This is a genomic window from Delftia sp. DLF01, from assembly GCF_014852125.1.
Taxonomy (GTDB): domain Bacteria; phylum Pseudomonadota; class Gammaproteobacteria; order Burkholderiales; family Burkholderiaceae_C; genus Comamonas; species Comamonas acidovorans.
This window is the reverse complement of the sequence record NZ_JACVAZ010000005.1, coordinates 114,884-341,039: the sequence shown is the minus strand read 5'-3', so window position 1 is coordinate 341,039 and position 226,156 is coordinate 114,884. Positions and strand designations below refer to the sequence as shown.

196 protein-coding genes and 1 pseudogene (2 of these 197 cut by a window edge) are annotated in these 226,156 nt (G+C 68.5%); 102 read left to right on the top strand and 95 right to left on the bottom strand.

The window, feature by feature from the left end:
- The 4 genes from IB269_RS25240 to IB269_RS25225 form a co-directional block, all read left to right on the top strand.
- A protein-coding gene (locus tag IB269_RS25240; protein WP_097204682.1) for a MaoC family dehydratase crosses the window boundary here: on the top strand, nt 1-818 show its 3' portion. Its footprint begins 76 nt before the window's first position; only the last 818 of its 894 coding nucleotides appear in the window; its start codon lies off the left edge, out of view; its stop codon occupies nt 816-818.
- A 212-nt stretch (nt 819-1,030) separates the two neighbouring features.
- Nucleotides 1,031-1,840 carry an enoyl-CoA hydratase/isomerase family protein gene (locus IB269_RS25235; protein ID WP_013800086.1) on the top strand — a complete coding sequence of 270 codons (810 nt, stop codon included), beginning with the start codon at nt 1,031-1,033 and terminating at the stop codon, nt 1,838-1,840.
- Nucleotides 1,837-3,138: an acetyl-CoA hydrolase/transferase family protein gene (locus IB269_RS25230; RefSeq protein ID WP_192368626.1), complete on the top strand. Its 1,302-nt coding sequence runs from the start codon at nt 1,837-1,839 to the stop codon at nt 3,136-3,138. The genes IB269_RS25235 and IB269_RS25230 overlap by 4 nt, the downstream gene beginning before the upstream one ends.
- 35 nt (nt 3,139-3,173) lie before the next feature.
- Complete coding sequence (locus tag IB269_RS25225; protein ID WP_013800084.1) at nt 3,174-4,382, top strand: acetyl-CoA C-acetyltransferase; 1,209 nt, start codon at nt 3,174-3,176, stop codon at nt 4,380-4,382.
- A 10-nt stretch (nt 4,383-4,392) separates the two neighbouring features.
- Here IB269_RS25225 and IB269_RS25220 read toward each other — a convergent pair whose 3' ends face one another.
- Genes IB269_RS25220 through IB269_RS25210 form a run of 3 tightly spaced genes read right to left on the bottom strand, consistent with a single transcriptional unit; the run spans nt 4,393 to nt 7,684 of the window.
- Nucleotides 4,393-5,400, bottom strand: a complete 1,008-nt coding sequence (locus tag IB269_RS25220) for a Bug family tripartite tricarboxylate transporter substrate binding protein (RefSeq protein WP_192368625.1) — start codon at nt 5,398-5,400, stop codon at nt 4,393-4,395.
- Entirely contained in the window at nt 5,397-6,416 is a 1,020-nt protein-coding gene (locus IB269_RS25215; RefSeq protein ID WP_192368671.1) for an NADPH:quinone oxidoreductase family protein, read from the bottom strand. Before IB269_RS25215 ends, IB269_RS25220 begins: the two co-directional genes overlap by 4 nt.
- A gap of 44 nt (nt 6,417-6,460) precedes the next feature.
- Entirely contained in the window at nt 6,461-7,684 is a 1,224-nt protein-coding gene (locus tag IB269_RS25210; protein WP_192368624.1) for a CaiB/BaiF CoA transferase family protein, read from the bottom strand.
- Nucleotides 7,685-7,783: 99 nt separating this feature from the next.
- Between IB269_RS25210 and IB269_RS25205 the strand changes: the two genes are divergently transcribed.
- The 6 genes from IB269_RS25205 (at nt 7,784) to IB269_RS25180 (ending at nt 14,417) form a co-directional block, all read left to right on the top strand.
- Nucleotides 7,784-8,779, top strand: a complete 996-nt coding sequence (locus IB269_RS25205; RefSeq protein WP_192368623.1) for a LysR family transcriptional regulator — start codon at nt 7,784-7,786, stop codon at nt 8,777-8,779.
- Nucleotides 8,780-8,934: 155 nt separating this feature from the next.
- Nucleotides 8,935-9,951, top strand: coding sequence for a Bug family tripartite tricarboxylate transporter substrate binding protein (locus IB269_RS25200; protein WP_097205502.1), 1,017 nt, complete (start codon nt 8,935-8,937; stop codon nt 9,949-9,951).
- Between the two features lie 14 nt (nt 9,952-9,965).
- Nucleotides 9,966-11,477, top strand: a complete 1,512-nt coding sequence (locus IB269_RS25195; protein ID WP_192368622.1) for a class I adenylate-forming enzyme family protein — start codon at nt 9,966-9,968, stop codon at nt 11,475-11,477.
- A gap of 355 nt (nt 11,478-11,832) precedes the next feature.
- Nucleotides 11,833-12,804 carry a tripartite tricarboxylate transporter substrate binding protein gene (locus tag IB269_RS25190; protein WP_192368621.1) on the top strand — a complete coding sequence of 324 codons (972 nt, stop codon included), beginning with the start codon at nt 11,833-11,835 and terminating at the stop codon, nt 12,802-12,804.
- Complete coding sequence (locus IB269_RS25185; protein WP_013800077.1) at nt 12,782-13,042, top strand: hypothetical protein; 261 nt, start codon at nt 12,782-12,784, stop codon at nt 13,040-13,042. Before IB269_RS25190 ends, IB269_RS25185 begins: the two co-directional genes overlap by 23 nt.
- On the top strand, nt 13,026-14,417 hold the full coding sequence (locus IB269_RS25180; protein ID WP_192368620.1) for an amidase: 1,392 nt from the start codon (nt 13,026-13,028) through the stop codon (nt 14,415-14,417). Before IB269_RS25185 ends, IB269_RS25180 begins: the two co-directional genes overlap by 17 nt.
- A 68-nt stretch (nt 14,418-14,485) precedes the next feature.
- On the opposite strand, the gene IB269_RS25175 is transcribed toward IB269_RS25180, so the two are convergent.
- The 5 genes from IB269_RS25175 to fmdA form a co-directional block, all read right to left on the bottom strand.
- A complete protein-coding gene (locus IB269_RS25175; RefSeq protein ID WP_065345479.1) occupies nt 14,486-15,616 on the bottom strand; it encodes a zinc-dependent alcohol dehydrogenase family protein in 1,131 nt (376 codons plus the stop codon).
- Entirely contained in the window at nt 15,613-16,854 is a 1,242-nt protein-coding gene (locus IB269_RS25170; RefSeq protein ID WP_192368619.1) for an ABC transporter substrate-binding protein, read from the bottom strand. Before IB269_RS25170 ends, IB269_RS25175 begins: the two co-directional genes overlap by 4 nt.
- A 146-nt stretch (nt 16,855-17,000) precedes the next feature.
- Entirely contained in the window at nt 17,001-18,026 is a 1,026-nt protein-coding gene (locus tag IB269_RS25165; RefSeq protein WP_192368618.1) for a tripartite tricarboxylate transporter substrate binding protein, read from the bottom strand.
- Nucleotides 18,027-18,172: 146 nt separating this feature from the next.
- On the bottom strand, nt 18,173-18,526 hold the full coding sequence (locus tag IB269_RS25160; protein ID WP_013800072.1) for a zinc ribbon domain-containing protein: 354 nt from the start codon (nt 18,524-18,526) through the stop codon (nt 18,173-18,175).
- Between the two features lie 17 nt (nt 18,527-18,543).
- Complete coding sequence (gene fmdA / locus IB269_RS25155; protein ID WP_013800071.1) at nt 18,544-19,776, bottom strand: formamidase; 1,233 nt, start codon at nt 19,774-19,776, stop codon at nt 18,544-18,546.
- A gap of 364 nt (nt 19,777-20,140) precedes the next feature.
- On the opposite strand from fmdA, the gene IB269_RS25150 reads away from it, so the two are divergent.
- Genes IB269_RS25150 through IB269_RS25135 form a run of 4 tightly spaced genes read left to right on the top strand, consistent with a single transcriptional unit; the run spans nt 20,141 to nt 23,373 of the window.
- On the top strand, nt 20,141-20,545 hold the full coding sequence (locus tag IB269_RS25150) for a Zn-ribbon domain-containing OB-fold protein (protein ID WP_012202117.1): 405 nt from the start codon (nt 20,141-20,143) through the stop codon (nt 20,543-20,545).
- The gene (locus tag IB269_RS25145; RefSeq protein ID WP_013800069.1) at nt 20,542-21,753 is read left to right on the top strand and encodes a thiolase; all 1,212 of its coding nucleotides are present in this window, start codon (nt 20,542-20,544) and stop codon (nt 21,751-21,753) included. The genes IB269_RS25150 and IB269_RS25145 overlap by 4 nt, the downstream gene beginning before the upstream one ends.
- A gap of 28 nt (nt 21,754-21,781) precedes the next feature.
- On the top strand, nt 21,782-22,939 hold the full coding sequence (locus IB269_RS25140; RefSeq protein ID WP_013800068.1) for an acyl-CoA dehydrogenase family protein: 1,158 nt from the start codon (nt 21,782-21,784) through the stop codon (nt 22,937-22,939).
- Nucleotides 22,940-22,944: 5 nt separating this feature from the next.
- Nucleotides 22,945-23,373, top strand: coding sequence for a PaaI family thioesterase (locus IB269_RS25135; protein WP_192368670.1), 429 nt, complete (start codon nt 22,945-22,947; stop codon nt 23,371-23,373).
- Between the two features lie 36 nt (nt 23,374-23,409).
- Here the strand turns inward: IB269_RS25135 and IB269_RS25130 are convergent, their stop codons facing one another.
- The gene (locus tag IB269_RS25130; RefSeq protein ID WP_012202113.1) at nt 23,410-24,324 is read right to left on the bottom strand and encodes a LysR family transcriptional regulator; all 915 of its coding nucleotides are present in this window, start codon (nt 24,322-24,324) and stop codon (nt 23,410-23,412) included.
- 162 nt (nt 24,325-24,486) lie between these two features.
- Between IB269_RS25130 and IB269_RS25125 the strand changes: the two genes are divergently transcribed.
- On the top strand, nt 24,487-25,788 hold the full coding sequence (locus tag IB269_RS25125) for a CaiB/BaiF CoA transferase family protein (RefSeq protein ID WP_192368617.1): 1,302 nt from the start codon (nt 24,487-24,489) through the stop codon (nt 25,786-25,788).
- A 594-nt stretch (nt 25,789-26,382) separates the two neighbouring features.
- On the top strand, nt 26,383-28,035 hold the full coding sequence (locus tag IB269_RS25120; protein WP_071953894.1) for a methyl-accepting chemotaxis protein: 1,653 nt from the start codon (nt 26,383-26,385) through the stop codon (nt 28,033-28,035).
- On the opposite strand, the gene IB269_RS25115 is transcribed toward IB269_RS25120, so the two are convergent.
- The 9 genes from IB269_RS25115 to IB269_RS25075 all read right to left on the bottom strand — a co-directional run bounded on the left by IB269_RS25115 (nt 28,036) and on the right by IB269_RS25075 (nt 41,107).
- Complete coding sequence (locus tag IB269_RS25115; RefSeq protein WP_192368616.1) at nt 28,036-29,034, bottom strand: porin; 999 nt, start codon at nt 29,032-29,034, stop codon at nt 28,036-28,038. It abuts the gene before it with no gap.
- A gap of 319 nt (nt 29,035-29,353) precedes the next feature.
- Nucleotides 29,354-30,760, bottom strand: a complete 1,407-nt coding sequence (locus tag IB269_RS25110; protein ID WP_192368615.1) for a Fe-S oxidoreductase — start codon at nt 30,758-30,760, stop codon at nt 29,354-29,356.
- Nucleotides 30,761-30,782: 22 nt separating this feature from the next.
- Complete coding sequence (locus IB269_RS25105; RefSeq protein ID WP_043780244.1) at nt 30,783-31,847, bottom strand: homocysteine S-methyltransferase family protein; 1,065 nt, start codon at nt 31,845-31,847, stop codon at nt 30,783-30,785.
- 233 nt (nt 31,848-32,080) lie between these two features.
- Nucleotides 32,081-32,752, bottom strand: a complete 672-nt coding sequence (locus IB269_RS25100) for a helix-turn-helix domain-containing protein (protein WP_192368614.1) — start codon at nt 32,750-32,752, stop codon at nt 32,081-32,083.
- 53 nt (nt 32,753-32,805) lie between these two features.
- A complete protein-coding gene (locus tag IB269_RS25095) occupies nt 32,806-33,891 on the bottom strand; it encodes a hypothetical protein (RefSeq protein WP_192368613.1) in 1,086 nt (361 codons plus the stop codon).
- A 61-nt stretch (nt 33,892-33,952) separates the two neighbouring features.
- Nucleotides 33,953-35,107: an NAD(P)/FAD-dependent oxidoreductase gene (locus IB269_RS25090; protein WP_180288347.1), complete on the bottom strand. Its 1,155-nt coding sequence runs from the start codon at nt 35,105-35,107 to the stop codon at nt 33,953-33,955.
- A gap of 151 nt (nt 35,108-35,258) precedes the next feature.
- Nucleotides 35,259-36,692: an efflux transporter outer membrane subunit gene (locus IB269_RS25085; RefSeq protein WP_192368612.1), complete on the bottom strand. Its 1,434-nt coding sequence runs from the start codon at nt 36,690-36,692 to the stop codon at nt 35,259-35,261.
- Entirely contained in the window at nt 36,685-39,879 is a 3,195-nt protein-coding gene (locus tag IB269_RS25080; protein ID WP_099732548.1) for an efflux RND transporter permease subunit, read from the bottom strand. The genes IB269_RS25085 and IB269_RS25080 overlap by 8 nt, the downstream gene beginning before the upstream one ends.
- 13 nt (nt 39,880-39,892) lie before the next feature.
- Entirely contained in the window at nt 39,893-41,107 is a 1,215-nt protein-coding gene (locus IB269_RS25075) for an efflux RND transporter periplasmic adaptor subunit (RefSeq protein WP_192368611.1), read from the bottom strand.
- 459 nt (nt 41,108-41,566) lie between these two features.
- Between IB269_RS25075 and IB269_RS25070 the strand changes: the two genes are divergently transcribed.
- The 3 genes from IB269_RS25070 (at nt 41,567) to IB269_RS25060 (ending at nt 48,753) form a co-directional block, all read left to right on the top strand.
- A complete protein-coding gene (locus IB269_RS25070; RefSeq protein ID WP_192368610.1) occupies nt 41,567-44,710 on the top strand; it encodes a hypothetical protein in 3,144 nt (1,047 codons plus the stop codon).
- A gap of 31 nt (nt 44,711-44,741) precedes the next feature.
- Nucleotides 44,742-46,469, top strand: a complete 1,728-nt coding sequence (locus IB269_RS25065; RefSeq protein ID WP_192368609.1) for an SWIM zinc finger family protein — start codon at nt 44,742-44,744, stop codon at nt 46,467-46,469.
- Nucleotides 46,470-46,776: 307 nt separating this feature from the next.
- Nucleotides 46,777-48,753, top strand: a complete 1,977-nt coding sequence (locus tag IB269_RS25060) for a reverse transcriptase family protein (protein ID WP_192368608.1) — start codon at nt 46,777-46,779, stop codon at nt 48,751-48,753.
- Between the two features lie 20 nt (nt 48,754-48,773).
- Here IB269_RS25060 and IB269_RS25055 read toward each other — a convergent pair whose 3' ends face one another.
- Nucleotides 48,774-49,607, bottom strand: coding sequence for a helix-turn-helix domain-containing protein (locus IB269_RS25055; protein ID WP_013800053.1), 834 nt, complete (start codon nt 49,605-49,607; stop codon nt 48,774-48,776).
- A gap of 31 nt (nt 49,608-49,638) precedes the next feature.
- Nucleotides 49,639-50,022: a hypothetical protein gene (locus IB269_RS25050; RefSeq protein ID WP_016447388.1), complete on the bottom strand. Its 384-nt coding sequence runs from the start codon at nt 50,020-50,022 to the stop codon at nt 49,639-49,641.
- Nucleotides 50,023-50,245: 223 nt separating this feature from the next.
- On the opposite strand from IB269_RS25050, the gene soxR reads away from it, so the two are divergent.
- Entirely contained in the window at nt 50,246-50,749 is a 504-nt protein-coding gene (soxR, locus tag IB269_RS25045) for a redox-sensitive transcriptional activator SoxR (protein WP_192368607.1), read from the top strand.
- Here soxR and hutG read toward each other — a convergent pair whose 3' ends face one another.
- The 13 genes from hutG to IB269_RS24980 form a co-directional block, all read right to left on the bottom strand.
- A complete protein-coding gene (gene hutG, locus IB269_RS25040) occupies nt 50,750-51,613 on the bottom strand; it encodes an N-formylglutamate deformylase (protein ID WP_192368606.1) in 864 nt (287 codons plus the stop codon).
- A gap of 14 nt (nt 51,614-51,627) precedes the next feature.
- Nucleotides 51,628-53,028 carry a formimidoylglutamate deiminase gene (locus IB269_RS25035; RefSeq protein WP_192368605.1) on the bottom strand — a complete coding sequence of 467 codons (1,401 nt, stop codon included), beginning with the start codon at nt 53,026-53,028 and terminating at the stop codon, nt 51,628-51,630.
- Nucleotides 53,025-54,170, bottom strand: a complete 1,146-nt coding sequence (locus IB269_RS25030; RefSeq protein ID WP_192368604.1) for a histidinol-phosphate transaminase — start codon at nt 54,168-54,170, stop codon at nt 53,025-53,027. Before IB269_RS25030 ends, IB269_RS25035 begins: the two co-directional genes overlap by 4 nt.
- Nucleotides 54,167-55,555, bottom strand: coding sequence for an FAD-binding oxidoreductase (locus tag IB269_RS25025; RefSeq protein ID WP_192368603.1), 1,389 nt, complete (start codon nt 55,553-55,555; stop codon nt 54,167-54,169). Before IB269_RS25025 ends, IB269_RS25030 begins: the two co-directional genes overlap by 4 nt.
- A 10-nt stretch (nt 55,556-55,565) precedes the next feature.
- On the bottom strand, nt 55,566-56,861 hold the full coding sequence (hutI, locus tag IB269_RS25020) for an imidazolonepropionase (RefSeq protein WP_043823309.1): 1,296 nt from the start codon (nt 56,859-56,861) through the stop codon (nt 55,566-55,568).
- A gap of 29 nt (nt 56,862-56,890) precedes the next feature.
- Nucleotides 56,891-57,451, bottom strand: a complete 561-nt coding sequence (locus IB269_RS25015; protein ID WP_043783094.1) for a HutD family protein — start codon at nt 57,449-57,451, stop codon at nt 56,891-56,893.
- A gap of 23 nt (nt 57,452-57,474) precedes the next feature.
- Nucleotides 57,475-59,208, bottom strand: coding sequence for a urocanate hydratase (gene hutU / locus IB269_RS25010; protein ID WP_192368602.1), 1,734 nt, complete (start codon nt 59,206-59,208; stop codon nt 57,475-57,477).
- Nucleotides 59,209-59,247: 39 nt separating this feature from the next.
- Entirely contained in the window at nt 59,248-60,819 is a 1,572-nt protein-coding gene (hutH, locus tag IB269_RS25005; protein WP_088166481.1) for a histidine ammonia-lyase, read from the bottom strand.
- 113 nt (nt 60,820-60,932) lie between these two features.
- Entirely contained in the window at nt 60,933-61,703 is a 771-nt protein-coding gene (gene hutC / locus IB269_RS25000; protein WP_049801468.1) for a histidine utilization repressor, read from the bottom strand.
- Between the two features lie 27 nt (nt 61,704-61,730).
- Entirely contained in the window at nt 61,731-62,510 is a 780-nt protein-coding gene (locus tag IB269_RS24995) for an ABC transporter ATP-binding protein (RefSeq protein ID WP_012202086.1), read from the bottom strand.
- Nucleotides 62,510-63,394 (bottom strand): ABC transporter permease, encoded by an 885-nt coding sequence (locus IB269_RS24990; protein WP_016447378.1) that lies wholly within the window; start codon nt 63,392-63,394, stop codon nt 62,510-62,512. The genes IB269_RS24995 and IB269_RS24990 overlap by 1 nt, the downstream gene beginning before the upstream one ends.
- A gap of 18 nt (nt 63,395-63,412) precedes the next feature.
- The gene (locus IB269_RS24985) at nt 63,413-64,387 is read right to left on the bottom strand and encodes an ABC transporter substrate-binding protein (RefSeq protein WP_192368601.1); all 975 of its coding nucleotides are present in this window, start codon (nt 64,385-64,387) and stop codon (nt 63,413-63,415) included.
- 274 nt (nt 64,388-64,661) lie between these two features.
- Nucleotides 64,662-65,552: a LysR substrate-binding domain-containing protein gene (locus IB269_RS24980; RefSeq protein WP_034397621.1), complete on the bottom strand. Its 891-nt coding sequence runs from the start codon at nt 65,550-65,552 to the stop codon at nt 64,662-64,664.
- 94 nt (nt 65,553-65,646) lie between these two features.
- Here IB269_RS24980 and IB269_RS24975 point away from each other — a divergent pair, with 94 nt between their 5' ends.
- From IB269_RS24975 to IB269_RS24965, 3 genes are all read left to right on the top strand, one after another.
- A complete protein-coding gene (locus tag IB269_RS24975; RefSeq protein ID WP_192368600.1) occupies nt 65,647-66,888 on the top strand; it encodes a CaiB/BaiF CoA transferase family protein in 1,242 nt (413 codons plus the stop codon).
- A gap of 9 nt (nt 66,889-66,897) precedes the next feature.
- Nucleotides 66,898-68,049, top strand: a complete 1,152-nt coding sequence (locus tag IB269_RS24970) for an acyl-CoA dehydrogenase family protein (protein WP_192368599.1) — start codon at nt 66,898-66,900, stop codon at nt 68,047-68,049.
- Nucleotides 68,050-68,269: 220 nt separating this feature from the next.
- Nucleotides 68,270-70,201, top strand: coding sequence for a RecQ family ATP-dependent DNA helicase (locus IB269_RS24965; protein WP_192368598.1), 1,932 nt, complete (start codon nt 68,270-68,272; stop codon nt 70,199-70,201).
- Nucleotides 70,202-70,302: 101 nt separating this feature from the next.
- Here IB269_RS24965 and IB269_RS24960 read toward each other — a convergent pair whose 3' ends face one another.
- The 3 genes from IB269_RS24960 to IB269_RS24950 all read right to left on the bottom strand — a co-directional run bounded on the left by IB269_RS24960 (nt 70,303) and on the right by IB269_RS24950 (nt 74,182).
- Nucleotides 70,303-71,112, bottom strand: coding sequence for a DUF4198 domain-containing protein (locus IB269_RS24960; protein ID WP_180318486.1), 810 nt, complete (start codon nt 71,110-71,112; stop codon nt 70,303-70,305).
- A 6-nt stretch (nt 71,113-71,118) separates the two neighbouring features.
- Nucleotides 71,119-71,607: a hypothetical protein gene (locus tag IB269_RS24955; protein ID WP_012202078.1), complete on the bottom strand. Its 489-nt coding sequence runs from the start codon at nt 71,605-71,607 to the stop codon at nt 71,119-71,121.
- Between the two features lie 172 nt (nt 71,608-71,779).
- Entirely contained in the window at nt 71,780-74,182 is a 2,403-nt protein-coding gene (locus tag IB269_RS24950) for a TonB-dependent hemoglobin/transferrin/lactoferrin family receptor (protein WP_192368597.1), read from the bottom strand.
- A gap of 278 nt (nt 74,183-74,460) precedes the next feature.
- On the opposite strand from IB269_RS24950, the gene IB269_RS24945 reads away from it, so the two are divergent.
- The 4 genes from IB269_RS24945 (at nt 74,461) to IB269_RS24930 (ending at nt 79,199) form a co-directional block, all read left to right on the top strand.
- Nucleotides 74,461-75,834 carry an aspartate aminotransferase family protein gene (locus IB269_RS24945; protein ID WP_034397609.1) on the top strand — a complete coding sequence of 458 codons (1,374 nt, stop codon included), beginning with the start codon at nt 74,461-74,463 and terminating at the stop codon, nt 75,832-75,834.
- Between the two features lie 7 nt (nt 75,835-75,841).
- A complete protein-coding gene (locus tag IB269_RS24940) occupies nt 75,842-76,915 on the top strand; it encodes a GNAT family N-acetyltransferase (RefSeq protein WP_043823323.1) in 1,074 nt (357 codons plus the stop codon).
- On the top strand, nt 76,897-77,808 hold the full coding sequence (locus tag IB269_RS24935; RefSeq protein WP_192368596.1) for a hypothetical protein: 912 nt from the start codon (nt 76,897-76,899) through the stop codon (nt 77,806-77,808). Before IB269_RS24940 ends, IB269_RS24935 begins: the two co-directional genes overlap by 19 nt.
- Before the next feature lie 68 nt (nt 77,809-77,876).
- Complete coding sequence (locus tag IB269_RS24930; RefSeq protein WP_192368595.1) at nt 77,877-79,199, top strand: SAM-dependent methyltransferase; 1,323 nt, start codon at nt 77,877-77,879, stop codon at nt 79,197-79,199.
- Here IB269_RS24930 and IB269_RS24925 read toward each other — a convergent pair.
- From IB269_RS24925 to IB269_RS24885, 9 genes are all read right to left on the bottom strand, one after another.
- Nucleotides 79,162-80,388, bottom strand: a complete 1,227-nt coding sequence (locus tag IB269_RS24925) for a DegT/DnrJ/EryC1/StrS family aminotransferase (protein WP_192368594.1) — start codon at nt 80,386-80,388, stop codon at nt 79,162-79,164. The genes IB269_RS24930 and IB269_RS24925 overlap by 38 nt on opposite strands.
- A complete protein-coding gene (locus tag IB269_RS24920; RefSeq protein ID WP_192368593.1) occupies nt 80,381-80,875 on the bottom strand; it encodes a DMT family transporter in 495 nt (164 codons plus the stop codon). The genes IB269_RS24925 and IB269_RS24920 overlap by 8 nt, the downstream gene beginning before the upstream one ends.
- A gap of 1 nt (nt 80,876) precedes the next feature.
- Entirely contained in the window at nt 80,877-81,245 is a 369-nt protein-coding gene (locus IB269_RS24915) for an EamA family transporter (RefSeq protein ID WP_012202070.1), read from the bottom strand.
- Nucleotides 81,235-82,182, bottom strand: a complete 948-nt coding sequence (locus IB269_RS24910) for an alpha/beta hydrolase (RefSeq protein ID WP_192368592.1) — start codon at nt 82,180-82,182, stop codon at nt 81,235-81,237. Before IB269_RS24910 ends, IB269_RS24915 begins: the two co-directional genes overlap by 11 nt.
- Before the next feature lie 163 nt (nt 82,183-82,345).
- Entirely contained in the window at nt 82,346-83,050 is a 705-nt protein-coding gene (locus IB269_RS24905; RefSeq protein WP_013800030.1) for an MtnX-like HAD-IB family phosphatase, read from the bottom strand.
- The gene (locus IB269_RS24900; protein WP_192368591.1) at nt 83,043-83,987 is read right to left on the bottom strand and encodes an HlyD family secretion protein; all 945 of its coding nucleotides are present in this window, start codon (nt 83,985-83,987) and stop codon (nt 83,043-83,045) included. The genes IB269_RS24905 and IB269_RS24900 overlap by 8 nt, the downstream gene beginning before the upstream one ends.
- A complete protein-coding gene (locus tag IB269_RS24895; RefSeq protein WP_192368590.1) occupies nt 83,984-84,742 on the bottom strand; it encodes an ABC transporter ATP-binding protein in 759 nt (252 codons plus the stop codon). The genes IB269_RS24900 and IB269_RS24895 overlap by 4 nt, the downstream gene beginning before the upstream one ends.
- Nucleotides 84,743-84,757: 15 nt before the next feature.
- Nucleotides 84,758-85,912 (bottom strand): ABC transporter permease, encoded by a 1,155-nt coding sequence (locus tag IB269_RS24890; protein ID WP_012202065.1) that lies wholly within the window; start codon nt 85,910-85,912, stop codon nt 84,758-84,760.
- Nucleotides 85,909-87,381, bottom strand: a complete 1,473-nt coding sequence (locus IB269_RS24885) for an efflux transporter outer membrane subunit (protein ID WP_192368589.1) — start codon at nt 87,379-87,381, stop codon at nt 85,909-85,911. Before IB269_RS24885 ends, IB269_RS24890 begins: the two co-directional genes overlap by 4 nt.
- Before the next feature lie 345 nt (nt 87,382-87,726).
- Here IB269_RS24885 and IB269_RS24880 point away from each other — a divergent pair, with 345 nt between their 5' ends.
- From IB269_RS24880 to IB269_RS24870, 3 genes are all read left to right on the top strand, one after another.
- The gene (locus tag IB269_RS24880; protein ID WP_192368588.1) at nt 87,727-88,731 is read left to right on the top strand and encodes a fimbrial protein; all 1,005 of its coding nucleotides are present in this window, start codon (nt 87,727-87,729) and stop codon (nt 88,729-88,731) included.
- A 133-nt stretch (nt 88,732-88,864) separates the two neighbouring features.
- Nucleotides 88,865-89,590, top strand: coding sequence for a response regulator (locus tag IB269_RS24875; RefSeq protein ID WP_013800025.1), 726 nt, complete (start codon nt 88,865-88,867; stop codon nt 89,588-89,590).
- A complete protein-coding gene (locus IB269_RS24870) occupies nt 89,575-90,753 on the top strand; it encodes a sensor histidine kinase (protein ID WP_192368587.1) in 1,179 nt (392 codons plus the stop codon). Before IB269_RS24875 ends, IB269_RS24870 begins: the two co-directional genes overlap by 16 nt.
- Before the next feature lie 42 nt (nt 90,754-90,795).
- On the opposite strand, the gene IB269_RS24865 is transcribed toward IB269_RS24870, so the two are convergent.
- Nucleotides 90,796-91,455: a TetR/AcrR family transcriptional regulator gene (locus IB269_RS24865; RefSeq protein ID WP_043780208.1), complete on the bottom strand. Its 660-nt coding sequence runs from the start codon at nt 91,453-91,455 to the stop codon at nt 90,796-90,798.
- A gap of 45 nt (nt 91,456-91,500) precedes the next feature.
- Between IB269_RS24865 and IB269_RS24860 the strand changes: the two genes are divergently transcribed.
- Both IB269_RS24860 and IB269_RS24855 read left to right on the top strand, forming a co-directional pair.
- On the top strand, nt 91,501-93,195 hold the full coding sequence (locus IB269_RS24860; RefSeq protein WP_192368586.1) for an acyl-CoA dehydrogenase family protein: 1,695 nt from the start codon (nt 91,501-91,503) through the stop codon (nt 93,193-93,195).
- 45 nt (nt 93,196-93,240) lie between these two features.
- Nucleotides 93,241-94,761: a class I adenylate-forming enzyme family protein gene (locus tag IB269_RS24855; protein ID WP_141832998.1), complete on the top strand. Its 1,521-nt coding sequence runs from the start codon at nt 93,241-93,243 to the stop codon at nt 94,759-94,761.
- Nucleotides 94,762-94,794: 33 nt separating this feature from the next.
- On the opposite strand, the gene IB269_RS24850 is transcribed toward IB269_RS24855, so the two are convergent.
- A complete protein-coding gene (locus tag IB269_RS24850) occupies nt 94,795-95,907 on the bottom strand; it encodes a siderophore-interacting protein (RefSeq protein WP_192368585.1) in 1,113 nt (370 codons plus the stop codon).
- A 114-nt stretch (nt 95,908-96,021) separates the two neighbouring features.
- The gene (locus IB269_RS24845; protein WP_192368584.1) at nt 96,022-97,050 is read right to left on the bottom strand and encodes a helix-turn-helix transcriptional regulator; all 1,029 of its coding nucleotides are present in this window, start codon (nt 97,048-97,050) and stop codon (nt 96,022-96,024) included.
- Nucleotides 97,051-97,185: 135 nt separating this feature from the next.
- On the opposite strand from IB269_RS24845, the gene IB269_RS24840 reads away from it, so the two are divergent.
- From IB269_RS24840 to IB269_RS24830, 3 genes are all read left to right on the top strand, one after another.
- Nucleotides 97,186-98,385, top strand: coding sequence for a threonine ammonia-lyase (locus IB269_RS24840; RefSeq protein WP_065344929.1), 1,200 nt, complete (start codon nt 97,186-97,188; stop codon nt 98,383-98,385).
- 106 nt (nt 98,386-98,491) lie between these two features.
- Nucleotides 98,492-98,641, top strand: a complete 150-nt coding sequence (locus IB269_RS24835; protein WP_013800017.1) for a hypothetical protein — start codon at nt 98,492-98,494, stop codon at nt 98,639-98,641.
- A gap of 325 nt (nt 98,642-98,966) precedes the next feature.
- Entirely contained in the window at nt 98,967-100,832 is a 1,866-nt protein-coding gene (locus IB269_RS24830) for a phosphoenolpyruvate carboxykinase (GTP) (RefSeq protein WP_071953918.1), read from the top strand.
- Nucleotides 100,833-100,974: 142 nt separating this feature from the next.
- Here the strand turns inward: IB269_RS24830 and IB269_RS24825 are convergent, their stop codons facing one another.
- Nucleotides 100,975-101,394, bottom strand: a complete 420-nt coding sequence (locus IB269_RS24825; protein WP_012202052.1) for a hypothetical protein — start codon at nt 101,392-101,394, stop codon at nt 100,975-100,977.
- 141 nt (nt 101,395-101,535) lie between these two features.
- Here IB269_RS24825 and IB269_RS24820 point away from each other — a divergent pair, with 141 nt between their 5' ends.
- From IB269_RS24820 to IB269_RS24735, 18 genes and pseudogenes are all read left to right on the top strand, one after another.
- Entirely contained in the window at nt 101,536-102,495 is a 960-nt protein-coding gene (locus IB269_RS24820; protein WP_012202051.1) for a LysR family transcriptional regulator, read from the top strand.
- Nucleotides 102,496-102,543: 48 nt separating this feature from the next.
- Complete coding sequence (locus IB269_RS24815) at nt 102,544-103,443, top strand: metallophosphoesterase (RefSeq protein ID WP_192368583.1); 900 nt, start codon at nt 102,544-102,546, stop codon at nt 103,441-103,443.
- A gap of 63 nt (nt 103,444-103,506) precedes the next feature.
- The gene (locus IB269_RS24810; RefSeq protein WP_012202049.1) at nt 103,507-103,929 is read left to right on the top strand and encodes a universal stress protein; all 423 of its coding nucleotides are present in this window, start codon (nt 103,507-103,509) and stop codon (nt 103,927-103,929) included.
- Nucleotides 103,930-104,140: 211 nt separating this feature from the next.
- Nucleotides 104,141-107,785, top strand: coding sequence for a DUF3616 domain-containing protein (locus IB269_RS24805; RefSeq protein ID WP_225614287.1), 3,645 nt, complete (start codon nt 104,141-104,143; stop codon nt 107,783-107,785).
- A 164-nt stretch (nt 107,786-107,949) separates the two neighbouring features.
- The gene (locus IB269_RS24800) at nt 107,950-108,630 is read left to right on the top strand and encodes a fumarylacetoacetate hydrolase family protein (protein ID WP_192368581.1); all 681 of its coding nucleotides are present in this window, start codon (nt 107,950-107,952) and stop codon (nt 108,628-108,630) included.
- The gene (locus IB269_RS24795; RefSeq protein WP_099752418.1) at nt 108,627-109,388 is read left to right on the top strand and encodes a fumarylacetoacetate hydrolase family protein; all 762 of its coding nucleotides are present in this window, start codon (nt 108,627-108,629) and stop codon (nt 109,386-109,388) included. Before IB269_RS24800 ends, IB269_RS24795 begins: the two co-directional genes overlap by 4 nt.
- Nucleotides 109,389-109,415: 27 nt before the next feature.
- Nucleotides 109,416-110,873 carry a 5-carboxymethyl-2-hydroxymuconate semialdehyde dehydrogenase gene (gene hpaE / locus IB269_RS24790; protein WP_192368580.1) on the top strand — a complete coding sequence of 486 codons (1,458 nt, stop codon included), beginning with the start codon at nt 109,416-109,418 and terminating at the stop codon, nt 110,871-110,873.
- A 42-nt stretch (nt 110,874-110,915) separates the two neighbouring features.
- Nucleotides 110,916-111,911 (top strand): annotated as a pseudogene (locus IB269_RS24785) (tripartite tricarboxylate transporter substrate binding protein); the annotation flags it as partial.
- A 20-nt stretch (nt 111,912-111,931) separates the two neighbouring features.
- A complete protein-coding gene (locus tag IB269_RS24780; RefSeq protein WP_192368579.1) occupies nt 111,932-112,258 on the top strand; it encodes an aromatic ring-opening dioxygenase subunit LigA in 327 nt (108 codons plus the stop codon).
- A 1-nt stretch (nt 112,259) separates the two neighbouring features.
- On the top strand, nt 112,260-113,078 hold the full coding sequence (locus IB269_RS24775) for an extradiol ring-cleavage dioxygenase (protein WP_012202042.1): 819 nt from the start codon (nt 112,260-112,262) through the stop codon (nt 113,076-113,078).
- Entirely contained in the window at nt 113,079-113,513 is a 435-nt protein-coding gene (locus IB269_RS24770; RefSeq protein ID WP_192368578.1) for a 5-carboxymethyl-2-hydroxymuconate isomerase, read from the top strand. It begins immediately after the preceding gene.
- A gap of 1 nt (nt 113,514) precedes the next feature.
- A complete protein-coding gene (gene hpaH / locus IB269_RS24765) occupies nt 113,515-114,348 on the top strand; it encodes a 2-oxo-hept-4-ene-1,7-dioate hydratase (protein WP_192368577.1) in 834 nt (277 codons plus the stop codon).
- A 45-nt stretch (nt 114,349-114,393) separates the two neighbouring features.
- Nucleotides 114,394-115,848, top strand: a complete 1,455-nt coding sequence (locus IB269_RS24760; RefSeq protein WP_192368576.1) for an NAD-dependent succinate-semialdehyde dehydrogenase — start codon at nt 114,394-114,396, stop codon at nt 115,846-115,848.
- 18 nt (nt 115,849-115,866) lie between these two features.
- The gene (locus tag IB269_RS24755) at nt 115,867-116,688 is read left to right on the top strand and encodes an aldolase/citrate lyase family protein (protein ID WP_012202038.1); all 822 of its coding nucleotides are present in this window, start codon (nt 115,867-115,869) and stop codon (nt 116,686-116,688) included.
- Between the two features lie 86 nt (nt 116,689-116,774).
- On the top strand, nt 116,775-117,263 hold the full coding sequence (gene hpaR / locus IB269_RS24750) for a homoprotocatechuate degradation operon regulator HpaR (RefSeq protein WP_016447335.1): 489 nt from the start codon (nt 116,775-116,777) through the stop codon (nt 117,261-117,263).
- A gap of 44 nt (nt 117,264-117,307) precedes the next feature.
- Entirely contained in the window at nt 117,308-117,943 is a 636-nt protein-coding gene (locus tag IB269_RS24745; protein ID WP_013800004.1) for a PolC-type DNA polymerase III, read from the top strand.
- A gap of 190 nt (nt 117,944-118,133) precedes the next feature.
- The gene (locus IB269_RS24740) at nt 118,134-118,637 is read left to right on the top strand and encodes a flavin reductase family protein (RefSeq protein ID WP_012202035.1); all 504 of its coding nucleotides are present in this window, start codon (nt 118,134-118,136) and stop codon (nt 118,635-118,637) included.
- A gap of 210 nt (nt 118,638-118,847) precedes the next feature.
- The gene (locus IB269_RS24735) at nt 118,848-120,281 is read left to right on the top strand and encodes an amino acid permease (RefSeq protein ID WP_192368575.1); all 1,434 of its coding nucleotides are present in this window, start codon (nt 118,848-118,850) and stop codon (nt 120,279-120,281) included.
- Here IB269_RS24735 and IB269_RS24730 read toward each other — a convergent pair.
- The gene (locus tag IB269_RS24730; RefSeq protein ID WP_192368574.1) at nt 120,278-121,477 is read right to left on the bottom strand and encodes a DUF5666 domain-containing protein; all 1,200 of its coding nucleotides are present in this window, start codon (nt 121,475-121,477) and stop codon (nt 120,278-120,280) included. The two genes, IB269_RS24735 and IB269_RS24730, sit on opposite strands and share 4 nt — an antisense overlap.
- A 148-nt stretch (nt 121,478-121,625) precedes the next feature.
- Between IB269_RS24730 and IB269_RS24725 the strand changes: the two genes are divergently transcribed.
- From IB269_RS24725 to IB269_RS24715, 3 genes are read left to right on the top strand one after another with little or no spacing between them, the layout of a single operon-like run.
- Nucleotides 121,626-122,336, top strand: coding sequence for a PepSY domain-containing protein (locus tag IB269_RS24725; protein WP_224986229.1), 711 nt, complete (start codon nt 121,626-121,628; stop codon nt 122,334-122,336).
- Nucleotides 122,336-123,016: a response regulator transcription factor gene (locus tag IB269_RS24720; protein WP_013800000.1), complete on the top strand. Its 681-nt coding sequence runs from the start codon at nt 122,336-122,338 to the stop codon at nt 123,014-123,016. Before IB269_RS24725 ends, IB269_RS24720 begins: the two co-directional genes overlap by 1 nt.
- Entirely contained in the window at nt 123,006-124,343 is a 1,338-nt protein-coding gene (locus IB269_RS24715) for a sensor histidine kinase (protein WP_192368573.1), read from the top strand. The genes IB269_RS24720 and IB269_RS24715 overlap by 11 nt, the downstream gene beginning before the upstream one ends.
- 19 nt (nt 124,344-124,362) lie before the next feature.
- Here the strand turns inward: IB269_RS24715 and minE are convergent, their stop codons facing one another.
- From minE to IB269_RS24680, 7 genes are all read right to left on the bottom strand, one after another.
- Nucleotides 124,363-124,626 (bottom strand): cell division topological specificity factor MinE, encoded by a 264-nt coding sequence (gene minE / locus IB269_RS24710; protein ID WP_012202033.1) that lies wholly within the window; start codon nt 124,624-124,626, stop codon nt 124,363-124,365.
- A gap of 6 nt (nt 124,627-124,632) precedes the next feature.
- Nucleotides 124,633-125,445, bottom strand: coding sequence for a septum site-determining protein MinD (minD, locus tag IB269_RS24705; protein WP_012202032.1), 813 nt, complete (start codon nt 125,443-125,445; stop codon nt 124,633-124,635).
- A gap of 49 nt (nt 125,446-125,494) precedes the next feature.
- Entirely contained in the window at nt 125,495-126,241 is a 747-nt protein-coding gene (gene minC / locus IB269_RS24700; RefSeq protein ID WP_192368572.1) for a septum site-determining protein MinC, read from the bottom strand.
- A 168-nt stretch (nt 126,242-126,409) separates the two neighbouring features.
- The gene (locus IB269_RS24695; protein WP_071953930.1) at nt 126,410-127,198 is read right to left on the bottom strand and encodes a crotonase/enoyl-CoA hydratase family protein; all 789 of its coding nucleotides are present in this window, start codon (nt 127,196-127,198) and stop codon (nt 126,410-126,412) included.
- A gap of 24 nt (nt 127,199-127,222) precedes the next feature.
- Nucleotides 127,223-128,251, bottom strand: coding sequence for an acyl-CoA dehydrogenase family protein (locus IB269_RS24690; protein ID WP_192368571.1), 1,029 nt, complete (start codon nt 128,249-128,251; stop codon nt 127,223-127,225).
- Between the two features lie 84 nt (nt 128,252-128,335).
- Nucleotides 128,336-129,493: an acyl-CoA dehydrogenase family protein gene (locus tag IB269_RS24685; protein ID WP_192368570.1), complete on the bottom strand. Its 1,158-nt coding sequence runs from the start codon at nt 129,491-129,493 to the stop codon at nt 128,336-128,338.
- Nucleotides 129,494-129,581: 88 nt separating this feature from the next.
- The gene (locus IB269_RS24680; RefSeq protein ID WP_192368569.1) at nt 129,582-131,645 is read right to left on the bottom strand and encodes an acetoacetate--CoA ligase; all 2,064 of its coding nucleotides are present in this window, start codon (nt 131,643-131,645) and stop codon (nt 129,582-129,584) included.
- A 195-nt stretch (nt 131,646-131,840) separates the two neighbouring features.
- On the opposite strand from IB269_RS24680, the gene IB269_RS24675 reads away from it, so the two are divergent.
- From IB269_RS24675 to IB269_RS24665, 3 genes are all read left to right on the top strand, one after another.
- Nucleotides 131,841-133,148, top strand: a complete 1,308-nt coding sequence (locus IB269_RS24675; protein ID WP_012202026.1) for a solute carrier family 23 protein — start codon at nt 131,841-131,843, stop codon at nt 133,146-133,148.
- Between the two features lie 207 nt (nt 133,149-133,355).
- Nucleotides 133,356-134,870 (top strand): acetyl-CoA hydrolase/transferase family protein, encoded by a 1,515-nt coding sequence (locus IB269_RS24670; RefSeq protein WP_012202025.1) that lies wholly within the window; start codon nt 133,356-133,358, stop codon nt 134,868-134,870.
- Nucleotides 134,871-135,008: 138 nt separating this feature from the next.
- Nucleotides 135,009-135,482, top strand: coding sequence for a hotdog fold thioesterase (locus IB269_RS24665; protein ID WP_012202024.1), 474 nt, complete (start codon nt 135,009-135,011; stop codon nt 135,480-135,482).
- On the opposite strand, the gene IB269_RS24660 is transcribed toward IB269_RS24665, so the two are convergent.
- The 6 genes from IB269_RS24660 to IB269_RS24635 all read right to left on the bottom strand — a co-directional run bounded on the left by IB269_RS24660 (nt 135,483) and on the right by IB269_RS24635 (nt 141,874).
- Complete coding sequence (locus IB269_RS24660; RefSeq protein WP_412523754.1) at nt 135,483-136,196, bottom strand: ABC transporter ATP-binding protein; 714 nt, start codon at nt 136,194-136,196, stop codon at nt 135,483-135,485.
- Nucleotides 136,189-136,947: an ABC transporter ATP-binding protein gene (locus IB269_RS24655; RefSeq protein WP_017405696.1), complete on the bottom strand. Its 759-nt coding sequence runs from the start codon at nt 136,945-136,947 to the stop codon at nt 136,189-136,191. Before IB269_RS24655 ends, IB269_RS24660 begins: the two co-directional genes overlap by 8 nt.
- On the bottom strand, nt 136,940-138,025 hold the full coding sequence (locus tag IB269_RS24650) for a branched-chain amino acid ABC transporter permease (protein WP_099753114.1): 1,086 nt from the start codon (nt 138,023-138,025) through the stop codon (nt 136,940-136,942). Before IB269_RS24650 ends, IB269_RS24655 begins: the two co-directional genes overlap by 8 nt.
- A gap of 3 nt (nt 138,026-138,028) precedes the next feature.
- The gene (locus IB269_RS24645; protein ID WP_047217555.1) at nt 138,029-138,901 is read right to left on the bottom strand and encodes a branched-chain amino acid ABC transporter permease; all 873 of its coding nucleotides are present in this window, start codon (nt 138,899-138,901) and stop codon (nt 138,029-138,031) included.
- 52 nt (nt 138,902-138,953) lie between these two features.
- The gene (locus IB269_RS24640; protein ID WP_192368568.1) at nt 138,954-140,117 is read right to left on the bottom strand and encodes an ABC transporter substrate-binding protein; all 1,164 of its coding nucleotides are present in this window, start codon (nt 140,115-140,117) and stop codon (nt 138,954-138,956) included.
- A 164-nt stretch (nt 140,118-140,281) separates the two neighbouring features.
- Nucleotides 140,282-141,874, bottom strand: a complete 1,593-nt coding sequence (locus IB269_RS24635) for a benzoate-CoA ligase family protein (protein WP_046238978.1) — start codon at nt 141,872-141,874, stop codon at nt 140,282-140,284.
- A gap of 174 nt (nt 141,875-142,048) precedes the next feature.
- Between IB269_RS24635 and IB269_RS24630 the strand changes: the two genes are divergently transcribed.
- The 4 genes from IB269_RS24630 (at nt 142,049) to boxA (ending at nt 147,652) form a co-directional block, all read left to right on the top strand.
- On the top strand, nt 142,049-142,963 hold the full coding sequence (locus tag IB269_RS24630) for a helix-turn-helix transcriptional regulator (protein WP_013799986.1): 915 nt from the start codon (nt 142,049-142,051) through the stop codon (nt 142,961-142,963).
- Between the two features lie 194 nt (nt 142,964-143,157).
- Entirely contained in the window at nt 143,158-144,828 is a 1,671-nt protein-coding gene (gene boxC / locus IB269_RS24625) for a 2,3-epoxybenzoyl-CoA dihydrolase (RefSeq protein WP_192368567.1), read from the top strand.
- A 38-nt stretch (nt 144,829-144,866) separates the two neighbouring features.
- Nucleotides 144,867-146,294 carry a benzoyl-CoA 2,3-epoxidase subunit BoxB gene (gene boxB, locus IB269_RS24620; RefSeq protein WP_047217550.1) on the top strand — a complete coding sequence of 476 codons (1,428 nt, stop codon included), beginning with the start codon at nt 144,867-144,869 and terminating at the stop codon, nt 146,292-146,294.
- Between the two features lie 26 nt (nt 146,295-146,320).
- The gene (gene boxA / locus IB269_RS24615; protein ID WP_192368566.1) at nt 146,321-147,652 is read left to right on the top strand and encodes a benzoyl-CoA 2,3-epoxidase subunit BoxA; all 1,332 of its coding nucleotides are present in this window, start codon (nt 146,321-146,323) and stop codon (nt 147,650-147,652) included.
- A 141-nt stretch (nt 147,653-147,793) separates the two neighbouring features.
- Here boxA and IB269_RS24610 read toward each other — a convergent pair whose 3' ends face one another.
- Together IB269_RS24610 and IB269_RS24605 are read right to left on the bottom strand one after the other, a co-directional pair.
- A complete protein-coding gene (locus IB269_RS24610; RefSeq protein ID WP_065345025.1) occupies nt 147,794-148,561 on the bottom strand; it encodes an aspartate/glutamate racemase family protein in 768 nt (255 codons plus the stop codon).
- A 14-nt stretch (nt 148,562-148,575) separates the two neighbouring features.
- Complete coding sequence (locus IB269_RS24605) at nt 148,576-149,457, bottom strand: amino acid ABC transporter substrate-binding protein (protein ID WP_016447309.1); 882 nt, start codon at nt 149,455-149,457, stop codon at nt 148,576-148,578.
- Between the two features lie 222 nt (nt 149,458-149,679).
- Here IB269_RS24605 and IB269_RS24600 point away from each other — a divergent pair, with 222 nt between their 5' ends.
- Nucleotides 149,680-150,909, top strand: coding sequence for a D-amino acid dehydrogenase (locus IB269_RS24600; protein WP_192368668.1), 1,230 nt, complete (start codon nt 149,680-149,682; stop codon nt 150,907-150,909).
- A gap of 12 nt (nt 150,910-150,921) precedes the next feature.
- Here the strand turns inward: IB269_RS24600 and IB269_RS24595 are convergent, their stop codons facing one another.
- Together IB269_RS24595 and IB269_RS24590 are read right to left on the bottom strand one after the other, a co-directional pair.
- Nucleotides 150,922-151,827, bottom strand: a complete 906-nt coding sequence (locus tag IB269_RS24595; RefSeq protein ID WP_192368565.1) for a LysR substrate-binding domain-containing protein — start codon at nt 151,825-151,827, stop codon at nt 150,922-150,924.
- A gap of 53 nt (nt 151,828-151,880) precedes the next feature.
- Nucleotides 151,881-152,453: a cob(I)yrinic acid a,c-diamide adenosyltransferase gene (locus IB269_RS24590; RefSeq protein WP_013799980.1), complete on the bottom strand. Its 573-nt coding sequence runs from the start codon at nt 152,451-152,453 to the stop codon at nt 151,881-151,883.
- Between the two features lie 181 nt (nt 152,454-152,634).
- On the opposite strand from IB269_RS24590, the gene IB269_RS24585 reads away from it, so the two are divergent.
- Both IB269_RS24585 and IB269_RS24580 read left to right on the top strand, forming a co-directional pair.
- Entirely contained in the window at nt 152,635-152,994 is a 360-nt protein-coding gene (locus tag IB269_RS24585) for an EF-hand domain-containing protein (protein ID WP_180318455.1), read from the top strand.
- Between the two features lie 82 nt (nt 152,995-153,076).
- Complete coding sequence (locus tag IB269_RS24580) at nt 153,077-154,501, top strand: FAD-binding oxidoreductase (RefSeq protein WP_192368564.1); 1,425 nt, start codon at nt 153,077-153,079, stop codon at nt 154,499-154,501.
- Here IB269_RS24580 and IB269_RS24575 read toward each other — a convergent pair.
- On the bottom strand, nt 154,491-155,396 hold the full coding sequence (locus tag IB269_RS24575; protein ID WP_071953945.1) for a LysR family transcriptional regulator: 906 nt from the start codon (nt 155,394-155,396) through the stop codon (nt 154,491-154,493). The two genes, IB269_RS24580 and IB269_RS24575, sit on opposite strands and share 11 nt — an antisense overlap.
- A gap of 126 nt (nt 155,397-155,522) precedes the next feature.
- Between IB269_RS24575 and IB269_RS24570 the strand changes: the two genes are divergently transcribed.
- Both IB269_RS24570 and IB269_RS24565 read left to right on the top strand, forming a co-directional pair.
- The gene (locus tag IB269_RS24570) at nt 155,523-156,731 is read left to right on the top strand and encodes a CaiB/BaiF CoA transferase family protein (protein WP_013799976.1); all 1,209 of its coding nucleotides are present in this window, start codon (nt 155,523-155,525) and stop codon (nt 156,729-156,731) included.
- Nucleotides 156,732-156,802: 71 nt separating this feature from the next.
- Nucleotides 156,803-157,804, top strand: a complete 1,002-nt coding sequence (locus IB269_RS24565) for a Bug family tripartite tricarboxylate transporter substrate binding protein (protein ID WP_046987901.1) — start codon at nt 156,803-156,805, stop codon at nt 157,802-157,804.
- A 448-nt stretch (nt 157,805-158,252) separates the two neighbouring features.
- Here IB269_RS24565 and IB269_RS24560 read toward each other — a convergent pair whose 3' ends face one another.
- Nucleotides 158,253-159,542 (bottom strand): M20/M25/M40 family metallo-hydrolase, encoded by a 1,290-nt coding sequence (locus tag IB269_RS24560; protein WP_012202000.1) that lies wholly within the window; start codon nt 159,540-159,542, stop codon nt 158,253-158,255.
- Between the two features lie 157 nt (nt 159,543-159,699).
- On the bottom strand, nt 159,700-160,974 hold the full coding sequence (locus IB269_RS24555) for an MFS transporter (protein WP_043795639.1): 1,275 nt from the start codon (nt 160,972-160,974) through the stop codon (nt 159,700-159,702).
- Nucleotides 160,975-161,039: 65 nt separating this feature from the next.
- On the opposite strand from IB269_RS24555, the gene IB269_RS24550 reads away from it, so the two are divergent.
- The 5 genes from IB269_RS24550 (at nt 161,040) to IB269_RS24530 (ending at nt 165,052) form a co-directional block, all read left to right on the top strand.
- Complete coding sequence (locus IB269_RS24550; RefSeq protein ID WP_192368563.1) at nt 161,040-162,062, top strand: AraC family transcriptional regulator; 1,023 nt, start codon at nt 161,040-161,042, stop codon at nt 162,060-162,062.
- A gap of 98 nt (nt 162,063-162,160) precedes the next feature.
- On the top strand, nt 162,161-162,736 hold the full coding sequence (locus tag IB269_RS24545; protein WP_017405078.1) for an RNA polymerase sigma factor: 576 nt from the start codon (nt 162,161-162,163) through the stop codon (nt 162,734-162,736).
- Nucleotides 162,733-163,320, top strand: coding sequence for a hypothetical protein (locus IB269_RS24540; RefSeq protein ID WP_013799970.1), 588 nt, complete (start codon nt 162,733-162,735; stop codon nt 163,318-163,320). The genes IB269_RS24545 and IB269_RS24540 overlap by 4 nt, the downstream gene beginning before the upstream one ends.
- A 34-nt stretch (nt 163,321-163,354) precedes the next feature.
- On the top strand, nt 163,355-164,608 hold the full coding sequence (locus IB269_RS24535; protein WP_192368562.1) for a sulfite oxidase: 1,254 nt from the start codon (nt 163,355-163,357) through the stop codon (nt 164,606-164,608).
- 96 nt (nt 164,609-164,704) lie between these two features.
- Nucleotides 164,705-165,052 (top strand): c-type cytochrome, encoded by a 348-nt coding sequence (locus IB269_RS24530; RefSeq protein ID WP_192368561.1) that lies wholly within the window; start codon nt 164,705-164,707, stop codon nt 165,050-165,052.
- Between the two features lie 16 nt (nt 165,053-165,068).
- Here the strand turns inward: IB269_RS24530 and IB269_RS24525 are convergent, their stop codons facing one another.
- The 8 genes from IB269_RS24525 to mnmG form a co-directional block, all read right to left on the bottom strand.
- Nucleotides 165,069-165,893 carry a class I SAM-dependent methyltransferase gene (locus tag IB269_RS24525; RefSeq protein ID WP_192368560.1) on the bottom strand — a complete coding sequence of 275 codons (825 nt, stop codon included), beginning with the start codon at nt 165,891-165,893 and terminating at the stop codon, nt 165,069-165,071.
- A 24-nt stretch (nt 165,894-165,917) separates the two neighbouring features.
- Entirely contained in the window at nt 165,918-166,952 is a 1,035-nt protein-coding gene (locus IB269_RS24520; protein WP_013799966.1) for a peptidoglycan-binding domain-containing protein, read from the bottom strand.
- A 196-nt stretch (nt 166,953-167,148) separates the two neighbouring features.
- A complete protein-coding gene (locus IB269_RS24515) occupies nt 167,149-168,084 on the bottom strand; it encodes a ParB/RepB/Spo0J family partition protein (RefSeq protein ID WP_192368559.1) in 936 nt (311 codons plus the stop codon).
- A 13-nt stretch (nt 168,085-168,097) separates the two neighbouring features.
- A complete protein-coding gene (locus IB269_RS24510; RefSeq protein WP_071953952.1) occupies nt 168,098-168,676 on the bottom strand; it encodes an RBBP9/YdeN family alpha/beta hydrolase in 579 nt (192 codons plus the stop codon).
- 2 nt (nt 168,677-168,678) lie between these two features.
- Nucleotides 168,679-169,449: a ParA family protein gene (locus IB269_RS24505; RefSeq protein ID WP_034397528.1), complete on the bottom strand. Its 771-nt coding sequence runs from the start codon at nt 169,447-169,449 to the stop codon at nt 168,679-168,681.
- A 13-nt stretch (nt 169,450-169,462) separates the two neighbouring features.
- Nucleotides 169,463-170,077 (bottom strand): LysE family transporter, encoded by a 615-nt coding sequence (locus IB269_RS24500; protein ID WP_013799962.1) that lies wholly within the window; start codon nt 170,075-170,077, stop codon nt 169,463-169,465.
- 106 nt (nt 170,078-170,183) lie between these two features.
- The gene (gene rsmG, locus IB269_RS24495; RefSeq protein WP_123694835.1) at nt 170,184-170,843 is read right to left on the bottom strand and encodes a 16S rRNA (guanine(527)-N(7))-methyltransferase RsmG; all 660 of its coding nucleotides are present in this window, start codon (nt 170,841-170,843) and stop codon (nt 170,184-170,186) included.
- Nucleotides 170,840-172,819, bottom strand: a complete 1,980-nt coding sequence (gene mnmG / locus IB269_RS24490) for a tRNA uridine-5-carboxymethylaminomethyl(34) synthesis enzyme MnmG (RefSeq protein ID WP_088166421.1) — start codon at nt 172,817-172,819, stop codon at nt 170,840-170,842. The genes rsmG and mnmG overlap by 4 nt, the downstream gene beginning before the upstream one ends.
- A 300-nt stretch (nt 172,820-173,119) precedes the next feature.
- Between mnmG and IB269_RS24485 the strand changes: the two genes are divergently transcribed.
- Together IB269_RS24485 and gstA are read left to right on the top strand one after the other, a co-directional pair.
- Complete coding sequence (locus IB269_RS24485; protein ID WP_099732601.1) at nt 173,120-173,707, top strand: NADPH-dependent FMN reductase; 588 nt, start codon at nt 173,120-173,122, stop codon at nt 173,705-173,707.
- A 95-nt stretch (nt 173,708-173,802) separates the two neighbouring features.
- Nucleotides 173,803-174,411 carry a glutathione transferase GstA gene (gstA, locus tag IB269_RS24480; protein WP_013799958.1) on the top strand — a complete coding sequence of 203 codons (609 nt, stop codon included), beginning with the start codon at nt 173,803-173,805 and terminating at the stop codon, nt 174,409-174,411.
- A gap of 60 nt (nt 174,412-174,471) precedes the next feature.
- Here the strand turns inward: gstA and IB269_RS24475 are convergent, their stop codons facing one another.
- Nucleotides 174,472-175,245, bottom strand: coding sequence for an IclR family transcriptional regulator (locus IB269_RS24475; protein WP_065344964.1), 774 nt, complete (start codon nt 175,243-175,245; stop codon nt 174,472-174,474).
- A 114-nt stretch (nt 175,246-175,359) separates the two neighbouring features.
- Between IB269_RS24475 and IB269_RS24470 the strand changes: the two genes are divergently transcribed.
- From IB269_RS24470 to IB269_RS24445, 6 genes are all read left to right on the top strand, one after another.
- The gene (locus IB269_RS24470) at nt 175,360-176,115 is read left to right on the top strand and encodes an SDR family NAD(P)-dependent oxidoreductase (protein WP_047469596.1); all 756 of its coding nucleotides are present in this window, start codon (nt 175,360-175,362) and stop codon (nt 176,113-176,115) included.
- 13 nt (nt 176,116-176,128) lie between these two features.
- A complete protein-coding gene (locus tag IB269_RS24465; protein WP_063327853.1) occupies nt 176,129-176,515 on the top strand; it encodes an NIPSNAP family protein in 387 nt (128 codons plus the stop codon).
- A gap of 12 nt (nt 176,516-176,527) precedes the next feature.
- Complete coding sequence (locus tag IB269_RS24460; protein ID WP_012201980.1) at nt 176,528-177,079, top strand: VOC family protein; 552 nt, start codon at nt 176,528-176,530, stop codon at nt 177,077-177,079.
- A 72-nt stretch (nt 177,080-177,151) separates the two neighbouring features.
- Nucleotides 177,152-178,126, top strand: coding sequence for a tripartite tricarboxylate transporter substrate binding protein (locus IB269_RS24455; protein WP_192368558.1), 975 nt, complete (start codon nt 177,152-177,154; stop codon nt 178,124-178,126).
- A 4-nt stretch (nt 178,127-178,130) separates the two neighbouring features.
- Nucleotides 178,131-178,712: an NADPH-dependent FMN reductase gene (locus tag IB269_RS24450; RefSeq protein WP_192368557.1), complete on the top strand. Its 582-nt coding sequence runs from the start codon at nt 178,131-178,133 to the stop codon at nt 178,710-178,712.
- Nucleotides 178,713-178,793: 81 nt separating this feature from the next.
- The gene (locus IB269_RS24445) at nt 178,794-179,912 is read left to right on the top strand and encodes an alkene reductase (protein ID WP_192368556.1); all 1,119 of its coding nucleotides are present in this window, start codon (nt 178,794-178,796) and stop codon (nt 179,910-179,912) included.
- Nucleotides 179,913-180,016: 104 nt separating this feature from the next.
- On the opposite strand, the gene IB269_RS24440 is transcribed toward IB269_RS24445, so the two are convergent.
- A complete protein-coding gene (locus tag IB269_RS24440) occupies nt 180,017-181,711 on the bottom strand; it encodes a methyl-accepting chemotaxis protein (protein ID WP_034397522.1) in 1,695 nt (564 codons plus the stop codon).
- A gap of 300 nt (nt 181,712-182,011) precedes the next feature.
- On the opposite strand from IB269_RS24440, the gene IB269_RS24435 reads away from it, so the two are divergent.
- Genes IB269_RS24435 through IB269_RS24425 form a run of 3 tightly spaced genes read left to right on the top strand, consistent with a single transcriptional unit; the run spans nt 182,012 to nt 184,331 of the window.
- Nucleotides 182,012-182,206 carry a heavy-metal-associated domain-containing protein gene (locus tag IB269_RS24435; RefSeq protein WP_012201975.1) on the top strand — a complete coding sequence of 65 codons (195 nt, stop codon included), beginning with the start codon at nt 182,012-182,014 and terminating at the stop codon, nt 182,204-182,206.
- Nucleotides 182,207-182,250: 44 nt separating this feature from the next.
- On the top strand, nt 182,251-182,691 hold the full coding sequence (gene cueR, locus IB269_RS24430) for a Cu(I)-responsive transcriptional regulator (protein ID WP_063327858.1): 441 nt from the start codon (nt 182,251-182,253) through the stop codon (nt 182,689-182,691).
- 14 nt (nt 182,692-182,705) lie between these two features.
- Nucleotides 182,706-184,331: an ATP-binding protein gene (locus IB269_RS24425; RefSeq protein ID WP_192368555.1), complete on the top strand. Its 1,626-nt coding sequence runs from the start codon at nt 182,706-182,708 to the stop codon at nt 184,329-184,331.
- Between the two features lie 199 nt (nt 184,332-184,530).
- Here IB269_RS24425 and IB269_RS24420 read toward each other — a convergent pair whose 3' ends face one another.
- The gene (locus IB269_RS24420) at nt 184,531-185,286 is read right to left on the bottom strand and encodes a TetR/AcrR family transcriptional regulator (protein WP_192368554.1); all 756 of its coding nucleotides are present in this window, start codon (nt 185,284-185,286) and stop codon (nt 184,531-184,533) included.
- Between the two features lie 130 nt (nt 185,287-185,416).
- Between IB269_RS24420 and IB269_RS24415 the strand changes: the two genes are divergently transcribed.
- The 8 genes from IB269_RS24415 (at nt 185,417) to IB269_RS24380 (ending at nt 194,356) form a co-directional block, all read left to right on the top strand.
- The gene (locus IB269_RS24415) at nt 185,417-186,301 is read left to right on the top strand and encodes an ABC transporter ATP-binding protein (RefSeq protein ID WP_192368553.1); all 885 of its coding nucleotides are present in this window, start codon (nt 185,417-185,419) and stop codon (nt 186,299-186,301) included.
- Nucleotides 186,298-187,179, top strand: a complete 882-nt coding sequence (locus IB269_RS24410) for a branched-chain amino acid ABC transporter permease (protein ID WP_016447280.1) — start codon at nt 186,298-186,300, stop codon at nt 187,177-187,179. Before IB269_RS24415 ends, IB269_RS24410 begins: the two co-directional genes overlap by 4 nt.
- Before the next feature lie 22 nt (nt 187,180-187,201).
- Nucleotides 187,202-188,239, top strand: coding sequence for a branched-chain amino acid ABC transporter permease (locus IB269_RS24405; protein ID WP_141833087.1), 1,038 nt, complete (start codon nt 187,202-187,204; stop codon nt 188,237-188,239).
- Nucleotides 188,240-188,276: 37 nt separating this feature from the next.
- Complete coding sequence (locus IB269_RS24400; RefSeq protein WP_192368552.1) at nt 188,277-189,458, top strand: ABC transporter substrate-binding protein; 1,182 nt, start codon at nt 188,277-188,279, stop codon at nt 189,456-189,458.
- 13 nt (nt 189,459-189,471) lie between these two features.
- Entirely contained in the window at nt 189,472-190,290 is an 819-nt protein-coding gene (locus tag IB269_RS24395) for an ABC transporter ATP-binding protein (RefSeq protein ID WP_192368551.1), read from the top strand.
- 145 nt (nt 190,291-190,435) lie between these two features.
- Nucleotides 190,436-192,271 carry an AMP-dependent synthetase/ligase gene (locus tag IB269_RS24390; protein ID WP_192368550.1) on the top strand — a complete coding sequence of 612 codons (1,836 nt, stop codon included), beginning with the start codon at nt 190,436-190,438 and terminating at the stop codon, nt 192,269-192,271.
- 9 nt (nt 192,272-192,280) lie between these two features.
- A complete protein-coding gene (locus IB269_RS24385; RefSeq protein ID WP_097204847.1) occupies nt 192,281-193,069 on the top strand; it encodes an enoyl-CoA hydratase/isomerase family protein in 789 nt (262 codons plus the stop codon).
- 99 nt (nt 193,070-193,168) lie between these two features.
- Nucleotides 193,169-194,356, top strand: a complete 1,188-nt coding sequence (locus IB269_RS24380) for an acetyl-CoA C-acyltransferase family protein (RefSeq protein ID WP_013799943.1) — start codon at nt 193,169-193,171, stop codon at nt 194,354-194,356.
- A gap of 60 nt (nt 194,357-194,416) precedes the next feature.
- Here the strand turns inward: IB269_RS24380 and IB269_RS24375 are convergent, their stop codons facing one another.
- On the bottom strand, nt 194,417-195,490 hold the full coding sequence (locus IB269_RS24375) for a recombination-associated protein RdgC (RefSeq protein ID WP_192368549.1): 1,074 nt from the start codon (nt 195,488-195,490) through the stop codon (nt 194,417-194,419).
- Nucleotides 195,491-195,801: 311 nt separating this feature from the next.
- Here IB269_RS24375 and IB269_RS24370 point away from each other — a divergent pair, with 311 nt between their 5' ends.
- Nucleotides 195,802-196,347 carry a Spy/CpxP family protein refolding chaperone gene (locus IB269_RS24370; RefSeq protein WP_063327868.1) on the top strand — a complete coding sequence of 182 codons (546 nt, stop codon included), beginning with the start codon at nt 195,802-195,804 and terminating at the stop codon, nt 196,345-196,347.
- A 175-nt stretch (nt 196,348-196,522) separates the two neighbouring features.
- Nucleotides 196,523-197,185, top strand: coding sequence for an acyloxyacyl hydrolase (locus IB269_RS24365; RefSeq protein ID WP_099732609.1), 663 nt, complete (start codon nt 196,523-196,525; stop codon nt 197,183-197,185).
- A gap of 1,561 nt (nt 197,186-198,746) precedes the next feature.
- Here the strand turns inward: IB269_RS24365 and dinG are convergent.
- A complete protein-coding gene (gene dinG / locus IB269_RS24360; RefSeq protein ID WP_192368548.1) occupies nt 198,747-200,921 on the bottom strand; it encodes an ATP-dependent DNA helicase DinG in 2,175 nt (724 codons plus the stop codon).
- Between the two features lie 803 nt (nt 200,922-201,724).
- Between dinG and IB269_RS24355 the strand changes: the two genes are divergently transcribed.
- The 5 genes from IB269_RS24355 (at nt 201,725) to IB269_RS24335 (ending at nt 209,787) form a co-directional block, all read left to right on the top strand.
- A complete protein-coding gene (locus IB269_RS24355; protein ID WP_012201959.1) occupies nt 201,725-202,873 on the top strand; it encodes an efflux RND transporter periplasmic adaptor subunit in 1,149 nt (382 codons plus the stop codon).
- Between the two features lie 21 nt (nt 202,874-202,894).
- Entirely contained in the window at nt 202,895-206,008 is a 3,114-nt protein-coding gene (locus IB269_RS24350; RefSeq protein WP_192368547.1) for an efflux RND transporter permease subunit, read from the top strand.
- A gap of 232 nt (nt 206,009-206,240) precedes the next feature.
- Complete coding sequence (locus IB269_RS24345) at nt 206,241-207,446, top strand: TolC family protein (protein WP_232245679.1); 1,206 nt, start codon at nt 206,241-206,243, stop codon at nt 207,444-207,446.
- Nucleotides 207,447-207,677: 231 nt separating this feature from the next.
- Nucleotides 207,678-208,382: a response regulator transcription factor gene (locus tag IB269_RS24340; protein ID WP_017407046.1), complete on the top strand. Its 705-nt coding sequence runs from the start codon at nt 207,678-207,680 to the stop codon at nt 208,380-208,382.
- A 4-nt stretch (nt 208,383-208,386) separates the two neighbouring features.
- Nucleotides 208,387-209,787, top strand: a complete 1,401-nt coding sequence (locus IB269_RS24335; protein ID WP_013799933.1) for a sensor histidine kinase — start codon at nt 208,387-208,389, stop codon at nt 209,785-209,787.
- Nucleotides 209,788-209,794: 7 nt separating this feature from the next.
- Here IB269_RS24335 and IB269_RS24330 read toward each other — a convergent pair whose 3' ends face one another.
- From IB269_RS24330 to IB269_RS24300, 7 genes are all read right to left on the bottom strand, one after another.
- Entirely contained in the window at nt 209,795-210,193 is a 399-nt protein-coding gene (locus IB269_RS24330) for a YkgJ family cysteine cluster protein (RefSeq protein WP_013799932.1), read from the bottom strand.
- Between the two features lie 48 nt (nt 210,194-210,241).
- On the bottom strand, nt 210,242-211,444 hold the full coding sequence (locus IB269_RS24325; RefSeq protein ID WP_192368546.1) for a Wadjet anti-phage system protein JetD domain-containing protein: 1,203 nt from the start codon (nt 211,442-211,444) through the stop codon (nt 210,242-210,244).
- Entirely contained in the window at nt 211,441-214,749 is a 3,309-nt protein-coding gene (locus IB269_RS24320; protein ID WP_225614285.1) for an ATP-binding protein, read from the bottom strand. The genes IB269_RS24325 and IB269_RS24320 overlap by 4 nt, the downstream gene beginning before the upstream one ends.
- Nucleotides 214,750-214,751: 2 nt before the next feature.
- Nucleotides 214,752-215,486 carry a DUF4194 domain-containing protein gene (locus IB269_RS24315; RefSeq protein ID WP_082848253.1) on the bottom strand — a complete coding sequence of 245 codons (735 nt, stop codon included), beginning with the start codon at nt 215,484-215,486 and terminating at the stop codon, nt 214,752-214,754.
- Nucleotides 215,486-216,886: a DUF3375 family protein gene (locus tag IB269_RS24310; protein WP_231890623.1), complete on the bottom strand. Its 1,401-nt coding sequence runs from the start codon at nt 216,884-216,886 to the stop codon at nt 215,486-215,488. The genes IB269_RS24315 and IB269_RS24310 overlap by 1 nt, the downstream gene beginning before the upstream one ends.
- A 232-nt stretch (nt 216,887-217,118) precedes the next feature.
- A complete protein-coding gene (locus tag IB269_RS24305; RefSeq protein ID WP_063327877.1) occupies nt 217,119-217,625 on the bottom strand; it encodes a MaoC family dehydratase in 507 nt (168 codons plus the stop codon).
- Nucleotides 217,626-217,636: 11 nt separating this feature from the next.
- Entirely contained in the window at nt 217,637-218,608 is a 972-nt protein-coding gene (locus IB269_RS24300; protein ID WP_192368544.1) for a tripartite tricarboxylate transporter substrate binding protein, read from the bottom strand.
- A gap of 126 nt (nt 218,609-218,734) precedes the next feature.
- Between IB269_RS24300 and IB269_RS24295 the strand changes: the two genes are divergently transcribed.
- Nucleotides 218,735-219,655 (top strand): LysR family transcriptional regulator, encoded by a 921-nt coding sequence (locus tag IB269_RS24295; RefSeq protein ID WP_192368666.1) that lies wholly within the window; start codon nt 218,735-218,737, stop codon nt 219,653-219,655.
- A 133-nt stretch (nt 219,656-219,788) separates the two neighbouring features.
- Nucleotides 219,789-220,913, top strand: a complete 1,125-nt coding sequence (locus tag IB269_RS24290) for a CaiB/BaiF CoA transferase family protein (protein ID WP_263864461.1) — start codon at nt 219,789-219,791, stop codon at nt 220,911-220,913.
- A gap of 119 nt (nt 220,914-221,032) precedes the next feature.
- Here IB269_RS24290 and IB269_RS24285 read toward each other — a convergent pair whose 3' ends face one another.
- The 5 genes from IB269_RS24285 to IB269_RS24265 are packed head-to-tail and all read right to left on the bottom strand — an operon-like array spanning nt 221,033 to nt 225,407.
- A complete protein-coding gene (locus IB269_RS24285; RefSeq protein ID WP_192368542.1) occupies nt 221,033-222,010 on the bottom strand; it encodes a biotin-dependent carboxyltransferase family protein in 978 nt (325 codons plus the stop codon).
- Entirely contained in the window at nt 222,000-222,911 is a 912-nt protein-coding gene (locus tag IB269_RS24280; RefSeq protein ID WP_192368541.1) for a 5-oxoprolinase subunit B family protein, read from the bottom strand. The genes IB269_RS24285 and IB269_RS24280 overlap by 11 nt, the downstream gene beginning before the upstream one ends.
- The gene (locus IB269_RS24275) at nt 222,908-224,305 is read right to left on the bottom strand and encodes an acetyl-CoA carboxylase biotin carboxylase subunit (protein WP_192368540.1); all 1,398 of its coding nucleotides are present in this window, start codon (nt 224,303-224,305) and stop codon (nt 222,908-222,910) included. Before IB269_RS24275 ends, IB269_RS24280 begins: the two co-directional genes overlap by 4 nt.
- A gap of 11 nt (nt 224,306-224,316) precedes the next feature.
- Nucleotides 224,317-224,565, bottom strand: coding sequence for an acetyl-CoA carboxylase (locus IB269_RS24270; RefSeq protein ID WP_012201946.1), 249 nt, complete (start codon nt 224,563-224,565; stop codon nt 224,317-224,319).
- Nucleotides 224,566-224,618: 53 nt separating this feature from the next.
- Nucleotides 224,619-225,407 (bottom strand): 5-oxoprolinase subunit PxpA, encoded by a 789-nt coding sequence (locus tag IB269_RS24265; protein ID WP_192368539.1) that lies wholly within the window; start codon nt 225,405-225,407, stop codon nt 224,619-224,621.
- Nucleotides 225,408-225,646: 239 nt separating this feature from the next.
- Here IB269_RS24265 and IB269_RS24260 point away from each other — a divergent pair, with 239 nt between their 5' ends.
- On the top strand, nt 225,647-226,156 hold the 5' portion of the coding sequence (locus IB269_RS24260; protein WP_192368538.1) for a LysR family transcriptional regulator. The gene runs 420 nt beyond the window's last position; the window shows 510 of its 930 coding nt (coding positions 1-510); the start codon lies at nt 225,647-225,649; its stop codon lies off the right edge, out of view.

The following is a 226,156-nucleotide window of genomic DNA, read 5'->3' as shown; positions in this document are numbered from 1 at the left end:
TGCTCTATGCCTTGAGCCTGGGCTTGGGCAGCGATCCGCTGTCGGATGCGGCCCTGCCCTTTTTCTACGAAGGGGCGCCGGGCGGGCTGCGCGCCCTGCCCTCGCAGGCCGTGGTGCTGGGCTACCCGGGCTTCTGGGCGCGCGAGGCCGATACGGGCATCGATTGGGTGAAGCTGCTGCATGGCGAGCAGCGCATGCGGCTGCACCGCCCGCTGCCGGCCAGCGCCGACGTGGTGGGCCACAACCGCATCACGCACCTGACGGACAAGGGCGAAGGCAAGGGCGCCATCATGGTCACCGAGCGGCGCCTGGAGACCGCCGGGGGCGAGCTGCTGGCCACCGTGCAGCAGGTCAGCTTTCTGCGCGGCGATGGCGGCTACAGCCTGCTGGACGGCGGCCAGCCCAGCGACGCGCCCCTGGCGCCGCTGCGCCCCACGCCGGAGGACCGCGCTCCCGACTTCACCGACACCCAGGCCATACGCCCCGAGGCCGCGTTGCTGTACCGCCTGATGGGCGACTACAACCCGCTGCATGCCGACCCGGCCGTGGCGCGCAAGGCCGGCTTCGAGCGGCCCATCCTGCACGGCCTGGCCAGCTACGGCCTGGTGGCCCATGCCGTGCTGCGCCAATGCGGCGACCGCAATCCCGCGCGCCTGAAGGCGCTGGATGTGCGCTTCACCGCGCCCGTCTATCCCGGCGAAACCCTGGTCACCGAGATCTGGCGCACGCCCGACCAGCCCTGCCAGCTGCAGTTGCGCGCCCGCGTGCTGGAACGCGACAAGATCGTGCTGAGCCACGGCTACGCCGAACTCGCTTGAATGGATCACCCCCTGAGTCGCTGTGCGCCTTCCCCCTCTCTCGCTTCGCGGGAGGGGGACGACACCCTCGCTGCGGGGCGGCGCGGCCGGCCCAGGCCCTTGCTCGGTGTCCCTGGCTTGGGACATGCCGATTTGGACGCCTCGTCAAAGGTGCGCATAGGAGCAAGCAAGACATTCCAGCTTTTGATCTCAAAGAATCCAACCTCGGCACCATGACTACATCACCTGAAACCTCCCCCGTATTGACCTCCGTCCAGGACGGCATAGGCACGATCACGCTGAACCGGCCCGAAGCCCGCAACGCGCTCAACCAGGCCATGCGCCCGGCACTGGCCGCCGCCGTGGCGCAGATGCGCGATGACGCGCAGGTGCACACCGTCATCCTCACGGGCGCGGGCGGCGCCTTCTGCTCGGGCGGCGATATCAGCCAGATGATGGATGCCAGCCAGGCCGGCCTGCCCTGGCGCCAGCGCATGCGCAGCCTGCACCAGTGGTTCCCCGAGCTGGTCAACCTCGAAAAACCCGTGATCGCCGCCGTGGACGGCCCGGCCTTCGGCGCGGGCCTGAGCCTGGCGCTGGCCGCCGACTTCGTGCTGTGCACGCGGCGCGCGAAGTTCTGCGCCGTGTTCGGCCGCATCGGCCTGGTGCCCGACCTGGGCGCCATGCACATGCTGCCGCGCATCGTGGGCCTGCAAAAGGCCAAGGAGCTGGTCTTCACCGCGCGCACCGTGCAGGCCGAGGAAGCCAGGTCGCTGGGCATGGTCTACGAGATCGTGGAAGACGGCGAGGCCCTGCAGGCCGCCGCCGTGGCACTGGCGCGGCGCTTCGGCGAGGCATCCACGGCCGCCATCGGCATGGCCAAGACGGCCATGAACCAGGCCTTCGAGCTGGACGCACGCGCCATGGCCGAGCTGGAAGCCTATGCCCAGACGATGTGCCGTGGCTCCGACTACCACCAGGAGGCGGTGCAGCGCTTCAAGGACAAGCAGCCCACGCGCTTCGACTGGGACCGCGCGCCATGAGCGTGCTGTCGCCGGACGCCCTGCAAGAAAGGCTGCAGGCCCTGATCCGCCCCGGCGACACCCTGTGGTGGGGCCAGGCCACGGCCGAGCCGCTGACGCTCACGCGCGCCGTGGTCGCGCAGCGCCATGCACTGGCCCGGCACGGTGGCCAGGGCCGGCTGCGCGTCTTCGTGGGCATGGGCGCATCGGACACGCTGCAACCGGTGCATGCCGACGCCATCGACTTCTTCGGCTACGCGGCCGGCGGCCCCCACCGCGCGCTGGCCCAGGCGGGCGTGCTGGACATCCTGCCCAGCCACTACTCCCACCTGCCCGGCCTGATCGACGAGGGCCTGCTGCCTGCCGACGTGGTGCTGCTCCAGGTCTCGCCACCCGATGCACAAGGCCGTTACAGCCTGGGCCTGGTCCATGAATACCTGCCGGCCGCCATACGCAAGGCGCGCGTGCTGATCGGCGAGGTCAACCCCGCCATTCCGTGGACGCACGGCAGCCTGCACCTGCAGGCCGGCGACTTCGCCCTGCTGGTCGATGCCGAACACCCTCCGCTGGACCAGGCGCGCAGCGCGCCCGGCCCTGCCGAGCAGGCCATTGCCGACCATGTGGCCGCCCTCATCGAAGACGGTGCCACGCTGCAGGTGGGCGTGGGCAACCTGCCCGAGGCCGTGCTCGCCGCCCTGCACGGCCACCGCGACCTGGGGCTGCACAGCGGCGCCGTGGGCGACGGCATTGCAGCCCTGGCCGAAGCCGGCGTGCTGACCCACGCGCGCAAGAGCCAGGACCGCGGCGTGGGCATCGGCGGCATCCTCATGGGCGGCGAATCGCTCAGGCGCTGGGCCCACCGCAACCCCGCCCTGCAGCTGCGCGAGACGCGCTACACGCACGACCCCGAGGTGCTGGCGGCCAGCCACCGGCTGGCCGCCATCAATTCGGCGGTGGAAGTGGACCTCACGGGCCAGATCAACTCCGAAGTAGCGGGCGGCGTCTACGTGGGCGCCGTGGGGGGCGCCGTGGACTTTCTGCGCGGCGCGGCACGCAGCCGCGGCGGCCTGCCCATCATCGCCCTGCCCGCCACGGCCAGGGGTGCCACGCGCATCGTTGCGCGGCTGTCCGGCCCCGTCAGCACGCCGCGCAGCGATGCCGGACTCATCGTCACCGAACACGGCGTGGCCGACCTGCGCGGCCAGACGCTGTCGCGCCGCGTGAAACGGCTGATCGACATCGCGGCGCCGGAGCACCGCGCCGACCTGGAACAACAGGCACATACCCTGCTGCGCCAATGCGGCGCAGCCTTTTCCTGATCCACTGATCCACTGATTCCCAAGGAGACAACACCATGCGCAGAGCCGCCATCGTCACCCCCCTTCGCACGCCCGTGGGCACCTTCGGCGGCAGCCTGCGGCCGGTATCGGTCGAGGAGCTGGCCGCCACCACGGTGCGCGCCGTGGTCGAGAAAAGCGGCATCGACCCCGCACGCATCGACGACGTGGTCTTCGCCCAGTCCTACGCCAGCAGCGAGACGCCCTGCGTGGGCCGCTGGGCCGCGCTGCAGGCCGGCCTGCCGGTGACGGTGCCGGGCATGCAGCTGGACCGGCGCTGCGGCGGCGGCCTGCAGGCGGTGGCCACGGCGGCCATGATGGTGCAAAGCGGCGCCGCCGACGTGGTGATCGCAGGCGGCGTGGAGAGCATGAGCAACATCGAGTACTACAGCACCGACATGCGCTGGGGCGCGCGCTCGGGCAATGTGCGCTTCTACGATCGGCTGGACCGCGGCCGCGAGCGCTCCCAGCCCGTGGAGCGCTTCGGCAAGATCTCGGGAATGATCGAGACCGCCGAGAACCTGGCGCGTGACTACGGCATCAGCCGCGAGGCCGCCGACGCCTATGCCGTGCGCAGCCACCAGCGCGCCGCCGCCGCCTGGGAGGCGGGCCGCTTCGCCGACGAGATCGTCCCCGTCAAGGTGCCCCAGCGCAAGGGCGACCCCGTGCTGTTCACGCGCGACGAAGGCTTTCGCGCCGACGCCACCACCGACAGCATGGGCAAGCTGCGCGTGCTCATGCCCAATGGAACGGTCACGGCAGGCAACGCCAGCCAGCAGAATGACGCCAGCGCCGCATGCCTGATCGTGGCCGAGGACAGGCTGGCCGAGCTGGGCCTCACCCCCATGGCCACCCTGGTGGGCTGGGCCGCCGCAGGCTGCGAGCCCTCGCACATGGGCATAGGCCCCGTGCCCGCCGTCAAGAAGCTGCTGGCGCGCCTGAACCTCACGCTGGACCAGATGGACCTGGTCGAACTCAACGAAGCCTTTGCCTGCCAAGTGCTGTCCGTACTCAAGGGCTGGGAGTGGAACGACCAGGGCGCCATAGACCACAAGCTCAACGTCAACGGCTCCGGCATCTCCCTGGGCCACCCCATAGGCGCCACCGGCGTGCGCATCCTGGCCACCCTGCTGCACGAGCTGGAGCGCCGCAAAGGCCGCTATGGGCTGGAGACCATGTGCATAGGCGGTGGCCAGGGAATTGCGGCGGTGTTCGAGCGGGTGTGAGCTTCCCGCCTCAATCCGCCCGCGCGCCCGAAGCCTTCACGATCTCTTCCCACTTGCGGGCTTCGGCCTGGATGTAGCGCGCGAATTCGGCGGGCGTGGAGCCCACGGGCTCGGCGCCCAGGCGGCGGTATTGCGCGGCGATCTGGGGTTCGGCAAGCACGCGGCGGGACTCGGTCCACAGTTTCTGCACCACGTCCTGGGGGGTGTTCTTCGGCGCCCACAGTCCGTACCAGGTGCTGGTGCGAAAGCCGGGCATGCCGGCCTCTTCCATGGTGGGCACATCGGGCAGGGAGGGTGAGCGACTGGCCGAGGTAACAGCCAGCGCGCGCAGCCGGCCCGAGGCGATGAAGGGCATGGCCGAGGGCATGGAGTCGAACATGAGCTGGATCTGCCCGCCCATCAGGTCGGTCAGGGCCGGCGAGCTGCCCTTGTAGGGCACATGCTGCATCTGCGCGCCGGTCTTCAGGCGGAACAGCTCGCCCGACAGGTGCTGGGACGAGGCATTGCCGGCCGAGCCGAAGTTCACCTGCCCCGGATGGGCCTTGGCCCAGGCGATCAGCTCCTGCACATTGCGCACCGGAAGCTGGCTGCCCACGACCAGCACCAGCGGCACATCGACCAGCTGCGTGACCGGCTCGAAATCGCGGAAGGCGTCATAGGGCGTGCTGGCATAGACGTAGGGGTTGATGACGTGGATGGAGGCATTGACCAGCAGCGTGTAGCCGTCGGCCGGCGCCTTGGCCACCAGGGCCGCGCCGACCATGCCGCTGGCGCCGGCCTTGTTGTCCACGACCAGCGGCTGGCCCAGCGCCTCGCCCAGCCGCGTGGTGACCACGCGCCCGACCACATCGGTAGGCCCGCCCGGTGGATAGGGCACGACGACGCGGATGGGCGCCTTGGGATAGCCCTGGGCCCCGGCGGATGGCTGCGCGCCTGCCGTTCTCCATGCGGCCAGCGCCGCAGCGGCGCCCAGCAGGGTGCGGCGGGAAAGCGCGGGGCCTGTGCGTTGCGTTGTCATACCTTGTCTCCTTGAATGGCGAGTGCGAGCTTGCCGGTCACGTTGCGGCCGTGCAGCGCATCCAGCGCAGCCGGCAGTTCATGCATTTCATAGACCTGGCTGACCTGGGGATGGATGCATCCCCGGGCCGCCCAGTCGAGCAGCGTGGTAATGACGGGCTGCAGCTGCGCCGCGAAGGCCTGGCGCTCATCGGCCGGCGTCCAGCCGATGTAGCGGCCGTAGAAGAAGCCGTGCAGCGTGAGGTTCTTGACCAGGGCCAGGTTCATGGGCACGGCGGGAATGGCGCCGCTGGCAAAGCCCACGCTCAGCAGTTGCGCGTTCTGCGCGGCCGCGCGCAGTGCCTGCAGCAAGAGATCGCCCCCCACGGGGTCGAAGACCAGGGAGGCGCCCCGGCCCTGGGTTGCCTGCTTGACCTGGGCGGCCAGGTCCTGCGGGGTGACTGCCTGGTGCGCGCCACGGCGCAGCGCATCGGCGCGCTTGGCCTCGGTGCTGGCGCAGGCGATGACCTGCACGCCGGGCGTCTGCCGGGCCACTTCCACCGCCGCGGCGCCCACGCCGGACCCGGCGCCCAGCACCAGCACCACGTCGTCCTCGCGCAGGTGGGCACGCCAGTGCAGCGCCGTGTAGGCCGTGCCGTAGGACAGAGGAATGGGCAGGGCCTGCAGCCAGGGCATGCCCGCAGGCAGGCGGTAGACGGTGGATGCATGCACCACCGTTTCCTGCGCAAAGGCGCCCCAGTCGGCAATGAAGGCCACGGCATCGCCGGGCTGCAGGTGCTGCACCGCGCTGCCGCATTCCAGCACGCGCCCCACGCCTTCGGTGCCGGGCACGAAGGGCAGCGGCGGGCGCCGCTGGTAGCGGCCCTCGATCAGCAGGCCCGTGGCGTGGCTGACGTTGGCGTAGGCCACGGCAATCCGCGCCTGGTGCGCGCCCAGCGGCTGGCCGGGCCGGTCCATGGACTGCAGGCTGACCACCTCGTGCGGCGCGCCGAATTGATGGCAGACCAGGGCCTGCATGGAGGTGACCGGGGAGGTGGGTGTGAACGTGGATATGGAAGCGCTCATGCCATGACCTCCTGCGCGCACTGGTGCACCACGCCACTGGCCATCCATTGCTCCATCTCCTGCGGCGTGCAGCCGGCCTCTGCCAGGATCTGGCGCGTGTGCTCGCCCGTGCGCGGCGCGGCGCCAAGGGATGCACCGCAGGCTGCTGCGTCTGCCGGCCAGGGTGATGCCGCATACAGCAGCGGCCCGAACCCGGGCTGCGCCAGCGTGGCGAACGATGCGCGGTGCACGGCCTGGGGGTGCGCCACCACGTCGGCCAGCGTGCGCACGCCCGCATGCAGGGCGCCCTGCGCTGCCAGACGCTGCTCCCAGTGGGCGCGCGGCTGCTGCGCCAGCAAGGCCTGCAGCCCGGCATGCAGCACATGGCGGTGGGCCATGCGGCCCGCATTGGAGGCAAAGCGCGCGTCCTGCAGCCAGTGCGGCAGGTCCAGCGCGCGGCACAGCCGCTCGAACTGGTCGTTGTTCAGGGCCAGCACGGTGATGAAGCCATCGGCCGTGGCGAACACGCCGTTGGGGGCGCTCACGCCTTCGGCGGGCAGGCCGCCGCGCAGCGTGTCTTCGGCCAGCACCGTGGATTGCAGGGCGCAGCAGACCTCGAACAGGTTCAGCTCCACATGGCGCCCGCTCCCGCTGCGCGCCTTGCCCAGCAGGGCCGCCGTGCAGGCCTGTGCCGCGTAGACGCCGGCCGCGATGTCGGCCAGCAGCAGGCCCACGCGCTGGGGCTGGTCCTGCGCGTCGCGGTTGCTGGTCATCAGCCCCGTGTCCGCCTGCATGACGGAGTCGGTGGCGGGCCGGTCGGCATACGGCCCCGTGGGTCCGTAGCCGCTGATGGAGACGTACACCGGGTCCAGGCCGGCCGCGCGCAGGCTGTCGTAGTCCACGCCCATGCGCTGCACGACCTGGGGGCGGAAGTTCTGCACCACGATGTCGGCCTCACGCGCCAGCCGCAGCAGCAGCGCGCGCCCCTGGGCCTGGCGCGCATCGACGGCAATGCTGCGCTTGCCCGCGTTGTAGGTGGCCGACAGGCTGCTGTGCCCATCGCGCGAGATGCCCACGTGGCGCGCCCAGTCGCCTTCGGGCGGATCGACCTTGATCACCTCGGCGCCCTGGCGCGACAGCAGGTGGGTGCAGTAGGGGCCGGCCACGCCCTGGCTCAGATCGAGCACACGGTAGTGCGCCAGGGGCGCCGGCGGCGCGGTTTGCAAAGCTTCTTGGTTCACGGTCTGCGGCCTTTCGCCATGGTTTCCTCCATGCTAGGGAGGCAGGGCAGGCGCCACAATCCTCGCCAGCAGGCCAGGCCTGGTGACTCCCGATCAACAATGGCCGGCCCCGGCCCCGCAAAGAATGCCGAGATGGACCTGAACCTGTGCCGCGTCTTCATCGACATCGCCGAGACCAAGAGCCTCACGCGGGCGGCCGAGCGCGGCGGCATGACGCGCTCCAACGTCTCGCGCCGGCTGCGTGCGCTGGAGACCGAGATGGGCGCGCAGCTGCTGCGCCGCACCACGCGCAATGTGGAGCTCACCCAGGCCGGCCAGCTGCTGTACCGGCGCTGCCTGGCCATGATGGAGGAGCTGCAGCGTGCCCGCGATGCCATCCACCAGTTGCGCTCCACCGTGAGCGGCGAGGTGGGCGTGCGCGTGCCCACCGGCTTCGGGCATTTCTATCTCAAGCCGCTGATCCTGGGCTTTTGCCGCGAGCATCCCGACATCCGCCTGCGCCTGCTGATCAACGACCAGATGGCCGACCTCGTGGCCTCCAAGGTCGATCTGGCGGTGCAGATCACCTCCGCGCCGCTGGACGATCTGGTGGCCACGCGGCTGTGCGATGTGCGCTGGAACTTCGTGGCCACGCCCGCCTGCCTGCAGGCGCTGGAGCAGTCGCTGGGCCGGCCCCTGCGCGCGCCTGCCGACCTGCTGCAGGCCCGCCTCATCCTGCCGCTGGCCATGGGCGGCAGGCTGGCCTGGCTTACAGGCAGCGGCGACGATGGCGTCGCCGCTGCCCTTGATGTGCTGCCCTCGCTGCAATCGGGCGACTACCGCCTGCTGTACGACGCCGTGCTGGACGGCCTGGGCCTGGCCCTGCTCCCGGACTACGTGACCTCGGCCGCGCTGGCCGGCGGCACCCTGGTGGCCGTGCTGGACCAGGTGGTGTTCTCCGGCCTGGGCAATGCCATGTACCTGGTGCGCATGCCCGACCGCCAGCCCACCATGGCGGCCCGCGCCTTCCAGCAGTTCCTGCGCGAGGCCATCGTCACCGCCGCACCCAGCTGGCAGGCGGGCGCCGAGGAGGCGGGCGCGGACCTGTCTTCCTAGGACGTCCTAACAGCCGGCAAACCCCGGCTTAGGCAAAAGCAGATTCCCAAGAAGCGCCGGCGTGCGCACCATTGCCTGCATGTCCGGCGCAGACCGGGCGCGCCGCCGTGCAGGCCACGGCAGCGCTTCATTCATTTTTTGCAGGAGACATGCACATGCCCGCCCAACACCGCCGCAAGGCCCTGGCCACCCTGGCCCATGCCCCGCTTCTGGCGCCCCTGGTGACCGCCCTGGCCACCCTGAGCGCCCTGACCGCCCTCCCCGCCGCCGCGCAGGACGCGCAGCCCGTGCGCCTCATCGTGGGCTACTCGGCCGGCGGTCCCGTGGACCAGGGCGCCCGCCTGCTCAGCGTGGCGCTGACCAAGGAGCTGGGCGCCTCGGTGGTGGTGGAGAACAAGCCAGGCGCCAACGCCACCATGGCCGGCAGCGAGGTCGTGCGCGCCAGGCCCGATGGCCTCACGCTGTGGTTCGCGGCCAGCCCCACCATCACCATCAGCCCCAACGTGATGAGCAAGATGTCCTTCGACCCGGCCCGTGACCTCACGCCCGTGGCGCCCGTGCTCAGCTACTACAACGTGCTGGTGGTCAACAACAACGAGCCCTACAAGACCACGGCCGAGCTCGTGGCCTATGCCAAGGCCCATCCGCAAAAGCTCAACTACGGCTCGGCCGGCGTGGGCGGCTCCAACCACCTGGGCGCGCTGCTGTTCGCGCGGCGCAGCGGCATCGAGATGAACCACATCCCCTACAAGGGCAACGCACCGGCCATGACCGACGTGATCGGCGGCCAGCTGAGCATGATGCTGGACATCATCAGCACCGCCAGCACCTACATCCAGAGCGGCAAGGTGCGCGCCGTGGCCGTGACCTCGCCGCAGCGCAATGCCTCGCTGCCCGATGTGCCCACCTTTGCCGAGTCCGGCATCGAAGGCCTCAAGGGCTTCGACGTGGGCGGCTGGTATGGCGTCTACGGCCCCAAGGGCATGTCGCCTGAACTCGTGGCCCGCCTGAACAAGTCCATCAACGCCGCCCTGGCCCAGCCGGAGCTGCGCAAGCGCCTCAAGGAACTGGGCTACGAAGAGTGGACCGGCGCACCCCAGAAACTGGCCGAGCGCGGTGCCAAAGAACGCGCGATGTGGGCCACCGTCACCCAAGGCATTGTGGTGGACTGAGGGATACGCGGAGCATGAATCAACGAATACACCATCTGCTGGACCGCTGGCTGGTCGAAGCGCCGCAGCGTCCCTTCATCCACCTGCCCGACGGCAGCAGCCTGAGCTTTGCCGACCTGGGCGCGCTGGCGGACACGGCCGAGGCCGAGCTGCGCGCGCTGCAGGTGCGGCCCGGCGACCGCGTGCTGGTGGTGGCCGAGAACTGCCCCGAGCATGCGGCGCTGATCCTGGCCTGCAGCCGCGTGGGCGCCTGGTCCTGCGGCGTGAATGCGCGCATGGCGCCCGGCGAGATCGATGCCTTTGCTGCCAAGGCCGATGCGCGCGTGGTGTATTTCACCTCGGCCGCATCGGACAGCGCCAGCGGCCACGCGCGGCGCTTTGGCGCAGGCGACTCGGCCCTGGCCGGCATGCAGCACAGCCCGGTGCGCGCAGAGGCCGTGGCCGAATCCGGTGCGCTGCAGGACGAGGTGGCGGCGCTGATCTTCACCTCGGGCACCACGGGCACGCCCAAGGGCGTGATGGTGGGGCATGACGCGCTGACGCTGTTCGCGCGCGTCTCGGCCGCATCGCGCGGTCTGGGCCCCGGGGACCGCAGCTACGCCTTCGTGCCCATGACCCATATCTTCGGGCTGGGCACGGTGCTGCTGGCCTCGCTGCATGCGGGCGCGCAGATGGTGATGCGCCCGCAGTTCGACCCCGCCGACCTGCTGGATGCGCTGGCCCGCCACGGCATCTCCCAGCTGCAGGGGCCGCCCGCGCTGTACGCGCGCCTGCTGGCCTATCTGCAGGAGCAGGGCATTGCCCACCCGCAGGCGCCTGCGCTGCGCTATGTCTATACCGGCGCCGGCCCGCTGGACCTGACGCTGAAAAAGCGCGTGGAGGCCGCCTTCGGCCAGGCGCTGCACCATGGCTACGGCCTGTCGGAATACGCAGGGTCGGTCCACCTCACACGGCAGGGCGAGCAGCGGCCCGACACCAGCGCGGGCTACGTGGTGGAAGGCGCGGAAGTGCGCGCCGTGGACCCGGCCACGGGCCGCAGCCTGCCGGTGGGCGAGCGCGGCGAGCTGTGGATACGCGGGCGCGGCCTGATGCACGGCTACTTCCGCGATGACCAGGCCACGGCCGCCGTGATGCGCGAGGGCGGCTGGTACGCCAGCGGCGACCTGGGCGAGCTGCATGCCGACGGCGCGCTCTTCGTGGTGGGGCGGCTCAAGGAAATGATCATCCGCTCGGGCTTCAACGTCTATCCGGCCGAGGTGGAACTGGCGCTCAACGAGCTGCCCGGCGTGCAGCGCAGCGCCGTAGTCGGGCGGCCCGAGGGCGATGGCAACGAGGAGGTCATCGCCTTTGTCGAGCTGCAGCCCGGCGCCACGCTGGACAGCGCCGCAGCACGCTCCCACCTGCGCGAACGGCTGGCGCCCTACAAGCTGCCCGCCCGCATCGTGCCCCTGGCCGAGCTGCCCACCAGCCCCAACGGCAAGGTGCTCAAGCGCCTGCTGCAGGAACAGGCGCTGCGCGTTTCCTGAGCCCGGGCCGCACAGCAGTTGCGCCGGCCACCGCTGCCGGTGCAACCTTTGTCTTGCCCTGCCCCTTCCCTGCCCCATGTCCGGATGTACGCACGCGCCACCGCCTTCCGGAACCGGCCTCTGCAGCATGGACGCAACACCCCTACATTGCGCATCCGCAGGCCTTGCACCCCATCCTTCATGATGTAAAACTATGGCACTCAATGTTTCAATAGTTTTAACAAATTCATTATTTTTTCGCCTGCCTTGGCCTTGGCTGCAGTTACCGGATCCATCGTGAGATGCATCCCGGCGTGTCGGCCCGGATCTGCACAGGGCATGCATCCTCTCCCCCGCAACCACATGAATCAAGCCCATGAAAAGAATCCTCAGCCTGTTTCTCGGAGGTATTTTCCTGGTCGCTGCCAGCCTGGTTCATGCGGCCTGGCCAGACCGGCAGATCACGCTGGTTGTACCTTTCCCGGCAGGCGGTGGCACTGATGTCGTGGGGCGCATCATCGCCAAGGAGCTTGCACAACGCCTGCGCGTCAACGTGGTGGTGGAAAACCGCCCTGGCGCCTCGGGCAACATCGGCGCGCGCCAGGTCTCCAAGGCCAGTCCCGATGGATATACGCTGCTGATCTGCACCACGGCCCAGACCATCTCGGGCGCGCTGTACACGCAGGCCGGGTATGACGTGGCCAGCGACCTGGAAGCCATCTCCACCATCAACGACAGTCCCCTGGTGCTCATCACACGCCCGGGCCTGCAGCTGTCGTCGGTGCAGGAGCTGATCGAGCTGGCACGGCGCAGCCCCGGCAAGCTGACCTATGCCACGCCGGGCTATGGCAGCGCGGGCCACATGGCGGCCGAGGCCCTGAGTCTGGCCGCCGACATACGCATGCTGCACATCCCCTACCAGGGCGCCGCGCCCATGATGGCCGACCTGGTCAGCGGCCAGGTCGATATCGCCTTCGACCTGCTGATCACGGCCAAGCAGTATGTGAACCAGGGCAAGGTCAATCGCGTGGGCGTGGCCACGCGCGAGCGCTCGCCCCTCATGCCCGACTGGCAGACGCTCAGCGAGCAAAGCCCGGCCCGGCTCGGCAATTTCAACGAGACCGCATGGAATGTGCTCATGGCACCCAAGGGCACGCCGGTCGCGATAGTGAACGCCATCAATGCACAGATGAAAAATATCCTGGCCGATGAAAAGGTGCAGCGGAAATTCATGGAGCTTGGCAGCATTCCCCTTTGGAAATCCGTGGGCAGCACCAAGGCATTCGTATCCGACGACGCCAGAAAATGGAGAAAGGTGGTCAGTGATGCCGGCATCGCGAAAATCTGAAATACCCCCTTCGCCGCAGAAACTGGCAGGGCCCGATGTCAATGCGCTGCACGAATTGCTCAATGCGCTGAAAAAGCACGGCATCGACATCCCCTTCGAGCGGCTGGGACCCATCCTGGCGGAGCACCAGTTGCTGATGGAGCACCGCGGCCTCGTCAACGAACTGGCGCATGAGGCGGGTCCCTCGCACATCCACACCACCATTTCCCGTCAGAGCAACCATGCGCGGCAGTCCTGAACTTTCCATACGGCAGATGGCCAGCGCGCTGCGCGCCGGCAAGACCACCTCGGAGATGCTGACCCGGGCGGCGCTGGGACGCATCCGCGCCATGGACATCGACATCCATGCCTTCACCAATCTCGATGCCAGCGGTGCCATGGAGGCTGCGCGCAGCGCAGACATGGCGCGCGCCGAAAGCGCCGACCTGCCGCTGCTCCACGGCATTCCCGTGGCCATCAAGGACGTCTACGACGTGGCCGGCCTGCCGACCACCTGCCAGTCCTGGCTGAGCCTGGACTATGTGCCCGAGGAAGACTGCACGCCGGTGCTGCGCCTGCGCGATGCGGGTGCCATCATCCTGGGCAAGCTGGCCACGCACGAGTTCGCCATCGGCGCGCCCAGCCCCGACCTGCCGTTTCCCGCGGCCCGCAATCCCTGGGACCTGGCCCATATCCCGGGCGGATCGTCGTCGGGCTCGGGCGCCGCCATTGCGGCAGGCTTCACGCGGCTGGCCCTGGGCACCTGCACGGGCGGCTCCATCCTCATACCGGCCGCCTGGTGCGGCGCCGTAGGGCTGAAACCCACCTACGGCCGCGTCTCCAAGCACGGCGTGTTTCCGCTGGCCTGGACGCTGGACCATTGCGGCCCGCTGTCGCGCAGCGTGGAGGATGCGGCCATCGCGCTGCAGGTGCTGGCCGGTCACGACCCGCTGGACCCGGCCAGCTCCACCGAACCCGTGGACGACTACTGCACGGGGCTTGAGCAGGGCGTGAAGGGCCTGACCATCGGCGTGCCGCAGGACCACTTCCAGTCCTCGCCCCAGGCGTCGCCCACGTTCCTTTCGGCCTTCGACCGCACGGCCGCGCTGCTGGCCGAGGCCGGCGCCCGTCCCATCCACGTGAGCCTGCCCCACAGCCAGCAGTTCCTGGCGGCCGGCCGCGTCATCCTCAGTGCCGAGATGTTCACCATCCATGCGCAGGACCTGCGCTCGCGCCCGCTGGACTATGGCGAGCTCACGGCGGCGCGGCTGCTGCTGGGCGCCACCGTGTCCTCGGAGGACTACCTGAACGCCCTGCGCGTGCGCCGCATGCTGGCGGCCCGCGTGGACGCAGCCCTGGACCGCTGCGACGTGCTGCTGACCGCCATCACCCTGGATACGGCGCCGCGCTTCGATCCCATGCCGCATTTCCGCCACTGGCCGGTGCAGACCCATGCCTTCAACGTGACCGGGCACCCGGCCATCAGCGTGCCGGTCGGCCTGTCGCCGCAAGGCCTGCCGCTGGCCGTGCAGGTGGTGGGACGCTACTTCGACGAGGCCCGCCTCCTGCAGGTGGCCCGGGCCATCGAGCGGCTGACCGGCTGGGAAAACCAGCTGCTGCCCGACGGCACCTGACCGCCGTGCTTGGCTTGGGCTCAGCCGCAGCAGCAGCCCCCGTCCCCGCTGATCGGCCTGACTTCCTGTCAGGCCTCCATGCGGATGATCTGGCGTATGGCCTCGCCCCGCGCCAGGCGGTCGAAGCCCTCGTTGATCTGGTCCAGCGTCAGGTGGCCGGTGACCAGGCGGTCCACCGGCAGCTTGCCGGCCGCATGCAGGGCCAGGTAGCGGTCGATGTCGCGGCGCGGCACGCAGCTGCCCATGTAGCAGCCCTTGAGCGTGCGCTCCTCGGCCACCAGGTGCCAGACCGGCAGGCTGATGGCCTGGGCGCTGGAGGGCAGGCCCGCCGTCACGGTCTGGCCCCCGCGCCGCGTGATGCGGTAGGCCATCTCCAGTGCCTTGGCCGACCCCACCATCTCGAAGGCATGGTCCACGCCGCCGCCCGTCAGCGCCCGCACCTGCTTGACGGCATCCTCGTCGCCGGCATTGACGGTATCGGTGGCGCCGAATTCGCGCGCCATGGCCAGCTTGTCGGCATTGAGGTCCACGGCCACCACGCGGGCCGCGCCCGCCGCCGCCGCGCCCATCACCGAGGACAGGCCCACGCCGCCCAGCCCCACCACGGCCACGCTCTGGCCGGGGCTCACTCTGGCGGTATTGGCCACCGCGCCCACGCCGGTCATCACGGCGCAGCCGAATAGCGCGGCCAGCTCCAGCGGCACCGACTTGTCGATGCGGTGCACGCCGCGGCGCGAGAGCACGGCATGCTCGGCAAAGGCCGAGACGCCGACGAAGTGCGAGATGGGCTGGCCATTGCGCGACAGCCGCCTGGCGCCCGACAGCAGGGTGCCCGCCACGCCGGCCTGGCCTGCGGGCTCGCAGAGCACCGGCCGGCCCTCGGCGCAGGGCTGGCAGTTGCCGCAGCCGGGCACGAAGAGCATGACCACGTGGTCGCCCACCTCCAGGTCGGTCACGCCCTCGCCCAGCGCCTGGATCACGCCTGCGGCCTCATGGCCGAGCACGATGGGCGTGTCGCGCGGACGGTCGCCGTTGATGATGGACAGGTCGGAGTGGCACACGCCTGCGGCGGCCACCTTGACCAGCACCTCGCCGGGGCCGGGCGGCGCCAGGTCCACCTCCCAGATCTCCAGCGGGCGGCTGTCGGCATAGGGCGCGGCTGCGCCCGTTCTCGTGAGTACGGCGGCGCGTGTCTTCATGATGTCTTCACCAGCTTGCAGCTGCTCTTGGACAGCGGGCGGAAGGCCTCGTCACCGGGGATGGTGGAGAGCACCTTGTAGTAGTCCCAGGGGTATCTGGATTCCTCGGGCTTCTTGATCTGCACCAGGTACATGTCGTGCACCATGCGGCCGTCCTCGCGCACCTTGCCGTTCTGGGCGAAGAAGTCCTCGATGGGCATCTGCTTGAGCTGGCGCGCCACCGCGTTGCCGTCGTCGCCCCTGGTGGCCTGCACGGCCTTGAGGTAGTTGGTGACGGCCGAGTAGGCGCCCGCATGGATCATGGAGGGCATCTTCTTCATCTTCTCGAAGAAGCGCCGCGACCAGACGCGCGTGACCTCGGTGCGGTCCCAGTAAAAGCCCGTGGTCAGCACCATGCCCTGGCCGTAGCGCAGGCCCAGCGCATGCACGTCGTTGATGAACAGCAGGCTGGGCACCAGGGTCTGCCTGGGCGCGATGCCGAACTCGTGCGCGGCCTTGATGGCGTTGACCGTGTCGCTGGTGGCATTGGCCAGGTTGATCACCGAGGCCTTGGACGCCTGGGCCTGCAGCAGGAAGGACGAGAAATCACTGGCGTTGAGCGGATGGAAGGTGGTGCCCACCAGCTTGCCGCCGCCGTCTTTCAGGAAGTCGGTCACATTGGCCGTCATGGCCTTGCCGAAGGCATAGTCCACGCCCAGGATGAACCAGTCCTTCTTGCCCTGGGCCAGGATGCCGCGCACCGCGCCATTGGCCAGCGCATAGCTGTCGTAGGTGTAGTGGATGGCCGTGGGCGCGCAGTGCTCGTTGGTGAGGATGTCCGAGGCGCCGCCGGTGTTGATCACCATCTTGCCGCGCTCACGCGCCAGGTTGTTGACGGCGATGGCGACGGCCGTGTTGTTGATGTCCACGATCAGGTCCACGCCGTCGCGGTCGAACCAGGTGCGCGCATGGGTGGCGCCCACGTCGGCCTTGTTCTGGTGGTCGGCCCAGACCACCTCGATCTTCCTGCCCAGCACCTGGCCGCCGAAGTCGGCCACGGCCATCTTCGCGGCCTCGACGGAGCCGCGCCCCGCCGTGTCCGCGTACAGGCCCGACATGTCGCTGAGCACGCCGATGCGCACCACATCGTCCGATATCTGCTGCGCCTGCGCCGCCGCCGCCCACAGCAGGCCAGCGCCCAGCGCGCAGCCGGCAGCGCGCGCCTTGGTCAAGCCGCCTCGCATCAAGCCTTTCCGCATATCCGTCTCCTTGTCTCGGGGTTGTTTTTCTGGATACCGAAGGCAAGCCTAAGCAGGCCATAGCGGCCCGCCTATGCGCGATTGCGAAAGGCGGGGTTGCAGCGCTGCGAAGCCGGGTTTGTCCCGAGTCCGGCCCGCCGCCGCGCTCAGTCCGCCTGGATGCCGGCCACCTTGACCACCTGGGCCCATTTGCGCAGCTCGCTGCTCAGGCGCTCGCGCATCTGCTGCTGGGTGCCGGGGTCGGCCTCGGCGCCCGCCGTCAGCAGGCGCTGGCGCACGGCGGCATCGCGCAGCGCGGTGTTGAAGTCGGCGTTGATGCGCGCCAGCACGGCGGGCGGCGTGCGGGCCGGCGCAAACAGCGCGGCCCAGGAATAGGCCTCGTACTCGGGCAGGCCCGACTCGGCAATGGTGGGCACCTCGGGCAGCATGGCCGAGCGCTGGCGGCTGGCCACGCCCAGCACCTTGATGCGGCCGGACTTGATGTGCTGCAGCGCGCTGGGCGCATCGGCAAACATCAGCTGCACCTGGCCGCCCAGCAGGTCGTTCATGGCCGGCGCGCTGCCCTTGTAGGGAATGTGCTGCAGCTTGATGCCTGCATGCATGTTGAACAGCTCGCCGGCCAGGTGCGTGCCGCCGCCATTGCCCGAGGAGCCGAAGCTCAGGCCGTTGCCGGACTTGGCCAGCGCGATCAGCTCGCGCACATTGCTGGCGGGCACCGAGGGATGGGCCACCAGGAAGACCGGGAACATGGCCGCAAAGCTCACGGGAGCGAAGTCACGCTCTATGTCGTAGGTCATCTTCGTCTGCAGCGCCGGGTTCACCGCATGGTGGATGGAGCCCACGAACAGCGTGTAGCCGTCGGCAGGCTCCTTGGCTGCGAGGGCCGCGCCCACCATGCCGCCGGCGCCCGCGCGGTTGTCCACCAGGTTGGGCTGCTGCCAGATCTCGCCCAGCTTCTGGGTGAAGGCGCGCGCCGTGGTGTCCACGGGACCGCCGGGCGGAAAGGGCACGATGAAGCGCACGGGCCGCGTGGGCCAGGCATCAGCCGCATGGGCCACCCGGGCTGCGGGAAACAGGCTGCTGGCAGCCAGCGCGCCGCCGGCGGACAGCAGGCGGCGGCGCTGCGACGAAAAGGAAGACGGGCAAGAGGATGGGAGGGAAGACGGGGGCATGGCGAAACTCCGGGCAACGGGCGGCGGCTTGCCGCGCGGCCCATTCTGGGCAAGCCGGCCTGCGCCGTGTTTCGCGAATGTGGAAGGCGCGCTTCCAGGGCTCCCAAGCGGTGGAAACCCTGGGAAGCGGTCCACTCCGATGCAGCCTAGTGGCTGATCATCCAGGGCCGCCGCGAGGGCGCGGACTTTGCGCCGTTGGGTGCCGTCACCGTGGCGCTGCGCCGCCCCGATCCGCAGCAGCCGCAGCCTGCCGGGTGCTTGAAGCGCGCATAGCCATGGTCATAGTCGCGCGAGCTGGCGGGCTCGTGGCGCGCGCGCTCGTTGGTGTCCATGGCGCGGCGCGTGCCGTCGGCCATCAGCGCCAGCCGGGGCGCGGCGGCCAGCACGCGCGCAGCAGCCGTGCCGCAGCCGGGGCAGGCCGCAGGCTCGTCGCGCAGGCGCAGCGGCCGCAGGGCCTCGAAGCCGCCGCATTGCACGCAGTCATAGTCGTAGGTGGGCATGGGCGGACTCCTTGGCGTCAGCGCAGGTCGGGGGACAGGGGCATGTCGATGCTGCCGTCGAACTGGACGACCGGCCCCGCCGCGTTGGGGTTGATGTCGAAGTCGAAGATGCCCGTGGGCAGCCACAACGTGGCGCAGGAGTTGGGCACGTCCACCACGCCGCTGATATGGCCCTGCACGGGCGCCGTGCCCAGGATGGAATACGCCTGGGCGCCGCTGTAGCCGAATTTCTTCAGGTATTCGATGGCGTTCAGGCAGGCCTGGCGGTAGGCCACGTTGACATCCAGGTAGTGCTGCCTGCCGCTCTCGTCCACCGAGATGCCCTCGAAGATCAGGTAGTCGTCATAGCGCGGCGTGATGGGGCTGGGCTTGAAGATGGGGTTCTTGATGCCGTACTTGGCCATGCCGCCCTTGATGAGGCTGACCTTCATGTGCACCCAGCCGGCCATCTCGATGGCGCCGCAGAAGGTGATCTCGCCGTCGCCCTGGCTGAAGTGCAGGTCGCCCACGCTCAGGCCGGCGCCGTCCACATAGACGGGGAAGAACACCTTGGCGCCGCGCGAGAGGTCCTTGATGTCGCAGTTGCCGCCATGCTCGCGCGGCGGCACGGTGCGCGCGCCTTCGGCGGCGGCCTTGTCGCGCGCTTCGCCGCGCATCTGGCCCATGTGGGCCGTGCCGGCCGACGGCGGGTTGGCCAGGCCGGGCACGCGTTCGGGGTCGGTGGCGATGAGGGCGCGCTCGCGCTCGTTCCACATCTCCAGCATGGGCCGGTCAGGCAGGCAGCCGATGAGGCCGGGATGGATGAGGCCGGGGAAGTTCACGCCTGGTATGTGGCGCGAGCTGGTGAACATGCCCTTGAAGTCCCAGATCGATTTCTGGGCCGAGGGGAAATGGTCGGTCAGGAAGCCGCCGCCATTGTTTTTGGAGAAAAAGCCGTTGAAGCCCCAGAGGCTGTCGGGCTTGGCGCCGATGTCCAGCAGGTCCACCACCAGCAGGTCGCCGGGCTGGGCGCCCTTCACGCCCACGGGGCCGGACAGGTAGTGCACCGTGGTCAGGTCGATGTCGCGCACATCGTCGGCGCTGTCGTTGTTCTTGATGAAGCCGCCGGTCCAGTCGTAGGTCTCCAGGATGAAGTCGTCGCCGGGCTGGACCCAGCAGGCCATGGGAATGTCCGGGTGCCAGCGGTTGTGGACTCTTTCGTTGTCGGTGGGCGGGCGGTTCAGGTCCACCTTGATCAGCGTATCCGTCATGTGCAAAAACCTCCTGGGTGGGTGGGGATCGACAGCGGAGAACGGGCCGGGGTGCGGCGCGCCATTGCCGGCCTTCCTGTGGCGCCACACTGTGCCAAAGCGGCGGCGCGCCCTCGGTGCGCCGGCAGGCGGCGCAGGGCGGGTATGAAGAAAAGGCCGGGAATGCATAAACACCATAGCAGCCGTGCCCGCCGGCCCGCCTAGGCAGCAACCCTGGGTTGACAGCCGGGCGCCGGCACTGGTGAAGCCACCCTTCCAGATTGGCGAATTGAAGCGGCCCCGCGATGCGGGCATGCTGGCGGACAGCCGCTGCGCCCGCGTGCCGGGTGCAGCGCCAAGAACACCGAGAACGGAAACACCGCCCATGCACCTGAGCGCACAGACCCACTACCAGGCCGAACTCGATGCCGGCCGCTTCTGCATACAGCAGTGCACGCAATGCACGCGCCATGTCTTCACCCCGCGCGAGCTGTGCCCGCACTGCGGCGCCAGCCCGCTGCGCTGGGTGCGCGCCAGCGGCCAGGGCACGGTCTACTCCACCAGCACCGTCGCGCGCAAGAGCGATGCCGGTGGCGACTACAACGTGGCCCTGATCGACCTGGACGAAGGCGTGCGCATGATGGGCCGCGTCGAAGGCATTGCGCCGGCCGACGTGCGCATAGGCCAGCGCGTGAGCGCCCATGTGGCGAGCAAGGACGGACGCGGCCTGGTGCTGTTCCAGCCCGCGCTCGGACAGGCAGCACAGGGATCGCAGGGAGGTGCAGCATGAACACCCGCATCCCCCAATCCACCCTGGACGCCGCCGCCGTGAACCGCCCGCTGCGCGGGCGCGTGGCCATTGCCGGCGCCGCCACCTATGGCTGCGGCGAGGCGCCCGGCATGGACGACATGACCCTGCTGGTGCGCGCCGCCCATGCGGCCGTGGCCGATGCGGGCCTGACCATGCAGGACATCGACGGCCTGGCCACCTGCAGCGTCAACGCCAGCATGTGGACCATGCCGGTGATCGAGCACCTGGGCATCAACCCGACCTATGTGGACGGCACGATGATCGGCGGCAGCAGCTTCATCGCCCACCTGCTGCCCGCCATCCGCGCGCTGGAGGCCGGCCAGTGCAAGGCCGTGCTGGTGTGCTACGGCAGCGCCCAGCGCTCGGCCACCTTCGGCCGCAAGGAAGGCCAGGCGGCGCGGCGTTTCCTGGACCCGCAGCCCTACGAGTTCCCCTACGAGCCCGTGCTGCCCGTGACCGCCTATGCGCTGGCGGCCGCGCGCCACATGCACGAGTTCGGCACCACGCGCGAGCAACTGGCCGAGGTGGCCGTGGCCGCGCGTGCCTGGGCCCAGCTCAACCCCGAAGCCTTCATGCGCGACCCGCTGACCATCGAGGACGTGCTCTCGGCCCGCCCCATCGCCAGCCCCTTGAGCGTGCGCGACTGCTGCCTGGTGACGGACGGCGCGGGCGCCATCGTGCTGGTGCGCGGCGAGCGCGCCCGCGACCTGCCGCGCCCCCCCGTCTACGTGCTGGGCAACGCCACGGCCATCTGGAACCGCCAGATCTCCTGCATGCCCGACCTGACCACCACGGCCGCCGCGCAGTCGGGCGCCCAGGCCTTTGCCATGGCGGGGCTCACCGCTGCCGACATGGACATGGCCCAGGTCTACGACGCCTTCACCATCAACACCCTGCTGTTCCTGGAGGACCTGGGCTTTTGCGCCAAGGGCGAGGGCGGCGCCTTCGTGTCCAAGGGCGGTATCGCGCCCGGCGGGCGGCTGGCCGTCAACACCAACGGCGGCGGCCTGTCCTGCGTGCACCCGGGCATGTACGGCATCTTTGCGCTGATCGAGGCCGTGCGCCAGCTGCGCGGCGAGGCCGGCCAGCGCCAGCTGGGACGCCACCGCACGGCCGTGGTCCATGGCAATGGCGGCACCCTTTCCAGCCAGTCCACGGCTGTGCTGGGTACGGCCGAGGCGCTTTGATTCCGTAGAGAGAAGAAAGAACACCGCAATGATCCGCGACCAAGAAACCCTCGAAGCCCTGCTGGACAGCGTGCGCCGCTTTGTGCGCGAGCGCCTGGTGCCCGCCGAAAACGAAGTGGCCGAGACCGACGAGATTCCCGAGTCCATCGTGCAGGAGATGCGCAACCTGGGCCTGTTCGGCATGACCATCCCCGAGCAGTTCGGCGGGCTGGAGCTGACCATGGAGGAAGAGGTGCGCGTGCTCTTCGAGCTGTGCCAGACCGCGCCGGCCTTCCGCTCGGTGATCGGCACGACCGTGGGCATAGGCTCGCAGGGCATCCTCATCGACGGCACGCCCGAGCAGCAGGCGGCCTGGCTGCCCAAGCTGGCCACGGGCGAGATCATGGCCTCGTTCGCGCTGACCGAGCCCGAGGCGGGCTCGGACGCGGCCTCGCTGCGCACCACCGCCATCAGGGACGGGGACCACTATGTGGTCAACGGCAACAAGCGCTTCATCACCAATGCGCCGCATGCGGGCATGTTCACGCTGATGGCGCGCACCGACCCGGCCAACAAGGGCGCGGGCGGCGTCTCGGCCTTCATCGTCGATGCGAAGTCGCCGGGCATCAGCTTCGGCAAGAACGACGTGAAGATGGGCCAGAAGGGCGCGCACACCTGCGACGTGTTCTTCGACAACGTGCGCGTGCCGGCGGCCAACCTCATCGGCCTGAAGGAAGGCCAGGGCTTCAAGACCGCCATGAAGGTGCTGGACAAGGGCCGCATCCACATCGCGGCCGTGAGCGTGGGCGTGGCGCAGCGCATCCTGCGCGACGCGCTGAACTATGCGCTGGAGCGCAAGCAGTTCGGCCAGCCCATCTGCGAGTTCCAGCTGGTGCAGGCCATGCTGGCCGACAGCCAGGCCGAGCTGTACGCGGCCGAGTGCATGGTGATCGACGCCGCGCGCCGCCGCGACGAGGGCCGCAACGTCTCCACCGAGGCCTCGTGCTGCAAGATGTTCGCCACCGAGATGGTGGGCCGCGTGGCCGACCGCGCCGTGCAGATCCTGGGCGGCTCGGGCTACCTGGCCGAGTTCGGCATCGAGCGCTTCTACCGCGACGTGCGGCTGTTCCGCCTGTACGAAGGCACGACCCAGATCCAGCAGGTCATCATCGCGCGCAACATGGTGCGCGAGGCGCGCGCCGCATGAGCCGCATGAGCGCACCGGCCCCCGACCGCAATGCCTTCATGCGGCTGATCGGCGCCTCGCAGGTGCCCGCGCCGCCCGGCAAGGTCCATGTGCGCCTGCCCCACATGCGCAAGGAACTGCTCAACCAGCTGCCCGCCGCGCACGGCGGCGTGCTCATGACGCTGCTGGACTCCGTGATGTCGCGCGCCGCCGGCGAGCTGCCCGGTGCGCCATCGCAGACCGCCGTGACGGTGGAGATGAGCAGCCGCTTCCACCGCCCGGGCAAGGGCGCGCTGCTGGCCGAAGGCTGGGTGGTGCATGCCAGCCGCAGCCTGTGCAGCTGCGCGGCGCAGTTGCTCGATGAAGACGGAAAGCTCGTGGCCACGGCCACCGGCACCTTCAAATACTGGCTGGCACCGACCACGCTGGACCGGGACACGGCCCAGGCCGACTGAGCAGGCGGCGGTCGGCGGGCTGCTGTTGGCCGGCGGCTACTCCAGCGTGAGCCGGCCCTGTGCGTCGGCCACCAGCAGCTCCACCAGCTCCTGGGCGAAGGACGGCAGGGCCTCCAGGCTGCGCACGCAGATCTGCATCTCGCGCACCGACCAGGCATCGGACAGCGGCACGATGGCGATGTCCATGGAATGCGCATGGCGGCTGGCGGCCGACTCGGGCAGCACGCCCACGCCCACGCCGGACTCGATCATGCGGCAGGCCGTCTCGAAGTTGCCCACCTGGATGCGCTGCTTGATGGGCCGGTGCAGCTGGTCGCTGGCCTGGCGCAGGAAGGCGTGGATGGCACTGGATTCGTGCAGGCCCACATGGTCCAGGTCCAGCGTGTCGGCAAAGGCCATCTGCATCTCGCCATCGAGCGCATGGCCGCGCGGCACCACCAGCACCAGGCGGTCGCGGCGGTAGGGCAGGGTCTCCAGGTTCTCGGTGCGCACCAGGCCGGCGACGATGCCGATGTCGGTCTGCCCCTCGGTCACGGCACGCACGATGTCGTGCGACAGGCGCTCGCGCAGGTCGATGTTCACGTCGGGATTGCGGCGCAGGTAATGGCGCAGCACGGGCGGCAGGAACTCGCCCAGCGAGGTGGTGTTGGCAAACACCCGCACATGGCCCTTGATGCCACGCACGTACTCCTGCATGTCGCCGCGCAGGTGCTCGATCTGGCCCAGCACCATGCGCGCATGGGTGACGAAGGCCTGGCCCGGCGGCGTCAGCGTCACGCCCTGGCTGGTGCGGTACAGCAGCTTGGTGCCGATGCTCTCCTCCAGGTTCTTGATGCGGGTGCTGGCCGCCGGCAGGGAGATGAAGGAAAGTTCCGCGCCACGCGTCATGCTGTTGGCGTCGGCGATGTGCACCATAAGGCGCAGATCCACAAGATCGAAATGCATGGCCATCCGGCATTGTAGAAAGCCGCAGGCTCCGGCACTGAGCCGCGCGCGTCAGTACAAACCGCAGTGCCGGCCCGTGCGCGAACGCGCGCTTTCACAAATGCGAAGCCGCAGCAGGCCCGCGCGCCGTAGCATGGGCCCATCTGCCCGGGATAGCCGCCTCAGCCCATGAACCACACAGAAACCCCCTCCCCCAGCCCCATCAACAACACGGCCACCCAGACCGCAGGAGCGCTGGGCCATCTGCGCGTGCTCGACCTCTCGCGCGTGCTGGCCGGCCCCTGGTGCACCCAGAACCTGGCCGACATGGGGGCCGACGTGATCAAGATCGAAAAGCCCGGCGAGGGCGACGACACGCGCCACTGGGGCCCGCCCTTCTTTCCCGATGCGCAAGGCAATCCCTCGGACAACGCCGTGTACTTCGCGGCCTGCAACCGCAACAAGCGATCGGTCACCGTGGACATGGCCACGGCCGAGGGCCAGCAGCTGATCCGCGAGCTGGCCATGCAAAGCGATGTGGTGGTGGAGAACTTCAAGACCGGAGGCCTCAAGCGCTACGGCCTGGACTACGCCTCGCTGAGCGCGCTGAACCCGCGCCTGATCTATTGCTCGGTCACGGGCTTCGGCCAGACCGGGCCCTATGCGCCGCGCGCCGGCTACGACCTGCTGGTGCAGGCCATGAGCGGCCTCATGAGCATCACGGGCCGCACCGACAGCGAGCCCGGCGGCGGCCCGCTGCGCGTGGGCGTGGCCGTGATCGACCTGTTCACCGGCATGTATGCGACCACGGCCATCCTGGGCGCCGTGGAGGCGCGCCACCACACGGGGCGGGGCCAGCACATCGACATGGCCTTGCTGGACGTGGCCATGGCCGTGCTGGCCAACCAGGGCGCGGGCTTCCTGAACACCGGCCATGTGCCGGGCCGCCAGGGCAACACCCACCCCAGCGTCGTGCCCTACCAGGACTTCCCCACGGCCGACGGCCGCATGCTGCTGGCCATAGGCAACGACGGCCAGTTCGCGCGCTTTTGCGGGGCGGCCGGCGTGGACTGGGCGCGCGACGAGCGCTTTGCCACCAATGCCGGCCGCGTCATCCACCGCGACGCGCTGATCCCGTTGATGGCCGAACTCACGCGCGGCCGGCCCACGGCCGAGTGGATCGCGCTGCTGGAGGACAAGGCCGTGCCCTGCGGCCCCATCAACCACATCGGCCAGGCCTTCGACGATGCGCAGGTGCGCGCGCGCGGCCTGCGCGTGGAGCAGGAGCGCTATCCGGGCGCCACGCCGCCTGCGGGCGAGACCATCAACCGCGTGGTGACCACGGCCAGCCCGCTGCGCCTGTCGGACACGCCCACCACGCTGCGCCATGCGCCGCCCGCCCTGGGCCAGCACACGGACGAGGTGCTGCGCGAGCGCCTGGGCCTGGACGCGCAGCAGCTGCAGGCCCTGCGCGGCAGGGGCGTGGTCTGAGCGACTGGCGACAGACGCCGGTCGCCTTGATGCGCTGAAGTTTCCGATGCCTTGAAACCGGCCATCCGCAGACGCGGATGGCTTGGCTGCGGGCCTGCAAACGGCTTTTAGGACACGTCCTATCCAAAATCAGATGGTGGGCATCCTCATCCTCAGACGGTGCGGAAATAATCCCCACCACAGATGCAGATAGCCACTTTTTCCCTGTCCGAAGTCCCTAGGACAACTACCCGCAATGCCCGCCCGCAGCGCGCGGCAGCCGCCGCCGAACGCCTGGCTGCAGCGGGTATCCGCTTGCCAAACGGTGCAGGCGGATGGTTCGCAATCCTCTGCATCTTCCCCGCTGCTGCGGCATGCCCGCGAAGCGCCCGCCGCAGCGCAGGCACACGGACAGGGCCTGCGCCATGAGGCCCCGCATCAAGGGCCGCATCTGCCGGACCTCGGGCTGGTTCCCACCCTGAGCGGGCACTGCGGCCCTCGTTTTCTCTTTCGCTGATACCCGTTCCACCTTGCTCTGCACGGCAGGCAAGGTGCGCCCTGCTGCACGCCTTTTTTCCCCTTGCCGTTCAAGGGACACGCCTACAGGACTTCGCCATGCAAGCCTTTCGCAATCTCAAGATCTCCTCCAAGCTGCTGCTGGCCTTCGTGGCCGTCCTGGCGCTGACCACCTTCGTGGGCCTCTATGCCGTGCTGCAGCTCAGCCGGATCAACCAGGCGTCCATCGATATCGCCACGCGCTGGATGCCTTCATCACGCATGTTGCTCGACATCCGCGCCACCACGGCCCGCTACCGCGTCAACGAGCTGCAGTACCTGATATCCACCAGCGAGCAGGACATCGGTGCCTTCGACAGGATCATGGGCGAGCTGTGGAAGAAGACCCAGACCAGCTACGACAACTACGCCAGCTTCATCAGCTCCGCGCCGGAGAAGGCCGCCTACGACGAACTGGGCCGGCTGCGCAACGAGTACGCCAAGGAGCACGCCATGGTCATGGCCCTGGCACGCAATGACCGCAAGGACGAAGCCCTGGTGCTGGCCCAGGGCGAATCGCTGGAGCTGAGCCGACGCCTGTATGACCAGATCGACCGCATGGTGCAGATCGACCACGAAGGCGGACAGCAGGCCAACGACCACGCCAATGCCCTCTACCGCAGCGCACGCATCTGGGTGGTCGGCCTGCTGGGCGCGAGCATTTTGCTGGGGCTGGCCCTGGCGCTCACGCTGGCGCGCATCGTGGCGCGTCCGCTGAACGAGGCCCTGGGCGTGGCCCAGGCCGTGGCCGAAGGCGACCTGACGCGCCGCATCCAGGCCACCACCACCGACGAAACAGGCCAGCTGCTGCACGCACTGCACCGCATGGACCAGAGCCTCATCCATATCGTCCGGCAGGTGCGCAGTGGCACGGACTCGATCGCCACGGCCTCCAGCCAGATCGCCTCGGGCAACAACGATCTTTCGGTGCGCACCGAGCACCAGGCCAGCTCGCTGGAAGAAACCGCTGCCTCCATGGAGCAGCTCACCGTCACGGTGCGTCAGAACACCGACAACGCGCGCCAGGCCAACCAGCTGGCGGCCTCGGCCTCGGCCGTCGCCCAGCAAGGCGGCGAGGTGGTCTCCCAGGTGGTGGACACCATGGGCGCCATCCATGCCTCCTCGCGCAAGATCGCCGACATCATCGGCGTGATCGACGCCATCGCCTTTCAGACCAACATCCTCGCGCTCAACGCGGCCGTGGAAGCCGCGCGTGCCGGCGAGCAGGGCCGGGGCTTTGCCGTCGTTGCTGCCGAAGTGCGCGCCCTGGCGCGGCGCTGCGCCGATGCGGCCAAGGAGATCAAGCTGCTCATCGAGGACTCCAACGGCAAGGTCAGCACCGGATCGGCCCTGGTGGCGCAGGCCGGGCAGACCATGCAGAACATCGTCAGCAGCGTGCGCAACGTGACCGACATCATGGGAGAGATCACGGCCGCCAGCGTCGAGCAGACGGCGGGCCTGGAGCAGATCAACCAGGCCATCTCGCAGATGGACCAGGTCACCCAGCAGAACGCCGCCCTGGTCGAGGAAGCCGCCGCCGCCGCCCAGTCCCTGCAGGAGCAGGCCTATGGCCTGCAGCAGGCCGTGAGCGTCTTCAAGCTGGAGCAAGGCCTGGAACTCACCGCCCTGCCCGCCACCCCTCAGCCCATGCCGGCTCCAGGCCTGGCCAGGATCACCAGCGCTGCCCAGTCAGGCCGCTGGGAAGCGCATTGATCAGAAGGAATGGGCCATGCCCACGCCGAAAGCGGTGCGCGAGCTCTGGTTCTCGTAGCGCTGGTGTCCCAGGCTGGTGTAGAGCATGGTGCGCTTGGACAGCGCGTACTCGGCGCCCAGCGACAGCATGTTGTTGGTATCGCGGTCCAGGCGCTGGCGTGCATAGCTGGCCTTGAGCGTGGTCGCACCGATGCCGTAGGTGGTGCCCAGCGAGACCATGCGCGACTTGTCGGGCCCCGTGCCGGGCGTGCCCGACTTGCTGCGGTCATAGGCCAGCATCACCGCTGCCGTGCCGATGCGGTACTTGCCGCCCATGTACAGGTCGGTGTCGCCGCTGCCGTTGCGCTCATGCGCCAGCATGGCCGCCACCGCGCCCTGGTCGTAGTTGACCGACACCGAGCGCGCACGGCCCTGGCGGCCCGGCGCCTCGGTGCGCTCGGGCGAGGCGCTCAGGTGCAGCGAAAATCCGCCGAACTTGGGCGAGTCGTAGAACACGCCGTTGGACATGCGGCCGTACTCGGGCGAGCCGTTGTTGCTGGCGCGGTCGGTCGGCGTCAGGTAGTGGGCCATGTGCCAGGCCGGCGAGGCGATGCGGTTGAAGTTGCCCCAGGGATCGAACTGCCACTCCTGGCTCCACATGGCGCTGAGCGCGCGGCCCAGGCGCAGATGGCCCCAGCTGCCCTGCAGGCCCACGGTGGACTCGTCATGCCAGAAGGGCTTCTTCGGATAGTCCTCGGTCAGGCCCGTGTCCAGGTCGAAGCGCGTGCTCAGCCGGAAGGTGGCCTTCAGGCCACCGCCCAGGTCCTCGAAACCGGCAATCGCCAGGTTGCTGCGCTGAATCGTGCCCAGCTTGCTGGTCTTGTCGAAATCCCGGAACACGCCAGCGTCGAGATAACCGCTGATGGTGACGTTGGAGCCTGTGGCAGATGACTGGGCAGCCACCGGCAGGGCAGCCGCAACGGCGAGAGAAGCAAGGGTCAAGCGGGAGGTACAACGCATCCTGAACGGGTTCCTGGAAATGAAAGATGGCACAACACCGGCGCGGCCCGGGGGCATGCGCAAACGGCGACGGGGGTTGCCACGACAGAGGTGGCTGGAAGGTGCGCGGCGGGCTGGTGGCCTGCAGCGACTTGGAGGCAGCCAGGATGCAGATCGCAGCATGATCGCTGCACATTCATTGCACATCCCGGCCAAAGACGTCATCCGCGCAGATGGCGAACGACAGCCGGCATTATGAAAGCTGGGGCCGGCGATGACCACGCCACCGTCAGGCCCGGTCAGTTTCGTAGCGTGGCGGCCCCGGGCCGGGGCCAGGTCGTCAGCGGCTGCGCTCGGTGCGCGACACGTCCCAGAGACGGTTCATCTCGCTGCAAAAAGGCTGGGCGCAGGGCGCGCGGCCCTCGTACTGGCAGCCTTCGGTGGTGCAGAAATGCGACTGGTGCTCGAAGGCGCGGCGCTCGCGCGGCAAGGCGCCCGAGGCCTGGGCCGCCGCCATGTGCAGCCAGGGATCGTTGCGCTGCTGCAGCATCTGCTGCACCTCCTGCGCAAGCGCAGGCGAAAGCGAAGCCACCGAGGCCAGGCCGGCCGGCGACGCCATGGCGCCGCCCGGCTGGCGCAGCGGCTGCAGCTCCAGCAGCAGCAGGGCGCTGGTGCGCAGCGCATCGGCGCCACGCGGCTGCACCACCACGGCCACCGGCCCCGAGGCCAGGGACTGCAGCGAGGCATCCAGCGGCAGGCGCAGGCCCGGCTCCGTGGCCTGCGCGCCCGCCAAGGGCAGCGCGGCGCCCGCAGGCAGGGCCGCCGCCGTGAAAGGGGCCGCACCCGGCGCGGAAGCCGATGCGGCCGCCAGCGCCATGGCCGCGCCCTGCGCCTGGGCCCAGGCCTGGGGCACCTGCAGGCTCAGCGTGAAGCCGCGCTCGCCCTGGGGCGTCAGCAGCGTGCCCTGCTGCACCCACCAGCTTTGCAGCGCGGGCAGGGTCTGGGTGGCACCGCCTGCAACACCTCCAGGCGCGCTGGCACCGGCCTGCGGTGCCAGTCCCGATCCGGCCAGCAGCGCATCCACCACCTTGGCCTTGGCGGCTGCCACGGCCAGCGTCACTGCGGCAGCAGAGGGCTGCAGGGAGGCTGCGGCCTGCAGTGCAGGCGAGGAAGACGCCGCCTGCGGCGCAGCGCCGGCCTGGGCAGAGGCTGATGTCCCCGTCTGCGGACTCTGGGATGGCTGCGCTTGCCCTCCGGCCGCCGCTGTACCTGCCGATCTACCTGCCGCTGTACCAGCTGTCGTGCCGGCGGCCAGCGCCTGCAGCAACGCGGCCGATCCGGGCTGGGCCGCGAGCAACTGCAGGGCCTGGCCCTGCTGGGTACCGACCTGGGCCAGCAAGGCCTCCAGCAGCCGGCCCAGCGCCTCGGACACGCCGCTGGCCGGCCACTGCGGCGCGGGCGCGCCGGGGCTGGACTGGACCTGGCGCGCCAGCTGGGCCACCAATTGCTCGAAGGCCTGCAGGCGCAGGCTTTGCAGCATCTCGGGCGACCAGCGCACGGCCGTGGCCGCTGGCGGCGTGACGGGAATGGAGGGTGAGGCGGGTGACGCGGGGGAAGCCGGCGCCACCGCAGCGGACGGCGCCTGTGGCGCCACCGGCGCACCAGTGGCCGGGCCGGAGACAGGCGCCGCCACTGGCAGCGGCAGCCCTGCGGCAGGGGACGGAACGGGCGGCAGCGGCGAACTCATGTCAGAGGCTCCGCCCGGGCCATCAGGCCGATTCCGGGTAGAACAGGCGGCGCGTGGGCGTGCTGCCCACGGCCTTGGCGATGGCGCCGATGTGGTCCGGCGTGGTGCCGCAGCAGCCGCCCACGATGTTGACCAGGCCTTCGGACGCGAATTCGTGCACCAGGCGGCTGGTGACCTCGGGCGTCTCGTCGAAGCCGGTATCGCTCATGGGATTGGGCAGGCCGGCGTTGGGGTAGCAGCTGATGAAGGTCTCGGGCGCGGCCTTGTTCAGTTCCTGGACGTAGGGGCGCATCAGCGCCGCGCCCAGCGCGCAGTTCAGGCCGATGGACAGCGGGTTGGCATGGCGCACGCTGTGCCAGAAGGCCGTCACCGTCTGCCCGGACAGGATGCGGCCCGAGGCATCGGTCACCGTGCCGCTGATCATGATGGGCAGGCATTCGCCGCTTTGCTCGAAGGCCTCGTCCACCGCGAACAGCGCGGCCTTGGCGTTGAGCGTGTCGAAGATGGTCTCGACCAGGATGACGTCGGCGCCGCCCTCGATCAGCGCCAGCGTCTGCTCCAGGTAGGCCTGGCGCAGCTGCTCGAAATTCACGTTGCGCGCGCCCGGATCGTTCACGTCGGGGCTGATGCTGGCCGTCTTGGGCGTGGGGCCCAGGGCGCCGGCCACGTAGCGCGGATGGCCGGGCGTGCTGTACTTGTCGCAGGCCGCGCGGGCCAGCTGGGCGCTCTTGAGATTCATCTCGCGCGCCAGATCGGCCATGTGGTAGTCGTCCTGCGCAATCGTGGTCGCGCCGAAGGTGTTGGTCTCGATCAGGTCGGCGCCGGCGGCCAGGTACTTGTCGTGGATGTCGCGGATCACGTCGGGGCGGGTGAGCGACAGCAGCTCGTTGTTGCCCTTGACGTCATGCGGGAAGTCCTTGAAGCGGTCGCCCACGCTGCCGGGGCCCGTGTAGCCCTGGCCCCGGTACTGGGCCTCTCCCAGCTTGAAGCGCTGGATCATGGTGCCCATGGCGCCGTCAAGAATGACGAGGCGCTTGGCAAGGATGGCGGGAAGCTCTTTGGCGCGGGTGTACTGGGGCAGGCTCATGGGCAGCGATTGTAGGAACTCCGGGGCGGCCGTGCCGGGCACGAGGATTCCCCCAGAAAAACTGTCTGCGCCCCAAACAAGAGGCGCGACCTATGAAACTAGCGCACCCCCACGCCAGAGACACCGAGGAAGGGCCTATGCCGGCCGCGCCGCCCCGCACCGAGGGTGTCGTCCCCCTCCCGCGTAGCGAGAGAGGGGGAAGCGGCGCAGCCGCTCAGGGGGTGCTAACCATTTCAGCTGCAGACAGAGACGACTTGAGCCGGCTGGCGGCTCAGGCTCACATACACATGGCCCACGCCGCTGTCGAAATACGCGGCCTCGTGGCGGCCCAGCTCCACCGATTCGCCGTTCTCGAACAGGATGCGCACCCGGCCCGAGAGCACCATCACGAACTCCTGGCCCGCATGGCGGATGGTCTCCGAGAATTCGCCAGCCTCGCGCGCATTGATCACGGCCACCAGGGGCTGCATCTTCTTGCCCGGGAAGGCGCCGCACAGCACGCTGTAGAGGTACTGGTCGGTCTCGTAGCGCTGCACGTCCTCGAAGCAGTCCTTGACCACGGTGGGCGTGTCGCCGGCCGCCTGCTGGGCGTCACCGACCATGAACAGCCGTGTCATGTCGATGTCCAGCGCGTTGCCCAGCATGAGCACCTTCTCGTAACTCAGCGCGATCTGGCCGCGCTCGGCCTTGGAGATGGTGGACACGGCCAGCCCGCTGCTTTCGGCCACCTGCTGCAGCGTCAGGCCACGCTCCTTGCGCGCCTTGCGCAGCTTGGCGCCCACTTCGTGCTTGCCCGCAGGCATGGCGGCGGCCGTGCGGGCGCCCGGCAGCACGGCGGCGAGGACCTGGTCTGGCGTGGGGAGAGTGCTGGACCTGGGGCTGGATCTGGTGCGGGGGCTGGGCATGAAGCGGGCGATCGGGGCTGGCGACCGCCCGATTCTAGGGTCAGGCCCGGCAGTCAGGCGCCGCGCAGGCCGGCCCCGGGCGCCTGCCTGCGGCCCATGCGCAGCCAGCCCACCAGCGCGCAGGCCATGAGGGCGAAGCCGATGTAGCCATAGACCGGGTAGACCATGCCCACCAGCGTGATGAAGCCCGCGAAGCTGCCGCCCAGGGCCAGCACGCCCGCCACGCCCGTGCCCCAGCGAAAACGCGGCGTGCCGGCCGGCAGGATGCGGGCCACGAAGGCATAGAGCATGCCCACGGCCGTGTTGAGGATCATGCCGAAGATGACCAGCGACATCAGGTGCCCCAGCCAGGGCGAGATCTGCGTGGCCAGCGACAGCATGGGCATGGACAGGCCGCCCAGCGTATCCATGCGCCAGTACATCGCGGCCGCGATCATCAGCATCAGCAGGCCCAGCAGCAGCCCGCCCGCCACGCCGCCCCACAGCGCCACGCGGCGCGAGCTGGCCTGCCCGCCCATGATCACCAGGAAGGGCATGCCCGCCACCACGTTGTAGGAAACATAGAGCAGCGCGGCCACCAGCCAGTGGCCCGCGCCCCGGGGCTGGGTGGCGGCGGCGGCCTCCAGTGCGGCCATGTCGCCGTGGGGCGTCAGCAGCACGTAGCCGGCGACCACCACGGTCATGAACACCAGCAGCGGCGTGACGGCGCCGATGAAGGCGATCACCCGGCCCACGTCCAGGCAGACGATGAGCACCGTGGCCACGGTGGCCAGCACGCTGCCCCAGACCTCGGGCAGGCCCAGCCACTGGTGCAGCAGCGAGCCCGCGCCCGCCAGCATGACCACCGTGATGGCAAACAGGAAGAAGGTGATCAGCACATCGAACACCATGCCCACATGCCGGCCCAGCAGGGCCTGCACCACCTCCTTGTGCGAGCCGGCCTGCAGGCGCTGGCCCATGGTGGAGAACGCCATGGACAGGAAGACGAAGGCCAGGGCCGCCACCAGGCAGCCCGCCAGGCCGATGGCGCCAAAGCCCGCGAAGAACTGCAATATCTCCTGCCCCGAGGCGAAGCCCGCCCCGACGATGACGCCGACGAAGGCGCCGGCAATCCTGCTCACTTCCTTGAATGCACCCATGCCTGTCTCCTTGGATTGTTGTGTGTTGCGGGGGCTGAAAAGGTGAAAAAGGGATGACGGCTCAGGCCGCGAAGCGCGCCGGACTCAGCCGCAGGGCATCGACGCCTTGGGCCAGCAGCTCGGCGGGCAGCGGCTCGCGCATCAGCAGCGCGGCCGCGGCGGCCGAGGCGCCGGCCGCCGTCTGTATGCCATAGCCGCCCTGCCCGGCCAGCCAGAAAAAGCCCTCGCGCTGCGCATCCCAGCCGATCACGAAGTCGTCGTCGGGCGCAAAGCTGCGCAGCCCGGCCCAGACATGGCGCGGCCGGCGTATGCGCAGGCGGGTCAGTGTCTCGATACGGTCTATGCCCATGGCCACGTCCAGCTCCTCGGCCACCACATCATGCGGCGGCACGGGATCGGCATTGGCGGGCGAGCCCAGCAACTGGCCTGCATCGGGCTTGAAGTAGAAGCTCTCGTCCACGCCGATCACGGCAGGCCAGCCGTGGATGTCCTCGCCCTCGGGTGCGGCAAAGGTGAAGGCCGAGCGGCGCCGGGGCTCGATGCCCAGCGGCCGCGCGCCGCACAGCCGGGCCACGGCATCGGCCCAGGCGCCTGCGGCATTGACCACGGCGCGGGCGCGGACCTGCGACCCGTCCTGCAGCACCAGGGTCCACAGGCCCTGGCCATCACCATCCACCTCACGCTCGGCGCCGGACAGTTCGGCGCCGCAGCGCAGCCGCGCACCGGCACGCGCCATGCCGCGCAGAAAGCCCTGGTGCAGTTCGGCCACGTCGATGTCCATGGCGTCCAGGTCATGCACGGCGCCCACGAGCAGGCTCTCCTGCAGGCAGGGCACCAGGGCGCAGGCCTGGCGCGCGTCGATGCGCTCGGCGCGCAGGCCGTCACGGCGGTACATGGCCAGGGCCTCGTCCAGCTGGGGTTCCTGGCCGGCCGTTCCTATGTAGAGCACGCTGCGCGGCTGCAGCAGCGCGTGCTCGCAAAAACCTTCGGGCGGCGCGCTGTAGAAGCCACGGCTGGCGCGTGTCAGCGCGCGTATCTGCGCGGTGCCGTAGCTCTCCATGAACATGGCGGCCGAGCGGCCCGTGGCGTGGTATCCGGGCTGCGGCTCGCGTTCCAGCACCACCACCGAGGCGCCACCCCCGGCCAGCCGCCAGGCCACCGAGGCGCCGGCCATGCCGGCACCGATCACGGCGAAATCCAGAACCTGGCTTTCCATCATCCATCGCTCCATTTTTTTCCAATGAGAAAATTATCCGATAAGAAAAAAATGAGGCAAGCCCCTGGTCCTCGTGGTTTTCACCGGGTACGCAGCACAAGAAAAAAGGGACGGCGCCTGGCCGTCCCTTGTGGCAGTGCGCGCCGCACGCTCAGGCCGGCGGCAGCTTTCCGTCCCAGCCACCGGCCAGGGCCTGGTACAGCGCCACGGCGGCGCGCAGGCCGCGCGCACGGCTGTCGGCAGCCGCGTCCTGGGCCGCATACAGGTCGCGCTGCGCATTCAGCACTTCGTACAGGCCCACGCTGCCCAGCTGGTAGCGGCGCTGCGCCAGTTGCTCGGCACGCTGGCGCTGCTCGGCGGCCTGCGCCAGGTGGGCGTCTTCGCTGCGCGTGCGCTGCAGGCGCACCAGGGCGTTCTCCGTGTCCTCCAGCGCCAGCAGCACGGTCTGCTGGTACTGGGCCAGCGCGGCCTGGGCGCCGGCCTCGCTGGCCGCGATGCGCGCCCGCACGCGGCCCACGTCAAGAAAGGACCAGTCCACGCCCAGGAACACGCTGCTGCGGGCGCTGGCGCCCTCGAACAGCGCGCCGCCGTGCAACGCCGTGCTGCCCAGCAGGCCGCCCAGCGACAGGCGCGGGAACAGGTCGGCCGTGGCCACGCCGATGCGTGCCGTGGCCGCATGCAGCCGTGCCTCGGCCACGGCCACGTCCGGGCGCCGGCGCAGCAGGCCGGCCGGCGTGCCGGGGTCGATGGCCGGCGGCAGCTGCGGCAGGGCGGCAGGCACATCCAGCGCGGCGATCAGCGCCTCGGGCACCTGGCCCGTGAGCACGGCCAGCCGGTGCTGCGCCATGGCGATCTGCGCCTGCAACGCGGGAATGCGCGAGCGCGTGGCCTCCAGCTGGGCCTGGGCGCGCGCCAGGTCGAACTCGGTGCCGCTGCCGTGCGCCAGGCGCAGCTGCACCAGGCGCAGCGTGTCCTGCTGGTTGGCCGCGTTGGCCTGCGCCAAGGCCAGGCGCTGCTGCCAGCCGCGCAGATCGGCGTAGCTGCCCGCCACCTGGGCCGCAATGGCCACCTGCAGGGCCGCAAGGTCTGCCGCATCGGCGCGCAGGTCGGCATGCCGCGCCTCGATGCCGCGCCGCACGCGGCCGAACACGTCGATCTCCCAGCTGGCGGCCAATCCGGCCGTGTAGCTGCGCTGGCTGCGCGGGCCATAGAAAGCCTCGCTCTCGCTGAGCTTTTGCTGCGTGGCCCGGCCCGACATCGTGACCGTTGGCAGCTGGTCGAAGCGGCTTTCGCGCAGCAGCGCCTGGGCACCGTCCAGCCGCGCCAGCGCCACCTGCAGGTCCTGGTTGTCGCCCAGCGCGCGCTCCACCAGCTGCGTCAGCTGCGGGTCCTGGAACTGGCGCCAGAAGGCGGCGTCAGGCTCGGCCTGGGGGGTGGCCGGTGCAGGCTCGGCCCGCGCGAACTGCGCTGCGGCCCGCGGCGCCGCAGGCGCCTTGAAGTCAGGGCCGACCGCGCAGCCGCCCACCAGGGCGGCGGATGCCAGCGCCAGCGCGTGGCGGCTCAGGGACTTGCGTATCTCAGGCATGTGGGGACTCCAGGGAGACGGGCTGGGCAGGCCCGGTGGAATGCGCAGGCGCATGCCCCGTCAGCGCGCGGCCCGAAAGCCGGCGCAGCGTGACGTAGAACACCGGCGTGAGGAACAGGCCGAACAGGGTCACGCCCAGCATTCCCGAGAACACGGTCACGCCCGTGGCCGCGCGCACCTCGCTGCCCGCGCCGCCACCGATGAGCAAAGGCACGGCCCCCGCGATGAAGGCGATCGAGGTCATGACGATGGGCCGCAGCCGCAGGCGGCAGGCCTGCAGCGCGGCATCGACGATGCCCACGCCGCGCAGCTCCAGCTCGCGTGCGAATTCCACGATCAGGATGGCGTTCTTGCAGGCCAGCCCCATCAGCACCACCAGCCCCACCTGCACGAAGACGTTGTTGTCGCCGCCGGCCAGCCAGACGCCGAACAGCGCCGCGCAGATGCACACGGGCACGATGAGGATCACGGCCAGCGGCAGCGTCCAGCTCTCGTAGAGCGCGGCCAGCACCAGGAAGACCAGCATCACGGCAATGGCGAAGACCACGGCTGCGGCGTTGCTCTGCTCCACCTGCTGGTAGCTCAGGTCGGTCCAGGCCAGCTCGATGCCGCGCGGCAGCGTGCGCTGCGCGATCTCCTGGAGCTTGGCCAGCACCTCGCCCGAGGACAGCACGCGCGGGTCGGAGTCGCCGATCAGATCGGCCGCCGGAAAGCCGTTGTAGCGCAGCACCGGGTCGGGGCCGAAGCTGGGCACCACGGTGACCATGGAGCCTATGGGCACCATCTCGCCGCGTGCATTGCGCGTGCGCAGACTGGCGATGTCCTCCACGGTCTGGCGGTGGTCCGCGTCGGCCTGCAGCATCACGCGCCAGACGCGGCCGAAGGCGTTGAAGTCGTTGACGTAGACCGATCCCAGGTAGGCCTGCAGCGTCTGGAACAGGTCGGTCAACGCCACGCCCTGGGCCTTGGCCTTGGTGCGGTCCACCTTGACTTCCAGCTGCGGGATGTTGGACTGGTAACTGCTGACCGGGTAGGTCATGCCCGGCGTTTTGGCGATCTCGGCCTGGAAGGCCTGCAGCGCCTGCTGCAGCGCCGCGTAGCCCAGGCCCGCACGGTCCTGCAGGAACAGCGAGTAGCCCGAGCCGTTGCCCAGGCCCTGGATGGGCGGGGGCATCAGCGCATAGGCGAAGCCGCCCTCGATCTGCGAGAACTTGGCGCCCAGCTCGGCATTGATGGCCTCGGCGCTGCGCGTGCGCTCGCCGAAGGGCTTGAGCATGATGTAGGCGCTGGTCAGGTTGGGCGTGGTGGTGGACTGCAGCGCGTTGAAGCCCGCGAAGGCGGCGACCATGTCCACGCCTTCCACGCTTTTGGCGGCATCGACCATCTGGCGCGTGACCGCATCCGTGCGGTTCAGCGAAGCCCCCTCGGGCAGCTTGGCGCCGCCGAACAGGTACAGCTTGTCCTGCAGCGGGATGAAGCCGCCCGGCACGGCCTGGAACAGCACGGCCGTGCCCGCCAGCAGCGCCGCATAGACCGCGAACACCAGGCCCCGGCGGCGCAGCGAATGCCCCACCGAGTTCTGGTAGCCGTGGGCGCTGCGGTCGAAGAAGCGGTTGAAGGGCCGGAAGAGCCAGCCCAGGCTGCGGTCCAGCCCGCGCGCCAGCGGATCGCGCGGCGCGCCGCGCGGCTGCAGCAGCTTGGCCGCCAGCGCGGGCGACAGCGTCAGCGAGTTGATGGCCGAGATCACCGTGGAGATGGCAATCGTCACGGCGAACTGCTTGTAGAACTGGCCCGTCACGCCGCTGAGAAAGGCCATGGGCACGAAGACCGCGCACAGCACCAGGGCGATGGCGATGATGGGGCCCGAGACCTCCTTCATCGCCAGGTGGGCCGCCTCCAGGGGCGTGTGCCCTTCCTCGATGTAGCGCTCCACGTTCTCCACCACGACGATGGCGTCGTCCACCACGATGCCGATGGCCAGCACCAGGCCGAACAGGGTCAGCGTGTTGATGGAGTAGCCCAGCAGGTACAGCCCCGCGAAGGTGCCGACGATGGACACGGGCACGGCCAGCAGCGGAATGATGGAGGCGCGCCAGGTCTGCAGGAAGACGATGACCACCAGCACCACGAGGATGACGGCCTCGATCAGCGTGCTCTGCACCGCCTTGATGGAGTCGCGCACGAAGACCGTGGGGTCCCAGACCGTCTCGAAGGCCACGCCCTCGGGCAGGTCCTGCGAGAGCTTGTCCATGGCCGCGTAGACCTGCTCGGCCACGCCCAGCGCATTGGCGCCCGGCGACAGGAAGATGCCCACGGCCGCCATGTTCTTCTTGTCGCTCCACGAGCGCAGCGTGTAGTCGCTGGCGCCCAGCTCGATGCGCGCCACGTCGGCCAGGCGCACGACCTGGCCGTCCGCGCCGCCCTTGAGCACGATGCTGCCGAATTCCTCGGGCGTCTTCAGCCGCCCGCGCACGTTGATGGACAGCAGCTTGTCCGCGCTCTGCGGACTGGGCTGCGCGCCCAATTGCCCGGCCGAGACCTGGATGTTCTGCTCGCGGATGGCGGCAATCACCTCGGGCGCCGTGAGCTGGCGCGCGGCCACCTTGTCCGGGTCCAGCCACACGCGCATGGCGTAGTCGCCCGCGCCGTAGATGCCCACGTCGCCAATGCCCGGAATGCGCGCCAGCACGTCCTTGATCTTGAGCGTGACGTAGTTGCGCAGGTACAGCGCGTCATGCTGGCCGTCCTGGGACACCAGGCCCACGTACATCAGCGGCGTGGACGACTGCTTTTGCGTGGTCACGCCGAACTGACGCACCTCCTCGGGCAGACGGCTCTGGGCCTGGCTGACGCGGTTTTGCACGCGCACGGCGGCCGTGTCGGGATCGACATCGGGGCGGAAGGTGGAGACCACCTGCAGGCTGCCGTCGGACGCCGCGACCGACTTCATGTACATCAGGCCTTCGACGCCGTTGATGGCCTCCTCCAGCGGCACGGCCACCGACTCGGCGACCTCCTTGGGATTGGCGCCCGGATAGGTGGCGCGCACCACCACGCTGGGCGGCACGACCTCGGGATACTCGCCCACGGGCAGCTGCGGAATCGCGACCAGCCCCACGGCGAACAGGATGATGGAGAGCACGACCGCGAAGATCGGCCGGTCTATGAAGAATTTGGAGAAGTCCATGGTGCTTCCCGGTTCACTGCGCGGCCACGGCCGGCGCCTTGGCCACCGCCGCCTGCCCGTCGCCGGGAGCAGGCTTGGGGCTGATCGGCATGCCGGGGTAGTAGATGCGCTGCAGCCCGCCGACCACCAGGCTGTCGCCCGCCGCCAGCCCCTTGTTCACCACGCGCCGGCCATCGACCATGCGGCCCAGCTCCAGGTCGCGGCGCTCGGCCTTGTTGCCCTCGCCCACCACATACACGTACTTGCGGTCCTGGTCGGTGAGCACGGCCTTGTCGTCGATCAGCAGCGTCTGCCGCTCGCCGCCCAGGCCCTGCGCGTCTTGCAGTTGCACGCGCGCGAACAGGCCCGGCGTCAGCAGGCGGTCGGGATTGGGCAGGCGGGCGCGCATGCGCACCGTGCCCGTGCCTGCGTTGAGCTGGTTGTCGGTGAAGTCCAGGCTGCCCGCATGCGGAAAGCCGTCGTCGCCAGCCAGCCCCACACGCACGGGCCGCTGCACGCCGGGCCGCCCCTTGGTGTCCTTGGCGGCCTGCTGCTGCCGCAGGAAGCTGTGCTCGTCCGCATCGAAGTAGACATACACCGGGTCCTGCGAGACCACGGTGGTCAGCACGCTCTGGTCGGCCTGGGCCAGGTTGCCCACGGTGAGCAGGGCGCGGCCCGCGCGGCCGGAGACCGGCGCGCGCACCTCGGTGAAATCCAGGTTGAGCCGGGCTGCCGCCAGCGCGGCCTCGGCGGCACGCACCTGGGCGGCGCTCTGGGCCAGGGCGCCGGCGCGCGTATCGGCTTCCTCGCGCGAGACGGCATGCTCGGCCACCAGCTGGCGCGCGCGCTGGTCCTGGGTGCGGGCCAGCGCGGCGCCTGCGCGCGTGCGCTCCAGCTCGGCCTCGGCGCTGGCCAGGGCGGCGCGGTAGGGCCGCTGGTCGATCACGAACAGCAGCTGGCCCTTCCTGACCTCCTGCCCCTCGCTGAAGGCAATGCGCTCGATATAGCCCGACACGCGCGGGCGCAGTTGGACCGACTCCACGGCATCAATGCGGCCGTTGAACTCGTCCCAGACACGCACGCTGGCCGGCACGACCTCGCTCACCAGCACCTCGGGCGCAGGCGGCGGGCCGTCGCTGGCGTGGGCATCGCCCACGGCCTGCGGGCGGCAGCCGGCAAGCAGGGCCAGCGCCGCCAGGGCGCCTCCGAACAGGGCACGCCGCAACGGCGGCGGTGGAAGAACGGGCATGGATCGACTCTCCTTGAGGGGGATGGGCAAGGCCCTGCTGCCGGGGCTGCGGCGGGGCCGGAAAAAGGGGCGGGACCGCAGGCTCTGGAGGCCTTCCAGGCGGTTGCTCACAATGGGTTGCATTCTTCAAGTTCAAGTGAACTTGAAGTCAAGATCCGCGCGCAAAGACACCACGAAAATTGAGGACGGTTTGCCGGGGATATCGCTGGCCGGATCGGACAAGCGCAGCGGCAATTGACCAGGAACGACCTGAGAAAACCTGAAAAGACCTGGACAGGCGCGCACAGACGGACACACGCGCGTTGCCGCACCTGCAAGACGCCACCACTACACTGCAAGGCCATCTGACCCAGGGTGGCGGCCAGGTTTCACCAGGAACCGCCAGGTACCGCCAAAAGCCGCCGACTACTGCCGACGAACGCCGACACCCTCCATGGAAAAGCACTGGATGCCTGCCGCATGAATCTGCTTGCTCACGCCACACTGTCCCGGCCACAGGGACGCAACGAACGCATCAGCACCGTGAGAGTGCTGGCCCTGGAGATGCCGGGCGGCGACACCACGGCCACCGCAGCGCGCCATGTCGTGACCTTGCAGGTCACGCAATTGAAGGCCGGCGTCGTCGCGCAGGTCGATGACAGCACGCTCACCCCCTTGCCCCAGGCGCTGGAGCCTGCACGCCAGCGCGCGCTGGCCTACCTGCGCCAGCGCCTGGGCGCGGGCGATGTGCTGCAGTCCCATGAGGGCTTTGCGGAGCTGGATGCTGAAGCAGGCCCGGCGCCCTCCCCCGGCCCGGCCCCGGGACAGGCCACGGTGCCGCCAGGCCTGCCGGAGTCGGCCCTGCAGGCCGGCGCCATTTCCGCCCTGTGCAAACGCCTGGACGGCAGCGCCTGGCGGCTGATGCCCTCGGGCCAGCAGGCCCGGCTGGTGTGGCGGCTGGCCGAGTATGCGGACCCCGCGCGCGGCGGCGCCGCCCAGCGCCTGCTGCATGCCCAGGTTCCACGCCTGGTGGCACTGCTGGGCACGGGGGACGATCTGCTCGACTACTGCCTGGCCTACCTCATCGGGCGCCTGGGCGATGGCGGCGCGGCGGTGGCCCTGCAGGCGCTCTCGCAACGCGGCACCAGCGAGGCCACGCGCGATCTGGCGCACCAGGCCTGGCTGGCCCTGCTGGAGCCGCAGGAGCGCCAGGCGGCGCTGCAGGAGTACCAGGCGCAGTGGGCCGGGATCCCCCCGCAGGAAAACGGCCCGAAAGAGGAGGGACCGCAGGCCGAACAGGCCTTCTTCCAGGCACTTGGGCCACAGGCGCTGCTGGCGGCCGATGCGCTGGGCGCGCACGACGGCGCCGTCCACCAGCAGCTGCTGGCCTGGATGGAGCGCATCCCTTTCACGCGCGCCTGGTGGCCGGCCCTGCGGCGCATCCACAAGCGTGCCGAGTGGCGGCGCGACCACGCCCTGCTGGCCGTGCTGCATGCGCGCTTCGATGGCCCGCGCGACGAGGGTGCCGTCTTCAGCCGCGACACCTCGCTGTACCTGCGCCTGCGCGGCTGGCGCCAGCTGCGGCGCATGGCCTCGGCCGACCACAGCGAAAGCGCCGCCCATGCCGCAGCCCTGCTCCAGGCCATGGACCGCTGCTGCGCGGGCCAGCCTGCCTCGCGCTCCGGCCGCCTGCCCGAATCGCGCTGGCTGCTCGCCGCCCGGCTGCTGCTGCCGCGCTGGCCGCAACTGCATGCCTCGGCCCGCGCCCACACCTGGTACACCGACGAGCCGCTGGACCTGCAGCAGCTGCCCGCGCAGCGCGTGGAAGGGCTTTCGGCCATGTGGGACGCCCACCCCGGGCAACTGCTGCAACTGGTGGGCCGTTCGCAGTCCACGCTGCTGCTGTGGTCGCTCACGCGCGCCCTGCAGGACCAGAAGGCCTTTCTGGACGGCCTCGATGCAGCGGCCACCGCGCCGCTGCTGCACAAAACCTATGCACCGGCGGCTGCGCTGGGCCTTCGGATCGCGCAGCAGCGCATGGTCTCGCTGACCGACGATGCGGCGCGCCGGCCCTGGCTGCTGGCGCTTGCGCAATGCGGCGACGGGCCTGCCGCCAGCTACCTGGGCGCCTGGCTGTCGCGTGACCGCGCAGGCGCCGCGCGCGATGCCGAACTGGTGGCCGCCCTGCTGCTGTCACCGGCCGCCAGCTCGCGCACCCAGGGCCTGGCCCTGCTGTTTTATGCCGATGGTGCAGCCGTGGCCCTGGCCTTGCTGGCGGCGCTGCCCACGCTGGACGCCGAAAGCCCCGCGCTGGCCGATATCCGCGATGCCGTGCAGGCGCTGTTCGATGGCAACGGCCCGCTGGCTGCGCAGGCCGCCAGCGTCCCGGCCCCGCCGCTGCACCACCTGCTGGCGCACTCGGTGACGGCGCTGGTGGAGATGGCCACCGCCTGGCTGCTGGCGCATCCGCAGGGCCTGCGGACCCTGCCCCCGGCGGCGTTGCGCGGGCTGCTGGAATCCGGGGAACCTGCGCGCATGGCCTGCGGCATACGGCTCATGGGCAGCCTGGCCGATGACCTGCTGTGCGAGCAGGCCGCCATGCTGGCCGAATTCGCCGTATCACCGCATGCCGCCTTGCGCGCAGCGGCAGCGCCCCTGGTCGAGCGCCTGGCCGGCACTCCCCTGTACAACACGCGCTGCAATGCCCAGATCGCCGAACGCCTGCACGAGGTGCTGTTCCGCGCGGAAAAGGCCGAAGGCGTGCACGACGCGGCGCTGCGGCTGCTCACCGGCCCGCTGGCCGCCGTGGCCCCGGCCCGCGATGCCTCGGGCATCTGGCGCGCCCTGCAGGCGCAGGCCAAGGGCGCACAGCGCTACGGCGCCTGGGGCCTGAAGGCGCTGGACCTGCAGGCCTACACGCTGCGCCAATGGTCCACGCTGGCCCGGCATGCCGATGCCGACGTGCGCGCCTTGAGCCGCCAGAGCATCGATGCGCAGCTCACCCCCATGGACCGGACCCTGCCCGAGCAGGCCGAACAGCTGCTGCCGCTGGCCGACGCCCTGTTTGCCGACACGCAGCAGTACGCACGCGAGATGTTCGGCCAGCGGCTGCCGGACGGTGCCCTGTCGCCGCAGCTGCTGCTCGGCTGGGTCGATCACGCCCAGCCCTGGGTGCAGGCCCTGGGCCGCCAGCGGCTCGCGCAGCACATGAGCGCGCCCGAGGCCAGCCTCTTCCTCACGCGCCTGGCCCAGCACCCCGCCACCAGCGTGCAGCTGTTCGTCACGCAATGGCTGCTCGCCCTGCCCGACGAGCCCGCGCCGCAGCGCGCGGCGCGCCTGCAGGAGCTGCAGCCCTACTTCCTGGCCGTGCTCAGCCAGGTGCACCGCGCGCGCGCCAGCAAGACGCGCGTGCTGCATTTCCTGCGCAGCCAGGTGCAGGCGCCCGAGACCGCCGCCGTGGTGGCGGCCATCTTTGCGCGGCAGGTGGTCAGCGCCAGCCATGCCGACCAGCCCGACTATGTGGCCGGGCTGCGCGACATCGTGCAGCGCCATCCCCAGCTGGCGCAAAGCTTCATGCAGCCCCTGGCGGCGGAGCGGCGCGGCCAGGCCCCGTCTTCAACCTGAGCGCCGCAACAAGGCACGGAGTCGATCGGACATGGAATTTCGCTATCAGTACTACGGCAGCACGCAGGTCAACGACACGGCGGCCGAGCAGGCCTTCTCCTTCGCGCCCGACCTGCTGCGCCCACCCACGCGCTTCGACGGCCTGCTCCGGCGCGACGGCCCGGCCTACCTGCAGGTGCGCGAAGGGCTGTCCGCGCTGCACAGCGTGGTGGTCAGCGACCTGCGCACGCGCGGCCGCGACAAGACGGCCTACCGCGAATGGCTGCAGGAACACGAAGCGCAAATGCTGGCCACCTTCATGGCCGACACCGGCGGCGCCCAGGCGCACGCCAAGGAAATCAGCGCCGAACTCAAGGACCTGCGCGAGACCCGCAACCAGGTGCTCACCCCCTTCTACAAGGCCCAGCGCAAGTACTTCGACTGGCTGTTCGTGGCCAACCGCGATGCCTGGTATGTGCTGGACCCCGTGATCACCGTGCACCCGGACCGGCTGCTGTTCGAGGCCTTCAGCCAGGACGAATCGAGCTACTGCGCGGTCAGCATCCGGCACGAGGCCTTCGAGCATGCGGGCGAGCGCATCTGCGGCACCACCAACATCGATTACTCGGCCAGCCTCTACGAAGAATTCCAGAAGATCCGCAACTACCGGGACACGCGGCTGACGCTGGACCCGGCCGGCTTTGCCGTGCAGGTGGGCGGCGACCCCGCGCTGCGCGAGGAAAAGATCGACCTGCCCGACAGCTGGCTGCGCGGCTTCGTGCAGGTCTCCAGCGCCATGGCCCTGCCAGCCACCGTGCTGGAGCTGCACCCCATGGACCTGTTCAACATCTGCGCGCGGCTGCGTGCCCGGCGCGAGCGCCATGGCCCGCGCGCGCTGCGCTTCGAGCTGGCGCCGGGACAGCCGCCCGCCGTGGTCTTCGAGCCCTGGGAGGAGCGCCTGGCCACCCGGCGCTCGCACGTCGTCAGCGATGCCATGGGCACGGGCGGCGGCACCATCCGCCTGTGGGGGCGCCGCCGCCTGCTCACGCTGGAGCGGCTGATCTCCCAGGCCACGCGCGTGCGCGTGCACCTGCTGGGCAGCGGCATGCCCAGCTTCTGGGTGATCGAGCTGGGCCTGGTCACGGTCACGCTGGGCCTGTCGGGCTGGAGCGCCAACGACTGGGCCGCCAGCGCACGCTTTCACCTGATGGCGCCGCAGGCCGAAGTCACGCCTGCCGATGTCCAGGCCGTGGGCCGGCAGCTGCAGTCGTGCTGGCAGGCCGGCGCGCAGGATCTGGCCCAGGCCACGGGCCTGTCCACGGCCCAGGTGCACACGGCCATGACACGCTGGATGCAGGCCGGGCGCGCGGTCTACGACCTGGACGCCGGGCGCTACGCCTGGCGCGAGCTGCTGCGCGAGCCGCTGACGGCGCAGCAATTGCAGCCCGCCAACCCCGAGGAGGACAAGGCGCTGGCCCTGGTGCGCGGCAAGGCTATTGCCCCGCCGCGCATCGACCGCAAGGATGGGTTCAGCCGCATCACCGGCCAGATCCCGCGCGCCGACGGCAAGCGCCTGTTCGACACCCAGCTCGAACTCGATGCCGACGAGCGCCTGACCGATGCGCGCTGCAGCTGCAACCACTATCAGCAGTACCGGCTGCGCCAGGGGCCCTGCGAGCACATGATTGCGCTGCGCCTGGTGGCGCAGCCCCAGCTCGATGCCGCCCGCCAGCCGACCGGCCCGCAGATGAAGGCCGCAGGACAAGGAGAAATCGCGTGAACCGCTTCAATTGCTCTACACTGCCACGCGGAGCGACGCGCAGGCTCTTGCAATCCGGGTGGTGTTTCGCCACCCTTGTGAACTGCCGTTTCATGCACCACGGGCGCCGTTTTCACTGTGCCACCCCAGCGACGGTATGCGTTTTCCTGAGTGGCTTGCCACAAGCGAAACACGCATACCGTCGCGGGGTGGCGTCGAGCGAACAGCTCCCGTCCCGTGAGCCCTGCGGGCTCTTCGACGAGAAGCGCGTCGCTCCATTTCTTTGCCCGCCGCACAGCGGCCGGGCCCGCCTTGCCGGGGTGGCCGCATGAGCCAGCCGCAACCCACACGCGCCGAGATCTACGAGCGCATCAAGGCATCGAGCAAACAGGAAGTCATCCTCGACGAGATGCAGCGCCTGGGCTTCTGGCCCAAGGGCGAGGGACAGCCGCAGCTGGCCGCAGCCCACATCCAGCGCGAGGGCGAGCTGCAGCGCGAGCTGGCCGAGCTGCGCCAGCAGATCGCCGTGCGCCAGAACCCCGAGCGCGCACTGCGCCAGATGCGCAAGGAGCGCATGCAAAAGGCGCTGGCCCAGCGCGAGGAAACCAAACGCCGCCAGGCCCAGGAGCGCCACGACAAGGCGCTGGCCTGGCATGCGAAGCGGGCCACGCACGTGGGCTATCTGGGCCCCGGCGTCTCCGCTGCCCTGCAGGGGCCGCAGGCCGGTGAGGCACCGCCTGCTGCCGGGGAACGCCGGCAGGCCGACCCGCAAAGGCTGGCCCGGCATGGCCTGCCGGAACTTGCCGATGCGGCGCAGCTGGCCGATGCCATGGGCATCACCGTGGCCGAGCTGCGCTTCCTGGGCTTTCACCGCGAGGTGGCCCGCACCCACCACTACCACTCGTTCACCCTGCCCAAGAAGACCGGCGGCGAGCGGCTGATCTCCGCGCCCATGCCGCGCCTCAAGCGCGCGCAGTACTGGGTGCTGGACAACATCCTCGCCAAGGTGCCCGCGCACGATGCCGCCCACGGCTTCCTGGCCGGCCGCTCCATCGTGAGCAATGCCACGCCGCATGCGGGCCACGACGTGGTCATCAACCTGGATGTGAAGGACTTCTTTCCCAGCATTGCCTTCGGCCGCATCAAGGGCGTGTTCCGGCATCTGGGCTATGGCGAGGCCATGGCCACCCTCCTGGCCCTGCTGTGCAGCGAAAACCGCGCCCAGGCCTGGCAGGTGGATGGCGAGAAGCTCTTCGTCGGCGGCAAGGCGCGCGAGCGCGTGCTGCCCCAGGGCGCGCCCACCAGCCCCATGCTCACCAACCTGCTGTGCCGCCGCCTGGACCGCCGCCTGCTGGGCCTGGCCAGGCAGCTGGGCTTTGTGTACACGCGCTATGCGGACGACCTGACCTTCTCCGCCTCGGGCGAGGCCGCGCGCGACAACGTGGGCCGGCTGCTGGGCCGCGTGCGCTGGATACTGCGCGACGAAGGCTTCACGCCCCACCCCGACAAGGAGCGCGTGATGCGCAAGGGCCGCCGCCAGGAGGTCACGGGGCTGGTGGTGAACGCGGACAAGCCCGGCGTATCGCGCGAGACGCGCAGGCGCCTGCGCGCCGCCCTGCACCGCGCCACGCAGGCCAGCGCCGGCAAGCCGGCGCACTGGCAGGGGCAGGCAGCCCAGCCCTCGCAATTGCTGGGACTGGCGCAGTTCGTGTACCAGGTCGATCCCGTGCAGGGCGGCCCGCTGCTGGGCCAGGCCCGCCAGCTCACGCGCAGCCCCATCGACCGCGCCAACGATGCCCTGCTGCAGGCCAGCCGGCAGGACCGCGCGGCGGCGCGTGCGCAGCCGCCCGCAAGCGCACAGTTCCGGCGTCTGGCCGCCAGCGGGCAGGCGCCTGCGCTGGCCAGCGGCAAGACGTGGTGGCAGCCGGCCGAGCCGGCGGCACCCGTGATCGAGAAGACCGACCAGCAGCGGCGCGAACAGCGGCTGCAAGAGCGCGAGGCCGCACGCGCCCAAGCCGCGGCGGCCGCACGGCCGGCCGTGGACACGCCGCAGCAGCAGCCCGCACAGGCGCCGAGCCCCGACGCCCAGGCACCCGGCCCATCGCCGATGCCCGGCCTGCTGACCTACTGGACGCAGATCGTGATCTGCTTCTTGCTGGGCACGGTGTTCCAGGCACGCCTGATCACGCTGATCGGCATCGTGCTGGTCCTGCTCCTGCGCTACCGGCGCATACGGCGCTGGGATGTCTTTGCCGCTGCGATGGTGGTGGCCGTGCTGCTGGGCCTGGGGCTGCGGCTGTCGTGATGTTCACGGGGCCGCAGGCCTCAGAGGCCTGCGCCGCCGCCCGCCAAGGGTGCGCTGCGCAGCGCCAGGAAGCGGCGCGGCGAGGTGCCCACCGCCTTGCGGAACATGGTCACGAAGGCGGGTGCGCTCTCGTAGCCCAGGGCATCTGCCACGGTCTGTATGCGCAGCCCCTCGGACAGCTTTTGCAGTGCGGTGAGCACATGCAGCTGGCGGCGCCACTGGTTGACCGTAAGCCCGGTCTCGGCCAGGAACAGCCGCGTCATGCTGCGCTCGCTCATGCCGATGCGCTGGGCCCAGTCGGCCAGCCGTGCCTGCAGCTGCGGCTGCTCGCACAGGGCGTTGGTCATGCGGCGCAGGCGCCGGTCGTGCGGCAGGGGCAGGTGCAGTCCTTCGGGCTGCGCCGCCTGGATCTCGTCGAGCAGCACCTGCATGAGCCGGCCATCGCCGCTGTCGGGCTCGTAGTCCTGCGGCAGGCCCTGCACGCGGTCCAGCAGCGCACTGAGAAAGGGCGAGACGGCCAGCGCATGGCAAGGTCCGGGCACGGGGCGCACGGCCCCTGCCTCGACAAAGACCACGTAGCCGCTGGCCGCACCGCTGCAGCTGACCCGGTGCAGCGTGCCGCCCGGAATCCAGGCGGCGCTGCGCGGCGGCACCACGCAGACGCCCGCATCGGTCTCCAGCGTGATGAGCCCCGCATGGGTGACCATGAGCTGGCTCTTGCGGTGGGCATGGAAGTTCATCCCCCAGTCGCCGGGGCCCGACCGCATGGGCAGGACGATCACGGGACGGTCCACATGATCGGGGTCCCACCTCTCGGGCAGGACTTTGAGCAGGGCTGAATCCACGGCATTCATGGTGTTTCTCTCAGTTCATGTCAATCGGTCATCAATCGGACCCGAGCAGCTCCCGTGCACGCTGCTGCGCCTCCTCGGGGGAGGCCACCAGCAGCATGGGATAGCCCCAGGCCTTGCCGAACATCTGTGCGAAGGCCTCGGCCTCGGCGCGCTTGTGCGCATCGGGCTCGGCGTGGACCAGGGCGCGCACCAGGCTTTTGAGCTCGGGGCGGCGGGCCTTCATCCACAGCACGACCTGCTTGCGCTCCTCGGGCGAGCGCTCCTCCTGGGACATGTCGCCGTCGCTGAAGAAGACAAAGGCCTGGCCGCGGGCCAGCAGGGCCGAGAAGTCCTCCAGCAAGCGGTCCACGGGCACGGCCTTGTCGCGCTCGTAGCCCATGCGGACCAGGGGAAAGCTGCTGCTGTCGATGTACATGGAAACCTCCGGCCGATGCCATTCAATACAAATGAGACCCATTACTGTATGAATGAACGGCAGCTGCGTCATTGCAGCACTCGGCCAAAGAATTTCGCAGTCCGGCCAGGACGCTCGCATGGGCGGTACAGACCCGGTTGCCCTGTTCCTGCGCTTTCGCTCAGAATGGCCGCATTCTTCGAGTTCAAGTGAACTTGAAGTCAAGCCACAAAGGAAAGCCACCATGAAAACCGAGGATGATCCGCTGCTCAGCATCGGCGACGTGGCGCAGCGCAGCGGGGTCAAGGCCTCGGCGCTGCGCTTTTACGAGTCGCTGAACCTGATCGAGTCCGTGCGCAGCGCCAGCGGCCACCGGCGCTACCACCGCTCGTCGCTGCGGCGCATCGCCTTCGTGGTGTTCGCCCAGCGCATAGGCTTCACGCTGGAGGAGATCGACGAGCAGCTGGCCAAGCTGCCCAGCCGCCATGTCCCCACGGGCGGGGACTGGCAGAAGATGTCGCGGGTCTGGAAGCAGCGGCTGGACGACCGCATAGGCGAGCTGCAGCGGCTCAGCGAGAGCCTGGACCAGTGCATTGGCTGCGGTTGCCTGTCGCTGCGCCACTGCGTGCTGCACAACCCCGGCGACCTGTGCGCACAGAACGGCCCCGGGCCGCGCCGCTGGCTGGGCGACCCGCCGCCCGTGGCCATGGGCGGGCCCTGCCCGGGCCACTGCCACGACGAAGGCTGATCAGGACACGCGCCGTGTCGTGACGAAGTTCAGCACCGCCTGCAGCATGCGCTGCAGCGTGGGCTGGATCTGTTCGGCGCGCTCGGGCAGGTAGTCGAAGGGCAGGGCTTCCTGCATGTAGCTGCACTGCGTCATCTCCAGCTGCACGGCGTGGATGCCGGCCTCGGGCTGGCCGTAGTGGCGCGTGATGTAGCCGCCCGTGAAGCGGCCGTTGAGTATGGCGGTGTGGCCCGGCGCGGTCTGCGCAATGGCCAGCAGATGCTCGGCCAGCTCCAGCGCGCAACTCGTGCCCTTGCCGGTGCCCAGGTTCAGGTCGGGCAGCTTGCCTTCGAAGAAGCGCGGCAGCACCGAGCGGATGGAGTGCGCGTCCCACAGCGCCACGGTGCCGTGCACGGCCTTGAGGCGGTCCAACTCGGCGCGCAGCTGTGCGTGGTACGGGCCCCAGATGGCTTCGCGGCGCGCGGCGATCTCGGCGTCTGCAGGCACATCGGCCGGGTCGGCGTACAGCGGCGTGTCGTCGAAGGTGTCCACGGGGCACAGGCCGGTGACGCTCTGGCCCGGGTAGAGGCTGGCGCCATCGGGCGGACGGTTCAGGTCCACCACATAGCGCGAATGCGTGGCCACCAGGATGGAGGCGCCCATGGCCTTGGCGAACTCGTACAGGCGCGGCAGGTGCCAGTCGGTGTCGGGCACGTGGCGGGCTTCCTCGGTCAGGCGCGCGGCGATGTCGGGCGGCACATGGGTGCCCGCATGCGGCATGGAGATCAGCAGCGGCGCCGTGCCCTGGTGGAAGACGAAGGGAGGGGGAGCGGTATCGGTCATGGTGTGATTCTGGAACGTTTCTGGCGGATTTTGCGGGCCCATGGCATGCGGGTGCCTCAGGATTGCAGGGTGGCCGTGCGGGCCGCGACAAAGCCATGGGCTGCCGCCTCGTGCAGCGCATGCCGTCCAGCCTGCACGCGGCGCTCGCCGCCCACCCAGAGGCTGTGCAGGGCGCTGCTGCGGTGGCTGCCGAAGACATGGGCCGAGACCATGGCCTGCACCGGCAGGCCGGCCAGTGCCACATGGCCTGCATCCAGCGCCAGGAAGTCGGCCTGCTGGCCCACGGCCAGCCCGGCCACGGGGCGGCCTGCGGCCTGGGCGCCGCCCTGCACGGCGGCGGTCCACAGCGCGGTGCCCACCTGCGGGTCGGGGCCTGCCAGCACATTGCGCTGGCGCAGCGACAGGCGCTGGCTGTATTCGAGCATCAGCAGTTCCTCGGCCGCGTTGACGCAGGCATGGCTGTCCGAGCCCACGCCCCAGGCGCCGCCGTGGCCCAGCCATTGCGGCATGTCGAAGATGCCATCGCCCAGGTTGGCCTCGGTGGTGGGGCAGATGCCGGCCACGGCGCCGCTGCGCGCGGCGCCCGCGTATTCACCGGGCGTCATGTGGGTGGCGTGGACCAGGCACCAGCGTGCGTCCACGGGGGCATGCTCCAGCAGCCATTGCACGGGGCGCTGGCCGCTCCAGGCCAGGCAGTCGTCCACCTCCTGTGTCTGCTCGGCAATGTGGATGTGGATGGGCGCGCGCGCGTCCAGCGCCGTCAGGCCCTCCACGGCCACGCGCAGGCTGTCGGGCGGCACGGCGCGCAGCGAGTGCGGCGCCAGGCCCAGGGCCGCGCCCTGGGCACGGGCCTCGGGCAGCAGGCGCTGCAGCAGGGCCAGCATGTTGTCGGTGCTGCGGATGAAGCGCGCCTGGTCGGCGCGCGGCGGCTTGCCGCCGAAGCCGCTGGTCTGGTAGAGCACGGGCAGCAGGGTGATGCCCATGCCGGCCTTGCGCGCGGCGCGCAGCAGGGCCAGGGACAGCGTGGCGTCGTCGGCATAGGGCCGGCCATCCCGGTCGTGGTGCACGTAGTGGAATTCGCAGACCGAGGTGTAGCCGGCCTCCAGCATCTCCACGTACAGCCAGGTGGCGATGGCCTCCAGCGACTCGGGCGTGATGCGCGCGGCAAAGCGGTACATGAGGTCGCGCCAGCTCCAGAAGCTGTCCTGGGCCTCGGCGCGGTATTCGGTCAGGCCTGCAAAGGCGCGCTGGAAGGCATGCGAGTGCAGGTTGGGCATGCCGGGCAGCACGGGGCCGGGCGCGCGCGGCGCGTTGCCGGGCGGGGCGTCGGCCTGTACGGCCTGCAGGCTTCCTGCGCCATCCCAGCGCAGCAGCACATTGCGCGCCCAGCCCGTGGGCAGCAGCGCGTGCTCGGCGAACAGCGTGCGGCTGTCGGGTGTCGGGTCGATGCCGCTCATTGCCCGGCCTCCAGGATCTCGGCCAGCGCGCGCACGAAGCGAGCGTTGTCGGCCTCCGTGCCCACGGAGACGCGGATGAAGTGCTCGAAGCCCGGCTCCTTCCAGGGCTTGGTGATGATGCCCCGGGCCAGCAGCGCCTCGTTCACGGGGCCGTTGGGGCGGCCGATGTCGATGAACAGGAAGTTGGCGGCCGAAGGCGCCATCCGAAGTGCGGGCAGTGAAGGCAGGGCGGCCAGCCGCTGCGCCAGCACATCGCGCAGGCGCACGGTCTCGGCCACGCCGCGCTGCATGAAGTCCTCGTCGCCCCAGGCCGCCAGCGCCGCCGCCTGGGCGGCCTGGTTGACGTTGAAGGGCGTGCGCACGCGGTCCAGCAGTTGCACCAGGGCCGCGTCGCTGGCCAGGCCGTAGCCCACGCGCAGGCCTGCCAGGCCCCAGGCCTTGGAGAAGGTGCGCAGCACGATCCAGGGCATGGCGCGGCCGCGCAGCAGGGCCAGCACGTCGGGGTAGCCGTCGGCGTGCAGGGCGTACTCGTAGTAGGCCTCGTCCACCACCAGCAGGGTCTGCGGCGGCGTGGCGTCCAGCAGGCGCGCGAAATCCCCGGCGCTGAACATGCAGCCCACGGGATTGGAGGGATTGGCCAGCATGGCGATCTTGGGGCCGCGCGCCAGCGCCTGGCACCAGGCATCGACATCGAAGCCCAGCGCGGGCGTCAGCTCCAGCAGCTCGACGCGGGCGCCCATCATGCGCGGGTAGATCTCGTGCAGGCCGAAGGCCGGGCGCTGGGTGAGCACGCGGTCGCCGGGCGAGAGAAACGCCTGGCACAGCATCTGCAGGATGTCCTCGGAACCGTTGCCCACGGCAATGGCCTCGGCCGGCACGCCGGTGCGCGCCGCGATGGCCGCGCGCAGCGCCGTGCATTGCGCATCGGGATAGGTGCCCACATGCAGGGCCAGGTCGGCCAGGGCGCGGGCCACGGCGGGGCTGGCGCCAAAGGGGTTCTCGTTGCTCGCCAGCCGCGCGATCTCGGTGACGCCGTAGCGCGCCCGCACGGCCTCGGAGGACAGGCCTGCGTTGTACGGCGGCAGCGGCGGCACTTCGGGGCGTGCCAGGGTGTGGATCGCGTGGATGGCGGGAGCGTTCATAGGTCGAATACCTTGCCGGGGTTGAACAGATGCAGGGGGTCCAGCGCCTGCTTGATGGCGCGCATCACGGCCAGTTCGGCCGGCGTGCGGCTGGCGCCGAGATAGGGCTTCTTGTGCAGGCCGATGCCGTGCTCGGCCGAGACGCTGCCGCCGAACTCGCCGATCAGGTGGTACAGCGCGGCCTCGACGCCTTCGCAGTCGCCGTTGGCGGTGGCACCGTCCACCGAGACATGCAGGTTGCCGTCGCCCACATGGCCGAAGAACAGCGAGTGGTGGCCGGGCCAGCGCGCGTCGAACGCGGCGCGGCAGGCATCGGCGAAGCGGCCGATGTCGGCCTGGGGCAGGCTGACGTCGAAGTTGACGGGCGGATGCATGTTCGTGTTGAGCTCGGCCGGCGCCTCGCGCAGCTTCCACAGCTGGCGCGCCTGTGCCACGGACTGGGCGATGACGGCATCGGCCACCTCGCCGGCCTCCATGGCCTCGCCCAGGGCCTCTTCCACGTCGGCGCGCAGCGTGGCCTCGTCCTTGCCGTCCACATCGATCAGGGCCAGCAGCGCATGCGCCTGGCCAAACGGCGGCTGCAGCTTCTGCCAGCGGATGGAGGCCTGGATGAAGCTGTCCCACATCAGCTCGAAGGCCGCCACGCCGTTGCCAAAGCGCGATTGCATGCGCGCGAGCACGGACAGCGCCGCATCGAAGTCCGACACGGCCACCAGGGCCGTGGCGCGGGCCTGGGGCGCGGGGCGCAGGCGCAGCAGCACGCGCGTGACGATGCCCAGCGTGCCCTCCGAGCCGATGAAGAACTGCTTGAGGTCGTAGCCCGTGTTGTTCTTGAGCATGGGGCGCAGCATGGGCAGCACCGTGCCGTCGGCCAGCACCACCTCCAGGCCCAGCACCTGCTCGCGCATCATGCCGTGCTGCAGCACGCCGTTGCCGCCCGCATTGGTGGCCACGTTGCCTCCGATCTGGCAGCTGCCGCGCGCGCCCAGGTCCACGCCGAAGACCATGCCTGCGGCCACGGCCGCCTCCTGCACGGCCTGCAGCGTGGCGCCGGCCTGCACGGTCATCAGCGCGGTGCGCGCGTTCACGTCCTCGATGGCGTTCATTCGCTCCATGGAGACGGCCACGGCACCCGCCACGGGCACGGCCGCGCCGGCCAGGCCCGTGAGCCCGCCCTGGGGCACGACAGGCACGCGGTGGGCTGTGCACAGGCGCATGAGCGCGCTGACCTCGTCGGTGCTGCGCGGGCGCACCAGGGCCAGCGGGCGCTGGGGCGGCGTGCCGCTCCAGTCGGTGTAGTAGCGCGCGGGCGCATCGTCGCCGCGCTGCGCCACTTCGGCGCCCAGGGTGGAAATCAATTCATCGAGAAACAGTGCATGGGACATGAGCAGGCTTTCAGTGGCTCCCCTGCCTGCGGGTCCGCACGATGCGGCCCTGGCGCACGATGGTGCAGTCCGGCCGGTTGCCGAACCAGTAGGCCAGCTCGGCCGCATGGCGCACGGGCCAGAGCACGAAGTGGGCGGGACGGCCGGCCGCGATCAGGCCATGCTCGTCCTGCAGGCCCAGGGCGCGCGCGGCATGGCGGGTGATGCCCGCCAGGGCCTCGGGCACGGTGAGCCGGAACAGGGTGCAGGCCATGTTGGCCATGAGCAAAAGGCTCAGGCAGGGGGAGGTGCCCGGATTGTGATCGGTAGAGACGGCCATGGGAACGCCCGCGGCGCGCAGGCCCGCGATGGGCGGCATGTGGGTGTCGCGCAGCGTGTAGTAGGCGCCGGGCAGCAGCACGGCCACGGAACCCGCGCCGCGCATGGCGGCAATGCCGGATTCGGACAGGTGCTCGATGTGGTCGCACGACAGCGCGCCATAGCGGGCCGCGAGGGCCGCCCCCTCCATGTTCGACAGCTGCTCGGCATGCAGCTTGACGGGCAGGCCCAGGCGGCGTGCGGCCTGGAAGACCTGCTCGGTCTCGGCCAGCGAGAAGGCGATGCGCTCGCAGAACACATCGACCGCATCGACCAGGCCCTCGGCCGCCAGCGCGGGCAGCATGGTGCCGGCGACGAGGTCGATGTAGTCCTGGCTGCGCCCTGCGTACTCGGGCGGCAGCGCATGCGCGCCCAGGAAGGTGGTGCGCACGGTCACGCCCAGGGCCTGGCCCAGGCGCCGGGCCACGCGCAGCTGCTTGCGCTCGTGCTCCAGCGCCAGGCCGTAGCCCGACTTGATCTCGATGGCGCAGACGCCCTCGTCCAGCAGCTGCTGCAGGCGCGGCAGGGCCTGGGCGAACAGCTCGTCCTCGCTGGCCTCGCGCGTGGCACGCACGCTGGAGACGATGCCGCCGCCGGCGCGTGCCACTTCCTCGTAGCTGGCGCCGTCCAGGCGCATGGCGAATTCGTTGGCGCGCTCGCCGCCATAGACCAGGTGGGTGTGGCAATCGACCAGGCCCGGCGTGGCCAGCATGCCCTGGCCGTCATGGCGCGGCAGGGACGCATATGCGGGCGGCAGGGCCTGCTGCGGCCCCACCCAGGCCACGCGGCCCTGCTGCACCACGATGCAGGCATCCTCCCCGTCACCCACGGCCTGGCCGGCCTCGAACATGTCAGGCGCCAGACGCAGGTTCTGCCAGCAGCCGTCGGCCGAAGAGGATGGAGCGAGTGCGGAAGCGGATGCAGAAGCGGGTGCGTGGGGCTCGGTCATGGGGGGGATTCCTTGGATGTCGTGGGTCGTCAGCAGGCTTGCAGCAGCACCTGCACCAGCCGCGCGTCGTCGGTCTGCGGCACCAGCTGCTGCGGGTCGGGCTGCTGCGCGCTCCACCACAGGCCCTGGCCGGGGATGAGCGCAGCGCCATCCGCCTGCCAGTTGCCCTGCAGCACCATGCACAGGCCGGCGTCGGCGCGGCCGGCGTCGGCAGCGCTGTCCAGCACCTGGACCTGCGCCCGCCACCGGCCGCGCCGCGCCATCACGTTGAAGTCGGTGGAAGTGCCGCCCAGCAGCGAGCAGCCCAGCGCCACATCGCCGGAGAAGGCAAACGGCTGCCAGCGCGCGTCCAGCACATGGTCGATGCCTTCGCCGCGCAGGTGCACGCCGTCGCCATCGAGCAGCATGATCTGCCGGTCCACGCCCGCAAAGGCCGAGAACGGGCCGGGCTGGTCGATGGTGGCCACGCTGATGCGCCAGCCGAAAGCCTCCATGCCCGCCCCGGGCGGCCAGCAGGCGATCTCGCGCGTGCTGCCGCCCCCGTTCTTCCAGGGGCTGGCGGCGATCTGGTTCAGGTCGAAACGCTGCATTGCCGTGGTGTCCTGCAAGCGGCTCACTTGACCATGGGCAGGTTCAGCTGATGGCGCTTGGCCGCAGCCACGGCAATGTCGTAGCCCGCGTCGGCATGGCGCATGACGCCGGTGGCCGGATCGTTCCAGAGCACGCGGCCCAGGCGGGCGGCGGCCTCGTCCGTGCCGTCGGCCACGATGACCACGCCCGCATGCTGGGAGTAGCCCATGCCCACTCCGCCGCCGTGGTGCAGGCTGACCCAGGTGGCGCCGCCTGCGGTGTTGAGCAGGGCGTTGAGCAGCGGCCAGTCGCTGACGGCGTCCGTGCCGTCCTTCATGGATTCGGTCTCGCGGTTGGGGCTGGCCACGGAGCCGCAGTCCAGGTGGTCGCGGCCGATCGCGATGGGGGCCTTGAGTTCGCCGTTCTTCACCATCTCGTTGAAGGCCAGGGCCGCCTTGTGGCGCTCGCCCAGTCCCAGCCAGCAGATGCGCGCGGGCAGGCCCTGGAAGCTGATGCGCTCGCGCGCCATGTCCAGCCAGCGGTGGGTGTGCTTGTTGTCGGGGAACAGTTCCTTGATCTTGGCGTCGGTCTTGTAGATGTCCTCGGGGTCGCCGGACAGGGCCACCCAGCGGAACGGGCCCTTGCCCTCGCAGAACAGCGGCCGGATGTAGGCGGGCACGAAGCCGGGGAAGTCGAAGGCGTTCTTCACGCCCTGGTCCAGGGCCACCTGGCGGATGTTGTTGCCGTAGTCCACCGTGGGAATGCCCATGGCCTGGAAGTCCAGCATGGCCTGCACGTGCTGGGCGCAGCCCTGGGCGGCGGCGGCCTTGAGCTGGGCATGGCGCGACGGGTCGGCGGCGGCGGCACGCCACTCGTCCACGGTCCAGCCCACGGGCAGGTAGCCGTTGATCAGGTCATGGGCGGAGGTCTGGTCGGTCACGATGTCAGGACGGGCGCCGCCGGCCTTTGCGCGGCGCACCAGCTCGGGCAGGATTTCGGCGGCATTGCCCAGCAGGCCGATGGAGATGGCCTCGCCCGCAGCCGTGTGCTGGGCGATGAGTTCCAGCGCGTGGTCGATGTCGCGCGCCTGCTTGTCCAGGTAGCGCGTGCGCAGGCGGAAGTCGATGCTGCTTTGCTGGCATTCGATGGCCAGCACGCAGGCGCCAGCCAGCACGCCGGCCAGGGGCTGGGCACCGCCCATGCCGCCCAGGCCCGCCGTGAGAATCCACTTGCCCGTGAGGTCGTTGTTGTAGTGCTGGCGGCCGGCCTCGACGAAGGTCTCGAACGTGCCCTGCACGATGCCCTGGGCGCCGATGTAGATCCAGCTGCCGGCCGTCATCTGGCCGTACATGAACAGGCCCTTCTGGTCGAGCTCGTTGAAGTGCTCCCAGTTGGCCCACTGGGGCACGAGGTTGGAGTTGGCCAGCAGCACGCGCGGTGCGTTCTCGTGCGTCTTGAACACGCCCACGGGCTTGCCCGACTGGATCAGCAGCGACTCGTCGGCCTCCAGCTTTTTCAGCGACTCCAGGATCTGGTCATAGCACTCCCAGTTGCGCGCCGCGCGGCCGATGCCGCCGTAGACCACCAGGGCCTTGGGGTTCTCGGCCACGTCGGGGTCCAGGTTGTTCTGCAGCATGCGGTAGGCGGCCTCGGCCAGCCAGTTCTTGCAGTGCAGTTCGCTGCCGCGCGGGGCGCGGATGACGCGGCTGGCGTCATAGCGGGGATTGGTGGCAGCCGTGGCAGCGTTGGCGTTGAGGATGGCGTCGTTGGCGTTCATGGCGATCTCCTGGATGCGGGGGGTGAGCGGTTGCGGGGTTCAGGCAGCCTGGTGGCTGGGCAGGTGGCGGACGATGGCCTGGGGCCAGTCCGTGGCAAGCGCCCACTGGCGCATGGTTTCGATGTCGGGTGCCAGGTAGCGGTCACGGTCGAGATGGGGAACCTGGCTGCGGATCAGCGCGTACTGCGCCTCGATCAGCTCGGAGCTGTTCAGGCTGCGGTCGAAGTCCATGCCCTGGGCGGCGGCCATGGCTTCCACGCCCACGATGACGGCGGTGTTGCGCGCCATCTCGCCCAGGCGCCGCGCGCCGTAGGTGGCCATGGAGACATGGTCTTCCTGGTTGGCCGAGGTGGGCAGGCTGGTGACGCTGCTGGGATGGGCCAGGCACTGGTTCTCGGCAGCCAGGGCAGCGGCCGTGACCTGGGCGATCATGAAGCCCGAGTTCACGCCGCTGTCGGCAATCAGGAAGGCCGGCAGGCCCGACAGGCCGGTGTCCAGCAGCAGGGCCATGCGGCGCTCGGAGATGGCGCCGATCTCGGCCAGGGCCAGGGCGATGATGTCGGCCGCGAAGGCCACGGGCTCGGCGTGGAAGTTGCCCCCCGAGATCACGTCGCCGTTGTCGAAGACCAGCGGGTTGTCCGAGGCGGCGTTGGCCTCGATCACCAGCACGCGGGCCGCATGGCTGAGGTTGTCCAGGCAGGCGCCCATGACCTGGGGCACGCAGCGGATGGAGTACGGATCCTGCACGCGGCCGCAGTGGGGGTGGGAGGTGTCGATGGCGCTGCCGTCCAGCAGCTCGCGCACGGCGGCGGCCACGGCGATCTGGCCGAGCTGGCCGCGCGCCTCATGGATGCGGGCGTCAAACGGCTTGACCGAGCCCTTGATGGCCTCCAGCGTCAGGCAGCCTGCCACCAGGCCGGCGGCGAACACGCTCTCGCCCTGGAAAAGGCCCACCAGGGCCAGCGCCGTGGATACCTGGGTGCCGTTGAGCAGGGCCAGCCCTTCCTTGGGGCCGAGCACGAAGGGCTCCAGGCCCACGTGGCGCATGGCCTCGGTGCCGGACACCACCTGTCCATCGATCTTGGCCTGGCCTTCGCCGATCAGCACGCAGGCCAGGTGCGACAGCGGCGCCAGGTCGCCCGAGGCGCCCACCGAGCCCTTGGCGGGGATCACGGGCAGCACGTCGGCATTGGCCAGGGCCAGCAGCGCATCGACCAGCTCGGGGCGCACGCCCGAGTGGCCGCGCGCCAGGCTCACGGCCTTGGTGGCCAGCACCAGGCGCACCACGGCGTCAGGCAGCGGATCGCCCGTGCCCACGCTGTGCGACAGCACCAGGTTGCGCTGCAGCTCTGCCAGGCGGTCATGGGCGATCTTGGTGGAGGCCAGCTTGCCGAAGCCGGTGTTGATGCCATAGACGACCTGGTCCTCATCCACGATGTGCTGCACATGGGCCTGGGCGGCGCGCATGCGCTCGTAGGCGGGCGCCGCCATGGACAGGCGCACGCCGCCCTGCTGGATGGCCCGCAGCTGGGCCAGGCTGACCTGGCCGGGCTGCAGCGTCAGCGCGGTGCCGGGACGAGAGGTGAGGCCGGGAGTCGTGATGGTGTTCATGGTGATGCCCTGTCGGTGTCTGGGAGGGTGTGCCGGGATGGATGTCTATGCCTGTCTATACAATATCAATCGAAGCGGAACAGCGCAAGAGCGGGAACCCCGCCTTTCAGGCCTCAGCCGTCGTGCGATCCGCCGTCGGTGCGAAAGCGGCTGCCCAGCCGGTAGCGCATGCCCGGATGCACGCAGTGCACCCAGGTCACGGGCGTGCCCAGGTACCAGGTGCGGCGCGTCAGCGTCAGGCAGGGCTGGTCGGCGTCCATCTGCAGCCAGCGCGCCTGCTCGGGCGTGGGCAGCATGGCGTCCACCACATGCTCGATCTGGTCGAAGGGCACGTTGCGCACCAGATACACCGAAGGCTGGATCAGCGAGAAGTCCTGCTCCATGAAGTCCGGCGCCATGCGCGGGTTCACATGGCGGTCTTCCAGCTGCACGGGCACGTCGTTCTCGAAGTGCACGCCCTGCAGGTGGAACACCGAGCTGCCCGCAGACAGCTGCAGCGAGGCCGCCGCCTCGGGCGAGGCCGACTCGCGGCGCACGCTGATCAGCTCGAAGCGGTGGTCATGCCCGCGCTGGCGGATCTCCTCGGCGATGTTGGCGATGCGCAGCAGCGTGGACTGCGGCTTTTCCTCGGCCACGAAGGAGCCCACGCCGGCCACGCGCACGATCACGCCCTGCTCGGCCAGCTCGCGCAGCGCGCGGTTGGCCGTCATGCGGGCCACGCCGAACTCCTGCACCAGCTCCTGCTCGGACGGCACGCGCTCGCCGGCCGACAGCGAGCCATCGGCGATCTTGCGCAGCACATGGTCCTTGACCTGCTGGTACAGGGCCATGGGCACCTCCGCCGTCGTTGCGGAAAGTCGGGAAGCCGTGGAACGCGAAGACATGGTGTGGGCAGTGGTCATGGAAAAGCGTCAGTGTGCAGCAGCGGCCAGCGACTCTGCGCGAATCTCTTCGGTCAGCCGGGCTTTCAGCTCCATGAACTCGGGCGAGGTCTTGACCGTGTAGTGGCGCGGATGCGGCAGGTTCACGGGAATATCGGCCTTGATGCGGCCCGGGCGCGCGCTGAACACGGCCACGCGGTTGGCCATGAAGATGGCCTCGTCGATGTCGTGGGTGACGAACATCACGGTCTTGCGCTCGGCCTCCCAGATGCCCAGCAGCAGCTCCTGCATGAGCACGCGGGTCTGGTTGTCGAGGGCGCCGAAGGGCTCGTCCATGAGCAGGATCTTGGGATCGTTGGCCAGCGCGCGCGCAATGGCCGTGCGCTGCTGCATGCCGCCCGACAGCTGCTTGGGAAAGTGGTTCTCGAAGCCGCGCAGCCCCACCTTGGCGATGAAGTAGTCGCTGCGCTCCTTTTGCAGCGCCTCGCTCACGCCCTTCTCGCGCAGGCCGAAGCGGATGTTCTGGGCCACGGTCAGCCACGGAAACAGCGTGTAGCTCTGGAACACCATGCCCCGATCGGCGCCCGGCCCGTCCACGGCGCGGCCGTCCAGCAGCACCTGGCCCGTGGTCGGGAAATCCAGCCCCGCCGCAATGCGCAGCATGGTGGACTTGCCGCAGCCCGAGGGGCCGAGGATGGTGACGAAGTCGTTCTCGCGGACCTCGAAATCCACAGGCAGCAAGGCCTGCGTGCTCGTGCCCTTGTGGCTGGTGAAGGTGCGCGAAACACCTTGAATGGACAGCAGATTCATCACAGGGTGCTCCACTCGAACATGCGACGGTTCAGAGATTTGAAGATGAAATCGGACACCAGGCCGATGAGGCCGATCACGATGATGCCGAAGATGATCTGGCCCGTGTTCAGCAGCGCCTGGCTGTCGGTGATCATGTGGCCGATGCCCGAGGACGAGCCGATCAGCTCGGCCACGATCACATAGGTCCAGGCCCAGCCCAGCACCAGGCGCAGCGTCTCGGCAATGCCGGGCGCGGCGCCCGGGATCAGCACGCGGCGCACCACGCCGGTGTTGGAGGCGCCCAGCGTGTAGGCGGCCTCCACCAGGTCCTTGCGCGCGCCGCCCACGGTGACGGCCACCATCAGCGTGATCTGGAACACCGAGCCGATGAAGATGACCAGCAGCTTCTGCGTCTCGCCCACGCCGGCCCACAGGATCAGCAGCGGGATGAAGGCCGAGGCCGGCAGGTAGCGGCAGAACGAGACAAAGGGCTCGAAGAAGGCCTCGACCGGCTTCCAAGCGCCCATGGCAATGCCCAGCGGCACGGCCACGACGGAGGCCAGGATGAAGCCGCCCATCACGCGCCATACCGTCATGCCGATGTCGTGCAGGAAGCCGTACTCGGTGAACAGCAGCACGCCCTCGCGCGCCATGGTCATGGGGCTGGCCAGGAAGGTCGGGGAGACGAAGCCGCCCAGCGTCACAGCCGCCCAGACGAGAAAGAACAGCACGAAGAAGGCCACACCCAGCACCCACTTGGCCGTGGGGCTGACGGGCTCCAGCGGCGCCATGCGGCGGCGGCGGACGGGGGCTGGCGCCGCGGCGGGCGCGGGAGCGTGCGGTGTGGCGTGGGTCATGGGCTTGTTAGCCGGCTGGACTGCGGAAGTGGATGCGGCTTGCATGGTCATCCCCTGGCGGGCTTACTGGATGAAGCTGGCGTCGTACATCACGCCATAGTTCTCGGGGATGGAGCGGATGATGCCGGCCTCCTTGAGGATCACGGCCGACTCCTTCATGAACGGCACCAGCTCGTTGGCGAAGAATTTCTGGTTGGCTTCCTTGTCGGACCACTTGAGGTAGGAGGCCGACTTGCCGAACTGCTCGCCACCCTGCTTGACGGCCGCGCCCATGATCTCGAAGGACTTGGCCTTGTCGGCCTCGATCATGGCCACCGCATCGAAGTACGACTGGGCCAGCGCCTTGGCGGCGGCCGTGTTCGCCTTGAGCCACTTGGGATCGCAGCCCACCGTGTCCATGACCATGGGGTAGTCGATGGTGGTGGCCAGGATCTTGCCCGCGGCCGGATTGGCGCGGATGGTGGACAGGTAGGGCTCGTAGCTCATGGCCGCATCGTTCTGGCCGGCCACGAAGGCCTGGGCCGCGGGCTGGGGCTCCAGCGAGACGGTCTTCACATCCTTCATGGTCATGCCGTTCTTGTGCAGCATCCAGGCCAGGCCGAAGTACGGCGCCGTGCCCGGCGCGCTCACGGCCACCGTCTTGCCCTTGAGGTCGGCAAAGCCCTTGACGTCATTGCGCACGGCGATGCCGTCGGCGCCATAGGACTTGTCCATCTGGAAGATCTGCACGATGGGCACGCCGTTGGTGTTCCAGGCCACATGCGTCTCGATGGTGGTGGCCGCGCACTGGATGGCGCCCGAGGCCAGGGCCAGGTGGCGGTCCTTCTGCGGAATCATCTTCAGGTCCACCGCCAGGCCGTTCTTCTTGAAGATGCCGGCCTTGTCGGCCAGGGTCAGCGGCGCGAAGCCGGTCCAGCCCGACATGCCCAGGGTGATCTTGGTCTCCTGCGCGGCAGCGGGCTGCAGTGCGGCGGCAAGGCAGAGGGCGGCGGCCAGCGGCCCCAGGGGCAGGCGGCGGAACGTGGGGATCGAACTCATGTGGCACTCCTCGGTCGGGAAAGCAAGTTGGCGATGGCAGTTTCGGGGTCCGCAGGCAGACCAGTGCGGGAGCCCGAAGTGTGTTTTTGCCGACCGGACATGTATATACAGGATTACCCGGCAAACCGGTGATGGAGCGAGCATCCTGCATCTACCTGCGATCAACACAGAGAGCAACAGCAAATGCCGTGCCAACCAAGCTTGTCCATACAACCTGGGGAAAATCCCGGGTAGCACCTCACCACCGTGGTGCATGCCACGGGGCTGCGCGCCGCTACGGTGCAATCACGGCACGTGCCACCTTCAAGAACGGTGCAATCAGCGGCGAGGCATTGCCCGCCGGCACGGCCAGCACCACGCCCTGGGGGGCCACGCGGCCCCGGATGCGGCGGCAGGCCAGGCGCTGGCCATCGTGGGCGCGGTCCACCACCGGCCGCGTGGTCAGCACGCTCAGGCCGTGGCCATTGGCCACCATGGAGCGCAGCATTTCGATGGAGGCGAACTCATGGGCCACCAGCGGCGTCACGCCGGCCTCGCGGAACAGCGACAGGAAATACTCGCGGCTGTGCGGCAGGTTGATCAGCACCAGCGGGTAGCGGGCCACCTCGGCCAGCCCCACGCTGGTCCTGGCCGCCAGCGCATGGCGCTGCGGCAGCAGCACATAGGGCGGCAGCGCCGCCACGGGCAGCAGCTCCATGCGGGGACGCGCCAGGCCCGTGTCGTACTGCAGGGCCGCATCGAGCTCGCCGCGCTCCACCTGCTGCGTGAGCGAGGCGATATCGCCCTCCACCAGCTCCAGCGCAATGCCGGGGTGCAGGCGCTGCATCTGCGCCAGCAGGGCCGGCACCCAGCGCGCGCCCAGCGTGCTCAGAAAGCCCAGGCGCAGCACGCCCGCCATCGCCGCCGTGCGCGGCCCCTGCAGGCTGCGTGCGCCGTCCAGCAGCGCCTGGGCCTCGCGGCTGCGCACCGCGCCGGCCGCCGTGAGATCCAGCCCCCTGGCATGGCGGCGCACGAACAGCGCCTCGCCCCACAGCGCCTCCAGGTCGGCAATCGCCTTGGAGATGGACGGCTGGGACACGCCGATGGCCTCGGCCGCGCGCGCCGTGCTGCCATGGCGTGCGGCGGCCACGAAATACTCCAGCTGGCGCAGGCTGATTTGGATCATCTTTTTGAATGCAGTGAATCAGGAATGAATATTTTCCATTGATTCAATCACGCGCCAGCATGCAGCCATAGACCACCCGTCCAAGGCTGCACCCATGACCGAGTCCACCCCCCTCACCGCCCGCCCGCTGGACGGCGTGCGCATTCTCGACTTCACGCGCGTGCTGGCAGGGCCGCTGTCCACGGCCCTGCTGGCCGACCTGGGCGCCGAGGTCGTCAAGATCGAGCCGCCGCAGGGCGACGACTACCGCGCCATCGGCCCCATGAACAACGGCGAAAGCGCGCTGTTCACGGTGATGAACCGCAACAAGCAAAGCCTGGTGCTGGACCTCAAGCACCCCGAGGCCGTGGCCCTGGTCCACGAGATGGCGGCCCAGGCCGACGTGGTGGTGGAGAACTTCCGCCCCGGCGTGGCCGAGCGCCTGGGCATAGGCGAAAGCCAGTTGCGGGCGCTCAATCCTCGCCTGGTCTACGTCAGCGTCTCGGGCTTCGGCCAGACCGGGCCGCTGGCCCACCGGCCGGCCTACGACATCATCGTGCAGGCCATGAGCGGCCTCATGGAGGCCACGGGCGAGCCCGATGGCGCGCCCACCGTCGTGGGCGAGGCCGTCAGCGACGTGGTGGCCGGCCTGTTCGCCTCCTGGGCCACGCTGGCCGCGCTGCTGCAGGCCCGCGCCACGGGACAGGGCCAGCAGGTGGACGTGGCCATGTTCGACACCACGCTGAGCTTTCTGGCCACCTCGGTGGCGCGCTACCTGTTCACGGGCCGGCCCGCGCGCCGCGTAGGCAACCGCCATCCGCTGTCCGCGCCGTTCGGCGTGTACCGCGCAGGCGACGGCCACTTCGCGCTGGCCGTGCTCAACAACAAGCTGTTCGCCGCCGCCCTGCAGGCCATGGAACTGGGCAGCCTGGCCGGCGACCCGCGCTTTGCCAGCGACGAATCACGCTCGGCCCACGAACCCGCGCTGCGCGAGGCCATCGAGGCCTGGGCCGGCCGGCATGAAGTGGCGCAGGTGGTGGCCGCGCTGGATGCGGCCGGCGTGCCCGCCGCCCCCATCTGGAACATTGCCCAGGCGCTGGAGTCGCCCCAGAGCCAGGCACGCGGCCTGCTCGGCGCGGTGCAGGACCCGCGCCTGCCCGGCCTGCGCCTGCCCACCCAGCCCGTGCATTTCAGCGGCGCCGCACCCAACCGCGCCGAGCGCGCACCGGCCCTGGGCGAGCACACCGAGGCCCTGCTCTCGCAGTGGCTGGGCCGGGGAGCCGAAGCCATTGCCGCGCTGCGCGCATCCGGTGCCCTGGGCACCGCAGGCGCAGTCCCCTCTTCCCCATCACATTGAGCAACCGACATGAACTTCCAACGACTGGGCACTACCGCCGACGACCACGCCATTGCCGATGCCGTGGCCCGATTTGCCGACGACGCACTCGCCCCGCTGGCGCAGCGCATGGACGAAGAGGCACTGTCCGCCACCTGCCATGTGCCGGGCCTGGCAGCCCTGGGCGTGATGGGCATGAACCTGCCCGAGGCCCTGGGCGGCCCCGGCGTCACGCCCACGGCCATGCTGCTGTCCCTGGTGGCCATCTCACGCGCCTGCGCGGCCACCTCGTCCATGATCGGCGCCCACTACCTGGGCACGGACGCCGTACTCATCGGCGGCGACGACGCCCAGCGCCAGCAGTGGCTGCCGCGCTGCGCCAGCGGCCAATGGCTGGCCGCCTTTGCGCTGACCGAGCCGCGCGGCGGCTCGCACCCGGCCGACATGCGCACGCGCGCCGTGCGCGATGGGGACGACTATCTGATCACGGGCGTCAAGCACTTCATCTCCAACGCCGCCGAGGCACGCTTCATGGTGGTCTTCGCCAAGACCGACATGGAGGCCGGCGCGCGCGGCGTCAGCGCCTTCATCGTGCCGCGCGATCTGCCCGGCATCCAGATCTCGGCGCCCGAAAAACTCATGGGCATCCGCGGCGGCCATGCCTTCGAGGTATCGCTGGACGGCGTGCGCGTGCCTGCCAGCCACCGGCTGGGCGCCGAGGGCACAGGCTTCAAGACGGCCATGAAGGTGCTGGACAACAGCCGCCTGGACGTGGCGGCCACCGCCCTGGGCGTGGCCGAGGCCGCCCTGGCCGCCGCCGCGCAATGGGCCAATCAGCGCCTGGTCGGCGGCGAGCCGCTGGCCACGAAACAGGGCATCCAGTGGAAGCTGGCCGACATGAAGCTGCGCCTGGAGGCATCGTGGGCACTGACCATGCAGGCCCTGGCCTTGCGCCAGGCCGGCCAGCCGTTCACCCAGCACTCGGCCATGGCCAAGCTCCATGCGTCCGAAATGGTGGGCTTCGTCACCGACGAAGCCCTGCAGATCCACGGCGGCTACGGCTACACGCGCGAAATGCCGCTGGAGCGCCTGGTGCGCGATGCACGCATCCTGCGCATCTACGAGGGCTCGTCCGAAGTGCAGCGCAGCATCATTGCGCGTGGGGTGCTGGGCGGCAGCTGAATGCAGCAGCGGGTGGCTAGGAGAAATCTGAAAATGGCACCCTCGCGCCCGGAAAAGGCCGTTGATGCAGAGCGGCTCAAACCCCAGGTCTTCCCTGGACCTTGCGAGGGGGCGCAAAATGGCGGCTGTTGCGGCCTTCGGGCCGCAGCGCATTTTTTGCGGGAAGCGCCCGCATCCCGCTCCCTCCCGCGCCAGCCGCCTCTGCCGAAAGAAGTCCCCGTTGTCCGCCGCGCATTCCGTCCTGCAAGCCGTGTTCGGCTACGAACAATTCCGCGGTCCGCAGGAAGCCATCGTCTCGCACGTGGTCGCCGGCGGCGATGCGCTGGTGCTCATGCCCACGGGTGGCGGCAAGAGCCTGTGCTACCAGGTGCCGGCCATCGTGCGCCAGCAGCAGGGCCACGGCGTGGCGGTGGTGGTGTCGCCGCTGATCGCGCTCATGCACGACCAGGTGGGCGCGCTGCACGAGGCCGGTGTCAGCGCCGCCTACCTGAACTCCACGCTGTCCTATGACGAGACGCAGGAAGTCGAATGGCGCCTGCAAAGCGGCGACATCACATTGCTGTATGCCGCGCCCGAGCGCCTGAACACGCCGCGCTTCCTGGGCCTGCTCGACGACCTGCATGCCCAGGGCAAGCTGTCGCTGTTCGCCATCGACGAGGCGCACTGCGTGAGCCAGTGGGGCCATGACTTCCGGCCCGAGTACCGCGCGCTGAGCGTGCTGCACGAACGCTATGCGGGCGTGCCGCGCATTGCGCTCACGGCCACGGCCGACGCGCTGACGCGCGCCGACATCGTCGAGCGGCTGCAGCTGGAGAGCGCACGGCACTTCGTCAGCAGCTTCGACCGCCCCAACATCCGATACCGCATCGCCGAGAAGAAGGACGTCAGCAACCAGCTGCTGCGCTTCATCGAGCGCGAGCACGAGGGCGAGGCCGGCGTGGTCTATTGCCAGTCGCGCAAGCGCGTGGAGGAGCTGGCCCAGACGCTGAGCCAGGCCGGCGTGCCCGCCCTGCCCTACCACGCGGGCCTGCCCTTTGAGACGCGCCAGCTGCACCAGGACCGCTTTCTGCGCGAGGACGGCATCGTCATCGTGGCCACCATCGCCTTCGGCATGGGCATCAACAAGCCCGATGTGCGCTTCGTGGCCCACGTGGACATGCCCAAGAACATCGAGGGCTACTACCAGGAAACCGGCCGCGCAGGCCGCGACGGGCTGCCCGCCGATGCCTGGATGGCCTACGGCCTGTCCGACGTGGTCAACCAGCGCCGCATGATCGACGAAAGCCCGGCCGAGGACACCTTCAAGCAGGTCATGCGCGGCAAGCTCGATGCCCTGCTGGGCCTGGCCGAGGCCACGGACTGCCGCCGCGTGCGGCTGCTGGCCTACTTCGGCGAGCAGTACGGCCTGGGCGCACCGGGAGAAGACGCAGAGACGGACCTTGAAGGCAGGCCGCTGCAGCGCGTGGCAAAGACCGCCTGCGGCAACTGCGACAACTGCATGGAGCCCCCGGCCCTGTGGGATGGCACGGAGGCCGCGCGCAAGCTGCTGTCCACCATCTACCGCGTGCACGAGGCCAGCCAGCTGACCTTTGGCGCGGGCCACATCATGGACGTGCTGCGCGGCAAGGACACCGAGAAGGTGCGCCAGTACGGACACGACAAGATCTCCACCTTCGGCCTGGGCAAGGACTACAGCGAGCCCCAGCTGCGCGGCGTGATGCGCCAGCTGCTGGCCACGGGCGCCCTGGGCCTGCACAAGATCACCAGCGAGAACAGCGGCCACAGCTTCGACACCCTGTGCCTGGCCGATGGCTCGCGCGCCGTGCTGCGCGGCGAAGTCTCCGTGCAGCTGCGCGAGGCCGTGGCAGCGCCGCGCACGCGCACCTCCAAGCGCGCCACCCAGCCCAACGCGGCCGCCGCCAGCCTGGGGCCTGATGCCCAGGTGCGCTTCATCAACCTCAAGGCCTGGCGCGCCGAGGTCGCGCGCGAGCACAACCTGCCGGCCTATGTGATCTTCCACGACGCCACGCTGGCCGCCATTGCCGAACGCAACCCGGCTTCGCTGGACGACCTGCAGGGCATCAGCGGCATGGGCGCCAAGAAGCTCGACGCCTATGGCGCCGAAGTGCTGCGGGTGGTGGCCACGGGCTGAGGCGCACAGCCTTCATGCACATCGCCTGAGGCTGGGCTGCACCCATGAGAAAAGGCCTGCACCTCCGTGGCGGCAGGCCTTTTTCGTGAAACCGGAACCCCTTACTGCGCCAGCACCCTGAAGGTCAGCGTGTAGTTGTTGCCGTACTGCGGCGCGGCGGCGCCGGCGGGGGCGTCGGCGCGGTAGCGCACCAGGGCCAGGTAGATGCCGGACTTGGGCAGGGCGTAGGAGATGCGGCCCTCGCCATCGGTGGTCAGTGCATCCACGCTGTGCTGGCTGGCCAGGTCCATGGCCGAGCGGAAGATTTCCACCTTCTGCGCGGCCAGCGGCTTGCCGTCGTATTGCACGGTGAAGTCGAACTTCTCGCCCGCGAACAGGTCGGCGGGATGCGTGACGGGCACGATCTCCAGGCCCTTGCCTGAGGGCGCGAGTGCGGCCCGGCTGGGCTTGCCCACCGTGATGTAGGTCTCGGAGACCGACAGCGACTGGTAATGGCTCAGCAGCTTGGCATCGGCCGGCGTGGGCGTGGCGGGATCACGCGCCGTCTCGACCTTGCCATTGCGCTCCCACGAACGGAAGACGGCGCCCAGGCGCGGGCCGGTGCTCACGCGGTAGGTGCCCTTCTCGTCGGGCAGTTGGTGCTCGGCCACGGTGCGGGTCTTGAACTGGCGCACATCGACCATGGGCGTGACCGAGCCGTCGGGCGCCGTCACGGTGAAGCGCGTTTCGCCAAAAGCCACTTCGGGGATGAAGAACTTGTCGGCAAAGCTGGCGTCCACGCTGATGACGGCCCGGGGCGAAGCCTCGAAGCTGGTGGGCAGCAGGTAGGGCGTGTGGGCCTGGGCGGAGATGCACACGGCCGACAGCAGCGGCAGCCACCAGGCCAATCGCTTGGATGGGGTTTTGGCCATGTCCGCTCAGGGCTTCTTGACGTCGTTCTTGTCCACGACGCCATCGGCGTTGACGTCGGCTTCCTTGAAGCTGCGTTCGGCGATGGCCATGTCTTCTTCCACGGTGTATTTGCCGTCGCGGTTCCTGTCCACGATGCCGAAGCGCACATGGGCCTGCTTCATGGACTGGGCGTAGCGCTCGTCGGGCTGGCGGCCCGCGTACTGCTGCTTGAGGCGGGCCTCGAACTCGTCCACGTACTCCTTCTCGCTGAGCCAGCCGTCGCCATTGGTGTCGCCGGCCAGGAAGCGCTGCTTGCGCACGGTGTCGTACTCCTGGCGCGTGACCACGCCATCACGGTTGGCGTCGTAGCTGCCCATGAAGGCAGACTGGCCATGCCCGCCCGCAGGCTGGGCCGGGCCGCTGGCGGACGGTGCCGTGGGCGATGCGCAGGCGGTGAGCAGGGCCGCCAGGCCGGCAGCGGCCAGCATGCGGTGGGACAGAGAGAACTCGATCATGAAACGACTCCTGAAGTAGGCAGATACAGCGGCGGCTGCGATGGTGGTGGAGGCTTTCCGGCCGACACCGCCGCTGTAGGGAAGGCCGGCCGGCCCCTGGAGAAACTCCTCGGATCCGCGCCACGCGGCAAGTGAAGGTGGCGTGGATGCAATGGCATGGTGCGCAGGGTGCTCAGAACGCAACGTTCATGGACACAGCGAAGGTGCGGCCCGGGTTGCTCAGCAGCTCGATGTCGCGGCGGTCGCGCGCCACGCCGGGCTGCAGGCTGCGGGTGCTGGAATAGTCCCAGTAGCGCTTGTCGCCCAGGTTGTAGATGCCGGCGTTCAGGCGCACGTTCTTTGCGACCTGCCAGTAGCCGGCCAGGTCGAAGATGGCATAGCCGGGCACGCGGAACAGCTCGGTGGTCGAGTCGGTCAGGCCGGTGCCCGCGTTCTGGTAGCTGTCGCGGTTGGTGGCCACGGCCTGCTTGCCCGCGACGAAGGTGCCGGTCAGGTTCAGGCCCCATTGCCGGGCCGGTGCGTCATAGCCCACGCCAACGATGGCCTTGCGCGGCAGCACGCTGTCCAGCGGCACATCCTTGTCGCCTGCGTAGTAGGACTTGGAGGTGCCGCGGCTGATGCCCAGCGCCCAGGTGGAGTACAGGCCCCTGGCGGCGGGCATCCACTGGCCGTGGTCCAGGCGCGCGCTGGCCTCGAAGCCGTAGATCTTTGCGCTGTCGCGGTTCTCGGCCTGGTAGATGGTGCCGATGTGGGCGGGCACGTTGACGAACAGGTCGGGACGGCCCGCGCGCAGGTAGCGCGTGTAGGCGATGAAGTCGGAGTACCTGGTATAGAAGACCGAGCTGTTGAAGGTCACGCCCGGCGTGGGCGACCCCTTGAGGCCGAAGTCGAAGGCATTGCTGCTTTCCTCCTTCAGGTTGGGGTTGCCGACCAGCGCGTACTGGTTGCCGGTGTTGTAGTTGCTGGCCATGTTCCACGAGCCGAAGATCTCGCCGGCCGAGGGCGCGCGCCCGCTGCGCTTGAACTGGGCATAGGCGCTGAACGTGGGCGTGAGGTCATAGACCAGGGCCAGGCTGGGGCTGAGGATGGTGTTGCCACGCGTGCCGCCGTAGAGCTTCTGGACATCGGCGGCCGTGAGCACGCCCGAGACGAAGTTGTCCAGGTCGCGTGTCTTGATCTCCACGCGGTCCACGCGCAGCGCGGGAATCAGCGCCAGGCGGCGGCCACCGGCCTGGAAGCTGATCTCGTCCTGCAGGAAGGCGCCGTAGCGGCGGGTGGTGGTGTCGGGCTGGGGCTTCATGTTGCCGGACACGGCCCAGGGACGCTCCGTGTCCTGGGTCGAGGCATTGACGCCAAAGCTCAGGCGGTGGCGGTCGATGCGCTTGTCGCCCGTGCTCGAGAAACCCCAGGTGCGCGTCTCGTTGCCGGAGACGTTGTGCACCTTGGCGCCCGTGGCCAGCGTGGTGGTGTCGGTGACGTCGTTGGTGTCCGTGTTCTGGAAGTACAGCCGCGTGTCCAGCTGGTCCACCCAGGCGCCGGCCGGTGTCCACAGGTGCTGCAGCTGCAGCGTGTTGCGACTGGTGTCGCTGTTCTGGCGTGAGCTTTCAGTGATGCTGGTGTTGGTGGTGTCCCAGCCGTGGAAGGAGGTGTCGTTCTTGCGGCGGTACAGGTCGGCCGACAGCACCAGGCGGTGGGCCGGGTTGATGCGCAGGCCGCCCTTGAGCAGCAGCGCGTTGGAGTTCCAGTCGTCGGGATAGCTGTTGACGATGGCGCTGTGGTTGCGCGTCTCGTGGCCGTCGCGGCGCGAGTAGGCGATCAGGCCGTCGAGGTCGCCCGAGCGGCCAGCGGCCGTGAAGCTCTCGTTCCAGGAGCGGTCGGCCGTGTCGTGGCCGATCTTGCCGCCCAGGTAGGAGGTCTTGCCGCCCACCAGGTAGTCCTCGGCGGACTTGGTGCGAAAGCCCACCGAGCCGCCGATGCCACCGGCCGCGCGCCGCGCCGTGGTGGTGCCGGAGAGGATGTCCACGGCCGAGAACATCTCGGGGTCGATGAAGTCGCGGCCCACGCCGAAGGTGTTGGCGCCGACACGGCTCACATAGGGGCGCGTGGTGGCGTCGGGCATCTCGACGCCGTCCACATCCATGCCGATGCGGTTGCCCTCGATGCCGCGGATGTTGTAGCCCGTGGTGCCCGAGCGGTCGAAGCTGCTGCGGTTGCGGCTGGTGCCCGAGGCCGTGCCCGGCGCTGAGACCAGCGGCTGGTAGCGCACCACGTCGGCCATGCTGCCGGCCTGCTCCAGCGCCGGGCCGCTGACGGTGGTGGAGGCGCCGGGCGTGCGCTGCACGGGCTCGGCTGCATCGACCACATCGACCTGGGCCAGCGCCTTGGTGGGAGCCTGTGCCATCAGCCGGGCCTCATCGTCCGCAGTCTGCGTCTGCGTCTGTGCCCAGGCGCCGGGCACGGCCAGACCGATCACGGCGGCCTGCACGGCCACGGCCAGCAGGCTGTGCCGCAATACCGGCGTGCGCGAGGGATTGCAGGAGAGGGAGAGGAAAGACGAACGCGAAGACACAGCCATGGCGGGAATCGGGGAAAGAGGGTTGCTGGCTAGCTGCCGACCTGTCCGCGGAGTGCTCTTGCGAGACCATTGCTCCCCCCGTGTGTGATTGTTCCTGCTGGCTTTCCGCGATTCTCCCATCAATTGATAATGATTATCATTTGTTTTGTCTCATTTACGTCACAGGGGCCGATCCAGGCTCCGCGCGGGCCTCCTCCACAAACCCCACACAAAGACTCGACAGCGCAGCAAGATTGCCCGCTCACACTGCGGCGGCTGAATATCTGGAGCCCTTTGCTGTGATCAATAACGCCCAACTTCTGGCCGACGAAGCCAAGTACTGCTCGTTCGGGGATACCGTCCACTACGTCAACCCGCCCAAGATCTTCTCGGGGTGCGAAGGCAGCTACATGTACGACGAGGCCGGCACGCCCTACCTTGATCTGCAGATGTGGTATTCGGCCGTGAACTTCGGCTACAAGAACAAGCGCCTCGAGCAGAAGATGATCGAGCAGCTGCAGACCCTGCCCCAGGTCGCCAGCCAGTACCTGCACCCCACCAAGATCGAACTGGCCAAGTTCATCGCCCAGGATGCGGAGCGCAAGTGGGGCCATGCCGGCCGCGTGCACTTCAACGTGGGCGGCGCCCAGGCCATCGAGGACTCGCTCAAGGTCGTGCGCAATGCCAGCGGCGGCAAGAGCCTGATGTTCGCCTTCGAGGGCGGCTACCACGGCCGCACGCTGGGCGCCTCCAGCATCACCTCCAGCTACCGCTACCGCCGCCGCTACGGCCACTTCGGCGACCGCGCGCAGTTCATCCCCTTCCCCTACCCGTTCCGCCGCCCCAAGGGCATGACGTCCGAGGAATACGCGGACTCCATCGTCCGGGAATTCGCGCGCAAGTTCGAGAACGAATACCACGCCATCTGGGACCCCAAGACCAACCAGTGCGAGTACGCGGCCTTCTACGTGGAGCCCATCCAGGGCACGGGCGGCTACGTCGTGCCGCCGCCCAACTTCTTCAAGGGCCTCAAGAAGGTGCTGGACGACCACGGCGTGCTGATGGTGGTCGATGAAATCCAGATGGGCTTTTGGCGCACCGGCACGCTGTGGTCGGTGGAGAACTTCGGCGTCAAGCCCGACGTGCTGGTCTTCGCCAAGGCGCTGACCAACGGCCTCAACGCCCTGTCGGGCCTGTGGGCGCGCGAGGAGCTGATCAACCCCACCATCTTCCCGCCGGGATCGACCCACTCCACCTTCGCCTCCAACCCGCTGGGCACGGCCCTGGGCCTGGAAGTCATGAAGATGACCCACGAGATGGACTTCGGCCGCCAGGTGCGCGAATCGGGCGCCTACTTCCTCGAAGGCCTCAAGGAGCTGCAAAAGCGCCACAAGGAAATCGGCGACGTGGACGGCCTGGGCCTGGCGCTGCGCGCAGAGATCTGCACCGAAGACGGCTTCACGCCCAACAAGGCGCTGCTGGACAAGATGGTGGACATCGGCCTCGAAGGCGGCCTGGAATACCAGGGCCAGAAACGCGGCCTGGTGCTTGACGTGGGCGGCTACTACAAGAACGTGATCACCTTCGCGCCCTCGCTGATGATCTCGCGCCCCGAGATCGACGAAGCCATGGTCCTGCTGGACCAGTTGCTCACGAAAGCCAAGGCGGCCTGAAGGCGCGATGCCCGCAGAGCGCCTGCACAACCAGCTCGAACCCCCAGGCCTGCTCGCGCAGTTCGCGGCCCATCCTCCCGAGGGCTTTGCACTGCTGCAGGACTGGCCGGCGCCGGCCTTCACGGCGCCCTTCGATCTTCTGACCACGGCGGACGACGCGCTCAAGGCGCGTCTTTTGTCGTTGCCCGGTGGCGGCTGGCTGTCGCGCCGGCTGCGCCTGTCCACCGACTTCGTGGGCACCACGGTCAGCGAGTACGCCGTGCTGCCCATGGGCACCCCTGCCGCCCAGCAGGCTGCCGCGCTGCGTGCGCGCGCAGGCCGGCGCATGCTGACCATCGTCAAGGATCTGCCCCAGGATTCACCGCTGCTGCCGGACGCCGACAACGCCCATGCACGGGCGCTGGCGCAGGCGCTGGCCGATGCGGGCTTCATCCTGGTCGAAGGCCAGGCCCTGGCCCATGTGCCCATCGACTTCTCCAGCCTGGACGAATACCTTGCACGCCTGTCCAGGAGCCGCCGCCAGAACCTGCGCCGCAAGCTCAGGAGCCGCGCGCAGCTGCAGGTGCAGCGCATTCCCACGGGCGCGGCCTTTGCCGATGACGCCTGCGTCGATGCCTACTACGCGCTGTTCGATGCGGTGTATGCGCAAAGCGAGATCCACTTCGACAGGCTCACGCGCGATTTCTTCGCGGCCCTGCTGCGCGATGCAGGCAACGGAGGCACCGTGTTCGAGTACCGCGCGCTGCAGGACGACGGCACGCCCGGCGCGCTGCTGGGCTGGAACCTGTGCTTCGAGCACGGCGGCAAGCTGATCGACAAGTACATCGGCCTGTCCTACCCGGCCGCGCGCGAGGCCAATCTCTACTTCGTGAGCTGGATGGTCAACCTTGAATACGCCATCGAACGCGGCCTGAGCCACTACGTGGCCGGCTGGACCGACCCCGAGGTCAAGGCCCAGCTGGGCGCCAGCTTCACCTTCACGCAGCATGCGGTCTTCATCCGCAATCCGCTGCTGCGCGCACTGGGCCGGCGCTTTGCCGGCCACTTCGAAAGCGATCGCCAATGGAGCGAACAGAACTGAATGCCCAGCCGGTCGTGCTGGATGTGGATGGCTCGGTGGGGTCCTTGCCCGGCGAGCTGCGCCTGTCGCTGCAGGACTGGCAGGAGCAGGTGCGCTTTGGCTGCGGCCTGCGCCGCTTTGCGCAGTTCCGCGCGGCACTCGACGCGCAACTGCCCGCCGCGCATGGCACGGCCCTCATGGGCAGTGGCGACTTCCACCACCTGAGCTGGCCGCTGATCGAGCGCTGCATCACCGCCCAGGCCCTGTCCGCAGGCCGGCCGCTGCGCGTGGTCGTGCTGGACAACCACCCCGACAACATGCGCTTTCCCTGGGGCGTGCACTGCGGCTCCTGGGTCCGGCGCGTGGCCCTGCATCCGGCCGTCTCGCATGTGCATGTGGCCGGCATCACCTCCGGCGACATCGGCCGCGCGCACGCCTGGGAGAACTACCTCACGCCGCTGCGCGCCGGCCGCCTGAGCTACTGGAGCGCGGGCGTGGACACGGGCTGGGCGCGCCGCCTGGGCGTGGATGCCGCCTTTCGCGGCTTTGCCAGCGTGGCCGACCTGTCGCGCACGCTGGCGCGCATGCTGCGCGAGCAGGCCCAGCCCACCTACCTGAGCATCGACAAGGACGTGTTCGCGCCCGAGGTGGTGCGCACCAACTGGGACCAGGGCCGCATGCAGGAAGGCGAGGCCCTGGACATCATCGGCGCGCTGGCCGGCCAGATCGTGGGCAGCGACATCACGGGCGATGTGTCCTCCTGGCGCTACACGACCTGGTGGAAGCGCTGGATGAGCGCCGGAGACGGCCAGGACACGCAGATCGACGCGCAGACGCTGGCCACCTGGCAGCTGGGCCAGCATGCCTTCAACGAACGGCTGGTCGAATACATCCAGACCTGCACCAGCCCCTAGGATCCGTTCACACCCCGCATCCCCCACGTCCGCGCACCGCGGCCGACCGCAAGACAGGAGGCAACCCCATGATCGACCGGCTGACCGAAAGACTGCTGCAGCGCAGTTTCACCCCCCTGGTGCGCGAGGGACTGCTCGAAATCTGCCTGCCCTGGGGGCGCATGCTGGCCTTCGGCGACGGTGGCCAGCCGCAGGCACGCATCCGCTTCACGGACAGGCGCGCGCTGTGGGCCCTGATGCGCGACCCGGACCTGAACCTTGGCGAGAGGTTCATGCAGCAGCGCCTGGTGGTGGAGCGGGGCAGCATCTACGACGTGCTGGAGCTCGTGCTGCGCAACGCGCGCAACCTGCCCGTGCCGGCCAGCGTTCGGCTGCTCGATGCCTGGCGCATGCGGCTGCGCCCGCTGCTGCAGCACAACCGCCGCGGCAAGGCGCGCGCCAACGTGGCGCACCACTATGACCTCGATGACCGGCTGTATCGGCTCTTTCTGGATGGCGAGCGCCAGTACTCCTGCGCCTACTTCGAGCGTGGCGACGAAAGCCTGGAGCAGGCCCAGCGGGCCAAGATGCGCCACATCGCCGCCAAGCTGCTCGTGGAGCCCGGCCACCGCGTGCTGGACATAGGCTGCGGCTGGGGCGGACTGTCGCGCTACCTGGCCGAGGTGGCTGGCGCGGGCCATGTGACGGGCGTGACGCTGTCCGGCGAGCAGTTGGCGGGCGCCCGCCAGCGTGCCGGCCAGTCCCCGTGCGCGGACCGCCTCAGCTACCGCCTGGAAGACTACCGCGACACGCGCGGCACCTTCGACCGCATCGTCTCGGTGGGCATGTTCGAGCATGTGGGCACGCGTTTTCACGACGCCTTCTTCCGCCAGTGCCGGGAGCTGCTGTCCGACGATGGCGTGATGCTGCTGCACTTCATCGGCAACAGCGATGTGCCCGACTTCAACAATCCCTGGATAGAGCGCTACATCTTCCCGGGCGGCCACATTCCATCCCTGTCGGAGTTCACGCCGGCCATCGAACGCAGCGGCCTGGTGGTCACCGATATCGAAGTGCTGCGCCTGCACTATGCGCGCACGCTGCGGCTGTGGCGCGAGCGCTTCATGGCGCGCCGCGACGAGGCTGCCGCGCTCTACGACGAGCGCTTTTGCCGTATGTGGGAGTTCTATCTGTCCATGTCGGAAGCCGCCTTCCGCTACCAGGACATCGCCATTTTCCAGGTGCAGCTGGCACGCCGCCAGGAAGCGGTTCCGCTCACGCGCGACTATGTCGCCGAACGCAGCCAGGCCCTGCGCGGGCGCGAGCCACCGGCCGGCGCCACGACACAACCCGGCGCCACGCAGGCCGCAGCCGTCAGCCAGGCGCGGCGTGCGGCCTCTCCAGCAGACTGAGCAAGGCCTCGAAGCGCGCGTCGTCGAACCACAGGCTGTTGCCCACGGCCACCAGGCGCCGTGCCCAGTCACGCCCCTGGTCCACCACGTCCTGGCGCGCCAGGCCCAGCACATGGTCGTAGCGGCCATAGTCGGGCAGCACATGGACGAAGGGCAGCGACAAGCCCCAGCCCCGCCCCCACTGCGCGCGCAGCAACGCATCGCGCGTGGCCGCATCGCGCAGGCGCAGCAGCAGCACGGGCCAGACGCCTTGTGCACCCGGCACGGTGTCACCCACCACCTCGATCCCATCGATGGCCGACAGCCAGGCGCCGCGCTCACGGGCCTGGCGCTGCAGTTGCTGCTGGAAATCCGCCAGCCGCGCCAGCGCGCGCCGGCCCACGCGGCGGCGCCAGGCGCCCAGTTCATGGCAGGGAATGGCGTCGTCGAAATCATCGCCGGCGGCCTGCACCCAGTCGCTGCGCGACAGCGCATCGCGCAGGGGACGGCCATAGGCCAGGTCCAGCCCGGCGGGGCGGTACAGCGCCGCATAGCCCAGCAGCTCCAGGCTGCGGCGCAGCTCCCAGCCCCGGTCCTGGCGCACGCTGGCCGCATGTGTCTCGCGCAGTGCCTCGCGCAGCGCGGGGTCGCGCGCCAGCAGCACGCCGCCCTCGAAGGTGGTCAGGCCCTTGCCCACGGCCAGGCTGTAGAAGCCCACATCGCCCTGCCAGCCCACGGGCTCGCCGCGCAGGCGTGCGCCCAGGGCCTGGGCCGCGTCCTCCACCACCCAGGCGCCCACGGCGCGCGCGCAGTCCACGGCCGTGGCCACGTCGGCCACGCGGCCGCACAGATGCGTGGGCAGCACGGCCAGGGTGCGTTCGCTGCACAGGGCGCGCAGGCGCGTGGGGTCCATGTCCAGCGTGTCGGCATGCAGATCGCACAGGCGCAGTTGCAGGCCGCAGTGCGCCACGGCCAGGGCCACCAGCGGGCAGGTATAGGCGGGTGCGATGACTTCGCTGCGGCCCGGCGCCAGGCGGCGCAGGGTCTGCAGCGCCACCATCAGCGCCGAGGTGCCCGAGCATTCAAGCTGCACGGCGGGCACGCCCAGCCACTGCGCCAGCGCCGTCGCCAGGTCCGCATCGCCCCAGGGCAGCAGGTCGGCCGCGCGCAGCGGCAGGCCCGCCGTGGGTGGCAGCACGCGTTCAGCCACGGCGTGTGCCGTGCTCGGCCGAGGCCGCCAGATGCGCGGCGCCCGCGCTGGCCGAGCCCGCGCCCGGGTTGCCGCCCGCATGGCCTGGCGTGTCATCGTCTGCGCCGGGCCCCTCGGCCTCCTGCGTCTCGCTGACGGCCAGGCAGGCGATGCCGGCCACGATGAACAGGCAGCCGATGATCTGGGGCATGCCTATGCGCTCGTCGAACAGCCAGTACGACAGCGCCAGCACGGAAAGAATCTCCAGGTGCGATGCCGCAAAGGCCGGGCCGATGGGCGCGCGCTTGAGCAAGGTCATCCACGAGAAAAAGGCGCCGATGTAGCCCACGAAGGCGCCATAGATCCAGGGCTGGCCGAACACGCGCGCCAGCCAGGCCGTGGAGAACTCTAGCGGCAGCGCCGCATTGCCGGCCTGCTTGAAGCTCAGCTGGGCCAGCGTGTCGAAGGCCATGAGCACCAGAAAGCCGATGAAATAAAAGCGCTTCATTTCAATGGAGGCCCACGATGGCGACGCCGATGGACACCAGAACGATGCCTGCCACGCGCATGGGCGCGAGCTTCTCGGCAAACAGCAGCCGGCCCGCGATCATGATGGCCACGATGTTGATGGAGCCCAGCAGCACGCCTTCGGACAGCGGCACCAGCGAGAGAAAGGCCAGCCACAGCACGAACTCGGCCACATAGCAGCCCACGCCCAGCCACAGCCAGGGCCTGGAGGCCATGAAGCGCCAGCGTGCCAGGCCGTCGAGGTCACCGGGCTGGCTGGCAGCGGCCTTGAAGGCCAGCTGGCCCCCGCTGTCCACCAGTACGTTCAGCACCCACAGCGTGATGACCAGCGGCGAGAGATCACTGCCCATGCCGTGCGGCCTCCGCAGCCCGCACCTCGCGGGGGGCGGCACCGCTGGCGATGCGCGCCACGAATTCGGTGGTGCGCGCGATCACGGTGCGGCGGTCGCGGTCGATGGTGACCATGTGGTAGCTGTTGTCCAGCAGCACCAGCTCGACATGGGCCTGGCTGGCGCCATGCACGATGTCATGGGCGTTGGCCACCGACGAGATGTCGTCGTTGCGCGCATGGATGACCAGGCAGGGCGAGCGCAGCTGGGGCAGGCGCGACAGCACATGGGCCGAGAGGCGGCGCAGCTCGATGATGGACCACCAGGGATTGCCCGGCAGGCCGGCCGCCGCGCTGTCGCCCGAATGCATTTGCTCGACCACGCGCGCGCGCAGGGCCTCGTCCTTGATGCCGTAGGGCGGCTGCTCCATGAACACGCTGTGGCGGCCAATGCCCAGCGCGCGGAACAGCGGCAGCAAAAAGGCCAGGCGCGTGTAGAAGGGAATGCTCCAGCCGTCGTAGCGGAAGGTGGTGGACAGGGCGCAGACGCCGTCCACCTTGTCGGGGTGGCGCTGGGCCACGGCCAGGGAGAGCACGGCGCCCATGGACAGGCCGCCGACCACCACATGGTCCATGTGCTGCGACAGTCGCTGCAGCCCGGCCTCCACGCTGGCCAGCCAGTCGGTCCAGCGCGTGTCCACGAGATCTTCCATGCTGCCGCAATGGCCGGCCAGCTGGACCGCATAGACGGTGAAGCCCTGCTTGTTCAGCCCCTTGGCCAGCAGGCGCATCTCGGCCGGCGTGCCCGTGAGCCCGTGCACCAGCAGCACGCCGGTGCGCGCGGCCGCGCCCGTGCCCGGCATGACGAATTCATGCTCGGTCACGCAGATGCTGTCCAGCCCCGTGGCAGCAGCCTGCTCGCTGTGCTGAACCAAGGAGAGCCCATCACTCAAATTCATGTCAATTTTCCATGACGCTGCGCGTCGCCCTCTGACCGTGAAACTAAGCCAGAGACACCGAGGAAGGGCCTTGGCCGGCCGCGCCGCCCCGCACCGAAGGTGTCGTCCCCCTTGGGGGGCGCCGTGCAACGGGAAGGCGCGAAGCGACTCAGGGGGTGGTATGTCATGCCAGCGCCTCCAGGCCCAGGACCACCTTGTCGAGCAAGGCCGTGGCCTGCTCGAAATGCTCGAAGGGCGCATGGGCGATGCCGCGGCTTTCGCAGTGGGCGATGAGCTTGTACTTGGCCAGCACGAAGTCGGCCCGGCCCGAGACGCAGAAGTCCGAGGTGCTGTCGCCCACGTAGAGCACGCGGCCGTGCAGGGCCTGCTGCTCGGCCAGGCGCTCGCACTTGCAGTTGCCGCTGGCGCGCGCGCACTGCGCGCTGGCCCAGGGAGAGTCCAGGCGCCAGCTGCGCTCGCCGGTCTGCACCAGGCGGTTGGCGATGACCTGCAGATGGCCCAGGCCATGGCGCTCCAGCACATGGCGTATGGCGTAGTCGATGCCGTCGCTGACCACCTGCACCACCATGCCGTGGGCCTGGGCGGCCGCCACGAAGCCGGCAAAGCCGGGGTCGATCTCGATGGTGTCCAGGTGGGCGCGCAGCTCGGCCTCGTCCATGTCCAGCAGCGCGACCTGGCCCTTCATGCATTCGCGCGAGCCGATCTCGCCGCGCTCCCAGGCGTCTTCCAGTTCCTGCCAGCCGGGCTTGCCGAAGCGGTTGAGCAGGGTGTCGGTCACGTCCAGCAGGCTGATCGTGCCGTCGAAGTCGCTTTGCACCATCCAGCCGGGGGCGGCGGTGTCCAGATACAGGGGAATGCGCTTATTCATGAAACTGCACCCTTACGTTTTGACCCACGCGCACGGCGGCGGCGGGAGCTTGCTCGAAGACCAGCACGCACTCGATGACACGCACCGGCCCGCGCTGCTGGTCGTCCTGCAGCCGCGCCGTGCCATAGACGGGGCTGATGCGCAGCACGCGTGCCGAGGGCAACTGCTGCTGTGCGGCGCCATCGGCGTCCAGCGTCACCGTGGCCCGCATGCCTTCGCGCACGGCGGCGGCGAAGCTTTCGTTGATTTCGGCGCGCACCTGCAGCGGGCGCTGCGGCAGCAGCACCACGGCCGGCGTGCCGGGCACGGCCTGGCTGCCCGCGTGGGTGGCCAGGCGCACCACGGTGCCGGCCTCGGGCGCGCGCAGTTCCTGGCGCTTGTGCTGGGCGCGCAATTGTTCGAGCTTGCGCTGTGCCACCTGGGCCTCGGCCGCGGCCACGTCAATCTCGGCCTGGGCATCGCGCAGCGCCTGCGCGGCCTCGTCCACGTTCTGCGCATCGGCGGCGCCCTCGCGCGCTGCGGCCTGCCAGCGCGACAGGGTCTGCTTGAGCTGGGGCAGGCGCGCGGCGCGTGCCTTCTGGCGGGCCTTGGCCAGCTGGGCCTCGGACTCAGCCACGGCCAGGTCGGCCTGGCCCGTATCGTCGACCAGCCTCAGCAGCAACTGGCCGCGCTGCACGGACTGGCCTTCCTTGACGGACAGCTGCTGCACCACGCCGGCCACGGCGGGCGACAGGTCCAGCAGGCCGCCTTCCACCTCGATCTTGCCGCGTGCCACGGCCACGGCCGCCGGGCCGTTTTGCTGCGCCTTGGCGCTGGCCTGGCCGGCATTGGCAGGCGCATCGTGCGAAGGACCGCAGCCCGCCAGCAGCGCGGCGGCGGCCAGCGCCGCAGCCAGACCGGCAGTGGACGCGGCAAGGCCGCTCAGGGGGTGCTTCATTCTTTTTCCTTCAACGGGGAGGTCTGGCGCCAGTCGCTGCGGATGGCGCCGTCCTCCATGCCGAGCACGCGGTCGGCATGGCGCACCAGGCGCGGGTCATGGCTCACGCACAGCACGGTCGTGCCATGGTTGCGCGCCGCGCGGTGCAGGATGTCGATGACGCGCTGGCCGCTTTCGGCATCCAGCGCACTCGTGGGTTCGTCGGCGAACAGCAGCTGCGGCGCCTTGGCCATGGCGCGGGCGATGGCCACGCGCTGCTTTTCGCCGCCCGACAGTTCGGCCGGGCGCATGTGGGCGCGGTGGGACAGGCCGACCTCGTCCAGCGCCTGCTGCGCGCGGCGCAGGGCCTCGTCGCTGCGCAGGCCCATGTAGCCCAGGGGCAGCTGTACCTGCTCGATGGCCGTCAGCGCCGGGAACAGGTTGAAGCCCTGGAAGACGAAGCCCGTGTGGCGCAGGCGGAATTTCTCCAGCGCCCGCGTGCCCAGCTTGCCCAGGTCCTCGCCCAGCGCCATGGAGTGGCCGCTGTCGGGCGCCTGCAGACCCGACATCAGCGACAGCAGCGTGCTCTTGCCGCAGCCCGAGGGCCCGGAGATCAGGCTCAGCTCGCTCGGGTACAGAGACACGGACAGGCCTTGCAGCACCTGCACGCTGACCATGCCCGACAGGAAGGACTTGCACAGGCGCACGGCCTCCAGGCTGGGTGCCGTGCGGGGCGCCGCCGTGGGCGCGGGGGAGTGGGCATTCATCACGTTCATGGGGTCTGGCCGTCTTCAGCGCAGCAGCGTGGCCGGGTCGGCACGCAGCAGGCTGCGCATGGCGCCCAGGCCCGACAGCAGGGACAGCACGGCCACCAGCACGGCGCAGGCCAGCACGGCCGATGCGTTCAGCGCCACGGGCACGCGGTAGGCCATGGCCAGGGCCAGCAATACGGCGCTGGCCAGCGCGGCCATCACAAAGCCCAGGCCGCCGATCCAGCAGGCCTGCTCGACCACCACGCGGCCCAGTGCCGCGCGGCTCACGCCCAGCGCGTTGAGCACGGCGTACTCGCGCGAGGAAGCGGCCACCACGGCCTTGAGCGACTGGCTGGTGACCACCGAGCCCACCAGGCAGACGATGACGGCCATGAACAGCACGCCCGCGCCGGCGCCCGTGTCGAACATCCAGTAGCGCTGCGAGCGCCGCGCGAATTCCCTGGCCGTCCAGGCCTCGTAGGGGCCGAAGCTGGGTGTGGGCTGGTTCAGGCGCTGCTTCACGGCCTTGGCCGAGGCGCCCGGGCGCACGCGCGCCACGAAATAGGTGCTGCCCTGGCCGGGGTCGCCCGCAATCTCGCGGGCCGTGGCCAGCGAGGCCAATACGTTCACGCCGCCCAGGCCACGCAGGCCGTCCACGGCCGCCACCACCTGCACGCGGTGGTTGTTGACCCAGGCCACGCCGCCTTCGCTGGTGCCCAGGGTCTGCAGGTCGGCCCGGTCCACGATCACGGCGCCGGTCTCGCGCAGGCGCTGGCGCTGCCAGGGCTGGAGCACGTGAGAAAACAGCATGGAGGCGTCATCGGTGGCAATGCCCGACAGGTAGACCGACACGCCGCCGCCGTGCTCGCTCGCCGCGCCGCCGGCCGCCGAGTCCGAGCGCCAGTCGCCGTCCACCCAGACATAGGGCTCGACCGCCGCGACATCGGGGTCCATGCGCAGGCGCATGTCCACGTCGCGGCCGATGGTGCGGCCGAAGTTCACGCTCTGCGTGCCCGGATAGCCGATCCACAGGTCGGCCGAGGAAGCCGTCACATACAGCGCGGCCGATCCGAAGATGCCCAGCACCAGCGCGGCCTGCATGGCCAGCAGCACGCCGGAGAAGCCCACGGCGAAGACGGAGGGAATGAAGCGGCGCCACTCGTGCACCAGCGTCTTGCGTGCCAGGGCGATCATGAGGGCGCTCCTTGTGCGGGCGGAGCCAGTGGAGCCATGCCGCTGTCGGCGTCGTCCTTGTCCTCGGCCGGCAGCGGCGCGCCGCCCAGGGCCTTGTACAGCGCCACGTAGGCCAGCGCATGGGCAGTCAGGGCCGTGGTCTGCTCGCTGCGCGCCTGCAGCGCGGCGCGCCGGGGCGCCAGGCCGCCGAATTCGCTGTCCAGGCCCAGCTTCAGGCGCTGGTCCTGCACGCGCTCGCGCTCGGCCAGCACCTGCTGGGTGGACTGCAGCGAGGCGATGCGCTCGCGCTGGGCGTCCAGCGCGGCCAGTGCGGACTCGACCTCGGCCACGCCGTCGAGCACGCTCTGGCGGTAGGCCTGGATGGCGGCCTGCAGCGCCAGCTCGCTGGCGTCGGCCTGCGAGCGGCGGCGGCCCCAGTCGAACAGGGGAATGTCGATCTGCGGCCCGAAGGTGGGTGCGTTGTCCTGCGTGGTACGCAGGTTCTGGGTGATGTTGAACGAGTACAGCAGCGAACCGCCGATCACGAAGCGCGGATACAGCGCCGCATGCGCAATGCCCTGCTCGGCCGCCGCGCGTTCCACTGCGGCCTGCGCCACCTGGATGTCGGGGCGCGTGCGCAGCAGGTCGGCCGGCAGGACGGCCACGCCCAGCGCCTGGGGACCGGGCAGCGGGGCCTTGGCATCGGCCTGCAGCCACTGCGCATCGGGCCGCGTGCGGCCCAGCAAGGCGGCCAGCATGTGGGCGCTGCGGGCCTGGGTTTCGCGCAGGCTGGCACGCAAGGCCGCGCTCTGGCCGGCCTGCAGTTGCAGCTGGTGCACGGCCTCTGCCGTGCCCAGGCGCTGCTGCTGGCGCACCTGTGCCAGTTGCAGGGCACGCGCATCCAGCAGTGCCTGTTCGTCGATCAGGGCGCGCTGGCGTTGGGCCATGCGGATGTCCAGATAGCGGTGGACCACATCGGCCACCAGGGCCACGCGGGCCGCCTGCAGTCGGCCCCGTGCGTCAAGCACGGAGGCGGCGGCATTGCGCTCGCCGGCCTCGCGGGCGCCGAACAGGCCCAGGTCCCAGCTCACGTCGATGCTGGCGTGGAAATACGAGTCGATGGCCGCAATGTCCTGCAGCGTGCGCGCACCGGCCGTGAACACGGGCCGGAAGGCCGAGCCGGCCGTGCCGGCCAGCAGCCGTTGCTGGCGCAGGCGCGACTGGGCCTGGGACAGGTCGAGGTTGGCGGCCAGCGCCTCCTCGACCAGGGTGTTGAGGGATTCATCGCCCCAGGCCTTCCACCAGCCCTGCAGGTCGGGCGCTGCGGCCGAGCCAGGTGCACCCGGCGCGGCGGCGGGCAGGGGCTGCGTCCACTGCGTGGGCACCGAGCCGTCAAGCTGCGCCGGAGGCGGCGAGGAGCAACCGGCCAGCGCCAGGGCGGCGCCCAGGCACAGGCTGGAGAGGCGATGCGTCGCGGCGGCGTGGTTCACGGGATGGACAGGCGGGAAGGGGATGATCGAGGGGAGGGCCGGGAGAACGAGGCCAGGGAACCATGTCCCCGGATGGCCATTGGACGCGGCCAAGCTTGCGCGAGGTTGCAGGCTTTATGGAGGAAACATGGAGAGCGCAGCGCCTTGCGGGGACCTCTCTGCCCCAACCCGGGCAAGAGCCAGTTGCGGACCGCCCGATCGCCGCGGACTCGGATGATTCCGAGTTTATTTTCAGAACGCTCCAATTCCAAGGCCGCATGCAGGTCAGTACATTGGCCGGATATCGCGCCCTATGCCACCCGTCCCAAGGCATTGATCCATATCTTCCAGGCTGGAGTTCACAGCATGTCTTTGACAGCCATCTTGCGCCATGCATTGGCCACGCCTCTCCTCTTGATTTTTTGTATGGCCCCTATTTCATCCTGGGCCCGTTGTTCCTCCCAGGGCTGGAATGCCCAGTTTCCGGGTTCAGCCAACACCCCCACCATCGTCAATGAAAATTATCCGATTGGCAGCGTTGTCTATTCCAGGACAATGAATTTACAAAATACCGGAGCCGGCAGCTACCACATTTCTTGCGACAATGATTTTTATTACATAGAAGGCATTGGAACGGAAAGCGGTGGAATATATTCCACCTCCATCCCCAACCTGGGCATGAGAATCACGTGGGAAAGAGCCGCGCCTTATTCAGGGTCCATGCTGAAACAGGGCATATTCCATTCACTGCCAAGCAACAACATGACCCTCGAGCTCGTGAAAACCGGAGAACTCACATCTGGAGGTTCCCTGAATGGCAGCTTCGCACGGATCTACTCAGGGACCAGCAATGCCCGTGACTTGCTGGCAACGGTATTCTTTTCGAGCGGCATCACCGTCAACGTCAGCAGCCGCCCCAGGCCGCCGACCTGCCGGGTGTCCACGGGCAAGATCGATGTGACCATGGCCCCCGCCCCGTTCGCCGATTTCAAGGGAATCGGGTCCGTCACGGCAGCCAAGGACTTCAGCATCGAGTTGACCTGCGCGGGAGGCGAAGCCAATACACGCCTGACCGCCTTCATCACGCTGACGGATGCCACCCAGGCGACCAACCGATCGAGCACGCTGACGCTGGCCCAAAATTCCAAGGCCCGGGGTGTCGGCATACAGGTACTGAGAAACAACGTGCCCGTGAGCTTCGGCCCCGACTCCGGCAGCCTGGGCAATGCCAACCAATGGAATGCGGGCCAGGTCGCACAGGGGCAGAACAGCCTGAAGATTCCGCTGAGCGCGCGCCTGGTGCAGACAGCCAGCAGCGTGACACCTGGCATGGCCTATGGCAGGGCGACCTTCACGATGAGCTACCAATAGCCGCTGATGGGCCCGCAGGAAATGAACAGCGCCAGCCTTGCGCGCGATTGCAGACTTCGTGGAGCCAATATGGAGGGACTGCGGCACGCAGGGCATCGCACCATAATGTGCGCTTGGCCCTGCCAGCTTTCCCATGAACTCCACAGCACAGCCAACGGCAACCACCCCCCTCGTGCTCGTCGTCGAAGACGAGCCCGCCATCGCCAGCATCCTGACGGCCTATCTCGAGCGGGACGGGCTGCGTTCGCGCATGGCCTCGGACGGCCAGGAGGCGCTGCAACTGTTCCGCCTGCTGCGGCCCGATCTGGTGCTGCTGGACATCCACCTTCCCGGCATGGACGGCATCGACGTGCTGCGCGCCATCCGCGATGACAGCCAGACGCCCGTGATCATGGTCACAGCCCTGGCCGACGATGTGGACAAGCTGCTGGCCCTGCGCCTGGGCGCCGACGACTACGTGGTCAAGCCCTTCAACCCGCCCGAGGTCGTGGCCCGCGTGCGCGCCGTGCTGCGCCGCACCCAGGCACGCAAGAACCCGGCGCCCGCGCCCATCCGCGTGGGCCCCATCGAGATCGACTCCGAGGCGCACAGCGCCGTGGTCTACGACAACGAGGGCCGCGCCCTGCCGCTGCCCCTGACGCTGACCGAATTCCGCCTGCTGGCCTGCCTGGCGGCCCAGCCCCGGCGCTGCTTCTCGCGCTCCCACCTGATCGAGCACTGCCTGCCCGAGAGCGATGCGCTGGAGCGCGTCATCGACTCGCACCTGTCCAAGCTGCGCCGCAAGCTGCAGCTGGCCGGCCAGGAAGGCCTGATCGAGACCGTGCGCGGCATTGGCTACCGGCTATGGCCCTGGGACTGAGGCCCAACCGCATCTGGGTGCGCTTCGGCCTGTGGATCACGGCCACCGTGCTCAGCACCATCGCCCTGCTGGCCATCGGCGTGCTGGTGTTCTCCGAGATCCAGTACCGCGACTTCTACAGCAGCCTGCCGCCGGCCGTGCAGATCGAGCTGGACGAACTCAACGCGCAGTCGTTGGAAGACAGCCCGCGCGCCATGCAGATCTACGGCCAGTACTGGACGGGCGATCTGCTGTTCGGCGAGAAATGGTCCCTGGTCATCGGCCTGCTGGTGTGCCTGCCCTTCGGGCTGGCCGTGGGCTTCTGGGTCTCGCGCCTGGTGACGCGGCCACTGGCCTCGATGGTCGAGGTGGCCAAGCGCGTGGAGCTGGGCGACTTCAGCGCGCGCGCCCTGCCCGGCAAGGCCCATGGCGAGATGGCCGAGATGGTGGTGGCCTTCAACCGCATGATCGATTCGCTGGAGACGCTGGAGGCCGAGCGCCGCGCCACGGCGGCCTCGATCTCGCACGAGCTGCGCACGCCGCTGACCGTGCTGCAGGCGCGCCTGCATGCCATCTGCGACGGCGTCATCGCCGCAGACGACACCGAGCTGAACACGCTGCTGTTCCAGGTCGAGCACCTGGGCCGGCTGGTCGGCGACCTGCACACGCTGTCCATGGCCGATGCCGGCCAGCTGTCGCTGCAAAAGCAGCGCCTGGACCTGGCCGAACTCGTGGCCGAGACGCTGGACCACCTGCACCCCCAGCTCCTGCAGCATGGCATGCAGCTGGAGATGCACCTGCCCGCGCCCAGTGACATCGGCATGGCCGACATCCGTGCCGACGCCGACCGCATGCGCCAGATCCTCTCCAACCTCGTCAGCAACGCCATCCGCCATGCGGCCAGCGGCGCATGGCTGGGCGTGGCGCTGACGGTGGAATCCGATATCGAAGGCCATGCCTGGGCCGTGCTGCGCATCAGCGATGCCGGTCCCGGCCTGCCCAGCGAGCTGCGCTCCCACCCCTTCCAGCGCTTTGCCCAGGTGCCCGGCAAGCGCCGCCGCGAGGGCTCGGGCCTGGGCCTGTCCATCGTCAAGGCACTGACCGTCTCCCAGGGCGGCAGCGTGGAGGCCGACGACTCCGAGCAGGGCGGTGCCCGCTTCACGCTGCGCTTTCCGCGCGTCTGATCCTGCCCCGCTGGAGGCCGCCGGGGGCCGCTGCCGGGTCCGCTACGCGGACGGAGCCTGCGCCTCGCGCAGCAGCGCATGGATGGCCCAGCCCAGCGGCGCGCGCAGCTGCTGCAGCGTCTGCTGCGGCCCCAGCGCCAGCAGCGACTGCGACACCCAGCCATAGGTCAGCGTGTGCAGCAGCCGTGCCAGGGGCTGGGCCGGCGCGGGCAGCGGCGGATCGCAGTCCTGCAATGCCGTGCCCCACAGCTGTACATAGGCCTGGTAGTGGCGGCGGAAGGGCTCGGGCGCGGACACCTTGCGCTCCAGCATGAACAGCGCGGCCCACATCGGCGCCTCGCGCGCAATGCCGTCGACCAGGGTGTCCAGCAGGCGGTCCACGCGCGTGGCCAGCGGCATGCCGGCACTGTCCTGCAGCGTTTGCAGCCCCTGGGCGTGCAGGGCCTGCACCTGGCGGTGGATGCACATGGCCGCCAGCGTGTCCATGTTGCCGAAGTATTCATAGAAGGTGCCCAGGCCCACGCCGGCCACGGCGGCCACCTCGCGCACCGTGGTGCGCTCGTAGCCCTGCTCGATCACAAGCCGAACAAAGGCGTCCTGCAGCGCCTGCGAGGTGGCCTGCGCGCGCGATTGCAGGGGGCGGCGCCGCACTTTGGGCGGCTGCGGCTGCTGCCGTGAAACCCGAACACCTTTGCTGGGCATTTTTCCTAGACTTTTGCGTTGAGACCAACGATCACGGAGACACGCATGAGCACCGGCCAGACATTGCAGACAGGGCACACCTGGAACACGCACGACGTCCTGAACCAGGTCGACGAACTCACCGACTTCAACCTGCTGGAGGCCGATCCTGCCCTGGCCGAGGCCCTTCAGCGCAACGGCGCCGCGCGCCACATTCCGTCGCTGTCGCGCTATGCGCAGCAGCTGGGCGAACGCGCCACCTGGGAATTGGCCGAGCAGGCCAACCGCCACACGCCCGAGCTGCACCGCTTCGACGCGCGCGGCCGCATCATCGACGCCGTGGAGTTCCACCCGAGCTGGCACACGCTGCTGGGACTATACCGGCAGCAGGGGCTGATCTCCCTGCCCTTCGAGGACAGCAGCGCGGGCCGCTGGAGCGCCTGGGCCGCAGGTTTTTACCTGCACGGCCAGGTCGAACAGGGCACGCTGTGCCCGGCCACCATGACCACGGCCGCCATCCCGCTGCTGCAAAAGGAACCGGCGCTGTGGCAGCAGCTGCAGGGCAAGCTGTTCAGCCACGAATACGATCCGCGTGACCTGCCCGTGGGCGACAAGGCATCGATGTGGCTGGGCATGGGCATGACCGAGAAGCAGGGCGGCTCCGACGTGCGCGCCAACACGACGGTGGCCATGCCGGTGCACGCCGGCGGGCGCGGCGGCGAGTACCTGCTGCGCGGCCACAAGTGGTTCTTCTCGGCACCCATGTGCGATGCCCACCTGGTGGTGGCGCGCATGGGGGAAGGCGGGGGGCAGGCCTGCTTCTACGTACCGCGCTGGCGCCCGGACGGCAGCAGGAATGCCGTGCGCGTGCAGCGCCTGAAGGACAAGGTGGGCAACCGCAGCAACTCCAGCAGCGAGGTGGAGTTCGAGGACGCCTGGGGCATCCTGATGGGCGAGGAAGGCCGGGGCATTCCCACCATCATCGAGATGGCCACCTACACGCGCCTGAACTGCGTGCTGGGCAGCGCCGCCATCCTGCGCTCGGCCACGGTGCAGGCCCTGGCCTATGCGCGCCGGCGCAGCGTCTTCGGCAAGCAGCTGGCCGAGCAGCCGCTGATGCGCACCGTGCTGGCCGACCTGGCGCTGGAAAGCGAGGCCGCGCTGCAGATCGCCATGCGCCTGGCCCAGGCCTATGAGCGTGGAGGCGACGAGGGTGATCCGCTGGAGCGCGCCTGGAAGCGCATCATGACGCCAGCGGCCAAGTTCTGGGTCTGCAAGCGCGGCGTGGAGCTGACGGGCGAGGCCATGGAGGTGCTGGGCGGCAACGGCTATGTGGACACGGGCGTGATGGCGCGCCTGTTCCGCGAGGCGCCCGTGAACTCGATCTGGGAAGGCTCGGGCAACGTCATGTGCCTGGACGTGCTGCGTGCCATCTCGCGCGAGCCCGACGGCGCGCAGCTGCTGCTGCAGGACCTGATCGACACGGCAGCGGGCGAGCCCGCGTTGCTGCAGCAGGCGCAATCGCTGGCACGGCGCCTGTCCGGCCCGCCTGACCAGCTCGAGGCCCAGGCACGCCGCCTGGTGCAGGACCTGGTGCTGCTGGCCCAGGCCTGCCTGCTGCGCCGCCATGCGCCGCCCGCCATGGCCGACGGCTTCATCGCCACGCGCCTGGGGGCGCAGCAGGGCGCCATGGTGGCGGGCGCCTTCGACCCGGCAGGCCTGGACATCGCCGCCATCCTGCAGCGCGCGCTGCCCGCCTGAAGCGGCCGCCGGCCCACCACACAACAAAGCACAAGGAGACAAGACATGAACCTGCTCGACGCCTTCGACAGCGCCGTGCGCAAGACGCCCGCCAAGGCCTTTCTGCGCGACCGCGGCGCCTCCATCAGCTATGCCGACATGCAGCGGCGCTCGCAGCGCGCGGCCGCCGTGCTCCAGGCCCAGGGCGTGGGCCGGGGCGATACCGTGGCCCTGATGTGCCTGAACACGCCGGGCTTTGTCGAAGCCCTGTTCGGCGCCTGGCGCCTGGGCGCCGCGCTGGTGCCCGTCAACCACAAGCTGCAGGCGCCCGAGCTGCAGTACATCCTCGACCACGCGCAGTGCAAGGCCCTGGTGTTTGACGCCGCACTCGCGCCCGTGGTCGCGGCCGCGCCACACCCCTGCGCCCGCCTTGTGACCGAGGCGCAAGAGGCCGTCCCGGGTGTCCAGGACTGGGACACGCTGGTGGCGGCCGCCAGGCCCATGGAAGGCACGCGGCCCGCCGATGGCGACATCGCCCAGGTGCTCTACACCTCGGGCACCACGGGCCGGCCCAAGGGCTGCCTGCTGAGCCATCGTGCCGTCACGCTGGCGGCGATCACGGCCGCGCTGGGCCTGTCCATCACGCGCGAGGAACGCACGCTGATGGCCATGCCCATCTGGCATTCCTCGCCGCTCAACAACTGGTTTGGCGGCACGCTGTACATGGGCGGCACCGTGGTGCTGCTGCGCGAGTACCACCCGCAGCATTTCCTGCAGGCCGTGCAGGACGAGGGCGTGACGCTGTACTTCGGCGCGCCGGTCTCCTACTTTGCGCCGCTGCAGATGCTGCCCGACTTTGCCCGCTACGACCTCAGCAGCGTGCGCGCCTGGGTCTACGGCGGCGGCCCCATCGGCGCCGAAATGGCACACAAGCTGGCCACGGCCTACCGCAGCGACCGCTTCTACCAGGTCTACGGCATGACCGAGACCGGCCCCACGGGCACCACGCTCTACCCCGAGGAGCAGGTGGAGCGCGCAGGCTCCATCGGCCGCGTGGCCCTGCCCGGCGTGGACATGCGCGTGGTGCGCGACGACGGCGAGGATGCCGGCCCGGGCGACACCGGCGAGATCTGGCTGCGCACCGGCAGCGTGATGGACGGCTATCTGCACGACGCCCAGGCCACGGCTGCCGCCTTCGCACCGGGCGGCTGGTACCGCACGGGCGATCTTGCGCGCCTGGACGACGCGGGCTATCTCTTCATCGTGGACCGGACCAAGGACATGGTCATCACGGGTGGCGAGAACGTGTATTCCAAGGAGGTGGAGGACGCGCTGTCGGCCCATCCCCAGGTCGCCGATGTCGCCGTCGTGGGCCGGCCCCACGCCGAATGGGGCGAGACCGTCGTCGCCCACGTGGTGACGCGCGGCGAGGCCGCGCCGCAGGCCGAGGCACTGCAGCAGTTCCTGGCCGACAGGCTGGCGCGCTACAAGATCCCGCGTGAATTCGTCTTTGCGGCCAGCCTGCCGCGCACGCCCACTGGCAAGCTGCAGAAGTTTCTGCTGCGTCAGGAGCGCAGCGCCACCTGAGGCGCCGGCCTCCTGCGTGGCCTACTTTGCGGCCTACTTTGCGGCCTTGAAATCCGACTCGCTCATGCCGCGCCGCCAATAGGCCACGACCAGCTGCTCGTGCTTTTCCAGACCGCGCTCCTCGCGCGCCCACTGGCGCACGGCCTGGGCGGTGTCGAATTCGCCAGCGGCCCAGACGAAGCGGCTGGCGGGATGACCGGCCAACGCATCCGGCCAGCGCACGGCGCGCAGCGCGTCGATCAGCAGCGTGGTGGTGCCGGCCTCGGCAGCGCCGCGGTGCAGCCAGTGCCATTGCAGGCCTTCGGGCGCCTGCACGGGCTGCTCGTCCTGCGGGCCCTGGACTTCGGCAAACACATGGCCGCGCGTGTGCGCCGGCAGGGCGGCCGCAATGCGCAGCATGGCCGGCAGGCCGGTGTCGTCGCCGGCCAGCAGCATCCAGTCGGCCGGGGTGGCCGTGCGCCCGCCGGGGCCGGTCATGCCGATGCGCTGGCCCGGCTGGGCGCGCGCGGCCCAGGCGGACCCGGGGCCGGCGTCCTCGTGCAGCACGAAATCCACGTCGATCCATCCGTTGGCGCCGTCTTGGGCCATTCCCATCGCACGCATGGTGTACGTGCGCATGTCCAGGCGCCCGTCACCCTCGGGCAGGCGCAGCAGGCCGCTGGCCGACAGCGTGGGCCATTGGGGCTCGGCCACGCCCGGCTGCGGAAACAGCAGCTTGACGTGGATGTTGGTGTCCTGCGCATAGCGCGCCATGTCGTCGCAGGCAAAGCGCACGCGGCGCATGTGCAGCGTGAGATCGCGCACGGCCAGCACCCGCAGTTCGCGGAAGGCCGGCGGGCGCTGCAGCGTGGCGCCGTCACCCTCCCAGGCCAGGGAGCCATCGGCGGCGCCCGTGGCCTCCAGCAGCAGGTGGGCCAGCATGAGCTTCATGTCCTGCAGCAGCTCCACGCCCGGCGCCGCCACCTCGGCATGGACCTGCCCGCCCTCCAGCCACAGCTGGCCCCGGCCGCCTTCGTAGTCGGCCACCCAGCGCGTGCCTTCGCGGCGCACGGTGATGTCGTGCTCCTGCATGTGCCCGACGATGGCGGCGATGGCCTCCTCGGCCCTGTCCATGCGCACCGAAGTGCGTGCCTGCAGCTGTGTCATTGACGGATGTCCTTTCGTTCGGTGATTGCAGCATCGCCCGGCGCCCGTGGGGTTTGCGCCAGCCCCGCCGACGTTTGCGCAGCGCGCCCATAAGCCCATAAGCCCATCAGGCCCTCAGAGCCTGGCGCGCACCAGCTTGGGAGAGATGCCGAAGCGGCGCTTGAAGGCCGTGGAGAAATTGGCGGCGCTGGAATAGCCGGCCGCATGCGCGACCTCGGAGACGCTGCAGCCCGTCTGCTCCAGCGCGGCCCAGGCGCGTTCCAGCCGCTGCTCGCGCCGGTACCCGTCGATGCTCGATCCGTAGGCCAGACGGAACTGGCGCTGCAGGGCGCTGGCGCTCAGGCCGACCTCGCGCGCGATATCGGCCAGCGGGCGGCAGCCGTCGCCGCCACTGTCCAGCAAGGCCTTGAGGCGCGCCATGCGCCGGTGTTCGCGCACGCCCAGCACGCCCGGCACGGTCTGCGCTGGGTCGGGCTCGGGCGCGTCCAGCGCCTGCACGGCCTCGTGCACCAGCTCCAGCGTGCGGCTGGCCAGCAGCAGGGGCGCAGAGCCTTCGCGCGCCAGCTGGATGATCTGCTCGGCCACCGCCACGGCGCGCGGCGATGGCTGCCAGGGCTGTATGGCCAGCAACTGCTGCTCCATCCAGTGCCGCAGCAGCGGTGGCGCGACCATGGGCAGGGCCTGGGCGGCAAACCATTGCGGCTGCACGGTGATGCTGAGCTTGCGCTCGAACTTTCCGCGCCGCCAATGCCGCATGAACATGTCGCCGGGCCGCGAATGGATGACGGCGCCGCAGGCCTGCACATGGGCACCGGCCGGGCTGGCGGGCGCCACCTGCATCTGCAGGCCCTGGCTGCCGAAGGCCACGTCCACGCAGCCCTCCAGCAGCACGACCAGGTGCAGCCCCGGCACGGCCGGCGAACGCGTGTTCATGGTGCGCAGGTCGCGCGCCTCCACGCCATGCAGCCACAGGCCGGGCTGGACCTGCCAGGACTGCAGGTGCCCGGCCAGCAGCGCGTCCTCGGCCGTGACCTCGGCGTCGAGGATGCGGTAGTCGGGACCGCTGAAGTCGCAGGCACGCAACGTGCCCCGCCCCAGCCAGCGCGGAGGGCGTGCAGGTGTTTGGACAGAGGAAAGAGCCATGGCCAGCCGGAGCGGTGTGCGCCCCAAAGACAAGAATGATTCTCATTTTATGGATCGCGCCGGTGCGGCGCTTTCTGCGGGGAATCCATGGCGTGCCCTGCCGCGCGCCCGGGCCGCCGTGCGCCACAATGCGTGATGCTCAGCCTCCAAGACATCCAGAACGCCGCCGACCGCCTGCGCGGCGCCGTGCTCGAAACGCCCTGCGTGGAATCGCGCACGCTGTCCCAGATCACGGGAGCGCAGGTCTATCTCAAGTTCGAGAACCTGCAGTTCACGGCCTCGTTCAAGGAACGCGGCGCCCTCAACAAGCTGGCCCAGCTCTCGCCCGAGGAGCGCGCACGCGGCGTGGTCGCCATGAGCGCCGGCAACCATGCCCAGGGCGTGGCCTACCACGCGCAGCGCCTGGGCGTGCGTGCCGTCATCGTCATGCCGCGCTTCACGCCGGGCGTGAAGGTGGAGCGCACGCGCGGCTTCGGCGCCGAGATCGTGCTGCACGGCGACTCCCTGGCCGAGGCGCGCCAGCATGCCTACACGCTGGCCGAGCAGCAGGGCCTGTGCTTCGTCCACCCCTATGACGACGAGCAGATCGCGGCGGGCCAGGGCACGCTGGCGCTGGAGATGCTGGCCGAGCAGCCCGACCTGGACCAGCTCATCGTGGCCATCGGCGGCGGCGGCCTGATCGCGGGCGTGGCCACGGCCGCCAAGGGACTGAACCCGGGCATCGAGATCATCGGCGTGCAGACACAGCGCTTTCCGTCCATGTTCAATGCCGTGCGCCAGGCCGGGCTGCCGATGGGCACCTCGACCATCGCCGAGGGCATTGCCGTCACCCAGCCCGGCGCGATCACGCAGGAAGTCGTATCGCGCCTGGTGGACGACATGCTGCTGGTCGATGAAGGCGACATCGAGCAGGCCGTGCTCATGCTGCTGGAGATCGAGAAGACCCTGGTCGAGGGTGCGGGCGCCGCGGGCCTGGCCGCGCTGCTGCGCCATCCGCAGCACTTCGCGGGCAAGAAGGTGGGGCTGATCCTGTCGGGCGGCAACATCGACCCGCTGCTGCTGGCGGCCATCATCGGGCGCGGCATGGTGCGCTCCGGGCGGCTGGCGCGCATCAAGGTCAGCGCGCGCGACGTGCCCGGCGTGCTGGCGCGCATCACGGCCACGGTGGCAGCGGCGGGGGCCAATATCGAGGAAGTCCACCACCAGCGCGCCTTCACCATGCTCGCCGCGCAGAGCGTGGAAATCGAGCTGGTGCTGCAGACCCGCAACAAGGCCCATATCGAAGAGGTCATCGCTGCCCTGCAGGCCGAAGGCATGCAGGTCAACGCCGTCTAGAGCCCTAGCAGGCCCCTGGCTCCTTGTGTCATGGCTTTCCCCGAAGGCGCTGGCGGGCAGGCCTGCCTAGAATGGGGCATCCCCATTGGCAGCCAGGAGCTTTTGCATGTCGCATGATCCCGCAGCGAACCACGGCGAGCAGTCGCCCCCCGAAGACGCCACCGAGGCCATCGTCCCCTACATGCCCGTCATCCTGCCCCTGGCGGGCGCCGTGATGATGTTTCTGCTGGCCTTCATCGCCGTCAACATGGCCTGATACGGCCCCTTCGCCCCCTGCACCGAGCCCCGCTTTGCGGGGCTTTTTGTTTGCCTATTGCATAAGCAAACAGACAGATCATCTTGCATATTTTAATGCACAGAATGCATAGTTTTTGCCATTCGTTTGCTGACAAATTCGTGACCGCTCCCTAGAATCGAATCCCCAGCCGGTGCGCCGCCAGCTTCCGCCAGCGCCGCCTCGCCGCCCCGAGAAGAGCTTCCTTCGCGCGCCGACTGAACAAGAGCCCGTTTCTCAAAGTTGGTGCGGCAACAGGCGCGTCCCCTTTGAAAAACTGGTTTTTTCAATTGAAGGAAGCTCCGCGATGAACGCACCCGTCATGCAAGGCCTGAACATCCAGGCCCCTGCCTACGTCAAGAACAGCCGACTGATCGCCTGGGTGGCCGAGATGGCCGCACTGTGCAAGCCCGCCCGTATCCACTGGTGCGACGGCTCCCAGGAAGAGTACGAGCAGCTGTGCCAGCAGCTCGTCGATGCCGGCACCTTCAAGAAGCTCGATCCCGTCAAGCGCCCCGGCAGCTACCTGGCCTGGTCCGACCCGTCAGACGTGGCGCGCGTCGAGGACCGCACCTACATCTGCTCGGCCAACAAGGAAGATGCGGGCCCGACCAACAACTGGATGGCCCCGAACGAGATGCGCGCCACGCTGCAGCCGCTGTTCGACGGCTGCATGGCCGGCCGCACCATGTATGTGGTGCCCTTCTCCATGGGCCCGCTGGGCTCGCCCATCGCCCACGTGGGCGTGGAGCTGTCCGACAGCGCCTATGTGGCCGTCAACATGAAGATCATGACCCGCATGGGCCGTGCCGTGTATGACGTGATCGGCGTCGAAGGCGAGTTCGTTCCCTGCGTGCACACCGTGGGCGCGCCCCTGGCCGAAGGCGAGAAGGACCAGACCAGCTGGCCCTGCAACAAGACCAAGTACATCGTCCACTACCCCGAGACGCGCGAAATCTGGAGCTATGGCTCGGGCTACGGCGGCAACGCCCTGCTGGGCAAGAAGTGCTTTGCGCTGCGCATCGCCTCCACCATGGGCCGCGACCAGGGCTGGCTGGCCGAGCACATGCTCATCCTGGGCGTGACCAACCCCCAGGGCAAGAAGTACCACGTGGCTGCGGCCTTCCCCAGCGCCTGCGGCAAGACCAACTTCTCCATGCTGGTGCCGCCCAAGGTCTTCGAAGGCTGGAAGGTCACCACCATTGGCGACGACATCGCCTGGATCAAGCCCCAGGCCGACGGCTCGCTGCGCGCCATCAACCCCGAAGCCGGCTACTTCGGCGTGGCCCCGGGCACGAACTACCACACCAACCCCAACTGCATGGCCAGCCTCGACAAGAACGTGATCTTCACGAACGTCGCGCTGACCGATGACAACGACGTGTGGTGGGAAGGCATGGACAAGGACACCGGCAAGCAGCCCGATCACCTGATCGACTGGCAAGGCAAGGACTGGACGCCCCAGATCGCCCGCGAAACCGGCGCCAAGGCCGCCCACCCCAATGCCCGCTTCACCGTGGCCGCGACCAACAACCCCGCGCTGGACGAAGCCTGGGACGATCCCAAGGGCGTGAAGATCGACGCCATCATCTTCGGCGGCCGCCGCTCCACCACCGTGCCGCTGGTGACCGAGGCCCGCAACTGGACCGAAGGCGTCTACATGGCCGCCACCATGGGTTCGGAAACGACGGCCGCCGCCTTCGGCGCCCAGGGCGTGGTGCGCCGCGACCCCTTCGCCATGCTGCCGTTTGCCGGCTACAACATGAGCGACTACTTCCAGCACTGGCTCACGCTGGGCGCCAAGATCGAAGGCCAGGGCGCCGCCCTGCCCAAGATCTTCACCACCAACTGGTTCCGCAAGAACGCCGACGGCAAGTTCGTCTGGCCTGGCTACGGCGAGAACATGCGCGTCCTGAAGTGGATGATCGACCGCCTCGAAGGCCAGGCACAGGGCGAGCAGACCGCCTTCGGCATTGCGCCCCAGTACGCCGAGATCAACTGGACCGGCCTGGACTTCTCCGCCGACCAGTTCGCCAGCGTGACCAGCATCGACAAGGCCGCCTGGGCCGAGGAAATGCAGCTGCACACCGAGCACTTCGACAAGCTGGCCCACAAGCTGCCCCAGGAGCTGCTGGTGACCAAGGCCGAACTCGAAAAGCGCTTGGCGGCCTGATCCAGCGCCAGCCCATGGAAAAAGCCTCGCACTGCGAGGCTTTTTTTGTGGCGTTTCAACGACGCCCCCAGACAACAAAAAAGCCGCGCCTTGTGGGCAGCGGCTTTTTTGGAGGAGCGCCGCAAGGCGCCCCAGGCAGAGCTCAGTTGCCTTGCCTATCCATGGCGCGGGCCAGGTCGGCCATCAGGCGAGCGTCCTGCAGGGCGGCATTCCAGATGCGCTCGTCGGCAGCGGCCTGCTGGCGGCTCTCGGTCCAGGCGCGGTAGCCGGCGCGGGCCGTCATGGCAGCGCGGCGGGCGGGAGCGGAGAACAGGGCCAGGCCCATGAAGGCGGCAACCCACAGCACCACCCAGGCGCCCAGCATGTGGCCGTCGGTCCAGTTGTGGGCGACCTCGTTGACCACCACCATCAGCGCGGCCACCAGGGCAGCGAGCAGCAGGGCGCTGGCGCCACGCTTGCCGGAGAAACGCTTGGCAGCGCTCTTGCGGTCATCGGCGGCTTGATAGACATGCACCACACCAGGGTGCTCGACACAGTAGGAGTTGTAAATGAAGTTGCTCATGGCAGATAAACCCAGTTAAATAGCCGCTTTTGACGGCGTGGCGGGCGACTAGGTGTAACTATAGGGTTTACCCTATAGCTCTTCAAATTTATATCTTGAATCTGTAGCATTCACGCCAGTGATGACTCAGCGCCCGCCGCCATGTCTGCCCTGAACTTCCGCACACTGGATCTGAACCTGCTGCGCGTCTTCGACGAGGTGATGGCAGAGCGCAGCCTGACGCGGGCGGCCCACAAGCTGGCCATCACCCAGCCGGCCGTGAGCAACGCCCTGCGACGCCTGCGCGAGGCCCTGGGCGACGAGCTCCTGGTGCGCCAGGGCCAGGGCGTGGAGCCCACGCCGCGCGCACTGGCGCTGTGGCCCGTGATCCGGGAGGCGCTGCAGCAGCTGCAGGACACGCTGACGCCGGGCGAATTCCATCCTTCCACCGCCACCGCCACCTTTGTGCTGGCCATGGCCGACGCCACGGCGGCCACGCTGATCCCGCCCATGTTCAGCCTGCTGGAGCGCGAGGCGCCCGGCGTGGGCATCCGCGTGCTGCCGCTGACCACGCGCGACCCGCGCGGCCTGCTGGAGGCCGGCGAGGCCGACATGGCCGTAGGCTACTTCCCCGCCGCGCTGGCCGACCTGACGGCGCGCGCGCAGTCGGGCGCCCTGGTGGCCTTCGACAGCCGGCGCCTGTATGAAGGCGAGTACCTGTGCGTGATGCGCCAGGGCCATCCGCTGGCCGATGTGCCGCTGACGCTGGACAACTACTGCGCGGCGCGCCACATGCTGGTGAGCTTCTCGGGCCGCTCCTTCGGTTTCATCGACGAGGCCCTGGCCTCGCTGGGCCGCACGCGCCAGGTGGTGCTCACCGTCAACCAGTTCTTCACGGCCGGGCGCGTGGTCATGAACTCCAACCTGCTGACCATCCTGCCGCGCCACTTCGTGCCCGTGACCGGCATGGCCGACAAGCTGGTGCTGCGCGAGCTGCCCTTCGACGTGCAGCCCGTGCATGTGGATGCGCTGTGGCGCCGGCGCGGCCAGCACCCGCAGGCCTACGACTGGCTGCTGCGCACGCTCACGCGCTCGGCCGAGGCCACCTTCCCGCACACCTGAGAGCGTGTTGCGGGGGCGCGCGCCAGCGCAGGTTCTACACTTGGCCGCATGAAGATCCAGCTGCTGTCCGACCTGCACCTCGAGGCCCATCCGCATTTCATCGCCGAGCCCGCACCCGATGCCGACGTGCTGGTGCTGGCCGGCGACATAGGCTCCTACCAAAGCGGCAGCCTGCTGCAAGGCGAGCACTTCGGGCTGGAGCGTTTCTCTCCCCTGCCCCAGTACGCGGGCTGGCCCTGCCCCGTGATCTTCGTGCCGGGCAACCATGAGTACGACATGCAGGACTTCGACGCTGCCCATGCCCGCCTGCGCGCCGCCTGCGAGCGCATGGGCATGGTCTGGCTGGAGCGCGAGACCGCCGTGCTGGGCGGCGTGCGCTTCGTGGGCACCACGCTGTGGAGCGACTACGACGCCATGTCCATGCACGAAGGCGTGAGCGACCTGACCCGACTGCTGAAGCTGCGCGAGAAGGCCTTCCGCGCCGCCAACTTCTACCTGCACAAGACCGGCGGCACGCGCGGCGGCGAGCCCTTTCTGGCCGAGCCCATGCGCGAGCAGTCGCTGGTCTGCCAGCAATGGCTGCGCCAGGCGCTGGCCCGGCCTTTCGACGGCCCCACGGTGGCCGTCACGCACTTCGCGCCCAGTCTGCGCAGCGCCGATCCGCGCTATGGCCTGGTGCCCGGCACGGCCGGCTTTTGCAATGTGCTCGACGATCTGCTGCCCTTTGCCGATCTGTGGCTGCACGGCCACCTGCATTCGCCCAGCGACTATGTGGCCGAGGGCCTGCGCGACGATGGCAGCGCCTGGCGCTGCCGCGTGGTGGCCAACCCGCTGGGCTATGCACGCAAGGGCGAGCAGGAGGGCTTTTTTCCGCGCTCTACCATCGAGTTGCCGGCGCACATGACCGCAGGGGCGGCAGAAGTGGCAGATGCGCCGGTCCGCGCTTGACCTGGATCAAGCACTCCATCCCGGCTTGGGCTTAGTCTTGGGCCATACCAAAGGAGGACTTTCATGAACATCCTGCTCGCAGTCGATGGCAGCCCCTACACCCAGAAGATGCTGGCTTACCTGACCTCGCACCCCGAGATCCTGGGCTCCGCCCACAGCTACAGCGCCATCACCGTCCAGCCCCAGCTGCCGGCCCGCGCGCGCGCCGCCCTGGGCAAGGAGGTGGTGGACGAGTACTACGCCGAGGAATCGACCAAGGTGCTGGACCCCGTGTGCAGCTACCTGGCCGAACACGGCGTGCAGGCCACGCGCCTGAGCAAGGTGGGCCCGGTCGCCGACTCCATCATCAAGGCCGCCGAGGAAGGCAAGTTCGACCTGCTGGTCATGGGCACGCATGGCCATGGCGCGCTGGGCCGCCTGGTCATGGGCTCGGTCAGCACCCAGGTGCTGGCCGGCAGCCAGGTGCCGGTGCTGCTGATCCGCTGATCCGCTGCACCGTGGACATGCGGCGCCCATAACCAGAAAAAGCAAAGCGCAGGCTTCACGGCGCAATGAACCAAAGACGGCTCCCCCGCGGGAGCCGTTTTTTTTTTGCATGGCAGCTTGCCGCCGTCGTGCATGGCCTGCCGTCACCGGGCTGTCACAGCCGCCTTTTACAGTCGCGCGATTTGTCACACAGGGGATGGTGAGCATGCGCATGGATACTTTGAATTGGCGGCACAAGGCAATTGCAACGGCCTGCCTGGCCCTGTGTGGCGCTGCATGGTCCGCGCCGTTCACCCCGGGCAACCTGGTGGCCTACCGCGTGGGCACCGGCACGGGCGCCCTGCCTGTGTACCTGGACGAGTACCGCGTGGACGGCACGCTGGTGCAATCGCTGCCGCTGTCAGGCGGTGCAACGCCGCTGACGGCCAGCAGCACGGGCTCGGAAGGCCTGCTCAACCGCTCGGCCAACGGCCTGTGCCTGACGGTCCCCGGCTATGCGGTGGCACCGGGCGGCGCCGATCCCAAGACGGCGGCGGCACGCGGCGTGGCCTTTGTCGATGCCGACGGTGTGGTGGGCAATGGCACGCGACTGGGCGGTACGGCCTTGGTCGGCGATGCCTTTCGCAGCGTGGTCAGCGACGACTGCAGCCGCGCCTGGGCCAGCGGCAGCGGCAGCCCCAACGCCAACCGCGGCATCTGGTTCGTCCAGAAAGATGCCACCAGCGCCACCCAGCTGAGCAACAAGAACACCCAGGGCATCACCATGGCCGATGGCCAGCTCTACGCGGCCTTTGCCAGCGGCGACACGCTCAACAGGATCGGAACCGGGCTGCCCACGACAGGCACGCCCGCAGTCAGCGCGCTGCCGGGCCTGGCGGGCAACAACCTGCGCGGACTGGCCTTCCTCGATCTCGATGGCACGCCGGGCGCAGACACGCTCTACGTGGCCGCCAACAACGATGGCACCGGCACGGTGCGCAAGTACACGCTGGAAGCGGGCATCTGGGTGGCCCGGGGCTCGGCGCCGCTGGCAGGCGCCCATGGCCTGGCAGCCGTGCATCTGGGCCAGGGCGCGGTCATGCTGCTGGCCACCGGCTCCGACGGGCAGTTGTATCGCCTGTTCGATGCCTCGGGCCGCACCGGCACGCTGGCTGGCACGCCGCAGCCGCTGGCGTCGGGCATCGACGGCGTGCTGTACGGCCTGGCCTGGGCACCCGAAGTGTCCCCGCCAGCTTCCGTGCCCGCAGCCCCTGCCAGCGTCAATGCCAGCGCCTCGGGCAACAGCGTGCAGGCGCAGTGGGCCAGCGTGAGCGGCGCGTCCTACTACCTGGTCGAACTGTCCAGCGACGGCTTCGCCACCGTGTCGCACAGCCTGGCGGTATTCGGCACCAGCCAGACCGTGGACGGACTGGCGGCCGGCAGCCACCAGGTGCGCGTGCGCGCGGTGAACAGCCTGGGCGGCGGGGCGGCCGGCATTTCGGCGCCCGTCACCACCAGCCCGCCCCCGACGACTTCCCTGCCCGCGCTGACCGCCTATTCGGGCGTGGTCGGCGATGCCAGCGATGTCCTCGCGGGCACGGGCCTGTCCTTCACCGTCAGCGATCCGGCCGCCACGGTCAGCGCCACGTCCAGCAATCTCGCCGTGGTCGCCGCCAACGGCCTGGTGGCGACGCAAAGCGGTGGCAACGCCGTGCTCAGGATCACGCCCACCGGCGTGGGCTATGCCGACATCACCGTCACGCTGACCAACGCGGGGGGCGCCTCCGTCAGCCGCACCATCAAGTACGCGGCCTCGGCCAACACCGCAGCCAACACCAGCCCGCGCTGGCTGGCCGGGCGCTCGGACGCATCGACGGCCATCGTCATCGATGCCGCCACCATGCTGGTGGGCGACGACGAGGCGCCTGCCCAGGATGCCTCGGGCAATGCGCTGCCGGCCGGCAACTCCTTCTCGGCCTATGGCCCCGCCGGCGGGCTGCCCATCAAGCCGCTGATGCTGGACAGGACCGCCCTGGGCCTGGCCGATGCCGCTGCCTGCACCGCCCCCGGCCTCACGGGCCTGGACAGCTGCAAGAGCGACGAGGAAATGGACATCGAGGCCAGCTTTGCCCTGGGCAGCCGCGTGTACGTGGCGGGCTCGCACTCCAACAACAAGAGCGGCAAGTCGCGCACCGACCGCTGGCGCCTGGCGGCGATGGATGTGACCGGCTCCGGCGCCTCCACGGCGCTGACCGCCAGTGGCTACTACCGCTGGCTGCGCGAGGACCTGCGCAGCTGGGACGCGGCCGCGCATGACGGCCTTGCCGCCAACTACCTGGGCCTGGTGGCCAGCTCGGACGGCGGCGCCACCAAGGCGCCCGAGGCCGAGACGATGAGCGGCTTTTCCATCGAAGGCATGTCCACCAGCCCCGACAACGGCGCCGCCTGGCTGGGCTTTCGCGCGCCGCTGGTGCCGGCACCGGGCGCGCCCGCCGTCACGGCCGACGACGCCACGGGCCGCACGCATGCGCTGATCGTGCCCGTGACCAACTTCGCGGCCCTGCCTGCGGCCGATGGCGGCAGCAAGGGCAGCGCGACCATGGGCCAGCCGATCCGCCTGGACCTGGGCGGCCGCGGCATCCGCGAAATCCGCAAGAACGCGGCGGGCGAGTACCTGATCATTGCCGGCCCCTCGGCCAGCGCCACGGGCACCGCGCCGCGCAACTTCCAGCTCTACTCTTGGGATGGCCGCGTGAACAGCGCAGGCCTGGCCCTGAACCTGCGCCCGCGCGCTGCCGACCTGGCCGCCATCACCGTGCCCAATACCGCCTGCTCGGCCGAAGGCATAGGCGCCATGCCGGCCAGCCTGGACGCAGGCGGCAGCGTGGACATCCTCAGCGACTGCGGCGATGCCGATTTCTACGGCGATGGCACCGTGGCCAAGGACCTGCCCTATGCCGCCTGGAAAAAGGCGCGCCTGGACAGCCTGGCGGTGCCGGCGCTGTCCACCGTGGCCCTGTCCGCCCAGGCCGTGGACCAGACATCGGCCGTGGTCCAGGCCACGCCCAGCGTGGGCGGCAGCCTGCGCGCCGTGGCCCTGCCTGCCAATGCGCCCGTCCCCAGCTGGGAACAGGTCATGGCCGGCCTGGATGCCGCCGGCCTGCCGGCCCCTGCCAGCAACACGGTCAGCACCGCGGCCAATACCGCTGCCACGCTGTCCTTCACCGGCCTGGACCCTGCCGTGAGCTATCGCGTGCATGCGGTCAACCTGCCGGCATCGGGCACGGCCAGCGGGCCGGCTGTGCTGGCCCTGAGCAAGCCTGTGCCCATCGGCACGCAGATCGGCACGGGCAGCAACACGGCGGGCGTGAGCAACGGCACGGGCAACGTGGGTGCGGACCAATGGCAGTTCGCCTCGAACTCGGCAGGCTTTCAGCCCGCGCCCTCGCAAAGCCCGCTGCCGGGCAACCTGCGCCTGCCCTATGGCAGCCTGAGCTTCGTGCTCATGGGCGGCACGCCGGGCTCCATGGCCACCATCCGCATGGACCTGCCCGAAGCCGCACCCGCCCAGGCCACGCTCTGGAAGTACGGCCCCACGGCCGCCACGCCCACGGCGCACTGGTATGAGCTGAGCGCCTCGGCCTACCGCTTCGCACCCGACCGCCGCTCGGTGAGCTTCGACATCACCGACGGGCAGACGGGCGACAGCGACCTGGCCGCCAACGGCGTCATCGTGGACCCCGTGGCGGTGGCCGCGCCTGCGGCCCTGCCGCCCGGCGCCACGGCCACCCCCGTGCCCGGCCTGTCCACGCTGGCCCAGGCGCTGCTGGCGCTGGCCCTGGGCGGCCTGGCCGCACTGCGCCGCCGCCGCGGCTGACGCCCGCGCGCCTTCTGTACCGGCCGCACCCGGTACCCCCTTCAAGCCCCTGCACGGTTCGCCGCGCAGGGGCTTTTTGCTGCGGCCTGGGAAAACCCTGAATCCACCGTGTTGACGGGGCTTGTTGCAAAAACAATAATTACCACGTTAACTAAATTCACACCATGCAGATTCAGCCCTTTCTCCTGGATGACGGCCTTGCGCTGGGCACGGTCTACGGCACGCTGCTCAACCAGCAGGCCACCGTGCAGCGCCTGTCGCCGCAGTTCGACAGCGCGCCCTACAAGGCCGCTCCGCGCGCCCCCGTGCTCTACCTGAAGCCGCGCAACACCTGGGCGCGCGATGGCGCGGCGGTGGCCGTGCCGGCCGATCCCGGCGAGATCCGCGTCGATGCCAGCATCGGCCTGGTGATCGGCCGCAGCGCCACGCGCGTCAGCGAAGCAACGGCCCTGGACCATGTGGCCGGCTGGCTGATCGCCAGCGACCTCACGCTGCCGCACGAGAACTACTACCGCCCCGCCATCCGCCAGCGCTGCCGCGACGGTTTCTGCCCGCTGGGCGCCCTCGTTCGCGGCACAGGCTTTGACGCACAGGCGGCCACGCTCACGGTGTCCATCAATGGTGAACAGGTCTGGCAGCGCGGCTTTGCCGACCTGGTGCGCTCGCCCGCAAGGCTGCTGGCCGACGTGACCGAATTCATGACGCTGTCGCCCGGCGACGTGCTGCTGCTGGGCCCGAGCGAAGGCGCGCCGCTGGCGCGGCCCGGGGACCGCGTGGTCATCGAGGTGCCCGGCCTGGGCCGGCTCACGCATTCGGTGGTGGCAGAACAGGGAGCAGCAGCATGAAGCACGGACGCGTCATCTTCGAAGGGCAGACCCTGCAGGTCACCGAAGGCCCGCACGGACAGGTGCAACTGCCCGATGGCCGCCTGGTGGCAGAGACCGCCGTGCAGTGGCTGCCGCCGCTGCAGTTCGGCACCGTCTTCGCGCTGGGCCTGAACTATGCGGACCATGCCAAGGAAATCGCCTTCAACAAGGCGCCAGAGGAACCGCTGGTCTTCCTCAAGGGCCCGAACACGCTGAACGGCCACCACGGCCGCACGTACCGCCCAGCCGACGTGGCCTACATGCACTTCGAGTGCGAGCTGGGCGTGGTCATCGGCAAGACCTGCCGCAACGTGCGCCGCGAAGACGCCTACGGCGTGGTCGCCGGCTACTGCACGGCCAACGACTACGCCATACGCGACTACCTGGAGAACTTCTACCGGCCCAACCTGCGCGTGAAGAACCGCGACGGCGCCACGCCCGTGGGCCCATGGTTCGTCGATGCGGCCGATGTGCCCGACCCCATGAACCTGCGCCTGCGCAGCTGGGTCAACGGCGAGCTCAAGCAGGACGGCAGCACGCGCGACATGGTGCATGACATCCCCTCGCTGATCGCCCATCTGTCGGGCTTCATGACGCTGAACCCCGGCGACCTCATCCTCACCGGCACGCCCGACGGCGTGGCCGACTCCCGCGTGGGCGACGAGATCGTCACCGAGATCGAAGGCCTGGGCCGCCTGGTCAACACCATCGTCGGCGACGCGCCGGCTGCCTCCTGAACCCCCCGCACACGCCAAGGAATCCCCATGCGCATTGACCACCTGATCGACGGCAAGGCCGTCGCCGGCAAGGACTATTTCGAGACCGTCAACCCCGCCACCCAGGAGGTGCTGGCCGAGGTTGCCGCTGGCGGCGAGGCCGAGGTGCAGGCCGCTGTCGCCGCCGCGAAGAACGCCTTCCCGAAATGGGCCCACACGCCCGCCACCGAACGCGCCAAGCTCGTGCGCAAGCTGGGCGACCTGATCGCCCGCCATGTGCCCGAGATCGCGCAGACCGAGACCAACGACTGCGGCCAGGTCATCGCCCAGACGGGCAAGCAGCTGGTGCCGCGCGCGGCCGACAACTTCTACTACTTTGCCGAGATGTGCACGCGCGTGGACGGCCATACCTATCCCACGCCCACGCACCTGAACTACACCCTGTTCCACCCCGTGGGCGTGTGCGCGCTGATCTCGCCCTGGAACGTGCCCTTCATGACGGCCACCTGGAAGGTGGCGCCCTGCCTGGCCTTCGGCAACACGGCCGTGCTCAAGATGAGCGAGCTGTCGCCCATGACGGCCGCGCGCCTGGGCGAGCTGGCGCTGGAGGCCGGCATTCCGCCCGGCGTGCTCAACCTGGTGCACGGCTACGGCAAGGACGCGGGCGAGCCCCTGGTGCGCCACCGCGATGTGCGCGCCGTCTCGTTCACGGGCTCGACCCAGACCGGCAACCGCATCGTGCAGGCCGCCGGCCTCAAGAAGTTCAGCATGGAGCTGGGCGGCAAGAGCCCCTTCGTGATCTTTGACGATGCCGACTTCGAGCGCGCGCTGGATGCGGCCGTGTTCATGATCTTCTCCAACAACGGCGAGCGCTGCACGGCCGGCAGCCGCATCCTGGTGCAAAAGGGCATCTACGCGAAATTCGTCGAGCGCTTCGTGGAGCGCGCCAGGAAGATCACCGTGGGCGACCCGCTGGACGAATCCACCATCGTCGGCCCCATGATCAGCGCCAGCCACCTGGCCAAGGTGCGCCACTACATCGAACTGGGCCAGAAGGAAGGCGCCAGCATGCTGTGCGGCGGCCTGGATGCGCCCGTGCTGCCCGAGCGCGTGCGCAAGGGCAACTATGTGCTGCCCACGGTGTTTGCCGACGTGGACAACCGCATGCAGATCGCCCAGGACGAGATCTTCGGCCCCGTGGCCTGCATCATTCCCTTCAGCGACGAGGCTGAGGCCGTGCGCCTGGCCAACGACATCCAGTACGGCCTGTCCAGCTACGTCTGGACCGAGAGCGTGGGCCGCGCCCACCGCGTGGCCGCCGCCATCGAGGCCGGCATGTGCTTCGTCAACAGCCAGAACGTGCGCGACCTGCGCCAGCCCTTCGGCGGCACCAAGGCCTCGGGCACGGGCCGCGAGGGCGGCAGCTGGAGCTACGAGGTCTTTTGCGAGCCCAAGAACGTGGCCGTCTCGCTGGGCTCGCACCATATTCCGCACTGGGGCGTCTGAACGGGCGACCAGCGACAACGACAAAGAGAACCGAGGAGACAAGACATGCAACGCCGCCATTTCCTGCAATCCACCGCAGCCACCACGGCCGCAGCGCTGATGCTCCCGGGCCTTTCCCAGGCCCAGCCCGGTAGCCCGGCCGGCACCTGGCCCGCAAAGCCGCTGCGCATCATCGTGCCCTTCACGCCGGGCGGCACCACCGACCTGGTGGCGCGCCTGGTGGGCACCGAGCTGGGCAAGTCCCTGGGCCAACCCGTCATCGTGGAGAACAAGCCCGGCGCGGGCACGGTGATCGGCGTGGACTATGTGTCCAAGCAGCCGGCCGACGGCTACACCCTGGTGTGCGTGGCCAACAGCTTCACGGCCAACAAGACGCTGGTGAAGAACCTGCCCTACGACACCACGCGCGACCTCAAGCCCGTGGCGCTGATGGGCCTGTCCGAGCATGTGCTGGCCACCCACCCCGGCAGCGGCCTGAAGACGCTGGCCGACCTGCGCAGCCGCGCCAAGGCCAGGCCCGGCGAGCTCAGCTATGCCTCGTTCGGCAACGGCACCTCGGCCCATCTGTCGGGCGCGCTGCTGTGCCAGGAGATGGGCATCGAGATGGTCCACATCCCCTACAAGGGCCAGGGCCCGGCGCTGGCCGACCTGCTGGGCGGCCAGGTGGACGTGATGTTCGGCAACTGGCCCGAGTTCCGCGGCCATGTGCAAAGCGGCAAGCTGGTGGCCCTGGGCATGGCCACGCGCCAGCGCTCGCAGTTCGCTCCCCAGGTGCCCACGCTGGCGGAGCAGGGCGTGGCGCTGGAATCCAACTCCTGGCAGGGTCTGCTGGCACCCGGCGCCACGCCCGATGCGCTGGTGCAGCGCATCAACGCCGCCGTGGTCAAGGCCCTGGCCGAGCCCGCCGTGGTGGACGCCTTCGCGCGCGGCGGCATCGTCTCGCAGGCCGGCACGGCGCAGCAGTTCGCAGCCTTCGTCACCAGCGAAATCGCCAAGTACGAAGCCATCATCCGCCGCGCCAACATCACGCTGGGTTGAGGCCGACACCGGGAGCCGCCATGAGCCTGTACACCATGCAGAAATTCCTGTTCCAGCACAACCGCGAGCCCGAGGTGCAGCGGCGCTTTGCCGAGGACCGCGCCGCGCTGCTGGCCGAGTACGCGCTGGAGCCCGAGGAGTACGAAGCCATGTTCCACGGCGACATCGGCAAGCTCTACGTGCTGGGCTGCAACGGCCAGCTGCTGATGCACTTCGCGCCGCTGCTGGGCATGCCCTGGGTCGACTACCTGCAGGCCATGCGCGACGGCGTGCAAAAGCACGGACCGGTGCGCGCGGGCGTCTACGCGATGACGACAGCCACCAACGAAAAGATCGCAGGAGTTTGAGATGAGTCTGGTATTTGCAGGCGTTTGCAGCCACGCGCCCGGCATCACGGGCCGCGCACACCTGGCCGATCCGGCCACCAGGGATGCCTTCCATGCCGCCTTCCGCGACATGGGCGCACGGCTGGAGGCGGCGCGCCCCGATGCCGTGATCGTCATCGCGGCCGAGCACTTCGCCAACTTCTTCATGAACAACATGCCGGCCTATGCCATTGGCATGGCAGACCACTACGAAGGGCCCATCGAGGACCCGGCCTGGCTGGGCATAGAGCGCCACCGCATCCCCGGCAATGCCGAGCTGTCGCGGCGCCTGATCACCGAGGTCATGCAGACCGTGGACGTAGCCTTTGCCGAGGAGTGGAAGTTCGACCACGGCATCATGGTGCCGCTGCACTTTCTGACGCCGGCCTATGACAAGGACATCATCCCCGTCAACATCAACTGCCAGGGCCCGCCGCTGACGCCGCTGCACCGCGCCTGGGCCTTTGGCGAGGCCCTGCGCCGCGCCTGCGACAAGGCGCCCGAGCGCATCGCCATCGTGGGCACGGGCGGCATCTCGCACTGGCCGGCCACGCCCGACTCGGGCAAGGTCAACTGGGAGTGGGACCAGCAGTTCATGGACCGCTGGTGCCGCAACGACCGGGACGCGCTGCTGTCGTACACCGACGCCGAGACCTACCGCGACGGCGGCCAGGGCGGCTTCGAGATCCGCAGCTTCATCGCCGTGGCCGCCGCCGCGCGCGGCGCGGGCCAGGTGCTGTACTGCCAGCCCATTCCCATCTTCGCCGTGAGCTGCACGGCCGCCACCATGGAGGTGGCCTGAATGCCGCACGTGGTCATCCTCTACACGGCCAGCCTGGACGCGCACACCGACATGACGCAGCTGTGCCGCGCCCTGGCCGACACCATGCTCACCGTGCGTGCCGAAGACGGCGCCCAGGTCTTTCCAACGGGCGGCACGCGCGTGCTGGCCTACTCCGCGCCGCACAGCGCCGTGGCCGATGGCGGGGCCGCGGGCCGCGCAGCGGGCGGCGATGGCGACTACGGCTTCATCTACATCAACCTGCGCATGGGCCAGGGCCGCTCGGCCGCCGTGCAGCAGCAGGCCGGAGACGCCCTGCTGGCCTGCGCGCGCCGCCATCTGCAGCCGCTGTTCGCGCAGCGCCACCTGGGCCTGACCGTGCAGGTCGATGAAAGCCCGGGCCAGGTGTATGACGGCAAGCACAGCACCCTCCACCCCCTCTTTTCCAGGCCTTGAAATGTTTTCCCAAGAACTGTTGACCCAACTGGCCCAGGAGCTCGACCGCAGCGAGAAGACGCGCGTGCAGGTCGAGCATTTCTCCAAGCGCTTTCCCGGCATGACCGTGGAGGATGGCTACCGCGTCTCGCGCGAATGGGTGCGCCTGCAGATCGCGGCGGGCCGCAAGGTGATCGGCCACAAGATCGGCCTGACCTCGCGCGCCATGCAGATATCGAGCCAGATCGACGAGCCCGACTACGGCACCCTGCTCGACAGCATGCTCTACCGCTGCACGCCGGGCCAGGTGCTGGACATCCCGGCCGCCCACTTCATCGCGCCGCGCGTGGAGGTGGAGCTGGCCTTCGTGCTCAAGGCGCCGCTGCGCGGCCCGGGCCTGCCCGGCGGCAAGGAGATCACGCTGCAGGACGTGCTGGACGCCACCGACCACGTGACGCCGGCCATCGAGATCATCGACGCGCGCATCGAGCAGTTCGACCGCCACACCAAGGCCATGCGCAAGGTCTACGACACCATCAGCGACAACGCGGCCAATGCGGGCATCGTGGTCGGCGCCGGGCAGGCTGTTCCCGGGGTGCTTGACCTGCCCTGGTGCGGCGCCATACTGCGCTGCAACGGGGTGGTCGAGGAGACCGGCCTGGCTGCCGGCGTGCAGGGCCATCCCGCCATCGGCGTGGCCTGGCTGGCCAACAAGCTCTCGCCCTGGGGCGAGGCCCTGGAGGCCGGCCAGACCGTGCTGGCCGGCTCGTTCACGCGCCCCGTGGCGGCCAAGCCTGGCGACCTGTTCGACGCCGACTACGGCCCGCTGGGCCGCCTGCAATTCCGTTTTGTCTAGGCGCCGTCGTCCCGACGCCTGCCCCGCCCTTATTGGAGACTTCCCATGCCGCTTGCACTGCGCGACCCCAGCCTGCTCAAGAACCTCTGCCTGATCGACGGCCAATGGCTGGCCGCCGACGATGGCAGCCGCATCGACGTCCACAACCCCGCCACGGGCGAGTCCGTGGGCCATGTGCCCCGCATGGGCGAGGCCGAGACGCAGCGCGCCATCGCCGCCGCCGAACGCGCCTTCACCCTCTGGAAGCAGCAGACCGCCGAGGCCCGCGCGCGCCTGCTGCAGCGCTGGTTCGAGCTGATGATGGAGAACCAGGAAGACCTGGCCCTGATCATGACCAGCGAGCAGGGCAAGCCCCTGGCCGAGTCGCGCGGCGAGATCGCCTACGCGGCCTCCTACGTGCAGTGGTTTGCCGAGGAAGCCCGCCGCATCTACGGCTCCACCGTGCCCGCGCCCTGGGCCGACAAGCACATCATCGTGACCAAGGAGCCCGTGGGCGTCTGCGCCGCGATCACGCCCTGGAACTTCCCGGCCGCCATGATCACGCGCAAGGTCGCGCCCGCCCTGGCGGCGGGCTGCACCATCATCGTCAAGCCCGCGCAGCAGACACCGCTGTCGGCCCTGGCCATGGCCGAGCTGGCCCAGCGCGCCGGCATTCCCGAGGGCGTGTTCAGCGTGATCACGGGCTCCTCGCGCGCCATCGGCGGCGTGCTCACGGCCAGCATGGCCGTGCGCAAGCTGACCTTCACGGGCTCCACCGAAGTGGGCCGCGTGCTGGCCGAGCAATGCGCGCCCACGCTCAAGAAGATGTCGCTGGAGCTGGGCGGCAACGCGCCCTTCATCGTCTTCGACGACGCGGACCTGGATGCCGCCGTCGAGGGCGCCATGGCCTCCAAGTACCGCAACACCGGCCAGACCTGCGTGTGCGCCAACCGCCTGCTGGTGCAGGACGGCGTGTACGACGCCTTCATGGCCAGGCTCAAGGTCGCCGTGCAGGCCCTCAAGGTGGGCAACGGGCTGGAGGCCGGCGTGGGCCAGGGCCCGCTGATCGACCAGGCCGCCGTGGACAAGGTCGAGGAACTGGTGGCCGACGCCGTGAAGAACGGCGCCGAGGTCGTGCTGGGCGGGCGGCGCCATGCGCTGGGCGGCACCTTCTACGAGCCCACCATCCTGGCCAACGCCACGGACCGCATGCGCATCGCCAGGGAAGAGGTCTTCGGCCCCGTGGCGCCCGTGTTCCGCTTCAAGACCGAGGAAGAGGCCATCCGCATGGCCAACGACACCGAGTACGGCCTGGCCGCCTACTTCTACGCCCGCGACGTGGGCCGCGTGTGGCGCGTAGGCGAGGCGCTGGAGTACGGCATGGTGGGCATCAACAGCGGCATCATCAGCACGGCCGTGGCGCCGTTTGGCGGCGTCAAGCAGTCGGGCATGGGCCGCGAGGGCGGCGCTGCCGGCATAGAGGAATACCTGAGCACCAAGTACCTGTGCATGGGCCACTGAGGCCCGGACAATCACACCATGCAGACACCTGTGAACCGCTTCAAGGCCGCCATTGCGGCCGACCAACCCCAGATCGGCCTGTGGCTGGGCCTGGCCGACGCCTATTCGGCGGAAATCTGCGCGGGCGCCGGCTTCGACTGGCTCCTGATCGACGGCGAGCATTCGCCCAACGACACGCGCACCCTGCTGGCGCAGCTGCAGGCCATCGCGGCCTATCCCGACAGCCATGCCATTGCCCGCGTGCCCATGGGACACGGCGAGGTCGGCGAGATGCTGATCAAGCAGTACCTGGACATCGGCGTGCAGACCCTGCTCGTGCCCATGGTGGACACGGCCGAGCAGGCCGCACGCATCGTGCGCGCCGCGCGCTATCCGCAGGCCGACGGCCAGGGCGGCATCCGCGGCATGGGCGGCGCACGCGCCTCGGCCTGGGGCCGGCGTGCCAACTACGCCCATGAAGCCAACGCCCAGGTCTGCGTGCTGGTGCAGGTGGAAACGCGCCAGGCGCTGGCCCACCTGGACGCCATTGCCGCCACCGAGGGCGTGGACGGCGTCTTCATCGGCCCGGCCGACCTGTCGGCCTCCATGGGCCACATCGGCAACCCGGGCCATCCCGAGGTGCAGGAGGCGATTGCCGACGCCATCGCGCGCATACGCCGCGCCGGCAAGGCGCCCGGCATCCTCACGCCCAACGAGGCCCTGGCGCGCAAGTACCTGGAGCTGGGCTGCACCTTCACGGCCGTGGGCCTGGACACCAGCGTGCTGGTGCAGGCCACCAGCGCGCTGGCTGCGCGCTTCAAGCAGGCAGCGGCCCCCGCGCCGAAAAGCCAGACCTATTGAGGCCCCGGCCTGACAAGGCGCCCGCAACGCCGCTCCGGGGAGGGAGCGGCGGCTGCATAGAATCCAGCCGACAGATGCTGCCGAACATGCCCCAGACCACGACCTCTTTTGCCCCCGAGCCGCTGCGCGCCTTCTCGCGCTCCCTACCCATGGCGCTGCTGCGCGCCCGCGAATCGGTCATGGTGCGCTTTCGGCCCATGCTGCGCGCCCATGGCCTGACCGAACAGCAGTGGCGCGTGCTGCGCGCCATGGCGGCGGTCACGCACAGGCTGCGGCCCATGGAACTGTCGCAGGCCACCTACATCAGCATGCCCAGCCTCTCGCGCCTGCTCAAGACGCTGGAAGGCCGGCAGCTGGTGGAGCGCTCGCGCCACGCCAGCGACATGCGCGGCGCCGAGTTCGAGCTCACGGCGGCCGGCCACGCCATCGTGGCCGAGATCGCGCCGCATTCCTCCGAGACCTATGCCGAGATCGAGCGCCTGGTGGGCCATGAAGAGATCGAGCAGCTCTACGCCCTGCTCGACCAGGTCGTGCAGCGCCTGGGCGCGGCCGACGGCAGCCAGGCCGAGGAATAGCCGCCCCGGCACGCCGGTCGGGCACTGCCGGGCACAATCGCCCCATGCCGCAGCCGATTGCCGTCATCGACTTTGAAACCACGGGCATGGCGCCCGCCCAGGGCGCGCGTGCCACCGAGGTCGCCATCGTGCTGATCGAGGGCGGCCAGGTGGTGGACCGCTTCCAGAGCCTGATGCGCACGGGCGCCTGGATACCGCCCTTCATCACGCGGCTGACCGGCATCACCAATGCCATGGTCGCAGCCGCGCCGCCCGCCGAGGACGTGATGCGCGATGCCGCGCGCTTCGTGGGCAGCGCCCCCATGGTGGCGCACAACGCGGCCTTCGACAGCAAGTTCTGGCAGTCCGAACTGGCCCTGGCCGGCGAGGCCGCGCCCCAGCCCTTTGCCTGCACCGTGCTGCTGTCGCGCCGCATCTACCCGGAGGCGCCCAGCCACAGCCTGAGCCGACTCACCGCCCACCTGGGCCTGCCCGTGGCCGAGCGTGCCCACCGGGCGCTGGCCGATGCCGAGATGGCCGCCGCCCTGCTGGCGCGCATGCAGCAGGACCTGTGCCTGCGCCACGCGCTGGCCTGGCCCGAGCATGCTCTGCTGATGCAGCTGCAGCGCTGCACGCGGGCCCGCATGAAGGCCTGGCTGAACGAGAACGCCGCGCCCGCCCAGATGAGCATGGCGCTGTGAGCCGGCGCCGGGCACACAGGGCAAAGACCTCCCTGGCAGAGGCCCCATCGGCCGCTTCTGCCGGCATCCGCACCCATAATGCAAGGTTGCTGCCCGGCTCCGGGCGCCCGTCCCAAACGCTGCAGCCCTGCTGCGGCCTTGCTGCCGCCTGGTTCTTGCACCCGTGAATTCCGCACTGCCTTCCGCCGCCATGGCCGCCCTGCCTCCACAGTCCCCGTTCTCGTCGCGCGAGTTCCGCGACGCGCTGGGCCAGTTCGCCACGGGCGTGACCATCGTCACCGCACGCAGCCCGCAGGGCCACCCGGTGGGTGTCACCGTGAGCTCGTTCAACTCCGTCTCGCTCACGCCTCCGCTGGTGCTGTGGAGCATGGCGCTGTCGGCGGCCTCGCTGCCCGTGTTCCAGCATTGCTCGCACTACGCCATCCACGTGCTGTCGGCCTCGCAAAAGCCCCTGGCCGAGCTGTTCGCGCGCAAGGGCGTGGACCGCTTCGCCAACACCGCCTGGCGCAGCTCGGCCCAGGGCGTGCCGCTGCTGTCCGAAGCCACCACCGTCTTCGAGTGCCGCAACCGCCATCGCCATGAAGAAGGCGACCATGTGATCTTCATCGGCGAGGTCGAGCAGTGCAGCCACCAGGCCGGCCACACGCCGCTGCTGTACCACGCAGGCCGCATGCACACGGGCGGCCTGGGCTGATACCGGACCTGCGGCAGCCCTCTCGTCGCCTCTTTCGGCGACTCCCCCAATTCCCGCTCCTTCCCGCCTCCGGGTAATCCCCGGTCCGGGAAATCGGTGTCTGCGCATATTGTATATACAGGCTTATACATCTGATCGCAGACCCATCCGCAGGCTGATGAAGCCTGTGGATGCGGCAGCCATTTCACCAATGACGGGGGGAGACAGCACATGAGTTCACCATCTGCAGGCAGCCTGCACCGAGGGCTGTCGGCCCGCCATATCCGCTTCATGGCACTGGGCTCGGCCATAGGCACGGGGCTGTTCTACGGCTCGGCCAAGGCCATACAGCAGGCGGGGCCCTCGGTGCTGATCGCCTACCTGCTGGCGGGCGCGGCGGTCTACATGGTGATGCGCGCGCTGGGCGAGATGGCCGTGCACAACCCCGTGCCCGGCTCCTTCGGCCAGTACGCCAGCGATTACCTGGGGCCGTTCGCCGGCTTCGTCACGGGCTGGACCTATACCTTCGAGATGGTCATCGTCTGCCTGGCCGACGTGACGGCCTTCGGCATCTACATGGGGTTCTGGTTTCCCGAGGTGCCGCGCTGGATCTGGGTGCTGTCCATCGTCTGCTTCATCGGCGCGCTCAACCTGTGCTCGGTCAAGGTGTTCGGCGAGATGGAGTTCTGGCTGTCCCTGCTCAAGGTGGCGGCCATCATCGCCATGATCGGCGGCGGCCTGGGCATCATGGTGTTCGGCTTCGGCATGGCGGCCGGCCAGGCGCCGACCGGCGTGCAGAACCTGTGGGTGCACGGCGGCTTCATGCCCCATGGCGTCTCGGGCCTGATCGCCTCGCTGGCGGTGGTGGTGTTCGCCTTCGGCGGCATCGAGATCATCGGCATATCGGCCGGCGAGGCCAAGGACCCGGCGCGCGTGATCCCGCGCGCCATCAACGCCGTGCCGCTGCGCATCCTGCTGTTCTACGTGCTCACGCTGTTCGTGCTGATGAGCATCTTCCCCTGGCCGCAGATCGGCAGCCAGGGCAGCCCCTTCGTGCAGATCTTCAGCGGCCTGGGCATTTCCTCGGCCGCCACCATCCTCAACATCGTGGTGATCTCGGCGGCCGTGTCGGCCATCAACAGCGACATCTTCGGCGCCGGCCGCATGCTCTACGGCATGGCGCACCAGGGGCAGGCCCCCGCCGGCTTCGGCCGTGTCTCGCGCCATGGCGTGCCCTGGATGACCGTGGTGGTGATGGCCGTGGCGCTGCTGGCCGGCGTGGTGCTGAACTACCTGATCCCCGAGGACGTGTTCCTGCTGATCGCCTCCATCGCCACCTTCGCCACGGTCTGGGTCTGGCTGATGATCCTGCTGTCGCAGTTCGCGGCGCGCCGCCGCATGAGCCCGCAGCAGGTGGCCGCGCTGAAGTTCCCGGTCCCGCTGTGGCCCGCCGCGCCGCTGGCCGCCATCGCCTTCATGCTGCTGGTGCTGGGCGTGCTCGGCTACTTCCCCCACACCCGTGCAGCCCTGGTCGTGGGCGGCCTGTGGATCGTGCTGCTGGGCGCCGCCTACCTGCTGTGGGTGCGCCCCGCCGCCGCGCGTGCGCAGAGCGAGGCGATGCGGCCTGCGGCGAACGCGAACCACACTAGTGTGTACAGGCCCTAGTCGAACTCAACCTCGGTGGCCACCACCATCGCGCCATCGACCGAGAGCCGGCCCTTGACCTCGACCACGCGCCCCACGGCAATTTGGGCAGCGCTGCCATCCTCGAAGCGCGCATTGCGATAGTCCACGCGCACGCCGCGCAGCTCGAAGATGCCGGCCAGGCTGTCGACAGCGGTGATGCGACCCTCGATCTCGAAGCCATCGTCACTGTCCAGCCGCAGCTTGCGCTCGACCTCGGAGGCGCGAAGCACCCCGTCCTGGAACATACCCTCGACCTCGACCAGGTCGCCCACGGCAAGGCCTGCGGGCAGGCGTGTGGCGCTGCCCGCGTCCACGCTCAGGCCGTCCACGACGAAGCGGGTCGGCGAGTCCATGCGGGTGATATGGCCGGTGACGTCGGCCTCCACGCCCGCCTGTTCGGGCAGCGTGGGACGCTGCACCGACAGTGCGGTGGCCACCCACAGGCCAGCGGCATCGGGCTGGCGCGCCAGGCGCAGGCTGACCACGTCGCCGGCAGCCAGCGCGGCGGCAACCTGCACGCCGCTCCAGTTGACGACGGCCTCGCCGATGCGCAGGGTGCGGCGCGACGCGTCAACGGCATCCACAGGCGCGCGCAGGCGCCAGGGCTCGTCGGCGTCATCCTCGATCTCGATGCGGCTGGCAAGAATGCGGCCCTGCGCATCGCGCAGGCCGTGGACTTCCAGCACACGGCCGACCTGCAGCGCCGCCGCGCGGCCGTCCTCGAACACCGTGGCCGCATCGACGATCACGGTCTGGCCCAGTACGGTCAGCCGGTCGCCCACGACCGCGCTCAACGGACCTTCCAGATCGCTGCGCACAAGAATCTGGCGGGCCATGGCGCGCGCCACACCATCGCTGCCGGTGGTCACGGGGTCGGCCGTGACATGGACCGCCATGCCAAGCTTGAGCGCATCGCTGGCCAGCAGGACGCCATCGCCATCGGTGATCCGGGCCTGGCGCTCGTCATACCGCACCCCATTGACCAGGATGGAGCCGAAGCCGTCAATGGTGCCCGACGCATAGCTGGCGCTGGGAGTGACCGGCGTGGGGGCTGGCTTGTCAGCCCCGCCGCCGCCACCGCCGCAGGCGGCCAGCAGCACGGATAGCGAGAGCGCGCCAGCGCCCAGGGCCCGGTGCAATGGCGGGGCGGAGCGGGAAAAGCGAAGAAAATGCATGGTGTTCGATGCCAGAAAGAAACAGATGAAAAGGCACCGCGGCGGGGCCATCGGTGCAACCGCCTGCAGTGTCGGCAAAGGCGCCTAAACCGCGCATGAATGGCGCGTTCATGCACTGTTTAAGAACGTGCACATAAGATGCGTGGCCGTGAAACTCCGCCTCGCACTTGCTGCCTTGCTGGCCTTGCCGCTGGCGCCCGCCTCTGCCACCACGCCAGCGGAGCATGAAAGCGTGCGCCGCGAGGTGCAGTCGAAGCGCCTGCGGCCCTTGGCGGAAATCCTCCAGGACGTGCAGCAGCGCCACAAAGGGCGCGTCATCGACATCGAACTCGAGCGCGGCGCCGACGGCCGGCGCTGGTACGAAATCAAGCTCGCCAATGGCCAGCGCACGGAGATCTATATCGATGCAGTCACGGGACAGGACATCCCCCGGCCGGGCGCGACCACCGCCGTGCTGATACCCATGTCCGCCGTGGCGGCAGCCGTCACCCGCTTGCATCCCGGCACCGTGCTGCAGATCGAGCTGGAGGAAACGCGCAGCCCCAGGCCCTACTACGAGATCCAGCTGCTCACGCGCGAAGGCCGTGAGCAACTGCTGCGCGCCGACGCCCAGACGGGCCGCATCCTGGTGGAGCCTGTCCTGAGCCGGGAGCAGGCCGCCACGCTGCAACCGCTGCCGCGCATTCTTGAGGAACTGGAGCGCAAGTACCAGGCCCGCGCCACAGAGGCCGAGCTCAAGATCGACGTCCGGCAGCGCGCCTACTACGAGGTCGAGTTGCAGCTGAGCGCCGGCCGCAGCATCGAAGTGCATGTGGATGCGTACAGCGGCCAGCCCATCGAAGAGGACGGACTGCGCTGATGCGGGTGCTCATCGTCGAAGACGACGCCGATCTTGCTGCAGGCCTGCAGGCCATCCTGCAGGAGGCCGGCATGCTGGCCGAGTGCTGCGCGGACGGCCGCCTCGCCCAGGAACTGGGCAGCGTCGAACACTATGACGCCGCCTTGCTGGACCTGGGGCTGCCAGGACAGGACGGCGTCTCGGTGCTGCGCCATTGGCGCGAGCAGGGCCGCTCCTTTCCCGTGCTGGTGCTCACGGCCCGCAACCGCTGGAGCGACAAGCTCACGGCCTTCCAGGCCGGCGCGGACGACTACCTGACCAAGCCCTTTCTGCACGAGGAGGTCGTCACGCGGCTGCGCGTGCTGCACCGGCGCGCAGCAGGCGGCAGCCGGCCCCTGGTGCAGATAGGCCCGCTGGCCTACGACACCATGGCAGACCGCTTCACGCTCGAAGGACGGCCGCTTGCGCTGACCGCGCAGGAGCAACGCATCCTGAGCTTTCTGACCAACCGGCATGGACAGCTCGTCAGCCGCGCCGACATCAGCGAGCATGTCTACGCACGCGACCTGGACCCGGACTCCAACACCGTGGACGTGCTGGTCGGCCGCATCCGCCGCAAACTGTCCCCGCATGGCCTGATCCATACCGAGCGCGGACGGGGCTTTCGCCTGCAGCAGGCCAGCGGCGACCATGCGTCCTAGGCACTGGGGCCTGTCGGAGCGCCTGCTGGCACTGAGCCTGGTGGCCACGCTGGCCTGCGGCACGGCCGCCAGCTGGCTGCTGCGCGAGCAGTTGCACGACGCGGTGCTGCGCAGCTTCAAGGCCGGCCTGCAGGACCGTGCCGAGCGGCTGCAGGCCGAGCTGCAGTCCCCTGGGCCCCTGACCGGACAGGGCACGCGGCTCAATCGCGGCGAGTTCGGCCGCATTTTCTCGGGCTGGTACTGGACACTGGAGCAGGACGGGCGGATGCAGCAGTCGCGCTCGGTCTGGGACGACAGCCTGGAGCTCGACGACGCCCGTCCCTGGCCCCGGAACAAGGGCAGCGAGACGCTGCTGTCGCTGCGCGGGCCGCAGGGGCGCGAACTGCTGGGCCTGCGCCGCAGCTTCGATGTCGCGGGCCGGCGCGTGCAGCTGCATGTCTTCGGCCCGCTGGACGGTACGCGCCAGGAATGGCGCCGAATCGACCGCATCCTGCTGGTCACCGAGCTGGGCCTGGTCGCCGCGCTGCTGCTGTGCACGGTGGCGCTGGTGCGCCTGGGATTGCAGCCGCTGCGCAGCCTGCAGCAGGCGCTGCAGGACATGGAAGACGGCACACGCACGCAGCTGGGGCGGAACTTCGGCCCAGACCTGGACCCGATTGCCGAGGCCGTGGACCAGGTGCTGCAGCGCAATGCCCAGGTCGTGGAGCGCGCGCGCCACCAGGCGGCCGACCTGAGCCATGCGCTCAAGAAGCCGCTGGCCGTGCTCGGCATCCAGGCACGCGGCCATCAGGTCGATGGCCCGTGGCTGCGTGACCAGGTACAGGCCATGTCCCACACCATCGACCGCCATCTGGCGCGCTTCGCCAGCGGCGCCGGCAGCGCCGGCAGCGTGGCGCTGGATGAGGTGCTGGCCCGGCTGCTGGATGCCATGCGCCAGATCCACGCCCAGCGGCGCCTGTCCTGGTCCATCCAGACCTCCACGCCGCTGCCCGGCCATGGGCTGCGCTGGCGCGGCGCGGCCTCGGACCTGGAGGAGATGGCGGGAAACCTACTGGACAACGCCGGCAAGTGGGCGCGCAGCCGCGTCACGCTGGCCGTGTGCCAGGACGGCACGACGACGCTGCTGCAGATCGATGACGACGGCCCAGGCCTGGCGCCGGAGCATCTCGCGCAGGCCATGGAGCGCGGTGTCCGCTTCGACGAACAGGCCCAGGGCCACGGCCTGGGCCTGGCCATCGTGCGCGACATCGCCGAGACCTATGGTGGATCGCTGGAGATGGGGCCGAGCCCGCTGGGCGGGTTGCGCTGCACGCTGCGCCTGGGCTGAGCACGGCGCCGGGCGGCGCTCAGCGCGAGGCGTCGGGCAGTTCGATCTTGACTTCGAGCACTTCCAGGTTTTCCTGGCGCTCCAGGTGCACCTTGATGTCGTTGACGTCGATGTCCACGTACTTGGAGATCACCGCCATCAGCTCCTTTTGCAGCGCAGGCAGGTAGTCGGGACCGCCGCCGTTGCCGCCCACGCGTTCGCGCGCGAGGATGATCTGCAGGCGCTCCTTGGCCACCGAGGCCGTCTTCTTCTTTTCTCCGAGCAGGAAAGAGAGCATGGACATGGCCGCTTACCTCCCCCCGAACATGCGTTTGAAGAAGCCGGGCTTTTGCGCTTCGGTGAAGCGCATGGGCTTTTCCTCGCCCAGAAAGCGCGCGACCACGTCCTGGTAGGCCTCGGCCACGTCCGAGCCCTGCATGTGCACGGCGGGAATGCCCTGGTTGGAGGCCTGCAGCACGGTTTCGGATTCGGGCACGACACCGATCAGCTCGATGCGCAGGATGTCCTGGATGTCCTCCAGCGACAGCATCTGGCCGTCCTGCACGCGGTTGGGGTTGTAGCGCGTGATCAGCAGGTGCTCCTTGACGCTCTCGCCCGCGATGGCGCGCGCGGTCTTGGAGCTGAGCATGCCCAGGATGCGGTCGGAGTCGCGCACCGAGGAAACCTCGGGGTTGGTCACGACCAGGGCCTCGTCGGCGAAGTGCATGGCGATCAGGGCGCCGCTTTCGATGCCGGCCGGCGAGTCGCAGATGATGTACTCGAAGTCCATGCCCGCCAGGTCGTCCAGGATCTTCTTGACGCCGTCCTGCGTCAGCGCATCCTTGTCACGCGTCTGGGAGGCGGCCAGCACGAAGAGGTTGTCGCACTGCTTGTCCTTGATCAGGGCCTGGTTGAGGTTGGCCTCTCCCTGGATGACGTTGATCAGGTCGTAGACCACGCGGCGCTCGCAGCCCATGATCAGGTCCAGGTTGCGCAGGCCCACGTCGAAATCGATGACGGCGGTCTTGTGCCCGCGCAATGCGAGGCCCGATGCGAAGCTGGCGCTGGTGGTGGTCTTGCCCACGCCACCCTTGCCGGAGGTCACGACGACTATTTTGGCCATGTTTGCACGGTTCCTTAAAGACTGGAGAGCAAAGAAGAGGGGTCCGGTGTCATACCGGCTCGATGAGGATTTTCTCGCCGTCGAGACGCACCTTGGCGGGCCTGGCAGCCACGTCCGCCGGGAGATCGGTCTCGATTGTGCGATAGATGCCGGCAATCGACAGCAGCTGTGCTTCCATGCAGGTGCTGAAGATGCGCGCCTCGGTGTTGCCGCGCGCCCCGGCGATGGCCCTGCCGCGCAGCGGCGCGTAGACATGGACGTTGCCGTCGGCGATGACTTCGGCGCCATAGCTGACCATGGCCAGCACCACGATGTCGGTGCCGCGCGCATAGACGCGCTGGCCCGAGCGCAGCGGCTTGTCCACGATGAGGGCGTCGGCCTGGGGAGCAGGCACCTCGCGCACCACCTCGATCTCGCGCACGACTTCCTGGAACTCGATCTCGGGCACCGTGGGCCGCACGGGTGCGGCCTCGGGCGCGGGCGCCAGGCCTGCGGCACGCGCCGCCTCCATCTGCGCCGGGCTGCCGCCGCGCACGGCCACGGGCACGGTGCGGTGAAAGCGCAGTGCCTCCACGAGCACGGCGAAGTCGATGGCCTCCTCGGCCTCGCGCACATGGGCCAGGTCGATCAGTACGGGGTCGTTGTCGAAGAAATCCGGGTCGTCGGCCAGGCGCTGGGCCAGGTCGGCCACGAGCGCACGTACGTCGGTATCCCGCAGGGTCACGGCCACCACGGGCAGCTGCGCGCTCTTGAGGTCGAAGCTGGGGCGGGCAGTACTCGTCGTTTCAACGGCCATGGGACTGGGAGTGCGGTGGATGGGAGAGTTGCCTCTCGACGCGCAAAGTGTACTGTGTGCGCAGTACATGGGCGCCCACTCCCGCCGGGAGGCCGGCACCGGGGAGTGTCCATTTGTGTTGTGTCACACACGGCCCATGCCCCCGTGGCGGGGGCCGGGCGGGCCCGGTCACTGAAACCGGGGCTTACGCTTCTCCACGAAGGCCATCACGGCCTCGCGGTGGTCGGCGGTCTTGTGGGCCAGGGCCTGGTAGCCGGCCGACAGCTCCAGCAGCGACTCCAGCGTGCTGTGCTCGCCCTCGCGCAGCAGGCGCTTGGTCATGCGCATCACGGCGCCGGGGTTGGCGGCGATCTTGTCGGCCAGCGCGCGCGCCGTGGGCAGCAGCTGGTCGGCGGGCACGACGCGGCTGACCAGGCCACAGGCCAGGGCCTGCTGCGCGTCGATGGCCTCGCCCGTGAATGCCATCTCGGCCGCCTTGGCGCGACCCACGGCGCGCGGCAGCAGCCAGGCCCCCCCGTCCCCGGGGACGATGCCCACGCGCACGAAGCTCTCGGCAAAGGTGGCCGTCTCGCTGGCGATGCGGATGTCGCACATGCAGGTCAGGTCCAGCCCCGCGCCGATGGCCGGGCCGTTGATGGCGCAGATCACGGGCACGTCCAGCTGGGTCAGGGCACGCGGAATGCGCTGTATGCCCTGGCGGTACTCCTCGCGGATGGCGTCGGGCGTGAGCGCGTCGTCGAAGAAGCGCTGCATGTCCTTGACGTTGCCGCCCGAGCTGAAGATGGGGCCCGCGCCCGTGAGGATGACGGCCTTGACCGAGGCATCGCGCCGGATCTCGTCGCAGACCTGCACGAATTCCTCCACGGCCGTGTTGCCCGTGAGCGCATTGCGCGTCTCGGGCTGGTTCATGGTGAGGGTCCAGATGGCGCCGTCGCGCTCGATGTTCAGAAAGGGCATGGATGGGGTTCCTTCGAGAGCCTGTCAGGCGGTGATATCGGCGGTGATATCGGTGGTGGAGCGGATCAGATCCAGGGTGCTGCCCGCGTGGCCATGGACCAGCGCGGCGCCTGCCACGCCATGCCAGTACGACTCGGAGCCGGCCGTCTGGCGCCAGGCATGCAGGCGGCGCGTGAGCAGTTGCAGGTCGTATTCCTCGGTGAAGCCCATGGCGCCGTGGATGGCGTGGGCCGCCTCGGCCACGGCCAGCGCGGCCTGGCTGCAGCGCGCCTTGGCCACGGCCACGCGCAGCCGATCGGGGAAGACGCCCTGCCCCGCGCAGCCCAGCCGGGCGGCCATGCGCGCGGCGAAGACATGCTCGCTCATCACCGCCAGCTGGTGCTGAATGGCCTGGAACTTGCCGATGGGGCGGCCGAACTGCTGGCGGTCATTCGCATACTGCAGCGTGCGCTGGAACACCTCCATGAGCGCGCCCGCCAGCTGCGCCGCCACCAGGCCGGCCTGCAGCGTGCGCAGGTCCAGCCCACCCGGCAGGGCGATAGCGGGAGCAGGTGCTGCGCGGACCTGATCGGCGCTCCAGCGCAGGTTCACGTCCAGGCAGAAGGCCGCTGGCTCGCACTGCGCCTGCGCCACGGGCAGCAGGCTCCAGCCCTGCGCATGCTGCACCAGCACGCTGTCCGCCACCGCGCCCAGGCGCACGGGTGCGCAGTGCAGGCTGCCATCCGGCTGGAGCAGGCCTTGCGCCAACGCGATGGCGCCTGGTGGACGCTCCGCCCCCGCGCCCGCCAGCAGCGCGCGCGCCAGCATGGTCTCGCCCAGCGGCACGGGCAGCGCATGGGCGCCGGCCTGCGACCACACATCGAACAGCTGCGCCAGCGCCAGCCCCGCGCCGCCCGCGTGCTCAGGCACCAGGGCATCGGCAAAGCCGGCCTGCTCCAGCGATTGCCACAGCGCCCGGGGCGAGCCCCCGGCCTCGATGGCGCGCACCTGCGCGGGCGTGCACTCGCCCTGCAGCAACTGGCGCGCGGCATCGGCAAACAAATCGTCTTCCATGTCTCTCTCCATTCATGACACATGACGCCAGGCCTTGGGCGTTCCGTTTGAAACTGGCGCGCCCCAACTCAAGGGGAACCTTATTCAACGCAGGCCGAGGCCACGCGCGATCATTCCGCGCAGGATGTCGCGCGTGCCGCCGCGCAGCGAATACGAAGGCGCAACCTCCGTCACGTAGTTGAGGGTGCGCAGCAGCTCCAGCGGAACATCGGACGCCTCGCGTGCGAACAGGTCGTCGGCGATGGCGGCGGGAATGGACTGCTCCAGCGTCGTGCCCAGCTCCTTGACCAGGGCCGCTTCGACGATGGGGCTTTCGCCGCGCACCAGCTTGTCCTGCACGGCCACCGACATGGCGCGCAGCGGGGCCAGCTCGGTGAACACGCGGCCGGCCAGGCGCAACGCGCCTTCGCTGCGCTCGCCCGTTGCACGCAGCCAGGCCAGCCATTCGTCGAACAGCACGATGCTGGAGAACAGCCGCTCGGGCCCGCTGCGCTCGAAGGCCAGCTCGGCCGTGACCTGCTCCCAGCCCTGGCCTTCCTGGCCGATCAGGGCGTCGGGCGGCAGCTGCACGTTGTCGAAGAAGACTTCGCAGAAATGGCTGTCGCCCGAGAGGTCGGTGATGGGCCGCACGGTCACGCCCGGCAGCGACAGGTCCACGATGACCTGGGACAGCCCCTTGTGCCGGTCACCCGCCTCGCCCGAGGTGCGCACCAGGGCGATCATGTAGTGGCAGTGGTGGGCGTTGGTGGTCCAGATCTTCTGGCCGTTGAGCACGAAGCCCTTGCCGTTCGGCGCGGCGCGCGTCTTCACGCTGGCCAGGTCCGAGCCCGCGCCGGGCTCGCTCATGCCAATGCAAAAGAAAGCCTCGCCCCGGCAGATGCGCGGCAGGTAGAACCGCTTTTGCGCCTCGGTGCCGTACTTGAGGATCAGCGGGCCGCTCTGGCGGTCGGCAATCCAGTGCGAGCCCACGGGCGCGCCGCAGGCCAGGTATTCCTCCACCAGCACATAGCGCGTGAAGGCGCTGCGCCCGCCGCCGCCGTACTCGCGCGGCAGGGTGACGCCTATCCAGCCCTTTTCGCCCAGCTGCCGGCTCAGTTCGGCGCTGTAGCCGCCCCAGGAGCGCGCACGCACATGGGGCGGCAGGCCGCTTATGGCCTGGGCGAGGAAGGCGCGCACCTCGGCGCGCAGGGCTTCGTCCTCGGCGGGGATGCGGGTCAGGGCAAGGGAATCAAGCACGCTCATTGCAGGGCTCCATGGTTGGACCCCACTCTAGGCAGCCGGTCTGTCGCAGTCCAATATTAAAAACCGCGCCACTGATACCGTTTGAATATCAGGCAGCCTGTGCCTTGGCATGCTGCGCCGCAAAGCCCACATACCAGTCCAGGCAGCCCGGGTTGGCCATGGCCTCCTTGTTGACCACCTTGTCCAGCGGCTGGCCCAGCATCAGCTTCTTGATGGGCAGCTCCTGCTTCTTGCCGCTGAGCGTGCGCGGGATCTCGGCCACCTGCACGATCTCGTCGGGCACGAAGCGCGGCGACAGGGCCTGGCGGATGGCGCCCTGCAGGCGGGCGCGCAGGGCGTCGTCCAGATCCACGCCCGGGCGCAGCACCACGAACAGCGGCATGTAGCTTTCGCGTCCCAGGTATTCGAGGTCCACGACCATGGAGTCCAGCACTTCGGGCAGGGCCTCGACGGCGCTGTAGATCTCGCTGGTGCCCATGCGCAGGCCGTGGCGGTTGATGGTGGCGTCGCTGCGGCCGTAGATGATGCAGCCGCCCTCCGGGAGGATGCGTATCCAGTCGCCGTGGCGCCAGACCGGGCCCATGGCGGCAGGGCCGTCGCCGCCGCCGGGCGCGCGGCCATGGCCGGCCGGGTACATGTCGAAGTAGCTGGACAGGTAGCGCTTGCCGTCCGCATCGCCCCACAGGTACAGGGGCATGGAGGGAATGGGCTGGGTGCAGACCAGCTCGCCCACCTCGTCGATGACGGGCTGGCCCTGCTCGTTCCAGGCCTCCACGGCCGCGCCCAGTTGGCGGCACTGCATGATGCCCGGCTGCTGGGGCAGCTCGCGGTGGCCGCCGATGAAGGCGCCCGCGAAGTCGGTGCCCCCCGAGATGTTGTTCCACCAAATGTCAGGCCGCCCCATGCCTGCGAACTGCGCCGTGCCCCAGCTTTGCACCTCCGGCGACAGCGGCGAGCCCGTGGTGCCCAGGCTGCGGATGCGCGACAGGTCGCCGCACTGCGCCAGGTCCACGCCGGCCTTCATGCAGTTGGCGTAGAAGGCCGCGCCCGAGCCGAAGCTGGTCACGCCGGTCTCGGCCGCGAAGCGCCACAGCACGCCCCAGTCGGGCCTGTCCTTGCTGCCGCCGGGGCTGCCGTCGAAGATCACGCAGGTGGTGCCGCCCAGCAGGCCCGAGACCTGGGCATTCCACATCACCCAGCCCGTGGAGCTGTACCAGTGGTAGCGCTCGCCCCAGCTGTTGGGGTGGTAGCTGCAGCCCACGTCGTTGTGCAGGGCCTTGAGCTGCAGGGCCACCAGCACCATGCCGCCATGGCCGTGGACGATGGGCTTGGGCAGGCCGGTGGTGCCGCTGGAGTAGACGATCCACAGCGGGTGGTCGAAGGGCAGCCATTCGGGCTCGAAGGCCGCCGTGGCCGCGTCGTCGCGCGCTGTGACCTGGCCGTAGTCGGCGGCATCGGCCAGGCTGGCCTGCAGATCCAGGTTGGGCACAAGGACCACATGCTCCACGCTGGGCAGGCCTGCGCGCAGCTCCGCCAGCACGGCTATGCGGTCGATATCGCGCCCGGCGTAGTGCACGCCATCGACGGCGATCAGCGCCTTGGGCGCGATCTGGCGAAAGCGGTCCAGCACCGCGTTGGTGCCCATGTCGGGCGCGCAGATGCTCCAGACGGCGCCCATGCTGGCCGTGGCCAGCAGGGCGACCATGGCCTCGGGGATGTTGGGCAGGTAGGCGGCCACGCGGTCGCCGCGGCCCACGCCCTGGGCCTTCAGATGCAGGGCCAGGGCGGCGACCTGGCGGCGCAGCTCGGGCCAGGACAGTTCGCGGTGGCGGCCCGTCTCGTTGCGGCTGACCACGGCGGGCATGCCGGCCGCATGGGCGGCATCCACATGGCGCAGCGCCTGGCGCGTGTAGTTGATCTGGGCACCCGGAAACCACTGGGCGCCGGGCATGGTGTTGCGCTCCAGCACGGCCGTGTGCGGCGTGGGCGACTGCAGCGCGTTGTAGTCCCAAATGCTTTGCCAGAAGGCGTCCAGGTCGGTCACCGACCAGCGCCACAGGGCGTCGTAGCTGTCGAACTGCAGGCCGTGGCGCTCGCGCAGCCAGTCCTGGTACAGGCGGATCTGGGGGATGAAGGCAGGGGTATGGCTCATGACCGGCCACGGTACGCGCGCGCTGCCCGCGAGCCCAGACGGGAAAGCCACTAGCCTGGCACCTGGGCGACAAAGTCTGCGGGCCGGATCGCGTATCTCCGCACAAACACTGGGAAAAAATTTCCGCTCCACCCCACCTGCCAGAAAACAAATGCCTCTAATATCGCGCCAATTTTTTACAAGGAGCGATGCCACATGGGCCTTTTCCAATGGACGGAAAAATCCGCCAACCAGCTGCAACGGGGAGGCGTGATCGGCCCCGATGAGCGCCTGCCCTGGCCCCAGACCGGGCTGATGGGCATACAGCACGTGATCGCCATGTTCGGCTCCACCGTGCTGGCGCCCATCCTCATGGGGTTCGACCCCAACGTGGCCGTGCTCATGAGCGGCATCGGCACGCTGATCTTCTTCCTGATCACGGGCGGCAAGGTGCCCAGCTACCTGGGTTCGTCCTTTGCCTTCATCGGCGTGGTGATCGCAGCCACGGCCTATGGCGGCAAGGGCGCCAACGGCAACATCGGCGTGGCGCTGGGCGGCATCATTGCCTGCGGTGCGGTCTATGCGCTGATCGGCCTGGTGGTGCAGATGGTGGGCACGCGCTGGATCGAGCGCTTCATGCCGCCCGTGGTCACGGGCGCCGTGGTGGCCGTGATCGGGCTGAACCTGGCGGCCATCCCCGTCAAGAACATGGCGGCCAACAACTTCGAGTCGTGGATGCAGGCCCTGACCTTCGTCTGCGTGGGCCTGGTGGCCGTGTTCACGCGCGGCATGGTGCAGCGCCTGCTGATCCTGGTGGGCCTGATCGCCGCCAGCCTGCTGTACGGCCTGTTCACCAATGTGCTGGGCATGGGCAAGCCCGTGGATCTGTCGGGCGTGATCAATGCCGCCTGGTTCGGCCTGCCCCAGTTCCACGCGCCCGTGTTCAGCGGCCCGGCCATGGTGCTCATCGTGCCCGTGGTCATCATCCTGGTGGCCGAGAACCTGGGCCACATCAAGGCCGTGACCGCCATGACGGGCAAGAACCTGGACCAGTACATGGGCCGGGCCTTCATCGGCGACGGCGTGGCCACCATGGTCAGCGGCGCGGCCGGCGGCACCGGCGTGACCACCTATGCCGAGAACATCGGCGTGATGGCCGCCACGCGCATCTACTCGACGGCCGTGTTCTTCGTGGCCGCCGTCCTGGCCGTGCTGCTGGGCTTCTCGCCCAAGTTCGGCGCGCTGATCCAGGCGATCCCGCTGCCCGTGATGGGCGGCGTGTCCATCGTGGTCTTCGGCCTGATCGCCGTGGCCGGCGCCAAGATCTGGGTGGACAACCGCGTGGACTTCTCGCAGAACAAGAACCTGATCGTGGCGGCCATCACCCTGATCCTGGGCACGGGCGACTTCACGCTCAAGTTCGGCGACTTCGCGCTGGGCGGCATCGGGACCGCGACTTTCGGCGCCATCATCCTGTACGCGCTGCTGGATCACGCACGCGACGATCAGCCGCTGATTCATTGAATGTGAGCGCACGCAAACATTCTTTGAGCCTTTGACTGCGCGGCAGGGCCTTTACGGGGAAACCCGAGGGCCCCTGCCAGCGCTGCTACCATCGGTTTCCGGAGATATACCGCCCTTGCGTTCTTGCATGGGGCGGTTTTTTTTAGGCTTGCAAGCCAGCGCTGCGGCACCCTGCCGGCTGGCGCGAGCCGTCAGCCGGAGCCATAGATGTCCCTCGCAGACCGCGTACGTTTCCCAGAATTCCTTTCGCGCACCATGACGGCCGAGCAGGCCGCCGCCCTGATCCCCCACGGCGTCAACGTCGGCATGAGCGGATTCACGGGCGCGGGCTACCCCAAGGCCCTGCCCCAGGCCATCGCCCAGCACGCCAAGAGCGAACACGCGGCCGGCCGGCCCTACAAGATCAATGTCTGGACCGGCGCCTCCACGGCCGCCGAGATGGACGGCGCCCTGGCCGAGGCCGGCGCACTGGGCCAGCGCCTGCCCTTCAACACCGACCCGACCTGCCGCGCCAGGATCAATGCCGGCGAGATCGACTTCATCGACATGCACCTGTCCCACGTGGCCCAGCATGCGTGGTTCGGCTTCCTGGGCCCCATGAGCGTGGCCGTGGTCGAGGTGCTGGGCGTGACCGAGGACGGACGCCTCATCCCCTCCACCGCCGTGGGCAACAACAAGACCTGGCTGGAGATCGCCGACAAGGTGATCCTGGAGGTCAACACCAAGCCGCCGGCCAAGATGGAAGGCATGCACGACATCTACTACGGCACGGCCATCCCGCCGCGCCGCGTGCCCATTGCCCTGACCCATGCCGATGACCGCATCGGCGAGCCCTACCTGCGCGTGGACCCGGCCAAGGTGGTCGCCGTGGTCGAGACCCACAAGGGCGACCGCGACAACGTCTTCGCCCAGCCCGACGCCAACTCCAACCTGATCGCCGCGTCCATCATCGACTTCCTCGCGCACGAGATGAAGATGGGCCGCCTGCCCAAGGAGATGCTGCCCATCCAGTCGGGCGTGGGCAACGTGGCCAACGCCGTGCTGGCCGGCCTGCTGACGGGTCCGTTCGAGAACCTGCTGGGCTTCACCGAGGTGCTGCAGGACGGCATGCTGGACCTGCTGCGCGCGGGCAAGATGAGCCGCGCCTCGGCCACCTCGATCTCGCTGTCCGGCAGCGCCTACAGGGACTTCGAGGAGAACATCGACTTCTACCGCGAGCGCATCATCCTGCGCCCCCAGGAGATCAGCAACCACCCCGAGCTGGTGCGCCGCCTGGGCGTGATCGCCATGAACTCCATGATCGAGGCCGACATCTACGGCAACATCAACTCCACCCACGTCATGGGCACGGGGATGATGAACGGCATCGGCGGCTCGGGCGACTTCGCGCGCAACGGCTACCTGTCCTTCTTCGTCACGCCCTCGGTGGCCAAGGGCGGCAAGATCAGCTGCATCGTGCCCATGTGCTCGCACGTGGACCATACCGAGCACGACACGCAGATCATCGTCACCGAGCAGGGCCTGGCCGACCTGCGCGGCCTGTCGCCGCGCAAGCGCGCCCAGGTCATCATCGACCGCTGCGCCCATCCCGACTTCCGCCCCCAGCTGCAGGACTACTTCGACCGCGCCCAGCGCCAGGGCGCGCTGCACACGCCGCACATCCTGGGCGAAGCGCTGAGCTGGCACCAGCGCTTTGTCGAAACGGGCGACATGCGCGCCTGAACCGCGCAAGCGCGTTAGCGCGCCAGCGCGCAGTCTCCTGGGCTACAGGCGGCCATCGGCATGGCTGCCTGGACTGGCGTAGCATGCAAGGACGGCCCACGGGGCCGTCTTTTTCGTTGCACCCACAGGACTTCTCCCATGCCGATCTGGAAGCGCAGCTTCACCCTTGAAGACATCACCTCGCTGAGCGCCGACACGGCCGTCTCGCACCTGGGCATCGAGTTCACCGAGATCGGTGACGACTTCCTGCGCGGCCGCGTGCACGTGGACCAGCGCACCTGCCAGCCCTACGGCATCCTGCACGGCGGCGTGAACGTGGTGCTGGCCGAGACCCTGGGCTCGGTGGCCGCGGCCTGCTCCATCCCCGAGGGCTGGCGCAGCGTGGGCCTGAACGTCTCGGCCAACCATGTGCGCGCCGCGCGCCAGGGCTGGGTCACGGGCACAGCCCGCCCCGTGCACCTGGGCCAGACCACCCATGTCTGGGCCATCGAACTGCACGACGAAACTGGCCGCCTGACCTGCACCTGCAGCCTGACCATGGCGCTGCTGCCGCCCACGCATGCGCAGAACGTCAAGCTCGCGGCGCAGCCGCCGGTGGCGGCCCAGCCCTGATCAAACCCCCAGCAACTCCGACAGGCGCTCCGGCTGCGCCAGCAGCTCCCGCGAATCGGCCTGCAGCGCCAGCCGACCCTTGGTCATGACGACGGCGCGGTCGGTGTGGGCCAGGACCTTTTTGTAGTCGCGGTCCACGATCAGGGTGGAGATGCCGGTGCTGCGGATGGCGGCGATCACGCGCCAGATTTCGGCGACGACCAGGGGGGCCAGGCCTTCGGTGGCTTCGTCGAGGATGAGCAGGCGCGGGTGCGTCATCAGCGCGCGACCTATGGACAGCATCTGCTGCTCGCCGCCAGAGAGCTGGTCGCCGCCGTTGGTCAGGCGCTCCGCAAGCCGGGGGAAGGTGTCGAGCACGCGCTCCAGCGTCCAGTGGCGCTCTCCCTGCAGGCCGGGGCGGGCGCTCATGACCAGGTTCTCGCGCACGCTGAGGTTGGGAAAGATGCCGCGCCCCTCTGGCACATAGCCAATGCCCAGCCGCGCCATGCGTTCGGGCGGTGCGCCCGTGCAGTCGCGGCCATCGGCGCGCAGGCGGCCACGGCGCGCGGGCACATAGCCCATGAGCGTGCGGATCAGCGTGGTCTTGCCCATGCCGTTGCGCCCCAGCAGGCCCACGGCCTGGCCCGCGCCCAGCGCCAGGCTCACGCCCTGCAGGATGTGGCTGTCGCCGTAGTAGGTATGCAGCTCGTCGATGGCGAACATGGGCTCAGTCATCGTCTTCTCCGAGATAGGCAGTACGGACCACGGGATCGACACGGATCTGCGCGGGCGTGCCCGTGGCCACCACGCTGCCGTTGACCATCACGGTGATGCGGTCGGCAATGCGGAACACGGCGTCCATGTCGTGCTCGACCAGCAGTACCGCGTGGCCGCGCTTGAGCTCCTGCAGCAGGGCCAGCATGCGCTCGGTCTCCTCGGCGCCCATGCCGGCCAGCGGCTCGTCCAGCAACAGCACGCGCGGGCCGGTGGCCAGGCACATGGCCACTTCCAGCTGGCGCTTGGCGCCGTGGCTCAGCGTGCCGGCCACGGCCAGCGCCTGCCCGGCCAGGCCCGCACGCTCCAGGGCCGCATGGGCCTGGCGCAGGCTGTCCGCGCAGCGCTGTGCGGACAGGCCCAGCTGCCAGGGCCTGAGCGCCATCTGCGCCTGGGCCGCGAGCCGGCAGTTTTCCAGCGCCGAGAACTCGGGAAAGATGGTGGTGCGCTGGTAGCTGCGGCCCACGCCGGCACGCGCACGCCGGGGCTGGGGCATGCGCGTGACGTCCTGGCCGGCGAGCGCAATGCGCCCCGCGCTGGCCGCCAGTTCGCCCGAGAGCATGTTGACCAGGGTGGACTTGCCCGCGCCGTTGGTGCCGATCACGGCATGGACCTCGCCCTCATGCAGGTCCAGGTCCACGCCGCCCACGGCCGTGAGCCCGCCGAAGCGGCGCGTGAGGCCGCGCACCGAAAGCAGTGCCGCATCAGCCATGTCCGGCCTCCTTGTGGTGGACCTCGTTGTGCACTCCAGCGCGTTGCCGTGCAAGGCCCGCCAGCCCGATCAGCCCCATCAGTCCTTTCGGCAGCAGGGCCACGAGCACGATGATGGCCAGGCCCAGGCTCAGCTGCCAGTGATCGGCCATGGGGCCGACGATGGCATGCGTGGACAGCACCTCCTTGAGCGCGATGAAGGCCACCGTGCCCAGCACGGCGCCGCGCAGCGAGCCCAGGCCGCCGAGGATGACCATCAGCAGCACCTCGCCCGAGTGGTGCCAGGACAGCAGCTCGGGGTTGACCACGGCATCGCGCACCGCCAGCAGAAAGCCCGCCACGCCAGCCAGCATGCCGGCCAGCACGAAGGCCGCGAGCTTGTACCCGTAGGTGGTGAAGCCGGCTGCACGCATGCGCTGTTCGTTGACGCGTATGCCCGCCAGCGCCGCGCCGAAGCGCGACTGGCGCAGCCCGGCCAGGAAGGCATAGACCAGCACCAGGGCGGCCAGCACCACGTAGTACTGCACGCGCGGGATTTCCATGTCGATGGCGCCCAGCGCGGGCCGGGCCATCAGGTAGATGCCATCGCTGCCGCCGCCGATGCCCGTGTCGTGGACCACGAAGTAGGCCATCTGTGCGAAGGCCAGCGTCACCATGATGAAGTAGATGCCGCGCGTGCGCAGGCTCAGCAGGCCCACCAGCAGCGCATAGCCGCCCGAGGCCAGCAGCGCCCAGCCCAGCATGGCCGGCAGGCTGCCGCCTTCGTTGCCTGCGGACAGCACGGCGGCATAGGCGCCCAGGCCCATGAAGGCCGCATGCCCCAGGCTCACCAGGCCCGTACCGCCCACCAGCAGCTGCAGGCTGAGCGCGAAGATGGCCAGGATCATGGTCTTGACCACCAGGCCCGACAGATAGTCCGACCACCAGGGGCCGGCCAGCGCCAGCAGCGCCACGCAGGCCAGCGGCACGGCGCAGGCCTGCCATCGGCAGGCGCGCTGCGGCATCTCTACGGGCTGCACAGGCTGCAGGGGCTGCACGGCGGCCGCCAGCAGGGCCGGAGAAGGATTGGATACGGCCATTGTTCAGCTCCTTTGCCCCAACAGGCCCTGTGGCCGCCACACCAGCACCACCGCCATCAGCAGGTAGACGCTCATGCCGCTGAGCTCCTGGAAGAACAGCTTGCCGAAGGTATCGACAAAGCCCACCAGCAGCGAGGCCAGCAGCGCGCCCGTGATCGAGCCGATCCCGCCGATCACCACCACCACGAAGCAGATGATGAGCACGTTGCCGCCCATGCCCGGATAGACCGAACTCATGGGCGCGGCGATCATGCCCGCCAGTGCCGCCAGCGCCACGCCGATGGCGAAGACGATGCGGTACAGGCGCTTCACGTCGATGCCCAGGCCGCGCACCATGTCGCGGTTGCTGGCGCCCGCGCGCACCATCATTCCCAGGCGCGTGCGGTTGACCACCCAGTACAGCGCCAGCGCCACCAGCAGGCACACGCCCGAGGCGAACAGCCGGTACCACGGATAGCTCATGAGCCCGCCCAGCGAGAAGCTGCCCGACAGCCAGCCGGGCAGCGGCACGCCATGCACGTCATTGCCCGCCAGCAGCGAGCGCAGCTCCTCGAACACCAGGATCAGCCCGAAGGTCATCAGCACCTGCTGCAGGTGCTCGCGCTCGTAGAGGTAGCTGAAGAAGGCCCACTCCAGCGCATAGCCCAGCACCACGGTCAGCGCCACGCCGGCCAGCAGCATGGTGATGAAGTGCTGGCCCAGCAGCGGGGACAGCGCAAAGGCCATGTAGGCGCCGATCATGTAGAAGCTGCCATGGGCCAGGTTGATCACGCCCATGATCCCGAAGATCAGCGTCAGGCCCGAGGCCAGCAGGAACAGCAGCAGCCCGTACTGGACGGCGTTCAGGCACTGCACGAGAAAGGTGGCAAGGTCCATGGCGATGTCCGTATGCGTCCGTATGCGTCCGTATATGAGTGCGCCCCGCGCCTCACATGCGGCAGCCGCGGCCCGTATCGCCCAGGGCCTTGATGGCCACGCCCATGCGCTGGTTCTCCTTGCCCACGACCTTGCGCAGGTACATGTCCTGCACGGGGTTGTGCGACTTGCTGATGGCGAAGTCGCCGCGCGGGCTGGGGATGGTGGCCTTCTCGAGGGCCTGGCGGAACTCGGCCTTCTTCGCGATGTCGCCGCCCGCCGCCTTCAGGCCCACGCCCAGCATCTGGGCGGCGTCGTAGCCCTGCACGGCATACACATCGGGCATCAGCTTGTAGGCCTGGGCATAGGCGGAGCGAAAGCGCCGGTCGCGCTCCGTGCCCAGCTCGTCGGCGTAGTGCAGCGTGGTCAGCACGCCCTGGGCGGCCTCGCCCTGGGCCTCCAGCGTGCCGTCGGTCAGAAAGCCCGAGCCGTACAGCGGGATGGTCTTGTGCAGGCCGGCCGCGTGGTAGTCCTTGACGAACTTGACGGCGCCCGCGCCCGCGAAGAAGGCAAACACCGCATCGGGCCTGGCCGCCGCGATCTCGGTCAGCAGGGCCTGGAACTCCACGTTGGGAAAGGGCACGGTGAGCTGCTTGCTGACCTTGCCGCCCTCCTTCTCGAAGCCTTCCTTGAAGGCATTGGTCATCTCCTCGCCGGCCGCATATTTCCAGGTGATGGTCATGGCGGTTTTCCTGCCTTCCTGCCTGGCCGCCACCACGCCCATGGGATAGGAGGACTGCCAGTTGGAGAAGGACGAGCGGAAGATGTTGGGCGCGCACATGGCGCCCGTGACCGCATCGGCGCCCGCATTGGGCACGATGAGCACGGTGCCGCTTTCCTTGGCCGCGCGCGCCATGGCCATGGCCACGCCCGAATGCACGGTGCCCACCAGCACATCGACCTTGTCGCGCTTGATCAGGCGGTTGACGTTGTCCGTGGCCTTGGCCGGATCGGACTCGTCATCGACCTTGAAGAACTCGATCTCGCGCCCGCCCAGCCTGCCGCCCTGCTCGTTCACGAACATGCGAAAGCCGTTCTCTATGGCCGAGCCCAGCGCCGCATAGGTGCCGCTGTAGGGCAGCATGAAGCCGACCTTGATCCTGTCCTGCGCATATGCGCCGCAGGACAGGGAGGCCGTCAGGGCGAGGACGGCCCAGTGTTTGCGATCGGTGTTCATGCGTGTCTCCTTGTGGTGGATGGGTCTTGCTTTGCGGGTCTTGCTCACACAATTCATTTCGGTTCTCCATGGCACTGCCACGCCCCTTGAAACTGGCGCGTCCCAAAGCGAGGGACACCGAGGAAGGGCCGCCCCGCACCGAGGGTGTCGTCCCCCTCCCTCGCTCAGCGAGTAGAGAGGGGGAAGCCGCGTAGCGGCTCAGGGGGTGTACTGGCTTCGCGCTCTCGGAGCCTGAAACGCTGGATCTTTCCGGTGGCGGTCTTGGGAAGTTCGTCCACGAATTCGATGAAGCGCGGGTACTTGTAGGCGGCCAGGCGCTGCTTCACGAAGGCCTTGAGTTCGGCCTCGGTGGCGCTGCAGCCGTCCTTGAGCACGACGAAGGACTTGGTCTTGAGCAGGCCGTCGGCGTCGGTCTTGCCGATCACGGCGGCCTCCAGCACGGCCGGGTGCTGCATCAGCGTGGCCTCGACCTCGAAGGGCGAGACATAGATGCCGCTGACCTTGAGCATGTCGTCGCTGCGCCCGGCATAGGTGTAGTAGCCATCGGCGTCGCGCACGTACTTGTCGCCGCTCTTGAGCCAGCCGCCCTGGAAGGTCTCGCGCGTTTTGTCGCGGTTGCCCCAGTACATGAGGGCGGCGCTGGGGCCCTGGATGAACAGGTCGCCCACCTCGCCATCGGCCACGGGGCGGCCGTCCTCGCCGCGCAGCTCCACGCGGTAGCCGTCCACGGGCTTGCCCGTGGTGCCGTAGCGGATGTCGCCGGGCCGGTTGGACAGGAAGATGTGCAGCATCTCGGTGGAGCCGATGCCGTCCACGATGTCGGCGCCGAAATGCGCCTTGAAGCGCTGGGCGATCTCGGCCGGCAGCGCCTCGCCGGCCGAGGAGCACATGCGCAGGCTGACCTGCTCGCGCGCGGGCAGCAGCGGCGAGGCCAGCATGCCCGCAAAGCCCGTGGGCGCGCCGAAGAACACCGTGGGCCGGTGCTGCACCCAGCGCGCGAAGGTGGCCTCGGGCGTGGGCCGCTCGGCCATCAGCAGCACGGTGGCGCCCACGCTCAGCGGAAAGCTCAGGGCATTGCCCAGGCCGTAGGCGAAGTAGAGCTTGGCGGCGGAAAAGCAGATATCGCCCTCGCCCAGGCCCAGCACCGGGCCGCCATAGAGTTCGGCCGTCCAGTACGGATTGGCATGCGTGTGGACGGCGCCCTTGGGCTTGCCCGTGGAGCCGGAGGAATACAGCCAGAAGCCCGGGTCATCGCCCAGCGTGGGCGCCGGTGCGGGCAGCGGCGGCTGCGCCGCCAGCCAGGGCTGCAGGGGCGCAAAGCCTGCGGCGCGCGCCGCCGCTTCGTCGCCGGCCACCCAGACATGGCGCACCTCGTTGGGCGCCCGGTCCAGCGCCTGGCGCAGCAGGGGCAGCAGCGCATCGCAGGTCAGCACGGCCTGGGCGCGGCTGTGGCCCAGCATGTAGGCGTAGTCGTCGGCCGTGAGCAAGGTGTTCACCGCCACCGGCACCACGCCCGCATACAGCGCGCCCAGAAAGGCCACGGCCCATTCATGGCGGTCGTGCATGAGCAGCAGCACGCGCTCCTCGCGGTGGATGCCCGCCGCCAGCAGGCCGCTGGCCATGCGCTGCGCCTGTTGCTGCAGCTGGCCGTAGCTCAGCGTGCCGTGGTCGTCGATGTAGGCGATCTTGCCGGGCCGCCCCTCATTGAGCGCGAACAGGTGCGCGGCGAAATTGAAGGGCTGGGTGAAGTCGATCATCGGGGTCTCCTTCGACATCGGGCATCCGGCCCGACTTGTGATCTTCCGCACAACATGCAATATTGTGCGTGCATCAGAAAGATAGTTAGAACACCATCGAGCGTCAAGCACTATATTGCATGGCTGGTGTTAACCCCGACTGTTTATCATTCACGCCCTCTTCAAGGAAACTCTATGGACCAGTTCGAGACGGCAGCCCAGTCCGCCGGGGCGGCGGATTCCCTCTCAGAAGCCCCCAGGAACCAGGTGCTGCAGGCGCTGGGCGAGCGTGTGCGCAGCCTGCGCTCTCGCCGGGGCATGACGCGGCGCGCCCTGGCGGCGGCGGCCGATGTCTCGGAGCGCCACCTGGCCAACCTCGAATACGGCACGGGCAACGTGTCGGTGCTGGTCCTGCACCATATTGCACAGGCCCTGCAATGCTCCATGGCCGAGCTGCTGGGCGACGTGACCACCACCAGCGCCGAATGGCTGCTGATCCGCGAGCTGCTGGAAGGCCGCGATGAAGAGGATCTGCGCCGCGTGCGCCTGGCCGCAGGCGAGCTGCTGGGCACGGCGCCCAGCGACCGCCAGCGCCACACGCGCATCGCCCTGATCGGACTGCGCGGCGCGGGCAAGTCCACGCTGGGCCGCATGCTGGCCGAGCAGCTGGGCGTGCCCTTCCTCGAACTCAACCAGGAAATCGAGCGCATTGCGGGCTGCAGCGTGCGCGCCATCCACGACCTGTACGGTGCCAACGCCTACCGCCGCTACGAGCGCCGCGCGCTCGAGGAGGCCGTGCAGATCTACAGCGACGTGGTCATCGCCACGCCGGGCGGCATCGTCTCCGACCCGGCCACCTTCAACGAGCTGCTGTCGCACTGCACCACGGTCTGGCTCAAGGCCCAGCCCGAGGAGCACATGGCCCGCGTCGTGGCCCAGGGCGACACCCGCCCCATGGCCGCCAATCCCGAGGCCATGGACGATCTGCGCAGCATCCTCGAAGGCCGCGCCGGCTTCTACGCCAAGGCCGACCACGTGGTGGATACCAGCGGCCAGACGCTGGAGCAGAGCTTCGATCAGCTGAAGGCACTGTTCCTGCCCGCACGCTGAGACGGCGGCAGCAACCCACGGCATCCAGGCCCCAGGCCTGGATTTTTTTCGCCTGTACTGGCTGGTGTTTACCCTGGACATGGCCAAAACACGCACTATCGTGCGTGTTGCTGCGTGCATTTTCTGAATGAATCTGCATAATTGTGCCTGCACCGTATCTGCGACTGCACTATTTTTCATCCAAGAGGCCGTCCATGCACCCGTCCAGCCCCACTGTCGATTACCGCACCGAGCCCGCCCAGTACCGCCACTGGTCGTTCACCGTCGAGGGCGCCATCGCCCGCATGCAGCTGAACATCGCCGAGGACGGCGGCATACGGCCCGGCTACAAGCTCAAGCTCAACAGCTACGACCTGGGCGTGGACATCGAGCTGCACGATGCGCTCAACCGCATCCGCTTCGAGCATCCGCAGGTGCGCACCGTCATCGTCACCAGCGGGCGCGACCGCATCTTCTGCTCGGGCGCCAACATCTTCATGCTGGGTGTGTCCAGCCATGCCTGGAAGGTGAACTTCTGCAAGTTCACGAACGAGACGCGCAACGGCATCGAGGACAGTTCGCGCCACTCGGGCCTGAAGTTCCTGGCCGCCGTCAACGGGGCCTGCGCAGGCGGCGGCTACGAGCTGGCCCTGGCCTGCGACGACATCGTGCTGATCGACGACCGCTCCTCCTCCGTCTCCCTGCCCGAGGTGCCGCTGCTGGGCGTGCTGCCCGGCACGGGCGGCCTCACGCGCGTGACCGACAAGCGCCATGTGCGCCATGACCTGGCCGACATCTTCTGCACCAGCGTGGAAGGCGTGCGCGGACAGCGCGCGGTGGACTGGCGCCTGGTGGATGCCGTGGCCAAGCCCGCGCAGTTCGAGGCCGTGGTGGCCCAGCGCGCGCAGCGCCTGGCCGAGGGCAGCACGCGCCCCGCCAATGCGCAGGGCATCACGCTCACGCGCCTGGAGCGCGAGGCCACGGACGATGCGCTGCACTACCGCCATGTCAGCGTGCAGATCGACCGCGCGCGCCGCAGCGCCACGCTGACCGTGAAGGCGCCCACGCTTGGGCAAGGCCCGCAGCCGGCCACCCTCGAAGCCATCGAGCAGGCCGGCGACGCCTGGTGGCCGCTGGCCATGGGCCGCGAGCTGGACGACGCCATCCTGCACCTGCGCACCAATGAGCTGGACGTGGGCACCTGGCTGCTCAAGACCGAAGGCGATGCCGCCGCCGTGCTGGCCGCAGACGCAGCCCTGCTGGCCCACCAGGACCACTGGCTGGCGCGCGAGACGCTGGGCCTGCTGCGCCGCAGCTTTGCGCGGCTGGATGTGTCCTCGCGCACGCTGTTCGCGCTGATCGAGCCCGGCTCCTGCTTCGTGGGCATGCTGGCCGAGCTGGCATTCGCGGCCGACCGCGCCTACATGCTGGTGCTGCCCGATGACACCGAGCGCGCCCCGCGCATCCAGCTGGACGAATTCAATTTCGGCCTGCTGCCCCTGGTCAACGACCAGTCGCGCCTGCAGCGCCGCTTCTACGAGGAGGCCGCGCCGCTGGAGGCCGCGCGCGCCGCCACGGGCCGCGCGCTGGACGGCGATCAGGCCCTGGCCCTGGGGCTGGTCACGGCCGCGCCCGACGACATCGACTGGGACGACGAGATCCGCATCGCCATGGAAGAGCGCGCGGCCATGTCGCCCGATGCGCTCACGGGCCTGGAGGCCAACCTGCGCTTTGCCAGCCGCGAGAACATGGTCACGCGCATTTTCGGGCGCCTGTCGGCCTGGCAGAACTGGATCTTCAATCGCCCTAATGCCGTGGGCGACAAGGGCGCTCTCAAGCTCTACGGCACGGGCCAGAAGGCCGGCTTCGACTTCAGCCGCGTCTGACCGCAGGCACGCCCCGAAACATCCACGGAGACCCCACCATGAGCGCCATCAACTACAGCGAGAAGATCCCCAACAACGTCAACCTCGGCGAAGACCGCACCCTGCAGCGCGCGCTGGAGAGCTGGCAGCCCAACTTCCTGAACTGGTGGGGCGACGTGGGCCCCGAAGGCTCCACCGACTACGACGTCTACCTGCGCACCGCCATCAGCGTGGACCCCCAGGGCTGGGCCCAGTTCGGCCACGTGAAGATGCGTGACTACCGCTGGGGCATCTTCCTGAACCCGGCCGAGGCCGACCGCAAGGTGCACTTCGGCGACCACGCGGGCGAGAAGGCCTGGCAGGACGTGCCCGGCGAGCACCGCGCCAACCTGCGCCGCATCATCGTCACCCAGGGCGATACCGAGCCCGCCTCGGTGGAGCAGCAGCGCCACCTGGGCCTGACCGCGCCGTCCATGTACGACCTGCGCAACCTGTTCCAGGTCAACGTGGAGGAAGGCCGCCACCTGTGGGCCATGGTCTACCTGCTGCACAAGCACTTCGGCCGCGACGGCCGCGAGGAGGCCGAGGCCCTGCTGGAGCGCCAGTCGGGCGACGAGAACAACCCGCGCATCCTGGGCGCCTTCAACGAGAAGACGCCCGACTGGCTGTCCTTCTTCATGTTCACCTACTTCACCGACCGCGACGGCAAATTCCAGCTGGCCGCGCTGGCCGAAAGCGCCTTCGACCCGCTGGCGCGCACCACCAAGTTCATGCTGACCGAGGAGGCCCACCACATGTTCGTGGGCGAGTCCGGCGTCTCGCGCGTGCTGCAGCGCACCTGCCAGGTCATGAACGAGCTGCGCACCGACGACGTGGGCCGCCTGCGCGCGGCCGGCGTGATCGACCTGCCCACGCTGCAGCGCTACCTGAACTTCCACTACAGCGTGACCATCGACCTGTTCGGCGCCGACCAGTCCAGCAATGCCGCCACCTTCTACAGCAGCGGCCTCAAGGGCCGCTACGAGGAAGGCAAGCGCGCGGACGACCACCGCCTGCACGACCAGCACTACAAGGTGCTGGAAGTGGTGGACGGCAGGCTGCAGGAAAAGGAAGTACCCATGCTCAACGCGCTCAACGAGGTGCTGCGCGACGACTACATCAAGGACTCCAACGCGGGCGTGGGCCGCTGGAACAAGGTCATGGAAAAGGCCGGCATCGACTTCCGCCTCACCGTGCCGCACAAGGCCTTCAACCGCCAGATCGGCGCGCTGGCCGGCGTGCGCATGAGCCCCGACGGCCGCGTGGTCAGCGAGCAGGAATGGCGCATGCGCGAGGCCGAATGGCTGCCCACGGACGCCGACCGCGCCTTTGTCGCCTCGCTCATGGGCCGCTGCGTGGAGCCGGGCCAGTTCGCGGGCTGGATCGCGCCGCCGGTCATGGGCATCAACCGCCAGCCCGTGGATTTCGAATACGTGCGCTTCAACTGAAGCGCCGCGCCAGCAGGGAGTCGCCCATGACAGTCGCCTTGGTAGAACACGGCATCCTCACGCAGCACCTGATCGACCCGGAGATCTGCATACGCTGTAACACCTGCGAGGCCACCTGCCCCGTGGGCGCCATCACGCACGATGACCGCAACTACGTGGTCCTGGCCGAGCAGTGCAACGGCTGCATGGACTGCGTCTCGCCCTGCCCCACGGGCGCCATCGACAACTGGCGCAAGGTGCCGCTGGCAAGCGCCTATCCCGTGGCCGAGCAGCTGCTCTGGGACGAGCTGCCCGAGGAGCTGCCGCCTGAGGCGCTGGTCCAGGCACGGGCCCAGGCACAGGACACAGGGGACGCACCTGCCGCCGAGGACCTGAGCCAGGCCCAGGCCGTGATCGCGGCGGCCGCCACGCGCGGTGCGGATGCGGCCCGGCCCGATGACCAGGCCGATACCCAGGTGTTGCGCAGCGCCAGCTACGGCGCCACCGTGCCGCCCTGGTCGGCCGCCCATCCGTACACCAACCTGCATGGCCCCAGGAGCCCCGTCACGGCCACCGTGGTCGGCAACCTCAACTGCACGGAGGCGGGCTTCGACAGCGAGACCCACCACATCGTGCTGGACTTCGGCAGCCAGCCGTTCCCCGTGCTCGAAGGCCAGTCCATCGCCGTCATCGCGCCCGGCACCGATGCCCAGGGCCGCCCGCATGTGGCGCGCCAGTACTCGGTGGCCAGTGCGCGCAATGGCGAGCGGCCCGGCTACAACAACCTGGCGCTGACCGTGAAACGCGTCACCCAGGACCACCAGGGCCGCCCTGTGCGCGGCGTGGCCAGCAACTACCTGTGCGACGCACGCATCGGCGACAGGGTCCAGGTCATAGGCCCGTTCGGCCAGTCGTTCCTGATGCCCAACCATCCCCGCTCGCACATCGTGATGATCTGCACGGGCACGGGCAGCGCCCCCATGCGCGCCATGACCGAATGGCGCAGGCGGCTGCGCAAGAGCGGCAGGTTCGAGGGCGGCAAGCTCATGCTGTTCTTCGGCGCACGCACGCCGCAGGAGCTGCCCTACTTCGGCCCGCTGCAAAGCCTGCCACGCGACTTCATCGACAACAACCTGGCCTTCTCGCGCGTGGCCGGCCAGCCCCGGCGCTACGTGCAGGACCTGCTGCGCGAACGTGCGGCCGACCTGGCGGCCCTGCTGCGCGACGACAACGCGCACTTCTACGTCTGCGGGCTCAAGAGCATGGAGGAAGGCGTGGTGCTGGCACTGCGCGACGTGGCGCAGCAATCGGGCCTGGACTGGGAGCAGGTCGGCGCGCGCCTCAAGCGCGAAGGCCGACTGCATCTGGAGACTTATTGAAACACCCCCTGAGTCGCTTCGCGCCTTCCCCCTGAAGGGGGACGACACCCTCGGTGCGGGGCGGCCCTTCCTCGGTGTCCCTGAGTTGAGCCGCGCCAGGTTCCTAGGCAGTTATTGAATGGCGCGCAACACCTTGAAAAACTAATGCGCTGGAGCTCGGACCTGTCCATAGGCATCGCCGGCCAGGGCCTGGGCCAGTATCCAGGCAGGGTCCACCAGCTCGGCACCGCGCGCCAGCGGCGACTGCGGCAGGGCCAGCGGGATCTCGGTGCAGCCCATGATCACGGGCACATCGCCATGGCGCTGCAGCAGCGGGGCCAGCACCTCGCCGAAGCAGCGCGCGGCCAGGTCCATGTCGCCCTGCTTGACGCCGTCGTAGATGCCCTGCATGAGCCGCGCGCGGCCCTGTGCATCGGGCTGCAGCGCGGTAATGCCGCACTCGGCCAGTGCCGCGTCGTACAGGCCGCTGTCATAGGTGCCCTGCGTGGCCAGCACGATGGCCTGCTGCGCGCCGCCGGCCTGCAGGTGCAGGGCGGCCTGGCGCGCGATGTGCAGCACATGCAGCTGCGGAAAAAGCGCCTGCAGCTGCCCATGCCAGGCATGGGCCGTGTTGCAGGCCAGGGCCACGCTGCGCACGCCCAGCGCCGCCATGCGGCCCACGCCCTGCAGCAGGTGCTGGGCCGGCCCCGTGGGCGACTGCGGGTCCGCGCGCAGCGCGGCGCTGCGGTCGGGCATGGGCAGCTGCACCAGCCAGTGCTCGGGATAGGCCTGGTCATGCACGGGCAGGCCCTGCTGCTGCAGGTGCGCCGTGCAGGCCTGCACGAACAGGCGCACGAAATCCGCGCCTGCGGCCGGACCCATGCCCCCGAGAATGCCCACCGCGCGCGGGGGCTGAAGCTGCTGCTGCATGCTGCGATCCGAAATCAAAAAGCGGGTTTGTCGCTGAGGTCCTGCAGGTTTTTCTGCAATTGCTCGCTCATCGGCAAGCCCAGGGCCACGTTCCTCGGGGCAATGGGCTGCATGAACCACTTGTCATACAGCCTGGCGAACGCGCCCGACTTCATCATGTCGCCGATCACTCCATCGACCAGCTGCTTGAACTGGGCATCGTCCTTGCGCAGCATGCAGGCATAGGGCTCGACCTGCAGCGAGTCGGCCACCACCTCGAAGTCGCCGGGGTTCTTGGCCGTGGGGATCAGGCCGAAGAGCAGGATGTCGTCCATGCCGAAGGCCGCGGCGCGGTCGTTCTCCACCAGCAGGAAGCCGTCCGCATGGTCCTTGGCCATGACGATGTTCATGCCCCAGGCCTTGTCGGCATTGGCCTTGCGCAGCACCTGCAGGTTGGTGGTTCCCGTGGTGATGGCCACGGTCTTGTCCTTGAGGTCGGCGTAGTTTTTGATGCCCGAGCTCTTCTTCACCAGCAGCCGCGTGCCCGTGTAGAAATGGTTGATGGCAAAGGCCACCTCCTTGCCGCGCACCGTGTTGTTGGTGGTCGAGCCGCATTCCAGGTCGATGGTGCCGTTGGCCAGCAGCGGCATGCGGTTCTGCGAGGTCACGGCCTGCCACTGCACCTTCAGATCAGGCCGGTTCACCGCCTTCTTCACGGCCTCGGCCACGGCCTGGGACATCTCCACCGTCATGCCGATCGGCTTGCCGTTGTCCAGGTAGCTGAAGGGCACGGAGGACTCGCGGTAGGCCAGCGTGATGCGGCCGCTGTCGCGCACCTTGGCCAGCGTGTCGGCATGGGCCGCAGCCAGGCCGCCCAGGGCCAGGGCCGCGCACAGCGCGGTGGTGTGAAGTTGCATGCGTGTCTCCTCGTCTTTGGTGGATGTGCGGCCAGTGTAGGAAGGGCGGCGGCCTTTGCGGAATGACAATATCGGGCCGGTCCATGCCCGCCGGTTATGGGCTGGCCGCCTGCCCGCAGCAGCAGCCCCCGGCCATAACCTGCGTGCATGGCCCGTGTGCCAAATGCCATGGCCCGGCCTGCCGCGCGCGGCCTACAGTGCGGCTGCATGGAGAAACGATCAATGCATGTCTGCATCGTGGGCGCCGGCATCGTCGGCCTGGCAACGGCCTGGGCGCTGCAGCGGGCCGGCCATCGCATCACCGTGCTGGACCGCGCACCGGGCCCCGCCCAGGGCGCCAGCGGCGGCAATGGCGCGCAGCTGAGCTATTCCTACGTGCAGCCGCTGGCCGATCCCGGCATCTGGAAGATGCTGCCCCGCCTGCTGCTGCAAAAGGATTCGCCGCTGGCCTTCCGCCTGCGCGCCGACCCCGCGCAATGGGCCTGGGGACTGCGCTTCCTGGGCGCCTGCAATGCCCATGCCTCGGCCGAAGGCACGCGCGCCCTGCTGGCCCTGGCCGCCGAAAGCCGCCAGGCCTTCGAGTCGCTCCAGGCCGACGAGGCACTGGCCTGCGACCTGCACACGCCGGGCAAGCTGGTGCTCTACCCCACCCAGCAGGCGCTGGATGCCGCCGCGCAGCAGGTGGCACTGCAAGCGGGCCTGGGCGGCGCGCCGCAGCGCATCGTCAACGCCGCCGAAGTGGCGCGCATCGAACCCGCGCTCGCCCGCTACGCGCAACGTATTGCAGGCGCCGTACATACGCCCAGCGAGGCCGCCGCCGACTGCCGCCTGCTGTGCGAGCAACTGGCCGCCCGGCTCACCGCACGCGGCGCCGAACTGCGCTACGGCGTGGAGCTGCAGGGCTTCGAGCGCGAAGGCGACGCCATCACCGGCCTGCGCACCGCCGCAGGCCCGCTGCCGCTGCGCGCCGACCACTACGTGCTGGCCAGCGGCTGGGAAAGCGCGGTCCACGCGCGCCAGCTGGGCCTGCGCATTCCCGTCTATCCGCTCAAGGGCTACAGCATCACCGCCGATGCCGCCGCGCAGCTGCCGCACGCCGCGCCCCGGGTCAGCGTCACCGACACCGCACGCAAGGTCGTCTTCGCACGCATCGGCGAACGCCTGCGCGTGGCCGGCATGGTGGAGATCGTGGGCCGGGACACGCGCACCGACCCGCGCCGCATCGCCAGCCTGCGCCGCTCCACGCAGGAGGTCTTCGCCGACCTGCCGCTGGACGGCAACCTCCACCCCTGGACCGGCATGCGACCCGCCACACCCACCGGCCTGCCCCTCACCGGCCGCCAGCGCGGCGGTCCGCGCAACCTGTGGCTGCAGACGGGGCACGGCGCGCTGGGGCTGACGCTGGCGTTCGGGTCGGCGCAGAGGCTGGTGGGGCAGATGGAGCAGGCCTGAAACCCGCAGGCCTCAACCAGCCAGCAACTCGCGCAAGGCTTTGCGCATTTCCTCGGTCATTGCCCGCGCCAGCACCGACCCCGGCCGCTGGGGCAGGCTGAGTGCATTCACACCCACCGTGATACGCGGCAGCAGGGGAACGACATGGACCTTGCGGCGGTCGGCGGCCAGGGCGGTGCAGCCGTCCATGATGGCGGCGCCCAGGCCGTACTCGGCCATGGACAGGGCTGCGTGGTAGGTCTGCACGGTGACCACGGGCGACAGGCCCACGCCGTGCTCGCGGCAGGCCTGGCCCAGGCGCATGCCCAGCGGGTCGCGCGCATCGAGAGCGACCACGGGCAGCTCGGCCAGGTCCTTGAGCTCCATCCCGTCTTCGCGCACGCGCGAGGGCGGCAGCAGGCCCTTGGGCAGCACGCAGAACATGTCCACCTCGGCCAGCAGTTCATGCTCCAGCGCGGGCTGGCCCACGGAGCTGATGACGAAGCCCACGTCGGCCTCCTGCAGCAGCAGGGCCGAGACCACCTGCGGGGTGTGCAGCGCCTGCACATGGACCTGTACCTGGGGGTGGCGGCGCCGAAATCCGGCCACGGCGCGCGGCAGCATCTCGCGGCTGAGCGCGAAGACGGTGAGCACGGTGAGCCGGTCCGCGGCCTGGCCATGGCGCAGGTTGTCGGCCAGGCGCTGGACCTCGTCGAGCTGCTCGAACAGCTTCTCGATGTGGGGGAACAGCGCCAGCGCCTCATTAGTCGGCGTGAGCCGGCCGCGTGCGCGCTGGAACAGCGCAAAGCCCAACTGCAGCTCCGCGTGCTGCAGGGTGCGGCTGACGGCCGGCTGGGTGATGTTGATCAGCCGTGCGGCAGCGCTGACGCTGCCGGTCTGCATGACGGCATTGAAGACCTCGATGTGGCGCAGGCGCATGGGCCGTCCTAAACGCGGGATTGGCGCGGGATTAGCGCAGGTTCAGCGCGGGTTCACTCTTCGGCGGACTGCGCGCGGGCCATCCGCTCGCTCTTCCAGTAGACGTCGTCGCCGCCATCCATGCGGTTGAGCACGCGCGCCAGCACGAACAGCAGGTCCGACAGGCGGTTCAGGTACTGGCGCGGCGCGGGCCGCATGGCCTCGCCCTGCTCCAGCGCCACCACCATGCGCTCGGCGCGGCGTGCCACCGTGCGGCAGACATGGGCCTGGGCCGCGGCGCGGCTGCCGGCCGGCAGGATGAATTCCTGCAGCCGGGGCAGCTGCGCGTTGTAGTGGGCCAGCGCTTCATCGAGCTGCAGCAGCGCATCGTCCTTGAGCAGTTCATAGCCGGGAATGGACAGCTCGCCACCGAGGTTGAACAGCTGGTGCTGCACATCGACCAGCAGCTCGCGCACGTCGTCGGGCAGGGCCTCGCACAGCAGCAGGCCGATGTGGGAATTGAGCTCGTCCACATCGCCCATGGCGTGCGGGCGGCCGCTGTTCTTGGAGACGCGCGTGTTGTCGCCCAGGCCCGTGCTGCCATCGTCTCCGGTGCGCGTGGCGATCTGTGTCAAACGGTTGCCCATGGGGGTTCTCCTTGGCGGTGCGGGGGTGGAAAGCCGGACCCGTAACGGCCCAACACCCAATTGTGCGTTACAGGCGGCACGCAAATGTTGTAGCAGGCAACAGCCGGCAAAAGTGCTGGCCCTGCTGCGCTGCAACAGGTGGAATGCAGTCATGTTCCACGTTCGACAAGGAGTTCGACACATGACCTCTCAACTGCGCAAAGTCTCTGGTTTTGAAATCCGCAGCGTGATGTTGTTCGCGGCCATTTCGCTGGGCAGCGTCACTGCCATGGCGCAGGCTCCGTCCACGGCACCGCAGCCGACGTTTGGCGCCGGCTCGGCAGCAGGCGTGCAATCTGCGCCAGCACCCGCAGCACCAGCGGGCGGCGCCAACGAGGTGCAAGCCGCATTCGACCGCGCCGACACCAACCGGGACGGCAAGCTGAGCAAGAAGGAGGCCGAGGCCCTGCCCGCCGTGAGCAGCAATTTCGCCCAGATCGATGCCGACAAGAACGGATCGCTGTCGCGCGATGAATTCAGCAAGGCGGTCCAGCCGCGCTGACACCCGGATGCCTGGCGGCTGACCCACACGGTTGGGTGGCAGGGCCGGTGGTATTCTTTCCAGTTCCCCCTGGAGAACACCGATGAACGCCCCTGTCGCCCCCGTCCGCCTGCAGCCTGACTTCGCTCAGCGCCCCATCCCCGAAGCCTTCCTCCAAGCCCTGGCCCAGCGTTTCGGCGCCCAGTGCTCCACGGCTTTGGCGGTGCGCGAACAGCACGGCCGCGACGAGGGCGCCATCCAGGCGCCCCCGCCTGCGGCCGTGGTCTTTGCCGAAAGCACGCAGGACGTGCAGGACGCGCTGAAGCTGGCCGACCAGCATGCCGTGCCGGTCATCCCCTACGGCGCGGGCTCCTCGCTCGAAGGCCATCTGCTGGCCGTCGAGGGCGGCATCAGCCTGGACCTGAGCCGCATGAACCGCATTCTCTCGGTCAACACCGAGGACCTGACGGTCACCGTGCAGCCCGGCATCACGCGCAAGCAGCTCAACGATGCCATCAAGGACACGGGCTTCTTCTTCCCCATCGATCCCGGCGCCGATGCCTCCATCGGCGGCATGACCGCCACGCGCGCCAGCGGCACCAATGCCGTGCGCTACGGCACCATGCGCGAGAACGTGCTGGCGCTGGAACTGGTCACGGCCAGCGGCGAGCTGATGTGCACCGGCACGCGCGCCAAGAAAAGCAGCGCGGGCTACGACCTCACGCGCCTGATCGTGGGCAGCGAAGGCACGCTGGGCGTGGTCACCGAGATCACGGTGCGCCTGTACCCGCTGCCCGAGGCCGTGAGCGCGGCCATCTGCTCCTTCCCCAGCATCGAGGCCGCCGTGCGCACGGTGATCCAGACCATCCAGATGGGCGTGCCGATCGCGCGCGTGGAGCTGGTGGACGTGAACTCGGTGCGCATGGTCAACGCCTACAGCAAGCTCACGCTGCGCGAGGAACCCATGCTGCTGATGGAGTTCCACGGCTCGCCCACGGGCGTGAAGGAGCAGGCCGAGATGGTGCAGGACATCGCAGGCGAGTTCGGCGGCAACGCCTTCGAATGGGCCGAGCGTCCCGAGGACCGCACGCGATTGTTCACGGCCCGCCACAACGCCTATTTCGCGGCTGTCTCCAGCCGCCCCGGCTGCCGCTGCATCACCACCGACGCCTGCGTGCCCATCAGCCGCCTGGCCGATGCGCTGCTCGACTCGGTGCGCGAGGCCGATGACAGCGGCATTCCCTACTTCCTCGTCGGCCACGTGGGCGACGGCAACTTCCACTTCGGCTACCTGATCGACCCGGACAACGAGGACGAGCGCTCGCGCGCCGAGCAGCTCAACCACCAGCTGGTGTCGCGCTCCATTGCGCTGGGCGGCACCTGCACGGGCGAGCACGGCGTGGGCATCCACAAGATGGATTTCCTGCGCGAGGAAGCCGGCGACGGCGCGGTGCAGATGATGCGCTCCATCAAGCAGGCGCTGGACCCGAAGAACATCCTGAACCCCGGCAAGATCTTCAGCCTCTGAGTCCCTCCGCCGCGGCCTTCTCGCGCAGGAAGTCGATCAGCGTGGTGATGGCCCGCGTCTGGTAGTGGGACGGCATGTACAGCAGGTATTGGCGCGTGGCCAGAAAGTCCAGGCTGCCCGGCGGCAGCGGCAGGCGCTCAAGCGCGCCGCTGGCCAGTTCGGCCGCCACCATGTAGCGCGGCACCACGGCCACGCCCAGGCCCTGCAGCACGGCATCGCGCAGGAAATGGAAGTTGGGCGACATCAGGCGCGGGCGTATGCGCAGCTCGGTGGGCCGGGCGCCGTTCATGCCCGCCGTGCGCAGCTTCTGGCCCGTGAGCGCCGAGGTGATCAGCGGCACGCGCTTGAGCGCCAGCAGCGAGTCGGGATGGCCATGCTGCGCCAGGAACTGCGGGGTGGCGCAGGCCTCGTAGAGCACATCGCCGAGCTTGCAGGCCACCAGGCTTTCGGGCGGCTCGGTCATCACGCGCACGGCGAAGTCCACCGCGCCCTGCATCAGGTCCTCGATGTCGTTGTCGAAGATCACCTCCAGCGTGATGCCCGGGTGCATGCGCATGAACTCCGTCAGCCAGCCCGACATCTGCAGCTGGCCGTAGCCGCTGGGCACGCTCAGCCGCACGGTGCCCTGCAGGCTCTGGCCCAGGCTGTCCACCGACTCGTCCGCCGCCATGGCTTCCTGGCGTATCGCGCGTCCATGCGCGTACAGGCGCAGGCCCAGCTCGGTGGGCTCGACCTGGCGCGTGGTGCGGCGCAGCAGCTGCTGGCCGATCTGGCGCTCGAACTGGTTGAGCCGGTGGCTGACGTTGGCACGGCTCATGCCCAGGCGCACGGCGGCGCGACTCAGGTTGCCGGCTTCGATGATGTCCACCAGCAGGGACAGTCCGCCCAGATCCATTGTCAAACCTCAGTACACACAATGTCCATTTTTTAGCACGATTGTCAAAGTCCATAAACGAATGAAGAATGCGGGCCTGCCCGGGCTCTGGCCCGTTGCGGTTTTCGTGGTTCGACAAGGTTTCGCATGAGTGCTCTCCCCTCTTCCCTGCCGCTGGACGGCGTGCGCGTCCTGGATCTTTCGCGCGTGCTGGCCGGCCCCATGTGCGCCATGGCGCTGGCCGACCTGGGCGCCGATGTCGTCAAGGTCGAGCACCCGGGCCGCGGCGACGACACGCGCGACTGGGGCGTGCGCGTGGGCCAGCGCAACACCTCCTACTTCAACAGCGCCAACCGCAACAAGCGCTCGGTCACGCTGGACCTGCAGGCCGAAGAGGGCCTGCGCATCGCACGCGAGCTGGCGGCGGACAGCGATGTGGTCATACAGAACTTCAAGGTCGGCGGCGCCGAGAAGCTGGGGCTGGGCTACGAGCAGCTGTCGCAGCTGAACCCGCGCCTGGTGTACTGCTCCATCTCGGGCTACTCGCGCAGCGGCCCCGAGGCCACGCGGCCCGGCTACGACCTGGTGGTGCAGGGCGAGTCCGGCATCATGGCCATGAACGGCGAGCAGGGCCAGGGCCCGCTGAAGTTCGGCGTGGCCGCCGTGGACATGTTCACGGGCATGTACTCGGCCCAGGCCATCCTGGCCGCGCTCTACGAGCGCGAGCGCAGCGGGCGCGGTCGCCATGTGCAGATGGCCCTGTACGACTGCGGCCTGATGATCACCAGCTACTACGGCATGGAGGCCCTGCTCAAGGCCGGCGACCCGCCCAAGTTCGGCAACGCCCATCCGTCCATCGTGCCCTACGGCGTGTTCGAGGCGGCCGACGGCCCGCTGGTCATCACCGTGGGCAACAACGGCCAGTTCCAGCGCTTTTGCACCGACGTCATCGCCAAGCCCGAGTGGGCCGCCGACGAACGCTTTGCCACCAATACCGCACGCTCGGCAAACCGCGATCTGCTGATGCCGCTGGTGCAGGCCGAGCTGCTGCGCTTCACGCGCGCCCAACTGCTCGAATGCCTGACGGCCGCGCAGATTCCCTGCGGCGAGGTGCTGGGCCTGTTCGAGGCCCTGAACTCGCAGCGCACGGCCGACGCCGGCCTGCTGCACCGCTTCGAGGACAGCGAGGCCGGCAGCCAGTCCGTGCTGGCCCCGCCCTATGCGCTGGACGGCCAGCGCCTGCCCGTGCGCCGCCCGCCGCCGCACCAGGGCGAACACACCGACGAGGTGCTGCAGCAGCGCCTGGGCCTGGACGAACAGGCCCGCGCCGCACTGCGCGCCAAAAACATCATCTGAGAGCGCGCAGACGTTCCCACCCAGACCGCTCCACGGCTCTCATTTCCACCCCTTCCCGCTTGAGGAGACATATGACTTCCACCCCCATCCAGGCCTCGCGCCGCCAGATCCTTTCCGCCGCCTGCGCCACCGCCATCGCCACGCTGGCCCCCGCCGCCCGGGCCCAGAGCCAGTGGCCCGACAAGCTGATCAAGCTGACCGTGGCCTTCCCGCCCGGCGGCCCCACCGACACGGCCGCGCGCATCGTCGCGCAGCGCCTGACCGAGCGCCTGGGCCAGACCATCGTCATCGACAACCGCCCCGGCGCCTCGGGCTCGGTGGGCACGGCGGCCTTCATCAAGTCGCAGCCCGACGGCTACTCGCTGTCCATGTTCGGCATGCCCGCGCTGCTGGCGCCCATGCTGTTCAACAACAACCTGTACGACGTGCGCAAGGACTTCCTGCCCGTGGCCACGGTCTATGACCTGCCCATGGCCATCGTCATCAACCCGCGCGAGCTGCCGGACGTGACCAACCTGCAGCAGCTGATCGAGCATGCCAAGAAGGCCAAGCCCGCGCTGAACTACACCAGCTCGGGCACGGGCAGCTTCGGCCACCTGTCCATGGAGCAGCTCAAGGACCTGGGCGGCTTCGACATGCAGCACGTGCCGTATCGCGGCAGCGCGCCGGCCGTGACCGACCTGATCGGCGGCCAGATCGCCGTGATGTTCGCCGACGTGGTCGCCGCCCTGCCCCACATCCAGGCCGGCAAGCTGCGCGCCATTGCCGTCAGCTCGCAAAAGGCCAAGCAGCTGCTGCCGAACGTGAAGTCGGTGGCCGAGCAGGGCTTCCCCGGCTTCGACGCCGACACCTGGGGCGGCCTGATCGCCCCGCTGAACACGCCTCCCGCCGTGGTCCAGCGCCTGAACCAGGAGCTCAAGCTCATCCTGGCCGAGCCCGAGCTGCAAAAGAAGATGCTGGCCGCAGGCGCCATCGCCACCTACCAGGACGGCGCGGCCATGAAGGCGCGCCTGAATGCCGACTTCACGCGCTGGAGCAAGATCGCCAAGGACAAGAACATCTCTTCGCAGTAAAGAACACAGAGCGCCCCACGATGCGCCTTCAGGGCATGCCGCAAGGCATGCCCTTTTTTATGTCCACAAGGCTCGGCGCCCGCTGTTCACTCCCGTATGGCCGCGCCTGCGGCGTGGTGGTTGCGGGGTTGCAGTCCTGCCGAAGGACAGGACTGCTTCGTCATCTGACTCGCCGTGATTGTTTGAACGTAGCTCGCAGAGCGAAGTGAGTTTCACGGCGAACCCCGCAACCGCCACGACGCAGGTTGCCCCGCAGCGAAGCGAAGGGGTCGCGGACATTCGGGTCGCCTTCTTTGACCTGACCTTTCTTGGCGAAACAAGAAAGGGCAGTCGGCTGCCGGGCCGAAACCCGGCCTCGAAAAACAACCACCCGGCAGGGTCAGAAAAAGCGACTCAAGCCACCGTCTGGCTTTGGCTTAACGCAGGAGTGCAGCCTGATAGCCGACCCTTACTTGGAGAGATCCATGATCATGCGCGTGGCCAGGTACAGGCGCGGCACGATGGTGTTCAGCTGCACATACTCCGCATCATTGGAGTGCGCACCGTAGCCGCTCAGGCCAAAGCCCTCGATGACCGCACCCTTGGCCTTGAGCGCCGCAAACGCCGCGTCGGTGCCGCCGCCCGTGGCCTTTTCCATCACGCTCATCTTCAGGCCCAGCTCATCGCTGTAGATGGTCTGCGCCTGTTTGGCCAGGCTGCGCGAGGCCTCGTTGGCCTCCAGCGGCGGGCGACGCACCTCGAACTTGAGCTGCACCTTGCTGGCGTCCAGCAGCTTGTGGCCCACCTTGGCCTGCATGGCCTGCTCCAGCGCCGTGAAGTCGGCCACGCGCAGCGCGCGGGCGTCGGCCTGGGCCGTGGCCTCGGCGGGAATGACGTTGCGGTTGGTGCCGGCCTTGGCCACGGTCCAGTTGAGCTTGAGGCCGGTCTCGGGCTTGGACAGGTCCTTCATCTGCAGCAGCTGGTGCGACAGCTCGTACAGCGCGTTCACGCCGTCCTCGGGCTTGGCGCCCGCGTGCGAGGCCTTGCCCTCGACCTTGAGGTAGGCCGCGCCGATGCCGCTGGTGGCCAGGCGCACGCCGCCGTCGGTGCCGCCGCCTTCGAACGAGAAGACCGCATCCTGCTCGGCGCCCATGCGCGTGATGGTGCTGCGCGCGCCGGGCGAGCTGATTTCCTCGTCGCTGTTCATCAGCACGGTCAGCGTGCCGTAGTTGTCGAAGCCCAGCTGGCGCAGCATGGCCACGGTGTGCAGGATCAGGGCCACGCCCTGCTTGTCGTCGGCAATGCCCAGGCCGTAGGCGCGCTCGCCGTCGATGCGAAACGGCTGGTCCTTGAGCATGCCGCGCAGGTAGACCGTGTCCATGTGGGCGATCAGCATGATGCGGCTGGTACCCTTGCCCTTGAACTCGGCATGCACCATGGGGCCGATCTTCTCGGGCGTGTCACCCAGCCGGTAGACGTCGGTGGGCTGCAGGATCTCGACCTTGCCGCCCTGCTCGCGCAGCTTGCCGGCCACGTAGTTGGCGATCTGCTCCACGCCCTCCATGTCCTTGCTGCCCGACTCGATGTGCACCAGGTCGCGCAGCGTGTCCAGCAAGGGCTGCTGGTGCTTTTGCGCCAGCGCCTGGATATCGGCCTTGGGCGCAGCCAGGGCACTGCCGGACAGGCCGGCCATGGCAAGGGCCAGCGCCAGCGGGGCGCTGCGGAACATGAGGGAAAGCGGTGCGAAGGCGGAACGCATGGACAGGTCTCCTGTGTTGAAAAAGTTGTGCCTGCACGATAGCAGGCGCCGCGCAGGGCGCACGCAATTGCCGTGCCTGTTTTGTCCATCTCACTGCCCAAAGCAAAGGCCCCGCAAGCCTTGGCTTGCGGGGCCTTGTGGGGAGCGAGACCCGGGATCAGCCCGCGCTCAGCGCCATGCCGCCCTTCTTGCTCACGCCATCGCCCACGACCACGGCCGACACCACGCTCAGCACCAGGGCAATGGCCGATCCGTAGAACACGCCGTGGCTCATGCCGTGGTCCAGCATGTAGCCGAACACAGGGGCCGCCAGGCAAAAGCCCAGGTCCAGGCCCGAATACACCGTGCCGTAGACGCGGCCGGTGGCGCCGGGCGGGGCGGCGCGCTTGATCAGCATGTCGCGCGAGGGGCCGGCCAGGCCCGTTCCCAGGCCCGCGATGGAGGCCACGGCCACGGCCGCCATGGCCGGCAGCCAGCCCGTGCCGACCAGGAACAGCGCAACACCCGAGCCCAGCATGCAGATGGAGATCACCTTCTCCAGCCGCTGCACGCGGCCCACGAGGAAGCCGCCGGCCAGCATGCCTGCCGCGCCGCACAGCATGTAGCCCGTGACGATCAGCGCCGTCACGCTCAGCGGCAGTCCGTACATGGACTGCATGGCGGGGCTGGCAAAGCTCTGGATGGCGCTGAGCGCGCAGGTGCTCCAGAAGAAGAACGAGAAGCACAGCCAGACCGAGGGCAGCTTCAGGAAGGCCATGGGATGCTCCTGCGGCACGGCGGCCGCAGCGGCGCGCGCCGCGGGGGCCTGGGCATCGGCCGCACGGTCGTCCAGCGCCTCGCGGTTGAGCACCATGATGGTGAGGATGACGGCGGCCAGGGCCGCGCCGCACAGGCAGGCCAGGCGCCACGAGCCCGTGGCCGTGGTGATGCCCGCCATGAACAGCGGCGCCAGCGCCCAGCCGATATTGCCCGACAGGCCGTGCACCGAGAACGCATGGCCGATGCGCTTGGCCGACACGCGCTTGTTGAGGATGGTGAAGTCCACCGGGTGGAAGGGCGCATTGCCCAGGCCCGCGAAGAAGGCTGCCAGCAGCAGCATTCCATAGCCCTGTGCCAGGCTGGCGACCACGCCCGCCACGGTGAAGCTGCCCAGCGCCGCAAACAGAATGGGGCGCGCGCCAAAGCGGTCCACGGCAAAGCCGGCCATGGCCTGTCCCACACCGGAGACCACGAAGAACAGCGACACCATCACGCTGAGTTCGGCATAGCTGTAGCCGAACTCGGCGATCAGCCACGGGAACAGCGGCGGCAGCAGCAGGTGGAAGAAATGCGAGGAACCATGCGCCAGGCCGATCAGGCCGATGGTGCGCACATCGCTGCGCAGCGGGTCCGGAGCCACGGCGTCCGGCATGGAAGAAGAAGAGGCGGTCATGGGCCGCATCTTAGGCAGCAGCGTTTCGTCTTGTATGCGATAGTCTGCCAACTTCTGTCGCAAACATGCCAAAGCCTGTCTCCACGCCCGGCACCCCTGCCCACACTTTTGCCGACCCTTCTGCCGACACCCTGCCCAGCGCCTGTCCCGCAGCCGCACTGCGGTCGGTGCGCAGGGCCCGGCCAATGGAGCCGGTCGAGGCCTTGCATCCGCACCTGTTCGTGCCCACGCCCCAGCGCCCCGTGCGCGCCAAGCGGCACCGCCTGTCGGCACGCACGCGCGTCATACCGCACAGCCACAGCTGGGCACAGATCGCCATCTCGCTGGACGGCGTGCTGCACCTGTCGGCCCCCCAGGGCACGCTGATCGCACCGCCGTCCAAGGCCGTGTGGATTCCGCCCGGCCTGGTCCACGCCGTGGCCATGGTCGAGGAAGCCGATCTCGTCTCCATCTACGTGCTGCAGGACGATCCGGCCCAGGGCCCCGTACTGCCGGACCTCCCGTCCTGCGGCGTGGCCTGCAACCCGCAGGACTGGGCACGCTGCCGCGTGCTGGAGGTTTCGCCGCTGATGCGCGAGCTGATCACGGCCCTGCCCAAGCAAAGCGATGACCAGCCCGCCCCGGACGCCGCCACGCTGCAGCGCGAGCACCACCTGAGCGCCCTGCTGCTGGAAGAACTGCGCCGCGCCAGCGAAGTCCACCTTGGCGTGAACATGCCCCAGGACAAACGGCTGCGCATGCTCTGCGAGGCCGTGGTGGCCGACCCCACCCAGCACGAGAGCCTGGCCGACTGGGCGGCCGACACCGGCGCCAGCCCGCGCACCGTGGCCCGGCTGTTCCAGCAGCAGCTGGGCTGCAGCTTCACCACCTGGCGCCAGCAAGTCGTGCTGGCCCACGGCCTGAGCCTGGCCGCGCGCGGCCTGCCCATACAGCAGATCGCGGCCGAGCTGGGCTACAGCCCCAGCGCCTTCAGCGCCATGGTGCACCGCACGGTGGGCATGCCTCCGGCACGGTTCTTCGGGCAGCAGGCTGGTTCCGCTGCCCACCGGGCCGGAACAGGCGCTGTATCGCGGCCGACCAGGGAATGACAGGGAGCCATCGCCTCTTCGCGATAGCTGATCCGATATAGGGTTTGCCGATAGGCAGGCCATGGAATGCGGCGGCGCCCTGCGTGCTCTTATGCCGCATGATCTCCACCGCCGAGTCGCGCTACAACCAGTGGGTGCGCGAGCACTACCGATTCCTGTTGCGCAGCGCCTGGGCGCTGACCGGCTCGCGCGCGCTGGCCGAGGACGTGGTGCAGGACTGCTTCACCAGCGCCTGGCGCTTTCGCCACCAGCTGCGCGAGGCCGCAATGGCGCGGGCCTGGCTGTTCCAGATCATGCGCCGCCATGCCTTCCGGCACCTTGCGCCATCGGCCCATCTGGTCAGCGATGACGAGGCGCTGGACCAGCATCCCGCCCCCACCCCCTCGCCTTCGGCGCTGGACGACCGGCTCGACGTGGTCAAGGCGCTGTCGCGCATCGCGCCCATCCACCGCGAGGTGCTGGTGCTCTACTACTTCGACGACATGCCCACGGCCCAGATGGCCGAGGCCCTGGACATTGCGCCGGGCACGGTGCTGTCGCGCCTGTCACGCGCCCGCGATGCGCTGAAGGCGGCGCTGGAGCAGGCCGCCCCGGCGCCTGCTCCAGAGACTGCCAGCGTGATTCCGCTGCGCCCCACCCCGCTGCGCGCCACCCGATACCAAGGCTTGAAATGACTGCCCCGGACACAACCGACGAATCGGCCTTCGACCTGCGCGCACGCGCCGAACTGGCCCTGGCCTTCGACCCCGGACCGCACGGCGAGCCGCCCGCCCATCTGCTGCGCCACACGCCCTGGCATGCGCGCAGCGGCGTGCGCCGGCTGATCGCCGCGCTGCTGGTGGGCAGCTCGGCCGCCACCGCCGTGTTCGCCATGCGCCCGCCCGAGCTGGTGCGCGCCGCCATCGAGCACGAGTACTACGAGCGCACGCTGCGCGGCAGCTTCATGCCCGAGGCCGAGGTCGCGCGCCGCATGGACCTGCCGGCCGGCGAGAAGCTGCCCGGCTACACCCAGCTGATGCGGCCCTGCGACATCGACGGCACGCGCGCCTACCACCTGACCACCTTCTTCGAGAAGGGCGGCATCGTCACCGTGCTGGCCTTCGACCAACCCCAGCGCCTGGCCGATGGCCAGGGCTGGTGGGCCAACATGCACTGGCAGGTCGTTCGCTCGCGCGAAGGCCGGCCGCTGGTGCTCGTGGCCCAGAAGAAACAGGCCCTGGCCGTGGCCAGCAAGGCCCTGGGCAGCCCTGCCCCATGACACGCCCCCTGACAACCACCACGAGGAGACAACCATGAACCACTTGCCGACATCGCCCACCTCCCCCGCGCGCCGCAGCCTGCTGGCCGGCAGCGCCAGCGCACTGGCCGCAGCTGGCCTGGCCGGCCTGCACCAGGGCGCATTGGCCCAAGCCCAAGCCCAGGCCCAGGCACCCGCAGCTGCGGCAGCACCGGCCACCAAGCCCCTGCCCGGCTACGCGGGCTGGAAGAAGGCCGATGCCCTCATCGTCCACAGCTCCACCACCATAGAGACGCGGCGCGGCGCCTTCGGCACCAGCGTGATCACGCCCAGCGACCAGCTCTATGTGCGCAACAACCTGCCCACGCCGCCCGAATCCATCGTGGCCGACCGCGATGCCTGGCAGCTGCAGTTGGAGGGCGTGCGCCAGCCCCGCAGCCTCAGCGTGCGCGAGCTCAAGTCCCTGGGACTGGAGACCGTGGCCATGGTGCTGCAGTGCTCTGGCAATGGCCGGGCCTTCTTTCCCAGCAAGCCCAGCGGCACGGCCTGGACCGTGGGTGCGGCCGGCTGCGTGGTCTGGAGCGGCGTGCCCGTGCGCGAGGTGGTCAAGGCCCTGGGCGGTGTGTCAGACGGCGGTCTCTACATGACCGGCACGGGCGGCGAGGTGCTGCCTGCGGGGCTGGACCCCAAGAGCGTCATCGTCGAGCGCTCGGTGCCGCTTTCGGCCCTGGAAGACGCCCTGCTGGCCTGGGAGATGAACGGCGAGCCCATCCCGCTGGCCCACGGCGGGCCGCTGCGCCTGATCGTGCCCGGCTACACGGGCGTGAACAACATCAAGTACATCAAGCAACTGGCCTTCACGCCGCGCGAGAGCGAGGCCCACATCATGTCCCACGGCTACCGCATCTCGCCACCCGGCAGCAAGGGCGACCCGAGCCAGCCCTCGGTGCAGGAGATGAGCGTCAAGTCCTGGATCAACTCGCCCCTGCCCGAGGACGGCGGGCAGGCCGCCGGCCTGGTGCAGATCCACGGCGTGGCCTTTGGCGGCATGGATGCCGTCAAGGGCGTGGAAGTGTCCACGGACGGCGGCAAGAGCTGGCAGGCCGCGCGCCTGGTCGGCCCCGACCTGGGCAAGTACGCCTGGCGCCAGTTCGTGCTGCAGGCGCGCCTGCCCAAGGGCACGCATGTGCTGGCCAGCCGCGCCACCGACGCGCGCGGCCGGGTCCAGCCCGAGACGCGCGGTGAAAACCAGAGTGGCTACAACAACACCAGCTGGGCCGACCACGCCGTGACCGTCACCGTGGCCTGAGCACGGCCCGCGCGCTCATCCCGCCACCTCTTCTCTTCACTCCCGTCACTTCCCGCACACGGCGCCAGACCGTGGCGGGCCCGTACCCCCATTGCCATGTTCACGATGAAACACCTGATCCACACCGCCCTGCTGGGCAGCACTTTGCTCGGCAGCGCCCTGCTGTCCGCCCCCGCCTTGGCCGATGAAGCGGCCCAGATGGCCCTGGGCAAGAAGCTGTTCGCCACGGCCACGCCCGCCTGCGCGCTGTGCCACACGCTCAAGGACGCGGGTGCCGAGGGCGCCATCGGCCCCGTGCTCGACGAGCTCAAGCCCGACGCCGCGCGCGTGGCCCGTGCCCTGCGCGACGGCATAGGCGCCATGCCCTCGTTCAAGGCCACGCTCAGCGAGGCCGATATCGCCGCGCTGTCGCTCTACGTGAGCAAGGCCAGCGCGAAGAAGTAGGAGCCACGCACAGCCGTCACCGGCGTTCCTGCAGTTCCCGCCGCGCCTTTTCGTAGGGCGTCTCCTCGGGCTCGGGCACATGCACCACGGCCTCGCCGGCACCGCCCAGCGGCATGCGGTAGACCCAGAGGCTATGCCGGCCCGGGCCCTGGCGCTGCCAGGAGGGCTCCACGCCGGGCAGCGCAAAGTCCAGGCTGACCAGCCAGGCGCCCTCAGGCAGCTCCGTGGCGGCCTTGACGGCCGCACGGCCCATGCTTTCGGGGCGCTGGAACAGGTAGACCATCTGGTAGCCGCTCCAGTCGGCCAGCCAGATGTCGGCACGGCGCACGCGGGCCCACGGGCAGCGCAGCGCGCACAGCCAGCGCAGCGGCCAGCTCCACTCCATGCCGTTGAGCCGCGCCTGCGGGTACTGCCCGCGCAGCGCGCGCAGGCCGTCGCCCAGGCCGCAACCGGCATCGAGCACGGCCGCGCCGTCCGGCAGCGGCGCAGCATCGGCCAGGCCTTGCAGCGCATCGGTCGGCGTGGGAAACAGCGGCGCATCGCGCCAGGCGTTGAGCGGGTAGACCAGGGTCAGCAGACCCAGCGCCGCCAGCCACAGCCAGGGGCTGATGGCGGCCAGGCCGCCCGGCCCCCACAGCATCAGGCAGGACAGCGGAAAGCCCGCCGCCACGGCCAGGCGCCGCCACCAGGGCGTGGCCAGCAGGCTGGCGAGCACGCCCAAAAAACAGGCCGCCAGCCAGGCGGCCAGCGGCCCTAGGGTCGATTGCAGCGCGGCGTAGACAAGCCAGGCGCCCGCCCAGGCAAGAAGGGCCGGGGCCGGCCAGGGAAGGCGCCGCATCATGCGCGCCCTCCTGCCGGGAGCCGCTTATTGCTGTTGCAGGGCTTGCGAGGTCGCACGGTCGAGGCGGCCGGTCTGCGGCAGGCTCTGGTCGCGCTGGAACTCGCGCAGGGCGTTCTGGGTGTTCTTGCCCATGGAGCCGTCAGGCGTGCCTGCGGTGTAGCCCAGGGCATTGAGCTTTTGCTGGGCCGCGCGCAGCGACATGCCGGCGGCATTGGCGCCCGGAGCCGATGTCTGCGAGGGTGCGGCACCGCCGTCCACGCCCAGGCGTCCACCGCCGCCCAGGCCCTGGCCCTTGACGGTCTGCGCCTTGTAGTTGCGCAGCGAGCGCACCATCTGGTTGTAGGCGTCCATGAAGGCGGCGGCGATCACCTTGCCTTCGGCCGTGCGCGTGTAGCCGCCCAGCGAGGCGCCGGCGGAGCCGCCGAACAGCGCGCCCATGCCGCCCCAGTCGGTCTTGGAGGACGAGCCTTCGGAAGCCGACACCTGCACGCCCGAACGGTTGTCCACCAGGGCCAGCATGACCGAGGCTTCACGGGTCTTGGTGGCTGCAGCCAGCGCGCCGAAGATGCCGCCTGCGCGGCCGCCGATGGCGCCGCCCATGCCGCCGGCATCGCTCTGGTTGAAGATCACTTCGGGAGACAGGCCGTAGTCGGAGGCCACCATCTGACCCTTGCCCAGGTTGCTGCCGCCGCGCATTTCGCCCGAGTCCATCAGCGCGCGTTCACGCGCCATGGCGCCCATGCCGGCCGCGCCGCGTTCCACGACGATGAAGCAGTTGGACTGCTGGATCATCAGGCGCAGCAGCTGCGAGGTGGGCGGCAGGCGGTACTGCTGGGTGAGGATGGTGTACCAGCCCGCGGTCTGGTTCTCGACCAGGGAGATGGTGCCCAGCGAGGAGTCGCAACGCTCCAGCTCGGTATTGGCGTTCTCGGCGCTGGCACCGCCTGCGGCGCCCGTGGCCACGGTCTTGGCTTCGGGCGAACCCATGCGCATGTCGGTGGTCACGCAGCCGGTCAGCGCCACGGCAGCGATGGCAGTCAGGGCAAGATACTTCTTCACGTTGTAATCCTCTTGGTCTGGTCTAGGTGAATCAGCGCCAGGGCAATGGGCGTCCACGCACTGGCAGCGTCGCCAGTCAGCGATTACACACAATTACCCCGCATAACAGCGCGCAAATATACCGGGATTCACCCTTGCGAAAAAGCGCTGCTTTGCTGGAGAACGACAGATCACAGACGGTTACAAGCTGTTGTCATCACTCGGGTGCATCGCCGCGCAAACGTTCGATCAGCCCGTTGAGCGCATCGAGCGAGCCGAACTGGATCGCCACTTCGCCCATTTCCTGCAGCTTGCCGCCACGGCGCACGGACTTCTTGATGCGCACCTCGACATCGGCCATGAGCAGATCGGACAGCTCTTCTTCCACGCGCTTGATATCGCGCGACTTGCCGTCCTTCTTGGACTTCTGGCGCACCAGGCTGAAGTCGGCGCCGATCTTCTTGACCAGGGCCTCGGCCTCGCGCACCGACAGCTTCTTGGCCGCGATCTGGTTGCCGGCCGTGATCTGGGCCGCGCGGTCCAGCGACAGCAGGGCGCGCGCATGGCCCATGTCGATGTCGCCGGCCATGAGCATGGTCTGCACCGGGTCGGCCAGGTTCAGCAGGCGCAGGATGTTGGTGGCCGCGCTGCGCGAGCGTCCCACGGCCTGGGCCGCCTGCTCGTGCGTGAGGCCGAATTCCTTGACCAAGCGCGACAGGCCCTGGGCCTCTTCCAGCGGGTTCAGGTCCTCGCGCTGGATGTTCTCGATCAGCGCCATGGCGGCGGCGGCCTCGTCGGGCACCTCGCGCACCAGCACCGGCACCTCGGCCAGGCCGGCGATGCGGGCCGCACGGAAGCGCCGCTCGCCCGCGATGATTTCGTACTTGCCGGCGTGGTCGCCCTTGGCCAGGCGGCGCACCAGGATGGGCTGCATGATGCCCTGGGCCTTGATGCTTTCGGCCAGCTCGTAGAGCGCGCCCTCGTCCATGTGGGTGCGCGGCTGGTACTGGCCGGGCACCATGACGTCGAGCTGCAGGATGCTGGGCAGGCCGGTCTCGGCCCCCGGGCCGCCGCCCTCTTCCTTGTCGTGGACCTTGGGTCCGAGCAGGGCTTCCAGCCCGCGTCCCAGTCCCTTGGGTTTCTTGGTCACCATGGTGTTGTCCTTGTCAAAGCGATGCCAGCAGCGCGTGTCCGCTGTCCCAGTCGCCCAGCCCGCTGGCCGTGTTGAGATGGCCCGAAGGCCCTGCGTCGACGAAGCGTGCGCCCCAGGCATCGGCCATGGCTTGCACGCGCTGGGCGCTGCAGTAAATGTCGTTGTCGCTGCCGACCACGATGGAGGCAAACGGCAGGCGCTGCATCATCACGGGCGACCAGCCGGGCAGTTGCTCGCGCAGCTGGGGCTGCTCGGTATCGCCGGGGGCCACCAGCAGCGCGCCGCGCACCTTGCGGGCGGCCAGCGGCGAATGCGCTGCCCACCAGGCCACAAGGATGCAGCCCAGGCTGTGCGCCACCAGCACCACGGGGCGCGGGGCGTCGAGCACCGTCTCCTGCAGCCTGGCGCTCCAGTCGCCGCGCAGCGGACGGTCCCAGTCGTTTTGCTCCAGGCGGCGGTAGCCGTGGCGCTGCTCCCAGCGGCTTTGCCAGTGGTCGGCATCGGAGTTCTGCCAGCCGGGCAGCAGCCAGACGTCCTCGGCGGCCCACCCGGTCGGCACGCCCTGCCCTGCCGCTTCATGTGAACCTTGCATGGCTACATCTTCTTGATGCGGCGCACCATCTCGTGCGCGAAATCGATGAAGGCCTTGCTGCCCTTGGCGCCCGGATCGAAGACCACCCCCGGCACGCCATAGCTGGGCGCCTCGGCCAGGCGCACGTTGCGCGGGATGACGGTGTCAAACACCTTGTCGCCGAAGTGCTCCTTGAGCTGGTCGCTGACCTGCTGCTGCAGCGTGGTGCGCGGATCGAACATCACGCGCAGCAGGCCGATGATCTGCAGGTCGGGGTTCATGTTGGCGTGCACCTGCTTGATGGTGTTGACCAGGTCGGTCAGGCCTTCGAGCGCGAAGTACTCGCACTGCATGGGCACGACCACGCCATGGGCCGCGCACAGGCCGTTCAAAGTGAGCATGGACAGGCTGGGCGGGCAGTCCACCAGCACGAAGTCGTAGTCAGCATCGACCGCCTTGAGGGCGCCCTTCAGGCGATCGTTGCGGCGCTCCAGAGTGACCAGCTCGATCTCGGCGCCGCTGAGTTCGCGGTTGGCGCCCAGCACGTCGTAGCCCACGGCATCGGAACGCACGGCGGCTTCCTTGACGCTGGCGTTCTCCAGCAGCACGTCATAGACCGACAGCTCCAGCGCACGCTTGTCCACGCCCGAGCCCATGGTGGCATTGCCCTGCGGGTCCAGGTCGATCATCAGCACGCGCTGGCCGACCTTGGCCAGGCCCGCTGCAAGGTTGACGGCGGTGGTGGTCTTGCCGACCCCGCCCTTTTGATTGGCGACACAGAAGATTTTGGCCATGGTATTTACACGCTTATTTGGCGATGGCCAGCTTGAGGCCAAAACCGATCAGGAACACGCCCGCAGTCTTTTCGAGAACCCGGGAAACCGCAGGATTGGCGCGCATGCGCTCGGCCAGATGCGCGGTCAGCAGCACCACGATCAGGCAATAGAGAAAGGTCAGAGCGGCCACCGTGGCCGCCATCACCGCGAACGTGAGCAGGCCCTGGTGGCTTGCGGGATCCACGAACAGCGGGAAGAAGGCCATGTAGAACACGATGGACTTGGGGTTCATCAGGGTGATCAGGCCGGCCTGGCGAAAGTAGTGGCGCGGCTCGATGTGCAGCACGGGCTTGTCGCCGGGCTTGGCGGTGAGCATCCTGAAACCCAGCCAGCCCAGGTAGGCGGCGCCCAACCACTGCACAGCATGGAAGGCCGCGGGATAGGAGGCCAGCAGCGCGGCAACGCCCGCCACGGCCATCCAGATCAGCACCTGGTCAGCCGCCAGCACGCCGGCGCAGGCCGCCATTCCGGCACGTATGCCGCCCTTGCCGGTGGAGGTGATCAGCGCCAGATTGCCCGGCCCCGGAATCAGCAAAAACAGAAGAATGGCAACAACGAATGCGCTGAAATCGGAGATGCCGAACATGCTGACCCCTGAGCGATGAAAGCTGGGAGTTTATGCGAGGGCCATAGCCAGCGCATGTGGAACATGGCCCCGCCGCAACGCGGCAGTGTGCCATTCGGTAAAAAAATCAGGCGCAAACGCGCAGCCAGAGGATGCAGCGCTCGGCATCCAGGCCCGGCACCTTCAATGGTTCCACGTGAAACACCTGCACGTCGGCGGGCAGCGCGGCGATTTCATCGTCGGGGTGCTTGCCCTTCATGGCCAGCCAGGTGCCGCCCTCCTCCAGCGCCTGGCGCGACCAGCTGGTGAAGTCCACCAGCGAGGCAAAGGCACGGCAGCTGATCAGCGGATAGCGCGTGGTCAGCTGCTCCACGCGGCTGTGGATGCCGCGCAGGTTGGGCAGGCGCAGCGTGGCCGCTGCCTGCTGGATGAAGGCGGCCTTCTTGCCCACGGTATCCACGCAGTGCACGTCGATCTGCGGGCAGCAGATGGCAAAGACCACGCCGGGCAGGCCGCCGCCCGAGCCCACGTCCAGCATGGCGGTGCGGCCTTCGCGCGCAGGCATCTGTGCCAGATGGCGCTGCAGCGCCGGCACGGCAGCCAGGCTGTCGAGCAGGTGATGGGTCAGCATTTCCTGCGGATCACGCACGGCCGTGAGGTTGTAGACCTTGTTCCACTTGCCCAGCAGGGCCTGGAATTCCATCAGCGTATCGATCTGGGCGGGGGTGAGGTCCAGCCCCAGCACCTGCAGGCCGGCTTCGAGCGGAGCGCGCAGTTCCTGGCTCATGCGGATGCCTCCTCGCCCTTCGCGTCAGTCACATCCGGTGCAAAGCCCCGAAAGCCCCCCTTCTTCAGGTGCACCATCAGCAGCGAGATCGCCGCCGGCGTCACGCCCGACATGCGCGATGCCTGGCCCAGCGTCTCGGGCCTGTGCTTTTGCAGCGACTGGCGCACCTCGAAGGACAGGGCCGGCACCTGCATGTAGTCCAGCTCGGCCGGCAGGCGCAGGTTCTCGAAGTGGGCGGCGCGCTGCACCTCGTCCTTCTGGCGGTCGATGTAGCCCGCGTACTTGGCCGCGATTTCCACCTGCTCGACCACGGAGCCGCTGAGATCGCCCAGCACCTCGGGCTGCACATCGGCCGAGGCATAGCGGCCCTCATTCAGGCTCATCAGCTTGCCGTAGCCCACATCGGGCCGGCGCAGCAGGTCGAACAGGTTGTACTCGCGCTCGATGGACTTGCCCAGCACACGCTCCGATTCCTCGGGCGTGACGATGCGCGGATTGACCCAGGTGGACTTCAGGCGCTCTGTTTCACGTGAAACAGCATCGCGCTTGCGGCTGAAGGCATCCCAGCGCGCATCGTCCACCAGGCCCATGGCGCGGCCAGCTTCGGTCAGGCGCATGTCGGCGTTGTCCTCGCGCAGCTGCAGCCGGAACTCGGCGCGGCTGGTGAACATGCGGTAGGGCTCGGTCACGCCCTTGGTGATCAGGTCATCGACCAGCACGCCCAGGTAGGCCTCGTCGCGGCGCGGCAGCCAGGCTTCCTGGCCGCGGCACTGCAGCGCGGCGTTGAGGCCGGCGAACAGGCCCTGGGCCGCCGCCTCCTCGTAGCCGGTCGTGCCGTTGATCTGGCCCGCGAAGAACAGGCCCTGGATCTGGCGCGTCTCGAAGCTGCTCTTGAGCGAGCGCGGATCGAAGTAGTCGTACTCGATGGCGTAGCCGGGGCGCAGGATGTGCGCGTTCTCCAGCCCCTTCATGCTGCGCACCAGTTCGTACTGGATGTCGAAGGGCAGGCTGGTGGAGATGCCGTTGGGATAGAACTCGTTGGTGGTCAGGCCTTCGGGCTCCAGGAAGATCTGGTGGCTTTCCTTGTCGGCAAAGCGGTTGATCTTGTCCTCGACGCTGGGGCAGTAGCGCGGGCCCACGCCCTCGATCTTGCCCGTGAACATGGGGCTGCGGTCAAAGCCGCTGCGGATGATGTCGTGCGTGCGCTCGTTGGTGTGGGTGATCCAGCAGGGCATCTGGCGCGGGTGCATGGCCGCATTGCCGATGAAGCTGAACACCGGCAGCACGCCTTCGTTGACACCACCGGGCATGCCGTCGCCGGGCTGCTCCTCGCACTGCGAGAAATCGATGCTGCGGCCATCCAGGCGCGGCGGCGTGCCGGTCTTCAGGCGCCCCTGGGGCAGTTGCAGCTCCTTGAGCCGCGATGACAGGCTGACGGCTGGCGGATCGCCCGCGCGGCCTGCCGCGTAGTTGTTCAGGCCCACGTGGATCTTGCCGTCCAGGAACGTGCCCGCCGTGAGCACCACGGTGCGGCTGCGAAAGCGCACGCCGACCTGGGTGACGGCGCCCACCACGCGGTCGCCCTCGACCATGAGGTCATCCACCGCCTGCTGGAACAGCCACAGGTTGGGCTGGTTCTCCAGCATGTCGCGGATGGCGGCCTTGTAGAGAATGCGGTCGGCCTGGGCGCGCGTGGCACGCACGGCCGGACCCTTGGAGCTGTTGAGGATGCGGAACTGTATGCCGCCGATATCGGTGGCCAGCGCCATGGCGCCGCCCAGCGCATCCACTTCCTTGACCAGATGGCCCTTGCCGATCCCGCCGATGCTGGGATTGCAGCTCATCTGGCCCAGGGTCTCGATGTTGTGGCTCAGCAGCAGCGTCCTGCAGCCCATGCGCGCAGCCGCCAGCGCGGCCTCGGTGCCGGCGTGGCCGCCACCGACCACGATCACATCAAATTCCTGTGGGTACAACATGCTTATCACTCCGGGGGCCTGCCCGGCCCAAGCCCCCGACACGGAGCACTCACGCTCCGGCGCTCATGGCAGGTGGCCCTCGTTCATGTAGCGAGGGGAACCCAGCGGGGAACCCGCGATTTTCCCACCTTTGCCGCACCAGTGCCTTGCAAGGGGTCGGCCGGCCCCGCCACCGGGCCGGCACTGCGCCGGTGTTCCACGTGAAACAGTGCGGCGAACACGTGTGCACCGCAGGATGCTGCGCGCCGCCGCCCGCAGGGCGGCCCGCTTGCAAGAAACATGTGCAGGGCCTGTGATGCAATGGCGGCCATGCAGATCCTCATCTTCGCGGGCAGTACCCGCCAACAATCGCACAACCGGCGCCTGGCCGCCGCCGCCGCCGACATGGCGCGCGAACTGGGCGCCCAGCCCACGCTGCTGGAGCTGTCGGATTTCGACATCCCCATGTACAACGCCGACCTGGAGGCCAGCGGCACGCCGCCCGACGTGCTGCGCTTCAAGGCCGCGCTGCACAGCCACCCGGCCTGGCTGATCTGCTCGCCCGAGTACAACGGCAGCTACCCTGCCCTGCTCAAGAACGCCATCGATTGGGCTTCCAGCCCCGTGGCCGGTGATCCGGTCTGGTCCGATGGCACCCTGCCCTTTCGCGGCAAGGTCGTGGGCATGGCCAGCGCCTCGCCCGGCGGCCTGGGCGGCCTGCGCGCCCAGTCGCACCTGGCGCCGCTGCTGCTGAACCTGCAGTGCTGGCTGGCCCCCGTGAGCCACGCCGTGGGACAGGCAGGCCAGGCCTTTGACGAGGCCGGCCGCCTGCAGCGCCCCCAGGACCAGCTGGGCATGAAGGCCGTGCTGGAGCAGGTGCTCTGGGCTGCACAGCGCCTGTCGGCCTGAACCCTGCCGCCAGCGCGGTCCCATCATGCGCAGCCCCTGCACATGGGGTTAGCATGGGCGCTTGTCTTTCTTACCCTGATCGGAAGCCATCCACCATGAAGCTCTACTACAGCCCTGGCGCCTGCTCTCTGTCTCCCCACATCGTCCTGCACGAGGCAGGCCTGGCCTACGAGCCGGTCCTTGCCAGCACCAAGACGCACAAGCTGCAGGACGGCACGGACTACTACGGCATCAACCCGCTGGGCTATGTTCCCTTCCTCGTGCTCGACGACGGCGACACGCTGCATGAAGGCCCGGCCATCGTCCAGTACCTGGCCGATCTGGTCCCCGAGAAGAAGCTGGCGCCTGCCAACGGCACCATGGCCCGCTACCACCTTCAGGAGTGGCTGAACTTCATCGGCACCGAGCTGCACAAGGGCTTCGGCCCCCTGTTCAACCCCGCCACGCCCGACGACTACAAGCCCGTGGTGCGCCAGCGCGTGCTGGACCGCCTCAAGTGGGTGGACGGCGAGCTCAATGGCCGCGACTACCTGATGGGCGAGCAGTTCACCGTGGCCGACGCCTACCTGTTCACCGTGACGGGCTGGGCCCAGTTCGTGGGCGTGGACATCTCCGAGCTGACCAACCTCCTGGCCTACCGCGAGCGCGTGCTGGCCCGCCCTGCCGTGCAGGCCGCGATGAAGGCCGAAGGCCTGCTCAAGTAAGCAGCGCCGAGCCCGGGCTCGGCGGCACAAGGGGCCGGCTGGTGTGAACCAGCCGGCCCCTTATCTTTTGCGCGTGCGGATGCGCTGCTCTATCTGGGCCGCCGCAGCGCGCACCTGCTGGGCGATGCGCCGCACGCGCGCCGCCGTCATGCGCTGGGTCAGCGCGGCCACGCTGACCGCCCCCATGGCCTGGCCCATGCTGTCGCAAAAATGCGCGCCCACGGCCGTCACGCCCAGGCTCACGCGGTTCTGTATCACGGCCACGCCTGCGCGGGCCGTTTCCTCGCAGGCCAGGCGCAGCCCCGCATCGGTGAGCTTGCCAAAGGCCGGCAGGGCGGGCGCCACGCGCTCGATGATGGCCTCACGCTCCTCGGGCGCAATGGCGGCCAGCACGGCCAGCCCCCCGGCGCCCACGCCCAGCGGGCGCCGGCTGCCGACCTGCAGCACCAGCGTGCGTATGGGGAAGTCGCCTTCGAGCCGGTGCAGGCACACGGCCTCGAATCCGCTGCGCACCACCAGGTAGGCCGTGTCCTCGGTTTCACGTGACAGCGCCGCCATGGCCGGCTCGCACAGGTCGCGTATGTCGTGCAGCATCGACCCCGCCAGGCCCAGCTCGAAGGCCAGCGGCCCCAGCCGGTAGCGGTGGGTCTGGGCGTCGTGCACCACCAGGCGCTCGGCAATCAGCTGCTTGAGGATGCGGTGGGCCGAAGGGTGGGGCACGCCGGATTTTTCGGCCAGTTCGCTGAGCGGGCAACCGCGCGCGCCCCCGGTCGCCAGCAGCTTGAGAAAGGCCACGCCCCGCTTGAGGGAGCCAGCATCGGACGATGAGGTCATGTTCGTTTATCGGACAACTGAGTGGCGCCACCGGGCGATTTGAAAACAATCGGAATGGCCGATCAACCACGGCCCGGCCAGGGCACGGCAAGGCCGGGCGCCACGGATTTCCGAATGATGCAACTCTCCCATCCGCCATTGCAAGACAGAATCGCCGTCGTCACCGGCGCCAGCAGCGGCATAGGCGCCGCCACGGCGCGGGCCCTGGCCCGCGAGGGCGCCACCGTCGTGATCGGCTACCACCAGGGCCGCGACCGCGCCCAGGCGCTGCGCGAGGAACTGCCGGGCAGCCACCACACGCTGCAGCTGTCGCTGCAAGACGAGGCAAGCCACGCCACCGCCGCCCAGTGGCTGCAGCAGCACCTGGGCCGGGTGGACCTGCTGGTCAACTGTGCGGGCTTCACCGAGCGCATCGCGCACGCGCAGATCGATGCGCTGGAGCCCGCTCTGTTCAACCGCATCCTGTGCGCCAACGTGGGCGGCACCTATGCCGTGACGCGGGCCCTGCTGCCGCTGCTGCGCGCCTCGCAGGATGCCGCCGTGGTCAACGTGTCCTCGGTCTCCGCCTTCACGGGCCTGGGCAGCAACATGGCCTATTGCGCCGCCAAGGCCGCGCTGGACACGCTGACGGTGTCCATGGCGCGCGCCTTCGGCCCGGTGCGCTTTCTCTGCGTCTCGCCCGCCGCCGTGGACACGGGCTTCGTCGGGGGCCGCAGCCGCCAGGAGCTGGAGAAAAAGGCCGCGCACACGCCGCTGGGCCGCGTGGTCGAGCCCGGCGATGTGGCGCAGGCCATCCTCGCCTGCGCCACGCATCTGCGCACGGCCACGGGCACGCGCATCGTGATCGACGGCGGCCACAGCCTCGGTTGAAAAAAGGCACGGCATGCTCGTCGAACAACGCACCTACACCGCCCACCCCGGCAAGTGGCGGGACTACCTGGCGCTCTACCAGGCCGAGGGCCTGGAGCTGCAGCAGCGCATTCTGGGCCGCATGGTCGGCTACTACACCAGCGACTCGGGGCCACTCAACCAGATCGTCCACCTGTGGGCCTATACGGACCTGAACGAGCGCGCCGAGCGCCGCGCCCGCCTGCTGGCCGAGCCACGCTGGCAGGCCTATGTGGCGCGCATGCTGCCGCTGCTGCAAAGCCAGGAATCGAAGTTCCTGGTCCCGGCCCCCTTCTTCCAGCCCCAGTGGAGCGGCTGCCAGGAGCCGCTCCACGGCGCCACAGGCCCCGCGTCCACTTCCGGCCCCCTTTCCACCGACTGACAGGAGACATCCATGCTGTGCAAAAAGCTTCACCACGCCGCCTACCGCTGCAAGGACGCGGCCGAGACCGTGCGCTTCTATACCGAGGTGCTGGGCCTGCGCTTCACCCACGCCATGGGCGAGGACCATGTGCCCTCCACGGGCCAGTACAGCCCGCACATCCACATCTTTTTCGAGATGGAGGACGGCAGCTCCATCGCCTTCTTCGAGTGCCCCAGGGACCCGGGCCAGATGAAGGACATGGAGTCGCCGGGCTGGATACAGCACTTCGCCTTCGAGGTCGCCGACGTGGACACCGTGCTGCGCGCCCGGCAGGACCTGCTGGACCGGGGCATTGACGTGGTGGGCCCCACCAACCACGACGACTTCATCACCTCCATCTACTTCTTCGACCCTTCGGGCCACCGCCTGGAGCTGACCGCACGCACGGCCGACGCGGCGCGCCACCAGGTCTTCGAGCAGGAGGCCATGCAGGTGCTGGCCCTGTGGAACGAGACCCACGACTGGTCGCAGCGCGAAAAGCTCTACGGCGCCCAGACCGGCTACGCACGCGCGGACCGCTAGCCGCAACACCAGCCAGGCCAGCCAGGCCACTGGACACGTCCGCAGCGCGCAATACAAAAAAGGAGACATGACATGACTGCCATCACCCGACGCACGGCCCTGCTTGCAGGCGCCGCCTCACTCGCCCTGCCCACGGCCCGGGCCCAGGGCGGTTTTCCCAACCGGCCCATTCAATTGATCCACGGCTTTGGCGCGGGCGGCAACGCCGACGTGGTGGCCCGGCTCGTGGCCCAGAAGCTGCAGGAATCGCTCAGGCAGCCCGTGGTGGTGGAGATCAAGAGCGGCGCGGGCGGCTCCATTGCCAGCAACTTCGTGGCCAAGGCGGTGCCGGACGGCTACAGCCTGGTCATGCTCACGGGCGCGCACACCGTGTCGGCCGCGCTGCGCAAATCGCTGCCCTACGACGCGGTCAAGGACTTCGCCTTTGTCTCCACCGTCTCGTCCTTTCCCTTCGTGGTGGCCGTGCGCGCCGAGCATCCCGCCAGGACCCTGGCCGATCTGCTGGCCATGGCCCGCAAGGAGCCGGGACGCATCACCTTCACCTCGGTGGGCGTGGGCTCCACCCAGCACATGGCCGGTGAGCTGCTGGGCTCCACGGCCAAAGTACAGCTGCTGCACGTGCCCTACCGGGGCGGCGGCGCACCCGTGCAGGCCGTGATAGCGGGCGATGTGGACGTGCTCAGCGACACGCTGACCGTGGCCATGCCGCACATCAAGTCGGGCCGGCTGCGCGCCCTGGCCGTCACCAGCGCCCAGGCCTGGCCCACCCTGCCCGAGGTGCCGCCGGCCTCGGCCGTGCTGCCCGGCTTCGAGGTGCGCTCCTGGCTGGGCCTGGCCGCGCCCGCAGGCACGCCCGCCGACGTGGTGCAAAGGCTGGCCGCCGAAACCCACAAGGCCCTGAAGGAGCCCGACCTGCTCCAGGCCCTGGCCAGCGCCGGCAGCGCGGCCACGCCCTGCAGCCCCGAGGAGATGCGTGCCATGGTGGGCGCCGAAATCGCGCGCTGGCGCGGCGTCATCCAGCAGGTCGGCATTCCGCTGCAGGCCTGACGCCATGGACATCATCGGCCTGTGCGGCAGCCTGCGCCGCCATTCACTGAACCGCATGCTGCTGGAGCTGGCGGGCGAATGCCTGCCACCCCAGGCCACGATGCAGGTCTGCGACTGGCGCGCGCTGCCGCCGCTGGATGCCGACCTGCTGGCCACGGGCATGCCCGAATCCGTGCACCAGTTGCGCGAGCGCATCCGTCGTGCCGACGCCATAGTGCTGGCCACGCCCGAGTACAACTTCTCCATTCCAGGCATGTTCAAGAATGCGCTGGACTGGATCTCGCGGGGCGACGACCAACCCTTTCGGCACAAGCCCGTGGCCCTTGTCTCGGCCTCGCCGGGCCCGCTGGGCGGGGCGCGCGTGCAGTACGAACTGCGCAAGGTATTGCAGTGCATGGAAGCCGACGTGCTGGCCCGGCCCGAGGTCTTCGTGGGCCAGGCGGCGCAGAAATTCGACAGCCAGGGCCTGTGCACCGATGCCGCCACGCGCAGCTTCGTGACGGCGCAGATGCAGGCGCTGGGGCGACTCGTGGCACAGCACCGTCGCCTGCACGACAGCGCGCAAATCCCTGGCCTGCACGATTGATTCCATGGGCGTAATCTGTGCCGTACGCCGCGCCGCCCGCACGGGTGGCGCTTTTGCTTCACGCACAGAAAGCCCCGTTGCATGACCTCTCTGTTCGAACCCATACAGGCCGGCGAGCTGCGCCTGCCCAACCGCATTGCCATGGCGCCGCTGACGCGCAACCGCGCACCCCAGGCCCTGCCCAACGACATCATGGTCACCTACTACGCCCAGCGCGCCGGTGCCGGCCTGCTGATCAGCGAAGGCACGGCCATCAGCCACCAGGGCCAGGGCTATGCCCATGTGCCGGGCCTGTACGGCAGCGAGCAGCTCGACGGCTGGAAGCGCGTGACCGACGCCGTGCACAAGGCCGGCGGGCGCATCGTCACCCAGCTGTGGCATGTGGGCCGGGTCTCGCACACCTCGCTGCAGCCCGAAGGCCAGGCGCCCGTGGGGCCGTCCCCGGTAGCGGCCAAATCCAAGACCTATGTGATCGACGAGGACTCGGGCAAGGGCCAGTTCGTGCCCACCTCCGCGCCGCGCGCGCTCGCCCAGCACGAGCTTCCCGCCATCGTCCACAGCTTCGCCGTGGCCGCGCGCAATGCCGTGGAGACGGCCGGCTTCGACGGCGTGGAGCTGCACGGCGCCAACGGCTATCTGCTGGACCAGTTCCTCAAGACCGGCGCCAACCAGCGCGATGACGACTACGGCGGCAGCATCGAGAACCGCGCCCGCCTGCTGCTCGAATGCACGCGCGCCGCCGCAGATGCCGTGGGCGGCGGCCGCGTGGGCATCCGCCTGTCGCCCGTGACGCCGGCCAACGACATCGCCGATGCCGACCCCCAGCCGCTGTTCGAATACGTGGTGCGGCAGCTGGCGCCGCTGGGCCTGGCCTACATCCACATCATCGAAGGCTCCACCGGCGGCCCGCGTGAGTTGCCCGACCGGCCCTTCGACTACGCGGCCCTCAAATCCGCCTACCGCGAGGCCGGCGGCCAGGGCGCCTGGATGGTCAACAACGGCTATGACCGCGACATGGCGCTGCGCGCCGTGGAAAGCGGCCACGCCGATATCGTGGCCTTCGGCAAGGCCTTCATCTCCAACCCCGACCTGGTCCACCGCCTGCGCGACGACCTGCCGCTGAACCCCTGGAACTCCAGCCTGTTCTACGGCGGCGGCGCCGAAGGCTATATCGACTACCCGCTCGCGCGCCAGGCCTGATTTGCGGCGCTGCAAAGCAAAAAGCCCGCAGGCCATGCCTGCGGGCTTTTTCGTTCGCGCGATTCACGGCGTCACGTGAAACAGGGCCGCTGGCCCCTGCCTTCTCAGGCGTGTTCCAGCAGCTGGGTCTCGCGGGCCGAAGCCAGCGGGGCGCGGCCGGCAGCCGGGGCCAGGCCGGGCTTGCCCTGGCCGGGACGGCCATAGGAAGCATGCGAGCCCATGGACGCCACGGCCGCACCGGCAATGCGGAACTGGCCCACCACCTGCGCCAGGCGCGCGGCCTGCTCGCGCAGCGACTCGGCGGCGGCGGCCGATTCCTCGACCAGGGCTGCGTTCTGCTGCGTCATGCGGTCGATATCACCCACGGCCTGGTTGACCTGGCCGATGCCGCCCGACTGCTCGCTGGAAGCCGCCGTGATCTCGCCAATGATGTCGCCCACGCGCTGCACGCTGTCCACGATTTCCTTCATGGTCTTGCCTGCATCCTCCACTTGGCGCACGCCCACGTCCACGGCCTGCACGCTGGTCTGGATCAACGCCTTGATCTCGCTGGCCGCCTGGGCCGAGCGCTGGGCCAGCGAACGCACCTCGGCCGCCACCACGGCAAAGCCGCGGCCCTGCTCGCCGGCGCGCGCCGCTTCCACGGCGGCGTTCAGCGCCAGGATGTTGGTCTGGAAGGCGATGGAGTCGATCAGGCCGATGATGTCGCCGATCTTGCGGCTGGAGGTCGTGATCTCCTGCATGCTGACCACCGCCTGGGCCACCACGTCGCCACCGCGCGTGGCCGTGGTCGAGGCAGAGGCCGCCAGCTGGTTGGCCAGCTGCGAGGACGATGCCGTCTGCTGCACCGTGGCCGTGAGCTGGGACAGCGAGGCCACGGTCTCCTGCACATTGCTGGCCGTCTGCTCGGTGCGCGAGGACAGGTCCTGGTTGCCCGTGGCGATCTCCTGGCTGGCCGTGGCGATGTTGCCGCTGGCGTCGCGCACCTGGGTCACCATGGAGCCCAGGCTCTGCTGCATCTGGTCCAGCGCGCGCTGCAGATCGGCCACCTCGTCCTTGCCCTCCACCTTCACGCTCTGCGACAGATCACCCTGGGCAATGGTCAGCGCCGTCTGGCGCGCCTGCACCAGGGGGCGGCAGATGGACAGCATGTTCATCAGCGTCAGCGGCACCACCACCAGCACCGTGAGCACCACGGCCGCCACGAAGATCCACTGCGTCTGCTCGGCCACGCCCTGCTCCTCCGCGGCCATGGCATCGACCTGCTGGCGCAGCAGCTGGTCCAGCTGGGCGATGAGCTTTTCGACCTCGGCCACCTCGGCCATGGCCTTGCCGCTCATGCGGTTGGCCGTGGTCGCCGTGTCATAGCCACCGGCCTCCAGCTGCCGCGCAATGTGCTCGAACTGCTGGCGGTAGCGGTCCACGCGTTCGGAGATGCCGCTGACGATGGCATCGTCGGCCGGGTCCTCGTCCTTCAGAAAGCGCTCGGCCACGGATTTCACGCGGTCGATGGCGGCCAGCCACTGGGTGTGGGCCTTGCGCACCTCTTCGGCACGCTCGTACTGGATGATCATGTCCTTTTCATGGGCGCGCACGGCACCCAGCTCGGCGCGCAACTCCACCATGTAGCCCATCTTGGCGTACGAGGTATGCATGAACTGCTGACTCATGCCATGGATGCGGAACATGCCCAGCATCCCGGCTCCGCCCAGCAGACCCAGCAGTACCAGCACCATGGCGATGGCACCCAGCATCCGCGTGCGGATCGTGAAAGCCCGCATCATTCCCAACAAGTTCATGACCGTTTTCCTCTCTGTCAGTCAAGGCGCCCGCACGGTCTCCAAATGCATAGCGCCAACGTAAATACAAATTGTTGCAGTTTGTCAGATGATCGCCAATGGCCTATGACGGTTTTTGCCTATTCACGGCTCTTTTCGATCTATCGGCCATAGCAGCGGATCATTGAGCCGGCCGACTCACATCGAATTGGGCCAAATCAACCCTTGTCCAGCCAGACGCTTGACCTTGCCATGGTGTCAGGGTTCAACATGCCGTCCATGGCTTGCGCCACTTCGGCGCGCCCCAACCAGGAGCGAGAGATGCAACATGTTTTCACCGTGCAGGGCATGACCTGCGGCCACTGCGAACGCGCCGTCACCCAGGCCGTGCAGGGCGTGGATGACCAGGCCCAGGTAAAAATTGATCGCGCCGCCCAGCGCGTGGAAGTCGACAGCAGCGCCAGCCGCGAGGCACTGGGCGCCGCCATTGCCGAAGAAGGCTACAAGGTCGCCTGAGAGACACCTCAAAGACACCCGAAGGCATCCGAAAGGCACGCACCATGTCCGCCCACCCCGCACAGCACTGGCCCGTCTCCATCGGCGAGGCCGCGCGCCGCGCCGGTGTCTCGGCGCGCATGGTGCGCCACTACGAAGCCCAGGGCCTGCTGCCGCCCATGCACCGCACGGACGGCGGCTACCGCCAGTACGCCGAGGCCGACGTGCACGCCTTGCGCTTCATCCGCCGGGGGCGCGACCTCGGCTTTTCCATGGACGAGATCGCCACCCTGCTCGGCCTGTGGCAGGACAAGAGCCGCGCCAGCAGCCAGGTCAAGGCCATCGCCCAGCGCCACATCGACGAACTGACCGAGCGCATCGCCGCCATGCAGGCCATGCAGCGCACGCTCAAGACCCTGGTGCACTGCTGCCACGGCGACGACCGGCCGGACTGCCCGATATTGGATGATCTGGCGGCGCCCGACACAGTGGGAAGCGGCGCTTAATTTAAGCTGTGGGCATGCTCACCACGCCCACCCAGCTTCACCAATGGTTGCTTGAGCCTGAAGGTCAGCGGCTTGAGTTCAAGGAAGCCAAGCAGCGTTATGACTTTGAAAAACTGCTCAAGTACTGCGTAGCCCTGGCCAACGAAGGCGGCGGCGCCATCGTGCTGGGCGTGACCGACAAACGACCTCGCCTCATCGTAGGTACGCAGGCGTTCGAAGACCCGGGCCGCACCGAGGCCGGATTGCACCAGAGACTGGGCCACCGTATCCCTGTTGAGGAACTGCGCCTGCCGCAAGGCCGTGTGCTGGTTGTGCGTGTGCCCTCCCGGCTGCCCGGCACGGCATGGCAGATCGAAGGCAGCTTTCTCAAACGGGCTGGCGATGATCTGGCGGCAATGAGCGCGCAAGAACTGCGGGCCATCTTCGATGAAACCGGCCCCGACTTTTCGGCACAGCCATGTCCAGGGGCCACGCTGGAGGATCTGGAGCCGTCATCCATTGCATTGTTCAGGGAGCGCTGGGCGCGCAAAGGCAATACCCCTCGCAGACGCGAACTGAGCGACGAACAGACCTTGCGGGATGCGGAGTTGCTCGTAGAAGGCAATCAGGTGAGCTATGCCGCGCTCATCCTGTTCGGCAAAAGAGCGGCTCTGACAAGATGGTTGGCCCAGGCGGAGCTGGTATTTGAATACCGGTCGTCCGAAGCTGCAGGACCAGCCGCCGATCGCGAGGAATTTCGAGAGGGCTTTTTTGCGTGGCAGGACGCGCTCTGGAAAAAGATCAACTTGCGCAATGACCGCCAAAGCTACCAGGACGACTTTTTCCGCATGGACCTGCCGACATTTGCCGAGGTTCCGGTCCGGGAAGCGCTCCTGAATGCGGTTGCCCACCGGGACTATCGCTTGGGTGGTTCGATTTTCGTCAGGCAATTTTCCAAGCGGCTGGAGGTGATCAGCCCGGGAGGGCTGCCGCCCGGAATCACGCCCGAGAACATCATTGACCAACAGAATCCGCGCAATCGCAGACTTGCCGAAGCCCTCGCCCGCTGCGGCTTGATCGAGCGCTCTGGTCAAGGCCTGAACCTGATGGTGGAAAGCGCCGTGCGACAAGGCAAGCCCCTGCCCAGCCTTGCGGGAACATCCGCCCACGAAGTACGGCTGACCCTGGAAGGTGGGGTGCGCAACCCGGCCTTCGTACGCTTCATGGAGCACCTCGGCGAAGAGAAGCTGAGCAGCTTCTCGACATTGGACTACCTCGCGCTGGAATGCCTGCAACAGGAAAAGCCGCTGTCTGCCCCTTTGAGGGAACGCCTTGCAGGCCTGCTGGCGGCGGGAGCGGTGGAATCCATAGGTCGGGGCAAAGGGACGCGCTACATCCTGTCCGAGGCCTTGTATGCATCTTTGGGCGCCAAAGGAACGCATACCCGGCAACGCGGCCTGGACAGAGAGACCAACAAGGCGCTACTGCTCAAACACCTCACAAAGCACAGAGAGCATGGCGCTGCGCTGGCCGAACTGCGGCAGGTGCTGCCGTCCTTGCCAATGAGTGCCGTTCAGGATTTGCTGAAAGAGCTGCGCAATGAGGGGCGCCTCCAACTGATGGGTGCGCGCCGTTGGGCACGATGGCATCTGTCGGATTGAGATCTGCAGCGTTTGCGCCGTGGCATCAAGACCGGTCTATGAGTCCAAAAGATGCCAAGTTCTTTAGCCTCTTTTACGAGCGCAAAAAACTGTTTCCCCACAACGACTTATAAAGCACCTCAAATTTTCCAGAGGCTCTTTTAGGCACTTGGAAACACGTCCATAGAACCAAAGCGCCGCGGGTATGTGCAGCTTCGGCTCAATCCTTGGGGGCGCTTGCCGCGCGCTTTGCGGAGGCTGCGCGCCGAGCAGGCTGCGCCCTGCGCAACACACCCCCCATCAAGGTATCAATGCACTGCTGCGCCACTTCCTCGGCCGAGTACTGGCCGCCAGGCTGGTACCAGCGGCCTATCCAGCTGAGCGCGCCAGCAATCACGAAGGCCGTCATCTTGGGGTCGCAGGGGGCCAGCGAGCCCTCCTGCACGCCAGCGGCCACCAGGCGGCGGAAGGCCTGGTCTATGGCGGCCTTCTGGCGGCGCAGTTCGCGGCGGCTGTCTGGGGGGACCTGTTCGTCGCCGACACGGATCAGGCACATGCCGAAGTCCATGGTGACGATGCGCGCATAGACCTGCATGCAGGCGCGCAGCTGGTCCACGGCCTGGCCGCCTGCGCGGCGCGAAGCCTCGATGCCTTCCAGCGTCATGGCCAGGCCCTGGTTCACGCACTGCAGCAGGATCTCGTCCTTGTTCTTGACGTAGTAGTACAGCGTGGGCTTGCTCACGCCCAGCCGCGCGGCGATGTCGTCCAGCGAGGTGGCGGAGAAGCCGCGTTCGTTGAACAGCTGCGCGGCGGCCTGCAGCACGGCCTGGCGCTTGGCCTCGCGCTGCTGCTCGCGGTCGGGCGTGCCGCTCCAGGGCGAGTCCACGGCGGGCGCCGCACGGCCTTTGCCGGCGCGGGTTCCGGGGCTGGGGCTGGGGCTGGGTCGGGTCTTGGTTTCAGGGCTCGATGGCTTCATGGCGGCGGGTGCACCGGGGAAATCACCGATGCTGCATGCGGTGGGCGACAACCAGAATCTACTCCAAAGTAAACAGCCTACGCATCAGTAGGCTCCTGCCCGGCTCGACGAACCAACGCACGAGAGCGCCATGGAGACACACCCCGACGGCGGCCCGCCCGCCCCCTTGCTGCAGGTCGATGGCGTCACGCTCGCCTTTGGCGGCGTGAAGGCGCTGTCGGGCGTGGGCTTCGATGTGCAGCCCGGCTCGATCACGGCGGTGATCGGCCCCAACGGCGCGGGCAAGACGTCGCTGTTCAACACCATCTCGGGCTTTTACCGGCCCACGGGCGGCTCCATCCGCTTCCAGGGCGAGGACATCACGCGCATGCCGGCGCCGCGCCGCGCGCGGCTGGGCCTGGGGCGCAGCTTCCAGAACATTGCGCTGTTCCGGGGCATGACGGTGCTGGACAACATCAAGCTGGGCCGCCACGCCCACCTGCGCACCAACGTGCTCGATGCCCTCCTCTACCTGGGCCGCGCGCGCCGCGAAGAGGCCGAGCTGCGCCGCGACATCGAGGAGCGCATCATCGATTTCCTGGAGATAGACCACATCCGCCATGCGCCCGTGGCCGCCCTGTCCTACGGGCTGCAAAAGCGCGTGGAGATGGCGCGCGCCCTGGCCATGCAGCCGCGCATCCTGATGCTGGACGAGCCCGTGGCCGGCATGAACCGCGAGGAGACCGAGGACATGGCGCGCTTCATCCTCGACGTGCGCGCCGAATGGGGCGTGACCGTGCTCATGGTGGAGCACGACATGGGCATGGTCATGGACCTGTCCGACCATGTGGTGGTGCTCAACTTCGGCCAGGTCATCGCCCAGGGCACGCCCGCCGTGGTGCAGGCCGATCCCGAGGTGAACCGGGCCTACCTGGGCGCCGGTGATGTGGGCGAGCTGCGGCGCCGGCTGCGCGGCGCGTCCGCCCGGCCAGAGCCCGCCACGCCGCAGCCTGCCCTGGCACAGAGGGCCGCATGATGGACTGGGCCTACCTGTTCGAGATCGCCCTCACGGGCCTGGCCGGCGGCGGCCTGTATGCGCTGGCCGCGCTGGCCTTCGTGGTGGTCTACAAGGCCACGCGCGTGGTCAACATCGCCATCGGCGAGCTGCTGATGGTGGGCGCCTACCTGTTCTTCACCTTCGCGGCCATGTTCGCGCTGCCGCTGTGGCTGGCCATTCCCGCCGCCGTACTGGGCACGGGGCTGCTGGGCGCGCTGATCGAGCGCACCATGATCCGGCCGCTGCTGGGCGAACCGCCGATCTCGGTGTTCATGGTCACCGTGGGCCTGGCCTCGGTGCTGGTGGGCCTGGTGGAGCTGATCTGGACGGCCGACCAGCGCCGCCTGCCCGAGTTCATGCCCACGCAGCCCGTGATGATCGGCGAAGCCTTTCTCGCGCCCAAGGTGGCCTGGGGCGCAGCCGTGGCCGTGGTCTTCATCGCGGCCGTGCTGCTGGTGTTCCGCTACTGGCGTGGCGGCGTGGCCCTGCGCGCCACGGCCAGCGACCAGGCAGCGGCCTATTCGGTGGGCATCAACGTGCCGCGCGTGTTCTCGCTGGCCTGGGTGGTGTCGGCCATGATCGCGGCGGTCTCGGGAATCATCGTCGGCTCCATCGGCGGCATCTCGTCGAGCATGGGCGTGTTCGGCCTGTCGGTGCTGGTGGTCGTCATCGTGGGCGGGCTGGACAGCGTGCTGGGCGCCCTGGTCGGCGGCCTGTTCATCGGCCTGGTGGAGGCGCTGGCCGGCGCCTACCTGGGCGGCGAGTACAAGCTGCTGGCCACCTTCATCGTGCTGGTCGTGGTGCTGATGCTCAGGCCCTACGGCCTGTTCGGCACGCACGAGATCGAGCGGCTCTAGACAGCTTCAGAAAGACGGCAGCATGCGCATAGGCACCCTCAAGGAAAGCTACATCGCCGATGCGGCGCTGTTCGACTCCCGCACGCAACGCATCTGGCTGGCCATGGCCGGCGCGCTGCTGCTGCTGTTTCCCTTCATGGCCAGCGACTACTGGCTGTACCTGGCCTGCCTGGTCAGCATCAACGTGGCCGGCGCCACCGGGCTGAACATCCTCACCGGCTACACGGGCCTGGTGAGCCTGGGCCAGGCCGCCTTCATGGGACTGGGCGCCTACACGGTGGCCATCGTGCAGGCACGCTGGGGCACGCCCGTGCTGTTCAACCTGCTGGCGGGCGGCTTCGTGGCCATGCTGGGCGGCATCGTGGTGGGCCTGCCCTCGCTGCGCGTCAAGGGCCTGTACCTGGCGATTGCCACCATCGCGGCCTCGTTCATCGCCCATTTCCTGTTCGCCAACCTCAAGCTCACGGGCGGCACGGCGGGCCTGACGCTGCAGCCGGCCACGGTGTTCGGCGTGGCGCTGGACACCTCGTTCCGGCTGTACTGGGTGATCGTGCCCGTCACGCTGCTGATGCTGCTGGGCGCTGCCAACCTGTTTCGCACACGCATAGGCCGCGCCTTCATCGCCATCCGCGACCGCGACATCTCGGCCGAGGTGCTGGGCATACCGCTGCTGCGCTACAAGCTGCTGTCGTTCGGGCTGTCCTCGTTCTACGCAGGCGTGGCGGGCGGGCTGTGGGCGTACTTCTTTCGCGTGGTCACGCCCGAGAGCTTTCCCCTCTTGATGTCCATCTTCTTTCTGGCGGCCATCATCGTCGGCGGCATGGGCTCGATCCTGGGCGGCATCCTGGGCGCGGTCTTCATGACCATGGTCCCGGAGCTGCTCAAGCTCATCGTGGACCTGCTGCCCGGCGGCTCCGAGCTGGCCGTCTTCCTGTCGCCCGTGCGCACCATGGTGTTCGGGCTGCTGATCATCGTCTTTCTGGTCTTCGAGCCGCAGGGGCTCGCAGAAATGTGGCGGCGCCTGCGCCGCTTCTTCCACCTGTGGCCCTTCCGCAATTGAGGCGGCGCCGCGCACGACAAGCAAAAGGAGACAAGCAATGCAGCAACACCCGACCTCCTCGCGCCGCCGCAGCCTGCTGCTGGCGGCCGGCGCCAGCCTGGCCGCACCGCTGGCCGCCCGCGCCCAGGCTGGCGGCGAAGACATCGTGATCGGCGGCTCCATCCCCATGACGGGCGTGTTCGCCTTCGCGGGCGTGGGCATCAATGCCGGCATGGGCGACTACGTGAAGATGGTCAACGAGGCAGGCGGCATCAAGGGCCGCAAGGTCCGCTACGTGCCCGAGGACACGGGCTACAAGGTCGATGTCTCGGTGGCCGCGTTCAAGAAGATCACCAGCCAGAACAAGGTCAATCTCTACTACGGAGACTCCACGGGCTTTTCCAAGACCATCAACCCCGAGCTGGACCGCAACGGCGCCATCCTCATGGCGGGCGCCTCCTTCGCCACCGAGCTCAACAACCCGGCCAAGTACCCGAACCAGTTCCTCGTGGGACCCGACTACACGGAGATGTTCGGCATCCTGCTCAAGCACGTCGCCAAGGAAAAGCCGGGCGCCAAGGTGGCCTTCGTCTACTCCGACTCCGAATTCGGCCGCGACCCCATCGAGGCCAGCGAGGCGGCCGCCAAGAAGCTGGGCCTGAACGTGGTGGCCAAGCTGATGACGCCGCCCGGCAGCGTGGACGTTTCCACCGAAGTCATCAAGCTGCGCCGCGCCGCGCCCGACTACACCATCTTCCACGGCTACATCCTCGCGCCCATTCCCGAGTTCATCCAGCAGGGCAAGCAGATGGGCATGACCAGCCAATGGATGGGCACCTTCTGGACCATGGACAGCTCCACCGTCATGAAGATGGGCGAGGCCGGCGACGGCTTCATGGGCGTCATGCCCTACCGCTACTACTACGACACCTCGGCCAAGGCGCCCATGCTGGACAAGATCCGCGCGCTGCGCCCCGAGTACCAGAGCACGGCCTATATCCAGGGCTTCCTGGCGGCCATGCTGTTCGTGGAATCGGCCAGGCGCTGCCTGGACGCGGGCAAGCCGCTCACCGGCCCCAACCTCAAGGCCGCGCTCAATTCCATCAAGGACTTCGACACGGGCGGACTGATCGGCGTGCCCATCACCATCAAGGGCAATTCGATTCCCGTGGGCCGCGTCTACAAGGCGGATATGAAGGCGCAGAAGATGCTCCCAGCGTCCGACTGGATAGCGCTCTGAATCCCGTGGCGCCATGACCCAGACTGCCCAGGATCTGGTCCTCGAAATCAACAACATCGAGGTCATCTACAACAAGGTCGTGCAGGCCCTGCGGGGCCTGTCGCTGGCCGTGCCGCGCGGCCAGATCGTGGCCCTGCTGGGCAGCAACGGCGCGGGCAAGAGCACCACGCTCAAGGCCGTCTCGGGGCTGCTGGCGCTGGAGGACGGCCTGCTGGCCAGCGGCAGCGTGCGCTACAACGGCCAGTCCACCGCGCAGTACGCGCCCCAGCAGCTGGTGCGCCTGGGGCTGTCGCATGTGATGGAGGGCCGGCGCGTGTTCGAGGACCTCACGGTGGAGGAAAACCTCGTGGCCGCCACCTACGCGCTCACGGGCCGCAATCAAGTCAAGCCCGACTTCGACCTGGTCTACAGCTACTTCCCGCGCCTGCATGAGCGACGCAAAGGCCTGGCCGGCTATCTGTCGGGCGGCGAGCAGCAGATGCTGGCCATTGGCCGCGCGCTGATTGCCGAGCCCCAGCTCATGCTGCTGGACGAGCCCTCGCTGGGCCTGGCGCCGAAGCTGGTGGAGGACATCTTCACCATCATCGCGCGCATCAATGCCGAGCGCGGCACCTCCATGCTGCTGGTCGAGCAGAACGCCACCGTGGCCCTGGCCGTGGCGCACAGCGGCTACATCATGGAGAACGGCAAGATCGTCATCGACGGCCCGGCCGAACGCCTGGCCCAGGATGCCGACGTGCGCGAGTTCTACCTGGGCATGGGTGGTGGCGGCGAGGCAAAAAGTTTTCGCGACCTGAAGCACTACAAGCGCCGCAAGCGCTGGTTGTCATGAAGCACCCCCTGAGTCGCTTCGCGCCTTCCCCCTCTCTCCCGCTTCGCGAGGGAGGGGGACAGCACCCTCGGTGCGGGGCGGCCCTTCCTCGGTGCTCCCGTGTGGGGGCACGCCAGTGTCACAGGCAGCGCGATGGGTCATTGATATGAAGAACCTTCCCGAACTCACCCTGCCCCAGATGCTGGCCGAACGCGCGCGCAGCGATGCCCAGCGCGCGGCCATACGGCAAAAGGACTTCGGCATCTGGAAGCCCACCAGCTGGACGCGCTACCACGAGCGTGCCAGCCACTTCGGGCTGGGCCTGGCGCAGCTGGGCCTGCCGCCAGGCGGCCACATGGGCGTGATCTCCGAGAACCGCATCGAGTGGGTGCTGGCCCAGATGGGCGCGGGCCTGATCGGCGCCATCACCGTGGGCGTGTACCCCACCAGCCCCACGCCCGAGGTCGCCTATGTGGCGGGCCATGCCGATGTGGACATCATGGTCTGCGAGGACCAGGAGCAGACCGACAAGCTGCTGGCCGCCCTGCCCCAGCTGCCGCGCCTGAAGAAGATCATCGTCATGGAGACCAAGGGCCTGCGCAGCTTCGCGCCCGAGGTCCGCGCCCTGATCGCCACCTTCGACGAGGTCGAGCGCCTGGGCGCCCAGGCCGCCAGCCGCGCCCCCATCGAACAGGCGCTGGCACGCCAGACGCTGGATGACGTGGGGCTGATGATCTACACCTCGGGCTCCACCGGCAAGCCCAAGGGCGCCATGATCACCTACCGCAACATCCGCGGCGTGGTGCCCGGCATTGCCGAGCGGCTGGGGCTGGACGGCGGCACGCGCCACCTGTCCTACCTGCCGCTGTGCCACGTGGCCGAGCAGATGCTGACCAGCTTCGTGCCGGTCTACCTGGGCTCTCAGGTGCACTTCGGCGAGTCCATCCGCACGGTGCAGGAAGACCTGCGAGAAGTCGCGCCCAATATGTTCCTGGGCGTGCCGCGCATCTGGGAGAAGCTGCACGCGGCCATCAGCATCAAGATGCAGGAGACCGGGCCGCTGCGCCGCGCGCTCTACCGGCGCGCCATGGCGGCCTGCGCGCCGCTGGCCGAAAAGCCCCGCAGGCAGTGGAGCCTGGCCGAGCGCCTGGCCTGGGCCGCCAGCTACTGGAGCGTGCTGCGCGCGCTGCAGAACTTCATCGGCCTGCGCGAGGCGCGCGTGGCGCTCACCGGCGCCGCGCCCATACCGCCCGACGTGGTGCGCTTTTTCCGCACGCTGGGCGTGCCGCTGATCGAGGTCTACGGGCTGACCGAATCCACGGGAATGGTTACCGGCCACCGCCTGGACGACGTGGCCGTGGGCACCGTGGGCGTGGCCACCGAAGGCGTGCAATGGCGCATTGCCAGCCATGACGGCCAGCCCGGTGACGAAGGCGACGGCAGCGGCGAGCTCCAGATCAAGGGCGACATGGTCTTCGCGGGCTACTACAAGAACCCCGAGGCCACGGCGCAAAGCCTGCAGGACGGCTGGCTGCACACGGGCGACGTGGTGCGCGTGCAGGGCGGCCAGCTGCGCATCGTGGACCGCCTCAAGGACATCATGATCACCGCTGGCGGCAAGAACCTCACGCCCTCGGAGATCGAGAACACCATGAAGTCCAGCCCATTCATCAAGGAGTGCATCGTCGTGGCCGAGGGCCGCAAGTTCGTGGGCGCGCTGGTGCAGATCGACTACGAGACCGTGGGCCAATGGGCCCAGGCGCGGCGCATCCCCTTCACGCATTTCCGCTCCCTGGCCGAGATGGCCGAGGTACGCGCGCTGATCGATGCCGAGATCGCGCAGGGCAATGCGCGCCTGGCCCAGGTCTCGCATGTGCGGCGCTTCCATCTGCTGACCAAGGAACTGGACCACGACGATGGCGAAGTCACGGCCACGATGAAGGTGCGCCGCTCGTCCATCTACAAGACCTACGCCGCCGAAATCGACGCCCTGTACCACTGATCCGCTCCCATGACCGACACGCAAGACACCCCGCTGCTGCTGCACCGCGAAGGCGCCATCGCCACGCTGACCTTCCACCGCCCCGCCGCCCTCAACGCCATCGACGTGCCCATGGCGCTGGCACTGCGCGACGCCGTGCGCACCCTGGCCCAGGACCGCGCGCTGCGCTGCGTGGTGCTGGAAGGCGCGGGCCGCGCCTTCATGGCGGGCGGCGACCTGGACACGCTGGCCGCCGACCCCGTGCGCGGCGCGGCCGAGCTGCTGGCGCCGCTCAACGAGGCCGTGGCGCTGCTGGGCCAGCTCGATGCGCCCGTCATCGCCAAGGTGCATGGCGCGGCGGCAGGCGCTGGCCTGTCGCTGATGCTGCAGGCCGACTTCGTCTACGCGGCCGAGGGCACGCGCTTCAACCTGGCCTACATCAACCTGGGCGCCAGCTGCGACGTGGGAGCCTCCTGGGCGCTGCCGCGCATCGTGGGCCTGCGCAACGCGCTGGAGATCGCCATGCTGGGCGAGACCCTGGACTGCGCCCAAGCGCAGCGCCTGAGCCTGATCAACCGCGTCCTGCCGCCCGCCGAACTCGACGCCGCCGTGCAGCAGCTGGCCCAACGCCTGGCCGCCGGTCCCACGGTGGCGCTGGGCCATATGCGCCGCCTCATGCGCGCGGGCCTGGACCGCAGCCTGCGCGACCAGCTGGCCGCCGAGGCCTGCGCCTTCGATGCCTGTGCGCGCACGGCCGACCTGCCGCGCGGCATTGCGGCGTTCCACGCCAAGCAGGCGCCGCAATTCGAGGGACGTTGACCTGCGCCCGGAACTGACGCCGAGGCGGCTGCGCTGCCTGCCGCCTGCCCGGCACAATGCACTCCATCCCCCGTGTTCATCGCTTCGAGGAGCTTCACCATGACCCCACGCGACGTCTTCGTCGTCGGCACTGCGCGCACCGCCATCGGCACCTTCGGCGGCAGCCTCAAGGACGTACCCAACACCCAGCTGGCCACCACGGCCGTCAAGGCGGCCATCGAGCGCGCGGGCCTGGCGCCCGACGCCGTCGGCCACGTGGTCATGGGCAATGTGATCCCCACCGATACCAAGGACGCCTACCTCTCGCGCGTGGCCGCCATCGATGCGGGCTGCCCCATCGAGACGCCGGCCTTCAACGTCAACCGGCTGTGCGGCTCCGGCCTGCAGGCCATCGTCTCTGCCGCCCAGGCCATTGCGCTGGGCGACTGCGACGTGGCCATCGGCGGCGGCAGCGAGTCCATGAGCCGCGGGCCCTACTTCGACCAGGCCGCCCGCTGGGGCGCGCGCATGGGCGACGCCAAGAGCATCGACTACATGCTGGGCATCCTGCACGACCCCTGGCAGAAGATGCACATGGGCATCACGGCCGAAAACGTGGCCGAGCGCTACCACATCAGCCGCGAAATGCAGGACGAACTGGCGGCAGCCAGCCACCAGCGCGCGGCCGCTGCCATTGCGGCAGGCCACTTCAAGGAGCAGATCGTTCCCGTGGAAATCGCCACGCGCAAGGGCGTCGTGGTCTTCGATACCGACGAGCATGTGCGCGCCAGCACCACCATCGAATTGCTGTCCACCATGAAGCCCGCGTTCCGCAAGGAAGGCGGCAGCGTGACGGCCGGCAATGCCTCGGGCATCAACGACGGCGCCGCCGCCGTGGCCCTGGCCGCAGGCGATCGCGTGGCGGCCCTGGGACTGAAGCCGCTGGCGCGCCTGGTGGGCTACGCCCATGCCGGCGTGGACCCCGCCTACATGGGCATAGGCCCCGTGCCGGCCACGCAGAAGGTGCTGCAGCGCACGGGCCTGAAGATTGCAGACATGGACGTGATCGAGGCCAACGAGGCCTTCGCGGCCCAGGCCTGCGCCGTGATCCAGCAGCTGGGCATGGACCCGGCCAAGGTCAACCCCAACGGCTCGGGCATATCGCTGGGCCACCCGGTCGGCGCCACGGGCGCCATCATCACCACCAAGGCCATCGCTGAGCTGCAGCGCACGGGCGGCCGCTATGCGCTGGTGACCATGTGCATTGGTGGCGGCCAAGGGATCTCGGCCATCTTTGAAAGAGTCTGAGCGCCGCCTGAGCATGGCGATGTTTCACATGAAACATCGCCACCGCAGCCGCCTGCCGGCCTAGAAAGGCGCTTCTTCAGGCGCCGTATCCACGGGCGCCAGGGCCGGCCCCGTCAGCGCACCACGGCCCGATGCCGCTGCACGCGGTGCCGCTGGTGCCGCTGGTGTCGCTGGTGTCGCTTGTGTCGCTGTAGGAGTCTGGGCAGCGGGTGTCTGCAGCGATGCCGGCAGATCCTGGCCCAGGCCCGTGCGCCCTTCCCCGCCCAGCGCCTCGATCAGATCGGGGATGAGCTTGGACAGCTCGCCCGTGGCAATCGCCACATCGGCATCGAAGCCGCCGTCGTCCTGCGACTGGCCTTCCATCACGGCATCGAGCAGCGCGATCTTGCGGATCTGCAGACCCTCGGTCAGCACAAAGCTCACGCGGTCATCCCAGGTCAGCGCCAGGCGCGTGGGCAGCTTGCCGTGCTCGATGTGCTGGCGCACCTCGTCGATGTCCAGCGGATGGCGCGCATAGCGCACCACGGCCTTGGATTCGTCGGCGGCCTTGAGCTCGCATTCGCGGTCAATCGAGAAGCCGGCCGGGCTTTCCTGCGTGGTCAGCCAGTGCGCCATGGCGGCCTGGGCGCTGGTCTGCGTATCGACCAGGGCCAGCGCAAAGCCTGTGAGGCCCTCCACCAGCGAGCTGACCACCTCGTCGGCGCGAGCCTGGCTGCCGGTGTCCAGCACCAGGGTGCGGGCCTGCGGGTCCAGCCAGACCCACATGGCGCCCTGCTTGGTGAAGGCCATGGGCAGCAGGTCCAGCTTGGCCTCGTCCTTGAGTTCCTTCTTTTCCTTCTTGCCGGGCTTGCGGCCTTCGGTGGCCTCGATGTGGGCAGCCTTTTCGTTGACGCGGCGGTTGAGCACGCTGGCCGGCAGCATCTTGGCCTCGGTCATGAAGCGCATCACCCACTGATTGGCCACGGACTCGGCCAGCGGGCCATGGGGCTCGCCGCGCGGCGGCACCCAGCCGGCGCTGCGCTCCTGCGTGGCGCCGCACTCGGCAAACGGGCTCTTGCCCAGGGCTTCTTCAAGCTGCTGCAAATCGCCCTGCCAGCTCTCGGCAATGCGATAGACGATCATGTTTTTGAACATAGCGAACCTTTGCTCGGACGGACTGCGGCTGCGCCGCAGCAAGCGGTGTGCAACACCGGGCTGCGCCGCCTCCATCCAGAGGGAGAAAACAGAAAAAACAGCAGGGGCGCCATGCCTTGGCGCCCCGCCCGGTCATTGTGCATGCCTGGCGCCGGACGGCGCTGCACAAGCTTGTCAATTCTTTACAAGCCGTGCGCAAAACCTCACTGCCCCGATACATCGGACGACCACACTTCAATCATCCGCTGCACAGGGCTCGCCAAGTGCCTTGACGGCGGCCTTCAGTCACCCTCTCCAGAAAGGATTTTGGAATGACCACCACCTTCCGCCGCACCCTCGCCAGCGCCGCCGCTGCCACCGCCTTGCTGGCATCGTTCGCCCTGCCCTCGTACGCCCAGACCGCCGCGCCGGCAGCCCCCGCCGCCGCCACGGCACCCAAGCCCGATCGCGCCATGCACAAGCACGGCGACCGCATGGAGCACATGCAGCAGCGCATCGCCAAGCTCAAGGCCGACCTCAAGCTCACGCCGGCCCAGGAAACCGCATGGAACACCTATGCGGCCACCTTCAAGCCCGGCGAGCGTCCCCAGCGCATGGAGCGCGAGGACTTCGCCAAGCTGACCACGCCCCAGCGCATCGACAAGATGCGTGAAATGCGCGCCCAGCGCGCGGCCGATGCCGATCGCCGCGGCGAAGCCACCAAGGCCTTCTACGCCCAGCTGGATGCCAGCCAGCAAAAGACCTTCGATGCCGCCACGCTGCACAAGGGCCACCCCGGCCACCACGGCATGGACCACGGCCCGCGCCATGACCACAAGAGCGGCCAGGCCCGCCCTGCCCCGGCACCCGCCCAGTAAGCAGCCACCTGGCCTGCCTGCCACCAGCGGGCAGCCGGATTGCTTGCGCCAGCCCTTGCACGGACGCCTTGTCAGGCGGCCGACAGTGCAAGGGCTTTTTTGCTGACTCCCCGATCTTCCCCGGACTGCCTAGAGTGGAACAGGCACAGCATTGTGTGCTGCCCCGGAGAAGATCATGGCCCCCAAAAACACTCAAACGACGCCATCCAGCTGCCAGAACCACGCAACGGCGCGCAAACATCCACCAGAACGTTCAGGGCGACCAGAGCGACCAGGACGAACCGGAAGTTTTGCCGCCGTGCTGCTGGCCGGTGCAGCGGCCGTCCTGCCCCTGGCGGCGCAGGCGCAGTCCACGCCGGAATCCTCCCCCTCCATGTACCTGCAATACGGCGCGGCCGAGCACAGTGCCGACAGCTGGACCGTGGGCGTCACCGTGCCCTGGCGCAACTGGCGCCATGCGCTGTGGGGCGGCCAGCTCAGCGGCTACTGGGATGTCTGGGGCGCCCGCTGGTCGGCGCCGCTGGAGGGTCGCGATCGCGGCACCTGGGTCATCGGCGTGAATCCCACCGTGCGCTGGCGCCCCAGCAACGGGCAGTCGCCCTGGTTTGCAGAAACCGGCGTGGGCCTGAGCTGGGCGCTGAACCGTCGCTACGTCACGGACGAGAAGGAATTCCCCACGCGCTACAACTTCGCCACCCATATCGGCGTGGGCTACCTGTTTGGCAGCCAGGGCCAGCATGAGCTGGTGCTGCGGCTGGAGCACCATTCCAACGCAGGCATCAAGAAACCCAACCCCGGCGAAAACTTCCTGCAGCTGCGCTACGCCCACCATTTCTGATCACGGTTGCGGATCCCGGCAAGACCACCTTCGAGGTGGTCTTTTTTTGTCCTCAACCACCCTGTGGAAAAACCTGGGCATAAAAAACTCGTAAATCCCTGCTTATCCACAAGGAGGATGCGCCATGGAAAGTTGTGCCCAAAACGGGTGCAGCAGCGAAGCAGCATCCACCACAGGGTTTGAAGTATCTTAAGTTGTTGATTTTTATAAGACAAATTCAGTTATCAACAATTAAGCACTTCACTTACTACTACTACTAATTAAAAAATAAGAGAGATAGGAATAACAGCCAAGGACGGTTTTTCACAGCGGCAAGACCGTTCTGGATAAAAAAAGGCAGCCGATCCATCAGAAAAAAAAGCCTGTCAACAGGTCACAGCACTGGCAGACCATGTGCTCATCCCTGTCTGGCAAGCCTTCTTTTCATCTGTGTAAACCAAAAAATCCTTATAGATCAATAACTTGAAGTGCAATAAAGAAAAAAATGCACCTCGCACAAAACTGTGGATAGATGAAGACCAACTCAACAGTTATCCACAGAAAAAATCGAAACGGGCAAACTATCCCCGTTCAGGAGACACCGGGAACAGGGCTTTGATCACATGTTTTTCAATCGGGCAAGACATTGTTTTTTTTGAGAAATAGTGAGTTATCCACAGAGATGTCATGCCTCTACTACTACGACTATTCTTTATAAGAAGATCAAAGAACAACCAAAGGCGAAGTCACGCGGGGAAGCGAAGGCCGAACGGTTTTTCAAAAAAACAGACGTGCCAGGTTGTCTGGAGCCTGGGCATGTCCAGACGAGGGACTGCTCCAGCGAAATTGGCGCGCCTGTGTTCAAAAAAATTCCGGATCGGTTCGCGCGCCATGGCCGTATGCACGAAGACGCACGAAGACAAGACTTCCTCGCGGCCTCGCAGGAACGCTGTGGAACGGGCGCTTTTCCACAACGGGCTGTGCACTGGACGTGGAAGACTTCAGGAAAACGCAGCCTGCCAGGCGGACGCAAGCGGATGCGCCAGGGGCAGTGTTCGGCCATTCAAAAAAATTCAACCCCTTGTTGCCAGCCTGCAAGAGCACTGCGCATCCAGATCAGGAGCAGCAGATCCAGTCCAGGCAAGGGCAATCACGAAAAGTGATGGCTGCTGGCGCACCAGGGCAAGAGGACGTGAATCAGCCCGAGCGCTTCAGCGGCCTGCAGAGGACCGTGGAGGCTTGGCAGCTGTCAGGCCCTGGGTTGCACGCGCCAGCGCGTCCTGGGCGTTCCACAGGCCTGTTGGAGGGGTCTGTTGGCGGGTATGGCGGGGCCGGGGAGCAGGCACGGTCTGCGAGATCCAGCGGTATCCAGCGGGATCCGGGACCGTGCTGCAGAGGGCATGTAGGGAGATGCGGGAGCCGGGAAATACGGTTGCCCACAGGCTATGTGCAAGTGGCCTGTGGGCAATCGGCAAGCTCGCTGATTGAAAAAATCAGCCGTGATCAATGACTTGCGTATGCAAGGGAATGCAGTGGCGACAGGGCGTGGCCTGTTTTTCGCATGCTTTCCACAGGGTCCGGCTCAGCGTGCCGGGCGGCGCTGCAAGGCAAAGGGCGGCAGGCCCTTGAGCAGCTGCTGGCCATAGCTGGTGTTCACCAGGCGCCGGTCATAGCAATACACATGGGCCTGGTCTTCCTCGGTGCGTATGGCGCGGCCCACCCACTGGGCCAGGCGGATCGCCGTGGCCGGCACCACCAGCTCATTGAAGGGGTTGCGGCCGCTGCTGCGCAGCCATTCGGCCCGGGCCTCGCCCACGGGGTCATCGGGCGGGGCAAAGGGCAGCTTGGTGATGAACAGGGACTCGCACAGCGCGCCGGGCAGGTCCAGGCCCTCGCCGAAGGACTGCATGCCGAAGATGATGGACGGCTCGCCCATCTCCACGGCATCGCGGTGGCGGGCCAGCAGCAGGGCGCGGGGCATGGCCGTCTGCACCAGCACCTGCGAGCGCATGGCCGTGGACAGCGCATCGACCGCCAGGCGCATCTGCTCGCGCGAGGTGAACAGCACCAGGGCGCCGGCCTGCACCTGGGACAGGTCGCCCAGCAGCGCGTCCACCATCTCCTGGGTGAAGCGGGCGGCCTCCTTGGGGTCGGCCACGGTTTCGCGCGCCACCAGGGTGCCCTGGCGCGCGTAGTCGAAGGGGCTGGGCACTTCCAGCGTGGTCACGGCCGCATCGTCGTGCAGGCCTGCCTCGCGCAAAAAGAAGTCGAATTGTCCACAGCTGGTCAGGGTGGCCGACGTGAGCACGGCACCGCGCACCTGGGACCACAGATGGTGGCGCAGCGTGGCACCGGGCAGGATGGGGCTGGCATGGGCCTTGACCACGATGTACTCGCCATCTGTCTCCAACGTAAACCATTTCGCATTGGGAACGCGGCTACTGTCGTCATCCTGCGCTGGCTGCTGCATCAGCAACTGGGCCGTGTCATAGACGGATTCCAGGCGGGGAGCCAGTGCGCCAACCTGTGCATAAGCTGTAGACAGCCTGCGTGCTTCCTCTGGATTGTCCTTGATGGCGGCGCGCAGTGCCTTGGAGATGGCACGCAGCGCATCCAGAAAGCTGTTGGCATGGTGAGCGGCCTTGCCCAGAGGCTCCAGCAGGGGCTCGGGCAGCATGCCGCGCGGTGCGCGCACCCGCGCCGGCCCCCAGCTGTCCTTTTGCGACTTGAGCGTATCGCCGTACAGCTCCATCACCAGGCGCGCCAGTTCCTGCAGCTGCTGGCGCAGCTGGCTGGCATGGGCTGGAAGGTCTGCCAGTTCTTCGACCTCGACCATAGTGTTCACGCGCAGGGCGCGGCTGGTCAGCTTGTCTATCCAGCCCAGGCGGCTCAGGTCCATCTCGCCGGCGAATTGGCCCAGCGCCGTGGCGGGCAGATGGTGGGCTTCGTCCAGCACCAGCAGGCAGTTGTCCAGCTCGGGCAGCAGCCGCGCACCCAGGGAGGACAGCAGCAGATCGTGGTTGGCCACGATGACCTGGGCGGCCACCAGGTCCTTGCGGCGCTCGTAGTAGACGCAGTTGCTGAAGGCCGGGCAGTGCTTGCCGGTGCAGGACGAGGATTCGGCCGCCACGGGGCTCCAGGCCTCGGCCTCGGGCGGGGTCTCCAGAGAGTCGCGGTCGCCGTCCCAGGCCTGGGACGCCAGCGCGTTGGCCATGCTTTTGTAGAACTGCATGCGCGCCTCCAGCTCCTGGGCCGGGCGTGCCACGCGGCTTTGGGCCTGCGCCTTTTCTTCGGCGAACAGATCGTCCAGATCCTCGTCCTGGGCCTCGCCGGTGCTGGCCAGCCGCTCCAGCTTGAGCTTGCAGACAAAGCGGCCCCGCCCCTTGGCCAGCGCGAATTTGAAGGGCTGCTCCAGCTGCTGGGCCAGCGCGGGTAGATCCTTGTTCACCAGCTGTTCCTGCAGGGCGACGGTGGCCGTGGAAATCAGCACCCGGGTGCCGCGCGCCAGCGCCATCGAAATGGCGGGAATGCTGTACGCCAGCGATTTGCCCACCCCCGTTCCGGCCTGCACCACGGCAATGGACCGGGTGGGCTCCGGTGCGCCCTCATCGATTTTTCCCAGCTGGGCCTGGCTGAAGGTCTGCGCGATCTGGGCTGCCATTTTTCGCTGCCCCTCACGATTTCGGAACCCTGGGATGGCCCCGACCACGTCATCAAAGGATTTCAGGGCCTGATCAGCCCATTTTTTTTCATGCATTTCGGCGTGTTTTGACCAAATGGATCATCTTGGTCCATCTGTTTATAAAGATTCGTACAGTGATATGTATTAAATAAGATGCGAAATCTTATGAAATACAGCGCACAAAGCGCGTTTTTCGTATGCCGTACAGCCTACAAGCTGCCCGTCATATGGATCACTGAACCCGCCAATCGCATGTGTGCACAGGTGGGTATCGGTCACCGGGATGGACATCTGTCCACCGGCTGTTCCTGGATTGTTCCCATGGCCGTTGATGACCATGCGCGTGGCTGCATCCACAGTCTTGCCCACAGCGGCCAGGGCGTTCGGCCTGTGATCAATCCTGTGTGCATGTTGTTGGCATGCTTGTGGATTGATTGGGTGATTGTCGCCATTCACCGTTGATTTGCAACGGATTTTTCATGGGTTCAGTTTCCCCGCGATTTACAGAGGATGGTGGAAGTTGTCACCACTGTGGAAAACAGGGCCTGTGCAGATCTTTGGCTTTGCAAAGCACGTTTTTCCCCGGGATATCCACAGGTCTGCGACCGCTGCAGCCGCTGCGGCTGGGGCCTTGGTGCACCGCCAGGCGGCAGGTCCGCGGCGGCGCAGCGGATCGCGCTGGATCTCGAAAAAGCGCAGGCGATCCCTGCCAGGGATCAGCCCTGGGCGCCGGCCCAGGTACGCGAATGTCTTACCAAACGGTAATGAAGGCTTCACGCACGCAGGAAGATGCGTTTTCTAGCATCTGTTTCATCTCAGGAGACAAGGGTCGGCTCGCTGCAGTCCCTGCGCTCCAGGCATGGATTGAAGGGGCAAGAATGATCAAGACATTTGCGGGCCTGCCCAAGGCAGCCCGGTTTCCGGCGGCATCGGCATGCGCTGTCATCGCCGTGGCCTGCCTTGTGGCGGGCTGCGATGCATCCAAGGCATCGGCACAGAACGAACCTGCCGCGCAGGCGCCCGCGCCGGCCGGCGTGGTGCGGGTCAAGCCCGAGTCGCTGAAGATGCTGGACATCGCCGTGGTGGCCGATCCGCAGGGCACGCAAATGGCCTGGGCGCCCGCGCGTGTGGCCTTTGCCGAGGACCGCGTGGCCACTGTCTCGGTGCCGCTGGCCGCGCGCGTGGTGTCGGTTCGTGCCCACGTGGGTGACATCGTCAAGGCCGGCGACGAGCTGGCCACCCTGGTCAGCCCCGAGGCGCTGCGCGTGCGCTACGAGGTGGAAGCTGCCCGCAGCGCGCATGACGTGGCAACCGTGGAAGTGCGGCGCCAGCAGACCATGGTGGACAAGGGCGTGGGCGTGGAAGTGGATCTGCGTGCGGCCCAGGCCAAGCTGCGCGAGTCGGCCCAGGAGCTGGCGCGTGCCCAGGGCACGTCGGCGCTGCTGGGGCAAGGCGGTGGCGACCGGCTGGTGCTGCGTGCGCCGCGCGCCGGCGTGGTGGCCGAGCGCAAGGCCGTGGTCGGCGCCTCCGTCGAGCCCAGCGGCGAGCTGTTCCTGATCGGAGATCCCGCCGCCATGAACGTGGTGGCCGATGTCTTTGAAAGCGATCTGCCCGGCATCCGCCTGGGCAGTGCCGTGCAGGTCGATGTGCCGCAGCTGCCCAAGCCCCTGACCGGCACGGTGCGCCACCTGGGCGCCACGCTGGACAAGGAGTCGCGCCGCGCCTCCGTCATCGTGCAGCTCGATGCGCAAAACCCCGTGCTGCGTTCCGGCATGCAGGCGCGCGTGGGCCTGCAGGTCTCCAACGAGCACGAGATGCTGATCCCCGTGACGGCCGTGCTCATCAAGGATGAAAGCCGCAGCATCGTCTTCGTGCAGACCGGCGAGCAGCAGTTCGAGGCCCGCACCGTGGTGCTGGGCCGGCCCTCGCGCGGCATGGTGCCCGTGGTGTCGGGCCTGAAGTCGGGTGAAAAGATCGTCGTGCGCGGTGGCCTGCTGCTCGACGGCGCAGCCAGCCAGCTGCTCTGATCGCGGCCAGGAGACTCATCAATGCTGCGTTCCCTGATAGCGTTTGTGGTGCACCGGCGGCTCGTCGCCCTGTGTGCCACCCTGATCATCGCCATCTATGGCGTGTATTCATACCTGCACACGGCCATCGAGGCCTATCCCGATGTGACCAATGTGCAGGTCGGCGTGATTGCCCAGGCGCCGGGCCTGGCCCCCGAGGAGGTGGAGCGCCAGATCACCCAGCCGCTGGAGCGCGAGCTCAACGGCACGCCGGGCCTGGTGTCGCTGCGCTCGGAGAGCTACTTCGGCCTGGCCATGATCAACCTCGTCTTCAATGACGATGCCGACAGCTTCCATGCGCGCGCCGAGGTGTCGCAGCGCCTGCCCCAGGCCAATCTGCCCGACGGCGTCACGCCCGAGATGGCGCCCGACTACACGCCGCTGGGCAAGATCTTCTACTACCGCCTGAAGAGCGACCGCCACACGCTGGCACAGCTGCGCACCGAGCAGGAATGGCGCGTGGTCCGCACCCTCAAGCAGGTGCAGGGCGTGGCCGACGTGGTCAGCATCGGCGGCTTCGTCAAGGAGTACCACGTCGAGGTGGATCCCGAGAAGCTGTATGCGCTGGGCCTGTCGCTGGAAGACGTGAGCGATGCCCTGTCCAAGTCCAACCGCAACGTGGGCGGCGGCCTGATGCGCCGCGGCGAGCAGTCGCTGATCATCCGCGGCATCGGCCTGCTGCGCACACCGCAGGAGATCCAGGGCGTGGTGGTGGCCATGCGCGGCAGCGCGCCCGTGACCATTGGCGACGTGGCGCGCGTGGTGCAGTCGCATACGCCGCGCCAGGGCTCGGTGGGCATGGACGATGCCGACGACGTGGTCCAGGGCATCGTGCTGCTCAAGCGCGGCGAGAACCCCTCGGTGGTGCTGGACCAGATCCATGCCAAGGTGGCCGCGCTCAATGACGGCGGCCTGCCCGAGGGCATGCACATGGAGACCAACTACGACCGCTCCGACCTGGTCGGCCACACGCTGGGCACGGTGCAGCACAACCTGCTGTTCGGCGCCACGCTGATCGTGGGCGTGCTGTGGCTGTTCCTGCGCAGTCTGCGCGGCTCGCTGATCGTGGCCACGGTGATCCCGCTGTCGCTGCTGGTGGCCTTCATCGGCCTGCACCTGCTGGGCATGCCGGCCAACCTGATCTCCATGGGCGCCATCGACTTCGGCATCATGGTGGACGGCGCCGTGGTGCTGGCCGAGAACATCATCCGCAACGCCCGCCTGCGCAAGCCGCAGACGCAGGCGGACATGCGCCACATCATCATCGACTCGGCCGTGGCCGTGGCCAAGCCCACGCTGTTCGCCATGGCCATCGTGATCGCGGCGCTGATCCCCGTGTTCTCGCTGGAAAGCATCGAGGGCCGCATCTTCCGTCCGCTGGCCATGACCTACAGCTTCGCGCTGCTGGGCGCCCTGGTCTTCGCCATGGGCCTGGTGCCGGCGCTGTGCGCGCTGTTCCTCAAGCCCCAGCACGTGATGGTGGAAGAGCCCAAGATCTTCGACCGCGCGCACCACGGCTACCAGCACTGGATCGGCACCCTGCTGGGTGCCGGGCGCCGCCGCGTCATCGTCATCGTCGGCTCGCTCGCCATCCTGGTGGCGGCCGGCCTGTCGGCGGCCTGGCTGGGCACGGAATTCCTGCCCGAGCTCGATGAAGGCGATGCCTATGTGCTGGTGCAGATGCCCGCATCGATCTCGCTGGAAAAGGGCCAGGAAGTGCTGCGCGACGTGCGCCTGCGCCTGAAGACCTTCCCCGAGGTGATCACCGTCACTACCGAGCAGGGCCGGCCCGAGTCCGGCACCGACAACGAGACGCTGAACCTGGCCAAGGTGCTGGTGCGCCTGAAGGGCCACGGCGAATGGCGCAAGGGCCTGACCAAGCCCCAGCTCATCGAGCAGATGCGCGCCACGCTGGGCGAGATTCCGGGCGTGTCGTTCAACTTCGCCCAGCCCATCCGCGACAGCGTGGAGGAATCGACGTCCGGCGCGCGTGGCCAGGTGGTGCTCAAGGTCTTCGGCCCCGACATTCCGCAGCTGCGCTCCATCCTGCAGCAGACCGTGGACCTGGTGAAGGACATCGACGGCGTGGTCGATCTGGGCCTGTACCGCGATGCGCCTGCACCCCAGGTCCACGTGGAGTTCGACCGCCAGTCGCTGGCGCGCCAGGGCATTGCCATGGAGACCGCGCAAAAGACGCTGGAGGCGGCGCTGGCCGGCAACATCTCCACCACCCTGTGGGAGGGCGAGTACCCCGTGCCCGTGCGCGTGCGCCTGCCCTATGTGGACCGCATGGACGAGGAGCGCATCCGCAACATCGCCATCCCCCTGCCCAATGGCGCTGCGGGCGGCTCGGTGCCGCTGCACTCGGTGGGCCAGGTGGCCATCAAGATCGGCAACTCCTCCATCTTCCGCGAAGGCAATGCGCGCTACATGGCGCTCAAGTTCAACGTGGAAGGCCGCGACATCGGCTCCGTGGTCAAGGACACGCTGGCCACGTTCAAGAAGAACGTGAAGATCCCCGAGGGCTACCAGGCCGTCTGGGGCGGCGAGTGGGAGAACCAGCAGCGCGCGGCCGCACGCCTGAAGATCGTGGTGCCGCTGTCGCTGATCATCGTCTACGCCCTGCTGTTCGGCGCGCTGGGCCAGGCGCGCAGCGCCGGCATCATCTTGCTGTGCGCGCCCTTCACCATGGTGGGCGGCATCGCGGCCCTGCACTTTGCGGGCATCGAGCTGTCCATCAGCGCGGCCATCGGCTTCATCGCGCTGCTGGGACAGGTGGCGCTGGCCGGCCTGCTGGTGATCTCGGCCGTGGAGGAGCTGCGACGGCAGGGCATGCCCATGATGCAGGCCCTGGTCGAGGGCGCTGCCGAGCGCATGCGCTCCATCGTGCTCGTGGCGCTGCTGGCGCTGCTGGGCCTGCTGCCCATGGCGCTGTCCACGGGCGTGGGCAGCGAGACGCAAAAGCCCTTCGCCTCCGTGATCGTGGGCGGCATGGTGGTGCTGCCCCTGGTGGCCCTGGTGCTGCTGCCCGTGCTCTATGCGCTGCTGGGCCCCAAGAACATGTTGACGCAGGAAGAACTCGATGAAAAAGAGTAAGCACCCCCTGAGCGGCTGCGCCGCTTCCCCCTCTCTCGCTTCGCGGGAGGGGGACGACGCCATCGCCGCGAGGCGGCTCTTGCTTGGCGTCTCTGATTTGGGCCGTGCCGGTTTTGCGGGTCGTTCACCTTATCGGGCCCTGTTTGTGGCTGTGGCGCTGTGCTGGGGGGCGGGTTCTGCGCTTGCGCAGCAGGCTGTGCCCGCTGTGCCCGCTGTACCGGGCGGGACGGCTGTGCCGGCCATCACTGCGGCGCCTGCCTCCGAGGTGGCTCCGGCGGCGGCGCCGCAGCAGCCGGTGGGGATGCAGGAGTATCTGCAGATGGTGGTGCGCAACCAGCCCCAGCTGGCGGCGCAGCGGCTGCAGATCGGGATTGCGCAGGCTGACAGCCGCACGGCGGCGGCGTTTCCCAATCCCACGGCGTCGTACAGCAGCAAGCCGGGCGAGAAGCAGTGGGGCATCGAGCAGCCGCTGCCCATCTTCGGCCAGCGGCGTTTGCGCATGGAGAACGCGCGCAAGGGCGAGACAGCGGCGCGTGCCAATGTCGAGGTGGCCGTGGCCACCACGCTCAACGATGCAGCCACGGCCTTCATCGACCTGCTGATGACGCAGCAGCGCCTGAAGGTCTGGGAAGAGGCGCAGGAGTCGCTGAACGGCGCAGGCAATATCGTGCGCGGCCAGATCGAGGCCGGCGCGCGCAGCCGCTATGACGGCGCGCGCCTGAGCCTGCAGCAGGCCCAGATGGCCATGCAGGTCAGCCAGGCCCAGTCGGACTGGCAGGACGCCGCCTCGCACGCCGCCGCCCTGGCCGCCCTGCCCCAATGGGCGCCGCGCGCCACGGGCAGCCTGCAGGCCGTGCCCGTGGGCCAACTGCTGCACGAGCAGGAGCTCTGGGAGGCCGCGCGCCAGCGCCTGCCGGCCCTGGTCGCTGCCCAGGCCGAGCTGGACCAGCTGCGCCACAAGGTCGAGCTGGAACGCCGCGAAGCCCTGCCCACGCCCAGCGTGAGCGTGGCGCGCGTGCGCAACCGCCTTGACGGCAACTACAACCAGATCGGCGTGTCGGTGGAGCTGCCGCTGTTCGATCGCCGCGAAGGCCCCATCGCCCGAGCCCAGGTGGAGGCCGAACAGGCCCAGCTGCGCTACGACGCCGCGCTGATCGAGGCGCGTACCGAGCTGCAGCGCGCCATCAAGCAACTGAAGCTGCGCCGCGATGCCGTGCGCGCCTACGAAAAGCAGGGCCTGGCGCAGATCGCGCCGCTCAACCAGATGGCCCAGGACGCCTACAAGCTGGGTCAGGGCTCCATCCTGGAGCTGATCGATTCGCTGGGATCGATCAACGAGCACCGCCTGGAGCACCTGGACCTGGTCAAGGAAATGATGCTGGCCGAGTGGCAGGTGCGCGTGGCCAGCGGCGATCTGCCGATGTGGGCGGCGCCCTGAGGCGCTTGACGCCCTTCCCCTCCTGCTGTGCGGGAGGGGCGGTCGGACCCTGGGTGGCACCCCCCGGTGTGCCTGGTCCGGATCACGCCAGTTTCATGCGGTGCGATGCCGCGCAGCGCAGCCCAAGGCTGAAAAGAGGTGGTAAACATGCCGGCACCCCCACCGATATCGGCGGAGTCTGGCGCGCCGTATAGTGTCTGCCTCAGTTTCGAGTCAGGCCCTGCCGCCCGCATGTACCGCTATCTCATCATCGAAGACGACGCGCTGAACGCGCGCTACATCGCCGAAGGCCTGCGCCAGCAGGGTGCGCAGGTGGCGGTGTGCAGCGATGGTGTGCAGGGCATCGCCATGGCCGTGGGCGAGAGCTGGGATGTGATCATCCTCGACCGCATGCTGCCCAACGGCTTCGACGGCCTGCAGATCCTGCAGACGCTGCGCTCCATGGGCAAGCAGACGCCGGTGCTGGTGCTCAGCGCCCTGTCGGCCACGGACGAGCGCGTGCGCGGCCTCAAGGCCGGCTGCGATGACTACCTGACCAAGCCCTTTGCCTTCTCCGAACTCTCGGCGCGCCTGGAGGCCCTGGTGCGCCGCGCCCAGATCCCGGCCCCTGCGCGCGAGATGCGCCTGGCCGACCTGCGGCTGAACCTGCTCACGCGCAGCGCCGAGCGCGCGGGCCAGCCGCTGGCCCTGCAGCCGCGCGAGTTCCGCCTGCTGGCCTTTCTGATGCAGCATGCGCACCAGATCGTCACGCGCACCATGCTGCTGGAGTCGGTGTGGGACTACCGGTTCGACCCGCAGACCAATGTCATCGACGTGCACATCAGCCGCCTGCGCGGCAAGGTGGACAAGGGCTTCGAGCCCGCGCTGATCCACACCGTGCGCGGCGTGGGCTACAGCCTGTCGGACCGGCCGCAGGACCTGCCGCAGGTGGCCTGACCCGATGTCGCTGGCCAAGCCCTGGAGCTCCACGGCCTTCCGGCTGGCGCTGACCTACGGCGTGCTGCTGGTGCTGACCATGTCCATCGTGCTGTCGGTGTTCTACGTGCAGACCGTGGGCGTGCTGCGCATGCGCATGGACCGGCAGGCCGAGAACCACATGCGCCGCCTGGTCGAGCACCGCGACAAGTACGGCGAGCCCGCGCTGGAGGCCGAGATCCAGCAGACCCTGCTGGACGGCGTCAACACCGATACCGAAATCCTCATCCTCATGGATGGCGACGGCAATCCCATCATCGGCAACGCCGACGTGGTGCCCGCACGCCGCCTGACGGAGATGGGCGTGCGCGATCTCAAGGTGCGGCGCAACGGCCGCATCATCGCGGGCCGCGTGGCCGTGGCCCAGCTGTCCGACGGCAAGCTGCTGGCCGTGGGCAGCGACATGCAGGTGCAAAGCGATGTGGAGGAACTGTTCGGCCGCGCCAGCCTGCTGGCCGGCCTGGTGGCCCTGGGCATGGCCGTGCTGGGCGCTGGGGCCTTCCGGCGCGTGGTGGAAGAGCGTGCCGCCGACATCCGCAGCACCATGGCGCGCGTGGCCACGGGCGACCTGCGCCAGCGCATCCCGGTCACGCGCCGCGACGATGAGTTCACGCTGCTCAACCGCGACATCAACACCATGCTGGACCGGCTGGAACTGCTGATGGACGGCATACGCCATGTCTCCAACACCATCGCCCACAACCTGCGCACGCCGCTGACGCGCATCCTGCTGCGCCTGCGCAATGCCCAGCAGGCCACGCCCGAGGAAAAGAACGAGACGCTGGCGCTGGTGGCCCAGGAAGTGGCCGAGCTGGGTGTGGTCTTCGACAAGCTGCTGCAGATCGCCGAAGTGGAAAGCGGCGCCAGCCGCAAGAACTTCGCGCCCGTGGACCTGCGTGCCCTGCTGGTCGACGTGGTGGAGTTCTACGAACCGCTGGTCGAGGACGCAGGCGGCGTGCTGCGCCTGGAGGTCGAGGGCACGCCCATGGCGCTGGGTGACGGCGACCTGCTGGCCAGCGCTGTGGCCAACCTCGTGGACAACGCCATCAAGTACGGATCACTGCCCGACAGCGACCACGGCGCCGACATGCTGCTGCGCGCGGGCGTGGCCCACGAGCACGGCATGGACGGCGGCGCCTGGGGCGTGGAAATCATCGTGCAGGACCGCGGCCCCGGCGTGGATGCGCAGACGCGCGAGAAGATGAGCACCCGCTTTTACCGCGCCGAATCGGACCGCGAAGGCTACGGCCTGGGCCTGGCCAGCGTGCTGGCCATCGTGCAGTTGCACGGCGGCAAGCTGGGCTTCGAGAACATGCATCCGGGCCTGCAGGCAAGGATCTGGCTGCCCGGGTTGCCCACGGCCTGAAGCCGTTTCAGCGGTCCTTGTGACCGTAGGCGCAAAAGCCGGGCTTGGGCCCCTTCTTGGGGTGCAGGCGACAGGTTTCGGGTCGCTTGTCGTATACCGTGCAGCGCCGCGACTTGGCATCCAGGAAATTGCAGTCCCCGCTGGCGCGCCGCGCCATGGTGAAGATGTTGTGCTTGGGGTTGTAGTGGTCGATCAAGCGCATCTTCATCAGCCGCTTGGCGATGAGCTTGGGCTCCACGTTGTCCACCTCGAACGGATCCACCAGTTCCAGCCGCACCAGATCGGGCAGCTGCACCTCCAGCGGCATGGTGCAGCAGTTGGCCGCACAGCTGTCGCACATGCCGGGCTTGTATTTGCTCCAGGAGTCGAGGCGGTCGACGTCGACGATGCTGATGGGGGATCTCATGGGGTGCGCATTGTGCACCGTTGCGGCATCTGGAAGTTGTGCAGGGCCTTAGGTTGCCGGTAAATCCTGGGGCATCGAGAAGCCCAGCCAGTTTTCAACGGCCTGCAACACCGCCGCACGCGGCAGGAATTCCTGTTCCAGGCGGCCTTTCTCCAGCGTGCGCAGGTGCTGGTCCAGCGCGGCTTCGTCGGGCCTCAGTGCGTCGGGTGGCGGGGTTTCGGCATGCACGGGCTCAGCGACTGCAAGCCTTGAGTGGGCGTGGAAACTGGCCAGATCCATCAACAGCGGGTGCAGATGGGGCAGGTGCCGGCGCGCGCTGGCCAGCATGGCCAGGCCCCACGTGTCCATGTCACCCCAGTAGGCGACGTTGCAGCCCAGCAGCCATGGGGCGTCAAGCCACCCCAGGTTCAGGCCCGCGCCCAGGATGGCGATGGTGTCCGGTATCGGCTTGGGCAGTTGGTGCAGACATCGGTCGTTTTCAATCAGCAAAATGCGTTTTGCTGGCAAGGCCGTGTCATGCAACTCACTGGCTGTGATGCGCATGCGCTTGAATGGCAGCAATCCTTCTGCCAAAGGTGCGACCAGCAGCCAGTGCTCTCCTTCCTGGCTGGCTCCGAGGAAGGAGGCCAGGCCTTGGCGACTGGCTTCGCCCTCAAAGCGTACGTCGAGCAATGCTTTGAGCAGGCTTTCGTGATGTTCGAAGAACTTGCTGTCGTTTCCTGCAATAGCCAAGGCGCGCAGCGGCATTCCCTGCGCGCACCCAGGCTCCAGTTGTGTGGCCATTTGCACGGCTTTCACCACCTGCTCGGCAGGAAGATGCCGCCACAAAGCCAGGCGGCGCACCAGCAGTCGATGGAACATGGGATCCACTTCCGTCAGCACACTGGCCAGCGCTCGGTAGTCTGCGTGAATATCCGTGTGACCCGAGGCTCGCAGGGTGGTGATGGACGTCATCCAGTCGGACGGGCGCTGTAGGATCCAACGCGCGGGAATGTCGATAGGCGATGCGCCACTGCGGTACTGCCGACTGCGCCATTCAACCAGGCCCGGTCCGTGCTCGTGGATGCGCCTCCATTGCTGCAGGTGTTCGCGCAACTGCGCGCCGTCGTGCTGGAAGCTGTGCGCATCTGGCGCACCGATGGCCAGTTGCAAAGGCCATGCGCAGGGGCCGCCTAGCAGGCGCTGTTCACGCCAATTGGCAGACTGCCATTGGTTTGCCAGCAGATTTGCCAGCTGCTGCGGGGATTTCATGGCGCATGCTGCGCACCGGCGCGCAGGTGGGCCCTGTCATGCAGCTCTTGCCAACTGAGCGAAGCCAGCGTGGCTTGCTGGCCTCGGCGGTGCACCACGACCGCTGAGCGGGTGTGATTGCGCAGCAGACGCAGTTCCTTGTTGGGCGTGACGAACAGCGCATGCAGCCCGAATTCGCGCAGCGCCTGAATGATGCGTGCTGCCACCGCCTGCGAGCTTTTGGAGAACGCCTCGTCCAGCACGATGGTGCCGAATACCGGGCGATTGCGTCCCGAGGGACACAGCGCGTAGCTCAGTGAGGCGGTGAGCACATAGCTGGCGATGATTTCCTTTTCCCCTCCGCTGCCGCCTTGCGAGCCGGTGCGCCGCTCCAGCACCTGCCCGTTCGCTCTGTCCAGCACCTGTACGGCGAATTGCAGCCGATAGCGTGCATCCAGCAAGGCCTGCGCGGCCTTGGTGCGGCGATTGGCTGCGTGTTCGCGCAGCAGCTCCACCATGTTGCGCAGCGCCTGGTAGTGGCTGCGGCCTTCGTCATCGCGCAACCGCTCCGAACGCAGCTCGGCCAACGCCTTGTGCAGGTCCTGCAGGCTTTGGTGCAGTACGGGCTGGGGATTGAGTTGCAGGTAGCGGCCGGGCTGGAAATCGACCCGCGCCAGCGTGCGGTTGAGCTCGCCTATGCGTTCGGTGATTTCGGTGACCTGTGTTTCTATGTTGCTGAGCAATGCGTTGACACCTTGCTCGGACGTGGTGTTGAGATAGTCCTGGAAGCGCTGGCGCTTCTCGGGCAGGGCCTCCTCCTCCAGCACGCCAAGCCGTTCCAGGTAGTGGGAAAGAGCTTCGATGTCCTGAGTTTGCTCGGCCAGTGCGCCGCTGTCTTCCCTTTGGGCCTTGCTCATCTGGCGAATGATGTCCTTGTGCAGTTCGGCCAACCTGGTGCGTTGCGTTTGTGACAGCCCATAAACTTCGTTCAGAGTGTGCCGCTCCTGGCTGGCAAGGCGGTCACAGTCGAGCGCGGGCATGCCTCCGGGCAGCAAATTTTCCAGACGGTGGCCCAGTTCGTACACGCCAGCGTCCGGGTCCAGCCGCGCCTTGTACTCTGCCAGCCGCTTTTCGGTGCTGGTGTGCCGCTCTTCGAGTCCGGCGTGCTTGAGCCTGGATTGCAGCAGCACATTGTCCGCATCCTGTCGGTGCTTTTGTGCGTCTGCCCAGCGCTTCTTGGCCTGGGCCGTATCTGACTGAGGATCCAGCAAGGCCTGCAGATGCGACTGCAGTCCTTGCAGCCTGGTCTCGATTGCGGCCGCATCCAGATCTTCAAAACGCAATTCTAGAAGCCTGTGCCACAGGCCCTGCAAGCTGGAGCATTCGGAATGAGTTGCCACTGCCGCCTGCTTTTGTTGATCCAGGGCTTGCCACTGCGCGGACTGCTCGTGCACTTGCCGTTCCAGCTGGGCCAGCCGGTCGCGGTTGTCGAAGCCGGTCATCCAGTCCTGGTCGATGCGCTTGTGGTCCTGCTTGTCGAAATGCAGTGCCTTGCCGGACATCAGTCCCTGCTGTGTCATCGCATGCGGTGTGCGCCGCAGCGCCTCGCTGTTTTCCACGCAGTGCCGGTCAAGATCCGCCAACAACCTGCGCAATGCACTTTGGTATGCGTGCGGCTTGAGGTTGAGCAGGCGGCAAAAGCCATCATCCCAGAATCGAACGGGCTCCTGAGGGTCGCGCACCTCCAGCAGCCGCACGTGCAGGCGGTTGTGGCGCTGGTTCACCCAGTCCAGAGCGGCCTGCATGTCCTGCGGCGGCACCATGATGCGCAACCGCTGGCTGCCGATGGCGCGTTCGATGGCACCGCGCCAAGCCTGCTGGTTCTTCTGGACTTCGATCAGCTCGGCGACGAAGGGCAGGTCCTCGGGCGCACGTTGCAACTGCTGTGCCAGTGCGGCGCGAAACTGCTGGAATTCCGTGGGCAGGTTGGAGCCTGGGCGCAGCCGTACCGCATGGAGTTCGGTCTGCAGCTGCTGAAGCATGCCGTGGGCATTGCGCTCACTGGTGACTGCGTCCTCGGCTGCCGCTAGAAGTTCAGCCTGCCGAGCCTCCAGCTGTTGCAGTGCAGGTTGCGCCTGTTGCTGGTGCTGTGCCAGCAGGGACGCGTTGAGAGAGGCTGTGCCGGCGTCCAGACCCAGATTGCGCGCCAGCTTGCGGTAGCTGGCCAAATGGGCCTGCTTTTGCCCCAGCACCGCTTCCTGCGTGGCGATGCTTTGCTCCAGCAGCTTGATGTCGCCGCCTCCGGAGCGCAGGTAGATTTCCAGCAAGCTCTGCTCATGGGCGCTGGCTTTGTCCAGTGCCGAACTATCGGTGTCTACCTGCTGCTGTTGCCGTTCCAACTGCTCCTGTAGCTGTGCGGCGCGATCGCCCCAAAGTTGCACGCCCTGCGTGGCAAACCATTGCGGCAGCGCCGCCTCGAGTGTGCGCAGTTCCTGCATGTGCAGTTGCTGATCCTGCTCCTGCCTTGCCAGCTCGCGCAGCGGCAACAAAGAAAGGTATTGCCGGTTGGCCAACTCCAGATCCGCATGGATGGAAGCCAGTTGATCAAAGCTGTCGGCAACGGCCAATGCCTCGTCGAACGCCGACTGGTCGTCGAGCACCAGCTCCCGGAAAATTTCATCGATGCTGTTGAGCTGCTTGAGGCCGGCAGCACGGTTGAGCAGCGTGAAGGCATTGGGGCCCACTTCGAAGAAACTTTGCAGACGTGCCAGATACGGGGATTTGCTGGTGAAGATCTGCAGGCCTTCGCAGCCTTTCTCCAGCCTGCCGAGAGCGCGTGCACCACCGCTGTGGTGTTCTTCCAGCCAAAGATCCAGGCTGTGCTGCGGGCCCTGCGCAAAGAGCCATCGCCTTGTCATATCGCTGGCTGACGAGCTGCTGCCGTCGAACCAGAACAAGGCGCCGATAAACACCGATTCGCCATCTGTCCGTACCAGCCGGGCGGCGATGCCGGTCACGCTGCGTCCGCTGCGTGCCAAGTGATCGTTGCCGTCTCCGGAGTGCCCTGGGCCACTGGCGCCGCGCACGTAGGAAACCAGATCCCGGTCGCTTTCATGACCTCCGGTGGAAGCCAGGTTGTAGCGAGGGTTCGCGCACAGCAAGGTCATCAATGCGTCGATCAGCGTGGTCTTGCCGCTGCCTGTGGGGCCGATGATGGCTGTATTGGCGATGTCTATGCCGGCCTGATGGCGACCCCCAAAGGCGCCCCAGTTGTACAGGTCCAGCTCATGCAGGGTGTAGCTGGAAGCCGGTGCCAGGGTTGTCATGTTCATTCCTCCTGGTCGGTTTCAGCGTTTGCAGCGCTTGCATTCGCCAGTTCCCGCAAGCGCTGCAAGAGCGCTTGCAGGTTCTGCGGATTGGCAAGGTGCACGATCATCGGCCGGATGGTCAGCTTGTCCTGCGCATCGATTTCCGACACCACGCCATGCGCCCGCAGGTTCTCCAGCAGGTTGACCAGGCGCTTGCGTTCCTGCATGTCACTGCCGGTGTTGCCCAGGTAGATTTCGAGCTGGGGCAACAATTGCTCCAGACCGATCTGCACCCGCACCCCGATGCCACCTTCCTGCTCGCGCTGCAGGAACTCCCGCCGAAGTATGGCCAGCAGCAGCGATTGATCCAGTGTCAGCCTCTGGCGCCGCACCAGCGGGTGCGACCAGTCATCTTCCTCGGCGTCGTCGGGCTGGTAGCCGGCCGGAATGACCACGAAGGCCAGGCCGCGCACATCATCGACTCGCACCTGCAGATCCAGCGGCTCCAAAAGTGCATTGACGCGCGTCATGTCGCTGGTGATCTGGCGAAACAGGTGAGGCTTGCTGCCTTGCTCCAGCAGCCCGGCCTTGAGCAATTCCTGCATGGCGCGGCGCAGTGCAGGTGGCGTCGCGTGCGTATCGCTTTCCGGCTCGACTGCTGGCGCATTGGCGTCGGTTGACAGGGCTGACGCTTCCGCCGTTGGGGCGCTGGCCCATTGGTCGAAGATGTCGTTGGCAAGGTTGTCGTGAGGCATTACAGCTCCCAATCAATTTGCTGGAGCAGGTCGGCATCCAGTGCTACGCGCGGGGCGCTGAACTGCCACGGCTGGCCTTGGTCTTCGGTGGTGATGTATTCGGTGGCATCGTCCAGCTGAATACCAGCCTCGCGCGCCATGGCCAGCCAAAGTGTGAGGGTCTCCAGATCGTGCTCGCCCGGTGGCAGCGCCCGGGCCAGGTCTGACAGGGTCAGCGGCTCTCCCCTATGCACCAGCACTTGCAGGGTCCGCTGCACAAGGGCCTGGCGGTCCAGTCCCTCGAAAGCCTGCCAGAACTCGTCTTCGATCTGATCCAAGTCGGCGTATTGCGTGGTCAACAGCAGCTCGGAATTTTCGTCGCCTTCCAGTGATTTGACGCGCAGCCGCTCGATCAGGGGAAGACCACCCAGTGCCAGGCCCAGTGGCGGCAGCGGTGCGGGCAGACGCCGCATGGCCTGGCGCCGCCAGTCGATCTGCAAGGCCTGCTGCAGCACATCGTTGAGCAACTGGCCCACGCGCTGGTTCTCTGCCGCCTGGCCGGTTTTGAGGAACTGGCTGACCTCGCGCTCGCTGCGTGCGCGCACTGCCTGAACGACCTTGGCCTCCTTGAGCAATTGCTGCACCAGAAGGCGCAGCGCACTGTGCTGCAAATCATCCAGCGCCTGCGGGGCGGCGCCGTGCTCCAGGATCCGCAGAATGCGGGTGCGCATCTCGGCCAGTTCACTGCGGTTGGCCAGTTGCTGGTGAAAGCTGTCGAAAACCCGGCCTTCCTGCGTATTCAGCAGACTGGCATGGCCATCCAGCAATTGGTCCATCACGGCGCCGCGATGGTATTGCGCGCTGATGATGGCCTGGCGCAGCGTGCGATCGGCCTCGCGCCAGGAATCCTCGACCCGGCGGAAATCTGCCTGCAGGCTGGTAGCCAGCGCATAGATTTCGCGGATGCCTTCTATGGCCTGCTCATCGGTCAAACGGTGGACCCGGCCCGCTTGCACATCCTGCAGTTGCTGTTGCAGATCATCAATGCGGCGCTGCAGGTGCTCGGCGCGGCTTTGTGGATTGGGGTCCAGCGCCGACGCAAGGTTGTCGATTTCCCGCTGCACCACCGCCAGGCGCGAAGCGGTGGAAGTCATCATGCGGCGATCGAGCTGCGCCACGAATCGCAGTGCGGCCTTGAGGGCATCGGTTTCAAAGATCCGGCCTTCCCGTTCCACCACCAGAGAGCGGCGGATCCATTCGCGCAGTTCGCGCCGCGACTGCGCGCCGATGTCGGCGGTGTCGATCTCGAAATCTGGCTGATTGGCATGGGCTGCCAGCATGTCTGCCAGCGCCTGCACCGCTTGATCGAAAGGCACGCCGTCGCGCTGGTGCTCGAACAGAGCATCCAGGCAACTGAGCATCAGTGGCGCGCGCCGCGAAGCCAGCAACAGCCAGGCTGGATGCTGCTGGCGTGCATGGATGTATTTCTGTGTGCGCTGCTGATTGAGGCTGGCCATATATTCAACGATGGAATGCGGTACGGCCCCGTTTCCTTGTGAGGATTTCCTGCACCAATGGGGCAACCGATGCGGATTGACACCATAAATGATAGGACGCGCATTTCCGCAGGATCGCTGAAAAACCAGACAAGGGTCAATCGTTGAATGGCAAAGGCACTGCCGCTGGTACTTGCGGCAGCTGCGGCCGCTTCCTCAACAGGTATTTCTGAAACCCGTCGGACACCCGCTCGTCGCGCTGGTTCAGCACCTCGGTGGCCAGGGTCAGCACGCCCGTGGTGTTGCCGGGCTTGAGCTCGGACACCGTCAGCGTGCAGTACAGCGTGTCGCCCACATAGACGGGGGCCAGGAAGCGGCTGCCCTGCTCCAGAAAGCCCTTGAGCGATTCCTCGACCATGTGCGGGAACAGGCCGGCGCCTGCCGCCGTCTGTATGGCCACCTGGTAGCCGTGGGCCAGCATATGGGGCATGCCGCGCGCACGGCAGTACTCCACGTCGTAGTGCACGGGATGGTTGTCGCCGCTGGCCAGCTGGAAGGCGGCGAACAGGGCATCGGTCATGGTGCGCGAGGGCAGTGCGAAGACCTCGCCCAGCGCGAAGTCTTCAAAGTAGCGCTGGGCGCACAGGGATGGGTGGCGTGGCATGGCGACTCTCCTCAGTTCGCGCTCATGTGGGCGGCCCGGGCGACCTTGCCCCATTTGTCCAGTTCCTGCTTGAGGAAGGCGGCCAGCGCCTGGGGGCGCGGCTGCTTTTCCAGCACCAGGCCCATGTCGTAGGCCTTTTTCTGCAGCCCGGCATCGTCCACCGTGGCCTGCAGGCTGGACTGCAGGCGGGCAATCAGCGCTGGCGGCGTGCCTGCGGGGGCGAACACGGCGTTCCAGGTATAGGCCTCGTAGCCGGGCACCTGCTCGGCTACGGCAGGCGTGTCGGGCGTCTGCGGCAGGCGCTGGGCCATGGTGGTGGCCAGCAGGCGCACCGTGCCCGCCTTGACCTGGGCCAGGCCCGTGGGCGCGCTGTCCAGCATGAAGGCCAGGTGCCCGCCGATGAGGTCCTGTATGGCCGGCGCACTGCCCCGGTAGGGCACATGCTGGGCCCGGGTGCCTGCCATCAGGTTCAGCAACTCCGCGCCCAGATGCGGAGCGCTGCCCACGCCCGCCGATGCATAGCTGACCTGGCCGGGCCGCGCCCGCAGATAGGCCAGGAAATCCGGCAGGCTTTGCACGGGCAGCCGCTTGTCCACCACCAGCACCAGCGGCGCCCTGGCGAGCAGTCCCACGGGCGCGAAGTCTTCCTCCGTGCGGTAGCCCAGCTTGTCGTGGATGTAGGGATTGACGGCATGCGCCACCGTGGTCAGCAGCAGGGTATAGCCGTCAGGGGCTGCCTTGGCAGCCGCCTCCGTGCCCACCAGGGTGCCGGCACCCGTGCGGTTCTCGATCACCACGGGCGTGCCCAGCTTCTGGCTCCAGACATCGGCCATGGCGCGGCCAAAGGTGTCGGTGGGGCCGCCTGCCGCGTAGGGAATCACCAGCTTGATGGGGCGCGCCGGATAGTCCTGCGCTGCGACCGCGCCGGCGGCCAGAAGCAGGGCAGTGAGAAGGGTTTGGCGTCTTGCCGTCTTGAAGTCCATAATTTTCTCCGTTGTCTCCTGGCGCCGACTATAGAAATGGGCTGCCAATGCAGCCAGTCGAATCATTGATAGGGCGGTTAGAAACCGTCTAACACCAAGGAAATGCTCCCGGCGGGCATGCAGCGGATGCGATATGAATTGACGGATCTCAGGGTTTTCCTTGCCATTGCCCAGGCCAAAAGCCTCAGCGCAGGCGCGGCTGAAATGCATTTGACGGCGCCATCGGCCAGCTACCGGCTCAAGAATCTGGAGCAGGCCATGGGTGCATCGCTGTTTGAAAGAACGTCCAAAGGCATGGTGCTCACTCCGGCCGGCATGACGGTCAAGAAATACGCCGATTCCATTTTCGGCAGCGTGGACCGCTTGCACGGAGAAATGCAAAGACACATCAACGGAATATCGGGCCATATCCGCGTCTTTGCCAACAGCAGCACGCTGACGGGAATTGCGCCCGTGCTCAGCCGCTATCTGGCCCATTATCCGAACGTCAATGTGGACCTGGAGGAGCGCCTGAGCGAAGACACGGTGCGCGCCGTGCTCGACGGCAATGCCGATGTGGGCCTGGTGGCCGGCCAGATCGATCTGCATGGCCTGCATGCCATCACCTATGGCCACGATGAACTGGTGTTTGTGGTGCCCGCTGGCCACCCCTTGGCCGCCAGCAGCAGGGTGTCGCTGGAAACCGCGCTGACCTACGACCTGGTCTCGATCGGCCGCAAGACCAGCAACTTCCTCTACCTCCAAGGTATGGCTTCCAAGCTGGGAATGAATCCCAGGGTACGTGTGCACGCACCAACATTCGAGGCCGTGCTGCAGTGCGTGCAGGAAGGCGTGGGCATTGCGCTGGTGCCACGCTCCATTGCCCGGCCGGCGCTGCAGGCGCGCAGGCTGGCTGCCGTGGGCCTGGACGAGGCCTGGGCGCAGCGCGAGCAGAAGGTGGTCACGCGCGAACCCGAAACCCTGCCCGCCTATGCCCGCGATTTCGTGGCCTATGTGGCGGCCCAGCCTTTGCCCGAGGAAGGCGCCGTGCAGGAATCCCTGCCTTAGAAGATTTGAAATTCCGCTTAGAAAATGCCGACTGGCTGGGTGATGGTCGCACTTCTAGAATGCGGCGAATCGAATATTCGCCTCGTTCAAGAAAATGCAGACACGCCCATTGGATGGTTTGACGGTATTGGCCATGGAACACGCCGTGGCAGGGCCTTTTGCCAGCCGGCAGCTGGCGGACCTGGGGGCCAGGGTCATCAAGCTGGAGCGATTGCCCGATGGGGATTTTGCACGGGGCTATGACGACAAGGTCCATGGTGAATCATCCTTTTTTGTCTGGGCCAATCGGGGAAAGCAAAGCCTGGCCGCAGATATCAAGACCGCCGAAGGGCAGCATATCGTCGGGAAAATACTGGAAAACGCCGATATCCTGATCCAGAACCTGGCCCCGGGTGCCATGCAGAGAATGGGCATGGATTTCGACAGCCTGCATGAGAAATATCCGCGTCTCATCGTCTGCGATATATCGGGCTATGGCGAGGGCGGCCCGCTCAGCGACAGGAAGGCCTACGACCTGCTGATCCAGGCGGCAGCCGGCCTGATCTCGGTCACGGGCACGCCCGACCAGCCCGCACGCGTGGGCATTTCCATCGCCGACATCGCGGCCGGCATGTATGCCTACTCGGGCATTTTGTCCGCCCTGCTGCAGCGCGCCCGCACGGGCCGGGGCCTGCGCGTGGAGGTGTCCATGCTGGAGGCGCTGGCCGAATGGATGTCCTACCCGCTGAACTTCGCCCACTACGGCGGCACGGCGCCTGCGCGCAGCGGGCTGACCCATCCTTCCATCGCGCCCTATGGCCAGTACACGGCCGGTGATGGCCGGAGCCTGATCTTCGGCCTGCAGAACGACCGCGAATGGCACAGCTTCTGCACCCATGTGCTGCAGCAGCCCGCGCTGGCGCAGGACGCGCGCTTTGCCACCAACCTGCAGCGCGTGGCGCACCGTGCGGAACTCGATGCGGTGATCGCATCGGTGCTGGCCCACCTGAGCCGCGAACAGGCCATGCAGCGCCTGGATGCAGGCGGCATCGCCAACGCGCCGCTCAACGACATGCACGCGGTCTGGAACCATCCCCAGCTGCAGGCGCGCGAACGCTGGCGCGAGGTGGCCACGCCCGCCGGCAGCATCCAGGCCCTGCTGCCCCCGGCCACGCTGTCGGATGCCGAAGCCGCCATGGGCGCCGTGCCCGCGCTGGGCGAGCATACGCAGGCGCTGTGGGAGGAGTTTGGCGGTCAGGCTCGAGGCCGGCAAGAGTGATGCCCGATGGGTCCAGGCGGGCAATGGTGGTTGAACGACGCAACCCATTCGAGCGTGGCGAACTCGACCGCTTCCTTGGTTGTCATCGGCTCTCTTGAGAGGGACGAAGAGGGTCGCGCTCAGGCCGAGAGCGCTGCGCGCAAGCGCTCGATGCTTCGCCGCCGCTCGGCGCGTGCTTCGAGCGCCTGCGCCATATCGACCTCGACAAAGCGTGCCTTGTGGTTTGGCTGCATCTGGGCGATGAGATCCATGTCGGCGCTGATGACGGTGCCGACCATCGCGTAGCCGCCGCCCGAGACCGCGTCGCGGTGCAGGATGATCGGTTCGCGTCCGCCCGGCACCTGGATGGAACCGTATGGGTAGCCCGCATCGACGATGTTCGACGGGTCGTCGCCCGCGCCGAATGGCGGCGTGCGCTCGTGGAACTTCAGCGGCGTGCCGTTCTTGTAGCGGTAGCCGATGCGGTCGGCCTCGGAACCGACGGTCCAGGTGTCGGCAAAGAAGCTTTGCACCGACACCTCCTGCAGTCGGTGGAAATAGATGCCCGGCAGCACACGCAGGACCACTTCCTTGTCGAGCACCGGCAGCAATGCGGCCTCCACCGTGCGACCGGCGCGGGCGGTGGCGGACGGTACACCCACGGGCAGTCTGTCGCCGGCCAGCAGCTTGCGGCCATTGAGGCCGCCGAATGCGCCCAGGCCATAGGTCGAGCGGCTGCCCAGCACCACCGGCACGTCGATGCCGCCGGCCACGGCGATGCACATGCGCGCGCCGAGCTTCATGAAGTCGAAGCCGAGCCTGTCGCCGGCCTGCACCGCGAATGCGGTATTGCGTGGCACCTCATTGCCGTTGAGCTTGATCTTCGCGTCGGCGCCGGTCACGGCCACCAGCGCGGGCGCGTCGAACTGCAGCTCGGGCCCGAGCAGCGTGCTTTCGATGACGGCCGCACCTTCGTCGTTACCGACCAGCAGGTTTGCGAGCACCAGGCTTTGCTGGTCGAGCGCACCCGACAGCGGAATGCCCAGGTGGTAGTAGCCGGGGCGGCCGGCGTCCTGCACGCTGGTCGCGAGGCCGGGCTTGAGCACTTCAATCGCCATGGAGCACTTTCAGGAGCTGTTGGTTGTAGCCGTCCGGGTCGGCCAGGAAATCGTTGAGCGAGAACGACACTGGCGCGATGCGCAGCGCGTAGGTGCCGGCCTCGACCTGCGCGATCTGGCGGTCGTACTCGGCGCGGTCAATGGGCTTGTACTTGACGATGTCGCCGGGCTGGAAAAACACCATCAGCTCCTTCAGGTAGGACAGCCGTTGCGCCGGGTCGAAGATGGGCGCGGGCGTGACGCCGAACATCTGGTAGCCGCCCGCACCACGCACAGAGTAGATGCAGCTGAAGCAACCGCCGTGGCCCAGCGTGAGCCTGGGCGTGTCGGTGCGCGGGCTCAGGTACTTGGGCACCTGGATCTGGCGCTGGCGCTCGACCATCTGGAACAGAAAGGGCAGGCCGGCCACGAAGCCGACCATCGACACGAACCAGGGCGCCGACGAGTGCGCCTCGATGAAGGCCTCGACCGAGACGTGGCCGTTGATGCGCGCCGCGTACTCGATGTCGGTGCCCGACGGGTCCTGGTGCCGCTCGCGAAAGCGCATCAGCGTCTCGTGCGTCCACGGGTCGTTGTAGAGCACGGGAATCTCGACGATGCGCGTCTGCATCTGCAGGTCGGCATCGCCCAGGCCCGCTTCGATGTCTTTGAGCGTGGCGAGCAGTGCGTCGGGCGCGATCGCATCGGGATCGAAGCGCACGAGGTAGGCGGCGTTGGCGGGACAGATCTCGGTCACGCCCGTGATCTCGCCCGCCTGTGCGCGGCGGCGCAGCTCATTGCAGATGGCCATGCCTTTGAAGAACGCGGGCAGCGACATCTCTTCGCTGATCTCGACGAACAGGTGCTCGTCGCCGCCGAAGCTGTAGCGGGCCGGGGTGGGGAGGGTGCTGGCAGCGGTCATGCGGTCACCTCCGCAAGTGGAGTGGGTGCATCGGCCAGCGGATTCACCGCCAGCCAGGTTTCGAGAAAGCCCGTGTGGAATGCGGCCTGCGCCACGCCCGCGTCCTCGCATAGTGCGCGGTGCAGCGGGATCGTGGTGTGGATGCCTTCGACCTGCAGCTCGTCGAGCGCGCGCCGCATGCGGGCCAGCGCACCGGCGCGATCGGTGTCGTGCACGATCAGCTTGCCCAGCAGCGAGTCGTAGTACGCCGGCACGGTGCAGCCGGGGAACAGCATGGTGTCAAAGCGCACGCCGGGGCCGCCCGGCACCACGAGCTGCGACACAAGGCCCGGGCTTGGCATGAAGTTCTTCGCGGCGTTCTCGGCGTTGATGCGTACCTCGATGGCCGCGCCGGTCAGCCGGATGTCTTCCTGCTGCAAGCGCAGCGGCTGGCCCAGCGCGATGCGCAGCATCTCCTTCACGAGGTCGATGCCGGTGATCATCTCGGTGATGGGGTGCTCGACCTGGATGCGCGTGTTCATCTCGATGAAGAAGAACTCGCGCGTGTCGTCGTCGTACAGGTATTCGAGCGTGCCCGCGCCGCGGTAGGCCACGGCATGGGCCAGCCGCAGCGCCGATTCGCACAGCGCCGCGCGCGTGGCCTCGCTGATGGCGGCCGAGGGCGCTTCTTCCCACACTTTCTGGCGGCGTCGCTGCAGCGAGCATTCGCGCTCGAAGCAGTGAACCACGCGCTGGCCGTCGCCCAGGATCTGCACCTCGATGTGGCGCGCCTGGCGGATGAAGCGTTCGAGGTATACCTCGCCGTTGCCGAAAGCGGCCTGCGCTTCCACCGTGGCGGTGGCGAACTGCTGGCGCAGCTCGGCTTCGTCATGCGCCACGCGAATGCCGCGCCCGCCCCCGCCGGCCGAGGCCTTGATCATGATGGGGTAGCCGATGCCCTTTGCCAGCGCGACGGCGCTGTCGGCGTCTGTCACCACGCCCACGCTGCCGGGCACGGTGGGCACGCCGGCCTTCATGGCCGCGGCGCGCGCGGCGGCCTTGTCGCCCATGGTGCGGATCGCGTGCGGCGTCGGGCCGACGAACACCAGGCCCGCGGCCTCGATGCGCTCGGCGAACGCGGCGTTCTCCGACAGGAAACCGTAGCCCGGATGCACGGCGCCGGCGCCGCTGTCGGCTGCCGCTTCAAGAATGGCGTCTACGCTCAGATAGCTCCTGGTGGCATGCGCCGGGCCAATGCGCACGGCTTCGTCGGCCATGCGCACCGCGAGGCTTTGCGCGTCGGCGTCGCTGTAGACGGCGACGGTCTTGAGGTCCAGTTCCTTCGCGGCGCGGATGATGCGCACCGCGATCTCGCCGCGGTTGGCGATGAGCAGTTTGTCGAATGCGGCGGTCATGGTCTGGGGCCTCACGCCGTTTCGATGACGGCCAGCGCTTGGCCAGGATCGACGGGTTCGCCGTTCTCCACGGCAAAGCCCCGCAGCCGTCCTGCCACGTCGGCCGTGACTTCGCTGAACTGCTTCATCACCTCGACCAGGCCGATCACATCGCCCACGGCCACGGTGTCGCCTTCGGCCTTGAATGGCGGCGCGTCAGGCGCCGAACGGCGGTAGAAGGTGCCCGGCAGCGGGCTCAGGACTTCATGGGTAGCGGGCATCGATGCACTCCTGGAAAGCGGGAACAGGAACGAAAGCGGGAAGAACGGAAAACTCAAGGCCGCGCCGGCGCAGCCGCACCGGCAAAACCTGCAACTTCGATGCCGTGCTCGGCCAGTGCGCGGCGCGTGGCCTGCACGAGCGCCAGCGCGCCAGGTGTATCGCTGTGGATGCAGACCGAGTCGAAGCCGATCGCCAGGTCCTGGCCTTCGACCGTGCGCACCACGCCTTCGGTGCAGGCGCGCAGCACCTTGGCGGCCACGGCCTCGGGGTCGAGCGCGCCGACGCGGCGGGTGAAGACGATGGAGCCGCTCAGGTCGTAGTCGCGGTCGGCATAGAACTCGCGCGCCACGGGCTGGCCCAATTCGCGCGCCACCTGGAAGGTGACGGACGATTCCATGCAGAACAGGCGCAGCGTCGGTTCGATCTGCTGCAGGGCCGTGACGAGTGCGCGCGACAGCGCCTCGTCGCGCGCCGCATGCATGTAGAGCGCGCCGTGCGGCTTGATGTGCTGCAGCGTCATGCCGGCCAGCCGCGCGAATTCGCGCAGCGCGCCGAGCTGGTAGACCATGTCGTTCACCAGCTCGTCGGCCGGTGCATTGATATGGCGGCGCCCGAAGCCCACGAGGTCGCGAAAGCCCGGGTGCGCGCCGATGCCCACGCCGTTTTCTCGGGCCAACAACACCGTCTTGCGCATGATGTTCGGATCACCCGCATGAAAGCCTGTGGCGATGTTGGCCGAGCTGATCAACGGCATTAATTCCTGGTCCACACCATCGCCGATGGCCCATGGACCGAAGCTTTCGCCCATGTCGGAGTTCAGATCAATCAGCGTCTTCTTCACGTTTTTGCCTTGTGTTGTTGGCACGGCCAGATGGCAGCAATGCGGGACAAGGTGAAGATTAGTCAGCTGAAAATCGGCTGAAAAGCATTATTTACAGGCGATGCGATATCTGAAAAACAGATACGCCGACTGCCTGCAATGAACGCTACCCTGCAGATCAGTGAATCCTCGGTATCGGATTTGCGCGCGCTGGCATGTAATTTTTGAGAGATAAGTAAATACCCCAGGAAGACCGCACCATGTCTCTGACCCTTCGCCAGCTCAAATACTTCACGGCGGTGGCCGAAGTGGGGCGCATCTCACATGCGGCACTGCAACTCAAACTCTCGCAATCGGCGGTGACCACGGCAGTCCGGGAGCTGGAGGAAATGCTGGGGCAGCAGCTGTTTGAGCGACAGCCTCATGGCGTGGAACTGACCCGGGCCGGACGGCGGTTTCTGAGCCATGCCTATGCCGTGCTCTCGGCTGCAGACGAGGCGATCCGCATGCCGCATGAGGGAGTGAATGTCGAGGGGACGCTGACCATTGCCGCCACCTACACGGTGCTCGGCTACTTCTTGCCCCATCACCTTCAGCGTTTCGAGCAATTGCATCCGCAGATCAAGGTCAAGGTGCACGAAGTAGTGCGTGAAGCCATTGAGGAGGGGCTGATCACGCAGCAATACGACATGGGAGTACTGCTCACGTCCAATGTGGTGCTGCGCGAGCTGTCGCTCGAGACATTCTTTGGCTCGCAACGCCGACTGTGG

What these genes read in the sequence shown, in the direction of transcription:
- IB269_RS25235 (WP_013800086.1), top strand. Translation starts at nt 1,031, where the DNA reads ATGACTACATCACCTGAAACCTCCCCCGTATTGACCTCCGTCCAGGAC.
- IB269_RS25230 (WP_192368626.1), top strand. Translation starts at nt 1,837, where the DNA reads ATGAGCGTGCTGTCGCCGGACGCCCTGCAAGAAAGGCTGCAGGCCCTG.
- IB269_RS25225 (WP_013800084.1), top strand. Translation starts at nt 3,174, where the DNA reads ATGCGCAGAGCCGCCATCGTCACCCCCCTTCGCACGCCCGTGGGCACC.
- IB269_RS25220 (WP_192368625.1), bottom strand. Translation starts at nt 5,400, where the DNA reads ATGACAACGCAACGCACAGGCCCCGCGCTTTCCCGCCGCACCCTGCTG.
- IB269_RS25215 (WP_192368671.1), bottom strand. Translation starts at nt 6,416, where the DNA reads ATGCAGGCCCTGGTCTGCCATCAATTCGGCGCGCCGCACGAGGTGGTC.
- IB269_RS25205 (WP_192368623.1), top strand. Translation starts at nt 7,784, where the DNA reads ATGGCCGGCCCCGGCCCCGCAAAGAATGCCGAGATGGACCTGAACCTG.
- IB269_RS25200 (WP_097205502.1), top strand. Translation starts at nt 8,935, where the DNA reads ATGCCCGCCCAACACCGCCGCAAGGCCCTGGCCACCCTGGCCCATGCC.
- IB269_RS25195 (WP_192368622.1), top strand. Translation starts at nt 9,966, where the DNA reads ATGAATCAACGAATACACCATCTGCTGGACCGCTGGCTGGTCGAAGCG.
- IB269_RS25190 (WP_192368621.1), top strand. Translation starts at nt 11,833, where the DNA reads ATGAAAAGAATCCTCAGCCTGTTTCTCGGAGGTATTTTCCTGGTCGCT.
- IB269_RS25185 (WP_013800077.1), top strand. Translation starts at nt 12,782, where the DNA reads ATGCCGGCATCGCGAAAATCTGAAATACCCCCTTCGCCGCAGAAACTG.
- IB269_RS25180 (WP_192368620.1), top strand. Translation starts at nt 13,026, where the DNA reads ATGCGCGGCAGTCCTGAACTTTCCATACGGCAGATGGCCAGCGCGCTG.
- IB269_RS25175 (WP_065345479.1), bottom strand. Translation starts at nt 15,616, where the DNA reads ATGAAGACACGCGCCGCCGTACTCACGAGAACGGGCGCAGCCGCGCCC.
- IB269_RS25170 (WP_192368619.1), bottom strand. Translation starts at nt 16,854, where the DNA reads ATGCGGAAAGGCTTGATGCGAGGCGGCTTGACCAAGGCGCGCGCTGCC.
- IB269_RS25165 (WP_192368618.1), bottom strand. Translation starts at nt 18,026, where the DNA reads ATGCCCCCGTCTTCCCTCCCATCCTCTTGCCCGTCTTCCTTTTCGTCG.
- IB269_RS25160 (WP_013800072.1), bottom strand. Translation starts at nt 18,526, where the DNA reads ATGCCCACCTACGACTATGACTGCGTGCAATGCGGCGGCTTCGAGGCC.
- fmdA (WP_013800071.1), bottom strand. Translation starts at nt 19,776, where the DNA reads ATGACGGATACGCTGATCAAGGTGGACCTGAACCGCCCGCCCACCGAC.
- IB269_RS25150 (WP_012202117.1), top strand. Translation starts at nt 20,141, where the DNA reads ATGCACCTGAGCGCACAGACCCACTACCAGGCCGAACTCGATGCCGGC.
- IB269_RS25145 (WP_013800069.1), top strand. Translation starts at nt 20,542, where the DNA reads ATGAACACCCGCATCCCCCAATCCACCCTGGACGCCGCCGCCGTGAAC.
- IB269_RS25140 (WP_013800068.1), top strand. Translation starts at nt 21,782, where the DNA reads ATGATCCGCGACCAAGAAACCCTCGAAGCCCTGCTGGACAGCGTGCGC.
- IB269_RS25135 (WP_192368670.1), top strand. Translation starts at nt 22,945, where the DNA reads ATGAGCGCACCGGCCCCCGACCGCAATGCCTTCATGCGGCTGATCGGC.
- IB269_RS25130 (WP_012202113.1), bottom strand. Translation starts at nt 24,324, where the DNA reads ATGGCCATGCATTTCGATCTTGTGGATCTGCGCCTTATGGTGCACATC.
- IB269_RS25125 (WP_192368617.1), top strand. Translation starts at nt 24,487, where the DNA reads ATGAACCACACAGAAACCCCCTCCCCCAGCCCCATCAACAACACGGCC.
- IB269_RS25120 (WP_071953894.1), top strand. Translation starts at nt 26,383, where the DNA reads ATGCAAGCCTTTCGCAATCTCAAGATCTCCTCCAAGCTGCTGCTGGCC.
- IB269_RS25115 (WP_192368616.1), bottom strand. Translation starts at nt 29,034, where the DNA reads ATGCGTTGTACCTCCCGCTTGACCCTTGCTTCTCTCGCCGTTGCGGCT.
- IB269_RS25110 (WP_192368615.1), bottom strand. Translation starts at nt 30,760, where the DNA reads ATGAGTTCGCCGCTGCCGCCCGTTCCGTCCCCTGCCGCAGGGCTGCCG.
- IB269_RS25105 (WP_043780244.1), bottom strand. Translation starts at nt 31,847, where the DNA reads ATGAGCCTGCCCCAGTACACCCGCGCCAAAGAGCTTCCCGCCATCCTT.
- IB269_RS25100 (WP_192368614.1), bottom strand. Translation starts at nt 32,752, where the DNA reads ATGCCCAGCCCCCGCACCAGATCCAGCCCCAGGTCCAGCACTCTCCCC.
- IB269_RS25095 (WP_192368613.1), bottom strand. Translation starts at nt 33,891, where the DNA reads ATGGGTGCATTCAAGGAAGTGAGCAGGATTGCCGGCGCCTTCGTCGGC.
- IB269_RS25090 (WP_180288347.1), bottom strand. Translation starts at nt 35,107, where the DNA reads ATGGAAAGCCAGGTTCTGGATTTCGCCGTGATCGGTGCCGGCATGGCC.
- IB269_RS25085 (WP_192368612.1), bottom strand. Translation starts at nt 36,692, where the DNA reads ATGCCTGAGATACGCAAGTCCCTGAGCCGCCACGCGCTGGCGCTGGCA.
- IB269_RS25080 (WP_099732548.1), bottom strand. Translation starts at nt 39,879, where the DNA reads ATGGACTTCTCCAAATTCTTCATAGACCGGCCGATCTTCGCGGTCGTG.
- IB269_RS25075 (WP_192368611.1), bottom strand. Translation starts at nt 41,107, where the DNA reads ATGCCCGTTCTTCCACCGCCGCCGTTGCGGCGTGCCCTGTTCGGAGGC.
- IB269_RS25070 (WP_192368610.1), top strand. Translation starts at nt 41,567, where the DNA reads ATGAATCTGCTTGCTCACGCCACACTGTCCCGGCCACAGGGACGCAAC.
- IB269_RS25065 (WP_192368609.1), top strand. Translation starts at nt 44,742, where the DNA reads ATGGAATTTCGCTATCAGTACTACGGCAGCACGCAGGTCAACGACACG.
- IB269_RS25060 (WP_192368608.1), top strand. Translation starts at nt 46,777, where the DNA reads ATGAGCCAGCCGCAACCCACACGCGCCGAGATCTACGAGCGCATCAAG.
- IB269_RS25055 (WP_013800053.1), bottom strand. Translation starts at nt 49,607, where the DNA reads ATGAATGCCGTGGATTCAGCCCTGCTCAAAGTCCTGCCCGAGAGGTGG.
- IB269_RS25050 (WP_016447388.1), bottom strand. Translation starts at nt 50,022, where the DNA reads ATGTACATCGACAGCAGCAGCTTTCCCCTGGTCCGCATGGGCTACGAG.
- soxR (WP_192368607.1), top strand. Translation starts at nt 50,246, where the DNA reads ATGAAAACCGAGGATGATCCGCTGCTCAGCATCGGCGACGTGGCGCAG.
- hutG (WP_192368606.1), bottom strand. Translation starts at nt 51,613, where the DNA reads ATGGGCCCGCAAAATCCGCCAGAAACGTTCCAGAATCACACCATGACC.
- IB269_RS25035 (WP_192368605.1), bottom strand. Translation starts at nt 53,028, where the DNA reads ATGAGCGGCATCGACCCGACACCCGACAGCCGCACGCTGTTCGCCGAG.
- IB269_RS25030 (WP_192368604.1), bottom strand. Translation starts at nt 54,170, where the DNA reads ATGAACGCTCCCGCCATCCACGCGATCCACACCCTGGCACGCCCCGAA.
- IB269_RS25025 (WP_192368603.1), bottom strand. Translation starts at nt 55,555, where the DNA reads ATGTCCCATGCACTGTTTCTCGATGAATTGATTTCCACCCTGGGCGCC.
- hutI (WP_043823309.1), bottom strand. Translation starts at nt 56,861, where the DNA reads ATGACCGAGCCCCACGCACCCGCTTCTGCATCCGCTTCCGCACTCGCT.
- IB269_RS25015 (WP_043783094.1), bottom strand. Translation starts at nt 57,451, where the DNA reads ATGCAGCGTTTCGACCTGAACCAGATCGCCGCCAGCCCCTGGAAGAAC.
- hutU (WP_192368602.1), bottom strand. Translation starts at nt 59,208, where the DNA reads ATGAACGCCAACGACGCCATCCTCAACGCCAACGCTGCCACGGCTGCC.
- hutH (WP_088166481.1), bottom strand. Translation starts at nt 60,819, where the DNA reads ATGAACACCATCACGACTCCCGGCCTCACCTCTCGTCCCGGCACCGCG.
- hutC (WP_049801468.1), bottom strand. Translation starts at nt 61,703, where the DNA reads ATGTCTTCGCGTTCCACGGCTTCCCGACTTTCCGCAACGACGGCGGAG.
- IB269_RS24995 (WP_012202086.1), bottom strand. Translation starts at nt 62,510, where the DNA reads ATGAATCTGCTGTCCATTCAAGGTGTTTCGCGCACCTTCACCAGCCAC.
- IB269_RS24990 (WP_016447378.1), bottom strand. Translation starts at nt 63,394, where the DNA reads ATGCAAGCCGCATCCACTTCCGCAGTCCAGCCGGCTAACAAGCCCATG.
- IB269_RS24985 (WP_192368601.1), bottom strand. Translation starts at nt 64,387, where the DNA reads ATGAGTTCGATCCCCACGTTCCGCCGCCTGCCCCTGGGGCCGCTGGCC.
- IB269_RS24980 (WP_034397621.1), bottom strand. Translation starts at nt 65,552, where the DNA reads ATGATCCAAATCAGCCTGCGCCAGCTGGAGTATTTCGTGGCCGCCGCA.
- IB269_RS24975 (WP_192368600.1), top strand. Translation starts at nt 65,647, where the DNA reads ATGACCGAGTCCACCCCCCTCACCGCCCGCCCGCTGGACGGCGTGCGC.
- IB269_RS24970 (WP_192368599.1), top strand. Translation starts at nt 66,898, where the DNA reads ATGAACTTCCAACGACTGGGCACTACCGCCGACGACCACGCCATTGCC.
- IB269_RS24960 (WP_180318486.1), bottom strand. Translation starts at nt 71,112, where the DNA reads ATGGCCAAAACCCCATCCAAGCGATTGGCCTGGTGGCTGCCGCTGCTG.
- IB269_RS24955 (WP_012202078.1), bottom strand. Translation starts at nt 71,607, where the DNA reads ATGATCGAGTTCTCTCTGTCCCACCGCATGCTGGCCGCTGCCGGCCTG.
- IB269_RS24950 (WP_192368597.1), bottom strand. Translation starts at nt 74,182, where the DNA reads ATGGCTGTGTCTTCGCGTTCGTCTTTCCTCTCCCTCTCCTGCAATCCC.
- IB269_RS24940 (WP_043823323.1), top strand. Translation starts at nt 75,842, where the DNA reads ATGCCCGCAGAGCGCCTGCACAACCAGCTCGAACCCCCAGGCCTGCTC.
- IB269_RS24935 (WP_192368596.1), top strand. Translation starts at nt 76,897, where the DNA reads ATGGAGCGAACAGAACTGAATGCCCAGCCGGTCGTGCTGGATGTGGAT.
- IB269_RS24930 (WP_192368595.1), top strand. Translation starts at nt 77,877, where the DNA reads ATGATCGACCGGCTGACCGAAAGACTGCTGCAGCGCAGTTTCACCCCC.
- IB269_RS24920 (WP_192368593.1), bottom strand. Translation starts at nt 80,875, where the DNA reads ATGAAGCGCTTTTATTTCATCGGCTTTCTGGTGCTCATGGCCTTCGAC.
- IB269_RS24915 (WP_012202070.1), bottom strand. Translation starts at nt 81,245, where the DNA reads ATGGGCAGTGATCTCTCGCCGCTGGTCATCACGCTGTGGGTGCTGAAC.
- IB269_RS24910 (WP_192368592.1), bottom strand. Translation starts at nt 82,182, where the DNA reads ATGAATTTGAGTGATGGGCTCTCCTTGGTTCAGCACAGCGAGCAGGCT.
- IB269_RS24905 (WP_013800030.1), bottom strand. Translation starts at nt 83,050, where the DNA reads ATGAATAAGCGCATTCCCCTGTATCTGGACACCGCCGCCCCCGGCTGG.
- IB269_RS24900 (WP_192368591.1), bottom strand. Translation starts at nt 83,987, where the DNA reads ATGAAGCACCCCCTGAGCGGCCTTGCCGCGTCCACTGCCGGTCTGGCT.
- IB269_RS24895 (WP_192368590.1), bottom strand. Translation starts at nt 84,742, where the DNA reads ATGAACGTGATGAATGCCCACTCCCCCGCGCCCACGGCGGCGCCCCGC.
- IB269_RS24890 (WP_012202065.1), bottom strand. Translation starts at nt 85,912, where the DNA reads ATGATCGCCCTGGCACGCAAGACGCTGGTGCACGAGTGGCGCCGCTTC.
- IB269_RS24880 (WP_192368588.1), top strand. Translation starts at nt 87,727, where the DNA reads ATGTCTTTGACAGCCATCTTGCGCCATGCATTGGCCACGCCTCTCCTC.
- IB269_RS24875 (WP_013800025.1), top strand. Translation starts at nt 88,865, where the DNA reads ATGAACTCCACAGCACAGCCAACGGCAACCACCCCCCTCGTGCTCGTC.
- IB269_RS24870 (WP_192368587.1), top strand. Translation starts at nt 89,575, where the DNA reads ATGGCCCTGGGACTGAGGCCCAACCGCATCTGGGTGCGCTTCGGCCTG.
- IB269_RS24865 (WP_043780208.1), bottom strand. Translation starts at nt 91,455, where the DNA reads ATGCCCAGCAAAGGTGTTCGGGTTTCACGGCAGCAGCCGCAGCCGCCC.
- IB269_RS24860 (WP_192368586.1), top strand. Translation starts at nt 91,501, where the DNA reads ATGAGCACCGGCCAGACATTGCAGACAGGGCACACCTGGAACACGCAC.
- IB269_RS24855 (WP_141832998.1), top strand. Translation starts at nt 93,241, where the DNA reads ATGAACCTGCTCGACGCCTTCGACAGCGCCGTGCGCAAGACGCCCGCC.
- IB269_RS24850 (WP_192368585.1), bottom strand. Translation starts at nt 95,907, where the DNA reads ATGACACAGCTGCAGGCACGCACTTCGGTGCGCATGGACAGGGCCGAG.
- IB269_RS24845 (WP_192368584.1), bottom strand. Translation starts at nt 97,050, where the DNA reads ATGGCTCTTTCCTCTGTCCAAACACCTGCACGCCCTCCGCGCTGGCTG.
- IB269_RS24840 (WP_065344929.1), top strand. Translation starts at nt 97,186, where the DNA reads ATGCTCAGCCTCCAAGACATCCAGAACGCCGCCGACCGCCTGCGCGGC.
- IB269_RS24835 (WP_013800017.1), top strand. Translation starts at nt 98,492, where the DNA reads ATGTCGCATGATCCCGCAGCGAACCACGGCGAGCAGTCGCCCCCCGAA.
- IB269_RS24830 (WP_071953918.1), top strand. Translation starts at nt 98,967, where the DNA reads ATGAACGCACCCGTCATGCAAGGCCTGAACATCCAGGCCCCTGCCTAC.
- IB269_RS24825 (WP_012202052.1), bottom strand. Translation starts at nt 101,394, where the DNA reads ATGAGCAACTTCATTTACAACTCCTACTGTGTCGAGCACCCTGGTGTG.
- IB269_RS24820 (WP_012202051.1), top strand. Translation starts at nt 101,536, where the DNA reads ATGTCTGCCCTGAACTTCCGCACACTGGATCTGAACCTGCTGCGCGTC.
- IB269_RS24815 (WP_192368583.1), top strand. Translation starts at nt 102,544, where the DNA reads ATGAAGATCCAGCTGCTGTCCGACCTGCACCTCGAGGCCCATCCGCAT.
- IB269_RS24810 (WP_012202049.1), top strand. Translation starts at nt 103,507, where the DNA reads ATGAACATCCTGCTCGCAGTCGATGGCAGCCCCTACACCCAGAAGATG.
- IB269_RS24805 (WP_225614287.1), top strand. Translation starts at nt 104,141, where the DNA reads ATGGATACTTTGAATTGGCGGCACAAGGCAATTGCAACGGCCTGCCTG.
- IB269_RS24800 (WP_192368581.1), top strand. Translation starts at nt 107,950, where the DNA reads ATGCAGATTCAGCCCTTTCTCCTGGATGACGGCCTTGCGCTGGGCACG.
- IB269_RS24795 (WP_099752418.1), top strand. Translation starts at nt 108,627, where the DNA reads ATGAAGCACGGACGCGTCATCTTCGAAGGGCAGACCCTGCAGGTCACC.
- hpaE (WP_192368580.1), top strand. Translation starts at nt 109,416, where the DNA reads ATGCGCATTGACCACCTGATCGACGGCAAGGCCGTCGCCGGCAAGGAC.
- IB269_RS24780 (WP_192368579.1), top strand. Translation starts at nt 111,932, where the DNA reads ATGAGCCTGTACACCATGCAGAAATTCCTGTTCCAGCACAACCGCGAG.
- IB269_RS24775 (WP_012202042.1), top strand. Translation starts at nt 112,260, where the DNA reads ATGAGTCTGGTATTTGCAGGCGTTTGCAGCCACGCGCCCGGCATCACG.
- IB269_RS24770 (WP_192368578.1), top strand. Translation starts at nt 113,079, where the DNA reads ATGCCGCACGTGGTCATCCTCTACACGGCCAGCCTGGACGCGCACACC.
- hpaH (WP_192368577.1), top strand. Translation starts at nt 113,515, where the DNA reads ATGTTTTCCCAAGAACTGTTGACCCAACTGGCCCAGGAGCTCGACCGC.
- IB269_RS24760 (WP_192368576.1), top strand. Translation starts at nt 114,394, where the DNA reads ATGCCGCTTGCACTGCGCGACCCCAGCCTGCTCAAGAACCTCTGCCTG.
- IB269_RS24755 (WP_012202038.1), top strand. Translation starts at nt 115,867, where the DNA reads ATGCAGACACCTGTGAACCGCTTCAAGGCCGCCATTGCGGCCGACCAA.
- hpaR (WP_016447335.1), top strand. Translation starts at nt 116,775, where the DNA reads ATGCCCCAGACCACGACCTCTTTTGCCCCCGAGCCGCTGCGCGCCTTC.
- IB269_RS24745 (WP_013800004.1), top strand. Translation starts at nt 117,308, where the DNA reads ATGCCGCAGCCGATTGCCGTCATCGACTTTGAAACCACGGGCATGGCG.
- IB269_RS24740 (WP_012202035.1), top strand. Translation starts at nt 118,134, where the DNA reads ATGGCCGCCCTGCCTCCACAGTCCCCGTTCTCGTCGCGCGAGTTCCGC.
- IB269_RS24735 (WP_192368575.1), top strand. Translation starts at nt 118,848, where the DNA reads ATGAGTTCACCATCTGCAGGCAGCCTGCACCGAGGGCTGTCGGCCCGC.
- IB269_RS24730 (WP_192368574.1), bottom strand. Translation starts at nt 121,477, where the DNA reads ATGCATTTTCTTCGCTTTTCCCGCTCCGCCCCGCCATTGCACCGGGCC.
- IB269_RS24720 (WP_013800000.1), top strand. Translation starts at nt 122,336, where the DNA reads ATGCGGGTGCTCATCGTCGAAGACGACGCCGATCTTGCTGCAGGCCTG.
- IB269_RS24715 (WP_192368573.1), top strand. Translation starts at nt 123,006, where the DNA reads ATGCGTCCTAGGCACTGGGGCCTGTCGGAGCGCCTGCTGGCACTGAGC.
- minE (WP_012202033.1), bottom strand. Translation starts at nt 124,626, where the DNA reads ATGTCCATGCTCTCTTTCCTGCTCGGAGAAAAGAAGAAGACGGCCTCG.
- minD (WP_012202032.1), bottom strand. Translation starts at nt 125,445, where the DNA reads ATGGCCAAAATAGTCGTCGTGACCTCCGGCAAGGGTGGCGTGGGCAAG.
- minC (WP_192368572.1), bottom strand. Translation starts at nt 126,241, where the DNA reads ATGGCCGTTGAAACGACGAGTACTGCCCGCCCCAGCTTCGACCTCAAG.
- IB269_RS24695 (WP_071953930.1), bottom strand. Translation starts at nt 127,198, where the DNA reads ATGCCCTTTCTGAACATCGAGCGCGACGGCGCCATCTGGACCCTCACC.
- IB269_RS24690 (WP_192368571.1), bottom strand. Translation starts at nt 128,251, where the DNA reads ATGGAAGACGATTTGTTTGCCGATGCCGCGCGCCAGTTGCTGCAGGGC.
- IB269_RS24685 (WP_192368570.1), bottom strand. Translation starts at nt 129,493, where the DNA reads ATGAGCGTGCTTGATTCCCTTGCCCTGACCCGCATCCCCGCCGAGGAC.
- IB269_RS24680 (WP_192368569.1), bottom strand. Translation starts at nt 131,645, where the DNA reads ATGAGCCATACCCCTGCCTTCATCCCCCAGATCCGCCTGTACCAGGAC.
- IB269_RS24675 (WP_012202026.1), top strand. Translation starts at nt 131,841, where the DNA reads ATGGGCCTTTTCCAATGGACGGAAAAATCCGCCAACCAGCTGCAACGG.
- IB269_RS24670 (WP_012202025.1), top strand. Translation starts at nt 133,356, where the DNA reads ATGTCCCTCGCAGACCGCGTACGTTTCCCAGAATTCCTTTCGCGCACC.
- IB269_RS24665 (WP_012202024.1), top strand. Translation starts at nt 135,009, where the DNA reads ATGCCGATCTGGAAGCGCAGCTTCACCCTTGAAGACATCACCTCGCTG.
- IB269_RS24660 (WP_412523754.1), bottom strand. Translation starts at nt 136,196, where the DNA reads ATGACTGAGCCCATGTTCGCCATCGACGAGCTGCATACCTACTACGGC.
- IB269_RS24655 (WP_017405696.1), bottom strand. Translation starts at nt 136,947, where the DNA reads ATGGCTGATGCGGCACTGCTTTCGGTGCGCGGCCTCACGCGCCGCTTC.
- IB269_RS24650 (WP_099753114.1), bottom strand. Translation starts at nt 138,025, where the DNA reads ATGGCCGTATCCAATCCTTCTCCGGCCCTGCTGGCGGCCGCCGTGCAG.
- IB269_RS24645 (WP_047217555.1), bottom strand. Translation starts at nt 138,901, where the DNA reads ATGGACCTTGCCACCTTTCTCGTGCAGTGCCTGAACGCCGTCCAGTAC.
- IB269_RS24640 (WP_192368568.1), bottom strand. Translation starts at nt 140,117, where the DNA reads ATGAACACCGATCGCAAACACTGGGCCGTCCTCGCCCTGACGGCCTCC.
- IB269_RS24635 (WP_046238978.1), bottom strand. Translation starts at nt 141,874, where the DNA reads ATGATCGACTTCACCCAGCCCTTCAATTTCGCCGCGCACCTGTTCGCG.
- IB269_RS24630 (WP_013799986.1), top strand. Translation starts at nt 142,049, where the DNA reads ATGGACCAGTTCGAGACGGCAGCCCAGTCCGCCGGGGCGGCGGATTCC.
- boxC (WP_192368567.1), top strand. Translation starts at nt 143,158, where the DNA reads ATGCACCCGTCCAGCCCCACTGTCGATTACCGCACCGAGCCCGCCCAG.
- boxB (WP_047217550.1), top strand. Translation starts at nt 144,867, where the DNA reads ATGAGCGCCATCAACTACAGCGAGAAGATCCCCAACAACGTCAACCTC.
- boxA (WP_192368566.1), top strand. Translation starts at nt 146,321, where the DNA reads ATGACAGTCGCCTTGGTAGAACACGGCATCCTCACGCAGCACCTGATC.
- IB269_RS24610 (WP_065345025.1), bottom strand. Translation starts at nt 148,561, where the DNA reads ATGCAGCAGCAGCTTCAGCCCCCGCGCGCGGTGGGCATTCTCGGGGGC.
- IB269_RS24605 (WP_016447309.1), bottom strand. Translation starts at nt 149,457, where the DNA reads ATGCAACTTCACACCACCGCGCTGTGCGCGGCCCTGGCCCTGGGCGGC.
- IB269_RS24600 (WP_192368668.1), top strand. Translation starts at nt 149,680, where the DNA reads ATGCATGTCTGCATCGTGGGCGCCGGCATCGTCGGCCTGGCAACGGCC.
- IB269_RS24595 (WP_192368565.1), bottom strand. Translation starts at nt 151,827, where the DNA reads ATGCGCCTGCGCCACATCGAGGTCTTCAATGCCGTCATGCAGACCGGC.
- IB269_RS24590 (WP_013799980.1), bottom strand. Translation starts at nt 152,453, where the DNA reads ATGGGCAACCGTTTGACACAGATCGCCACGCGCACCGGAGACGATGGC.
- IB269_RS24585 (WP_180318455.1), top strand. Translation starts at nt 152,635, where the DNA reads ATGACCTCTCAACTGCGCAAAGTCTCTGGTTTTGAAATCCGCAGCGTG.
- IB269_RS24580 (WP_192368564.1), top strand. Translation starts at nt 153,077, where the DNA reads ATGAACGCCCCTGTCGCCCCCGTCCGCCTGCAGCCTGACTTCGCTCAG.
- IB269_RS24575 (WP_071953945.1), bottom strand. Translation starts at nt 155,396, where the DNA reads ATGGATCTGGGCGGACTGTCCCTGCTGGTGGACATCATCGAAGCCGGC.
- IB269_RS24570 (WP_013799976.1), top strand. Translation starts at nt 155,523, where the DNA reads ATGAGTGCTCTCCCCTCTTCCCTGCCGCTGGACGGCGTGCGCGTCCTG.
- IB269_RS24565 (WP_046987901.1), top strand. Translation starts at nt 156,803, where the DNA reads ATGACTTCCACCCCCATCCAGGCCTCGCGCCGCCAGATCCTTTCCGCC.
- IB269_RS24560 (WP_012202000.1), bottom strand. Translation starts at nt 159,542, where the DNA reads ATGCGTTCCGCCTTCGCACCGCTTTCCCTCATGTTCCGCAGCGCCCCG.
- IB269_RS24555 (WP_043795639.1), bottom strand. Translation starts at nt 160,974, where the DNA reads ATGACCGCCTCTTCTTCTTCCATGCCGGACGCCGTGGCTCCGGACCCG.
- IB269_RS24550 (WP_192368563.1), top strand. Translation starts at nt 161,040, where the DNA reads ATGCCAAAGCCTGTCTCCACGCCCGGCACCCCTGCCCACACTTTTGCC.
- IB269_RS24545 (WP_017405078.1), top strand. Translation starts at nt 162,161, where the DNA reads ATGATCTCCACCGCCGAGTCGCGCTACAACCAGTGGGTGCGCGAGCAC.
- IB269_RS24540 (WP_013799970.1), top strand. Translation starts at nt 162,733, where the DNA reads ATGACTGCCCCGGACACAACCGACGAATCGGCCTTCGACCTGCGCGCA.
- IB269_RS24535 (WP_192368562.1), top strand. Translation starts at nt 163,355, where the DNA reads ATGAACCACTTGCCGACATCGCCCACCTCCCCCGCGCGCCGCAGCCTG.
- IB269_RS24530 (WP_192368561.1), top strand. Translation starts at nt 164,705, where the DNA reads ATGTTCACGATGAAACACCTGATCCACACCGCCCTGCTGGGCAGCACT.
- IB269_RS24525 (WP_192368560.1), bottom strand. Translation starts at nt 165,893, where the DNA reads ATGATGCGGCGCCTTCCCTGGCCGGCCCCGGCCCTTCTTGCCTGGGCG.
- IB269_RS24515 (WP_192368559.1), bottom strand. Translation starts at nt 168,084, where the DNA reads ATGGTGACCAAGAAACCCAAGGGACTGGGACGCGGGCTGGAAGCCCTG.
- IB269_RS24510 (WP_071953952.1), bottom strand. Translation starts at nt 168,676, where the DNA reads ATGCAAGGTTCACATGAAGCGGCAGGGCAGGGCGTGCCGACCGGGTGG.
- IB269_RS24505 (WP_034397528.1), bottom strand. Translation starts at nt 169,449, where the DNA reads ATGGCCAAAATCTTCTGTGTCGCCAATCAAAAGGGCGGGGTCGGCAAG.
- IB269_RS24500 (WP_013799962.1), bottom strand. Translation starts at nt 170,077, where the DNA reads ATGTTCGGCATCTCCGATTTCAGCGCATTCGTTGTTGCCATTCTTCTG.
- rsmG (WP_123694835.1), bottom strand. Translation starts at nt 170,843, where the DNA reads ATGAGCCAGGAACTGCGCGCTCCGCTCGAAGCCGGCCTGCAGGTGCTG.
- mnmG (WP_088166421.1), bottom strand. Translation starts at nt 172,819, where the DNA reads ATGTTGTACCCACAGGAATTTGATGTGATCGTGGTCGGTGGCGGCCAC.
- IB269_RS24485 (WP_099732601.1), top strand. Translation starts at nt 173,120, where the DNA reads ATGGCGGCCATGCAGATCCTCATCTTCGCGGGCAGTACCCGCCAACAA.
- gstA (WP_013799958.1), top strand. Translation starts at nt 173,803, where the DNA reads ATGAAGCTCTACTACAGCCCTGGCGCCTGCTCTCTGTCTCCCCACATC.
- IB269_RS24475 (WP_065344964.1), bottom strand. Translation starts at nt 175,245, where the DNA reads ATGACCTCATCGTCCGATGCTGGCTCCCTCAAGCGGGGCGTGGCCTTT.
- IB269_RS24470 (WP_047469596.1), top strand. Translation starts at nt 175,360, where the DNA reads ATGATGCAACTCTCCCATCCGCCATTGCAAGACAGAATCGCCGTCGTC.
- IB269_RS24465 (WP_063327853.1), top strand. Translation starts at nt 176,129, where the DNA reads ATGCTCGTCGAACAACGCACCTACACCGCCCACCCCGGCAAGTGGCGG.
- IB269_RS24460 (WP_012201980.1), top strand. Translation starts at nt 176,528, where the DNA reads ATGCTGTGCAAAAAGCTTCACCACGCCGCCTACCGCTGCAAGGACGCG.
- IB269_RS24455 (WP_192368558.1), top strand. Translation starts at nt 177,152, where the DNA reads ATGACTGCCATCACCCGACGCACGGCCCTGCTTGCAGGCGCCGCCTCA.
- IB269_RS24450 (WP_192368557.1), top strand. Translation starts at nt 178,131, where the DNA reads ATGGACATCATCGGCCTGTGCGGCAGCCTGCGCCGCCATTCACTGAAC.
- IB269_RS24445 (WP_192368556.1), top strand. Translation starts at nt 178,794, where the DNA reads ATGACCTCTCTGTTCGAACCCATACAGGCCGGCGAGCTGCGCCTGCCC.
- IB269_RS24440 (WP_034397522.1), bottom strand. Translation starts at nt 181,711, where the DNA reads ATGAACTTGTTGGGAATGATGCGGGCTTTCACGATCCGCACGCGGATG.
- IB269_RS24435 (WP_012201975.1), top strand. Translation starts at nt 182,012, where the DNA reads ATGCAACATGTTTTCACCGTGCAGGGCATGACCTGCGGCCACTGCGAA.
- cueR (WP_063327858.1), top strand. Translation starts at nt 182,251, where the DNA reads ATGTCCGCCCACCCCGCACAGCACTGGCCCGTCTCCATCGGCGAGGCC.
- IB269_RS24425 (WP_192368555.1), top strand. Translation starts at nt 182,706, where the DNA reads ATGCTCACCACGCCCACCCAGCTTCACCAATGGTTGCTTGAGCCTGAA.
- IB269_RS24420 (WP_192368554.1), bottom strand. Translation starts at nt 185,286, where the DNA reads ATGAAGCCATCGAGCCCTGAAACCAAGACCCGACCCAGCCCCAGCCCC.
- IB269_RS24415 (WP_192368553.1), top strand. Translation starts at nt 185,417, where the DNA reads ATGGAGACACACCCCGACGGCGGCCCGCCCGCCCCCTTGCTGCAGGTC.
- IB269_RS24410 (WP_016447280.1), top strand. Translation starts at nt 186,298, where the DNA reads ATGATGGACTGGGCCTACCTGTTCGAGATCGCCCTCACGGGCCTGGCC.
- IB269_RS24405 (WP_141833087.1), top strand. Translation starts at nt 187,202, where the DNA reads ATGCGCATAGGCACCCTCAAGGAAAGCTACATCGCCGATGCGGCGCTG.
- IB269_RS24400 (WP_192368552.1), top strand. Translation starts at nt 188,277, where the DNA reads ATGCAGCAACACCCGACCTCCTCGCGCCGCCGCAGCCTGCTGCTGGCG.
- IB269_RS24395 (WP_192368551.1), top strand. Translation starts at nt 189,472, where the DNA reads ATGACCCAGACTGCCCAGGATCTGGTCCTCGAAATCAACAACATCGAG.
- IB269_RS24390 (WP_192368550.1), top strand. Translation starts at nt 190,436, where the DNA reads ATGAAGAACCTTCCCGAACTCACCCTGCCCCAGATGCTGGCCGAACGC.
- IB269_RS24385 (WP_097204847.1), top strand. Translation starts at nt 192,281, where the DNA reads ATGACCGACACGCAAGACACCCCGCTGCTGCTGCACCGCGAAGGCGCC.
- IB269_RS24380 (WP_013799943.1), top strand. Translation starts at nt 193,169, where the DNA reads ATGACCCCACGCGACGTCTTCGTCGTCGGCACTGCGCGCACCGCCATC.
- IB269_RS24375 (WP_192368549.1), bottom strand. Translation starts at nt 195,490, where the DNA reads ATGTTCAAAAACATGATCGTCTATCGCATTGCCGAGAGCTGGCAGGGC.
- IB269_RS24370 (WP_063327868.1), top strand. Translation starts at nt 195,802, where the DNA reads ATGACCACCACCTTCCGCCGCACCCTCGCCAGCGCCGCCGCTGCCACC.
- IB269_RS24365 (WP_099732609.1), top strand. Translation starts at nt 196,523, where the DNA reads ATGGCCCCCAAAAACACTCAAACGACGCCATCCAGCTGCCAGAACCAC.
- dinG (WP_192368548.1), bottom strand. Translation starts at nt 200,921, where the DNA reads ATGCATGAAAAAAAATGGGCTGATCAGGCCCTGAAATCCTTTGATGAC.
- IB269_RS24355 (WP_012201959.1), top strand. Translation starts at nt 201,725, where the DNA reads ATGATCAAGACATTTGCGGGCCTGCCCAAGGCAGCCCGGTTTCCGGCG.
- IB269_RS24350 (WP_192368547.1), top strand. Translation starts at nt 202,895, where the DNA reads ATGCTGCGTTCCCTGATAGCGTTTGTGGTGCACCGGCGGCTCGTCGCC.
- IB269_RS24340 (WP_017407046.1), top strand. Translation starts at nt 207,678, where the DNA reads ATGTACCGCTATCTCATCATCGAAGACGACGCGCTGAACGCGCGCTAC.
- IB269_RS24335 (WP_013799933.1), top strand. Translation starts at nt 208,387, where the DNA reads ATGTCGCTGGCCAAGCCCTGGAGCTCCACGGCCTTCCGGCTGGCGCTG.
- IB269_RS24330 (WP_013799932.1), bottom strand. Translation starts at nt 210,193, where the DNA reads ATGAGATCCCCCATCAGCATCGTCGACGTCGACCGCCTCGACTCCTGG.
- IB269_RS24325 (WP_192368546.1), bottom strand. Translation starts at nt 211,444, where the DNA reads ATGAAATCCCCGCAGCAGCTGGCAAATCTGCTGGCAAACCAATGGCAG.
- IB269_RS24320 (WP_225614285.1), bottom strand. Translation starts at nt 214,749, where the DNA reads ATGACAACCCTGGCACCGGCTTCCAGCTACACCCTGCATGAGCTGGAC.
- IB269_RS24315 (WP_082848253.1), bottom strand. Translation starts at nt 215,486, where the DNA reads ATGCCTCACGACAACCTTGCCAACGACATCTTCGACCAATGGGCCAGC.
- IB269_RS24310 (WP_231890623.1), bottom strand. Translation starts at nt 216,886, where the DNA reads ATGCTCAGTTGCCTGGATGCTCTGTTCGAGCACCAGCGCGACGGCGTG.
- IB269_RS24305 (WP_063327877.1), bottom strand. Translation starts at nt 217,625, where the DNA reads ATGCCACGCCACCCATCCCTGTGCGCCCAGCGCTACTTTGAAGACTTC.
- IB269_RS24300 (WP_192368544.1), bottom strand. Translation starts at nt 218,608, where the DNA reads ATGGACTTCAAGACGGCAAGACGCCAAACCCTTCTCACTGCCCTGCTT.
- IB269_RS24295 (WP_192368666.1), top strand. Translation starts at nt 218,735, where the DNA reads ATGCGATATGAATTGACGGATCTCAGGGTTTTCCTTGCCATTGCCCAG.
- IB269_RS24290 (WP_263864461.1), top strand. Translation starts at nt 219,789, where the DNA reads ATGGAACACGCCGTGGCAGGGCCTTTTGCCAGCCGGCAGCTGGCGGAC.
- IB269_RS24285 (WP_192368542.1), bottom strand. Translation starts at nt 222,010, where the DNA reads ATGGCGATTGAAGTGCTCAAGCCCGGCCTCGCGACCAGCGTGCAGGAC.
- IB269_RS24280 (WP_192368541.1), bottom strand. Translation starts at nt 222,911, where the DNA reads ATGACCGCTGCCAGCACCCTCCCCACCCCGGCCCGCTACAGCTTCGGC.
- IB269_RS24275 (WP_192368540.1), bottom strand. Translation starts at nt 224,305, where the DNA reads ATGACCGCCGCATTCGACAAACTGCTCATCGCCAACCGCGGCGAGATC.
- IB269_RS24270 (WP_012201946.1), bottom strand. Translation starts at nt 224,565, where the DNA reads ATGCCCGCTACCCATGAAGTCCTGAGCCCGCTGCCGGGCACCTTCTAC.